Source organism: Pseudomonas sp. BGA-UO-ETr-WB11, from assembly GCF_059567785.1.
Genome location: NZ_JCAQOS010000005.1, coordinates 452,552 through 677,195 on the forward strand (window position 1 = coordinate 452,552; position 224,644 = coordinate 677,195).

Consider the following 224,644-nt stretch of genomic DNA (forward strand, 5'->3'; position numbering starts at 1 on the left):
TCGGGGTCACGCGCTACCAGTTCGATGCCGAGCGTAATCTGCTGTCGGCCAGTTTCGCCCGTCGCGCGCTGTTTCAAAGTGATCACTGGCAGCTGGAAGACGTGGTCACAACCCAACTGCAGGAGCAATCCACCGCCGTGGTCAACAGCCCGAGCCAGCGCTGGGATGTGGAATTGAACCCGCAGCTGCTCGGCACCGTGGTGCTGGAGCCTGAGGCGTTGTCAGTGACTGGCTTGTGGCGCTACATCCATTACCTGGCCGATCAGGGCCTGGCCAATGGGCGTTACTGGCTGGCGTTCTGGACCAAGATCCTGCAACCCCTGGTGACGGCGGCGCTGGTGTTGATGGCCATCTCCTTTATCTTCGGCCCACTGCGCTCGGTAACCCTAGGTCAGCGAGTGTTTACCGGCGTGCTGGTGGGTTTCGTGTTCAAGATCGGCCAGGACCTGCTGGGCCCTTCCAGTCTGGTGTTCGGCTTCCCGCCGCTGCTGGCGGTGTTGATCCCGGCCGCCATTTGCGCCCTGGCCGGGCTGGTGATGCTGCGCCGCGCCGGATAACCCGGCGGGTTGTGCGCAAATAAAAAACCGGCATTGAGTGCCGGTTTTTTTATCGCGGATGTTTACTGTTTTTTCGGCAGCTGCACGATCAGGCTTTCCGAGTAACGGTCGTGCCAACTGAGCTTTTTCTTGTCCCAGAGCATCCACCAGAAGCCCAGGCCACAGCAGAGCCAGGAGATGATGGCGATCAGGAAGCGCAGCAGCGCTTGCCACAGGTCGATGGCGCTGCCGTCAGCGTTCTGCACGCGGATGCCCCATACCTGCATGCCCAGGGTCTGGCCGTTGTGGGTCCAGAACTTGGCAAAAAAGCCAAACAGGCTCAGCAGCAGCAGGGTCGACAGCAAGGGATCGCCGTCCAGGGCGCCGGAATCGGAGAGTTGCTTGAGTTGCTCGCTGCCATAAAAGCCGCTGAGGGCCAGGCGGTAAAGCGAGGCAATCACCAGCAGCAGGGCCACGCAGAGCAGAAAGTCATAGAACATGGCCGCCAGGCGGCGGGGCAGGCCGGCAACGGGGAAGTCGCCCTGGGGGCGCAGTTGATGGGTCGGCATGGCAGGCTCGCGGCAAACGGAAAGGCGCGATTCTACGGGCTGGGGTCGACAAAATCATGTGCAAAAAAAGCCCCGCCACAGCGGGGCTCGAAGGTGGCGCGCGGCGTACGCCGCGTACCAGGGGTTGGTTGCTGGGTTAAACCAGCGACATCAAGGCTTCGCGGCTGAACGGCAGGATGTCTTCTTGGCGGCCATCGCGGACCTTCACCGCCCAGTCCGGATCGACCAGCAGGGCGCGGCCGACGGCCACCAAGTCAAACTCCTGATTGTTCAGGCGAGTCAGCAGGGCGCCGAGGTCGGCAGGCTTGGCGACCTTGTCGGTGTTGACCATAAATTGCAGGAACTCGCCGTCCAGGCCGACGCTGCCCACGGTGATGGTCGGCTTGCCGGTGAGCTTGCGGGTCCAGCCGGCCAGGTTGAGGTCGGAGCCGTCGAATTCTGGTTCCCAGAAGCGGCGAGTCGAGCAGTGGAAGATGTCCACGCCGGCGTCAGACAGCGGCTGCAGGAATTCACCCAGGGCTTCCGGGGTCAGCACCAGGCGTGCCGAGTAGTCCTGCTGCTTCCACTGGGAGAAGCGCAGGATGATCGGGAAGTCCGGGCCGACGGCGGCGCGTACGGCCTTGATCAGCTCAATGGCAAAGCGCGAACGGTTGGCCAGGCTGCCGCCGTAGCCGTCGGTGCGCTGGTTGCTGCCTTCCCAGAAGAATTGGTCGACCAGGTAGCCGTGGGCGCCGTGGATTTCCACGCCATCCATACCGATGGACTGGGCGTCACGGGCGGCTTGGGCGAAGGCGGCGATGACGTTGTCGATGTCGGCCTGGGTCATGCCATGTACGACTTCCTTGCCATCCTTGAGTTTTTCCATCGGGCCGTAGCCGGGTACGTCGCCATCCGGCTCGGTGCCGAGCTTGCGCACATTGCCAACGTGCCAGAGTTGCGGAACGATGCGGCCGCCTTCGGCGTGCACGGCATCGACCACTTTCTTCCAGCCGGCCAGGGCGTCTTCGCCATAGAAACGCGGCACGTTGGGGTAGCCGTTGGCGGCCGGGTGGTTGACCGTGGTGCCTTCGGTGATGATCAGGCCGACGCCGGCCGCGGCGCGGCGACGGTAGTATTCAATGACCTTGCTGTTGGGCACGCCGCCTGGCGAGAAGGAGCGGGTCATGGGGGCCATGACCACGCGGGTCGGCAGTTCCAGGTTGCCCAGGCGGAAGGGTTCAAACAGGGCTTTTACGGGGGCGGTCATGGATGCTCCTCTGCCGGCCAGGTGACCGGTCGTCTCATTAATCGGGGAAAAAAATCAGGCCCTGAGCAAGCGCTCAAGGCGTTGGACAAACTCTTCCACGGGCTGGGTCTGGCTGCCGACTTTCAGGCGCGTCAGCACGCCCTGCCAGGCGTTGGCGATAAAGGCCGCGAGGTTGGCGCAGTCTTCATCGGCGGCCAGTTCGCCTGCCTGTTGCGCCTGCTCAAGGCAGTGCTGCAGGGTCAGGGCGGACTGTTGCAGAACCGCTTCGACCTGTTGGCCGATGGCGGGCAGCAGCTCGCTCATTTCAAAGCTCAGGCTGCCAATAAAGCAGTGGTATTCGAGGCGTTCCTGTTGGCGGAAGTGCGCCAGCAGCTCGCCGTAATAGGCCAGAATTCGTGCGCGCGGGCTTAGCACCGGGTTGTTCAGGGCTTCGGCATAGCGCTGCAAGCGCGGCTGGTAGATGAACTCCAGGGCCTGAAGGGCAAAGTCTTCTTTGCTGGCGAAGTAGTGGTAGAACGAGCCTTTGGGGATGCCGGCAGCCTGGACGATTTCCTGCACGCCGGTGCCGTGGTAGCCGCGGCGGGTCATTACCGCGGCGCCTTTGGCGAGGATCAGGTCACGCTTGTCGAGTCGAATGCTGTTCATGGGGCGAGCATATGACCGGTCGTCTCGCCTTGCCCAGCACTATTGATCTGGCTGATTAAGCTCTAGAAGCGGCGCAGGGCTGCGACCTTATAGCCAGGTCACGTGTTGCTCCAGCGGGAAGCGTAGGCGCGGGTTGTAGATGGCCTTGTCGCCTTGCTTGCCGACCGCCAGCAGCATGATGGGGATGGCTTGGCGTGGGATGTCGAGGGTCTGGCGCAGGCGCACTTCGTCGAAACCTTCCATTGGGCACGTGGCGTAACCGTGGCTCTGGAACGCCAGCATCAGGTTTTCTGCGGCCAGGGCCGTGGACTTCACGGCCCACAAGCGCATTTGCGCCAGGCTGTTGGGTGCGCGCATCAGTGGCTTGCGCAGCGCTGCCAGGCGCAGCAGTTGGCGCTTGCACAGACCAAACAGGCCGAACGGCCCCTGGTTGTACTGGAAAGGCGCAGTCTTGCGGTAGAAGTGGCGGATGCGCTCGGGTACTTCAGCCTCGGGCCAGTAGTCGATAACGTTCTGGCAGGCCTGCCGCCAGGTGTCCGGGCGCGCCAGCACGGCGATGATCAGCGGAGCCTTGGCCGCATTCTGGCTCATGCACACGTGATGCAGTTGGCTGAGCAGTTGCGGGTCGCGTACCACCTGGAAGCTCCAGGGTTGCAGGTTGCAGGAATTGGGGGCGAGCACCGCCAGTTCCAGGCAGTCACGGATGATCGCCTCAGGCACCTGTTCGGCGGTGAAGCGGCGGACGGCGCGGCGACTTTCGATCAGGGCGCGCAATGCTGTCGGCGTGGTGCACGGGCTGGGTTGTTCGGCGGCGAGATTGGTCATGACGGGCATCCGTGGCGAGGTCGCTGGATTAAGCCCGGTTGCCGGCTGTGCGGCAAGTGTGGTGGTGAGCCTGCAGGGCCGGCGGGGTGCCGGCCCTGCGCTGCGGATCAGCGCTTGAGCGCGGTCGACAGGTGCGGCTGGATCGCGGTGAGGACGGCCTTGAAGCACTTGGTGTTGCCGGCGACGATCTGGCCTTTTTCCAGGAATTCGTGACCGCCGGTGAAGTCGCTCACCAAGCCGCCGGCTTCCTGAATCAGCAAGGCGCCTGCAGCCATGTCCCATTCGGACAGGCCGAATTCCCAGAACGCATCGAAGCGGCCGGCAGCCACATAGGCCAAGTCCAGGCTGGCAGCGCCTGCGCGGCGGATGCCGGCGGTCTGGCCAGTGAGGTCGCGGAACATGCCCAGGTAGTTGTCGAGGTTGTCGAGCTGGCCATCACGGAACGGGAAGCCGGTGCCGAGCAGTGCGCCTTCCAGACTTTTGCGCGCGCTGACGCGCATGCGGCGGCCGTTGAGTGCGGCGCCACGGCCACGGCTGGCGGTGAATTCTTCCTGGCGTACCGGGTCGATGATGACCGCGTGTTCCAGGCGGCCGCGGTATTTGCAGGCGATGCTGATGGCAAAGTGCGGTACGCCGCGGATGAAGTTGGTGGTGCCGTCCAGCGGGTCGATGATCCACAGGTAGTCGGCGCCTTCGCCGCTGCCTGGGGTCAGGCCGCTTTCTTCGCCGAGGATGCCGTGGGTCGGGTACGCCTTGCGCAGCGCCTGGATGATGCTCTGCTCGGCGGCACGATCCACTTCGGTTACGTAATCCTTGGCATCTTTCTCGTCGGCCGAGATCACGTCCAAGCGCTCGATGGAGCGGAAAATCAGTTCACCGGCGCTGCGGGCCGCGCGCAGTGCGATATTCAGCATGGGCTGCATGGAAGTTTCACCTGGGTCGTTAAAGAAAGCCGGACATTCTAGCAGAAAAGCGTCCGGTAAAAAGAGCCTCTGACGGCTTGCATGGCGTAACGGGGTGGGGCTCTGTAAGATTTGCTCCCTTTTGCTGTTTATGTGGGCCTGCTTGTGCTGGAAAAAATTCGTGTCGTGTTGGTCAACACCAGCCATCCCGGCAACATCGGTGGCGCGGCGCGGGCCATGAAAAACATGGGCCTTAGCCGTCTGGTGCTGGTTGATCCGCAGGACTTTCCCAGTAGCGAGGCGGTAGCGCGTGCGTCCGGTGCGGTTGATATTCTCGATGGCGCCCACATTGTAGGAGCTCTTGAAGAGGCGCTGGTCGGTTGCAGTCTGGTACTTGGTACCAGTGCGCGGGATCGACATATCCCCTGGCCGCTGCTGGACCCGCGCGAATGTGCGACCGCCAGCTTGCAGCAGGTGGAGCAGGGCGGCGAGGTGGCGCTGGTGTTTGGGCGCGAGTACGCCGGCCTGACCAATGAAGAGCTGCAGCGTTGCCAGTTTCATGTGCACATTCCGTCCGACCCTGAATTCAGTTCGCTCAATCTGGCCACTGCTGTGCAGGTGCTGACTTATGAGGTGCGCATGGCCTGGCTGGCGCAACAGGGGCAGCCGACCAAGATGGCCAAGCTGGAAACCAACGGCGAGCAAGCCAGTTTGCCGGTCACGGCGGATGAGTTGGAGCTGTTTTACGGTCACCTGGAAAGCACTCTGGTGCAGATTGGCTTCCATGACCCGAGTAATCCGCGGCATTTGATGTCGCGACTGCGACGCCTGTATGGCCGCAGCAATATCAGCAAGCTGGAAATGAATATCCTGCGCGGCATCCTGACGGAAACTCAGAAGGCGGCTCGCGGCGAAGCCCATAAGCGGAGAGATGTTTGATGTTCGAGCGCATGCGAGAAGATGTTCAGAGCGTATTCCATCGCGATCCGGCGGCGCGCAACACCTTTGAGGTGTTGACCTGCTATCCGGGGTTGCACGCTGTCTGGCTGCATCGCCTGGCCCATTACCTGTGGGCGGCGGGTTGGAAGTGGCTGGCGCGCATGTTGTCGAACTTTGGTCGCTGGCTGACCGGTATCGAGATTCATCCGGGGGCAAAGATCGGTCGCCGCTTCTTTATCGATCACGGCATGGGCATTGTCATCGGCGAGACCGCTGAAATTGGTAATGACGTCACGCTCTACCAAGGGGTGACCCTGGGTGGCACCAGTTGGAATAAAGGCAAGCGTCATCCGACCCTGGAAGATGGTGTGGTGGTGGGTGCTGGCGCTAAGGTGCTGGGGCCGTTCACGGTCGGTGCTGGGGCGAAAATTGGCTCCAATGCGGTCGTCACCAAAGCGGTGCCCGCCGGTGCCACGGCGGTCGGTATTCCCGGGCGGATCATCGCCAAGCTGGATGATGAGCAAGAGGCCAAGCGTCAGGCGATTGCCGAGAAGCTGGGGTTCGATGCCTACGGCGTCACTCAGGACATGCCGGACCCGATCGCGCGCGCCATTGGTCAGTTGCTGGACCACTTGCAGGCGGTCGATGGGCGTCTGGAGGGCATGTGCGGTGCGCTCAAGGCGCTGGGGAGTGACTACTGCGCCAAGGACTTGCCGCCCCTGTGCGACAAGGATTTTGCCGGCGTCAAGGAGCAGGGTGATACACCTTCGGTGTAATGCGCGGCTGGGGTGGCTTTGTTATCATTGCGCTCCTGCTGGATCTAATCCCGAGTAAATTGATAGGTCTTATAGTTGACTTAAATACTCGGGAATAGCATACTCGCCACAAACCAGCGAACCCGTGGTATCCGTCTCATGCGCCTGACCACCAAAGGCCGTTACGCCGTCACCGCCATGCTCGATCTGGCCCTTCACGCACAGCGTGGGCCGGTCTCTCTGGCGGATATTTCCGAGCGTCAGGGCATCTCCCTTTCCTATCTGGAGCAACTGTTTGCCAAGCTGCGGCGTGGCAACTTGGTCTCCAGTGTGCGCGGGCCTGGCGGCGGTTATCAGCTGTCACGCGAGATGGCGGCAATCCAGGTTGCGCAGGTAATTGATGCCGTCAACGAGTCGGTCGATGCCACGCGTTGTCAGGGGTTGGGCGATTGCCATTCGGGTGATACCTGCCTGACTCACCATTTGTGGTGTGACCTCAGCCAGCAAATTCACGCGTTTCTCAGTGGTATCAGCCTGGCTGACCTGGTGACGCGCAGTGAGGTTCAGGAAGTCGCATTGCGCCAGGATCAGCGCCGTTGTGGTAACGGCGCTGCGCGCTCGGACAAGATTCACGCGTCGGCCATCGAATGAGCCGGGCGCCTGCCTGATTAGGAGAAACGCTATGAAACTACCGATCTACCTCGACTACTCAGCGACCACCCCGGTTGATCCGCGTGTGGCGCAAAAAATGAGTGAGTGCCTGCTGGTGGATGGCAACTTCGGTAACCCGGCGTCGCGCTCCCATGTATTCGGCTGGAAGGCCGAAGAAGCGGTTGAGAATGGTCGTCGTCAGGTGGCTGATCTGGTCAATGCTGACCCCCGTGAAATCGTCTGGACCTCCGGTGCTACCGAGTCCAACAACCTGGCTATTAAAGGTGCGGCGCATTTCTACGCGAGCAAAGGCAAGCACCTCATTACCTCGAAGATCGAGCACAAAGCCGTGCTCGACACCACGCGCCAACTGGAGCGTGAAGGTTTCGAAGTCACCTATATCGAGCCCGGTGAAGACGGTCTGATCACTCCGGCGATGGTGGAAGCGGCGCTGCGTGACGACACCATTCTGGTTTCGGTGATGCACGTCAATAACGAGATTGGCACGATCAACGATATCGCGGCCATCGGCGAATTGACCCGCTCCCGCGGCGTGCTGCTGCACGTTGATGCGGCGCAGTCGACCGGCAAGGTGGCGATTGATCTGGCGGCCCTGAAGGTCGACCTGATGTCCTTCTCGGCACACAAAACCTACGGCCCCAAAGGCGTTGGCGCCCTGTACGTCGGGCGTAAGCCGCGCGTGCGTCTGGAAGCGCAAACCCACGGTGGCGGCCATGAGCGCGGCATGCGCTCCGGTACCCTGGCGACCCACCAGATCGTTGGCATGGGCGAAGCTTTCCGCATTGCCAAGGAAGAAATGCAGCAGGAAAACCTGCGCATCGGCGCCTTGCGTGATCGTTTCTACAAGCAGGTCGAGAACCTCGAAGAGCTGTACCTGAACGGCAGCCTGACTGCGCGGGTGCCGCACAACCTTAATCTGAGCTTCAACTACGTTGAGGGCGAGTCGCTGATCATGGCGCTCAAGGATCTGGCCGTGTCTTCCGGTTCGGCCTGTACGTCGGCATCACTTGAGCCGTCTTACGTGCTGCGCGCATTGGGTCGCAACGACGAGCTGGCACACAGCTCGATCCGTTTCACCTTCGGTCGTTTCACCACGGAAGAAGAAGTTGATTATGCCGCGCAGAAAGTCTGCGAGGCCGTGACCAAGCTGCGCGAATTGTCGCCGCTGTGGGATATGTACAAAGATGGTGTCGACATCTCCAAGATCGAGTGGGCGGCGCACTAAGTAGTCGCCGAGCAAGAGCGACTCTCTGACGAGGAAGGAATACCAGCATGGCTTACAGTGAAAAGGTCATTGACCACTACGAGAACCCGCGCAACGTCGGCAAGATGGACGCGGAAGATCCGGATGTCGGCACCGGCATGGTCGGCGCACCGGCCTGCGGTGACGTGATGCGCTTGCAGATCAAGGTCAACGAGCAGGGCGTAATCGAAGACGCCAAGTTCAAGACGTACGGCTGCGGCTCCGCGATTGCCTCCAGCTCCCTGGCGACCGAGTGGATGAAAGGCAAGACCCTCGACGAAGCGGAAACCATCAAGAATACCCAGCTGGCTGAAGAGCTGGCGCTGCCGCCCGTTAAGATTCACTGCTCGGTACTCGCCGAGGACGCCATCAAGGCGGCCGTACGCGATTACAAGCAGAAGAAAGGTTTGCTCTAAGGAGGCTCCGATGGCTATCAGCATGACCGAAGCGGCGGCGCAGCATGTGCGTCGCTCGCTGGATGGGCGCGGCAAGGGTGACGGCATCCGTTTGGGTGTGCGGACCACGGGCTGCTCAGGTCTGGCTTATGTGCTGGAGTTTGTCGATGAGGCCGCAGGCGAGGATCTGGTGTTCGAGAGCTTCGGCGTCAAGGTGATCATCGATCCCAAGAGCCTGGCTTATCTGGACGGTACCGAGCTGGACTTCGTCAAGGAAGGCCTCAATGAGGGCTTCAAGTTCAATAACCCTAACGTGCGTGGCGAATGCGGCTGCGGCGAGAGCTTCAACGTCTGAGGCCATTGTGGGTAGTCCTTGTCATTTTGCCCTGTTTGATCTGCAGCCAGCGTTTCGCCTGGACCTGGATCAATTGGCGGCGCGTTATCGCGAGCTGGCCCGCAGTGTTCATCCGGATCGCTTCGCCGATGCCGATGAGCGTGAGCAGCGCGCAGCGTTAGAGCATTCCGCCAGTCTCAATGAGGCGTATCAGGTGTTGAAAAACGCCTCGGCACGCGCCCGTTACCTGCTTGGGCTGCGTGGGGGTGAATTGCCCCTCGAAGTCACGGTTCAGGATGGTGAGTTCCTGTTGCAGCAGATGCAGTGGCGCGAAGAGCTGGAAGAGTTGCAGGACAGCGCCGATGTGTCAGGCGTAGCAACGTTCAAGCAGCGCTTGAAGGCTGCCTCGGCCGCCTTGCACGAACAGTTTGCCGAGTGCTGGGAACAGCCTGCACAGCGTGAACAGGCTGAGCGTCTGGTACGGCGGATGCAGTTTCTCGACAAGCTTTCCTACGAAGTGCGCCAGCTGGAAGAGCGCCTCGACGATTAACCCACGTGCCGCTTTCGCGGCGCGCCTGATAGTCAGATAAGCATGGCCCTACTGCAGATCGCTGAACCCGGACAGAGCCCCCAACCCCACCAGCGTCGTCTGGCGGTGGGAATCGACCTGGGCACTACCAATTCGCTGGTTGCTGCGGTGCGCAGCGGCCTGGCCGCGCCACTGGCAGATGCCGAGGGGCAGGTCATTATGCCGTCGGCGGTGCGTTATCACGCCGGGCACACCGAGGTGGGCGCTGGCGCCAAGCTGGCGGCGGCGCAAGATCCGCTGAGCACCGTGCTGTCGGTCAAGCGCCTGATGGGGCGCGGCCTGGCTGACGTCAAGCAGTTGGGTGAGCAGTTGCCCTATCGCTTCGTCGATGGTGAATCCGACATGCCGTTTATCGATACCGTACAGGGGCTGAAGAGTCCGGTGCAGGTGTCGGCAGATATCCTCAAGGTCCTGCGCCAACGTGCCGAAGCTACCCTGGGCGGCGAGCTGGTGGGCGCGGTGATTACCGTGCCGGCCTATTTCGACGAAGCTCAGCGTCAGGCGACCAAGGATGCCGCGCGTCTGGCGGGTCTGAATGTCCTGCGTTTGCTCAATGAGCCGACTGCAGCGGCGGTGGCCTATGGCCTGGATCAGCAGGCTCAAGGCGTGGTGGCTATCTATGACCTGGGCGGCGGCACCTTCGATATTTCCATTTTGCGCCTGACTGGCGGCGTGTTTGAAGTGATGGCTACCGGCGGCGACAGCGCCTTGGGTGGTGATGACTTCGACCATGCGATTGCCGGCTGGATCATTCGCGAGGCTGGCTTGTCCGCCGACCTTGATCCCGGCACTCAGCGCACTCTGCTGCAAAGTGCCTGCGCCGCCAAAGAGGCGCTGACGGCTGAAGTTGCTGTGAGTCTCAGTCATGGCGAGTGGCAGGGCGAATTAAGTCGCGAGCATTTCATTGCCCTGATCGAGCCCTTGGTGGCGCGTAGTCTCAAGGCCTGCCGGCGCGCGGTGCGTGATGCTGGCATCGAACTGGCGGATGTTGAAGCTGTCGTTATGGTCGGCGGTTCGACCCGTGTGCCCTATGTGCGCCAAGCCGTGGCTGAGTTGTTTGCGCGCCAGCCGTTGACCGATATCGACCCCGATCAGGTGGTGGCCATCGGTGCGGCAATCCAGGCCGATACCCTGGCCGGTAACAAGCGTGACGGCGAAGAGTTGCTGTTGCTGGACGTAAATCCGCTGTCCCTGGGGCTGGAAACCATGGGCGGCTTGCTGGAAAAGGTGATTCCGCGCAACACCACGATTCCGGTGGCGCGGGCCCAGGATTTCACCACCTATAAAGATGGCCAGACGGCCATGATGATTCATGTGCTGCAAGGCGAGCGTGAGCTAATCAAGGATTGTCGTTCCTTGGCGCGCTTTGAATTACGCGGCATTCCACCGATGGTGGCGGGCGCGGCGAAGATTCGCGTGACCTTTCAGGTGGATGCCGATGGCCTGCTGAATGTGGCGGCCCGCGAGTTGGGTTCAGGCGTTGAGGCGAGCATTCAGGTCAAGCCGTCCTACGGTCTGACCGATGGTGAAATCACCCGCATGCTCAAAGACTCCTTCCAGTATGCCGGCGACGACAAGGCGGCGCGGGTTCTGCGTGAACAGCAGGTAGATGCCGAACGCCTGCTGGAGGCCGTGCAGACCGCCCTGCAAGTGGATGGCGAGCGCTTGCTGGATGCCGATGAGCGTGCCGTGATCGGCTTGCAGATGGAGCAGCTGCGCGAATTTATGGCGGGCGACGATGCGGCTGCCATCGAGCAGCAGGTCAAGCGTTTAACCCAGGTGACGGATGCGTTTGCCGCGCGCCGGCTGGATGCCACGGTGAAGGCCGGGCTGGCTGGCCGCAGCGTCAACGAGATTGAGGATTAACTGATGCCGCAGGTTATTTTTCTGCCACACGATAAGTTCTGCCCTGATGGCATGGTTGTGGAGGCGGAGCCGGGTACATCTATTCTCGAGTTGGCCCATGCACACCATATCGAGATGGAAAGCGCCTGTGGTGGTGTCTGTGCGTGTACGACCTGCCATTGCATCATTCGCGAAGGGTTTGATTCGCTGAAAGAGGCGGACGAGCTGGAAGAAGACTTCCTCGATCGGGCCTGGGGGCTTGAGGTGCAATCGCGCCTCGCCTGTCAGGCACTCGTCGGGACTGAAGACCTGACGGTCGAAATTCCCAAATACTCGCTCAACCATGCTGCTGAAGCGCCGCACTGATTCAAGGAGCTGTCATGAGTCTGCAATGGAGTGATGTGCTGGATATCGCCATCGAACTGGCTGAAAGCAAGCCGGATGTCGATCCGCGGTATGTCAATTTTGTCGATCTGCACCGCTGGGTGCTGGCCTTGCCGGATTTCGCCGATGACCCGCAGCGCGGTGGCGAAAAAGTCCTTGAGGCCATTCAGGCGGCCTGGATCGAAGAGGCTGACTAAGCCGCTGCACTGCTGGCGCTACGCATTTAACCGGAACCCGCGTATAATTCGCGGGTTTAATTTTTCGCTTTAATCATTGTTTCTGGAGTTTCACATGGCTGTTCAACGTACTTTCTCCATCATCAAGCCTGATGCCGTTGCTAAAAACGTCGTTGGCGAAATCGTTACCCGTTTCGAAAAAGCCGGCCTGCGCGTCGTTGCTTCGAAAATGGTTCAGCTGTCCGAGCGTGAAGCTGGCGGTTTCTACGCTGAGCACAGCGAGCGCGGTTTCTTCAAAGACCTGGTTGCTTTCATGGTTTCCGGTCCGGTTATCGTTCAGGTTCTGGAAGGTGAAGACGCTATCGCCAAAAACCGTGAGCTGATGGGCGCTACCAACCCTAAAGAAGCTGCTGCCGGCACCATTCGCGCCGATTTCGCCGTTTCCATCGACGAAAACGCCGTACACGGTTCGGATTCCGAGGCTTCTGCTGCTCGTGAAATCTCGTACTTCTTCGCCGCCACCGAGGTGTGCGCTCGCATTCGCTAAGGCGAATTACGCGAGGGTGAAACCATGACTGCATCTACTGGCGCTGTAGAGACCACCAAGGTCAATTTGCTCGGGCTGACTCAGCCGCAAATGGAAAGCTTCTTCGATTCGATCGGGGAGAAGCGTTTCCGCGCCGGTCAGGTAATGAAGTGGATTCACCACTTTGGCGTTGATGATTTCGACGCCATGAGCAATGTCAGCAAGGTCTTGCGCGAAAAGCTCAAGGCCTGTGCTGAGATTCGCGGCCCTGAGGTCGTGAGTCAGGATATTTCCACCGACGGCACCCGTAAGTGGGTCGTGCGAGTGGCTTCCGGTAGCTGTGTTGAGACGGTCTACATTCCGCAAGGCGGACGTGGCACCTTGTGTGTTTCTTCTCAGGCCGGCTGCGCGCTGGATTGCAGTTTCTGCTCCACGGGCAAACAAGGTTTCAATAGCGATCTGACCGCCGCCGAAGTGATCGGCCAGGTGTGGATCGCCAATAAGTCGTTCGGCAGTATTCCGGCCAAGGTCGATCGTGCCGTCACCAACGTGGTGATGATGGGCATGGGCGAGCCGTTGCTGAACTTCGACAATGTGGTCGCCGCCATGAGCATCATGATGGACGACCTCGGTTACGGCATTTCCAAGCGAAAGGTGACGCTGTCCACCTCGGGCGTGGTGCCGATGATCGACAAGCTGGGCGAAGTGCTCGACGTTTCCCTGGCGTTGTCGCTGCACGCGCCGAATGACGAGCTGCGCAACCAGTTGGTGCCGATCAACAAGAAGTATCCGCTGGAAATGCTCCTGGCCGCGTGCCGGCGCTATGTCTCGCGACTTGGCGAAAAGCGCGTACTGACCGTTGAGTACACCTTGCTCAAGGATGTTAACGACCAGCCCGAGCACGCTGAGGAAATGATCGCCCTGTTGGCGGATTTCCCCTGCAAGATCAACCTGATCCCGTTTAATCCCTTCCCTTTTTCCGGTTATGAGCGGCCGAGCAACAATGCCATCCGCCGTTTTCAGGACTTGCTGTACAAGGCTGGGCATAATGTCACCGTGCGCACCACGCGCGGCGAGGACATTGATGCGGCTTGTGGCCAGTTGGTTGGCCAGGTAATGGACCGCACCCGTCGCAGCGAGCGCTATATTGCTGTGCGCGAGCTCAGCGCTGAGGCCGAAGAGCCGCAGACTGCCACCAACCGCATCTGAAAAGGGAGGTCCTCGATGACCCTGCGCGCCACACTGCTGCTGTTGCTGTTCACTGTGTTGACAGGTTGTGTGAGCACGGGCGACGTCAATCCGATGCGTACCGACCAGGGCCGTGATGCTGCCCGCGATGCCTATATCCAACTGGGTATTGGCTATCTGCAACAGGGCAATACTGGTCGCGCCAAAGGCCCGTTGAAAAAAGCCCTCGAACTCGATTCCTCCAATGCGGATGCCCATGCGGCCCTGGCGCTGGTGTTTCAGCTGGAAATGGAAACCGAGTTGGCCGATGAGCATTTTCGTAAGGCGCTTTCGGCCAGCTCTGACGACACGCGCATCCTCAACAACTATGGCGGCTTCCTCTATGAGCAGAAGCGCTATCCAGAGGCCAAAGAACGCTTTGAGCAAGCTTCCAAGGACAACCTCTATCAGGAACGCGCGCGAGTATTTGAAAACCTTGGCATGACCGCGTTAATGATGAATCAGCGGGCTGAGGCCAAGGCTTATTTCGAGCGCGCTTTACGTCTGGATGCGCGCCAGGCGCGGGCGTTGCTGGAAATGGCCGAGCTGTCCTACGAGGACAAGAACTACGTCCAGTCTCGGACCTACTACGACGGCTATGTGGCCGTGTCCGAGGAGAATGCCCGCAGCCTGTTGCTTGGCAGTCGCCTGGCGACCATCTTTGACGACCGCGACAAGGCCGCCAGTCTCGGCTTGCAACTGAAGCGCCTGTACCCAGGCACTCCGGAATATCAGCAATATGTTTTGGAGCATCGATGAAAGCGCCACAACCTGAAGTTGTCGTGAGCTCTCGTAGCAACCCCGGTGAAACGCTGCGCAAGGCTCGCGAAAGCAAGAACCTGGCGCAAACCGATGTCGCCCAGCAACTCAACCTGACCCTGCGCGCACTGACGCAAGTGGAAGCCGGCGCTTTCGATAAGCTGCCTGGGCATACCTTTGCTCGCGGCTATATCCGCGCCTATGCCAAGTTGCTGGAGCTGGACCAGGATCGCCTGGTGGCTGATTTTGACGCCTACACCGGCACCGACTCGGCCGGCAGCAGCGTGCATGCCCTGGGCCGCATCGAAGAACCCAAGCACTTGGCGCAAAGCCTGCTGCGGTTTGTCAGTGTCGGTTTGCTGTTGGCGCTGCTGGCCGTCAGCTTTTTCTGGTGGCAGGAGCAATCCACCCGCATGGACAGCGACGCGGCCGTTAGTCGTGCGCTTGAGCATGTTGAAGTGGAAAGTGCCGATGGCACGACCGAGATTCATCCGCTGGACGAGCCGGAAGATCAGGCTGTTGCGGATGGTCAGGCCCTGATCGCCGAGCCGGCGAGCGAGATTGAACCGCAGTTGGCGGCACAATCCCCAACTACGACGCCCGCCGCAGAAGCCGCCCCGGCGAACGCCGCTCAGCCAGCCCCAGTGGTTGAGACAGGTGCGGCAGCAGTGGCTCCGGTTGCCGCCGTGCCTGCTGCGCCCGTCAGCGCGCCATTGCCGAACGAGATACCTGCGCTTGACGCACCGGCTGCTGCGCCGGTGCAAGCCGCCGCAGGGCAAGCGTTAGTGAAAATTCAGTTTACGGCCAACTGCTGGACACAGTTGACGGACGCCAATGGCAAAGTTCTGTTCAGCGCCCTGAAGCGTACTGGCGAAAGCCTAGAACTGGCCGGCAAGCCGCCGCTGGAACTGCGCCTGGGCTTTGCCCGTGGCGCTCAGGTTAGTTACAACGGCCAGGCCGTGGATGTCGCACCTTATACCAGCGGTGAAACAGCCCGCATGAAGCTAGGTCAGTAATTCCATGCATTGCGAATCTCCTATTATTCGTCGGTTGTCGCGCAAGATCTGGGTCGGCTCGGTGCCAGTGGGCGGTGATGCGCCCATTGCCGTACAAAGCATGACCAACACCAATACCTGCGACGTGGACGCGACCGTGGCGCAAGTGCGCCGCCTCGAAGACGCTGGCGCTGACATCGTGCGCATTTCCGTGCCAGACATGGACGCCGCCGAAGCCTTCGGCAAGATCAAGAAGCAGGTCCGCGTGCCTCTGGTGGCCGATATTCACTTCGACCACAACATCGCTTTGCGTGTGGCCGAACTGGGTGTGGACTGCTTGCGCATCAATCCGGGCAATATCGGTCGTGAAGACCGGGTGCGCGCCGTGGTGGATGCCGCCCGTGATCGCGGCATCCCGATCCGCATCGGCGTCAACGCCGGTTCGTTGGAAAAAGACCTGCAGAAGAAATACGGCGAGCCGACCCCTGAGGCCTTGGTCGAGTCGGCACTGCGCCATGTTGAGCACCTTGAGCGTCTGAATTTTCAAGACTTCAAGGTCAGCGTCAAAGCCTCCGATGTGTTTATGGCCGTGGCGGCCTACCGTCTGCTGGCCAAACAGATCGAGCAGCCGCTGCACTTGGGCATCACCGAAGCCGGCGGCCTGCGCTCCGGTACGGTAAAGTCTGCGGTCGGTCTGGGCATGCTGCTGGCTGAAGGCATTGGCGATACCATCCGCATCTCCTTGGCCGCTGATCCGGTGGAGGAGGTCAAAGTAGGTTACGACATCCTCAAGTCGCTGCGTCTGCGCTCGCGCGGGATCAACTTTATCGCCTGCCCCAGCTGTTCGCGGCAGAACTTCGACGTGGTGAAAACCATGAACGAACTCGAAGGTCGCCTCGAAGACTTGCTGGTGCCGCTGGATGTGGCTGTTATCGGTTGCATCGTCAATGGTCCGGGTGAAGCCAAAGAGGCCCATATCGGCCTGACTGGCGGCTCACCGAGCAACCTCGTGTACATTGATGGCAAGCCGGCGCAGAAACTCAATAACGACAATCTGGTCAATGAGCTGGAACGGTTGATTCGCCAGAAAGCGGCCGAAAAGGTCGAGGCCGACGCGGCACTGATTGCCCGCGGCTAAGCATTTTTAAGGATTTTTTGTGAGCAAGACGCTGCAGGCCATTCGTGGCATGAACGACATTTTGCCCGAGCAGACCCCGCTCTGGCGTTACTTCGAAGGTACCGTAGCCAACCTGCTGGACGGCTACGGCTATCGGCAGATCCGTATGCCGATTGTCGAAGCCACCGAGCTGTTCAAGCGCTCGATTGGCGAAGTAACCGATATCGTCGAAAAAGAAATGTACACCTTCGATGACCGTAACGGTGACTCCCTGACCTTGCGTCCGGAAGGCACTGCCAGCTGCGTGCGCGCGGTGCTGGAACACGGCATTAGCGGTGGCGGCCAAGTGCAGAAGCTCTGGTACATCGGTCCGATGTTTCGCCATGAGCGGCCGCAGAAAGGCCGCTATCGGCAGTTTCATCAGATCGGCATCGAGGTGTTCAACCTCGACGGTCCGGACATCGATGCTGAACTGATCATCATGACTTGGCGCCTGTGGGGCCTGCTGGGCCTTCGCAATGCCGTAACTCTGGAGCTCAACAGCCTGGGCACCAGTGAGGCGCGGGCCAATTACCGTGAGGCGCTGGTCGAGTTCCTGTCGGCGCGCCTGGATCAGCTGGACGAAGACAGCAAGCGCCGTCTGAGCAGCAATCCATTGCGTATCCTCGATACCAAGGTGCCGGAAACCCAGGCCCTCTTGGTGGATGCGCCGAAGCTTGCTGACCACCTGGATGAAGCTTCGAAGGTGCACTTCGACGGCTTGAAGGCGCGCCTGGATGCTGCCGGCATTCCGTACGTGATCAATCCCAAGCTGGTGCGTGGCCTCGATTACTACAGCAAGACGGTATTTGAATGGGTGACCGATAAACTCGGTGCCCAGGGTACCGTGTGTGCCGGTGGCCGTTATGATGGCCTGGTTGAGCAGATGGGCGGCAAGCCTACTGCTGGCGTTGGCTTTGCCATGGGTATCGAGCGCTTGGTGTTGCTGCTGGAAACCCTTGAGCAAGTGCCGAGCGATATTGCCCGTCAGGTCGACGTGTATTTCTGTGCCTTTGGTGAGGCGGCCGAATTGCAGGCGCTGGTGCTGGCTGAGCAGTTGCGTGATCGTCTGCCAGGTTTGCGCCTGCAGATGAATGCCGGTGCCGGCAGCTTCAAGAGTCAGTTTAAAAAGGCCGACAAGAGCGGCGCATTGTTTGCGCTGATCTTGGGCGAAGATGAGTTGGCTCAACAGGTCGTTGGGCTCAAACCTCTGCGCGATAACGGCGAACAACAACATATCAGCTGGGCTGCTCTTTCCGAGCAGCTGGCGGCCTGTCTGCAGGCTTGAGCATTTAGCCAATAGGAGTATTGGGGTGTCGCGTACCGAAGATGAAGAGTTGGCGGTGATCCGTGACTGGTGGCAGCGCAATGGCAAGCCCCTGTTGACTGGCGGCGCCTTGGCCCTGGTCGTGGTGTTTGGCTGGCAAGCCTGGCAAAAGCATCAGGTCGCTGAAGCGCAAGGCGCCTCGGTGCTCTACCAACAATTGTTGGAAAACAGCCTGGTGGCTGACGGTAAGGCCGATGTTGGCAAGGTCGCGGAGCTGGCGGGCAAGCTGAAGGCGGATTATGCCGGCAGTCAATACGCCCAGTATGCGAGCCTGTTGCTGGCCAAAGTTGCTGTCGAGGCGGGCAAACTCGACGACGCCCGTGCTGAATTGCAGGCGGTCCTCGATAAACCAGCGGATGCCACCCTCGGCGAATTGGCGCGTCAGCGTCTGGCGCGTGTTTTGGCCTCGCAAGGCAAAACCGAAGATGCGCTCAAACTGCTGGCCAGCGATGCCGATCAAGCCTTCGTTGCTGCCCGTGAAGAGCTGAAAGGCGATTTGCTGGTCAAGCTGGAACGCAGCGATGAAGCCCTGCAGGCCTATGAAAAAGCCAAGGCCGCATTGACCGCTGAGGCTGCCGTCGGCGGCTTGCAAATCAAGATCGACGATCTGGCCAAAGGGGATGCATAACGTGATGCGCTGGAAAAACGCCGCATTGCTGGCCCTGGCCGTTACGGTCGTGGGTTGCAGCAGCAACAGCAAAAAGGAATTGCCGCCAGCCGAGCTGCCTGAGTTCACCACCGAGGTTGAGCTCAAGGGCGAGTGGAGCCGTTCCGTCGGCAATGGCCAGGGCGAGGGTTACAACCTGCTCACCCCAGCTGTCGATGGCGACCATATCTATGCCGCCGATGTCGAAGGCGTGGTCATGGCCATGGACCGTTTCAGCGGCGATGTGCTGTGGGAGCAGGACCTGGAACTGGCCGTCTCCGGCGCTATTGGCGTAGGCCATGGTCTGGTTGTGGTGGGTACGCTCAAGGGTGAAGTGATTGCCCTTGATCAGTCCACCGGCGAGCAGAAGTGGCGCGCCGTGGTGACCAGTGAAGTGTTGGCCGCACCGGCAGTGAATGGCGATGTGGTGGTGGTGCAGACCCAGGACGATCGTCTGATCGCCTTTGATAGCGCCACCGGTAACCAGCGCTGGATCTACGAAAGCACCCCAGCTGTTCTGACCCTGCGCGGCACTGGTGGCCCGGTGTTGACGGATCGTCTGGCGATCGCTGGCTTGTCCTCGGGCAAGGTGGTAGCGGTCGATACTCAGCGCGGCTTCCCGGTTTGGGAGCAACGTGTCGCTGTGGCTCAAGGTCGTTCGGAGCTGGATCGGATTGTCGATATCGACGGCGGTCTGCGTTTGGTTGGCGACACCCTGTATGTGGTCAGCTACCAAGGCCGGGTTGCCGGGGTTGATATCAACAACGGTCGCGTACTTTGGCAGCGTGAAGCCTCCAGCTATGCCGGTTTGGATCAGGGCCTGGGCAGTGTTTATGTAAGCCTGGCCAACGGCACCCTCGAAGGTGTGGATGAGCGTTCGGCGTCTGCCTTGTGGAGCAATGATGGCCTGGCCCGTCGCCAGCTGTCGGCGCCTGCGGTGTATTCAAGTTATATCGCTGTCGGTGACTTTGAAGGTTACCTGCATCTGCTAAGCCAGACTGACGGCCGTTTTGTGGGTCGCGAGCACATCGACAGCGACGGCCTGCGTGCCCGTCCGCTGGTGGTGGGTGACTGGCTGTATGCCTTCGGCAATAGCGGTGAACTGGTCGCTTTGACCATCCGCTAAGCTGAGTAACAGTATCCGGCCGCTGCCGTTTTTACGGCAGCGGCCTTTGTGTTTTTTAGTTTTCACCCTGGAGGAGCCAATGGTTCCGGTAATCGCCCTGGTGGGCCGCCCCAACGTGGGCAAGTCCACACTGTTCAACCGCCTGACCAGAACTCGGGATGCCATCGTCGGCGATCTCTCGGGGCTGACGCGTGATCGCCAGTATGGCGAGGCCAAGTGGCAGGGGCGCACTTATATCGTGATCGACACCGGTGGTATTTCCGGTGACGAAGACGGCATCGACGCGAAGATGGCCGAGCAGTCCCTGCAGGCCATCGAAGAAGCTGATGCCGTGCTGTTCATGGTCGATGCGCGCGCCGGTTTGTGCGCCGCCGACCAGATGATTGGCGAGCACTTGCGCAAGCGCAACAAGCGCACCTTCCTGGTGGCCAACAAGGTCGACAACATCGACCCGGATCTGGCCCGCGCCGAGTTCAGCCCGCTGGGTATGGGCGACGCGTTGGCGATTGCCGGCGCCCACGGTCGCGGCATCACCCAGATGCTCGAAGTGGCGTTGGGTGACTTCCCCAAAGACCCGGTTGAAGAAGCCTTTGACCCGGACGAAGAAGTGGCCGAAGGCGAAGAAGCCAAGCGTATTCCTGGTCCGAGCGAGAAGGACGGTATCAAGCTGGCCATCATCGGCCGGCCCAACGTCGGCAAGTCGACGCTGGTCAACCGCATGCTTGGTGAAGACCGGGTAATTGTCTACGACCAGGCCGGTACCACGCGCGACAGTATCTACATCCCGTTCGAGCGCGATGACGAGAAGTACACCCTGATCGACACCGCCGGCGTACGTCGTCGCGGCAAGATTTTCGAGGCGGTGGAAAAGTTCTCAGTGGTGAAAACCCTGCAAGCGATCCAGGACGCCAACGTCGTGGTGTTCGTCATGGACGCCCGCGAAGGGGTGGTCGATCACGACCTCAACCTGCTCGGCTTTGTGCTGGAAAGCGGCCGCGCGCTGGTTATCGCCCTGAACAAATGGGACGGCATGGAGCCAAGCGAGCGCGACTATGTGAAAACCGAGCTGCAACGCCGGTTGTTCTTCGTCGACTTCGCCGATATCCACTTTATCTCGGCCCTGCACGGCACCGGCGTTGGCCATCTGTACAAGTCCGTACAGGACTCGTTCCGCTCGGCGATCACCCGCTGGCCGACCAGCCGCCTGACCCAGATCCTCGAAGATGCGGTGCGCGAGCACCAGCCGCCGATGGTCAACAATCGTCGGATCAAGCTGCGTTACGCGCACTTGGGTGGCGCCAACCCGCCGATCATCGTGATCCACGGTAACCAGGTCGAGAAGGTGCCGCGTTCCTATTCGCGCTACCTGGAAAACACCTTCCGGCGCGTGCTCAAGCTGGTCGGTACGCCGATTCGTATCGAGTACAAAGGCGGCGAAAACCCCTACGAGGGCAACAAGAACACCCTCACCGACCGCCAGGTTAACAAGAAACGCCGCTTGATGACGCACCACAAGAAAGCTGAGAAGAAGCGCAAAGACAAGCGCTGATCTTCAGCGTCGGATGGACAAAAAGGCGCAGGGCTCAGGCTCTGCGCCTTTTTCTTTGCGTACTTGGCAGTGATAGGCTGGCGGCACCAGTGAGCTGTCCGGCAGGCGGGAGGGCCTGATGTTGCAGAGCAAATTACCCCACGTGGGCACGACCATTTTCACCCGCATGTCGCAGTTGGCAACCGAGGTGGGTGCGCTCAATTTATCCCAGGGCTTCCCCGATTTTGCCAGCCCGCAGCCGTTGCTGGATGCTGCCATGCGTCATCTGGCGGCCGGGCATAACCAGTACGCGCCGATGACCGGCCTGCCGCGCCTGCGCGAGCAAGTGGCGCTCAAGGTTGCGGGGCTTTATGGTCGTGCCGTCAGCGCCGAAAGCGAAGTGACCATCGTGCCGGGCGCCACCGAGGCGATCTTCTGTGCGGTGCAGGCGCTGATTCGACCTGGCGACGAAGCCATCGTGCTCGACCCCTGCTATGACAGCTACGAGCCTTCGGTGCAGCTGGCCGGCGGTCGTTGCGTGCATGTGCCGCTGAACCTGCCTGACTTCTCGGTGGACTGGCAGCGCCTGCGCGACGCCATTACTCCGCGAACCCGTCTGATCTTTATCAATTCACCGCACAACCCCAGTGGCGCGCTGCTCAGTCGTGCCGATCTGGATCAGTTGGCCGCGCTGATTCGCGACCGCGATATCTACCTGATCAGCGACGAGGTGTATGAGCATCTGGTCTTCGACGGCGCCGAGCACGCCAGCGTGCTGGCCCACGACGAGCTGTATGCGCGAGCCTTCGTGGTCAGCTCGTTCGGCAAGACCTATCACGTCACGGGCTGGAAGACCGGCTATGTGGTGGCGCCGCCTGTGCTGTCTGCCGAGCTGCGCAAGATCCACCAATACGTCAATTTCTGCGGGGTAACACCGCTGCAGCATGCGCTGGCGGACTTTATGGCCGAGCAGCCGCAACACATTGCCGAGTTGCCGGCCTTCTATCAGGCCAAGCGCGACCTGTTCTGCGACCAACTGGCCGGGTCGCGCTTCACCTTTACCCGCAGCCCCGGCACCTATTTTCAGTTGGCTGACTATTCGGCCATTCGCCCCGATCTGGATGACGTGGCCATGGCTGAGTGGCTGACCCGCGAGCACGGCGTGGCGGCGATTCCGGTGTCGGTGTTCTACCTGCAGGCGCCTGCGGATATGCGCCTGGTGCGCTTCTGTTTTGCCAAGCGTGAAGAGACCTTGCTGGCCGCAGGAGAGCGGTTATGCAAAATCTAAGCAGGGCTGACCTGAGCCAATTGCCTGACCTTGAGCTGGCCCTGATCCAGACCACCCTGGCTTGGCAAGATCCCGTCGCTAATCGCGCGCATTTTGCGGTGTTGTTGCAACAGGCCCGCGGCGTCGATCTGATCGTATTACCAGAGATGTTCAGCACCGGCTTCAGTATGGATTCAGCGGCCCTGGCCGAGCCTGAAGACGGCCCAAGCACGCAGTGGCTCTGTGAGCAGGCGCAGCAGATAGGTGCTGTGATTACCGGCTCGCTGATCATCCAGGCCGCAGACGGCAGCTACCGTAATCGCCTGTTGTGGGCACGCCCGGATGGCAGTGTTGCGCATTACGACAAGCGCCATCTGTTTCGCATGGCAGGCGAGCACAAGCATTACAGCGCCGGTGAGCAGCAGGTGTTGCTGGAGCTGAAGGGCTGGCGAGTGCGTCCGCTGATCTGTTACGACCTGCGCTTCCCGGTGTGGAGCCGCGCTGCCGCTGACACCGACTTGCTGCTCTATACCGCCAACTGGCCCGCCGCGCGGCGCCAGCACTGGAACCGCCTACTGCCGGCGCGAGCGATCGAGAACCTCTGCTATGTGGCGGCGGTCAATCGCATTGGCGAAGACGGCAAAGGCTTCGCCTACAGCGGCGACAGCCAGGTGCTGGATTTTCAGGGCGATAGCTTGCTGGCAGCCGAGGTGGCGGATGGGGTGTTTCGCGTAACCCTCAAGGCGGCCGAACTTGCCGCGTATCGTCAGCGTTTTCCGGCCCATCTGGATGCCGATGGCTTTCAGCTGAGTTGATTAGCGCACATAGCAAAACGCCGGGCATTGCCCGGCGTTTTGGTTTCTTGCTGATTAGCCCAGTGCTGGGTAATCGGTATAACCCGCCGCACCACCGCCATACAGGGTGCTGCCGTCCAGCGGATTGAGCTCGGCGCCGGCCTGGAAGCGGGCCAGCAGATCCGGATTGGCGATATACGGGCGACCGTAGGCGACCAAGTCCGCCAGGCCTTCGGCGACAGCTTGTTCACCGCTTTCGGCGGTTTGTCCGCCGGCGATGATCACTGTGCCGGTGTACAGGTCGCGCAGTGCGCGGAGCAAGGCGTCGTAGCCTTCGAAGGTGCCGCCGAGCCAGTCCGGGCGGTTAACGTGCAGGTAGGCCAGGTTGCGGCTGTTGAGTTGTGCGACCAGGTAGCTGAAGGTCTCCAGCGGGTTGGCATCGTTAACATCGCCGAAAGTGCCCATGGGTGAGATGCGGATACCGACCTTGCGGCTGTCACCGACCGTGGCCACGGCGGCATCGACCACTTGCAGCACCAGGCGAGCGCGGTTTTCTACCGAGCCACCATAGGCATCGCTGCGCTGGTTGCTGTTGGAGCAGAGGAACTGGTCCAGCAGATAGCCGTTGGCAGCATGCACTTCCACGCCGTCGAAGCCGGCTTTGATTGCGTTGGCGCTGCCATGGGCGTAGGCGGCGACTACACCCGGTAGTTCATTCAACTCCAGGGCGCGTGGCTTGGCTGTGGCGGCCTTGTGGTGACTGCCATCGGCCTCGACCACATAGCACTCGGCCTTGGCCTGAATCGCCGAAGGGGCCACCGGGTCAGCGCCATTGGGCTGCAGCAGCGGATGAGAAATACGGCCCACATGCCAAAGCTGCAGGAAGATTCGCCCGCCCGCCTGGTGCACGGCCTCGGTGACCTGCTGCCAACCGGCGACCTGGGCGTCGTTGTGGATGCCTGGGGTCCAGGCGTAGCCCTGGCCTTCGGGGCAGACCTGGCTGGCTTCGCTGATGATCAGGCCGGCGTTGGCGCGTTGGGCGTAGTAGGTGGCGTTCAGCTCGCCGGGGATATTGCCTGGCAGGCTGCGCTGACGGGTCAGGGGTGCCATCACCAGGCGGTTGGGCAGGGTCAGGGCGCCGAGTTGCAGCGGCGTGAGCAGGTGTTTAATCGTCATAGAACCTCCATCAAGGTCATCGAAGTGGCTGACATGAGCCATGGCAGCCATTATGCGCGTGGCAATCTTTTTGGGAAGTACGTACGATAAAGGCGGTAACTTACTTAAAGGTAATCACTGATGGGCGAACAGCAAACCGAGCTGGTCGAAAACAAGCGCCTGGTGCAGGGCGACAAGGTGTACAGCACGCCAATGGATGTCACCCTGGAGGTGATTGGCGGTAAATGGAAAGCCCTGCTGGTGTATCGCCTGCTTAACGGCCCGCTGCGCTTTTCTGAATTGAAGCGGCTGGTGCCGGACATCACCGAGAAGATGCTGACTCAGCAGTTGCGTGAGCTGGAGCGGGTCGGCGTGCTGACTCGCACGGTATTTGCCGAGGTGCCGCCACGGGTCGAGTATTGCGTGACCGAACACGGCGCCACCTTGCAGCCGGTGTTGGCGGCCATGTGCGAGTGGGGTCGCAGTCACTGGCAGCAGCAGGGCGAGTAACGCGGCAGGGTCACTTCAGGTAGCTGTCGTAGATGGCCTGATAGCCGCCGCTGGCTTTCAGGTGCGCCAGACCGGCGTTGAAGTCGTCGCGCACCTGCTGGCTGCGAAACAGCGGGCGGTAGTCGTCGGGGTTCACTTCAACAAAGTGGTGCATTTGCACGGCTTTGGCGTGGAACAGGTTGGTGCGGCTGAGCATCAACTCGAAGTAGCGGAAAATACTCTTGTCGCTCAATACCACGTCGAAGCGTCCCTTGTTCAGGCCGCTGACCTGCAGTTCCTGATTGTTCTGCTCGAAATACAGGCCATCTTTGTCGACGCTCTCCAGCCAGGCCGGGTAGCGCTTGAGTGCTCCAGGAAAGGCCACCACGGCCAGGCCCTTGAGGTCTTCGGCGCTGCGGATCTGCAGGTTGCGCTCCTTTAGGCTGATAAACACATTGTCATACAGCACTGCCGGCTCGCCATAGAAGGCACCTTGCGGGCTCAGGTCGTGGCCGAGGTCGGTCATCGCTGCATCGACATTGCCGCGCTTGAACTCGATCGGCACCCGCGCCAGCGGGTAGTAGCGGGGCTGCAGGCGATGGCCCTTGTAGGCCAGGGCCTGGCCAATCACCTCCAGCTCGATGCCGCTATCGCTTTCCGGAAAGCAGAATGGCGGGATCTTTTCACCAAAAGCCATCACCACATCCTCGGCCATGCTGCACAACGGCAGTCCGCAGAGCAGCCAGACAAGCCCTTGCTGGCACAACCTACGACAGATTCTCAACGGTCCCATCGGTGGTCTCCTTGCGCCTATTGATCGCGGCGCTGGGATCAGTCTAGAAGCCGGGTGTGACGTGCGGGGCTGATCCGACTAACAGTCGGACGAGTTGCTCTCGAATTCTGTGATCAGGTTGTTGCGGCATCGGTCTGGGCCTCTGCGCTGGCCTCTAGGCGGGTTTTCTCGTTGTGCAGAAACTGCCGCAGTTCTTGCAGGTTGGCGATTTTCTCTTCGACTTCGGCCAGCTTACGCGTTACCAGCAGCGCCCCTTGGGCGCAGTCCAGTTGCTGGTTACGCTGGGCCTGGAGGATTTCGCCGATCTCCGCAAGGGAGAAGCCCATGCCCTGAGCCTGCTGAATAAAACTCAGGTCTTTGACGGTTTGCGCACTGTAGTCGCGGTAGTTGTTGCCCTGACGTTGGGCGCTGATCAGGCCGACGCTTTCGTAATAACGAAGGGTGTGACGGCTGGCGCCGCTGTGTTGTTCCAGTTCGCCGATGCGCATGTCATTTACTCCTTGACTGTCAAGTGCCCTCGATAGTTTAGCCTGCTGTTGCCCATTACTCAGGAGCTTCAGTATGCACGCAGAATGTTTTGTCACTGGCGGTAGCGGCTTTATTGGCCAGCACTTGCTGGCCCTATTAACTCGTCAGGGTCACCCCGTAACTGTGTTGCTGCGGCAGCCGCAGACGTTGCCGCAGTTGCAGCATACGGTCGAACAATTGGGCGGCAATGGCCGTTTGCTGCGTGGTGTTGCGGGCGACTTGAGTCATGCGCAGTTGGGCCTGGACCAGGCTGCCCGCCAGCAGGTTGCTCGCGCCGCGGTGGTGTTTCACCTCGGCGCGCAGTTCGCCTGGGGGCTGACGATCGAGCAGGCCCGCGCGGTGAATGTCGCGGGCGCCTTGCAGGTGGCGGAGTTGGCGGCCGGGCAGGGCAGTCGGTTGCTGATGGTGGGTGGTTATATGCTGGAGAATCACGCCCATCTGCGCCGTGTCGGCGTCGATCTGGAGCAGCCGCAGCGTACCGATTGGCCAGCCGTGTATCGCCGGGTGGGTGGTTATGAGGGCAGTAAGCTGGAGGCGCATTTTCAGGTGTTGGCGCGCATGCAGGCGCTGGGCGGCGAGCTGACCATCGTCCATCCGGCCACTGTCTGCGGGCATAGCCAGAGCGGTCATCTGCTGGCTGCCCAGCCGCTGGCGCAGTTGATCGGCAATCTGAGCGCCGGCAAGCTTGGCGCCATTCCCGGCTCCGTCGCTCACTGGTTACCGTTGGTCTGCGTGGATTTTCTCGTGGAATTGATGGTGGCCGCCGCCTTCGATCCGGAGCAGGCTGGTCGCCAGGTGCTGGCTCTGGATGAGCGCACGCCGAACCTGCACGGTCTGCTGCAGGTGTTGGCTGAGGCCTTGGCGGTCAAGGTGCCGCAGCGCCATGTGCCGATCGCATTATTGCGCGCGTTGCTGAAAATTCCAGGGGCGCAGCGGCTTTTGCGTACCGATGCCGAGTCGCTGGATTTTATCCAAACCACACGCTTCGACACCGCTGCCACTCAGGCTTTAGCGCGCAAACATCAGCTGACCTGGCCGGACTTGCCCGCTGCACTGCAGGCGACGGCGCGTTATGTGGCGGGGGAGGTGCGCGGTTGACGATGACCGCCTGTGCAGGCGGTCATCTTGATGCCACTTAGGCAGCTTGTTCGGCGGCCTGTCCCAGTGCCCGGTTGAGGGCGCTGAACAGGGCGCGGAAGCTCGCCGTGGTGAGGTTCTCGTCGATACCCACGCCGTGCAGGGCGCGGCCACCGTTCACGCGCAGCTCGATATAGGCGGCGGCCTTTGCGTTGGTGCCCGCGCCGATGGCGTGCTCGGCGTAGTTGACGATCTCCACGCCCACCGGCAGGCCGGCCACCAGGGCTTCCAGCGGGCCCTTGCCGATGCCGCGCCAGTGTTGGCTGGCGCCGTCATTGCTGACCTCAACGTCCACTGCGCTGGTGCCGTTTTCTTCCTGCAGGCGATGGCCTTTCAGGGCGTAAGGCGTGGTCGCTTGCAGGTATTCACGCTCCAGCAGGCTGTAGATCTGCTCAGCGCTCATTTCCAGGCCGAGGCGGTCGGTTTCCTTCTGCACCACCTGGCTGAATTCGATCTGCATGCGCCGTGGCAGGCTGATGCCGTATTCCTGCTCCAACAGGAAGGTGATGCCGCCTTTGCCGGACTGGCTGTTGACGCGAATCACCGCCTCATAGCTGCGGCCGATGTCGGCCGGGTCAATCGGCAAGTACGGCACTTCCCACAGACCATTGGCATCCTGCTGGGCGAAGCCCTTGCGGATCGCATCCTGGTGCGAGCCAGAGAACGCGGTATGCACCAGGTCGCCGACATATGGATGGCGTGGGTGCACCGGGATCTGGTTGCACTCCTCAACCACTTTGCGCACGGCGTCGATGTCGGAGAAATCCAGTTGAGGGTCGACGCCCTGGGTGTAGAGGTTCAGCGCCACAGTGACCAAATCGACGTTGCCGGTGCGCTCGCCGTTGCCGAACAGGCAGCCTTCCACGCGGTCGGCGCCGGCCATCAGGCCCAGTTCGGTGGCCGCCACGCCGGTGCCACGGTCGTTGTGGGTGTGCAGACTGATCAGCACGCTGTCGCGGCGGTCGATATGGCGGCAGAACCACTCGATCTGGTCGGCGTAGATGTTCGGCGTGGCCGCTTCAATGGTGGCCGGCAGATTGAGGATCAGCTTGTGCGCCGGGGTCGGCTGGAACACGCCGATCACCGCATTGCACACCTCGACGGCGAAGGCGGTCTCGGTGGAGCTGAACACCTCCGGCGAATACTCGAAGCGCCAGGCGGTGTCCGGCTGCTGGGCGGCCAGGCGTTGGATGATTTGCGCGGCGTTCACGGCAATCTCGATCACCCCGGCCTGGTCCTGGTTGAAGACGATGCGGCGGAAGCTCGGCGCGGTGGCGTTGTAGTAGTGAACGATGGCCTGCTTGGCGCCCTTGAGTGATTCGAAGGTGCGGGTAATCAGGTCTTCACGCGCCTGCGTCAGTACCTGAATGGTCACGTCATCAGGAATGTGGCCGCCCTCGATCAGCTCGCGGACGAAGTCGAAATCGGTCTGCGAGGCGGACGGGAAGCCCACTTCGATTTCCTTCAAGCCCACGGCCACCAGACACTTGAAGAAGCGCATCTTCTTCTCGGCATCCATCGGCTCGATCAACGACTGGTTGCCGTCGCGCAGGTCGGACGACAGCCAGATTGGCGCGCGGGTGATGGTCTGCGACGGCCAGGTGCGATCGGGAATATTGATCGGGGTAAAGGCGCGGTACTTGCTCGAAGGGTCTTTCAACATGCTCATGGCGGTGTCCTGGGTGCGGGGCCGCTGGGTGGCGGCCAGCCGGAGAAAATAGGGGAGGGCTGGGGGCGGCGTTCAGCCACGCAGTCGCGCGCTGACCAAGTTGAGGCTGGCGTGCTGGCGACGGAGAAAGAGGCTGTTGGCGTTGTGCATGGGGGAACAGTAATAACGCTGCGCGTGGCGTGCAAGCTTTGCTGAAAAATTGGTAGAATTTTTCGATTTGGCTGTCAGGTTGACTTTTTATTGCGCGTTAATACCTTTGGCGTGCGTTGCGTTGCGCGGCTATTTTTTGCTTTATCCGTGCGTGGCTTAAGGCTCAAACGCGCCGATAAAAATCGCCGGGTCGACGCGCGCGTCGTTCAGGCTGATGTTCCAGTGCATGTGCGGGCCGGTGGCGCGGCCGGTGGCGCCGACCCGGCCGAGTACGGTGCCGCGGGCCAGTTGCTGGCCGAGGCGCACGTCGGTTTTCGACAGGTGGCAGAACATGCTGATAAAGCCCTGGCCGTGGTCGACGAACACCGTATTGCCGTTGAAGAAGTAGTTGCCGATCAGCGTCACCTTGCCGGCGGCCGGTGCTTTGATCTTCGTCCCGGCGGGCACGGCGAAGTCCAGGCCGGCATGGGGGTTGCGCTCTTCGCCATTGAAGAAGCGGCGCACGCCGAAGCTGCTGGACAACGGGCCGTTGACCGGTTTGTCGAGCAGCAGGTTGCTCGGCGTGGTGGGGCTGAACTGCTGGTAGGCGCGGGTCTGCTCGGCCAGTTCGCGCTCGATGCGTTTGAGGTTGCTCGTGTCCGGGTTGACCATCTGGGTGTTTTTCAGGGTGATGCGTTGCTCGGCGTATTGCTTGCTGGCGACTGTGAAACTCAGCTGGCGGCCACCGCTGTCGAGTTGCTGCGGGCCGGGTTTGAGCGTCAGCGGCAGGCCGACGATAGCGATCCAGCGCGCCTGATCCTCTTTCACCACCAGCACCGGTTTACCCTGAAAGCGCGCGCTAGGCGCAGTGGCGCCCGTCCCCAACTCGATCACTGCGACGCCGCCCGGTACCGGGTGGTTGAGCAGGCGGGTGAGAAAGCCCTCTGCGTGGGCGGGCAGGGCGAGGCAGAGCAGCAGTGCGATCAGAGGGCGCAAGCGGTGGGCTCCTGAATGAGGTAGGTGGCTTAGGCGTAGGGTGGATGACGCTTTATCCATCCACCATTGGGGTTAATCGAGCAGCGACAGGGTCACAGGCGTTAAGTGGTTATCTTCAACCCGCAGTTGCAATTCGCCCTCTGCCAGTTTGGCTCTCAGGCGCTGGCCCGGACGGGTTTGCTCGGCCTGGCGAATGGCCTGGCCGCGCTCGTCGAGGAGAATGCTGTAGCCGCGGCCAAGGGTGGCCAGTGGGCTGACGGCGTGCAGGGTGTGCATCTGGTGCTCTAGGCGCAGGCGGCGTTGCTTGAGGCCTTCGCCCATGGCGCGCGGCAGGCGCTCGGCCAGGCTGTCGAGGCGCTGGCGCAGCAAGGTCAGGCTGCGGCCTGGATGCTGGGCGGCGAGGCGCGCATCCAGGTGGCTCAGGCGCTGTTGCTGGTGCTTGAACTGTTGTTCAAAGGCGCGGCGCAGGCGCATGTCCAGGTCGTCCAGGCGCTGGGTTTGCTGGCGCAGGCGCTCGCCAGGGTGACGCAGGCGGCGGCTGAGACCTTCCAGGCGCAAGCGTTCGCGGCCCAGGCGATCCTGCATGCGCAGCACCAAGCGGCGGTGCAGGCTGTGCAGGCGCTGCTGCAGATCGCCCATGTCCGGTGCCAGCAATTCGGCGGCTGCCGACGGCGTGGGTGCGCGTACGTCGGCAACGAAGTCGCAGATCGAGACATCGGTTTCATGGCCGACGGCGCTGATGATCGGCGTCTTGCACGCCGCCACGGCACGCGCTACCGGCTCTTCGTTGAAGCACCAGAGGTCTTCCAGTGAACCGCCGCCCCGGGCCAGGATCAGCGCATCGAAGCCATGCCGGTCGGCCAGTTGCAGGGCGTGGATGATCTGCACGCCGGCATCGCGGCCCTGCACGGGCGTGGGAATCAGGGTCAGCTGCACCTGCGGTGCACGGCGGCGGAACACGCTGATGATGTCGCGGATCACTGCGCCAGTCGGCGAGCTGATAATGCCGATGCGCTTGGGGTGGCCGGGCAGCGCCTGTTTGCGCTCGGCGCTGAACAGACCTTCGGCGCTGAGCTTGTCTTTCAGGGCCTCGAAGGCCAGGCGCAGGGCGCCGTCGCCGGCCGGCTCGACGCTGTCGACAATCAGCTGGTAATCGCCACGGCCCTCGAACAGCGAGACCTTGCCGCGCACCTTTACCGCCAGGCCGTCGCGCAGGGCCTGACGCACCCGCGCGGCGTTCTGCCGGAACAGCGCGCAACGCACCTGTGCCTGACTGTCCTTGAGGGTGAAGTACAGGTGGCCCGAGGCTGGCTTGGCCAGGTTGGAAATTTCACCTTCCACCCAGACTTGGGCGAACACGTCCTCCAGCAGCACGCGGGCGCGGCCGTTGAGTTGGCTGACGCTAAGGATCTCGCGGTCGAGGTTGAGGCGCTGGAACGGGTCTTTGATCATGGCGGGATGATAAAGCCTTTGCGGGATCGGCCAAAGGTTGTTGTCCGCTAAGCTGCTTATTAATGGTGCTGTTCCCCGGTTTAGCGTTTGGGCGCCGGCCGTAGGATGGCGTGGAGCGCAGCGATACCCATCAGGGATCTGCTCAAAGACGATTATTTGATGGGTATCGTAAGCTCAACCCATCTTACGCGCTGCGTTGCCGAGGGTTACAGCCGTATGTTGCGACCTGTAGGAGCCAGCTTGCTGGCGATGCTTTCGCAGTGCATGGATCGCCAGCAAGCTGGCGCCTACGGGGCAGTGCTTCTCTTTAATCCATCGTCGGTAACTAGCAGTATTAATGTTCTGGCAGCTTGACCGCCGCGCTGCGGGCATTAAGCTGCGGAGCCTTTTTTGCCCGCCAGGAGCGCGCCATGTTGCAGCAGCAGAGCATTATCGTGCCGCAAATCTCCAGCTATCCCGACCCCGAGGGGCGGGCGCGCAAGGTGCTGCGTTGGTTGAGTCAGCAACGCATCGTCGAACCGCAGCTGAGCACCTGTGTGGCGGGTGGCAATGGCATGGGTTACGCGCTGGCCGAAGGTGCGCGGCAGGTGCTGGAGTTACCGTTCGGTGTCACGGCCGAGCAGGCGTTGCCGTTCGGTCGGTCCATCAATGGCCTGACGGTGATGACCAAGCGCTGCATCTTCACCCCGGATCGGGGGTTTCTCGGCGAGGCCGGTTGCCCCGAGTGTCGGCGCGAGATTGGCGAGGCTCTGTTCGACAACCTGGAAGACTGGATGCCGGCGCGCACGGACAACTTCACCTGCCCCGAATGCGGCCACGAAGACGACATCAACGGCTTCCTGTTTCTGCAGCCCTGCGGCTTTTCCAATCTTGGTTTTATCTTCAATAACTGGGATGGCGCGTACTTTAAGGCGGATTTTCTCGCCCAGTTCGCCGAGCGCCTGGGCCAGTCGGTGCGCTTGGTGCAGGTCAGGTACTGAGTGGCGATTTTTCTGTGATGGTCGATTGGCAATAGTTTGCATTGAGCCAGAGGGGCTGCGTGGGTATAATGGCGCGCTTCCAATTTCCCGCCCGGGAGCCCCCGCATGCTGCGTATCAGCCAAGAAGCTCTAACCTTTGACGATGTCCTGCTAATCCCCGGTTATTCCGAGGTATTACCCAAGGATGTCAGCCTCAAGACCCGCCTCACGCGTGGCATCGAGCTGAATATTCCGCTGGTGTCCGCGGCCATGGATACCGTCACCGAAGCCCGTCTGGCGATTGCCATGGCGCAGGAAGGTGGCATCGGCATCATCCACAAGAACATGACCATCGAGCAGCAAGCCGCCGAAGTGCGCAAGGTCAAGAAATTCGAAGCCGGCGTGGTCAAAGACCCGATCTGCATCGAGGCTGACGCCAGCGTGCGTGACCTGCTTGAGCTGACCCGCCAGAACAATATCTCCGGCGTGCCTGTGCTGAGCAAGGGCGACCTGGTCGGTATCGTGACTTCCCGCGACGTGCGTTTTGAAAACCGCCTGGATGCCCAGGTGCGTGACGTGATGACGCCGAAAGAGCGGCTGGTGACGGTCGGCGAAGGCGCGGACAAAGACACCGTGCGCGAACTGCTGCACAAGCACCGCATCGAGCGCGTGCTGATCGTCGACGGCGCCTTCAACCTGAAAGGCATGATGACCGTTAACGACATCGAAAAAGCCAAGGCCTACCCGCTGGCCAGCAAGGACGACCAAGGTCGTCTGCGCGTTGGCGCCGCTGTCGGCACCGGCGCCGACACAGGCGACCGTGTTGCTGCGTTGGTTGCAGCCGGGGTTGACGTGGTGGTGGTCGACACCGCCCACGGTCACTCCAAAGGCGTGATCGACCGCGTGCGTTGGGTTAAGCAAACCTTCCCGCAAGTGCAGGTGATTGGCGGCAACATCGCCACTGGCGAAGCGGCCAAGGCCCTGGCTGACGCCGGCGCTGACGGCGTGAAAGTCGGTATCGGCCCAGGCTCGATCTGCACCACCCGTATCGTTGCGGGTGTCGGCGTGCCGCAAATCTCTGCAGTGGCCAACGTCGCTGCCGCATTGGCTGGTACCGGTGTGCCGCTGATCGCCGATGGCGGTATCCGCTTCTCCGGTGACCTGTCCAAAGCCATCGTGGCGGGCGCGTCTGCCGTGATGATCGGCTCTATGCTGGCCGGTACCGAAGAAGCTCCAGGCGAAGTCGAACTGTTCCAGGGCCGTTCCTACAAGGCTTACCGTGGCATGGGTTCGCTCGGTGCCATGGCGCAGTCGCAAGGCTCCTCGGATCGTTACTTCCAGGACTCCTCTGCCGGTGCCGAGAAGCTGGTGCCGGAAGGTATCGAAGGCCGTGTGCCATACAAGGGCGCGATGAGCGCCATCGTTCATCAGATGATGGGCGGCCTGCGGGCTTCCATGGGCTACACCGGTTGCGCGACCATCGAAGAGATGCGCAGCAAGCCGCAGTTCGTGCGTATCACCGGTGCCGGCATGGCCGAGTCCCACGTACACGATGTGCAGATCACCAAAGAGGCACCGAACTACCGCGTCGGCTAAAAAATCGCTGGATCGCTGCTGCGCTGGCTCATGCAGCGTTGGAAAGCAGCTCGCAATGCTCATTGGCTTCAGCCAACTCCGCTTGCTCGCTACTTTCCGCCTTGCCTGAGCTGCGCTCGCGACGCGAATCCAACGATTTTTAATCTTGTCGACTACACGGGGCTGCTGCTGTTGAGAGCGATGGGGCAGCCCCTTGTCATTTGTGAATTCCGCTACGAGAGATGGCCATGGCCCACCCCGATATTCATGCCCACCGCATCCTGATCCTCGACTTCGGTTCCCAGTACAGCCAGCTGATCGCCCGTCGTGTGCGTGAGATCGGTGTGTACTGCGAGCTGCATCCCTTCGACATGGATGACGCAGCGATTCGTGCGTTCGCCCCACGCGGCATCATTCTCGCCGGTGGCCCGGAGTCGGTGCATGAAGCCGACAGCCCGCGCGCGCCGAAGGCGGTGTTCGACCTCGGTGTGCCGGTTTTCGGTATCTGCTACGGCATGCAGACCATGTCCGAGCAGCTCGGTGGCAAGGTTGAAGGTTCCGACCTGCGCGAATTCGGCTACGCCCGCGTCGATGTGGTCGGCAAGGCTCGCCTGCTGGATGGCATCGAAGACCACGTGGACACCGACGGTGTACTGGGTCTGGACGTGTGGATGAGCCACGGCGACAAGGTTACCCGCCTGCCGGAAGGCTTCCATATTCTTGCTAGCACCCCGAGCTGCCCGATCGCCGCCATGGCTGACGACAGCCGCGGCTACTACGGCGTGCAGTTCCACCCGGAAGTGACCCACACCCTGCAGGGCGGGCGCATCCTGTCGCGCTTCGTGCTGGATATCTGCGGTTGTGCCGCACTGTGGACGCCGTCGAATATTGTTGAAGATGCGATTGCCAGCGTGCGCGCTCAGGTCGGTAGCGCCAACGTGCTGCTCGGCTTGTCCGGCGGTGTCGACTCTTCGGTGGTGGCCGCCTTGCTGCACCGCGCGATCGGCGATCAGCTGACCTGCGTATTCGTCGACAACGGCCTGCTGCGCCTGCACGAAGGCGAGCAGGTGATGGCCATGTTCGCCGAGAATATGGGCGTCAAAGTGATCCGCGCCAACGCTGAGGAGCAGTTCCTCAACAACCTGGCCGGCGAAGCCGACCCAGAGAAGAAGCGCAAGATTATCGGCCGTACCTTTATCGACGTGTTCGATGCCGAGTCGTCGAAGCTCGACAACATCAAGTTCCTCGCCCAGGGCACCATCTACCCGGACGTGATCGAGTCGGCTGGCGCCAAAACCGGCAAGGCTCACGTGATCAAGTCGCACCACAACGTTGGTGGCCTGCCGGATGAGATGAACCTCAAGCTGGTCGAGCCGCTGCGCGAACTGTTCAAGGACGAAGTACGCCGTCTCGGCCTGGAACTGGGCCTGCCGTACGACATGGTCTACCGCCACCCGTTCCCAGGCCCTGGCCTGGGCGTACGCATCCTTGGTGAAGTGAAGAAGGAATACGCCGACATCCTGCGTCGCGCTGACCACATCTTCATCGAAGAGCTGCGCAACTTCGACTGGTACCACAAGACCAGCCAGGCTTTCGTGGTGTTCCAGCCGGTGAAATCGGTTGGCGTGGTCGGTGACGGCCGTCGTTACGCCTGGGTCGTGGCCCTGCGTGCAGTGGAAACCATCGACTTCATGACCGCGCGTTGGGCGCACCTGCCCTACGAGCTGCTGGAGAAGGTCTCTAACCGCATCATCAACGAGATCGAAGGCATCTCCCGCGTCACCTACGACGTATCGAGCAAGCCGCCAGCCACCATCGAGTGGGAGTGAAATCAGGTCCTTCGGGGACTATCGGTACATATCGATAAGATGTTGTAACGTGTTGTTTTAGAAGAAAATACGTCACAGCATCTATCGGTGGCTATCGCCGAGCAGCAGAACGCTCTGGCGGTAAGGGTGACGGTAGGAATCGGAGGTCGGATTAAGACCCTCCCGTTTACTATCGAGACCAAACCGGTCTTTGACGGTAAATCTCTCCTTGGGAACGCTTCTGTTACGCGGCTTTCCCGGCATCAGCAGGTCTCCTGACCCTTGACGGTAAAAGCCGTCATGAACAGGAGAAAAACCTCGATGCTGACCGACACCGCACTGCGCAATCTCAAGCCCAAGGCCAAGCCCTACAAGGCTTCCGACCGCGATGGTATGTACGTGACTGTATCGTCTACCGGTACCGTCACCTTTCGCTACGATTACCGTCTCAATGGTCGACGTGAAACTCTGACCATCGGACGGTATGGCCCAGCGGGCATTTCGTTGGCCATGGCTCGCGAAAAACTGCTCGATGCCAAACGCATGGTCGCCCAGGGAACCTCCCCCTCCTTGGAGAAGCAGAGGACCAAGCGCCGCCTGACTGCCGCGAAGACGTTCGGCGAGGTGCTGAAGAGCTGGCTAGCCGATGCGCGTATGGCCGACAGTACGCGGGCAATGCGCAAGAGCATCATCGACCGCGACATTCTGCCGGTCTTCGAGAACCGGCTCCTGACCGAAATCACTCCTGACGATCTGCGGGCGCTCTGTGCCAAGGTGAAAGCTCGTGGTGCGCCGGCAACGGCCGTCCACGTTCGTGACATCGTGAAGCAGGTCTATGCGTTCGCAATTCTGCATGGAGAAAAGGTCGAGAATCCGGCTGATGATGTGAAGGCGGCGTCGATCGCCACCTTTGTGCCGAAGGATCGAGCCCTTACGCCGACTGAGATACGCCTGGCCTTCCACCAGCTGGAGTCCATTGCGGCGTACCCCACGATCCGGTTGGCCTTGCGTCTGGTGCTGCTGACCCTTGTGCGCAAGAGTGAGCTGATCGAGGCGACCTGGAATGAGGTGGACTTTGAGCGCGCCACCTGGACGATCTCCAAGGAGCGGATGAAGGGACGTAATCCACACGTGGTCTACCTATCTCGCCAGACCCTAGACATTTTTGTGGCACTGCACACCTGTGCTGCTGGCTCCAGGTTCGTGTTGCCCTCGCGCTATGAAATTCACCGCTGCATGTCGCACGCCACCTTGAACCGGATTACCCAACTCATCGCATCTCGTGCCAAGGAAGCGGGTCTGCCGTTGGAGCCGTTTACGGTTCACGACCTGCGCAGGACAGGTTCCACGCTACTCAACGAGGTAGGCTTCAATGGCGACTGGATTGAGAAGTGTCTGGCGCACGAGGATGGTCGTTCTTCGCGCTCGGTCTATAACAAGGCCGAGTACGCTGAGCAGCGGCGACACATGCTGCAAGAGTGGGCGGACATGGTCGATGCCTGGATCGATGGTCGCACTCATGTGCCGAAGCTGCTGCCGGACAATGTGTCCGTGCCGGTGTTGAGTGCCGCAGTTTGAAGGAAGTGCATGGTTGTCAGTTGACAACCATGCTGGTCATGCCAATACTGGAGATCACTGATGCCCCGTCCCTCGCATCCGAAGAAAGAGGTCGAAGAAGCGCTTAGGCATGCCGAAGGGCAGGGTTGGCGCGTAGAAGTTGGCGGGAGTCACGCCTGGGCGCGAATCTACTGTCCGTACAACGATGAAGAGTGTCGCTGCGGCGAGTTCTGCATCACCAGCGTATGGAGCACGCCAAAGAGCCCTGGCAACCACGCACGCGCCCTGCGGCGCGTCGTGGACAATTGCACCACGCACCGTAAGCCGCAGGAGGCTGCTGACGGTGCAGAGGAGTAGCACGATGGAATATACCTTCACTCTGAAATACCAACTTGCCGATGATGACCATAACCCGGATGCGCTGGTCGAGCGTCTTGGCGAAGCGGGTTGCGACGATGCCCTGGTCGGCATCGGTCAGCCGGGGCGGCTGGCGCTGGAATTCACCCGCGAGGCAGAGAGTGCTGATGCGGCTATGCGCAGTGCGCTGGCCGATGTGCGCAGTGCTGTGCCGTCGGCGAGACTGATCGAGGTAGCCCCGGATCTGGTCGGTCTGACTGATGTGGCCGAAATGGTCGGCGTGTCGCGGCAGAACATGCGCAAGCTGATGCTGGCCAACCCGGGAAGTTTCCCTGCACCGGTGCATGAAGGCAGTGCGTCAATCTGGCACCTGGCTGACGTGCTGGCCTGGCTGCAGGTCAAGGGTAGCTATTCACTGGCCAGGGACGTTCTGGAAGTGGCCCGTGTGGCCTTGCAGGTCAATCTGGCCAAGGAAAGCCGGCGCCTATCGCGCTCGACTTCTGAGGAGCTGGAAGCTCTTGTCGGTTGAGGCCACCGCCTGCTTCATTCCTGATCTGAACCCGCCCTAACTGGGCGGGTTTTCCGTAGGCGGACATCCGGGCCACTGATGCCTTTACGAGGAACCTGCTTGCGCTCCTCAATCCATGCTTCGACCTCGGCTAAGTCCCATACCACGCAACGCGGTGTCAGGTTGAAGCGCCGGGGGAACTCTCCATGGCGTTCCATCTCGTAGATAGTCGTTTCGGACAAGGGGATGATCTGCCTCAGTTCTTGTCGCCGAATGGTGCGCCGGAAGGGCAGAGGGCTGTGCCTCGGGAACTGCGGCAGTGTTTCGTAGGCCTCCGTGCCAGGCATGGGGAGAGATTGGCTGGTCTCGGAATTTGAAGCGCCGGATGTTGGCGATAGATGTTCCATCTCGGACTCCATGTGTCTGGCTGGATGGAAACACTGTGAGGCTGAGTGGCTATCGGCACAACTTGTTGTAGCGTAGTGGGGCGCAAGTCTCTTGTGGCGGCGGAGGTCGCACCTGCGGTTTTTATGGAAAGGGATAATCACTCTCTAAAGCGATCGGATTTCTCGGATATTGGGTGAGCTGTGTCAAGATACAGAAGTCCCTGCGTGTGGATTACAAGGAGAGAAGTATGATCAAGGGCTTTGATAAACTTCAGCGTGATCTGGCGCTGGCCCAAGAAGCGCTGCAAGAGCTAGATGGCGACTTGTGTTCAGTGAAGTTCGATCCGTACGATCCTGCGAGCATTGAGCAGGCTATACAACATGTTGTTGATGTAATCGACAGTCGTGTGGGTGCTTATGGGGCGAACCCCATTGTCGGGCCGATAATAGAAAATATGAAAGAACATTACCGTCAGGGGATTATTGAACGAGCGGCAGAGGCGCGCATGCCAGGGGAAGAAGAATGAGCTCAGCTGACGTGTTTACACAGATTAATAACGCTATACTGGATCTCCAGGGCTCCCAGCAGCAGACCTTTGAACTTCCCCTGAAAAAGTTGGCTCGCTTGCTGTCTGACCCTACCTTTGAAGAAGTAAATGTAGGGCTAACTCAAGGGACTGACTTAGATCACTTCTTATCAGAAAGCGAAAATTCAGGTGGGAGCTTTACAGGGAGCCATAAGTTAGCCTGGCCAGAAGATGATAGGCTTCGGATGGGGATGACCTTGCTTCTTATACGGAAGCTGGCTGATGATCCACCTTATGCGTTGAACTTTGGGTATCACTATTTCAATACGGGAAGTCGAAAAGTAATATCAGGCTTCCATGCATTAATTGCCCAGATAATTATTCCATTTGCGAGAGATTACAAGGCTTACGTGCTGGCAAGTGGGCAAGTAGCACCTCGGCCAGCTATGCCGTCGAACAAAGTATTCATCGTGCATGGACATGATGAAGCAGCCTTGTACGGGCTAGCCAGATTTCTTGAGAAATTAGGTTTGGTTTCAATTATTTTAAAAGAGGAGCCAGATCGTGGTCGTACAATAATCGAGAAGTTTGAGCAGTCGGCGGAAGTAGGGTTTGCTGTGATTTTGCTAACACCTGACGATGTTGGTGCGCCCGTTAAAGCAGATACGCCATCGGCACGAGCCCGTCAAAATGTTATCTTTGAGCTAGGATATTTTACCGGTAAGTTAGGCCGTGGCCGCGTATGCCTTCTTAGAAAAGGCGATGTTGAAATACCGTCGGATCTATTCGGAGTTATTTATACTGAAATGGACCCAGCGGAAGGGTGGAAAGCTAGGTTGGTGCGGGAAATGAAAGAGGCGGGACTTGATTTTGACGCAAGCAGATTCTGGAGTTGAGCTAAAAAATCTTGTATCGGAGCTTGGAGCAAAATCCCCTGTAGAAACTCCTCTTTGAAAGGCGGAATTTCTACAGGGCTTGGCTCTTATGAATTTTTGCTTCCTGAGCTTAGCTGAGCTGAATGGGTTTCTAGTTTTTCTAATGTTTTTACTGCCAATCTATGGTGCATCGCTCACTATGTTAGATGGGCGCAATTGACTTGTCGGCGAGTTGGATGAGCTTGAAGTTTACGTTGTAAGTGGCTTCCAAGTAGGTGGCTTCGCTGTCGTCAAACGATGCGGCAACGATACTTTGTAGATTCGCCTCAGCAGATAGTTGCTGGAACAAAGCTTGTTGGCTCTTCGTGGCCATAGAGTGTTGTCCGGGTTCATCCAATAATAGGAAGCCTGGGTGGTTGCCTTGAACGGTAGGGTGTGACGAGGTCTGGTAAATGGAGAGTAAGTAGCTCCAGATCAGGCGAACGAAATCACTTGCACTTGATTCGCGCGCGATATTGCCTTTTGGTTTGGATCCTTCAGTCTTTGTTGATGCTTGAGTGTCGCCACGTTCATTGATTTCACGCAGCTCCATTTTTGCTAGATAGGGCAGCAAGTTATCGCGGTTAAATTCGATGTCAGAAATCGCCGCGCTGTGGTAATCGAAGGTGCCTATGTTAAGTCGGAACATTTTCTCGAAGAGATCATACTTTGCACTATCCGCGGCGGAGTAGGTGCTGCTCGGCAAGTTGGAACGGGATTTTACGTTCGCTGCGTGCTGTGCAGATAGTCGCGTGATTTGATTCAGTATAGAGCTTGCGCTTTCTGCAAATTTCTCAAGTTCTTCAAGGTGTATTTCGATCTGTAGTTGGCGCCGAATGCCCGCTTGAGATACGGTGGACTTGGAGTTCAAATCAGATCGAAGTGCGTTGAGTGATGATTTGGTTGCTGCAACCTTTCTGGAGATTTGATCTCTGAGAGCTTCAGTTTCTGCGATCTGCTGTTCAATTCCGGCGGCCTCTCTCTCTAGCATCCGCAGCTGTGCCCTCAGATAATCAATGTTCGTCCCTATATCCATGTGCGGTGTACTTTCATGAAGATCTACGAGGGAGTGACCAATTTTCTGGTGGCAGGCGGGGCATGAATCACTTGCGGTCGAGAGGCTTAATGATGCGCCATAATTTATGAGCTTTTGTGCTGCTTGGTTTTTTTTCAGTTCGTCATGCGCCTGTTTAGTGTTTGTTATGTTGGCATTGCGGCTCGCCCTGAGTAGGGCTAAGTTACCCAGACATGTTTCATACGCAACGGTGTGTTGAGCGAGTTCGTCTGTGAGTTTTTCAATGGACTGTGTCAGCTGTTGAGGTAATGCTTGGGGGCGGTTCTGTTGCTCTAATCCGATTCGTTGATGTTCAGCAATTTGACTTCTTTTGTATTCTATAAGGCTTTCCGGTTCACGATCTGGTAGAACCATGCTGAAAGTGACGATTTCTTGATCGAAATTGGCAGCAGGCACTTTCGGAATATTTTCAAAGTGAAGTCCAAGCTTTAAGGCTTCAATGTTGAGGGTGCGGTAAAGTATTTGCCACTCGTCATATATTTGCTTGGATTCTTTATCCAAGATATCTCGATTGGCAGCAGTTTCAAAAACATCGGTGCCTACGAGATAGTCAACGATCTTAATCCTGGCATCCTTAATGCCAAAATATGGAAGATTGGCAATATAATCTGTCCATCCGCGTTTTTGCTCGATCGCCATGGCTGCGAAAATATACTGAAGGTAAAGCTTCACTGGCTTCCCGCTGGTTTGGGGAACCATCGGTAAGTTCAAGCCGAGGAATTTTTCAAAGTAGGTAAAGAAGCCCTCTTCGATCTGAGCGCTTCCGCTATCATGGATGAACCTGAAGAACGAAGTAGTGCTCTCGGACTTCGTTAGACCTGCACACTCTTGAATTTCGACAAGTTTGTTGTTTCTTCCTGTTCCCTTGATGCCTCGAGTGATTGTAATGATTTTTCCATGGCTTTCTATTTCAATTGTTACCCCGGAGGAGTGTATGGGGTGCTTAGCTTCGTCATATTCAACATGATCTTTCAAAGCATAAGTTAAGGCGTTTTCATTCTGTGCACCCAGCAGCTCTTCCATCCCAATGGCATAGAGGATTGCATGTACGATAGTGCTTTTCCCTGCTGAGTTACGGCCTCTGATAATGTTCAGATGTCGGCTGAATTCTGTATAGAAGCCGAACGGGCCGCTGCTTGTTTGAACATCAATCTTGAGCGCTTTGATATACATTTCTAGTCCCATTCCTTGGATACAGACGTTACCATTTTTTCTGTAATCCTTTTCCCGATTGAATGCAGGGCGGCTTTTTCTTCGTTGAGAATACTGTCATCTGCAAGTATTAATTTTACATAGACCAAGCCTGCTGTGGACAAGGCGAAGCCACCAGTTGTTGTCTGTGTAATCAGTCCGTCTTGGTATGCCAGATTTAATGCGATGGCCATGGCAGGGTCGAAACCCCAGATCGGTAGGTGAAGCTGACTGATCTCTGCGCCACGTTTTAATGCTAGAGCACGCTCAGGACGTTTAAGAGCCCAGTTCATTAGATGGATTTTAATTAAGCTGCTTTTGCCACCATGCCCTGTAATATGGAGTATCAGGAGTGCTTGGGCTATTTTGTATACCGGGCGAAGCTCGGACAGGACCGGGATGGGGCGTCGAGTGAATTTTAATTGGGCCATGTCTTACTCGATAAAGTCCAGTTCACATATGGCAAGCCATCTAGCAACGGTTCTGGTTGCTACTTCTCTGGCTGTAGAGCTATCAATGTTGACGTTCCGGTCTGTGATCAGGCATTCCATAAGCTTTGACTTAACCAGTTCCGTAAGTGCTTCGGGAGTTTCCTCGGATGTATATATCCACTCGGTAACTTGTGTTTCGAAGCTATTCACTACGCGTGCTATGTTTACGTAGGTTTGAGGTGAGCGGTCATACAGTGATTGAAAATAGGAGTCATGATCGAGAAAGGATTTTCGGGTCATGGTAATCAACCCCTGAATCCTTTGCTCAGACATTCCGGAAAGGCGTAGGCGGCATTTGCGCTCTAAATTTATATCAAATGCTTCGCCGCTGGAATTAACTTCCGGCAATCTTTGAATAGGGGAGCCGACATACGGTGGCATGCCTGCTGAAGTTCTTAGCGAGTTGAATTCTTTCAGATAGAACTCATGGTCGTGGAGTAGGATGCTGAAATTTTCATCTATATGAGGAAGTTTCCAACCTCTGACTTCCGCTTCTTTTGTCCTGGAGTAAGATACTAGTTTATGTCGGTTGATTTCGGGGGTGACGAAGCACCAGTTTATGATTTTGGTGCCACCTAATAAGCCTTGCAGTTCTTTTGCGTAATCTTTGAGTTTTTTTAGATCGGTGTTGATTTTGTCCCGCTGTTTTTCATAAAGCTCGTCTTGCTCATATAGTCGTTCAGGGCAATAGCATTGAAAGGCATAACCAGTATGCTTGGTAAAGCCCTCAATACCGTAATCTCCAGGAGAGGCTGGGATCTGCTGGTAGCCATCTGTTCCGTATTTTGATTTAAATGCCAGCTGACAGGCTGCTTCCCAAGTTGTCCCCGTGAACTGGCCGATTGGTGTCTCTATCACTTCCTGTTTGCCTTATTGAAGCTGATCGCGCGGGGCTGATCACATCCATTGATCCGAGATTGCCAGCAGATTCGGCATCGGGTTTATGTGAAATTAACAAAAGGCCATCACAGGGTCTAGCGAACATAAATAGATAGTGTTGGCCAGACATGCCTTGAGCTTGCTGGGGCTTCCCGGCGTGCCGCCGTCGGGCTCGCGGGCTGCGCCCCGTGCTTCGTGCCGAATCACGGCCATTCGGCTTTGATCCCTGATGTCTCCGGCCCGTGAGGGCCTGCGCGCTCCGCTTACCGATCCGTGGCATGGGTGGAGTGGGGCGGTCTTGCTGTTCCCTTCACCGTATCACGGCGTTCTCGCCGTCAAGGGCTGCGCGTGCATGCACGCTGGCGTCCTGGCGGCCGTCGTTGACCCCTGACAGCTGCGCTGCGCCGTGCTGGTGCCGGTTCCGGGCAATTCCGCCCGAGCAACCGGAGCACGACCATGTCGCAACTTTCATTTTCCTCGTTCGATTCCATGCTGCTGGTGCGTGATGAGCAGGGACGCTATCTGCCCGCGTCTGTGGACCAGATCCTGAGCATGGCGCGCCAGGCGATTGATCAGAAGTACCAGCGCGGGGCGCTGTTCACCTCGCCGGAGCTGGTCAAAGACTACCTGCGCACCAAGCTGGTCGGTTTCGAGCACGAGGTGTTCGCGGCGCTGTTCCTCGACAGCCAGCATCGGCTGCTCGAGTACGTGGAGTTGTTTCGCGGCACCATCGATGCAGCGGCGGTGTATCCACGCGAAGTGGTGAAGGAAGCATTGCGGGTCAATGCAGCTGCGGTGATCTTCTCGCACAACCATCCGAGCGGAAATCCAGAGCCTAGTCAGGCAGACAAGGTGCTGACCCAGCGCCTCAAGGAGGCTCTGGCGCTGGTAGACGTACGCTCCCTGGATCACATCATCGTGGGCGGCGAGGCAACCGTCTCATTCGCAGAGCAGGGATTGCTCTAGCCGCAGGGGGCTTCGGCCCCCTTTTTTGCTGCGCCGCCGAATGAGGCCAGCACCGCATCACCTGTCGGCACTGCGCTCGCTCTGGCGAAGTCGTTTCACATAGTCTCTATCTGCCAGCTCTCGGCCCCCAGGTCCAGCACGCAATTTGCCGATGAGGCAAATACGTCATCGGTGAGTCGCAGTTAGTTCAGGGCATGATAGAAGAGTCGGTAGAGGCCGACGATGAGATGCAGGGTCACACGCTGGCCGCCTGATGTGCATAGCGCCCCTGCAAGGAAGCTGGGGGCTTCTTAAGACCGGGCGCGGCAGCTTTGCCGCGCCCGATTTCAAGCAGGCGTAAGCAAAAGTGCCGACGCCATCAGTTGCATGGCAGCTCGGGAGCTCTATTCCAGATCCAGATGCTGAGCGATGTGCTCGACGAGCTTTAGCGGCTCGCGGCTATTCATAACGGTAAACATCAGGTCGCGCTTGCTGCGGGGGAGGTGCTGGGCGCAACGCTTGGCGGTGGCTTGCACCGCTGCACTTGTGCCATGAATCTTGGCTGCTAGCAGTAGCGCTATTGTCGCGTCAGTGAGGTTCACAGGCTTCTCATTGAACAGGAGGATAGTGGGCGGCTGCATTCTACGGTTGAACTGCTTGTCGCAAAAGGATTCGGATACCCAGCGTTATGAGGGGCATAGTTATTTAGGTAGCTGATAGCTGGCAAGGCTGTAGCGTTGATGGAGGAAAGGGAGCTAGCCAATCCTACCGCGACCGATCAGGCGTTAGAACTGGCTTTGATTATTTCGGCTCGGGAGGCGAACGAGCCAATAGACTCAAGTCGACCGAATGATGAATTATTAACCGAATGTCTCTGAAAGAACTTTTCAACCTTGAAAACTAAAAGCAAATCTCCTTAGATTGCAAACTTCTTCCCTAGATCGCTGTAAACCATAGCTAACGCGTCCTCAGACTCAGAGAATGGCCAAGCGTCTTTTACCAGATATGAATGATCATGCACTAGGAAATACGCCAGCATTGAAACTGGTTGAGACCAGAATACGTCAGAGTTGACTCTGGTGCTTATCCTGTCAGGAATATAGTTTCGCTCATCTAGAAAGGCTGAAAGCTTTGGAATGATCTCGTCATCAATTAAATCTTTAAGCTCTTCCAAAACCATCATGTTGAACTTCTGATCTTTGAACCCCTTGGTTTTTATTTTTGAGTCGTAAAGGCCCGTAAGCTGCTCTAGCAGCTCGCCGCGGGACTTAGTCTCCAACTCTAAAATATTCATGGTTTCACAAAAAAGATGATCTGCAGTCTCTATTAGAGCCGCACTGCTTGAAACAAATCTAATCGCTCTGCTAGGGGCTCCCCAAGAGCTTTTGTAAATACTATCATGTACTACCTCCGCATAAGCGTGCTGCATCAACGTTCTTACTTGAAGTTCACAACACGTATCTGCCGGGATGAGAACCCCATCAGCATTAAAGTCAACTTTAGCACGCACTTCGAAATGGTGGGATTGGTAGCCAAATTTTTCTGGGGCTTGCTCATACTCCTTAGAGGTATCCCGAGATTTCTGAATTCTCCACTCTGGATGTAACGCTAACGAAGCACACAGTTTTTCAACGTCCGGACTAAGCAGGCAAACAGCTCGAACACCCACGAGGTCTGTCATATCGGACATTGGATTCTTGTAAGGTTTTCTCGACAGCTTGCCAATCGCAGAATCAATTTCTTTGACTCTACTGCTCAGTATTTGAAGAGTTATACTCTCGGATTTAGAGATCGCTTTAACAGTTTCACGGACAAGGTCCCCCCATGCTCGCAAGCTAGGCTGGGCATCTGTCAGCCAACCTCTAAATCCCTCGAGTTCCATTACTCTTGCCCTTCGACTACGCCCTTTATTCGAACCTGTGTATAGCCTCCTGCTTGAGGTTCCACTTGAACATGCTCGCTAAAATTCACATCTGCTGGAACCTGAATTTTGATACCCGTACTGAAATCAATTCTACGAGGTCGACGTAGTTTTGCTTTAATGTAAGCAAGGTCTTTTATCATCGCCGTGTCAGGGAGTCCGGTTGCGGACATCGTTTTCTTGTACTCTTCCCTTTGCTCCTTAGGGAGATGCTCTTCCGCAAATGTAGCAATTGACATGGTTCCTTTATTGCTGCGCAGGTCAGAGCGTAGCGCCTCTAATAAAGCACCTCGTTCTGGCGCACTTATTGGAAGCGCGTTAATGAACGTCTTGGTCGTCTCATAAAACTTCCGGGTCTGATACTTGGAAGAGCCTACGATATTCATGCCCAAGAACGCATTATAAAAATATGCAGCTGCGGATTTTGTTTCGGTGCTGGTGAGTAGGTGATCAAACAAGAAATATCTGTAATTTTCAGGCGAGTAAAGATTTTTTATTGGGGCTTGATAAGATATCTCAATAACGATCCCGATCTTGTACAGGCGCTGTGTTTGAGATAAGAGCATTTTCTTGATAAGTGTCAAGCTGACGGAGCCGTTCACCTCTTCAATATTGAAACCCTTATCGGTTTCGGCCTTAATAACTGCGGCGTACGGGCTTTGATTTTTGCCAACCTTGCCGGTTAATACGATCAATATCCCGCCAGGCCACTTTGGATTAGTTTGGGCGTCAGCTAGGTCGCTCGCAATTACTTTGGATTTGGCTACAAAATCCAAGTCATTCATTCTGATAATCGCAGCGGCCTTTTGCATGAAGGACCCTTCACCTGACCTCTCGACATTAATCTCTATTCCATGAGATGTGCTGCCTAGAGCATCCGTCACTCGAATTTGCACCAAATCCCTAGAGTCGACATCCAGCGGAATTAAATCATTGGACAGTTGAGGCTTGACCAATAGTCCATCTTTTGTCCGAGGAAAAATCGTATGCGCTATCATTCGTTCAATGGTGAGTGCTTCAAATTCAAAATTGCTCATAATGTCCCTATCAGATTCCGGAATCTTTCTTGGTTTTAGAGTTTTATGTTTCTAACCATGTATTGCATGAGCAGCCCCAACTTTTTAAATATGAGCACCCAAAATCTGTCAGTCGCTCACATTGACAGAGTTTCGGCGCTCATTATACGTTGTAGCGCAATCAGTCGACGGGTTTCGACCGGGAGGAATATAGCAACTGGCCGCCATTTGGTGGCGGTTCTCAGTGGGGGTGGGAGCTGATTTATTTTTCATATTTTCACGGGCTGACCACCCGCTTCCGGCCGACAGCGGCCCCTAGTGACAGGCAGCAGTCGGCCAAAAAACTCAGTTTCTTCTTACCTAAATAAGTGAAGGCTGCGGGCCTGATAGCTCAGACGCTGGCATAAAGCTGTCATAACACGGACGAAAGGCCGTCAATCAATCTGCGCAGATTGTGCTCATGGCAGTGCTTATAGCGGTTGCCACTTCCGCATTGGCAGAGCGAGTTCCGGTTTGCCCCGTTGGCGATTACTTCCACCATGAAGTTGTGGGCAAGCTCGAATGATTGGTAGAGGTCGGCATCTCGCCCCTCAAGAGTGAGGCCATTGGGTGTCTGGCCAAACCTGCTGAAGTTCGCCTCGCATAGCCGAATGAAGTCGCCGACGATCTGGTTAGTGGATGCTGGGCGGCGGATGCTGTCGATGCGGCTCCCTTGGTAAGTTCGCGAGGAATCAGGGAGAAAAACGACTGTTTTGTCCCCATCAACCTTCGGCGTTATGTCGTGAAGCGAGCAGTCCGGCGCTCTCCAGACGGCATGGAACTCCGCTTCGGTGAAGACCGCTGGCCAGTCCCATATCTGCCACCCGTACACTGTCGAGCCTCCAGCTCTCCGAATCTGCTCCTCCACATTCGAGTAGCACTCTCCCGGCACTGCAAATTCCTGCGGCTCAACCGCCATCACGACCGGTTTTTCTGGAGAAACCTGCCTGCAAAAATCTAGTATCCGCGCCGGTAGTTCGATTGGCGCACGGGTATTGCTCATTTCATTCGTCCTTGAGGGAGAAGCTAGGGACTGCACTATAAGATGGCTGCGACTCTTCGACCCAGATGCCTACGGCGCACTGTCCTACGACATTGTCGACACTCATGGAAAAGGCAACAGATTCATTTAGTGGCCAGACTGGCTACTTCTGGCCAACCGCTGCCGGTCGAGATAGGCCGAACCGGCCAAAATTAGTCAGCCGATATCTGGAAGATTAGTTCTCTTTAGCCACATGTGCTGACCTTGGGGGTGGGAAGAACTCACTTCCTAAAAAGATTTTTAATTTCTTGGATCTTTGTAAATAAAGGAAGAAAGCCTTCAAATGAGACTTCATCAAAAGGAGCGACCTCGTCATAAATATTTGTCGCAAAATCAACCTTGCTTAACGCCACGCTAGCTTTAGTAGAAATGTTTATGACGCTTGAGTCGCAAATCAATGATTTTGGGGGAGTCCTGATAAAAATAAAAGGATCTACGAGGTGGCAACTATGCTTATCAAACTCACTTTTTGAATATAGACGTCTTCCAGCGGTGTCAGCTTTAAATAGATCTGAGTCTTTATATAAATGCTCTATGCAGATATCAGTCTCCACCCTAAAAGCAGGTCGAGGAATAATTAAACTAAAAACGTTATTGTTATGATCCATGTAGTCGCCAGACGAGCCGCCCATGGTTTTCACATAGGACTGTTCATCTCGATCAAAGATGCATATTGTTAGGCAGCGCTGAGCGTTGGCGCTAAGAGTTTCGCATAAAGACTTTAAGTTGCTGCTCCCATATTCCCTTTGGTTTGGGAGCGTCAGTCTGAGATCCGGATAAAGTCCTTTATCCTGGGCATTTTTGAAAGCTTTCTCTATATGTTTTTTATCAGTGACACCTTCTACAAAAAGCTGTACCTCTTCGATAACCGATAATGCTGACATTTTAGCGTCGAATGTGAATTTATCATCCAGACTTTTAAGTTTCTTGGCGAGACTTAAATATACCGGGTCAGCCTCACCTTTAACATGCTTTACGAAATTGATTTGGCCTCGCACAACCCATCGAAAGCGTGGCGGCTCGCCTGCCCTATTTCTTGAATCGACTTTACTGCGCCAATGCTCCTCGGCAGCCTCTAAGCCAAATTTCTCCCACGAATAAAGTGCTGCTCGAATATTTTTAATATATTCACGCGGTACGTTGGTACGGGAGTTTACGACAATTCCAGTTACGACTTGGCGCTGAGAGATCGGCTTAAGGGAGGTTTTTTCTTCATTTGGCAGGAAGCCCGCGCGCAAAATTTCAAGCTTCAATTCTTCGCCAATTATCACATTGCTCTCGGTATCGCTTTTTCGTGCAAGAGCAGTAGGGAATAAGCTATTGCTCGTAGAGAAAAACAAATCATCTGCGTACCGACTGTAATAGCATTTATGCTTGGATGCTAGGCGCTTTAAATTATAGTCTAAGCCCTTGCAAATAACGTTTGTAATCCATGGGCTTAGTGGGCTTCCCTGCGGGAGAACTCCATCTTTAGTGCTGATGAGCGCAAGCGCTCGGGCGGCCTTTGGGGTCATGTCAAAAGGCGGGTTTTTAAACATTCCAGAGACCCGCGCAGTAGTTATGCTTGGGAAAAAGTCTTTTATATCGACTCTTAGCACCCATCTCTGCCTAACATGGACAACGCTATTTTGGAGAATACCTCGTCCTGGAATGTATCCATAGACGCAGTGTCTGAAAGTCGCTTCAGGAGATAGCTTGTTTAGAATTGTTCGTTGAAGCTCTTTTAGGCCCCGGACAGGGGCATCAATTGTTCGCTCCCCTCCCGAACGCTTTTTGATCGAAAAGGAGGTGTACGCTTTTGTGGGGTCAATATAATAAGCATAATATGCAAGCACCCCCCTTTTGACCCCAATGTAGTTCGCGAGGTCTTGATTATTTTTTATTTGGGGAATAGCCATCTTTAATTCCTTAAACGGAAATGCACACTCAGGACTCCAACTACGCAGAGCTATCCATCTGCGCGCGACTCGAAGAGTCAAAGGTGTAAGTGCAACAAGCTAAGACGAATCGATCTTAGAAATGCGAGTCCTGAGTGGGCGGACGGATCATAATTCAGTTGTAGAAATCTGCCAAGACTTCGAGAAGTTATAAGGTCCTGAGATGCAGGATCACTCAGAAAGATCCAAAGTGAGGGAAAGAGAACCGTTTTTTTACCCTACTAAATGTCCGCTTTTGGCCGATTAGATTTGAAGCGCAGGCAGTTCGAGCAGGGCAGTGGGTTGCTGCCTTTGGTTAGAGGGTGTCGGGACGCTGTCTCGGGATTATGCCCTTGAGATTACGAGCTGGCTTTCCGCCGCAGCCATCAGTACGGCCGTACTGCAATCGAGCGCACCAGCGATCTTGAAGATGATTGCCAGCGTGGGCATGTGTTCGCCACGCTCGACCTTGCCCATGTGCGAGCGCTCGATACCGGCCACGTTCGCCAGCGCTTCCTGCGCGATGCCGCGCTCCATGCGTAGCGCGCGCACCGCGGCGCCGAAGGCTTGCGCCAGCTCGGCATCGAAGGTGGTGGTACCGGCTGGTCGGCCGGGCTGGACGGATCGCTTCTGCATGGACAGAAGCGTCGGGTCGAGAGAGAATCAAAACCACGTTATCTTTAACTCATTGATGGGGCTTCCGGCACTTTCGTGCTTTTACAGAAACCCGTGCCGGTGGATTTCATCAGAACCGTAGAGGCGCCTACGTGTCTTTCCTGACTTGCGTAATGCCGACTCCATGCCTGGGCGCCTTCACGGTTTCACTGGCATGCGTATCCGTGCTTTTGGGGGAATGCACGAATCCGCATCGGCGGATTGGCGATTCTGTGTGGAAACACATCCGTGTATCGACGCTTACGTGCAAGGCACGTCCGCCTTATGGTGCGCAGCCATGACCCTGTCGCTTATCACCGAGGCGGAGCGCGAGCAACTGCTGGCGAACGGCCGGGCCCGGGCGGCGGGCCAGGTCATCGACCCGTTGCCGGTGGTGCGCCTGTTCACCCCAGACGCGCATGCGACCTGGCTCCTGACCGAGCTCAATCCGGCCGACGAGGACACGGCCTATGGCCTGTGCGACGTGGGTATTGGCATGCCCGAGCTGGGAGCTGTGAAACTGTCCGAACTGGCGTCTATCGTCGGGCCGCTCAAGCGCCCGGTCATGCGCGACCTGTACTTCCGAGCGACGCGCACGCTGTCTGAATACTTGCGGCTGGCGCACCTCAACGGCTCGATCCTGGACTGACCGAGTCGCCCGTCCGGTCCCTTTCATCGAGGGGCGTATCGTGATCGACTCGGTCCGAGTCCAGACCGTACCTGTCTCAATCGGCACTGTTGCAGTCAGGCGATATAAGCCTGACCGAATGGGTCATGATGGCTACCGCTCAAGGTCGCAGGATATGTCTGGAGCCACACCATTGAAGGACGGTGGCGCAGTCGCACTCGGACGATTCGTGCAACGCTTCGGAGTCAATCGGTCTTGATGCAGTCGCTTGACGCATCTCCACATGAAGCTGTGTCGAAGAGGCCCTGACTTCGAGTTGGGAGCTCGTGGAGACGGACCCTGTGCAAAGGGAGGTTGCCTCATGGCTGATCGCGACACCGAGCATTGGTATCCCATCGCGGCCTACCTCTATGTCCTGCATCTGGATGACCTCGCCTTGGCCTGGGAGTACCTGCGCAGGAATCCAGAGTATCGCTGCGACTGGCAGCATCGGCGCCGTCGGCCCAAGGCTGCGCATTGCTGGGGGTTGCGCTTGCTGGAAGACCCGGCCCTGGATGCGCGAGACGCGCTTCCAGCCTGGTTCCCAGACCACCCGGAGCTGATACAACTTTATCCCGATGTCGATCCCATGCCCAATGCCGCGCCGTTCGATTTCTGGCGCATCCCAGGCAGCAAGAGCCTGATCCATGACGGCAGGCGCCTGCTGCTGACGACACGCTGGCCGGGCTGCTGCCTGCGGCTGGCCGTCGCTCCCGGTCTGGAGGACGGAATGGCCTATGTTCATGCCGTTCGGGCCTGTGCACGCTACTGCACAATCGCGACCGGACTGAACAAACTGGCTGTTGCGGCTGATGCTATACCGCTTGCGGCGGTACGGTGCCGGCCCAGTCCCGCCGCGCTGCTGGAGTTGCATACCCTTCAAGCACTCGACGCTACTCTGGCGGGAGCGTCCTTGCGCCAAGTGGCCGAAGGGCTGTTTGGCCGGGCCGCGGTGGTCGGCTGGCATGCCGACGGAGGCCTGCGCTCGAAGGTGCGCCGCCTGGTGCGGCGCGGCCGGACGCTGATGCGCGGTGGCTATCGCCGTCTGGCACAGCTCGATGGGTGTGGGGAGGGTTGTTCCGCGCTGCCCGCAAAACGACCCTGAGCAGACCGCCCACCATTCCTGAGACTGCCTCCATCTGGCCGCGCTAGTGCGGTCGGGCAGTCCTGAACGATGGAGGCTCACCTCATGCGACCTGCTCCCGTGCGATCTGCTGTTACCCACCCAAAGCCCCTGCAGCCCACAGTCACTGTCCAGCCGCAGCGCTACCTGACCAACGACGAGGCGGCCGAATACTTGCGCCTGTCGCCGCGTACGCTGGAAAAACAGCGCGTAATTGGTGGCGGCCCGCGCTTTCGCAAATTCGGTCGGCGCGTCATGTATGCCCTTGCCGATCTCGACAGCTGGGCTGACCAGCGCAGCTTCGAGGTTACGTCCGATCCTGAATATGCCGAGCATCACTCGGCCGACAGTCGTGCGCGCTGATCGGCGGTTCGCTGGTGGCCATCGCCATGTCCAACTCTTCGATGGAGCGGGAACAGCTCGACCTGTTCCGCGCCTTGCCGGGCGATATAGCGCCGCGCGACAGCCAGGATCTGATGGCCTATCCGTTCTTCTCGCTGGCCAAGTCTCGGCGCACAACGCCGATCGACTTCCGCACCAGCAGCGTTACCGTACGAGTGGAGGGCACGCTGGAGCACGGCATCGCCACTATCTGGGATGCCGACGTGCTGATCTGGGCTGCCAGCCAGATCGTGGAGGCGCGCGACGCGGGTTTGCATCCGTCGCGCCTGATGCGCGCTACGCCCTACGAGATTCTGCGCTTCATTGGGCGGGGGGTGTCACTACGCGACTACCAGCGCCTCAAGGCCGCCCTAGATCGTCTGCAATCAACCACGATAGCTACGTCCATCCGCGAGACCACAGGGCGGCGATTGCATCGTTTCTCCTGGATCAACGAGTGGAAGGAGTTGGCCGATACCCGTGGCACACCGCTGGGCATCGAACTGATCCTGCCAGACTGGTTCTATGCGGGCGTGCTGGACGCCGCCCTGGTGCTGACCATCGATCCAGCGTACTTCCGGCTCACTGGCGGCATCGAGCGCTGGCTATACCGCCTGGTGCGCAAGCATGGGGGCAAGCAGCCGGACGGCTGGCAGTTCGACTTCCGCCATCTGCACCGCAAGTCGGGCAGCACTGCGAGGCTCGGCGACTTCGCCTGCGACTTGCGCGTTCTGGTGGCTCGGCAGTCGCTGCCCGGCTACGTGCTTGGTATCGAGCGAATACCGGAGGCCAGCACGGAGCTGCTGACGTTCCGACCCGTGTCGCCCACGGCACGGGGGTAACTGCGGGAAAACCTGTGCACGGGCTCGTGCTATCAGGCGTACGGGGTATCGTGCTATCAGGCGTGTCCCTATCGTGCTATCAGGCGTACGAAATCGTCTGCAGACCAGAACCTGCGCTGGATCCAGGCCCCCTTAACTTCTCTAACTTTAAAGCTTTAACTTTTTATAAAGGCGCACCGTTGCGGTGGACAACTGCAAAACGGCACGGTCAGGTCGGATTCTCCGCAGGGAGGTCCGCGCCATGATTATCGCCTTACTCAACCAGAAAGGCGGCGTGGGCAAGACTACGCTCGCCACACACATCGCTGGCGAGTTGGCGATGCGCGGCCAGAATGTGGTCTTGCTGGATGCCGACCCGCAGGGCTCAGCGCTGGACTGGACGCAGCGGCGCGCCCAGCAGGGCTTACCGCGCTTGTTTGGTGCCGTGGGCCTTGCCCGCGAGACCCTGCATCTAGAGGCACCCGATCTGGCTCGTCGCGCCGATCACGTGGTCATCGACGGCCCGCCGCGCATTGCCGCTTTGGCGCGTTCCGCGCTGCTGGCGGCCGAGCGCGTGTTGATCCCCGTGCAGCCTAGCCCCTACGACCTGTGGGCCAGCGCAGAGATGGTCGCGCTGATTCGCGAGGCGCAGATGTTCCAGCCTGCGCTGCGCGCGGCCTTCGTCATCAACCGGCGCGTCAGTACCACCATCATCGGCCGCGAGGCGCGCCAGGCATTGGCCGAGCAGCCGCTGCCGGCGCTGCATGCCGAGGTGCGCCAACGTATCGTCTTCGCCGACAGCGTGGCCGCAGGACGTCTCGCCCGCGAGACGGCACCGGATAGCGCCGCCGCGCGCGAGATTGCCGCGCTGGTCGACGAGCTGCTGCGGTGGACGCCATGACCACCGAGCGCGGCAAGCGCACGGCCATTGGCGTGCGCCCTCCGGCGAGTCCGCATGCCGAGGCGTGGGTTCGTCAGGGCGATGCTGGCGGCCTGCAGAAAGGCGATCTCTACACCGCGCGTCTGACCCTCGATATCACGTCCGCCATGCGCGCCCGCATCAAGGTCTTGGCGTTCACCCAGGGGGTGACGGTCGCCGATTTGCTGCGTGCGCTGTTGGAACGCGAGTTCCCGGAGAAAGCCCCATGAACTCACAGCGCTCGGTGGCCACGCCTGTGCCGCAGCCATTGCTCGCGGTGCTCGTCGGCCAGACTGACGCCGCACAGCTGACTCGCGTCTCGCTCGCCTACGTGGAACAGCGCATCAAGCTCTACCTGCGCTTCGGCGAACCGGCGCGCACCGACCGCTTGGACCACTGGCGACGTGTCGCGGTGTTCCTGCCGGGTGCCGTCTTCTGTCGCATCCGCTGGCAGGCCAACGACTACGGAATGATCCGCTGGCAGCTCATGGTGATGCAGGCTTGCACGTCGCTGGACGCGGCGCAGCGCATCCCCGGCGTGCTGCCGGGTGCGAGCCTGCTGCTGCACGCCGAGAGCGAGCCAGCTGTGCGCGCCGTGCTGCCGCAGATCAATGCCATCGAGGCGTTGGGCATCGCGCCGTGCGCCGTTCCCCCCGCGTATTGGCGCATGCTGGGCAACCGGCTCGCCGCGCACCAGCCGCTGCCAGCGTACACGGCCGAGCGGCATGCAGCCTGGTTGACGGGGAGGCTGCTGTCGTGACCGTCGCCGCCGCCCCGCGTCCTCGCTCGCGCCTGCGCGCCCGCATCGCATTGGCAGGTCTGTCCACCTGTGGCCTGGCTGCGCTCGCTTGGGCGTCATTCGTGCAGCCCGATGCCCGCGTCATCTACAACCCTTCGGACAGCGTGGCGGTTGGCTGGTACCGAGTCGATCCGCCCGGACACCGGATCGGCTCGCTGCCAGTTGGCAGCATCGTGCTGACCCAACTACCGGATGCTGTCGCATTGTTTGCCGCACAGCGCGGCTACCTGCCGATAGGCATCCCATTGCTCAAGCGTGTGGGCGCGGTTGCGCCGCAGGAAGTGTGTATCACTGATGGATCTGTACGCATCGACGACGTGCCCGTGGCCGTCGCATTGCTTGCCGATCGAATGGGCCGGTCATTGCGAGCCTGGCCGGGCTGTCGCCGACTTCGTTCCGGAGAGCTGTTCCTGCTGAGTACAACCAATCCGGGGGCGTTCGACAGTCGCTATTTCGGGCCGGTTGACGCTTCCGCCGTGCTCGGTGTCGCGCATCCGCTCTGGTTGGAGACGAGCCGGTGATGGGGGGCGACTTGCTGCACTTCGTCGTGGCATCCGACGTGTCGACCGGCTGGCTGTTGCCGTGTCGTTGTGCGTGCAGCGCGGGTGCATTCGCACCGTGCTTCGCGCAACCTCCGACGTATCCGTCCAACGTGCAAACGTCTTGCCACGAGCGCACGCGGCCCTTGGCCGTCACAGCGTTCGCCGGTGGGCTGGCTGCGAACAGCTTTATGCCTCCGGGCCGCCGACGCCTAGAGCGCAGGCGACAGGCAAAGGCGGAAGGCAAGACAAAAGGGGGCGGCACTTGGCCTTCCGCAACTTCAGTCTGCACGTGGGGTGGGAGCGGCACGGCGCGGTTTCGTCGCCGTGCCGTGTATTGCGCGTAGCGCTCGCTGCTGCAGGCATGCCCGCGTGCTTCGCACGCCAGAACACGCTCTGGCTTACCGAGGGAGCAGCCATGACCGACCGACGCGATGATGATTTCCGAGTGCGCCCCAGCGCGCCGAAGGGCCGCGATCAGGGCTTCGTGTCCAAGGTGCTCAAGCAGGTCGGCAAGGCCGGCGGCAAGTCGGCTGTGCGGCGGCCGGCACTGTCCGGTGGCAAGGGACAACATACCGGTCAGCGGCCTGGCTCGCGCCTAGGGCGCGGGCATACGGCGGCGTGTTTCGCGGGCGCCTCGCTTACGCCACTCTCGCGTCGGGTGACCATCAAGACGCTGCTGGTCAACCAGCGCCAGGCCAGCCCGCAATCGCTGGCCAAGCACCTGCGCTACATCGAGCGCGATGGTGCCGGCCGCGATGGGGAGCCGGGTAGGGCCTACGGGCCGCAGGCGGACGATGCCGACCTCGGTGCATTCAGGGAACGCTGCACTGACGATCGACATCATTTCCGCTTCATCGTCGCACCTGAGGACGGTGCCGAGCTGGACGACTTGCGCACCTACGCCCGGCACCTGATGAGCCGCATGGAGGCTGACCTGGGTACACGGTTGGACTGGGTAGCGGTGGATCATTGGAATACCGACAACCCGCATACCCACATTGTCCTGCGTGGGCGCGACGACACCGGCAAAGACCTCATCATCGCCAGCGACTACATCGCCCATGGCTTCCGTCACCGGGCCGCGGAGCTCGCCACCGAATGGTTGGGGCCGCACACCGAACTGGAGATCCAGCAGACCCTCCAGCGCGAGGTGGAGCAGGAGCGCTGGACGAGCCTAGATCGCACCCTGCGGCGCGAAGCTGGGCGTGATGGACTGCTGCAGATCGAACGCCTCAACGAACCGCGGCTGCAGCGCCAACGCCAGTTGCTGATTGGCCGTCTGCAACGTTTGCAGCGCATGGGTTTGGCCGACGAGGTCCGGCCCGGCACCTGGACCGTTCAGGACGATGCGGAGAAGACCTTGCGTGCGCTGGGCGAGCGGGGTGACATCATCCGCACCCTACAGCGCGCTATGAGTGGCTGGTCGCGTGAGCTGGCCGTGTTTGAACCGGGGGAGGTGGCGCGCGCTGTGATCGGACGAGTGGCCGCCATGGGACTGGCCGACGAGCTGCGTGACCGGGCTTACCTGGTCATTGATGGGGTCGACGGCAAGGCTCATTACGTTTCACTCAATTCCCTCGATGAACTGGCGAACTACCCCGTAGGATCAGTGGTGGAGGTGCGCGGCTCGGCCGAGATACGCGCGGCCGACCGCAACATCACCGAGCTGGCAAGCGATGGTCTGTACCGCGCAGATCATCACTTGGCGATTGCCCAGGGTCAGGCCAAGGATGGTCGTGACCCACAGGAAGTCGTTGCGGCTCACGTCCGTCGGCTGGAAGCCCTGCGGCGTGCCGGCATCGTGGAACGTGTGGCTGAAGGACTATGGAAGGTACCTGGCGACCTGCCCGAGCGCGGCCGTCAGTACGATGCGCAGCGCCTGGGTGGCGTGTCCGTGGAGCTGAAGTCACACCTGCCGATTGAGCGGCAGGCCTGTGTGATCGGTGCCACCTGGCTGGACCAGCAACTGATAGGCGGTGGGCGAGGATTGGGTGACCTTGGATTTGCTGGTGAGGTGAGGAAGGCCATGCAGCAGCGTGCCGATTTTCTAGTTGAACAAGGGCTGGCGGAGAAGCAAGGCCAGCGTGTGATCCTGGCGCGAAACCTACTGGCGACGCTGCGCAATCGAGAGCTGGTGCAGGCGGCTAAGGATATCGCCGCCGAGACTGGGTTGGAGCATCGGCCGGTACTCGATGGCCAGCGTGTGGCCGGTATCTACCAGCGCAGCCTCGCACTCTCTAGCGGGCGATTTGCTCTGATCGAGGATGGTGTGAGTTTCAGTCTGGTTCCCTGGACCCCAACTGTAGAGCGCTACTTAGGCCGATCAGTTTTCGCCACAATCAGCGGGAAGGGAGCAGCCTGGGATGTGAGTCGCTCCATGAATAGGTAGTTGTACTGAGCTGACCTGAAATCTTTAGGGCAGATATGAACTGGATCATGCTGGAGTTGCTGTTGTGGCCGAATTTGCTTCAGCACCATCTGCGGGTAATTCGAATGCTGTCATCCAGCTCAATGCAGGCTGACTGCGACTCAGGGTTGGGGGGGTATTGCTGAATACCCTCTAAGAGTCATTCCCGGGTGATGCCTGCACTGCGAATCTGACTCCTCCGAAGGGATGCCCCCTTCATGGGAGGAGCTATGACACTAAAAACAAAAAAGGCCAAGGCACGGCAGCCCGCATTGCTGCCACTACTTTCAGTAGCAATGATTCTGGCGCCCCACGCTCAGGCGGCGAACTTTGACCTAGGGGAGATTCAGGGCAGCTTCGACAGCAACTTGTCGATGGGTACCAGTTGGGCTGTGCGCGATCCGGATCGGGACTTCGTAGGTGTTGGCAACGGTGGCAAAGCTTCGACCTTGTCATCCGACGATGGCAGGTTGAACTTCAAGAAAGGGGACGTTATTTCCAACACCTTTAAAGGTGTACACGACCTAGAGCTGAAGTATGGTGATTCGGGTGTTTTCCTGCGTGGTAAGTACTGGTACGACTTTGAACTCAAGGACGGCGAGCAGCAACTCTATGACATTGATGATCATGGTCGCAATCGCAGCGCCAAGGCATCCGGTGCGGAGTTCCTCGATGCCTTTGTATACACCGGTTACCAGATAAATGATCTGTCGGGCAATGTGCGTTTGGGTAAGCAGGTTGTTAGCTGGGGAGAGAACTTATTTATTCGCGGCGTCAACCAGATAAACCCGATTGATGTTGCCGCTTTTCGACGTCCTGGTGCCGAGATCAAAGAGGGGCTGATCCCGGTCAATATGTTCTATGTCAGCCAAGACCTGGCCGATAACCTGTCAGTAGAGACGTTCTACCAACTGCAGTGGGCCAAAACAGTTGTGGATAACTGCGGCACATTCTTCTCGGGTACTGACGTGGCTGCCGATGGTTGCAATGACCGTAACGTAATTTATGGCAGTGACTACAACCGTAATAATGCTGGCAATTTATTGGTGCCGCGTTTGAAGGATCGTGATGCTCGCGACGGTGGGCAGTATGGGGCGGCTCTGCGCTGGTTTGTTCCTGAGCTGAACGATACCGAAATTGGCTTTTACACTATGAATCTGCATAGCCGGCTGCCCGTTTACAGCATGAGCAGCAGTACGGTTCTCGATGCGACTGATCCGAGCTTTGATCCCAATATTGTCGGTAACGCGCCAAACGCTGGCTATCTCATCGAATACCCCGAGGACATGCGACTGTATGGTCTGAGCTTTCAGACCACCTTGGGCACAACCTCGGTCAGCGGCGAGCTGAGCTATCGGCCGAACATGCCGCTACAGCTCAATAGCACTGATCTAACCTACGCAGCCCTTGGTCTGGACTCTGTCACCAACCTACCGCCGGCATGGGGTGGGCTGGGGCAGTCAATCAGTCCTGAAATCATTCAGGGTGGGCCTTTGCAGCCAGGCGCATACATGGCCGGATACAAGCGTATGCCCGTTACTCAGGTGCAAATGTCGGCTATCCACTTTATTGATCAGATTGCTGGCGCGGATCGCATGACGCTCATGGGAGAGGTGGCTTACAACCGCATCAACGGATTGAAGAGCGGGCCTGGAGAACTGCGTTTTGGTCGCGACTCTATCTATGGTTACGGCGAGGTTGGCGTTCCGGGGGTGTGTGAGGGGCTGCTGAACACTGATAACCCTGGCAACTGTAATGGGCACGGCTTCTATACCGGTGGCTCTTGGGGTTACCGCCTAGCCACCAACCTTGAATACAGCAACGTCTTCGCAGGGGTCAACCTTACCCCCGAGGTTGCCTGGTCGCACGATGTCGATGGCTATGGCCCCAACTTTAATGAGGGCGCCAAGTCTGTGTATTTAGCACTTAACGCCAGTTACCAGAATCGCTATAGCGCCTCGCTCTCATACACCGACTTCTTCGGTGGTGAATACAACCCGACCACTGACCGGGACTATATCGCCGCCAGTGTCAGTGCCAGTTTCTAATTCAAGGAAAACGCCATGAAAAAGCATTTATGGTTACCTGCCGCCTGCCTGGCTGCGGGTTGTTTCAACCTGCCGGTGGTCGCGGCTGACTTTGCCGGTCTCACGCCCATGGGCGCTGAAGCAGCGGGCAATAAAGAAGGCACTATTCCAGCCTGGACCGGCGGGTTGGCAACGGATGCGGCAAGCGTCGACAGCAAGGGTTTTCTAGCCAATCCCTTTGCCGGAGAAAAGCCGTTGTTTGTGATCACCGCAGAGAATGCCGAGCAGTACCGTGAGCACCTCAGTGATGGGCAGTTGGCGATGCTGCGTCGTTATCCGACAACTTATCATCTGCCGGTTTACCCAACTCACCGCACGCTCGCCTTGCCACAGCGCCTTTACGACGCTGCGGCGATCAATGCTAAGGCCACCAAGCTCAGCGCGAATGGCTTGAGCATCGAAAACTTCACCACCAGCTATTACCCATTCCCGTTGCCTAAAACCGGCACCGAAGTCATTTGGAACCATGAGGCGCGTTATCACGGCGGTAACTTTCGGCGCTGGATTACTCAAGTCACTCCTCAAGTGAATGGTGACTTCACGACGGTGCATTTCGAAGAGGAAATTGTCGAGCCCTCACAGGTCGAAGGAATTGAGCCTGCACGTGCACAAAACCTGCTGCAGCTGTTCAAGCAGAGAGTCACGGCGCCTGCGCGTTTGGCTGGGAACGTGTTGCTGGTTTACGAGACTCTCGATCAGTTGAAGGAGCCGCGCTTGGCCTGGATCTACAACGCGGGCCAGCGCCGTGTGCGTCGCGCGCCACAGGTTGCCTATGACGGCCCAGGTACTGCCTCAGATGGTCTGCGCACAACCGACAATTTCGACATGTTCGGCGGCGCCATGGATCGTTACAACTGGAAGTTACTGGGCAAACGCGAGGTATACATTCCCTACAACAGCTATGAGCTGGATTCACCAAAACTTAAATACGAGCAAATTATCAAAGCAGGGCACATCAACCAGGATCTGACCCGCTATGAACTGCACCGGGTTTGGGTTGTGGAGGCCACCCTTAAAGAGGGTGAGCGCAATATCTACGCCAAGCGCATTTTTTATGTAGATGAAGACAGCTGGCAGATTGCTCTAGCCGACCACTACGACGGCCGCGGTAAGTTGTGGCGCGTTGGTGAGGGGCATGCCCAGCAGTACTTTGACCATCAAGTCATGGGTTACACGCTGGAGGCATTGTACGACCTGGAGGCGGGGCGTTATTTGGCCCTCGGCATGAAGAACGAGGAAAAAAGAAGTTTTGAATATGGCTTCAAAGTCCAGATGAGTGACTACACGCCTGCGGCGCTGCGCAAAAGTGGCGTTCGCTAAACCTAGATTAACGTCGGCTGGGCCAGCGTGCCCAGCCAGCCAATTGCAACTTAGCAGGTGAATTTAATGAAAGTATTGTCCATCGGTGGCGGCGGCGGCATGGGCAGAACCACTGCGCGCACCGCGCTGGGGTTTGCGTTTGTCGAAGAGATCATCCTTGCCGGTATCGACCACGACCGGGCGGCCCGTTTCGCTCAGTCACTGAATGATCCACGTATCCGCTCGATTCATTTAGACATCACAGACGAAGACAGTCTGCGTCAGGCTATCAGCCAGTGCGATGTGGTGCTCAACTCGTCTGGCCCGTTCTTCCGTTTCGGCCTCCCCGTGCTACGCGCAGCCATCGCCGAAGGAAAACATTACTGCGATATATGCGACGACTGGGAGCCGACTCTGGATATGCTTGCGCTGCATGAAGTGGCCAAGCAAAAAGGCGTCACGGCAATCATCGGGCTTGGTGCCAGCCCTGGCATTGCCAATCTGTTAGCGGTCAAGGCCGCCGAGCAATTAGATGTAGTACACGAGCTTTACTCAGCTTGGCGGCTATCTAACGCTAACAATGAAGACGACGGTTTCTTCGATGAGGCCGAAGCCAATACCGATGCTGCAGCGGTGCATTTGGTGCATTGCCTAACCGAGAAAATCCCCCTGGTACGCAATGGCGCGTTAGAAGAGCGCCTGCCTCTGGAGCACTGCCAGATTGATTATCCAGGCTACGGAGAGCTTTCCATTTGGTCTATTGGCCACCCGGAGGCGGTAACCTTTCCGCGGCATTTTTCGGAATTGCGCAATTGCCTGAACGGCATGTTGGGTGTCGATAGCATCATCGACGATTTGCACCAGCTGGCGGATCAGGTGCGTGCTGGCGCCATGAGCCTGGAACAAGCGGCGGCCGTGTTGACCAGCGACGGTGGCCGTGAGAAGCGTCGTGAACGTTTGCAAGAAAATGAAGCTGTCGATGCGCCGGGCATTCTGGCTTATGCCGCGGGGCTAAAAGATGGCCGGCCAGCCCGTGCGGGTGCGCGTTTGCAGCGTGTGCCAGGCAATGGCATGAACTCGGTGACTGGGATTCCTCATGCGCTTTTCCTGCCTTTATTGCAGCAGGGAGCTATTAAGGGGCCTGGCGTATTCTCTCCTGAGCAGGCAGTTGATGCTGATGCTTTCTTTGCGCTATTGAATGGTTTTGCCGAAGGCAAAGATTGCGGATTGAGCGTTACATTCGCCAATTAACCCCGGCAAGAGGAACGTCACAATGATCATGCCAAGCGAGGTGCCGAAACAACCAGGCCTGATCGTGCGTAGCCGTCTGCTGGAAAGATTAGAACCAGAGCATTGCCGGCGCATTCGCCTCCTGCATGCCCCGGCTGGGTTTGGTAAGACTGAACTGGCTCGGCAGTTTAGCGAGCATTCTCACCATCCTCGAGCGCTGTGGCTTGACCTGCACAACGCCGAAGGTGGCCTTGAGCAACTCTGTGCTGGGCTTACTGGGTTACTTAATCTTGCCAGCCCATCTTTTTTTGCAGTTGAAGAAGCCCTTAGAAAACTATCAGATTGCCTGATTGTGTTGGATGGCTACTGCGCTGAAGAGGCCGCGGATAAGTGGCTTGAACGACAGATCAGCCAGTGCTCTTCTTCGCTGCAGTGGCTGATCTGCACGCGCCGTCGACCGGCGTGGCGGATCGGTCGCTGGTTACTGAGTGGTGAGCTGCTTCTGTTGGATGGTGAAGCTCTGGCGCTAAGCTATAGCGAAACGGAGCTACTTCTTTCTCGGCTAAACATGGGGCGGAGTATCTCCGTTACCGATCTGCAGCAGCAGAGTGACGGCTGGGTAGCTGGCATACGCTTGCATTTAATGTCTCTGCAGACGGCAGGCTTTCGCGCCAATGGCATGCTCCATCGCAATTCGCACATACAGGACTATCTAGACATTGAGGTGCTTGAAGGGCTGTCACCGAAAATGCGGTCTTTGCTGTGTATTATTGCCCACGCGCCGTTTGTCGATGGTCCGCTCTGCGCGTTTCTTGCAGACGATCCCCTAGCTCTGCGCCAGCTACTTGAGCAACAAAGCTTCTTGCATTGTCTGCCAGGTTCTGAGGATCGCTTCACGCTGTTTACGCCACTCAAGCGCATCTTGCAGGAGCGTTATCCAGACCAAGCAGCGCCCTTGCTCGCAGCCAGTATCTGGCTGCACCTGGCGGGTGCGCACATAGAAGCCTTTCGTTATGCGATGGCGATTCCGGACACTTCACGTGCGCTGATTTCAGTGGGGCAGATCGCCCTGCGGGAGCTGTACGCGGGGCAGAATTTGAGTTATCTGCTGGAGGGCATCGACAAACTCGGCCTTACCTGGATTGAACAGCACCACCAGGCCTTGGAAGTTGTTACCAGAGCGCTACTGTTGGGTGGCCGCTTAGAGCCGGCCGAAGCCGCGATGCAACTGATTGCAGAGCAGAATAGCGACCTATTTTTGGCCCTGAGCGCCGAGCTTTACCTGCACCAGGGACAGGCTAAAAAAGCCCTTGAGTTCGGCTTTCGCTCCCTTGATGGGCTTGCCCGAGACGGCTTATGGCCGCAGATGATTCTCTGCCTGTCCTGCCTGACTCGCGCCAGTTTGGCCTTGGGCGACATCACTACGGCGAAGCATTTACAGCAACAGGGCATTGAGTTGTCTCGGCGTAAAGGCGAGGTACTCTTTGAGTGCTTGCTGACGCTCGATCATGCGCAAATTGAGGAGCTGGCCGGCAATCTGCCTAAAGCTCTACGAGCGCTTGATCAGGTCGCGATGTTGCTGCCGCAGACTTCTGGTTCTGCATTACTACAAGGCGGCAAGTCGATTCGTCGTGGTTGGTTGTTGATACTCACTGGCCAAGAGCGTCAAGCGCGAGCCTCTTTGGAGGCGGGTTTGCTGCTGACTCAGGCGTGCCGCAGTCCGGTTAGCCTTTACGCGCATGCATTGCTTGCCCAGCTAGAAGCAAATAATGGGCGTTTTGCTGCGGCGCAACAGCGGCTCGCCAATGTGCAACGGCTTATGCATTCCTGGGGCGTTGCCGAAGTGCTCTATCGTAGCGTACTCACACTGAGTACGGCCCGAATATGGTTGCGTAACCAGCACCAGAGTTCGGCTAGTCAATTACTGTCGCGGTTGCGCGAGCAATATGACGGCGAACTGGCCCTTTCTCCGCCTAGTTCTTTCCCTGAGCTGCATGCCTTGATGGGCTTACTCCAAGCTGAAGCTCTGTGCTCTAAGGGTGACCTCGTCCAAGCAGGCAATCTACTCGACGCGGTGTTAGAGCGGGCCGAGGGTAATGCTTTCGACATCGTTGTTTGTCAGGCCCTTTACGCCCTAGGCGAAGTCCGCCGCTTGCGTGGTGACCTAACACAAGCTGAGCGCCTGTTGGCCTCAGCCACTGCCATGGCACTGCGTCAGGGCCAGCATAATCTGCTCAATAACAGCCAAACGGAGGGTGCGCTTCTTCTCGATAGTGATCGCAGTTCTACGCTAGAGCTTGTAGGCGATTGTCCGTCAGCACCACTCGAGCTGCTAAGCCAGCGTGAATTAGCCGTCCTCAGCCTGATCGCCAAGGGGTATCCCAATGGTGAAATTGCCAACGTACTTTCGATCTCTCCGCATACCGTGAAAACCCACGCCAAACACATCAACTCTAAGCTGAAAGTCAGTAACCGAACCATGGCCGTTGCTCGTGCCAAGGCTCTTGGTCTCCTGCTGTGACGCTAAGGAAGCACTATGCCTAGCACCCCAAGTCTGCCATCGCGGTACTTCGCGCCTGCCTACGGTCTGGGCAGCTTCGGCCCAGCAATTTTTATCCTCACGCCGCAAGTGTTGCTGCTTTTTTTCATGACCGAAACGCTCGGTATTCCGGCTGGCATGGCCGGTGGCGGGCTGCTGATTCCAAAACTCTGGGAGTTGATCAGTGATCCGCTGATCGGTCGCTGGTCAGACCGTCTGCACACCCGTTGGGGTCGCCGCCGCCCGCTTATGGCTCTCGGCAGCCTGATGTTTCTTGCGGCCTTTGCCTTGATGTTTGCTCCGCCGAGCTTTACTGAATGGCACTACTCATTGGCTTGGGTGATTGGTTTTTACACCCTCACATCCACCGCCTACTCGCTCTTCACTGTGCCCTACGCCACGCTGCTGACCGAAGTCACCGATGATCCCCATGTGCGCACTAAGTTGGCTGCCTGGCGCAGTGGACTGCTTGCTGTTGGCTTCGTTTTGGCGGGCAGTCTCGCGCCTTGGTTGGTGAGTGCATCCGGAGGTGGTGAGAAGGGGTATGCGCAAATGGGCATATTGGTTGGGTTGATCGCTTTTGCCGGCATGGCCAGCGCGGTGTTCGGTACCGGCGGTATTCCCGTGCATCGTCCCGTCGCGCATCCACCGAGGAACATACTGGCTCCTTTTCGCAACAGAGCGTTCACCTGGTTGTGGTTGTGTTTTATGGTGCAGATGATATCTGTGAGCGTCTGTACTGCCATGTTGCCGTTCTATGACAAGTACTGGCTGGGTAATAAAGAAGGCACTATTCCAAGTATCTTCGCCGGTATGGCCCTGCTCACCGTCGCTACCACGTGGTGTTGGGCGTGGCTGTCGCGGCGCATAGGCAAGCACCGAGCTTTTGTTGTCGCCACGGTATTTTACGCAATAGCTACGGCCTCTCTTTGGTTGATTTTGTACGGCTCCGTAGGCTTAGGAGTTGCCATTGCTCTGTTCGGTATAGCCAACGCCGGTCAGCAGCTGTTCTGCTTTGCCATCGTCCCCGACATCATCGCCCTGCAGCGCGCACGAACGGGGATCGCCGAGGAGGGCTCCTTCACTGGGCTGTGGATCTGGGGTGAGAAAGTCGGCTTGGCTATAGGTGCAGGGCTTAGTGGCCTGGTTCTGCAACTGGCCGGATTTCAGCAGGGGGCGGGAACTCAGGTGTTGGAGCAGAGCGAAACTGCACTGCACAGCGTGCTGCTGATGGCCACGGTAGTGCCTGCATTAATTTGCCTGCTCTCGATACCTGCTTTGCTTTGTTCCGCAAAAGCCATGTCAAGGCAAAGTGTGCCTAACCAACCGCCGCGCAAGACACAGCAACGCACGGAATTGACATCTGGAAGTATTTAAAAAGTTTGGGGTGCAGCTTGATTGCGATACCGGTCGGACTTTAACCCTTTTGTATAAATGTCGAATGGGGTGACAGTGATCGTCATATTTGGCTGAGCGTATAAAAGTCACAGTGAGTGACTATCGATTCGCGTGCCAAAGGAGAAGAGTGAGAAATGGAATTCCGACATCTTCGCTGCTTCCTTGCTGTGGCCGAGGAGCTGCACTTCGCACGGGCTGCTGAGCGTTTGCACATCGAGCAGTCGCCCTTGTCACGTGCGATCAAGGAGCTTGAAGAAGAGCTGGGAATACAGCTTTTCGTGCGGACAACTCGGAGCACAAAGCTCACGCATGCCGGACGACTGTTTCTGGAGCATGTGCCGCGTGTGTTCACCGTTCTGCAACAGGCTCGCGACAGTGTAAAAGCCGCTGCCAATGGATTCCGCGGTCAACTGCGAATGGCACTTTCGGACGGGATCTCTCCGTCGCGCTTCTCTTCGTTTCTGGCGCTATGTCGGCAAGAGGAGCCGGATGTCGAGATCCGCTTGTTTGAAGTGTCGTTGGCTCAGCAGATCAAGGGACTGCACGACGATCTTTATGACGCTGGATTTGCCCAGTCGGATGAGGTCGGAGATGGCATCGTCGCCACTCAGGCCTGGAGTGATCCCTTGATGGTGGCTGTGCCGGCGCGCCATCCGATCCTGTCCCACAAGCGTATTCCGGTGGATGAGCTGCTCCGATATCCGCTGGTATTGTGTGACCCGCAGGCTTGTGAAGGCCACGCGCGCCAGGTCGAGCGTTTTCTGCGCCAAACTGGAACTGAGCCACTGGTGGCAGAGCTGGTGGTCTCTTGCGACTTGATGATGGCGCTTGTGGCTGCAGGTTTTGCCCTGGGGTTGACGGGCGAGTCGAACATCGCAGCCTGCCGAGAGTCAGGGATTGTTGGCCGTTCTCTGGCAGGGTGTTGTCCGGTGCTTACCACCTACCTGTTGCGCTCGACACGCGAACCATCGGTGACGTTGGCGCGTTTCATTGAACGGGTACAAGCCATCGAGTCAGCGGAGAACGCCTAGGCCATGGTATCCAGCCATACCGATACCTTGGGAGGAAATTGCGCCATGCAGAAGATCATGCCGATTCTATGTGTCCTGGCACTCACCGCCTGTGGTCAGGCTGAAACACCGTCGCCCTCGGCGTTACCCACGGTTGATGAAATCGCGGCCGATCCCGTGCGGCTGAAGGCGCTACGCCAGCAGTGCAAGCTGGAACGTGCCAAGCTGGGTGACAAGCTGTGCAATCGTGTCGCCGAGGCTACGCGCAAGCGCTTCTATGGCGATGGGGAAGTGCCCTATACACCGCCGAAAGAACCGCCCAAGTTCTGATCGTGGGCGATCTACGCGAATCCTTCACTGGTTCGCTTTATACGCCGCAATACGCTCGTTCGTGCTGTGGTTTCTCGCCATTTGCTCTCGTATGAATTGATGCGCTCCAGTCCAGTTTTGTCCCGATAAAGGTCTTTGACCGGCACTGCCCCGGCACCGAATCTCGACCGTGCAGCCAGCATTTTTGCTGCTTTCACGGGAGAAATCGGGAGCCGAAAAATGCAAGGGACGAACGTGCTGTTCGGACAGGTCACCGCCGTATTCGGCATCGTGATCGTCGGTGTGTGGACTGCCACACAATGGACAGCCGCCGCCCTGGGCTATCAGGTACGCCTGGGTTCGCCCTGGTTCGACTGCTTCGGTACGCCGATTTATCACCCCTGGCGGCTGTTCGACTGGTGGTTCTTCTTCGGTGCCTATGCACCGCAAGTTTTCGATACCGGTGGCGCCATTGCCGCCGCCAGCGGCCTGGTGGCCACGGGCGTCGCCATCGCCATGTCGGTCTGGCGGGCGCGTCAGTCGCGCCTGGTCACTACCTATGGGTCGGCGCGTTGGGCCCAGATCGACGACATCCGTAAGGCGCGGCTGGATTGTGCCGCAGGTGTATTCCTAGGGCTGCATGACGACCAGTACCTGCGCCACGACGGGCCTGAGCATGTCCTGGCCTTTGCGCCGACTCGCTCGGGCAAGGGTGTCGGCCTGGTGGTTCCCACGCTGCTCAGCTGGCCGGCCTCGGCCGTCATCCACGACATCAAGGGCGAGAACTGGAATCTCACCGCCGGCTGGCGCTCGCGCTTCTCGCACTGCCTGCTGTTCAACCCCACCGATGTAAAGTCGGCCGCCTACAACCCATTGTTGGAAGTGCGTCGGGGCGACCACGAGGTGCGCGATGTGCAGAACATCGCTGACATCCTGGTCGACCCGGAGGGGGCGCTGGAGCGTCGCACCCATTGGGAGAAGACCTCGCACGCACTACTGGTCGGCGCCATCCTGCACGTGCTCTACGCCGGCGAGGACAAGACGTTGCGTGGTGTCGCCAACTTCCTGAGCGACCCGGAATGTCCGTTCGAGGTGACGTTGCACCGGATGATGACGACGCGGCACCTGGGCGACGGAACGCATCCGGTGGTGGCATCCGCCGCCCGCGAAGTGCTGAACAAGAGCGAGAACGAGCGCTCGGGTGTGTTGAGCACCGCCATGTCGTTCCTGGGACTGTACCGCGACCCCACGGTGGCTCACGTCACCTCGCGCTGCGACTGGCGTATCGCCGACCTGATCGCCGCCGCGCATCCGGTGTCTCTGTACCTGGTGGTGCCGCCCTCGGATATCAGTCGTACCAAGCCGCTGATCCGCCTGATCCTCAACCAGATCGGCCGACGCCTGACCGAATCGCTTGACGGCAGCGATGGGGTAGAGCGGCGGCACACATTGCTGTTGATGCTCGACGAGTTTCCCGCGCTGGGCCGTTTGGACTTCTTCGAGTCGGCGCTGGCGTTCATGGCTGGCTATGGCTTGCGTGCATTCCTCATCTCGCAGTCGCTCAACCAGATCGACAAGGCCTACGGGCAGAACCATTCCATCCTCGACAACTGCCATGTGCGCGTGACCTTCGCCACCAACGATGAACGCACGGCCAAGCGCATTTCCGAAACGTTGGGCACCGCGACGGAACTGCGCGCACAGCGCAATTACGCGGGGCACCGGCTTGCGCCGTGGCTGGGGCACCTGATGGTGTCGCGCCAGGAGACGGCGCGGCCGCTGCTGACGCCGGGCGAGGTGATGCAGCTGCCGCCCGAAGAGGCCGTGGTGATGGTGTCCAGCGTCGCACCGATCCGGGCCAGGAAGTTGCGCTACTACAGAGATGCCAACTTCAAACGGCGTGTTCTGTCTCCGCCGACTCTCGCAGCCGGGAGCTATGCCGACGCACCACCAGCGCGTACGGATGACTGGAGTGGTTTGACTGTTCCGGTAGCGCCAATGGCCCCAGGGCTCGGCGATGACTCGACTTCCATCGCCGACGAGAGTGGACCACGCCGTCAGCCCGAACTGTCCGAGACCGTCGCCTACAACCCGGAGCAGGAACCTGCCTACAGCGACTTGGCACTGCTCGATGACGACGATCTGCCGCCCGTTCTCCCTCGTCAGCTCAATCCAGCCATGCAGCGTGTCGCTCGGCTGGTGTCCCTCGATCTCGACGACGGAATCCAGTTATGAGCCAGTACCGCCTCAATCTGTTTATCCAGCCCGAACATGCCCGCCGCCTGGATGAGCTGGCCGCCAAGAAGGGCGTGTCCAAGTCTTCCATCGTCGCGGCGGCCCTGGCGTCCTGGCTGTCGCCGGAGGCAGGCGACCAGCGCGAGGCCGCCATCGCCAAGCGGCTGGATCGCCTATCGCGGCAATTCGAGCGCCTGGAGCGCGACCAGACCATCGAGATCGAGACGCTGGCGTTGTTCGTGCGCTACTTCCTGACCGTCAGCACACCGGTGCCCGAGGCGCATCAAGAGGCGGCCAAGGCCCAAGGCAAGGCACGTTTCGAGCAGTTCGTCGAGCAGCTCGGTCGCCACTTGCTGCGAGGCCGCAGCCTGGTGCGCGATGTAGTGGAGGAGCTGCATCCGGACAATCCGCACATGGGTGAAGCCGCGCTGGACGAAGCGCGGGAGCGTGTTTCATGAGCGCCGCGCCGCAATCCTTCAGCGCGACCTCGCTGGATCGGCGCATCCGCATGCTGCGCACGGCGATGGGGCCGATTATTGCCGCCGCGCTTGAAGATCCGGATGTGGTGGAAATCATGCTCAACCCTGACCGGACGCTGTGGGTGGATCGCCTGTCGTCGGGGCGTGCGCCCCTGGGTGCGGAGCTGTCCGAGGCGGACGGCGAACGCATCATTCGTCTAGTCGCCGCACATGTTGGCGCGGAGGTGCATCGTGGCCAGCCGCTGCTGAGCGCCGAGCTGCCGGAAACCGGTGAGCGCTTCGAGGGCATTCTGCCGCCGGCGGCACCCGGCCCGGCTTTTGCCCTGCGCAAGCGCGCCGTGGGTGTCATTCCATTGGAGCGCTACGTGGCCGACGGGGTGATGACCGCCGCGCAGGCGGAGTTCCTGTGTGGCGCGGTGCGTGAGCGGCAGAACATCCTGATCGCCGGCGGCACCAGCACCGGCAAGACCACGCTCGCCAATGCCTTGCTCGCGGAGATCACCGTCACCGGCGACCGCGTGCTGGTGCTCGAAGACACCATCGAGCTGCAATGCGCCGCGCGCGACCACGTGCCGCTGCGCACGCGTGCGGGCGTGGTGTCCATGCGTGAGCTGGTGCGCGCCACTATGCGGCTGCGCCCCGACCGCGTGGTCGTTGGCGAGGTGCGCGGCGGCGAGGCGCTGGATCTCATCAAGGTCTGGGGCACCGGCCACCCGGGCGGCATAGCCACCATCCATGCCGGCTCCGCCCTGGGTGCACTGCTGCGCTTGGAACAACTGGTGCTCGAAGTGGCCGTGAATCCGCCGCGTGCGTTGATCGCCGAGGCGATCAACGTGGTGATCTTCATCGCCGGCCGAGGCCGCCTGCGTCGTATCGAGAGCATCGCTCGCGTGACCGGCTTCGACGATGCCGGCTACCACCTGGTGGATGTGCTGGGAGAGTCGCTTGCCGATCAGATCACGCCATTTTTCCTGTCCCCGACCACGCCTGGAGAACTGCCATGACGCAGACACATGTCCCTGTTTCCCGTTTTTCCGTAAATCCGGCCACGTGCCTCGCATACCTGCGCCGCCTGGTCACGGTTGCACAGCATGGCCTGCAGCTGGCCGTCGTCATGCTGATGACGGCCGGCACGGCGAGGGCCGCTGGCTCCTCGATGCCTTGGGAAGGCCCGCTCGAATCCATCCTCGAATCGATCCAGGGGCCGGTCGCGCGCATCGTGGCCGTCATTATCATCATCTCCACAGGCCTGGCGCTGGCATTCGGCGACACCTCGGGTGGCTTTCGCAAGCTGATCCAGATCGTGTTCGGCTTGAGCATCGCCTTCGCGGCGTCCTCGTTCTTCCTATCGTTCTTCAGCTTCTCCGGCGGGGCAGTCGTATGAGCACGACCAGCGACCTGCCGGGCTTCGAGGTGCCGCTGCACCGCTCGCTGACTGAACCGATTCTGCTGGGCGGCGCGCCGCGCACCGTGGCCATTGCCAACGGCACGTTGGCCGCCGCCGTTGGGCTGGGCCTGCAACTCTGGCTTCCGGGCCTGGTGCTGTGGTTGGTCGGGCATGCGCTTGCGGTATGGGGTGCGCGCGTCGATCCGCAGTTCATGCAGGTGTTTGCCAGGCACCTCAAGCACAAGCCGCTGTTGGACATTTGACGGGGAGAGCGCCGCGATGCTGAACCTAGCCGAATACCGCTTGCGACCGGCCTTGCTTGCCGACTGGCTGCCATGGGCCGGTCTGGTTGCGCCGGGTGTGGTGCTGAACAAAGACGGTTCGTTCCAGCGCACCGCGCGTTTTCGGGGTCCTGACCTCGATAGTGCGACGCAAGGTGAGTTGGTGGCCATCACTGCACGGCTGAACAACGCGCTGCGTCGCCTCGGCGCTGGTTGGGCGTTGTTCGTCGAGGCTGAGCGCCGGGCGGCGGCGGGTTACCCACACTCGGACTTTCCCGAGCCACTGTCGTGGCTGGTGGACGAGGAGCGGCGAGCAACGTTCGAGGAGTCTGGCCACCACTTCGAGAGTGGCTACCATCTCACGCTGCAATACCTGCCGCCAGAAGAGTCGCGCGCTCGCGCGGCGAAGCTGTTCTACGAGAACTCCCCGACGGCCGGCGTGGACTGGCGCGAGCGCCTGGCGGCCTTCGTCGCGGAGACCGGGCGCATCTTCGATCTGTTTGACGGCGTGATGCCGGAGATCGACTGGCTCGGCGACGGCGAAACGCTGAGCTACCTTCATGCGACTGTTTCGACTAGGCACTATGACGTCGAGGTTCCGGATGTGCCGTTCCACCTCGATACGCTACTGGCTGACATGCCGCTGCTCGGTGGCTTGGCGCCGATGTTGGGCGATGCGCACCTGCGCGTGGTGACGGTGCGCGGTTTCCCAACCTCGACCTGGCCGGGAATTCTGGACGATCTCAACCGGTTGGGCTTTGCCTACCGCTGGAGCACGCGTTTTCTGTGCCTGGACAAGGCCGAGGCAGAAAAGGAGCTCGGCCGCCTGCGCCGCCAGTGGTTCGCCAAGCGCAAGAGCGTCCTGGCGCTGCTACGTGAAACCCTGTTCCAGCAGGAAAGTCCGCTGCTGGATACCGACGCCAGCAACAAGGCGGCGGATGCTGATGCCGCTTTGCAGGCGCTGGGCAGCGACCAGGTCGCCTTCGGCTTCGTTACCGCGACCGTAACAGTGCTCGATGTCGACGCTGACAGGGCTGACGAGAAGTTGCGCAGGGTGGAGCGCGTCATCCAGGGGCGGGGCTTCGTGACCATCCCAGAGACCCTCAATTCGGTGGAGGCGTGGTTGTCCTCGGTGCCGGGCAATACCTACGCCAACGTGCGTCAACCCATCGTCTCGACGCTGAACCTCGCGCACCTGATGCCGGTGTCGGCGGTATGGGCCGGACCGCAGGGTAACGCACACCTCGACGGGCCGCCGCTGATCGTCACCCGCACTGAGGGTGCGACACCGTTCCGGCTGGTGACGCACCTCGGCGACGTTGGGCATACCCTAGTCGTCGGCCCGACCGGCATGGGCAAGTCCGTCCTGCTCGCCACACTGGCGCTGCAGTTCCGCCGCTACCCCGGCTCGCGCATCTTCGCCTTCGACATGGGCCGCTCCATGCGGGCGACGGTGCTCGGCCTGGGCGGCGAGCATTACGACCTGGGCGCCGATGGCGCGATTGCCTTCCAGCCGCTCGCGTTCATCGACCAGGAAGGCTATCGCAGCTGGGCGGCCGAGTGGGTCGAAGGGCGTCTGTTGCACGAGGGCCTTGCCGTTGGTCCCGACGAGAGAGCGGCTATCTGGTCCGCGCTAGGCAGCCTCGCTGGCGCGCCGGTCGAGCAGCGCACGCTCACCGGCCTATCGGTGCTGCTGCAGTCGAATGCACTGCGCCAGGCGCTGGCACCCTACGTGCTCGGCGGAGCGCACGGCAAGCTGCTCGACTCCGACCTCGACTATTTAGGCATGGCTGACGTGCAGTGCTTCGAGATGGAGGAGCTGATGCACAGCAAGGCGGCGGTGCTGGCTGTGTTGGGCTATCTGTTCGCGCGCCTAGAGGAACGCTTCGACGGCGCGCCGACGCTGTTGATCCTCGACGAGTCCTGGCTGTTTCTCGACGCCCCGGTGTTCGCCGCGCGCATTCGTCAGTGGCTCAAGACGCTGCGCAAGAAGAACGTCAGCGTGATCTTCGCCACGCAGTCGCTCGCCGACATCAAGGACTCGACCATCGCCCCGGCGATCATCGAGAGCTGCGTCAGTCGTATCTTCCTGCCCAATCCGCAGGCCAGTGAGCCGCAAATACGCACGATCTACGAGGGCTTCGGTCTCAGCGGGCGGCAGATCGAGATCGTCGCCACCGCGCAGCCCAAGCGCGATTACTACTACCAGTCCCGCGCTGGCAATCGGCTGTTCGACCTCGACCTGGGGCCGGTCACGCTCGCGTTCACGGGTGCCTCGACGCCCCAGGATCAGCGCGCCATCGACGGCGTGCTGGGCGATGCCGGTGTGCCCGGCTTCGCCGCTGCCTGGCTGCGCCATCGCGGCCTCGACTGGGCGGCCGAGCTGCTGCCGTCGTCACCCTGTGTCGTGTCGTCCCGCGCGGTTCAACTTCAGGAGGTTTCGCCATGAAAGTCCATGCGCTGCCCTTATTTCTCTCCATCCAGATGTCCGCAGCGTTACTGGTGGTGCAGCCTGCGGCTGCATTAACCGTGATCGATCCGGCGAACCTCATGCAGAACACCCTGACGGCGATCCGCACGCTGGAGCAGATCAACAACCAGGTGCAGCAACTGCAGAACGAGGCGCAGATGCTCAGCAATCAGGCGCGCAACTTGGCCAGTCTCGACTTCAACGTCGTCAATCGACTGCGGGCGTCGCTGGCCAGGAGCGAGCAACTGATCGCAGAAGCTCGGGGACTTGCCTACGACGTGCAGAACCTCGACAGCGAGTTCGCCCGGCTGTACCCCGACGAGTACGCCGCCACCGTCAGCGGCGACCAAATGTACCGGGATGCCCGCGAGCGCTGGGCGCACACGCTCGATGGCCTGCACACGGCGATGCGCATGCAGGCGCAGGTGTCGGGAAACCTGAGCGACGATGAAAGTGCGTTGACTGATTTGGTGGGCCAGAGCCAATCGGCCACCGGCGCCCTGCAGGCCATGCAGGCGACCAACCAGCTGCTGGCCCTGCAGGCCAAGCAGTCCATCCAGGCGCAACAGCTTCAGCTCACGCAGGACCGCGCGGCTTCGTTGGAGCTGGCGCGACAGGCGGCGGCCAGCGAGCGTGCTCGCGAGGTGCGGCGGCGTTTCCTGGGCGAAGGCACGCTGTATACGCCGCAGTCTGTCCAGTTCTACGGGAACTGAAGGAGGACGCCATGCGATACGTCCTTGTGTTGTCGGTTGCGCTGCTGGCGGGCTGCGGTGAGCCGTCCAGTGAAGACCTGACCGCCGGCCCTGTGCGGCTCAAGGCGCTGCGCGCCCAGTGCGCAGCCGACCGGCAGGCCGTGGGCGAGGGCGCTTGCCGGGCTGCCGCCGAGGTGTCTCGGCGCCGTTTCTTCGCTGGCCAAAGCGGCCCGGAAGAATACGTCACCTTGGAGGAGCTGCCGCCGATTCCACCGACTTTTGACAGCCCCGTCGACGATGAGGCTGAGGCCGGGCGCGATGCGCCGGCTGCTTTTGCTTCGGAGACCACACCATGAATGACGTGACGGTCATCGACCGCTTTCTCGATACGTTCTCGCGCTACATCGACTCGGGCTTCGGGTTGCTGCAGGGCGAGGTCGCCTTCCTGACCGCCACGCTGATCGCCATCGATATGACGTTCGCCGGGCTCTACTGGGCGCTTGGTCATGCCACCGGCCAAGGTGAAGACGTGATGGCGAAGCTCATTCGCAAGGTGCTCTACGTCGGTGCCTTCGCCTACATCATCGGTAACTTCAACTGGCTGGCCAGCATCGTCTTCCGCTCCTTTGCCGGGCTGGGCCTGACGGCGACCGGCTCGCTCAGCATGGAGACCTTCCTGCAGCCGGGACGGCTGGCGAAAACCGGCATCGACGCCGGCGCACCGATCCTGGAGCAGATCGGCGAGATGACCGGCTTCCCCGAAGTGTTCGTCAACCTCGACCCCATTGTCATCCTGTTCCTGGCCTATCTGGTGGTCATCGTCAGCTTCTTCGTACTGGCGATACAGCTGTTCATCACCCTGATCGAGTTCAAGCTGACCACGCTTGCAGGGTTCGTACTGGTGCCATTCGCGTTGTGGAACAAGACCGCCTTCCTGGCCGAAAAGGTGCTGGGCAACGTGGTGTCCTCCGGCGTCAAGGTGCTGGTGCTGGCGGTGATCGTCGGTATTGGCACGGGGTTGTTCGCCGAGTTCCAGGTACATCCCGACGAGCCGTCCATCGACCACGCGCTGGTGGTCATGCTGGCCTCGCTGGCGTTGCTCGCCCTGGGCATCTTCGGCCCGGGCATCGCCACGGGGCTGATTTCCGGTGGCCCGCAGCTGGGTGCGGGAGCGATGGCCGGTGCCGCGCTCGGTACGGCGGGCATGGCTGTCGCCGTCGGTGCCGCCGCAACCGGCGTGGGTGCTGCGGTCGCGGCCGGAGCGCGCATGGCACCGGCCGCGAAGCTGGCTGCCGGGATGCGCTCGCTCAAGGGCCGGTTTGCTGGTGGAGGTGGAGCTTCCTCTGGTGGCAGCGCGGCCGCCCTGGGCAATGCGCACCAGGTCGCCAACGATGCCAAGGCGCAACCCGCATGGGCCAAGCGCTTGCAGCGCCGCCAGCAGATCAGCCATGCCGCCACCACCGTCGCGCACACGCTGCGCGGTGGCGACGGCGGCGGTTCGGGCAGTGGCCCGAACTTGCGGGATTCGGATTCATAAAGGAGGACGAACCATGCGTTTCAACCGTCCGCGGGTGCGCTATGCCGAGACGCCGCAACCCGCCACCCCGTACCAGGCCGCTGCGCAGGCGTGGGACGAGCGCATCGGCTCGGCCCGCGTGCAGGCGAGAAACTGGCGCTTCATGGCCTTTGGCTGTCTGGCGCTCGCACTGCTGATGGCGGGCGGTCTGGTCTGGCGCTCGGCGCAGTCCATCGTCACGCCCTATGTGGTGGAGGTGGACAGGTCTGGCCAGGTTCGCGCGGTCGGCGAGGCCGCCACACCGTACCGGCCGGCCGATGCGCAGGTCGCCTATCACCTGGCGCGCTTTGTCACGCTGGTGCGCTCGCTGTCCATCGACCCGATCGTGGTACGGCAGAACTGGCTCGATGCCTACGACTACACCACTGATCGTGGCGCGGCCGTGCTCAACGACTACGCGCGTACCAACGATCCGTTCGCCCGCGTCGGCAAGGAGTCGGTGACGGTGCAGGTTAGCAGCGTCGTGCGGGCCAGCGACGCCTCTTTCAACGTGCGCTGGACGGAGCAGCGCTTCGTCCACGGCTCGCCCGTCGGCACCGAGCGCTGGAACGCGGTGATCTCCACCGTATTGCAAACCCCGCGTACCGAACAGCGCCTGCGCAAGAACCCCCTGGGCATCTACGTCAACGGGCTGTCGTGGAGTCGCGAACTCGATGCGTCCGAAGGAGCCAAGCCATGAACCTGTCTTTTCGTATATCCGCGCTCCCCTTGGTTTTGCTTGCCTTGGCCGGCTGTAGCGGCCAGGGCAAGCTACCACCGCGTATTTCGCTCGACGAGCCGGTGCTGGCGCAGCCGCTGCCCGAGCCACCTAAGCCGCTGACCGTGGTGGCGGTGCCCAAGGTGTTGCCGATGCCGGCACAGATGAAGCCGCTGTCAGACGAAGCCGGTCCTGCGCCGGAGCCGGCCGACGAGAAAGTGAGGGTGTCGCGCGCCAACCAGGAGGCGAGGGTGGTGCCTACGCGAGAGGGCTACATCAATGCAATCCAAGTCTGGCCCTACAGTGACGGCGCGCTTTACCAAGTCTATGCCGCGCCGGAGCGCGTGACCGTTATCGCGCTGCAGGCCGGTGAGGAACTGGTGACGGTGGCCGCTGGCGACACGGTGCGCTGGATCGTCGGCGACACCTCCAGTGGTTCCGGCGACGCGCTGCGTGTCAACGTGCTGGTTAAGCCTATTCGCTCGGGCCTCAAGACCAATCTGGTCATCACCACCAGCCGGCGCACCTACCTGATTGAGCTGACTTCGACCGAGAAAGCCTGGATGGCCTCGGTATCCTGGGATTACCCGAAAGACAGGATGCTGGCCCTGCAGCGCCAGGCGCAGGCCGCGCAGACGAGCGCGCCGGTCGATAGCGGCCTCTCGCTAGAGAAGCTCCGCTTCCGCTACGCGATCAGCGGCAGCAATCCGCCGTGGCAGCCGCTGCGCGCCTTCGATGATGGCGAGAAGGTCTACATCCAGTTTCCCGCCGGCATCGCCCAGGGCGAGCTGCCGCCGATGTTCGTGATCGGTGCGCAAGGCGATGGGCAGTTGGTCAACTACCGTTTCCGCTCGCCGTACTACATCGTAGATCGGCTGTTTGGCGCGGCTGAACTGCGCCTGGGCGGCGACAAGGGCGACGTGGTACGCATCGAGCGCACGGATGGTGTGGCGCGGGGGAACTGAGCATGAGTCAGGACGATACCCCCGACCTTGTCGCGCCGCAGGCCGGCAAAGTCCCGCCTGAAACGGTGGCTTTGCGCGCCCAGCCACGCCCGGTCACGCGATTGAATCGGCGCATCCTGGCAGCGCTTGCCGGCGGGCTCTCCGTCGCGGTGCTTGGGGCCACCATCTGGTCCTTGCAGCCGCCGAAGCCTCGGGGAGGGAGCGATTCGGCGGAACTATATAATGTCGACCGCGTTTCTCGCTCCGAAGGGCTCGACCGGCTGCCCTCTGACTATTCCAAGTTGCCGCCACCGTCGCCACCACCACCCGAGCTGGGGCCGCCGCTGCCGGGCGATCTTGGCCCGGCCATCGTGCAGTCGCAGCGACCGTCGGCACCCAGCTACACGCCGCCTGGCCATGATCCAGCCGAGGCCCAGCGGCTGGCACGCCTTAAGGAGGCAGAAGAGGCTGCGGCCTCATCGGTGTTCTTCCGCACGGGCAGCCCGCGCCCAACTGTGGCTGCGCCTGCACAACCTGCCTCGGATTCAGCAACACTGGCGGGCTTCGATCCGCTGGCCTCCGGTCCGGCATCCACGGCCGCACAGCCCGCCGACCCGACCGCCGTGCAGAACCGGCAGGAGCAAAAGGAGGCGTTCCTGCACACCGGTGTCGCGGAAACTCACAATTCTGGGAACCTGCAGCTGCCTGCGTCGCCGTACCAGGTTATGGCTGGCACAGTGATTGCCGGCGCGCTGGTAACAGGCATCAAGTCGGATCTTCCGGGTGATGTGATCGGCACGGTGACGGAACCGGTCTACGACACTGCGACCGGCAGGTACCTTTTGATTCCGCAGAGCTCGCGCATCCTCGGCCGCTACAACAGCCAGGTCAGCTACGGGCAGAGCCGTGTGCAGGTGGTCTGGAACCGCATCATCCTGCCGGACACGTCCTCACTGACGCTGGACAACCTTGTGGGTACTGACCCGGCCGGTTATTCCGGCCTGGAAGATGGTGTGGACTGGCACTGGGATCGCGTCTTCGCTGGCGCGGCGCTGACGACGTTGCTGGGTATCGGTGCCGAGCTGGCCGCACCGGAGAACCGCCAGGACGGCGACCGCGTCATCATTGCCGGTCGTGACGGCGTGCAGGACAGCGTGAACCAGGTCGGACAGGAGATGACCCGGCGCAGCATGAACATTCAGCCCACCTTGACCGAACGCCCGGGCCTGCCGGTACGCATCATCGTTAACCGGGACCTGGTGCTTCGGCCTTACCAACCGCTGTTCTTCAATCGGGGGATTTCACGATGAGCACGACACGCAAACTGCGTCTGGGGCCGTTGCCCAAGACCGAGAGCTCGAAGCTGACATTCGCGTGCCCGGCCAGTCTGAAGAATGACCTCGACCGCAATGCCGCAGTGTTGCAGCATTGCGACCTTTGGTTGACTTCTTATCTGCGAAAGCCGATTACGAAATATCGATCGCCAACACGCGGATCGATATGCGCTTGTTAGGGAGTCCCCACTTGCCTGCCAGATAGTCGGTATTTACCACTTCGGCCGATCTCAGCGACAGATCGGCGCCAGCGGCAAACAGCACTTCGTTTTCATGACCGAGATTCGTGCCTTTCCGCTTGTAAGCAAACACCTTTGTCTTCGGGTTGGTCGCTTTTAGTACGAACAAGTCGATCCGGCCGGCTTCGTACCCTTTGCCTATATGGTCGGCGTTCCGTAGGGCAACCTGTGGGCAAAACGAAGTGGAAAGTGGGCGATCTGTAACTAGGTGATCTCCGCCCGGCCACAAGCCTGCATGGAAGAGGCATTGCTGCTCAATTAGTACATGGCCGATCGCTTCGACTTCCTTGGAAACCTGATCGAAATCACAGTTGGGATAGGATTTCTGATAGCGAGAAAGTTCGTCAGGAGTCCTGGAGGGCATGGCTTGCCGCCAGTACTTGTAAGCATCACTGCTGTCCAATGCGTTATTGATGAAGTTGCCAAGACCGTTGTCAGCGCCGACACGAGCCATGTAAGTGGCAGCATCAAAAGCGCTACCGACGGATGCTTCCAGTCCTGTGCGAATGCGCAGGTGAGGGTTTCCTGCTGCCATCATCTCATCAAGTGTGGGGCTTCTCTCTTCCCACTTCTCATAAGGCGGGAAAAACGTATCTACAAGTGGAAGGCTCACTAAAGAAAATCCCTTTTCAACGGTTCTTCTGGGAGGGCAGCATGTCACTTTGCACAATGAGTTCGAGCTCTTGGCGCACCTGCTCCTGGAGACGATCCATATCGTTGATGCTGTCGCCAGCGAAGGTCGACGCTAGCAGTGTGAGGGGATGTATGTCTATTACCTCGCAAAGCTCAGTCAGCTTGTGCAATGGCGAGAAACCGTGGATTTCGTCGTGGCGCAACTGTGCATAACCGACCACGACAATATTTGGCTAGCGAGTGTCGGTGTGGATCTCTGTCTAAGCCTGAAGCTTGCGATAGTATTGCGAATTTGGTCTGGCGTGTGGGCGCCAAGCCTGTGCAAAGGGAGATTGACTTGGTCAAGGTTCATGCTCGACGAGGCATCATATGGTAATGCTGGACTGTCTCGGCTTAGATGGTAACTGGCCTGCGCAGGAGTCAGTCTCGATACTCGTTGGACCGAACGGGTCTGGAAAGAGCTCGTTTCTTCGCGATTTAGCCATCAATCACCGTAGTGATCGCAACATTGTGATCGTGTGTAATACGCCCCATGATCGGTTTTCTGGCCTTAGGGGCGTACGACGCATATCTGTCGGGAAGACCGACGGCTCTCCAAGGGTTATCGTCAAAAGGGCTGTGGCGGCGTCGCTGGCAGGATCCGGAGCCGCATTCTTTCAGATCAGCTCCGCTCTTGAGTATTGCGGCTATCGCGCCCGCTTCGGCTTCCGCATCGACCCAGGTATGTTTTTCGGCATGCCTCTCGATGAAGTCCGCTCGCAGCTACAGGGAGCGTTCGTCGAGAGGGTGGACGAGACTCCGGATTATTCGCCTGTCTCGGGTGGAACGGATGACCGCCTAGAGGCGGACCTCGATCTGGCGTTGGCGTTTCTCCAGCGCCATGATCCATCTGAGCCCATTTGGATTGATGCTTCCGAGAAGGTTCTCGACTTCAGTCGTGCTTGGGAGTTCGGATCTGTCCTGAGGCTCGAATCCAAGCTGCGCGGCCGTAACGTTCTTCGTGGCATCCGAGTGTATTTGCAGCGGCTGGATAACGGCGACATCATCGAGATGCAGCATGCGAGCTCGGGGCAGCTAGCACTGATCTCCTCGCTTCTGTTCCTAATAACGAACGCGGGCGAGTACCCGATCGTCATCGTTGATGAACCCGAGAATAGTTTGCATCCAAACTGGCAGCGTGAATACATCGACCAAGTTCTGACCGCTTTGAGCTACCGCAATCCGACGGTAATCGTGGCCACCCACGCACCGTTAGTGGTCACAGGCGCGCTGGCAGATAGCTCGGATCTCGTATCAGTGTTCGAGATTCGCCATGGACGCCCTCAGCGTTTATCGATCGATCGCACCGGTAGTTCGCTGAGCAGTATCGAGGAGATACTCTGGCGTGCCTTCGAAGTCGTGACTCCGGCGAACCATTTCGTCAGCGAGCGAATTGTCGACGAAGTATCCCGCTTCGAGAGGGGGGAGATAACGAAAGAGCAGGTCTTGGCGCTAGTTGGAAGGATGGAGGACGAGAGCTTCGACGACCGTCAGCGGAGCTTTTTCACCGCGGTCAGATCACTGCTCGACCAGGTCGAGGTGATCCGGAGTACAAGGGGGAACGATGGTCGATAAATATCTGCCTGCTATCGACGCGTTTGCGCTCACTGCTGACGAACAGAACGCCGTGACGGCCGCTCTTGCGACCCCCGATCCATGGGGGTGGAATCCGGGCGGCGCACAATCCACCGCAATAGCCAGCGTCAAGGCAAAGATCCGCGATTATCATCTCCAGCGTCATGGCCACAAGTGCTGCTACTGTCGAGTCAACCTTTATGGCGGAGGCTCATTCATGACCGATAGAGAGCATGTCCTGCCCAAATCGATTGCTGGCTATAGACCCTTGTCCTACACGATGTGGAACCTGGGTATTGCCTGTAAACGGTGCAATATGGAGTACAAAAAGAGTAAAACTGACTTTGTTGTGACTCCGAGCAATATGGCGCAGCTCGCGGCGAGCGCGGGCTACCGCTTCATTCATCCCAACTTCGATCTTTATCGTGAACACATGTCGCGCTCCGCGCAGGAGATGGACGAGGCGGTGATCGTCAAGTACACGATCGTGCCTGGAAGCTTAAAAGGGGAGTACACCTACAATTACTTCAATTTGCGCGGGCTGGAGGTCAACAGCTTCGACCGGGCTCAGGGTCTGGAGGCACCGGAAAATCTGGGCGAGGGTGCTCTAGAGGTCAGGTCGCTTGCCGATGCCTTCGGGCAATGAGCGATCGGGGGCGGACATACCACTCGTGCCTAGACTGCCTGGCTCCGAGGTCTCCGGCGGCGGTTGGCCCCGCGACTATTTAGCGGTAGTGGGTATTTCTTCTATGAGTTGCTTGAGGTCGGGGCACCTTAGATCTCGCAAGTCATGCGTGTGGTGAGTACCCCCCCCGAAATTTTTGACATCACCGAGTCGAAGTCAAAATCAGAACGGAATCGAGGTTCGAACCGTCCTTGCTCGCCTTCGAAGATAAACTCTGCGCAATAGCAAGCGTCTTCCGTCTCCCTACAGTGCTCGCAGGTTGGATTGCAGGCGATGATCATCTGATCGATGGCATCGGCTGGATCATCTGATGTCATTAACTCGTCGTCGGTAGACCAGGTGCTGATTGAGATGTTGCCTCGAGCAAATTTGAGAACGTCCTCAGCAGTCTCGAGGTTCCAGTTCGCCAGGGCTTCGTATGCCGGGTGCAGCACGACTCGTGCATAGTCAAACCGGTAGCCATCAAGGATGCACAGCACTCGACCGTTCTCTTCATACAGGCTTTGAAATGAAATGGGGCCGTAGTGCTGTTCGAGGCCCTGATAGCGCTTAGGGTCAAGTCGGATGTGTTTGAGTGCGTTATTGATGGCATCAATGAGCTCGAATTTACGATTGCTCAAACGAGTTCCTTCCACGCTGAACACCTGGTCAAACTGGTGAACGAAATCACCTCTGCCTTCCTTTATCCCGTCAGTCTTGCGGATTGCCTGGATGTAATCGACGGCATGAGCGATAAATAAGTTGGCACCGAGGACTCGGTGTAACTTGGCCTGTCGCGAGTCGATGTCGGCTTCCAGTTCAGCCATCGCTGGTCTGAGGATGGAGTCAAGATACTGCTGGTAGTCGCTGCAGGCTTGTTGTAGCAGAGAGGCGAGTTGGAGCATGAAAGTTTGTCCTTTCTCGAACTGTGCATTTTGAGGGCAGCCGAATTCCTGCCTAGTAACATCGTACGCAGGAGGACGCTGACGCGTTAAGATAGTCGTGATCGATAATGTCTACGTACCCACCGGGCGCTCCTTCTTCCACGCCAGCGAAAGCATTGCGGGGTTGACGGTAAAAGCGGCGGTAAGACCTTAATTCGATCAAAATCAATCCCTTTAGCCACAATAGGTTAGGTGGCTTGTTGATGATCGAGTGGGAATGATGTAACGCACAAGGGCAGCTCAGGCTGCCCTTGTGCTATCTGCACTCTTTGTTTTCAGGTTCTTGGTGTGGCCTTGCTCGCGGGCGTTGCGTTCAGGGTCGCCAGCCATTGCGGGTCGTTGGCAAACCAGTCGAGCAGAAAATCCAGCATGCTGCGCAGCGTCCTCGGTAACTGCTTGCGCGAGGTGTAGATGCCGTAGATGCCCATTTCCTGGGGCTGATAACTGGGCAGCAACGCGACTAATTGACCGCTGGCAATTAACGGGGCCGCCGAATAGCGCGGCTGCAGGGCGATGCCGGCGCCTTGCAGGGTGGCGCTGAGCAGCACCAGTGAGTCATTGGCGCTGAGGTTGCCGCTGACCGGTACCGAGTAGTTTTCCCCTGCGCGACTGAACTGCCAGAGGCTTTTGCCGAAGTAGGAGTAGGTCAGGCAGTTGTGCACGGCCAAGTCTTCGACCCGCGCCGGCGTCCCTTGTGCAGCTAGGTAACTGGGCGCGGCACACACCGCCGAGGCGCAGCTGGCCAATTGCCGGGCAATCAGGTTGGGCTCTAGGGCGTTGGTGATGCGCACCGCCAGATCGATCCGCTCCTCGATTAAATTGACCGCATGGTTGCTGGTTTGCAGGTCGACGGCGGTCTGCGGGTAGCGGCGTAAATACTGGCTGACGGCCCCCGCCAACACGCTTTGCGCCAACGACTGGGCGCAACTGATGCGCAGCAGCCCTTGCGGTTCATCGCTGCTGGTGCTGACGGCCATGTGGGCGGTGATTTCCAGCAGTTGCCGACAGCGGCTCAGGGTTTCGTCACCGGCGGCGGTGAGGCTCAGTTTGCGGGTGGTGCGGTGCAGCAAGCGGGCCCCGGCCCAGTCCTCCATTTGCGCCAGGTAGCGCGTCACCATGGCCCGTGACATGCCCAGCGCTTGAGCGGCGGCGATCATGCTGCCGCGCTCGACGATGCTGATAAAGACTTCTGCTGCGATGAGTCGGTCCATTAAGACGGCCTGCTGATTCGTCCGATTTAAGCAATCAATAATTGCAGTTTAGCCGGTTTTTCGTGCGGATTACGCAGCATAAGATGGCCTCACGTTCTTCACTGACTTGAGGATTATCGCCATGTTCAAACCCACTCTGCTGTCTGCCACCTTCGCCGCTATCACCACGCTGAGCCTGTTTGCTAACCCTGTGGCAGCGGCCGAGCCGCTCAAGTTGCAGGTCTATAACCCAGGTGAGAAGTCGCTGTTCCCTGTTTCATCCGAGCTGGTCACTGGCGCCACTGAGGCGGTGCTGATCGATGCGCAGTTTCAGGCCAATGATGCCCAGGCCCTGGTCGAGATGATCAAGGCCAGCGGCAAGCGCCTGACCAGCATCTATATCAGCCACAGTGACCCGGATTCCTACTTCGGTTTGGACGTGCTGCACGCGGCCTTCCCGCAGGCAAAAATCGTCGCTACAGCGCCCACCATCGCCGCGATCAAGGCCAACAAGGACGCCAAGTTGGCTTATTGGGGGCCGATCCTCAAAACCAATGCGCCGAAAGCGCTGCTGGTGCCGGAGTTGCTGCAAGGCAATCAGCTCACCGTTGATGGTCAGCCGTTGGATGTGCAAGGTCTGCATGGCGTGGCGTCTGCGCACAGCTATGTATGGATTCCATCTCTCAAGGCGGTGGTCGGTGGAGTGTTGGTGTACGGCAATATGCACCTGTGGACGGCCGATGCGCAGACGCCGCTGGCTCGCGCCGACTGGCAGCAAAGCCTGCAGCAGATCCAGGCACTCAAGCCGCAGACCGTGGTGCCAGGGCACTACCTGCCAGGGGCGAGCATGACGCTAAGTTCGGTGAGTTTCACGGCCGACTATCTCAAGGTGCTTGAGGCTCAATTGCCCAAGACCAGCAACTCCGGCGAGTTGGTCAAGGCGATGGTTAAGCAGTACCCGCACCTGACCGGTACTGCCGATCTAGAGCTGAGCGCCAAGGTGCTCAAAGGCGAAATGCAATGGCCGCAGTAAAGTGCTTGCCGCAGGAGGGCCTGCCCATGGGGAGTCGCTTGCATTACCTGTTCGATCCGCTCTGTGGTTGGTGCTATGGCGTCGCGCCGCTGATAGACGCCGCGGCTGAGTTGCCAGGGCTGGAGATTGAGTTGCACGGCGGCGGCATGCTGACGGGGTCCAATCGCCGAATGATTACCCCGCTGTGGCGCGGCTATGTGCTGCCCCATGACCGGCGAATTGCCGAGTTGTCCGGCCAGCCATTTGGCGACAGCTATTTCAATGGTTTGCTCAATGACCAGGGCGCAGTGCTCGACTCTGAGCCGCCGATCAGCGCCATTCTTGCCGCGCAAGCCGTCACTGGGCAGGGGCTGGCGATGCTGCAGCGCATCCAGCATGCGCACTATGTCGAGGGGCGGCGGATCGCCGATGTGCAGGTGCTGACGGCATTGGCCGGTGAGTTGGGGTTGTCGCTGCTGTCGTTCAGTAACGCCTACCAAGCGGCGTGCGGGCGGCAGACCCAAGGCCATATCGCCGCCAGCCGTGTGCTGCTGGCGCAAGCCGGCGCTCAGGGTTTTCCGACCTTGTTACTGGGGGATGGTCGGGGGCATATGCGGGTGCTGGAGCTCAGTCATTATCTGGGGCATCCGCAGCAGTGGCTGAGCTATTTGCGCGCAGAGTTGGCGCGGCAGGCGAGCGCCACTGAGTAACGGCCTAGGGTCTGTTGCCATTTCTCGCGGCAATGCGGCTCACGATGAAACGGCAACAGACCCTAGGGGCTCGGCATCGCTCTGGCGGGTGTTTTCTGGCAGTATTGGCGGCAGTTTAAATCGCTAAAGCCTTTGATTTACTGGTGCGTTTGCCCGCTAGAGGCGAACCACCATCAGCCTGATGGGCCCGCGTTTTGTGCTTACTCAGGAGTCCTTACCCATGTCGTTTACTCGCAGAAAAGTACTCGCCGGCTTGCTCGGTCTTGGCGTTGTTGGCCTCGGCGCCGGTGGCGTGCGCTATTGGTTGGGGCGCCCGGAAAATGTGGCGACCCATGACTATGAACTGATCGCTGCGCCGTTGGATGTCGAGCTGGTGCCAGGGCATATGACCACCGCCTGGGCCTATGGCGGTCAGGCGCCGGGGTTGGAGCTGCGCTGCCGGCAGGGCGAACGTTTGCGCGTGCGCTTTATCAACCAGTTGGATGTTTCCACCACGATTCACTGGCACGGCATTCGTCTGCCACTGGCGATGGACGGCGTGCCCTATGTGTCGCAGTTGCCGGTGCTGCCGGGTGAGTATTTCGACTACGACTTCATTACCCCAGATGCCGGCAGCTATTGGTATCACCCTCATCTGGGTAGCAGCGAGCAGCTGGGTCGCGGCCTGGTCGGTCCGCTGATTGTCGAGGAGCGTGAGCCGAGCGGTTTTGCCCATGAGCGCACCCTGTGCCTGAAGAGCTGGCACTTGGACGAGCAGGGCGCCTTTACCGCGTTCAGTGTGCCGCGCGATGCGGCCCGTGGTGGTACGCCGGGGCGGCTGTCGACGATTAATGGTGTGCATGCGCCGACCCTGGAGCTGCCGGCCGGTGAGGTGGTGCGCTTGCGGGTGCTCAATCTGGACAACACCCTGACCTATCGCCTGAACCTGCCGGGTGCGGATGCGCGCATCTATGCCCTGGATGGCAACCCGGTGGCGCCGCGGCCGCTGGGCAAGGAGTACTGGCTGGGGCCGGGCATGCGCATCGACCTGGCGCTGCGAGTGCCGGCCGCCGGTATCGAGTTGCCGTTGCGCAACGGCCCGTTGCGCCTGGCTACCCTGCGCGGTCAGGCCAGCCATGCAGCGCCGGGCGATTGGCCTGCGGCCTTGCCGGCCAATCCGGTCAGTGAGCCTGATGTAGAGGGTGCTCAAACCCTGCGCTTCAATTTCGAATGGACGGCGACCTTGACCGAGAATCTGCCGGCCGGTGCCAAAGCCAGCTATTGGCAGATCAATGGCAAGGCCTGGGACATTGCTGACAAAAACTGCGCGGAAAAGCCCATCGCCAGCCTGGAGCTGGGCAAGAGCTATATCTTCGAGCTGCGCAACATGGCCCAGTACCAACACCCGATTCACCTGCACGGTTTGAGCTTCAAGGTGCTGTCGTCCAATCGCCACAGCGTGATCCCGTATTTCACCGACACTTACTTGCTGGGCAAAAATGAAGTCGCGCGCATCGCGCTAGTGGCGGATAACCCCGGCGTGTGGATGTTCCATTGCCATGTGATCGACCACATGGAAACCGGCCTGATGGCCGCCATTGAGGTGGTGTAATGGCGCGTAACCTGATCATCGACCGCAGCCAGGATCGGCACTTTATGGCGCAGGCACTGTCGCTGGCCGAGGCAGGTGCTGCTCTGGGCGAAGTGCCGGTGGGCGCGCTGCTGGTGCAGGATGGCGAGGTCATCGGTCGTGGCTTCAATTGTCCGATCAGCACCCATGACCCCAGCGCCCATGCCGAGATGGTCGCCATCCGCGATGCGGCCAAGGCCATCGGCAACTATCGCCTGCCCGGTAGCACCCTGTATGTGACGCTGGAGCCGTGCAGCATGTGCGCCGGTTTGATCGTGCATGCGCGCATCGCCCGGGTGGTGTTCGGCGCCAGCGAGCCGAAAGCTGGGGTTGTGCAGAGCCGTGGCGAGTTCTTTGCCCAGGACTTTCTCAATCACCGGGTGCTGGTGGAGGGTGGGGTGCTGGCGGATGAGTGCAGTAAGGCGCTGAGTGCCTTCTTCAAGGCGCGCCGGTAGCCCGGATCAGCGCAGCGCCATCCGGGGCGTGGGCGACTAAAGCGGCGCCAGGGTTTCTTTCGGCGGCGTCTTGTTGATGGCCGGCACGTGCAGTTGGCGGTCAGCTACTTGCTGGTCCTCAAGCTGCGGCTGGGTTACCCAGGTGAGGATGTCGTAGTAGCGGCGGATGTTCTGTACGAAATGCACGGTCTCGCCGCCGCGGGCATAGCCGTAGCGGGTCTTGCTGTACCACTTCTTCTGCGCCAGGCGCGGCAGCATCTTCTTTACGTCCAGCCACAGGTTGGGGTTCAGGCCTTCGGCCTTGGCCAACTTGCGCGCGTCACCCAGGTGGGCGATGCCAATGTTGTAGGCGGCCAGGGCAAACCAGGTGCGGTCTGGCTCGCTGATATCGGCTGGCAGGTCTTGCTTGATCAGGGCGATGTACTTGGCGCCGCCACGAATGCTCTGCCGCGCGTCCAGGCGATTGACCACGCCCATCGCCTGGGCGGTGTTTTGGGTCAGCATCATCAGGCCGCGCACACCGGTCTTGGAGGTGGCGTCCGGTTGCCACAGCGACTCCTGATAACCCATGGCGGCCAGCAGGCGCCAGTCCAGGCCCTGATTCTTGGCTTCGCTCTGGAAGGTTTTTTCGTAGCGCGGCAGACGCGCCTGCAAATGCTTGGCGAAGGTGTAGGCGCCGACATAGCCGAGTACGTCGACATGCCCGTAATAGCGTTCCTTAAGGCGTTGCAGGGTGCCGTTTTTCTGGGCCTGGTCTAGGAAGGTATTGACCTCGTCGAGCAGGCTGCGGTCTTCGCCAGCCGCCACCGCCCAGCCCAGGCTGGTGGCCTCGTCCAGATCGAAGCCAACGCGCACGTTGGGGAAGTACACCTGGTTCATCGCCAACTCGTTGGAGTCCACCAGGGTCAGGTCGATGGCACCTTCGTCGACCATGCGCAGCAGGTCGACCACTTCCACCGCATCCGACTCTTCATAGCGCAGCTCCGGCAGTTGCAACTGCAAGGCGGCAAGCTGCTCGGCATGGCTGCTGCCCTTGAGCACAACGATATGTTTGCCCGGTAGATCGCGGCTGTTGCTCGGTCGTGGCGTGCCGTTGCGATAGATGACCTGCGGCGTGACTTCTAAATACGCATGGGAGAACAGCGCCTGGCTTTGCCGGCCGCTGCTGGCCACCAGGCCGGCGGCGCTGAGTTGTGGGCCGTTGGGGCTGTTGAGGCGGCGGAACAGGTCGTCGAGGTTCTCGGCGGTTTCGATCTGCAGCTCAACACCCAGGTCTTCGGCGAAACGCTTGACCAATTCGTACTCGAAACCGGTCTCGCCGTTGCGGTCCTGGAAGTAGGTGGCCGGGCTGTTGCGCGTAACCACGCGCAGCACGCCGTCTTCCTTTACCCGCTCAAGGGTGGTGGGTTGCACGTCGGCATCACCACAACCACTGAGCAGCAAGAGAAGCCCGGTCGCCAGCAGCCATTGGCCGCAGCGCAGACGGAACATCGATTGGACAGACATCGGCGCAGTATACGCAAAGCACCGGGGTCGCCATATCTCGACAGCGGCCGGCATCTCTGTTAGCCGGCAGTGGTTGGCCGGTCAGCTTCTGGCGGGTGCCCTGCCTGCCTCTTTAGGCTAGAATGCACGGCCTCAAAGCATCCCCCCTTCCCGAGGCTGTCCCGAAGATGTTGATCCTGCGCGGCGCTCCTGCCCTTTCTGCCTTCCGCCACGGCAAATTACTTGCGCAACTGACCGAAAAGGTCCCCGCTGTTAGCGGGTTGTATGCCGAGTTCGCCCATTTTGCCGAGGTTACTGGCGTGTTGACCGGCGAAGAGGAGACGGTGCTGGCGCGCCTGCTCAAGTACGGTCCAAGCGTGCCGGTACAAGAGCCCACTGGCCGCCTGTTCCTCGTGGTGCCACGTTTCGGCACCATCTCGCCGTGGTCGAGCAAGGCCACCGATATCGCCAATAACTGCGGCTTGGCCAAGATCCAGCGCCTAGAGCGCGGCATTGCCTACTACGTGGCGGGTGAGCTGAGCGACGATCAAGCCGCCGAAGTCTCGGCTGTGCTGCACGACCGCATGACCCAGTTGGTGCTGGCCAAGCTGGAGCAGGCCAGCGGCTTGTTCAGCCATGCCGAACCCAAACCGCTGACCGCCGTGGACGTACTCGGTGGTGGCCGCGCGGCGCTGGAACAGGCCAACGCCCAGTTGGGGCTGGCCCTGGCCGAAGATGAAATCGACTACCTGGTGAAGAGCTTCAATGACCTGGGGCGCAACCCCCACGACATCGAGCTGATGATGTTTGCCCAGGCCAACTCCGAGCACTGCCGGCACAAAATCTTCAACGCCAGCTGGGACATCGACGGCCAGAACCAGGAAAAAAGCCTGTTCGGCATGATCAAGAACACCTACCAGATGCACAGCGAGAACGTGCTGTCCGCCTACAAGGACAACGCCTCGGTCATCGTCGGCCACACCGCCGGGCGTTTCTTCCCGAACCCGCAAACCCGCCAGTACGGCGCGGTGCAGGAGCCGGTGCATATCCTGATGAAGGTGGAAACCCACAACCACCCGACCGCTATTTCGCCGTTCTCCGGGGCGTCCACTGGCTCCGGTGGCGAGATTCGCGACGAAGGCGCCACGGGTCGCGGCGCCAAGCCGAAAGCGGGCCTGACCGGTTTCACCGTCTCTAACCTGAACATTCCCGGTTTCGAACAGCCCTGGGAAGTGCCGTACGGCAAGCCCGAGCGCATCGTCACGCCGCTGGACATCATGATCGAAGGCCCGCTGGGCGGCGCGGCGTTCAACAACGAGTTCGGCCGTCCGGCGCTGACCGGCTATTTCCGTACCTTTGAGCAGTCGATCAGCACACCGCATGGCGATGAAGTGCGCGGCTATCACAAGCCGATCATGCTGGCCGGTGGTATGGGTAACATCCGTGAAAACCACGTGCAGAAGGCTGAGATCACTGTCGGCGCCAAGCTCATCGTACTCGGCGGCCCGGCCATGCTGATCGGCCTGGGTGGCGGTGCCGCCTCCTCGGTCGCCACCGGCGCCAGCTCGGCTGACCTGGATTTCGCCTCGGTGCAGCGCGAGAACCCGGAAATGGAACGCCGCTGCCAGGAAGTCATCGACCGCTGCTGGCAATTGGGCGACGCCAACCCCATCGCCTTTATCCATGACGTCGGCGCCGGTGGTATCTCCAACGCCTTCCCAGAACTGGTCAACGATGGTGGTCGCGGTGGCCGCTTCGAGCTGCGCAACGTGCCGAATGACGAACCGGGCATGGCGCCGCACGAGATCTGGAGCAACGAGTCCCAGGAGCGTTACGTCCTGGCCGTCAGCACCGTCGATTTCGAGCGCTTCAAAGCCATCTGCGAGCGCGAGCGCTGCCCGTTCGCCGTGGTCGGTGAAGCCACCGAAGAGCCGCAACTGACCGTGACCGACAGCCATTTCGCCAACACCCCGGTGGATATGCCGCTGGAAGTGCTGCTTGGCAAGCCGCCGCGCATGCACCGTTCGGTCACCCGTGAGGCCGAACTGGGCGACGATTTCGACGCCGCCAGCGTCGACCTGGAAGAAGCGGTCAGCCGCGTGCTGCATCACCCGGCCGTGGCCAGCAAGAGCTTCCTGATCACCATCGGCGACCGCAGCATCACTGGCCTAGTGGCCCGTGATCAGATGGTCGGCCCATGGCAGGTGCCGGTGGCTGATGTGGCCGTGACCAACACCAGCTTCGACGTGAACAGCGGCGAAGCCATGGCCATGGGCGAGCGCACGCCGCTGGCTCTGCTTGACGCTGCCGCGTCCGGGCGCATGGCGATTGGCGAGACGCTGACCAACATCGCCGCCTCGCGCATCGAGAAAATTTCCGACATCAAACTGTCGGCCAACTGGATGGCCGCTGCTGGCCACCCGGGCGAGGATGCACGCCTGTACGACACCGTAAAAGCCGTCGGCATGGAACTGTGCCCGGCCCTTGGCATCACCATTCCGGTGGGCAAGGACTCGATGTCGATGAAGACACGCTGGCAGGATGAGGGCGAGGACAAGAGCGTGACCTCGCCGATGTCGCTGATCGTGACTGGCTTTGCCCCGGTGGTCGATGTGCGCCAGACCCTGACGCCGCAACTGCGTCTGGACAAGGGCGAAACCGACCTGATCCTGATCGACCTCGGCCGCGGGCAGAACCGCATGGGTGCTTCGATCCTGGCGCAGACCTACGGCCTGCTCGGTCGCCAGGCACCGGATGTTGACGACGCTGAAGACCTCAAGGCGTTCTTCGCCGTGATTCAGGGCCTGAATGCCGACGACATGCTGCTGGCCTACCACGACCGCTCCGACGGTGGCCTGCTGGTCACTGCCCTGGAAATGGCCTTCGCCGGCCACTGCGGTCTGGACCTGTACCTTGATGCTCTGGCCGACAACCGTGCCGAGGTCAACGCCGTACTGTTCAACGAAGAGCTGGGCGCGGTGATCCAGGTACGCCAAGACGCCACCCCGGAAGTGCTGGCGCAGTTCAGCGCTGCTGGTCTGGGCGACTGCGTGGCGGTCATCGGTCAGCCGGTCAATGGCAGCGACGTGGCCATCAGCTTCAATGGCGAGGCTGTGTTCGGCGATCAACGTCGTCTGCTGCAGCGCCAGTGGGCAGAAACCAGCTACCAGATCCAGAAGCTGCGTGACAACGCCGAAGGCGCCCAGCAGGAATTCGATACCCTGCTGGACGAAGAAAACCCTGGCCTGTCGGTCAAACTCAGCTTTGACGTCAACGACAACATCAGCGCGCCACACATCAAGAAGAATGTGCGCCCGCAAATTGCCGTGCTGCGTGAGCAGGGCGTCAACGGTCAGGTGGAAATGGCTGCGGCTTTCGATCGCGCCGGCTTCTCGGCTATCGACGTGCACATGAGCGATATCCTCGCCGGTCGCGTTGACCTTGAAGACTTCAAAGGCCTGGTAGCCTGCGGCGGCTTCTCTTACGGCGACGTACTGGGGGCTGGTGAAGGCTGGGCCAAGTCGGTGCTGTTCAACAGCCGCGCGCGGGACAACTTCCAGGCGTTCTTCGAGCGCAAGGACAGCTTCGCCCTCGGCGTGTGCAACGGCTGCCAGATGATGAGCAACCTGCACGAGCTGATCCCTGGCAGCGAGTTCTGGCCGCACTTTGTGCGCAACAAGTCCGAGCAATTCGAAGCGCGCGTGGCCATGGTCCAGGTGCAGGAATCGGCGTCGATCTTCCTGCGCGGCATGGCTGGGACTCGCATGCCGATCGCCATCGCCCACGGTGAAGGGCATGCCGAGTTCGAAAGCGAGGAAGCCTTGCTGGAAGCCGATCTGTCCGGTTGCGTGTCGATGCGCTTTGTCGACAACTACGGCAAGGTCACCGAGAAATACCCGGCTAACCCCAACGGCTCGCCGCGCGGGATTACCGGCCTGACCAGCCGTGACGGCCGCGTGACCATCATGATGCCGCACCCGGAGCGCGTATTCCGCGCCGTGCAGAACTCCTGGAAGCCAGATGAGTGGCAGGAAGACGGCGGCTGGCTGCGCATGTTCCGCAACGCCCGCGTCTGGGTGGATTAACCGCGGGCCGCTTGCGGCCCCTCTGATGACCCTCTCCCGCGCTTCGTTCATGAAGGGTGGGAGAGGGTGCCCGTAGGGCGGGAGAGGGTCCTGTGTCAGACCCTGAACAACCCAACCCCATCCTCCCCGAAGTGCGCTCGGTTCTCCCCGGCGACACCTTGCACCTGTGTACCTGCGCCCGCTCGGGCCAACTCCCCGATTGCCCCACCGATTGCCCACAAGGCCTGCACCTGACCATCACCCGTGCCCAGCATCTTCTGCTGTGCCGCTGCGGCAAATCCCAGCGCCTGCCCTTTTGCGACGGCAGCCACCAAGCGCCGGCTCGGGGGTTGAAGGCTAAGTGGTTGCGGTTTTTTGCGAAGGGGTAGGGCAGGTGGGATGTGTCGATTGAGTACTTGGCGCTGAGCCGGATAGACGTTAGAAAACGTCTATCCGTCTGGGGGGATTATCTAGATTTCTGCGTAAAGCTTAAACTTTTGCTGGGGCGATTTTCTTACAGGTTTCCTTGCTCGCTGGATAATTTTCGCACTTTCGCAAGAGGTTCTGAATCTGTGAGTCGTTCTTCAATTGCTGATTGGCTAGGAGTTTCTCGGTGATGAACAGCTCTTCCGATCCGAGGTTGCGTTCGGCCTTATCAATCATTGCTAGTACAGCTTTGGCATCTCCGCGCTTGAGGTGGTAACTAATCATCAAGTCGTAGATTGAGGGGCCGGCCAGGGTCCAGTCCTCAATGGACTCCAGATCCTTGAGCGCTTCGCGGCTATTGCCCTGAGCTAGGTGCAGGTTAAATGCGCTGCGGCGAATGCCTGGCTGATTCTTTACCGGCGAAGCGAGCGCGCGTTCGGTGAATGCCTGGGCTTCGCGGGTTTTACCCTGCTCCAATGCGACTGTTGCCGCATAGGCATCTTTATAGCCTTGCATGGCGCTCATGACTGCTGCCGAGTTACGTACCAAGGGCCAGTTGCGCCGGTCAACGCGGGCGCGGCGCTCCTGGCGGTATTCGCGCTGCAGGTATTGGCGCAGATCTTCATCTCGGTCGATTGGCGACATGTGTGAGCGTGTAAAGTACTGGCTTGCGGAGCTAATCCCGGTCGGGAGGCCCTGGTTGAGCAGAACGTTCAGCTCCTGGGTAAAGCGGTTGAGGTTGAATTGTTCGAGCGACTCCTGCATGGCGTTTTTACGTGCACTGAGGAAGCTGTCGAGCAAGGGTTCCTGCTTTCCTTGAAAGTCATTTAGTCGCTGCAGGCTGTGGCTGGCAGCGCGTGGTGCATAACCACTACGAATCATCAGGTCGGTACCGAGCAGGTCTGCCTGATCCTCCTGACTGCGTCCCCAGGCGGTGCTCCAAATATTGTCTGAGAAGGTATTGGCCAGCGCTGTGTAGAGAACGGTATTGCCAATGGTTTTCTGCGTCCCCAGAGGGTCTTTGCTGATCAGCTTCAGGGTGCCAGAGCTTCGGTCCACGCCAGTGTTAGAGGCCATTGCAGCAATGATCACTGTCGTGGCTACGGTCGTCATCTGCTCCTTCTGCTGCTGGAAGGCGGCCATGCGATCGTGGTGGCGCAGTAGCACATGGCTCATTTCATGGCCAAGCATGGCGGCAATTTCATCTTCGCTCTCGACATTGTCGAGCATGCCCAGGGGTACAAAAATATTGCCGTAAGGGTCAGCTGAAGGGCCAAAACCGTAACTATCGGTAATGCGTACTTGCAGTGGCGGTAGTTCACCAGGCCAGCCCTTGGCGAGGCGGTTGACGATGTCTTGTAGGTAGTCGTTTAGTTCTGGAATATGTACAAGGTTTTGCTGGCGGGTTTCAGCTGCTGGAATAGCGCGGCCGTCGAAACTCAGGCGCTGCTTGCTCAGTTGCTGAGGGTCCAGTTTGTAGTAGTTACGTACTTCAGTCTGTTCGAGATAGCGCCCGCTCAGGCGAGACTGTGTCGAGGGCCCGACCAGATTCAGCAATGCATCATCCGCACCTTGCATCGTTTGGCATCCGCTTAGCATTAGCCCTGCGAGTATCGGTAGTGTCAGTAGAGGTCCTTTCACGAGTTTGTCCTTATTTGTTGCAGCCGGCGCCAAAGCCAATGGTGGAGTTGTTCTGCTGATCTTGCGCCTGGCTGGTGGGCAATTTCTGGCAGGGCAGCTTGACCACTTTGCTGGGGTTCAGGCGCAGATCCATGGTGTCCAGCCAGACCTTCTTGCCTGCCAGTTCGACCTGCACCAGTTCCAGCTCCTCGTTGTATTGCAGCACCGGTAACGGATTCGGTGGAATGTTGCTGAGGGCCACTTCGCGTTCGAGCTTGCCTTGCTCATCAAGCACTGCAACCGGATCGGCGAGAAATGCCTCTACGGTCTGTGCAGCGGTCTGTGCAGCGGCCTGGCTGGCGTGGCTGAGAAGGGCAGCGAGTAGGAAAAGGCAGGTTTTGTTCATCTCGGAGTTCCTTGAGTTGGATGAAAACAGGCGCGTTTCTAGTCCTCGCGCCCGAAGAAGGCTTCGATCTTGTCGCTGAACAGCGTCAGTGAAAGCAGCAGGATTGCCAGGACATTTGCGGGGGTAATGTTCAAGGCATAAAGCAGCAGACTCAGCAGGAAAAGCAGGCCGAGAACCAACAGCCAGGAGGGGTAAGATGAGGCAAAGAAGTGCTTCTCCCACCGTGGCCAGGGTGTTAATAGCTGCAGACGTTGCTGGCGGCGATCATGCAGGGCTTTCAGCACCGCTATTAGTAACAGCAGTCCGACCTCGACCACGTCCAACCAGTCGATTCCCCAGAGCAAATTTGATGGGTCGCGATCGTACTCCATGCCTTGCGTGATGAGGTTGTCAAGGGCCATGGCATGGAGGTAGATGCCGGGTATTTTCCCGTGTAACGGGGATTGCACCAGATCACTTGCGGAGGTGATGTGAGCGCCGACCAAGATCAGTTTGTTTCTCAGCATCTGCTTGAGCAGAGCACGGTCATCGGCGCTGCTCGCCTCCAGATCGCTGGCCGAAAGCGTCAGTGTGTAAGGGCAGTTGGCCCGAACGGAACTACCCAGTTTCCAGAATATGGCCTGCACAAGTTGTTGCAGCGTTCCGGGCGCGGTGCAGTGGCTTGTGTCGGCGATCTTTGCTTGTTGCTGCGCAAGGTCTAGGCCCCACTGCACCGCTATGGGCGGTGCCTGAGCCGACTCTACGGCGCTGGCTGGCAGCTGTTGGCAGGCATGCTTCCGGCAATAGTGTCGATACAGTTGGAATGCTGGGGTTTCTAGGGTGCCAACCGGCACTTCTGCAGCGAGCGGATAGCGGTCGCCATAGCCGCTCCAGGTCACCAGGGTTGGTGTGCTTACACTGGCAAAGCTCGGCAGCACATTGATGTGGCCATCATTGCCGCGTGCCTGGCCGGTATTGGCGAGCAGCAGTGGAATGTCTTGGTGCTGGTAGCGCGCGAAGACGTTGGCGAGCAATTGGCTGCCTTGGCGCGGGTCGCCGCGTGAGTGGTCGTGGCTGTAGAGCAGGTCGATGAAAAGCGCTGAGGGCTGATAGGCGAGCAGGCGCTTGAACAGTTTGCTTTGCTCGCTGTAAGGCATGGGCCAGTAGGTGTTGTTACGCAGCAGGTAGGCATCATCAATTAGTACGACGACGACATGTTGCTGTCCACTAGAGCTGTAGTTGCTGGCAAAGATACGATTGAGCCACTGGGCTGAAGCGTTTTCTGTCGAGCTGGTGAGACCGAATGGGTCAAGTAGTGCCAGCAGTAGAATCATGACGCCGAGCAGGTACTGCCGTGTGCTGAATATAGAGCTAATAATTAACGTCCTTGATTCAAACTAATCCCTGATTGCACTTTGATATCGCGCGAACGGAAACCTACTTGGCATTGTCGTTGTAGTCAATCTGGATCGCCGCAGGGCCGTATCCCCCCCCCGCAAGGAATTCATTTCGCTACTGACCCCCATCTTCATGTTGTGATTGCAGCGTTTCTGGGTGAGTGCCGCTCTGTTGCTTGTGCTGAAAAGAAAACGCTCGGAAGGCCTTGCTCTGTGTTTATGGGCTTGTCGCTACTCCCTCAAACACTGCACAGAATAATCTGCTCTGGATTGATATGAACGCTGACCTGCTCGCCGCTCACCAATTGCCGGCTGGATAGCTGGCTGTTGCTGAGCATGGCGGTCAGGTGGGCGCCACCGGGCAGCTCCAGTTGTAGTTCGCTTTCCAGTTCGCCGGGTTCGAGGGTGCGCACGTTGCCGGTCAAATGATTGGGTTCGGCGTGCAGTGGTGTGCTGTCGGCGGGCAGCAGGTTGACCCAGGAGGCTTTGATCAGGGCGAACACTTCAGCGCCGAGTTTCAGGTTGAGGCGTTCGGTACTGCTGTGGGTGATCAGTGCGGTGAGGCGATGGGCGCTGCCGTGCAGTTCGAGTTCGATGCGGTCATTCAGGCCGTCAGCCTGGATGTTGCAAACCCTGGCCAACAGCTGATTGCGCGCGCTGGTACGCAAGCGCAAGCGTTCCATGATTTGCAGGTACGGGTCTAGGCGGCTGTCGGCGCCGAGGCGCTGGAGAAAGGCCTGGTGCTCGCGCTGGTAATGCTGAAAGGCTTCGATCAGTTGCTGGCCAGCCGCAGTCAGTTGTGTACCGCCACCGCCTTTGCCGCCTGTGCTGCGGGCTACCAATGGGCTGCCGGCGGCGCTGTTCATGGCTTCGACGGCGTCCCAGGCGGACTTGTAGCTGATGCCTACGGCTTTGGCGGCCTGGGTGATGGAGCCGCTGTTGGCGATCTGGGTCAGCAGTTCGATGCGGCTTTGCCCGGCCAGATTCTTGCCGTTATGGGTGATCCAGAATTGTCCTTCGAGCTGCATGGCGCGGGCTTCTTGTGGGCGGTGGCGCCGATCTTAGCATTGCCTCGTAGCGTTGCCGTCAACACGGACTGGGCCTTTGGTTGCGTTGTATAGAGTTTTATATAACGATGCGGCGACGGTTGTGTTGGCTATGTCTGCTGGGGTGGCCTGGCATGACCATGCTCAAGTGCTAATCGACCGTTGTCGGGTTAAATGCCTTTGTCATTTTTCAGGAGTCACGTCATGTCTCAACCTGTGCGTCAGGCACTGCTCGCGCTGTCAGCCGTCTGGCTGGCTAGCACCCATGCGCTGGCTGGCGAGGTACAGGTGGCGGTGGCCAGTAACTTCAGCGCGCCACTGCAGGTGATCGCTCGCGATTTTGAAGCAGATACCGGCCATAAACTGCTGGCGTCCTTTGGGGCCACCGGGCAGTTCTATGCGCAGATCAAGCATGGCGCGCCTTTCGAGGTGTTCCTCGCCGCCGACGTGAGCACTCCGGCCACGCTGGAACGTGAAGGTGAGGGCGTGGCGGGTTCGCGTTTCACCTATGCGGTCGGTGCCTTGGCGTTGTGGTCGGCCAAGGACGCTTATGTCGACGGCCAAGGCGAGGTGTTGCGCCTTGGCCAATTCCAACACCTTGCCATCGCCAACCCGAAAACCGCCCCCTATGGACTGGCCGCGACCCAGGTGTTGGCCAGCATGGGCCTGAGTCAAACCCTTGAGGCGAAGCTGGTCGAGGGGCAGAACATCGCGCAGACCTTGCAGTTCGTCGCTACCGGTAACGCCAAGCTGGGCTTCGTCGCCTTGGCGCAGGTCTATAAGGATGGCCGGATCACCCATGGCTCGGTCTGGATAGTGCCGGCCGCGCTGCACGAGCCGATTCGCCAGGACGCGCTGCTGCTGCGTAAGGGGCAGGGCAATCCGGCGGCCGAGGCGTTGCTGAGTTATTTGAAGGGCCCGAAAGCCGCAGCCGTGATCAAATCTTACGGCTATCAACTGTAAACAAGAGTGCCCGCGATGCCCCTCAGCAGTGCCGACTTTGCCGCGATCTGGCTGACCTTGCAGTTGGCGACCCTGACTACCGCGATCCTGCTATTGATCGGTACGCCGATTGCGTGGTGGCTGGCGCGCAGCCGCTCCTGGCTGAAAGGCCCGGTGGGTGCAGTGGTGGCCTTGCCGCTGGTGTTACCGCCGACGGTGATCGGCTTTTACCTGCTGGTCAGCATGGGCCCCAATGGCGTGATCGGGCAGTTCACCCAAAGCCTGGGGCTGGGCATTTTGCCCTTCAGTTTTGCCGGCTTGGTGGTGGGTTCGGTGTTCTATTCCATGCCGTTCGTGGTGCAACCCCTGCAGAACGCCTTCGAGGCGATTGGCGAGCGCCCGCTGGAAGTGGCTGCGACCTTGCGCGCCGGGCCTTGGGATACCTTCTTCAGTGTGGTGCTGCCGCTGGCCCGGCCGGGGTTTGTCAGTGCGGCGATTCTCGGCTTTGCCCACACCATCGGCGAATTCGGCGTGGTGCTGATGATCGGCGGCAATATCCCGGAGAAGACCCGAGTGGTGTCGGTGCAGATTTTCGATCATGTCGAGGCCATGGAGTATGCCCAGGCCCATTGGCTGGCTGGCGGCATGCTGCTGTTCTCGTTTCTGATCCTGCTGTTGCTGCGTGGCTGCGGGCAGCTGCAAACGGCCGGCACCGGCCGCTAAGGACTTTCCCTAATGGGTACTGATGTGAGCACGGACCAGGCAACCGCCGACGCAATCGAGGCACGCTTTCGCCTGCCGTATGGCGACTTTGCCCTGGATGTGGACCTGCGCCTGCCTGGTCGCGGCGTCAGCGTGCTGCTGGGCGATTCCGGTTCCGGCAAAACCACCCTGCTGCGTTGCATTGCCGGGCTGGAAACGGCAGCCGATGGCTATCTGCGGGTCAATGGCGAGCTTTGGCAGGACAGTCGCACCGGGCATTGTCTGCCGACTCACCAGCGCGCCCTCGGCTATGTGTTTCAGGAGGCCAGCCTGTTTGCCCATTTATCCGTGCGCGACAACCTGTTGTTCGGCCAGCGGCGGATTGCCGCCGCAGTCCGGCGAGTGGCGCTGGAGCAGGCGGTCGAATTGCTGGGTATCGAGCATCTGCTGGAGCGTGCGCCGCAGCGCCTGTCCGGTGGCGAGCGGCAGCGCGTGGGGATTGCCCGCGCCTTGCTCACCAGCCCGAGGCTGCTGTTGATGGATGAACCTCTGGCGGCCCTCGACAGCAAGCGCAAGGCCGAGATCTTGCCGTACCTAGAGCGCCTGCATGCTGAGCTGGATATCCCCGTGCTGTACGTCACTCATGCGCCGGAGGAGGTGGCGCGGCTGGCCGATCATCTGGTGTTGCTGGAGGCTGGGCGAGTGCTGGCCAGTGGGCCAATCGGCGGGCTGTTGACGCGTCTGGACCTGCCTATGGCCGTGGCCGAGGACGGCGGTGCGCTGATCGATGGCGTGGTCAGCGGTTATGACCCTGCCTATCAGCTATTGCGCGTGCAGTTCCCCCGCAGTGCGCTGAGCGTGCAGGTGGCCCACGGGCCGCTGGCGCTGGGTCAGCAGATCCGCTGCAAGGTACAGGCGCGGGATGTCAGCCTGGCGCTGCAGCCGCCATTGCCCAGCAGCATCCTCAATGTCCTGCCGGTGACGGTGGTCGAGGTGCTGGCCGCAGAGCATGGCGCCCATGTGCTGGTGCGCCTGGATATGCAGGGCAGTGCCTTGCTGGCGCGGATCACCCGCTATTCCCATGACCAGTTGGGGCTGCAGTGTGGCCAGCAGTTGTGGGCGCAGATCAAGTCGGTGGCGCTGCTGGCCTAGTGGGTTTGGCCAGCTAGTTGGTCAGGCAAAAGGCCGTCCCGCGCGGCGTTAAACCGAAGATGAGCGCGTATCGGGGTCTATGGGGGCGCTGTTCTAGTGCCGGCTAGGCGGCGCTCCGTGGGGACTAGTGAGCTATGGCTGCGTTGCTTGCAGGGAGGGCTGGCCGTGTTTTTATCGCGCGGTCCATTTGTAATCACTACCCCAGAAACAACAAAGGCCTACCCGAAGGTAAGCCTTTGTTTTGTATGGTAGCAACGAGTGGATTTGAACCACCGACCCCAGCATTATGAATGGCTTTAGTCGTACCTCTGTGAACCATGCAGGGCCTTAGAACGGGCCTTTCGGGCCTTTCCATTGCGCAGTAACACTGAGTGGTGCAGAAAAACTTGTCCATGTAGTCACTGCGGCTTTACCTAATTAGCCTCACCCTGTAGTTTCGTCGTCGTGGCATTTTGCCGACGAATGGACGCGCAGTAGAGGTTAGGGATGGCTCGGCGTCGTAAGACTTCAACCTTTGAAGACATTGTCTATATAGCTAGCCGCCTGCCTTGGTGGCTGAGCCTGATCATTGCGCTTGGCGCTTGGTTTTTCTTTCACTCTGTAGCGACCAGTCCGGTACCGACTCTCACCGATCCTAAGCAATACGGCGACATGCTCACCGGGCAAGTGTTCCGCAGCCTTTCCCTGTTTCTGCAATACATCATTCCAGTAGCGTTCTGCTTCGGGGCGATTGGCTCATTGTTTGGCAGCTACAAGCGTCGCAAGTTAATGGGTGATGTGGCCAGCGCGATCAAACCAGGCAAAACCATTGAAGGCATTAGCTGGCAGCAGTTTGAGCAACTGACGGGTGAGGCGTTTCGTCGTCAGGGCTTTACCGTTACCGAAACAGGCGGCAACGGTCCGGATGGTGGGATTGACCTGATCCTGCATAAAGACGGGGAAAAACACCTCGTGCAATGCAAGCAATGGCGTTCGCTCAAGGTCGGTGTTGCGGTTATTCGTGAGTTCTTTGGCGTGATTGCCGCAGAAGGTGCAGTGGGTGGTTTTGTTGTGACCTCTGGGGCCTTTACTGCCGAAGCTAAGTCTTTTGCCAGTGGCCGAGGAATCATGCTTGTGGAGGGCGCCGAACTCAATCGCTGGATAGCGGCATCAAGAAGCGTTCAAGGCACACTGCCAGTAATAACCCCGATTCAGACTAATTCAGTGCCTGTGCAAAAAGTGCATGGGCCGAACTGTCCTGTGTGTCGTTCTGCAATGCAAAAGCGCACAGCGAAACGCGGTACTAATGCCGGGAATGAATTTTGGGGTTGTTCGCAGTATCCGAAGTGTCGCGGAGTTGTTCAAGTGTAATTTCATTGGTGGCGTGAGAAGTTTTATTTTTTGACTTGTTTTTTATAATTAATTCTTGTGGGGTGGGGAGATTATGGATATCGGGCGATTTCACTATGCTGTCGATGTTGTGTGTCGTGACTGGAGGGCTACCTCAGCGGTTGATAGTGTTGCAGCCTTAATAAGTCATTTGAGTAATTATGTCGCTAACTCTGGGCATCCTCAATTTTTGGATCAATATAAGCATCAGTTGGATGTAACTAAAGTTGCACTTGAGGCAAGTGATTTAAATTGTCCGAAATTTGAGGTGGGGGATTTTATTGAGCAATTTGAATTGGCAGGGTTTGTTGGCAATGGTTTATTTTCTACTATTATGAGCACTATCTCGCAAAATCAATTGGCGCCACAGGCTGTGATCGCGGCGCTTCAGGAATTGCAAGCGGAACTGTCTAAAAAAATATCTGATCTTAATGCCATTAATGCCGCTTTCGTGTCAATTAAAGTTCCTTATGATGGCGAGATTCCGGGCGATTCTGAGATTGAAATTAAAATACCAGCAGAGTACGGGGCGAAAGACTTGAATGACTTGGCTGTTGAGGCTAAGGAGTGGTATCGCGACATAAGTACAATATCTGAAGTTTTTGATCCGGATCGCTCAGATACAAAAGTCCGAACAATATCAACAGGTTCGTGGCAGCTTTATTTGGCATCTGCTCCGCTCGTTATATTTGGTTTTGCAAAATGTTTGCGAGGCGTTAACGCTATACTTCAAGAGCTGATTAAATCTAAAGCTCTTCTTAGTGAGCTTGTTAAAACCAATGCGCCGGATAGGTTTATTGAAGAATATGAAGGTCACATAAAAGCTTCAGCGGGGATTAATTTGTCTAGGCTCTCTGCTCAGCTTGTGGATGAAAATTACAAAGGAGGGGATGATGGCCGTAAAGCAGAACTAAAAGTTGCACTCACTCAATCGATGAAGAGGTTGAGTAAGAAAATTTCTGAAGGTTCCAAGGTTGATTTGCGTTTGACCAAGCCTGATCCAGCAGAGGTCAAAGATGAAGCAAACCCAACCACAGATGAAGCTTCTGCCATTGAAGCTGTCAAAAAGTTAGAGTCTATAATCGCGGCCACAACGTTGGAGTTAGACGAGATTTTACGACTTGAGCATGATCCCGAAATTGTGAAGTCACTACCCCCTCCCGACGAAGATCCAGTTTGATAAATTGGGCAATAAAGGCAGAGCTTGAATAGGAGAAATGGGGGGCGATACTTGGTGACAACGTAAACACTACCCAATTTTCTCCCTCAATCCTTCTGTGCACTGCTTAACGTCATCATCGATGACGTTTCCCAGCTTGATGCATTGGCGGGTGTTTCTGTTGGTTGCGCGTTCCCGCTGTTCCTGTATTTTTAGATTTGTATGTGCACTTTCGGCGAGGCAGCGAAAGCATTGGCTGCATTAGCTGGCAGCAGCTTTAGCAACTGGCGAATGAGGGATTTTTAGTTAGGGTTTTACTGTTACCGAAGTGGGCGGTAATTTTTTATAATAGCATTACGAAGAATCACTTTTTCTGGGGGGGCGATTAATCGTTGCATTCCCTATTTTTAACAAATTTAATCACTCTGAGAGTTAGAGGTTTTTTTATTTTTCAGTTGATTTGGTAGGCTCGAATTTCTTAAGGAGTTCCATTAATAACTCCTGTACGTTTACTGGATAAATATCTTTTCCTTCCTTTACAAGGTTGCCAGCTGCAAAGAGTTTCCCTGCAATTTCCGATTTTATTTTATGTTGCTGCTCATCTGGCAGTGATGCAAGGAATGGTGTTATCGTCTTTAGGTCTAATGATTTTTGCAGATGATTATTTTGTTGTTGTCTATGCTTTTCCGACTCCCTTGCTAAGTATGCTGCTGGAATCATGATGATAAGAATTAATAGGAATTTGCTGATTTGTCTTTCAAAATCAAATCCACTTTGTGCGGTCTCTATAAATGTATAGGTGGCAATGGCAACAATGAGGGTCATGCAGATTATGGAACCGATCCGCAACCAGTTCGCAATTTTCTTTTCATCTTGGGCGTTTTTTTCAAAATCACCTGCAATGGCTCTTCCTGAAACATAGCCAAGAATTTCGTTGAGTTGTTCTTCGGTGTCTTCTGCGCTCTTTATGGTACTAGATAGAATGCTATTTATAGCCTCTACTCTCTTGTCTATCTTAGCCTCGGCCTCGTCAGCGCGTGATATCAATCCTTTGATGTCTGAGTCGGAGCGGCTAATTATTTCTGATGTTCGTGCCTTTATGGTTTCGACTTCATTAAGGCCTCTGTCCATTTGTCTTATTAATTCGCGTGCGCGCCCGAGGACTATATCAAGCTCTTTTTTCTGTCTCGCACTATCGTCGTTAATGTACTCTGGTATTAAGTTTTCGATGAGGTGAGAGTTTTCGCTTATGAATTCTAAGAATTTCTTGATTGCTGCGCGTGTAGGGCCATTCTTTTTATTGCTGATTAGCTCTTGTGCGTATTCCTCAATTAAATTGCAATGAATCTTGATGTCTAAAATCTCATCGCTTGATATTTTTTGGTTGCTGTGTTTCTCTCTGGTAATTATATTGATTAGGGATCTGGTGATTGAGTATAAGGCGGTGTTCGAAAGTTCTGGAGATGCCCTGTCAAAAAGATTTATTATCCTCGAACACTCTAAGTTAAGGCGATCTAAGAAGCTAACCATGCTTACGTTTTCTGGCATTGTTGTTACGTCCTGTATTTTGGTAAATCGCATTGCCAAAGTAGTAGAGAGTCGCGATTTTTGTGGGTTAGAATTTTAATGTTTAAGTCTATTCATCGCGTTTTTATTGATTTTCAATCTTGCGCATGTAAAACTTCCCGCCATTTTCTTGCGGTGTGGTTTCGTCCGGCTGCGTTATAATTGATTCCGGTGTTTCTATTTTTGGTTTTGATTTGCTGTCTTCTTGCGTGATCTTGGCTACATCAGATATAACTTTTGAGCTATTCCATATTGCCCATATGCTCACTATTAATAGCAATCCTTTTAAAAGCATCCTTTCCATGACCCTTACCTGCTCCTTCGGGTGTACCAGCGCAGAGCCACTCTTTTAGTGATTTCTAGCCCGCGCTGGGTTTTGCCAAGTTTCCGTTTGCTTCGTCATAGCTCGGGCTGGTCTGGCCGCATTCGGGCATGATTTCACCGCTTATCAGCCATAGCCTGTACTCGGGGAAGGTAGCTTGCAGCACCTCAATTTCTTCCGTGCTCATGCGGATGTCTTTGTATCGAACGCTCTGCCAGCGTGAGTAACCGATGGCGCCTAGACGCACCAGTCGGTCAAACCCTGCCTTATCGATAAGCGTTCTAGCTCTGCTCTGGATTGATTCCATATCGATCTAAAAAACTCTCTGAAACTATTTCACTGAATAATTCTTGGTGCTAGGATTCAGTTCAATAGATCACTGAAACTATTTCAGTGAATAATCTGTCTTGAATTGGATTATAGGGTAAAAGCCATGGAACAGTCTGGTGTAGTGGGGTTCGACACAAAAGGCGCGGCGGAACGGATCACGAGCTTTCGGGATGCGCCGTTCTGCTCCAGGCAGGTTCTGGTCGAAATGCTGGCTTCTGAGTTCATCACGCCAGACGTGGTGCGCGGTTGGGTAGAGAGCCAGGCCGTGCCGACCGTGAAAATTGGCCGCTATCGGGTGATCAACCTGCACCGCATTCGCCAGGACATCGACCGCGGCAAAACCATCTTCTGTTCCGGGGATTACTCCGATGATTAAGGTGACCCGCCATGAAGTCGATCGGCAGCTACCTGCGCCTGCCGCACCTCGCCAACTGCGATTGCTCTGTCTGCTGGTCAGCTCGGCAAGCGGTAAGCCCCGTTCGCTCCCTGTCCATACCCTGCGAGCATTGCCGCCCCTCGCATGTGTATCAGAAAGATGGTCGGTGGTACTGCCAGCCGGCTTCGTTCTGCGCGAAACACGAGCCTTCGCGCCGTCCGCCGAAGTACTGGCACGTTGTGCAAGACACCGGCAAGCCAACGCCATTTGTGCCGCTTCGGGAGTTTCAGCATGAATTCTGATCTGAATTTCTTGCTGCTCGGCGTGAACCTCCTATTCGGCTATTTCTTCTGCCAGTGCATTGTTCATCACCTGTTTCACAAGCCGGTGTCTGGTCAGTCTTTCCGACCTTTGCCCTACACCCAGCCCGACCCGATTAGTCGTGCACGCTTCCTGTCGGCCTTTGCCTGGAAGCGTGGGGCATCTTTACCGCCCCGCGATTCCAGGCGAAGGCGGGGGATGACAAGGGCCCGGCCCTTGGTGTGAAAACCTTCTGACAACGCAATAACCGCGACATAACCCAAAGCCGTTTCAAACCGAGCAATGCCCATTGGAAAAACTAACTGTTTTCCAGTGCGGGAAAACTCGGCCCGAAAAAAGGCCACGCCGCGCAATCAAGCGCACTTGAAAGAGGAAATACCAATGGCACGTTCGACTATTGAAGTTGCATTCCTGGGCACTCAAAAACTGGCCTTCAGCCAAAACGGCACCGACGTAAAAATCGTCAAAGTGTTCTATGGCGATGAGCCGGACGGCATCACCGAAAACGGCCTGTCCATCGTCAGCATGGACGTTCCTCTGGAAGTGGCCGATGAGGTCTTTGCAGCCGGTGCGCAGTTCGCCCCGCTGGAAACCGTGCGCATCACCTTTGAGGTGGCTCGGGCCGGTAAGCAAAAAGGCAACAATCTGGCCCTGCACATCGAGGCGGCCAACAAGCCAGCCACCCGCCAAGCGGCTACCCCTGCCGCGACCCCAGCAGCAACGGCAGCGGCTACCCAGCCGCCTAAAGCCTAAGACCTCGGGCGGGCTTCGGCATGGTCTTCATCTACTGCAATCACTGCCACGACTCGGCGCCTAGTCGCCTGTGGCTGCTGATTGCGGCCTGTCCTCGGTGCCGGAGTCCGCTTTGAAAACCTATCTCGCCTGTGACGGGCAATGGCAAGTCGACAACGGCATCAGCTGCACGGGTGCCCTGGTGTCCGTCACGGAAACCGAAATAGCTGGGTATTCCAGCTTAACCCCCGAGCAAGTCAACGCACTGACCGAGGCCACATTGGGGCTCTTTGTCTGCGTGTTTACGGTGCTCGTTCTCCGCAAAGTCCTATGAGGTAACAACCCATGAGCAAAAAAATCTCCCTCCTGTTGGCCCGTGGCGGTGTCGCTGTTGGCGCTGTCGCTGCTTCCGCTTCGTCCTTCGCTGCCGGCCTCGACGTGACCGCTGCCACCACCGCGATCACCGCGTCCGAAACCCCGATTCAGAACGTCGGCATGGCCGTGTTTGCGGTGCTGGTGTTGGTCGCCACCGTCAAGTGGCTGCGCCGCGTTCTGTAACTGCAAACCCAAGCCCGGATGTGCGCACGTCCGGGCTTTTTTACTGGAGCACGAACCATGGGGATTGATCCAAATGCGTATGCGCTCATTGTCATCACTGTTGCTCTTGGCGCTCTGCTGCTGTCCGTTCGCTAGTACCTGGGCGGCTAACGAAACCAAATACGCCTACACCCACGCCCCCACGGTTTTCTACACCAGCATTGCCCAAGGCTGCGCCGATCTCGGCAATGCCCGAATCAACGATTCGTGGACCATCACCGGCTTTGCCACCTACAGAAACAGCCAATGTTTCTATGTCGCCACCAACGTAAAGAGCGGCATTTCCTATCCCGAGGTGGGCGGCCAAACCCCGATTTCCGTTGGCGCTTGTGCTGCCGGCGAATCAACCAGTGTTTCCTGGCCTCTTGGCCCCCGCGACACCTCTTTCCCTAACAACGTCAATCCAGCGTCTGCCACCGTCCCGCCGTGGCCGGTCTGCGTCTCTGGCTGCATGGCGGAATACGTCTCCGTCGATAGCTGCTTTGCCGTGACCGAGCAAAGCCCGGTGTATATCCACTGCGACTACAACGCCAAGCTTAGCGGCCAAGCCTGTTCCACCAACGACGCGCCACCTCCGCCCGATGTAAGCGACTGCCCAGCCGGCACCGTTCTGACCGGCACTGACTGCGTAGCTGTTCCGCCGGTTGATCCCTGCATTGCTGAACCGACCGGCCCAGGTTGCACGGGTGGTGGCGATACCGGCGGTGGCGACACGGGCGGCGGTGATACAGGGGGCGGCGATACCGGCGGTGGTGACACGGGCGGTGGTGATACAGGGGGCGGCGATACCGGCGGTGGTGACACGGGTGGTGGTGATACAGGTGGAGGGGATACCGGCGGCGGCGACACGGGCGGTGGTGATACCGGCTCCGCTGGTGGCCTGGGCTGCAAAGACCCCTTCGTCTGCTCCGGGGATTCAGTCGGCTGCGCCATGGTCCAGCTGCAAAAAATCCAGCGCTGCGAATCCGAGCGCGGCCTAGATCCCACGTTGGCCAAGTCCGGCATTGCCGAAACGCTAAAAGACCCCGATGGCGATATCGAAGAGAAGGAAGTGCAAATCGCCTCCTTGCTGTCGGGCCATGCTCGCTTTCTGCCATCCAGTTGCCCGCCTGCGCAGACCTTCACCGTCTGGGGCCGGCAATTCGCTTTTAAGAATGACTACTTCTGCAACTTCGCCACCTCCATGTCCTGGCTGGTGGTGACCCTGGCAAGCCTGTTTGCAGCCGTCTACATCGGCAAATCTGTTGGAGGTTCCTGATATGTGGTGGGCGCTTTTGGCTTCAACCCTGTTCGAAATCGTGGGTCGCTTGGTCACCACCGCCATGCGTTATGTCGGTGTCGGTGCCGTTAGCTATGTGGGCATCAACTTCGTGGTGGATGAGCTGAAAAACTACATCCTCGCCAACTTCGTGACCGCGCCTGTCCTGGTGCAGCACATCCTTGGACTGCTCAAGGTTGATATTGCCGTGAACATCATCCTGGCTGCCGTCACCACGCGCCTGATATTGGCCGGCATTGATAAGGCGGCGGACATTCGACGCAACCCGGTATGGCGTAAACCCAACCCAAGCGGCCAAGGCTCGATTGAGGCTTAAAGGGGTTTTGCATGCTGGTTTTTAGAACGGGCCTCATGGGCCACGGCAAGACCCTCAACGCCATCAAAGAGATCGACGGCAAGGCCAAAGCCGAAGGCCGCCCCGTGTACTACCACAACGTCAACGGCCTAAAGCCTGAGCGCCTGAAAGCCCAGTGGTACGAATTCGAAGACCCGCACAAATGGTACGAACTGCCGGACAACTCCATCGTCTTGATTGATGAGGCCCAGCGGTTTTTTGGTGTGCGTGATCCGCGCAAGGCTGTCCCGCAGTACTGCTCAGAATTTGAAACCATGCGTCACGATGGCCTAGAGGTGCATCTAGTCACCCAACACGCCAGCTTCCTCGACGCCCACATCCGCAAGCTGTGTAACAAACACATCTATGTGCTGCGGATCTTCGGCGGTAAAAAGCTCTCCCGCTACGAGGCGGAAAAGTGCATCGACGTCGACAAGCAATCTGCGCTCAAAGATGCCTCCCACAGCTTCATCAAGCTGGATTCCAAATTCTTCGGCGTCTATGACTCGGCGGTAGAACACCACTTCAAGTTCAAACCACCGGGCAAGCTGCTGATCATCCCGGTGCTGGTCGTGTTCATCATTTTTATGATCTACCGGGCCATGGACAGCTTCAACGGGGACAAGACCGTCGAGGCCGCCAAAGAGGTGGCCGGCAAGGCGGCGGGCTATCTGCCTGCTGTGGTGCCACCCGATGAAGCCGCCGGCAAAACGGGCAAGCAACTCAGCGCCGCCGAATACGTGGCGATCCGCACCCCGCGGATTCCTGACCTGCCCAGCTCCGCGCCGATCTACGACAGCCTGACCAAGCCGAAAACCTACCCGCGGCTGTCCTGCATGATTTCCTCAGACCCTGGCTACATCGAGCGCAACGCTCGGCGTTATCGGGTCATCACCGCCGGCGAAAAGTCCTACATCTGCGAGTGCTACACCCAGCAGGGGACCTGGCACAAAACCTCGTTTTCCTTCTGCAAAAACTCCGTCGAGTACGGGCGGTTTGATCCTGCGATAGAGGATCGCCGCCCGCCGGATACTGAAGGCAACAGCCGCGAACGCACACCGACCGAAATCACCGAGGCGCCCGCCAAGCCACGCAGCGACGCGCTCACGGTTGTTCCTGACTCTGAATACGCATCGAGGCCATGGCGATGACTAAGAACCAATTCTGCGCCGTTCTAGCGCTCGGCTTCCTGCTGGGCATGTTCGTGACGGATATGTGGTGGGTACAGCAACTGGACGGCTTTGAGGCGGGCTATTCGCCAGTGCGCGAGCCCGCGAGCGCAGGCGAAGCCCGCCCGCTGACGTCCCTGTAGCACGTCTTATAACTAGCTCTTAAAAACCTGAGTACACCAGACTAAAGGGGAATCACAGTGAACAAGGCAATTGATCAAATGCGTCTGGATGCCATCACGGCAGAAGAGTCGGCATTTGGCCGTCTTTTCCTAAATCCGAAAACCACGGCACTCACTGACCTGTCGGGTGTACGCCTGCTGGGCTGTCGCGTGGACACGGTGCGCCAGCATTACCGGGGGCTATTGCGCCCCGAGTTGCTGTGCATGGTGGAGCAGGGCGGCATGGTCAGCTTTGCGGGGCATCTTTGGCACGCGGGACGAATTGGTCGCGACTCTGGCTACCAGTACAAGCTGCAAAACGCCGATCTTGGGTTTGTGCTGCTGTTGAAAAACGCCAACGTCAAAATTGATGCTGTGGGCCCGCACCTGAAAATCGAAGTTAGCCCCCACGCCATCCAGTCCTGTGCACCTGACGTGCTGCAAGAGTGGATGGATCGTTTCGCCCATGAAGCCCTGGAGGCTGTAGAGGTCAGCCAATGCGCTGTGCATCTGGCGCTGGACTTCCAGGGGTGGACGCCTCCGGCCCATCTGACCAGCTCGATTCAGTGCCGGTCGAGAACCCGGCGCGATATCTCGGGCATCAAAGAGATCTACCACGCCGCTGAAGCTGTCTCTTACGGCTGTGCGCAGTCGTTTCTGTTTGGCTCTGCATCAGGCATGCAACTGGCCATCTACAACAAGACGCTACAGGCCAAGGCCGTCGATAAGCTGGATTATTGTGAGTCGGTCTGGCGCACCCTGGATAACCCTTTTGATCCGGCTTGCACCACTAACTATGACCCTGCCGAAACCGTCTGGCGCGTAGAGCTGCGTTTCCATCACTCGATTGTTCAGCAGTTCGCGGACGGCTCATGTGATGCCCAGACTGGAGCCATCATCGGCACGTCCACATACGAACAACTAGCCCCGCACCTCGACGGCCTATTTCGCTATGGCCTGGAGTCGTTCCGCTATCTCGCCAGCAAGGGCATGTATGACGCCTTCTGGACGCTCATGAGGCAAGACGTGCGCGTTTCTGTGCCGGTGGTGTCGCTGGTCGACCATACGGCCTATCGACGGCACTACAAAACCGCCAAGGGCTTCTCCGGCAAGAATGTGGAGCTATTCGTGGGCAACTTCGTCAGCCTGCTAGCTCGGGAGCGTGTCGGGGCAAAAAAAGCATTCGCCAGCCTTAAGGAATGGGATTGCTGGCCGGTGATTCGTGATCACTATGCGGCCAAGGGAAAGGCGGAACACCAGATTTATGAGCACATCCGCGACCTGCTGACAGAGCGCTCGGTTAGGTGGGGGCGGGCGGTATGACTGTTCGCAAGGATGGCAAAACGTGGACGGCTGATTTCTATGAGGATGGCCGCACGGGGCGACGTATTCGTAAAAAAGGCTTTCTGACCAAGTCAGCGGCACAGCGCTATGAGTTGGATTTCTTCGCCGCACTGAAGAACACCGGCAGGCCGATGGATGATCGCTTGGCGGATCTGGTTAACGTCTGGCAGGAGCTGCACGGCTGCACTCTGAAAGACAATAAATACAGGCTTTCTCGTACGCTGGCCCTAGTCGAACGCATGGGTAATCCGCGAGCGTCTGAGTTCGATGCACTGGCCTGGGCACGCTATCGGCAGTCACGGCTAAAGGACGTCACCGCGCACACCATTAACCATGAACAGCGCTATCTGTCGGCGGTCTTCGCTGAGTTGATCCGCCTGGGTGCTTGGCACGGTGAAAACCCGCTGGCCAAAGTCCGGCAAATCAAAACGGATCAGACTGAGCTGAGCTTTTTGACCCTTCCGCAGATCCATGAATTGCTGGAAGAGTGCCGCAAGTCGATGAACACGCACACCTACCCAGTCGCCCTGGTGTGTCTCGCTACCGGCTGCCGCTGGGATGAAGCGGAATCGCTTGAGCGCAAAGCGGTGTACGGCGGCAAAGCGCATTTCCACCGAACCAAGAACCGCCAATCGCGTTCGGTGCCGATCCCGCCGGATGTGGAGGCGTTGGTGCTAAAGCTGGGTATGCCGGGTAATGGTCGGTTGTTTATGTCCTGCCGTGCGGCCTTTCGTGGAGCTTATGAGCGTTCCGGGATCAGTACTCCTGGTCAGCTCACCCACATCCTGCGCCACACTTTTGCCAGCCATTACATGATGGCCGGTGGCGACATTCTTGGCCTGCAACGCATTCTCGGGCATGCCTCCATCACGATGACTATGCGCTATGCGCATATGTCGCCTGATCACTTGGAGTCGGCCTTGCGGCTTTCTCCTTTGGTTCAGAGTGGGTACTCAATTACCGGTTGACGACCCCGTCAGGTGGTTTAATATCACTGTACGTTAATGCTTAACGTTAAGGATTAAGAAGTGATTGTGAGCTTCAAATGCGGCGAAACCCAATCTCTGTTCGAGACTGGGGATTCTAGGCGCTGGAATAGCGTTTTGAGGGTCGCCACGCGAAAGCTGTTAATGCTTCATGCCGCTACTGAGCTGCGCGACTTGCGCTCACCGCCGGGCAATCGCCTGGAGCAATTGCTAGGCAATCGGGCAGGCCAGAGCAGTATCAGAATTAACGATCAATGGCGGATCTGCTTCATCTGGACTGAAGCCGGCCCCAGAGACGTTGAAATAGTCGATTACCACTAAGGGAGGCTGCACCATGATTACTAACGGTATGCGCCCAGTCCATCCGGGCGAAGTGTTGCGCGAAGAGTACCTAGAGCCGTTGGGCATTACGCCAACTGCACTTGCCCGTGCTCTGAACGTTTCTGCTCCGACCATCAATGATGTTGTGCGCGAGCGTCGCGGCATCACTGCTGACGTGGCTATTCGTCTAGCCCGCTACTTCGATACGTCGGCGCAATTCTGGATGAACCTCCAGATGGAATATTCCCTCGCCATCACGCTTGCGAGCAGTGGCGAAGAGATAGAGCACGAGATTCAACCGCTAGCGGCCTGCGGCTGAGTAAGGCTTGTAAGTCGCTGCTAATGCGTTTTTTCATTGTGTGAGGATGTATGGCGACTGTATGGAGTGACGAGGAACTAGCGGCTTCAGTTGAGGCTTATATGCAGATGGCTAGGTTGTCTTCGGCTAATCAGTCTTTCTCGAAAAAGCAGATTTACCGTGATCTAGCTGCTCGTTTTGCACGGACTGAAAAAGCCTTTGAGTTTCGGATGCAAAATATATCTGCGGTGCTGGCCGAGCTTAACAAGCCTTGGATCCCTGGTTTGCCGCCGGCTGTGAACGTTGGAAAAAACTCTAAAGCCCGTATTTTAAAGCTGCTTGAAAAGCTTGATTCAGAGATAGAGCCGCTATCTCTGCAAGGTGTTTCTTATAGGGAAAAACTTCCAGCTGTTCGTGACTGGTTAATTCGGATCGCACGCAACCGTGGAAAGGTTACATATGGCGATGTGATGGAGGCTTTCGGGCTGGATCGATTTAGTCTGCGGCATGGCATGGATTTGTTAGGGCATGAAGCGTCAGCTTTAAACGAGCCAATCATCACTGCACTGATTGTTAGTAAGGCAACTCAGCGCTGTTCTTCAGGGTTGGCTAGCGAGTTTGCTGTCACCGATGATGAGTTGGAGCGTCAGCGGCTGTATGACTTTTGGGCGCAATCTACTGCCGGGCCGGCAGTGATGCCATCTGGGCAGGAAGGGTCGCTTGCTGTCCAGGCTGCCAGGTTTGCGAGCATTGAGGTGCGCCCTGATCAGGCGGCGTTTCGTCGAAAGGTCTTTGTAGCATGCAAGGGGCGATGCGCTATCAGTGGCTGTAGTGTCGATAAGGCTTTGGATGCTGCGCATCTTGAGGGGCGTAATTGGCGTCTAGGCCACAATAGTGCGAGTGACGGTCTGTTGCTCCGCAAGGACTTGCACGCACTGTATGACGCAAAGCTTTTGACTATCTCGGCGTCGGGGGTAGTAAATCTGGCGCCTTCGCTTCAGGACGATTACCAAGCGTTCGAAGGGCGTAAGGTCGACAATTTCCTGTGTGGTCACGCTGTAGTCACTTTGTAGTCACTACCCCAGAAACAACAAAGGCCTACCCGAAGGTAAGCCTTTGTTTTGTATGGTAGCAACGAGTGGATTTGAACCACCGACCCCAGCATTATGAATGCCGTGCTCTAACCAACTGAGCTACGTTGCCATTTGTGGCGCGCATTATTCTCGTCGGAAGAGATTCTGTCAAGCCTGTTTTTCACTTTGTGATCAATCAGTTAAAGCGCTGTGGGGATTTTGTGGTGACTCGGCCTGGACCGCTGCTGTTTTGTGCTGTGCACGGGTGGCCTCTGGCCGTGTGTCGTGAGCAGATCACGGCGGATATTGGCTGTTGGCGTGTCCAGATGTGGATTGCTAACGACCTGCTGCGGGTGTTTTGCGAACATAAAAAAACCGGCGCTGGGCCGGTTTTTTGTTTTCCTGTTTGCTGTTGGCAGCGAGGAAGGAAGTCTGGAGCGGGTGGCGGGAATCGAACCCGCGTAATCAGCTTGGGAAGCTGGAGTAATACCATTATACGACACCCGCTTTTGCGGGTGACTTTGTACCAGAATCGCGGCCATAGGTGAAGCCCAGCGGCGAGATAAAGCGCGTTTAGCTGGCCTTATCGCGCATGTTCAGCTGGCCAGTGCCTGCGCCTGGTGTTGGTTGACGCTGTGGACGAGGCTTTGGCTACTTGGTGTGAGGAAGGCCAGCAAGGCGTTACGGGTCTGCAGCCAGGCGGCCTTGTGTTCCATGTCGAGGAAGTGGCCGGCCTGCTGCACGCGTTGGAAACTGCAGTGGCGTACGTGCTGGGCGAACTGGCGTGCGTCGTCGGCGCTGGTGTATTCATCCCATTCGCCGTTGACGAACAGCAGCGGGATGTCGATGGCGCCGGCGAAGCTGACGCAGGAGCGGCCGTCCATGTTCAGTACGGTTTCCACGTGAAAGCCCATTTGCCGGTATTCGTAGTCGTGCAAGGTGGTTACGTGGCGGTGGTTGAAGCGCTTGAACAGCGAGGGCAGGTGTTTGCCGATGGTGCCGTTGAGCAGTGCGCCAATGTTGTCGCGCTCACAGGCGCTCAAGACCTGCAGGCCACGCTCGAGGTAGTCCTGCATGGCGGCGTTGATCACTGGCGAGAACGAGTTGATCACCGCTTTGCGGATGCGCCGCGGCTGGCGGGCGAGGGCTTGCAGGGTGGCGATGCCGCCCCAGGAGAACGACAGCACCAAGTCGCAGGCAAAGTGTTCGATCAGCTCCAACAAGATGTCGGCTTCTTCTTCGCGGCTGATGGGGCGTGTGTGGCTGTTGTGCGCGCGTGAGTGGCCGGCATAGGGCAGGTCGAAGAGTACGACATTGAACTGTGGGTAGAGATAGCGCACGGTCTGGGCAAACGATGCGGTGGTCGATAACGAGCCGTTGACTAGGATGATGGTCTGCTCGGCTTCATGGGTGCGGTAGTGCTCGGTGTAAACCCGGTATTGCCCCTGAATATCCAGCACTGCAGTTTCTGCTTTCATGGTGCGTCTCCCTGTCGTGCAGCGCACAGATGCCGCGCAGCAATGTCGATGCTGCGCGCGCTTTATGACAGGTAGGCAGGTGCCTGAAAAATGAAACCGGGGTCGGCGGGTACGGCTGCCGTTATGCTGCTTATGGGGTGTTACGCGTTGTTCGCTGTCGGCAGGTGAATGTCTGGTTGTGCGCCGTGACTGATTGGTCATTTTTTGCTCTTGCTGCTGATTCAAGCAGTACAAGCCAGTGACTGCAAGCGGTTCTGCGTGAGTGTTTTCAGATCAGGGCGATTTCGGCGGCGCTGAGCGGGCGGTACTGGCCGGGTGCCAGATAGGGGTCGAGGTGCAGTGGGCCCATGGACTCGCGATGCAGGCCGATGACCTTGTTGTGGAAGTGGCCAAACATGCGCTTGACCTGGTGGTAGCGGCCTTCATGCAGGGTCAGTAGGGCGTTGTTGGGGCCGAGGATGACGAGCTCGGCTGGCCGCGTGGTGAGGTCTTCATAGGCGAAATACAGGCCGCGGGCGAAGGCGGCGACACAGGCTGGGTCGATCGGTTGCTCGGTTTCGACCCGGTAGACCTTGCCCAGTTCGCTGCGTGGCTCGGTCAGCCGCCGTGACCACAGGCCGTCGTTGGTGATCAGCAGCAGACCGCTGGTGTTGAGGTCCAGGCGCCCGCCGATGTGCAGGTCGTGTTTGTCGGGCTCGTCGAGCAAATCGAGCACGGTGCGATGCTCGTCATGCACGGTGGCACTGACTACGCCGACCGGCTTGTGCAGCATGAAGTAGCGCGCCGGCTTGCCGGCCTGTATCACCTGATCGGCCAGTTCGACGCGCTGGAAGCTGCGCACCTCGTGACGGCCATCGCGGCAGATTTGGCCATCGACTTTGACAGCACCACTGGCCAGCAGGTGCTGGACTTGCTGGCGATTGAGGGCCGGCAGGTTGCCGAGGAAGCGGTCAAGACGCATGGTGATACTCGGGCGGGCGCGAAGTCAGGTGGTCGCGGGCGTTGGGGCTTGGCCGGCACAGCGCGGGCACAGGCAACTGATGTTGCGCGCGGCTGCCGGCAGTGCGGCCAGGCGTGCGGGGTCGATGGTCACGTTAAAACACCAGCAGGCGGCGGTGGCTGTTAGTGGGTTGGCCAGCGTGCACTGGTTGTTCTGGCCGCATGCTGGGCAACGCTCGGGCTGACTGGCGTTGCTCATGCGGATGGGCCGGCATCGACGCACAGGCGATTACGCCCGGACTCCTTGGCGCGGTACAGCACCTTGTCGGCACGTCCCAGCAGGCTGTCGAGGGAATCATCGGCGCGCAGTTCGGTCAGGCCCAGGCTGGTGGTGACTTGCAGGTTGACGCCAGCGAAGGGGTAGCGGTTTTGCTCGGTCTGCAGGCGGATCTTTTCCGCGAGCTGCTGGGCGGTGGCGCTGTCGGTGTCTTTGAGCAGCAGGATGAATTCTTCGCCGCCCCAGCGGCAAACGATGTCGGCCTGGCGCAGACTGTTTTTAAGCTGGCGAGCAAAGGCGCGCAGCACTTCATCGCCGGCCAGGTGGCCGTAGGTGTCGTTGAGCTGCTTGAAGTGGTCGAGGTCAATCAACAAGGCATGCAGTGGGCTATGACTGCGCTTGGCTTCCTGCAGAGCCTGGCCGGCCAGGATGTTAAAGCCGCGACGATTGGGCAGTTCGGTGAGTACGTCAGTGGTGGCCAGGGCCTCGATGCGTTGCTGGTAGCGGCGCATAACGATGCTCACTGTGGCCAGCACAATAAGGGTGACCAGCAGGCAAATTAGCAGGTTGAGATAGAGTGTCTGGCGGATATTGCCAAGCGCCTGACTCTCATGCTGATCAACAAACAAGTACCAGTTCAGCTCGGGAATGTAGCGCACATTGAGGAAGTGGCCGTTGTCCTTGACCTGATATTCGAAGCTGCCGCTTTGCGGTTTTGGCAGCTGGCTGAGCAGTTCGGCGAGCGGCGCCACATCGCGTAGTTGTTGCCCGACCTTGGCACCCATGGGGCCGCCCGCCGCGCCAGTGAGCGTGATCTGGCCGCTGCTGTCGACGAAAAAAACACTGCGCTGATAGCGCTTCTGGTAGTTGTCGATCAGCTTCACAACGGCATCCACCGCCAGACCCACGCCGGTCACGCCGATAAACGTGTCGTTGTAATCGAAGACTTTGTAGTTGATGAAAAACGTCAGGCGATCGGCGTTGGCCATGTCGACATCGACATTGATTTCATAGGGTGCCTGCATGCTGCGGGTGTGGAAATACCACTGATCACGGGCTTCATGCTCGTTGACCTGCTTGAGTATGCCTTTTGCCTGGTAGTAGAGGCGGGTGTTTTCGGAGACAAAAAAGGCGGTGAAGGCGCCATAGTTGCTCATGATCTCCTGCAGATAGCGGGTCATCTGCGCCGGGTCCTGCTCGCCGGCTACCACCCAGTCGCGGACAAAGGTGTCGCGGGCCATCATCGAGGAGATCAGCACAGGGCGCACCAAATCCTTCTGGATCTCCGAGTAGACGGTGTCCGATGTCAGTGGCAGTTCGCTGTTGATGATGTTGTTACGCAAAGCCTCGCGAGAGGTGTAATAGCTGACCAGCGAGGTACTGGCAAAGCCGCCGCCGAGCAGTAACACGAGCAAGAGCAATAAGGAAATTTGCGTGGCTTTGGGGAGACGCAGAGGCATGAACACATCCGGTTTTTGGGTTGAGCCCGAAGGCTTATGCTAGCGCGAGCATGGCAGGGCGTCACGGCGCTTTAGCTGGGCAATTTGCTGCGGCCGCAGACTCGTCCGTCCCTTGGTTCGGTTGCTGTGTGCCGCCTGCTATCTGTTAGCGTAACGGCCCTGGCGGTGTGGTAATGGTTCTGCACTGCCGCTTGCCCGATTAAGGAGTTGACCATGTCGTTGATGAATTACGCCAAGCCCGTGATAGCCGGGTTCTGGTTGCTGGCTGCGCTCAATGTGCTGATGCCCTTTGCTGAACCATGGGCAGCACGTTTGAACTGGTTGGCGGTGATCATCGTAGTGGCGCATGTGTTTGAACTGCTGTTGTTTAATAGCCGCCTGCAAGCCCAACCGCAGCCTTGGTTAGCGCGTGGGCAGGTGCTGTTGTTCGGCTTCTTTCATCTGCGTACGTTGCGCTGATACACAGCGGGGATTGCTTCGCAGCATTAGACCTTGCGGTGGTTGATCAGATGACCCCGATCTCATCATCATTAATCAAACGATTCAGCCCGCCCAAGGCCACCCGCGCCTGGGTCCGGCTGAGTAGCTTGGACTGCGCCGCCGCCGGCAGGTCGGTGATGCGCAGCACACCTTTGTTCATCAGCACCTGCACCAAGTCGTCGAGCACACGGATCATGTCCAGGTCGCTCTGTTTTAGTTGCAGCAGGCTCGACTCGACATTCTGATTGGCGAACCAGGCCTGAATTTCCTGGGCGTCGGCCGGCAGGGATTCACTCATGCCCTCGAACGGCGCCACTTCAACCCGCTGCAGATGTCTGTTGGCGTCACGTTGTACATAAAACATCGTCATCATCCTTCCCCCGCGGCCTGCCCTGGACGGGCAGGCACCGCTGTTTAGCTTAGCTGTGATCGACTTTGACGATGGGATCGGAGCCGGCGATCAGCGAGTTAACGATTTGTGTTGAGGTGCTGCCCAGGCCGCTCAGGTTTAGGTTTCCGCCTGAGCCATCCTCCAGCTTGATGGTAACGTCTGCACTGCCACCTGTATTCAGCGCTCCAGTGGTGCTGATTTTTAGTGTCGAGGTCAGGGTGTCAACCTGCAGGTATTGGGTGATGTCCCCGGTGTTGGCTGCATCTGGCAAGAGGTCGCTCAAATCAATGCGGTCGCCCTCTGTGCTTTTGAAGTCCTTGATGATGTCGTTACCAAGGTTGCCAGCTTTCCACATGAATGTGTCGGCACCGCTGCCGCCTGTCAGGGTGTCGTTGCCGATACCGCCCAGGATCAAGTCGTTACCGTCACCGCCATTGAGCAAGTCGCTGCCGCCATTGCCGTAGAGCACGTCATGGCCGATGCCACCATTGATAATGTCCGAGTAATTGCCACCGTTAATCAGGTCGCTGGCATCCGTACCGGTTGCCGTTTCGATGGTGTGTAGCGCCCAGCCAGTGCTGGTTTGTACCAGTTCCTGTCCATTGCCCGGCGCTTGATAAAGCTCAAGGCCGCTGCTGCCGAGGACCTTGTAAGTGGAGTCGGCGCTGCCACTGAGCTTGAACTCAACCTTCAGAGAGGCGGCACCACCCTGGTCCCAATACAGCAGGTCCACCGCTTGCAGTTCACCACTCAGGTTGATGTTCGCGTAGACCTTGCTAGCGGTGCTCTGGATGTAATCGGCCTGGGCCACAACTTGGCCACCGATCATCAAACTGTAACCGTCGTCCGCGGTGACACGGATGTCATAGGTACCACCTTGGCTGAGGTCGAGGTAACCATGACCACGAATGATCGCGTCCGAGGTATCGCCCAAGCCCGCCCCGCCGGCTATCAAGTTGGACACGTTACTGGTGCCGGCTGCTGTGAGGAAGTCGTATAGATTGTTCTTTGCGTCGCTTGATGTGCCGATGGTGATGCCGCTGCTCACGGAGCGGTTATCACCCAAGTCATCGCTGAATATGGGGCTGTTGTTTTGGAGGCCAAAATTGATCTGATTGGCCACGAAGCTGGCGTTGAGCGATGCGGTCGACGCGTTGTTATTACTGCCCACCAGGCTGCTGTTGTTGCCTGTGCGCGACTCAATGTAGTTCTCAACCTGTGTGAGGCTGATGAGATTGCTCTGGCCGCCAGCCTCGTTATAGCCGAAGTATTCGCCGGTCAGTCCTGAACCCAGCGCCGTGGTGGTGCTGCTCATATTGATAGTGTTGGTAGTAAAACTCTCATGGCTAACGCCACCATCAACGATTTTTAGATCCAGGTGTTGGCTGCTGGTGCTAGCGGTACTGCCATTGGGCTCAATGCTTACCGCAGTAATATCCAGCCCGATCTGGCCACGCTCTGTGCTGTTGATCTGTAACGTGGCGGTGGCCAGTTGTGCTGCCGTTAATGAGATCACCCCATCGACGGCAGACAACGTGGTGTTACCCACCACGATGCTGGCATCGCTGGGCAGATTGCGCAGGTCGTAGCGCAGCGTCTCGGAGCCGTCGGTATCTGTCAGATTACCGCTGATGTAGTTGGCCAGGGCAATGCTGGTTTTACCGCTGACACCGCCACTGCTGGCAATCACACCAAGCGAAGAGCTGAGCGTAATGTCATCAATCAGCGCGCCACGACCGCCAAGCTCCGTTGAAGTGCCGGCCAGCTTGATGGTCAGGTTCTCTGTATTACCTGTACCAACAAAGCTGAAGTGAATGTTTTCCCAATTGAGGCTGGTCTGGCTGCTGGTGCTGGCGTACTCGCCAACCAGCGTATTACCCAGATAGACCGCAATCTTGGTGAAGCTGGCGTCATAGCCAAGGCGCCCGGCATAGTCCAGCGACAGTTCGTACACTTTGCCGGCCTCGGTGGCCACGCTGCGGGTAATGCCGAGGGTTTGCGGTATTACGTACGGTGTTTGTTCGCCGGCGTCATTTAGCTCTAGGGCATTATTGCCATTACCCGCGGCCATGTTGATGGTGACAGCTGTTCCGGCTTGGTTCGTCTGAGCATCGTTGTTGTGCCAGACCTCAAAGACGTTAGTGCCTCCTGAGAGTAGGTCGCCGGTGGTGACGAGGGTCCAGTTTTCCAAGGTTGGGCCGCTGATCAGTTCTGAGGTGATGTTACTGTTTGCCGCAGTTTCCCATCCGGTATTGAACACTTGGGTCGCGGCCGCCGACCTGACGCTGAGTGTCGGTACATCTGCGATCGGGGTGATATCTATATTCATAGTGCTGCTGGGATTACTGCTCAGGGCCCCGTCGCTGCCGCTGTATTGGAATTCAGCGTAGGTCTGCTTGTTAATGCCAACGCCGGTGCTGCTGAAGCTGTCGTTGCCGGACTCGTTACTCTCGGGTACGAATCGCAGACCGCCTGCATCAATCACAGCCTTGCTTACAGTCGTCGCGCTGCTGATGTCGGTCCAAACGCCATTACTGTCCCTGAACTGCAGCTTACCCTCGAGTGGGATCGACTCGATCTGGACTGACAACGTGCTGTTGTTATCAATGTCTGAGACCTTGAAGTCGCTCCAGTTGAAGATGTAGCTCTGGTCCTCATCGCTGGTAACGGCCGCGCCAGGAGCTGCCACTGGGGCATCGTTAACGTTGTTAACGGTGATGACTTCGTTGGCCGCGGCGGAGGTGTTGCCCTCGTTGTCGGTGACGGTGAAGGCCACGGTCACGGTGCCATTGAAGTTGCTCGCTGGGGTGAACACCAGCGTGGCGGCTTGGGCCGGGGTCAGCACGGTGGTGGTGAGGACCGGGGTGGTGCCATCGGCGAGGAACAGCGTGCCCTGAGTGGCAGGCGGCAGGGTGGTGACTTGCACAGAGGCAATGGTGCCGTCGCTGTCGGTGCCGGCGAGGGCCACGTCGATGCTGGTGTCTTCATTGCCAGAGGAGGTCGACGGCGTGGCGGTCGGGCCTTCCTGGACGTTGTTAACGGTGATGACTTCGTTGGCCGCGGCGGAGGTGTTGCCCTCGTTGTCGGTGACGGTGAAGGCCACGGTCACGGTGCCATTGAAGTTGCTCGCTGGGGTGAACACCAGCGTGGCGGCTTGAGCCGGGGTCAGCACGGTGGTGGTGAGCACCGGGGTGGTGCCATCGGCGAGGAACAGCGTGCCCTGAGTGGCCGGCGGCAGGGTGGTGACTTGCACAGAGGCAATGGTGCCGTCGCTGTCGGTGCCGGCAAGGGCCACGTCGATGCTGGTGTCTTCATTGCCAGAGGAGGTCGACGGCGTGGCGGTCGGGCCTTCCTGGACGTTGATAACGGTTGTGGCGTTGTCACCGCTTGCTTGCTCATCGCGTTGATTGGAGGCAGCAAACCCCAGTCCCTCGGTCTCATAGCCGACAATGGCTTCAATTCGCTCGCCAGTGACATCCAGAACCACTGCGCTGTGTCCGCCGCCTGCTGCGCCACCGGTACCTGTTGCGCCGCCTGCACCTGCGGCAGTTGCTTCGAGTTCAGCGGTTGGGTCGAGGCCCAGACTGATGGCTTGTTGCAGTTCGCTAGCGGAAAGCTCGGCGCTTGGAGTGGTGGCTACTTGTGGCGTGTCAGCGTTGGCGGTCCATTGCGAATCGCGACCTAGATCAAGAATGCGACCATCATTCAACTTAAGGCTGATCATGCCTTCCTGGCCAGTCGTCACTTGGTCGCCGGCAAACAGGCGATCGCCCTCGATCAGCAATCGGCGTGTGCCTTCGGGAGACAGGGCAAAGACTTGACCGACGATGCTTTTAACGATGGCGATGATGATGGTCATAACTGCTCTCCATTTCAGATGCTAATTGGCTGCCGAGTACCTGCTGCCTGTTAGGCGCTGGAGGAAGCCGAATCTATTTTAAGGTGGTGTGTGTCACAAAATCAGCGGCTTGTGGGTTTTTGCTGTTGACTTTATAGCCAGCTGTTGACGTTTGTTGGGGTAATCCTAAACAATTGACGGAATGATGTCACTTTGCGATCGAATTTGCTGTTTTCCGCCCTTAATCGTCAATTTTAAGGCGCTATTCGAATGTCATTTTGTCTTCGATTCTATGGACGTTCTTACTTTAAGGAAGGTTTTACTTATGCGCTTCCCCGCTCTTAGTTTTGTTCCTTTCGCATTAATTATCAGTTGTCAGGTTCAGGCGCAGACCCTGCAGCAAGCCATGCAGGCGGCTTTGGAGGCGCACCCGGAAATTCAGGCCGGGGTTAACCGTCGACTTTCCGCCGATCAAGACTTGCAGGCGGCCAAGGGCGGTTATCTGCCGCGCATCGATTTATTGGCCGGCACGGGCCGTGAAGGCACCGATGACGCCGGCACGCGCACCGACAGCAATCACTATGAAACCCTGACCCGCAGTGAGTCGAGCCTGCGTCTGCGGCAGATGGTGTTTGACGGTTTTGCCACCTCCAGCGAAGTTGGGCGCCAACAAGCGACGGTCAATTCGCGGGCCTATGCCTTGCTGGGCAGTGCCGAGCGCACGGCGCTGGATGTGGCTCAGGCGTATATAGATGTACTGCGCCGTGAAGAGCTGGTCAGCCTGGCCACTGAGAACCTGTTGCGTCACCAGCGTGTGCATGACCAGATTCGTCTGCGCACCGAGCGCGGTGTCGGCCGTACAGCGGATTTCGATCAGGCTGAAGCGCGTCTGGCCCAGGCCAAGAACAACCTGATTACCGAACAGACCAATCTGGCCGATGCTCAGGTCAATTACTACAGCGTAGTGGGGCAGGACCCGCAGGAGTTGAGTCTGCCCTCTGGCCTGGTTGGGCAACTGCCGGCCAGCCTGCAGGAAGCGCGTCAGCAGGTGCGTGAAAACAGCCCGTTGCTGCGCTCGGCTGAGGCCGACGTACAAGCCACCGAGCAGCAGTACGAAGCAGCCAAGTCGACCTTCTACCCGCAGGTGGATGCCGAGTTGATGCAAGGCGCCGACAATAACCTGGACGGCACCCGCGGCCACGTTAATGAATGGCAGGCCATGCTGCGCATGCGCTACAACCTGTTCGCTGGCGGCAGCGACAAGGCTAATCTGCAGGCCAAGGCCTACCAGACCAACGAAGCCATGGACATTCGCAACAACGCCTTGCGTGTGTTGAGCGAGGAAATGGGGCTGGCCTGGAACGCCCTGACCAATGCCCGTGAGCAGTTGCCGATCGCCAGTGACTACGTGGACTACAACACCCGTGTCCGCGAGGCTTATCAGAAGCAGTTCTCCCTCGGCGAGCGTTCGCTGCTGGACCTGCTGGACAGTGAAAACGAACTCTTCACGTCCCAGCGTCGTCTGGCCGATATCCGCTTCAATGAGCTGTTTACTCAGTACCGGATCAAGGCGACCATGGGCCAGTTGCTGAAAAGTCAGGGCGTTGTTGCGCCGCTGGCAGCAACCCCAACCGCGGAAGTCCAGAGCAAGGCGCAATTGCCGGGTTTGAACTGAGTCCCCTTTAGTCCGTCAATCGAGAGTCCAGCGTGGTCGTAGCTGTCAGTTCATCGTTGTCCCAGGGCGACCCGCGTGGGCGCTATGACGATCCACTGCTGGACAGCTTGCTGTCTCTTTGTGTGCTGCATCAGCGGCCCGCCAGTCGGGCCATGCTGACGGCCGGCCTACCGTTGCCCGCTCAACGCTTGAGTGCTGAGTTGTTGCCCCGTGCGGCAGCCCGTGCCGGCTTGCAGGGGCGCTGGTTGCGGCGCGCCCTGGCGCAGATTCCAGCGATTGCCATGCCCGCTCTGCTCGAATTGCGCGAGGGCCGCAGTGCCATTCTGTTGGGCTGGGCTGACAACGGCGATGCCCGTTTGCTGCTTAGCGAGAGTGAAGGCGGCGAGGTGCAGGTCAAGGCGGACCTGTTGGCGGAGGATTACAGCGGCCAGGTGTTCTTCGCCCAGCCGCGACATCGCTTTGATGTTGGCCATGAGAATCTCATTCCGCGGGCCCGCTCCTGGTTTCGCGACACCCTCAAGCGTTCACGTTGGCTGTACATCGATGCGGTAGCAGCCAGCCTGCTGATCAACCTGATCGGCTTGGGGGCGCCGCTGTTCGTCATGAACGTCTACGACCGGGTGGTGCCCAATCAGGCCACGGCGACCTTGTGGGTGCTGGCGGTCGGCATCACCGGCGCCTATGTGTTCGACCTGATCCTCAAGACCATGCGCGGCCTGTGTCTCGACCTGGCCGGTAAAAAGACCGACCTGATCATCTCCGCCACCTTGTTCGAGCGCATCATCGGCATGGCCATGCGCCACCGACCGGCGCGGGTCGGCAGCTTTGCGCAGAACATCCATGAATTTCAGACCCTGCGCGACTTTCTCGCTTCGTTGACCCTGACCAGTCTGATCGACCTGCCGTTTACGCTGTTGGTGTTGCTGGTGATCGGACTGCTCGGCGGCCACCTGGTGTGGATTCCGGTGCTGGCTTTTCCGCTGGCCGCATTGTGCAGCTGGGCACTGCAAAAGCCTCTGGAAGAGACCATGGAAAAGACCATGGCCCTCTCCGCTGAACGCCAGTCGTGCATGATTGAAACCCTCGGCAGCCTCGATGCGGTCAAGGTCAACAACGCCGAGAGCGAGCGTCAGTATCAGTGGGAGCAGACCATCGGCACCCTCAGTCGACTGGAACTGCGCGTGCGTATGCTGTCTACGCTGGCGATGAACATTACCCTGCTGATTCAGCAGTTTGCCGGCGTGGCGATGATCGCTTTTGGTGTGTACATGATTATCGACGGCAACTTGAGCATGGGCGGGTTGATCGCCTGCTACATGCTCAGTGGCCGCGCCCTTGGTCCGCTGACTCAGCTGTCCGGGTTGCTGACCCGCTACCAGCAGGCACGCCTGACCATGACCAACATCGATCAGATGATGGAACTGCCCCAGGAGCGTCATGAGGACGAGCGGCCGCTGACACGCCAGAGCCTGCAGGGCGCCCTGGAATTTCGTCAGGTGGACTTCAACTACCCAGGTCAGCAGAACGCCGCGCTCAAGGGCATCAATCTGGTCGTCCGTCCGGGTGAGAAAATCGGCATCATCGGCCGCAGCGGTTCGGGCAAAAGCTCCCTGGCCAAGTTGCTGGTGGGGCTGTACCAGGCCGATGGCGGCAGCTTGCTGGTGGATGGCATCGACATTCGTCAGCTGGATGTCAGCGATCTGCGCCATAACATCGGCTACGTGCCGCAGGACATTCAACTGTTCAGCGGCAGTCTGCGTGACAACCTGGTCAGCGGCGCCCGCTATGTCGAGGACGAGCTGGTGTTGCAGGCCGCGGAACTGGCTGGCGTGCATGAATTTGCCCGTCTGCATCCGCAGGGTTACGACTTGCCGGTGGGCGAGCGTGGCCAGCAACTGTCGGGTGGCCAGCGGCAGAACGTAGCCCTGGCTCGGGCCTTGTTGCTCGATCCGCCGATTTTACTGCTGGATGAGCCTACCAGCGCCATGGACAACACCGGCGAAGAGCGCCTCAAGCAGCGCCTGGCGGCGGTGATTGTCGACAAGACCGTGCTGCTGGTCACCCATCGCGCCTCCATGCTCAGTCTGGTGGACCGCTTGATCATTATCGACCGCGGCCAGGTAATTGCCGACGGGCCGAAAGAGGCGGTGATGGATGCGCTGAAGAAGGGGCAAATCAGTGTCGCTTAATACTCGTTTGCAGGCGCTGCGCCAGGCCGTGCTGGCCTATTTTATTGGTGGCCGGGTCACTGGTGATGAGCCACTGCCGGAGGTCAATAAGGCCCTAGTAGAGGACGCACCGCGGGTGGTGCGCCTGACCATTTGGGCGCTGGTGGCGTGCTTTATGTTCTTCCTGTTGTGGGCCAACTTCGCCTTGATCGACGAAGTGACCCGTGGCGATGGTAAGGCCATTCCCTCATCACGGCTGCAGAAGATCCAGAACCTCGAAGGCGGCATCGTCGCCGAGTTGTATGTGCATGAAGGGCAGGTGGTGGCCGCCAACGCGCCTTTGTTGCGACTGGACGACACCCGCTTTGCCTCCAATGTCGGCGAGACCGAGGCCGACCGTCAGGCCCTGGTACTGCGGGTCGAGCGCCTCAGTGCGGAAGCCGAAGGGCGCGCCTTGAACGTGCCTAGCAGTGTCAACGAGCTGGCTCCGGGCCTGGCAGCTAGCGAACAGGCCTTGTTTGCCAGTCGCCAGCAACAGTTGCTGGATGAGGTGGCCGGGCTGGAAGAGCAGCTCAACCAGCGCCGTCAGGAGTTGCGCGAGTACACCTCCAAGCAGAGCCAATATCGCAGCAGCCTGGGTTTGCTGCGCCAGGAGATCGCCATGTCCGAGCCGCTGGTGGCGGAGGGTGCGATTTCGCCGGTGGAAGTGCTGCGCCTCAAGCGCGGTGAAGTGGAAACCCAGGGCGAGCTGCAGGCCATCACCTTGGCCATCCCGCGCGCCGAGTCGGCGATTAAGGAAGTCGAGCGCAAGATCGACGAAACCCGCGGGCGTTTCCGCAGCGAGGCGCTGACCGAGCTGAACGAGGCGCGCACCGAGCTGAGTAAGATTCAGTCCACCGGCAAGGCCCTGGAGGATCGGGTCAGCCGTACCCTGGTCACCTCACCGGTGCGCGGCATCGTCAAGCAGCTGCTGGTCAACACCATTGGTGGCGTGATCCAGCCGGGCAGCGACTTGGTGGAGATTGTGCCGCTGGACGACAACCTGTTGGTGGAGGCACGTATCCGTCCGCAGGACATTGCCTTCCTGCATCCGGGGCAGGAGGCGATGGTCAAGTTCACCGCTTACGACTACACGATTTATGGTGGCCTCAAGGGCAAGCTGGAACAGATCAGTGCCGACACCATCACTGATGAGGAAGGCAACAGCTTCTACCTGATCAAGCTGCGCACCAACAAAAGCCACCTGGGTACGGTGGAGAAGCCCTTGCTGATCATCCCCGGCATGGTGGCGTCGGTGGACATCATCACCGGTAAGAAGAGCATCCTCAGTTACCTGCTCAAACCCATCATCCGCGCTCGTTCCGAGGCCCTGCGCGAGCGTTGATTGCGGTAGCCCGGATGAAATCCGGGGACTACCCTGGCTCGCGTTATCCCGGATTGCATCCGGGCTACGGAACTCAAACCCGTCGTCGGTGCCCGTTTCGAGGCACTGCGTGGGTGTTGATGGCGGCTGGCCAAGGTCGGCCGCGGTAGGTTGCGGTTGAGCGTAGCGAAGCCCAACACTTCGCCCTCGATTGGTGTTGGGCTTCTGGGCTGCGCCCCTCAACCCAACCTACGGTCCAGCCTCTTTCCACCCATAGTGCCGGGCGTTATTCGACAAACAGCTTCTGCACCGCCGAAAAGTCCAGCTTGCCCTGGCCCTGTTTCAGCAGCAGGCGATACAGCTGCAAGGCCAGGGCGCCCATGGGCGTGCTGCTGGCGGTGGTTTGCGCCGCTTCCTGGGCCAGGCCCAGATCCTTGGCCATCAACTCGGCGGCAAAGCCATCGCGGTAGTCTTTTGAGGCTGGCGCGTTGGGCATCACGCCGGGCCAGGGGTTGTACTTCTCCAGTGACCAGTTGCCGCCCGAACTCTGGCGCATGATCTCGGCCAGGGTTGCCGGGTCCAGGCCGTTGGCGACGCCCAGGGCCATGGCTTCGGCGGTGCCGATCATGTGCACGGCCAGCAGCTGGTTGTTGCACACCTTGGCCACTTGCCCGGCGCCTTCGGGGCCGGCGTGGAAGATGTTCTTGCCCATGCCGGCGAGGATCGGCCGGGCACGCTCGAGGGTGGCGGCATCGCCGCCGACCATAAAGGTCAGGGTGCCGGCCGCCGCGCCGGCGGTGCCGCCGGATACGGGCGCATCGAGCAGGGCAATGCCGCGCGCGGCGGCCGCCTGATGCACCTTGCGCGCCGCCTCCGGGGCGATGGTCGAGCATTCCAGTACTAGACTGCCGGGCGCGATGACGCTGAGCAGGCCGGCATCACCCAGGTACAACCCTTCTACATGGCGACTGGCCGGCAGCATGCTGATCACCACCTCGGCAGCGCTGACGGCATCTGCGGCGCTGCTGGCGGCGCGGGCGCCCTGCGCGGCCAGCTCATCCACGGCGCTGGCCACCAGGTCGAACACGCTGAGGCTGTGGCCGGCGTTGAGCAGGTTGCGGGCCATGGGCAGGCCCATATGGCCAAGGCCGATAAAAGCGATTGTTGTCATTGTTATGCTCCTGCCAGATAGATGTGCGCGGATCTAGCTCAATGTGCTGTGCCGAGCAGTTGGTTGATGCGAGCGAAAGGTGCTGCCTGTTTGGCAAAATCGAAGCTGCCGTGCAGCTGTACCTCCTCCGCCGCGCGCAGGAATGCGCCGAAGGCTGCACGGGCCAGGGATGATCCCAGGCTGATGCGTTTGACGCCCAGCTCCGCCAACTCGGCGACGGTGAGCGTGAGCGAATCCAGGCCCATCACCACGTTGACGGGTTTGGGTGCCACGGCACGCACGACTGCGGCGATCTCTTCGCGGCTGCGCAGGCCTGGCGCGTAGAGCACATCTGCGCCGGCTTCGGCATAGGCCTGCAGGCGGCGGATGGTGTCGGTCAAGTCGGGGCGCCCATGGAGAAAGTTCTCCGCTCGAGCGCAGAGCATGAAGGGGAATGGCAGGCTGCGGGCGGCGCTGGCGGCGGCCTGGATGCGTTCCACTGCCTGCTCAAACGGATAGATCGGCTGTTCCAACACACCGCTGGCATCTTCAATTGATCCGCCGACGAGGCCGGTCAGGGCTGCTAGGTGGATGGTTTTGGCGCACTCTTGCGGGCTGTCAGCGAAACCATTTTCCAAGTCCGCAGCGACAGGCAACAGCGTCGCGCCGACGATCGTTTGGGCGTTGGCCAGGGTTTCCTCGCGACTAATTAAACCTTCGCCATCGGCACGGCCCAGGCTGAAGGCCAGGCCCGCGCTGGTGGTGGCCAGTGCCTCGAAGCCGAGAGCGGCCAGCGCCTTAGCCGAACCGGCATCCCAGGGGTTGGGGATGACGAAACAGCCAGGGCGCTGGTGTAGGGCGTGGAAGGCTAGGGCGCGTTCTAGCTGGCTAGGCATGCGGGACTACCTGGGATAAATCCGCCAGCGGATGCTCGCCGTCCCAGGCTGGCTGGAAGTGGGCGGCGATCTCGGCGGCGGAGATGCCGCTGACCTCGGGCCAATGCCAGTGGGGCTGGTTGTCCTTGTCGATCAGGCGGGCGCGCACACCTTCGGGAAACTCCGGGTGGCGGCAGCAGTTCAGGCTCATGGCGTATTCCATGCGGAACACCTCGGCCAGGGACAGCTGCTTGGCGCGGCGGATCTGCTCCCAGACCAGGTGTGCGGTCAGCGGGCAGCCTTCGCTGAGGGTACGGCCGGCGCGGGCCAGCAGTGGGTCCTGGTCGTTCTGTAGCTGGCTGATGGCGCGCCAAGCGGCGGGCAGGTCGGCGACATCTAACAAACTGTCGAGCTGCTCCCGGCGCGGCAGCCATTGCGCCGCCGGCAGCTGCGCGCGGGCTTCGTGCTCCAGGGCTTTGAGCAGGCTGTTGAGTTGCAGCGCCGATTGTTCCTGCCAGTTCAGTTGTTCCAGGCCGCTGAGCAGGGCGGCTTGTTGGTCGTCGCCGAGGCAGCGGTCAGCCAGGTTAAGGTCCAAGGCATCGCGGGCGTTGACCTGTGCGCCGGTCAGGCCGAGAAACAGGCCGAGCTTGCCCGGCAGGCGGGCGAGAAACCAGCTGCCGCCGACATCGGGGAACAGACCGATACTGATTTCTGGCATGGACAGGCGGCTGGACGGCGTGACGATGCGGATCGATGCGCCTTGCATCAGGCCCATGCCGCCGCCCATGACATAACCGTGGGCCCAGCAGATCAGCGGTTTCGGGTAGGTATGGATGCGGTAGTCGAGGCGGTATTCATCGGCGAAGAAGCGCCGGGCCAACTCAGGAATCTGCCCAGGTTGCTCCCGACAGGCCTGCACCAGTTGCAGTACATCGCCGCCGGCGCAGAAGGCCTTGGGGCCGTTGCCGCGTAGCAGCACGCAAGCGATGCTCGGGTCGTCGGCCCAGGCCGCCAGTTTGCCGGCCAGGGCTTCGATCATTGGCAGGGACAGGGCGTTCAGGCTCTTCTCGGCATCCAGGCTGGCGATGCCGATACGGTAACCGTGCTGGGCGTGGCGCTCTTCAAAGTGCAGGTTCATGGGTGGTTCCATCGTAGGGTGGATGGCGTTTTATCCATCCACCGCATGCGGTTTCTGGTGGATGTGAAAAGCGACATCCACCCTATGGATCACTTATTGCGCCACTGTGGCTCGCGTTTTTCCAGGAAGGCGTTGACCCCTTCGCGGGTGTCGTCGGCGTCGAACAGGTCGACAAAGCCTTCGCGCTCGGCAGCCAGCCAGGTGCTCGGGGCGCGTTCACGGGCGCCCTGGATCAGCGGCTTGATGGTGCGTACCGCCACCGGGCTCTGCCGTGCCACCTTGGCCGCCAGCAGCAGGGCGGTGCCACGGGCCTCGCCGCTGTCCACCACCTGTTCGACCAGGCCGATGCGCAGGGCCGTTTCCGCATCCACCCGCTCGCCACAGAGGATCATGCGCTTGGCCCAGCCTTCGCCGACCAGCCAACTCAGGTGCTGGGTGCCACCGGCACAGGGCAGCAGGCCCACTGCGGCTTCCGGCAGGGCCAGTTGTACCTGGCGCTCGGCGATGCGGATGTCGCAGGCCAGGGCGCATTCCAGACCGCCACCCATGGCGTAGCCGTTGATCGCGGCAATCGACACGCCGCGGAAATCGCGCAGGGCCTCGAAGGCTTCGCCGAAGCGGCGAGCCAGTTCGCGGGCGCGGGCCTTGTCGCCGTCGGCGAACAGCTTGAGGTCAGCGCCGGCGCTGAAGAACTTCGGCCCCTGACCGGTGATCACCAGGGCATAGATGTCATTGTCACGGTTGAGGTGCTCGACCAGCTGCTTGAGGCCGATCAGCGAGTCGCGGTCCCAGGTGTTGGCCGGTGGGTTGTTGATAGTGACCAGCGCCGTGTGGCCGTGTTTTTCCACGGTCAGCTTGTGGGTCAGATCGAAAGCATGGCTTTGGTAAGCTTCCAGGGCATTGCTCATGATGCGTCCTCGTCTCGATTACACGCTTCTCGCCCCTGCAGAGGCGAGAGGGTTTAAAAATGGCTCTGTCCACGTTACGTGTTGAAGGCGCGATTGAGCTTCTGTAGGAGCGGATTTATCCGCGAAATTCGCGGCTGAAGCCGCTCCTACGGCGCAACGCTAGCGCTGTAACAGCTAACGGGTACATAGCCTTAAAAACTACAGCAGTTGATCAAGCATGCCACCTTGTTCCAGCAGGCGCCGCGCGATGATCACGCGCATGATTTCGTTGGTGCCTTCGAGGATCTGGTGCACGCGGCTGTCGCGCACCCAGCGCTCCAGCGGATAGTCGTTTAGATAACCGTAGCCGCCGTGCAGTTGCAGGGCCTCGTTGCACAGCTCGAAGCACTGGTCGGTGGCAAAGCGCTTGCCCATGGCGCAGTAGAGGCTGGCTTCCGGGTGCTGGTGGTCGAGCTTGTGGGCGGCCAGGCGGACCATCTGCCGGCTGGCGGTGAGGGCGGTGAGCATGTCGGCCAGCTTGAACTGCAGGGCCTGAAACTCGGCCAGCGGCTTGCCGAACTGCTTGCGTTCCTCGACGTATCGCAGCGACTGCTCCAGCGCCGCCTGCGCCGCACCCAAGGAACAGCTGGCGATGTTCAGGCGCCCGCCATCCAGCCCCTTCATAGCGTAGACGAAGCCCTGACCTTCCGGGCCGATGCGGTTGCCGGCGGGAATGCGCACGCCGCTGAACGTGATCGAGCGGGTCGGCTGGGCGCGCCAGCCCATTTTCAGCTCATTGCGCCCGTAGCTGACCCCTTCGGCGTCGCCCGGTACCAGAAAACAGGAGATGCCTTTGGCGCCGTCTACCCCGGTACGGGCCATGACGATCAGCACCTCGGTGGAACCGGCGCCGGAGATAAAGCACTTGCTGCCATCCAGTACGTACTCGTCGCCTTCGCGGCGGGCACGGGTGCGCAGGTGGGCGGCGTCGGAGCCGGCGTCCGGCTCGGTCAGGCAGTAGGACGCCAGCAGCTCGCCGCTGGTCAGGCGCGGCAGCCACTGGTCCTTCAAGGCCTGGTCGGCGAACGAGGCGAGCATCCAGCTGGCCATGTTATGGATGGTCAGGAATGCGGTGGTGGCCACGCACCCGGCCGACAACTGTTCGAAGATCAACGAGGCCGACAGCCGCGACAGGCCCAGGCCGCCGTCGGCTTCGGGCAGGTACAGGGCCAGGTAGCCCTGTTCGGCGGCGCGGCGGATCACGTCCGTGGGGAAGTGATGATCCCGGTCCCAGTCGGCGGCGTGGGGGCTCAGCTCGTGGGCAGCAAATGCGCGAGCGCTGTCCACCAGCAGGCGTTGTTCTTCGCTCAGGTCAAAATCCATAGGTCCTCATTGCAGGGTTGTGGGTTGGTCCGTTGCCCGGCGCTCCGCTTGCCATTCGGCAAGGCTGGGGGCAGCGTGCTGGCCATCCAGTTGGTGGATGATGTCAAAGTAGTCCTGGCGCTGGGCGCCCTTCATGACCTGATCCCGTGGCTTAACTTTGACCACGTAGACACTTTGCACGTTCTGGTGATCGAAGGCGCGCCATTGCTGCTCGCCCTTAAGCAAACTGTAGCGGTGTCCTTCCAGTGCCTTGATCAGCGCTTCGCTGTCCAGGCTCTTGCTGCGTCTTGCTGCATCCGCCCATTGCTGAACGATGCTGTAGGCCGAGGCCGCCGAGCTGGACGGGTAGACGCCGTAGTGCTGGCTGAACGCGTTGACGAACGCCTTGCCACGCTCGGAGCCTTCGCGCTCCGGCACTTGCCAGGTCCAGGGTTCGGTGCCGATCACGCCTTGCATCAGGGTTGGGCCGGCCTGTTCGACGATGCTCTGGGTCAGGTTGGGTGCAACGATTTGCATGCGCTTGTTCAGCCCCAGTTGGTCGACGATGCCCATGGCATGCACCAGATCCTCGCCGAACAGGACCAGGACCAGAACCTCGGCCTGGCTGGCCGCCGCCTGTTTGAGGGCATTGCGGTAGTCACTCAAGCGTGCGCCGGGGAAGGGCACTTTGAGGCCCGGATGCTGGTTGGCATCCTGGGTGCCGGTGGTTTCGCGCAGGGAGCTTTCACTGGTGGTGCCCCAGGTGTAGTCGGCGGTGACATAGAAGTAGCGTTTGCCCGGCAGGCTCTTGGTCAGCTCCTGACCGAGCGCGCGGGCGCTCATCCAGGCGCTGTTGCACTCGCGGAACATATAGCGGTGGCCGTCTTTGCCGGTGGTGTCGTTGGAGTAGGTGAGGGTACCGAAATACAACAGACCGCGTTCCTTGGCGCGCTTGCCGGCGGCAATCGCCACGGCGCTGGAGGCGCCGCCAAACAGCATGACCGCACCTTCGTCGGCCAGTTTGTCGACATTGCGCACGGCTTTTTCCGGACGCGAAGCGGTGTCCAAGCTGGACAGGCGCAGCGGCCGGCCGAGCACGCCGCCATCGGCGTTGAGTTCTTCAATGGCCAGCAGGGCTCCACGCATTTGCGCCACGCCTTCCTCCTTATAGCTGCCGGTGCGCGGGTAGTTGAGGCCGAGGGTGATTGGCTCGGCGGCCTGCGCACAGGCGGTAAGTCCGGCCCACAGGGCCAGGGTGGCAGTCAGTCGTTGCATTGCAGTCCTCCATAAGCGAATTGTCCCAGCGTGACTGTGACGTTGGGACATGGCTCGGAGGTATCCCCATTTGGTCTAAAGCGACACTTTGCCGCGGCCAACAGGTTCTCACTTTAACTGAATGGTCATGTTCGGCCCGGCGACACTGTCTTCATCAAACCAGCGGCTGGTGACGGTTTTGGTTTCGCTGTAGAAGCGCACACCCTGTTTACCGTAGGCGTGCAGGTCGCCATAGAACGAGCCTTTCCAGCCTGTGAAGGAGAAAAACGGCAGGGGCACCGGCACCGGCACGTTGATGCCGACCTGGCCGACTTCCACCTCATGCTGGTACTGGCGCGCCGCGCCACCCGAGCGGGTGAAGATCGAGGTGCCGTTGCCGTAGGGGCTGGCGTTAACCAGTTGGATCGCCTGCTCAAGGTTGTCGACCTCCATGCACACCAGCACCGGGCCGAAGATTTCTTCGCGGTACAGGGCCATTTTCTGGGTAACGCCGCGAAACAGGGTGGGCCCCAGCCAGTTGCCGTCCGGGTAGCCGGGCACCGTGCAGTGGGAGCCATCCAGCAGGCACTCGGCCCCTTCGGCCTTACCCTCGGCGATCAGGCGTAGCACGCGCTGTTTGGCCTGCTGGCTGATCAGCGGACCGTAGGCGGCAGCCGGGTCGTTCCAGTAGCCGGGCTTGAGTTCGGCCATTTGCGCCTGCAGCTCGGGTATCCATTGCTTCGATTCGCCGACAAACACCGCCACGCTGATGGCCATGCAGCGCTGGCCGGCGGCGCCGCAACTGGCGCCCACCAGGTTGCTGAGCACTTGCTCTTTGTTGGCGTCGGGCATGATCACCATGTGGTTCTTGGCCCCGGCGAAGGCCTGCACACGCTTCATCTGTGCGCTGCCGGTGCGGTAAATGTGCTGGCCGACGGGCACCGAACCGACAAAGGAAATGGCGCGAATGTCCGGATGGGTGAGCAGGGCGTCGACCTGTTCGCGACCGCCGTGCAGCACCTGCAACACGCCTTTCGGTGCGCCGGCTTCGATAAACAGCTCGGCCAGGCGATTGGGGGTCATCGGGTCCTGTTCCGAGGGCTTGAGGATAAAGGTGTTACCGGCGGCGATGGCCAGCGGGAACATCCACAGCGGAATCATCGCCGGGAAGTTGAACGGGGTGATGCCCAGGCATACGCCCAATGGTTGCATCCAACTGGCGGTGTCGATGCCGCGAGCGACGTTCTCCATGGTCTCGCCCATCATCAGACTGGCGATATTGGCGGCCTGTTCGACCACTTCAATACCGCGCCAGACATCGCCCTTGGCGTCGGCGAAGGTCTTGCCGGTTTCCGCCGCAAGGATCTCTGCCAGTTCGTCGTGGTGCTCCTTGAGCAGGTGCTGATAACGCAGCATCAGCCGGGCACGGTCCGACACCGGTACCTCGCGCCAGCTGAGGAAGGCCTGTTTGGCGCTGGCGATGGCGGCTTCGATCTCTTCGTGGGTGGCTTTCGGTGCCAGGGCCAACACATGCTGGGTGGCCGGGTCGGTCACTTCGATCAGCTCGCGGGAGCGGCTTTCGACCCAGTCGCCATCGATCAGTTGCAGGATTGTCTTCGCCATCGTCTGCTCCAGTGGCCCGTGGATCGGGCTTGATGGCACTTTTATAGCCTGGGTCGCCGCTGTTGTGGATTGACGATCTTGCTCAATGGATGGACGATCTTGGCATTGAACGTGACAGGCAATCCTTATGAGCAGCCGTGTACAAACCTCCAACTGGCCGCTGCCGGCTAATGGCTTGCGCTTTGTCACGCCGCCGCGCCTGCGCCGCACCCTGGCTGCGCATGCCTTGACCCGCGGCTGCTATCCGCTGGCCATGGGCTTTTACCCCGAAGCCCACGGCCACCAGATGCAGCGGGCGCAACCGGACGATTACCTGCTGATCTATTGCCGTGCCGGTGGCGGTTGGTTGGACGTTGGGGATGGACGATTAGCGGTTGGTGGCGGCGACCTCTTACTCTTGCCAAAAGGTCTTGCCCACGCCTACAGCGCTGATCCGCAACGGCCTTGGACCCTGTACTGGGTGCACTTTGCCGGTGAGTTGGTGGCGGAGTTTTTGCGCCCGCTGGGGACTGCACCGATTCTCTCGATTGGCCTGCAGCCGCGCCTGCTGGCGGAATTCGACAGCCTGCTCAATCTGCGTCGCCAGGGCCTGAGCCTGCCGCACTTTATCCATGCTGCTCAGCAGTTGCAGAGCTTGCTTAGCGGGCTGGCGGTGCTGCCGGCGCGGGCCACCTTGAAGTCCGGGCGGGTGCTTGATGTTGAGGCGGTGCAGGCGGTGATGCGCGCCCATTTGCACGGCAGCCTGCAGCTCGATCAACTGGCGGCGCAGTTCAAACTGTCGCGCTTTCACTTCGCCAAGACCTACCGGGCACTGACCGGGCGTGCGCCGATTCAGGACTTTATCCAGCTAAAAATGGCCCATGCCTGCCGGCTGCTGGACGAAGGCGCGGCGAGCATTGGCCAGGTGGCGCAGCAACTGGGCTATGAGGATATGTATTACTTTTCCCGGTTGTTTCGCCAGGTGGTGGGCATGGCGCCCAGTCATTACCGGGCGCTGCACAAGGGTTAACGCGAGCACTTGCCTTGACTTGCCCAGGGGGCTTGTCTAGCGTGCCGCCTCCATTCTTTGCCCGAGGGCTCAGCCATGCACGCCGCCGCTAACGTCAAACTTGAAGCCAGCTGGAAGGCGGCGCTGCACGATGAGTTCGACAAGCCTTATATGCGCGCACTGGGGGAGTTTCTGCGGGCGGAGAAGGCCGCGGGTAAGGTGATCTTTCCGCCGGGGCCGCTAATCTTCAATGCCCTGAATTCCACCCCGCTGGCACAGATGAAGGTGGTGATCATCGGTCAGGACCCCTATCACGGGCCGGGTCAGGCCCATGGCTTGTGCTTCTCGGTGCAGCCTGGAGTGCCGACGCCGCCGTCGCTGCAGAACATCTACAAAGAGCTCAAGCGCGACCTGAATATCGATATTCCCGCCCACGGTTGCCTGCAATCCTGGGCCGATCAGGGTGTGTTGCTGCTCAACACGTCGCTGACCGTGGAGCAGGCGAACGCCGGCTCCCATGCCAAGGCCGGCTGGCAGCACTTTACGGATCGGATTATTGAGGTGGCCAGCGAGCGCGGCGAACACCTGGTGTTCATTCTTTGGGGCGCCCATGCGCAGACCAAGGAGAAGCTCATCGACGCCACCAAACACCTGATCCTGAAGTCGGTGCATCCGTCGCCGCTGTCGGCCCATCGCGGTTTTATCGGCAATGGGCACTTCAGTCGAGCCAACAAGTTTCTCTTGCAGCACGGGCAGACGCCGATCGACTGGCGCCTGCCCGCTCAGGTGTGAGCCTTACTGCAGCATGCACATGGCCGCTTCCATGGCGGCATTGAGGTCTTCGTCTTCGCTGATGTCCTGGTTCGGGTCCAGGCCCAGCTTGGCGAACGCGGGGATTTTGCTCCAGTCCAGCTTGGTGTAGGGGTGTTCGGTGCCGATGTAGCTCTGCAGCGTGGCGACCTGAACGATGTCGACATAGTCGACTTTGGCGGAGTCGCGGCTGAAGTCCAGGTACTGGCTGGGGATCATGGCGATCTGCTCGGGGAACTCCCAAGTGCGCAGGATCTTGTCGCCGATGATCGGGTGAATTTGCTCGATTACATGGTTGAGGCTGATGGAGTCGGACAGCAGCTCGTTGTGGTCTTCGGCGTAGGTCAGGATCGGCAGGGCGCCAATCATGTGCACCAGGCCGGCGAGGGTGGCCTGGTCAGGCAGCAAGCGAGTGAACTGTTTGCACAGTACGTGGCAGATGCCGGCGATTTCGGTGCTTTTGTTCCACACTTCACGCATTTTGTGGTCGACCACGTCCGAGGTGGCCTGGAACATCTGCTCCATGGCCAGGCCTGTGGCCAGGTTGCAGGTGTAGTTGATGCCCAGGCGGTTGATGGCCATGGACAGGTCGGTGATTTCCTTGCTGGTGCGCAGCAGCGGGCTATTCACCACCTTGATGATGCGTGCGGTAAGGGCCGCGTCGTTACCGATCACCTTGCTCAGTTGTGGCGTGCCGATATTCGGGTCTTCGGCGGCTTCGCGCACTTTCAGGGCCACTTCCGGCAGGGTAGGCAGGACCAGGTCGTCGTTGTCGATGGCCTGGATCAGTTCCTGTTGGACTTTATCGGCAAGCTTGCTCATCTCGGTTCTCTTGTTCTGGCGGTTGCCCGTACAGGTTGCTGTGCGGGCCAAAGGGTTCTAGCGCTGAATTTCGCGGTCAACGTCCAGAGTATAGGGTAGGTCGAGGCGTTGCAGGGCGGGGCCCTCCAGGCTGCCCAGGTGCAGGTGGCCATCCAGCAAGGCGTCCTCCTGAACCACGGCCAGCAACTCAATGCCGTCGCTGCTGCGGGCTGCGAGCACTACATCGCCGACGCTGCTGCCATGCACTGGCGAGAACAATGGCGTTGCCACGGCTGGCACCGCGTCGCCGACCAGGCTCAGGCGGTACAAGCGGCGCTTGAGCTTACCCAGGTATTGCATGCGCGCGACGATTTCCTGGCCGGTGTAGCAGCCCTTCTTGAAGCTGACGCCGCCGAGGGCCTGCAGGTTGATCATCTGTGGGATCAGCTGTTCGCGGTTGGCGCCGAACACTTGGCCTACGCCTGCGCGTACTTGGGCCAGCAGCCAATCGTTGAGCGGTGCTTCGCGCAGGTGCGCGGTCAGCGTCGCGAGCACAGCCTCGGCCTGGGCAGCGGGTGCCCAGAGTTCGCTACGGCCATCGCTGAGGCGCACGGCGAGCATGCTATCGACGTGTATCACGCTGTCTGCCGTGGCTGGCAGGTTCAGGCCGAGGCTGGTCAGTACGGCATCACCGCCTTGCAGGCCGATGCGCAGCCATTGCGCGCTTTCGTCGCTCAGCTTGGATTTGCTGAATGCGGCGTACTTCTGCAAGTCGGTCAGTTGGCTGTCGAGCAACTCACTGGCCATGGCCAGCAGGTAACCATCGCCTTGCTGAACAATGCGAAAGCTCGACAGCATGCGACCCTTGGGGGTGCAGCGCGCGCCCAGGCTGGCAGTGTCGGCACTCAGGTAGTTGAGGTTGCAGGTCAGTTGACCTTGCAGGAACTTGCTGGCGTCCGGGCCGCGTACGGCCAGCAGGCCTTCGTGGCTGAGGCGGCAGAAAAAGGCAGAGTCGGTGAAAACGAGGTCGGTCATTACTGATCGCTGGGCAAAAGTCAGGGTTGTCATCATAGAGTGCTGCCGCAGGCTTGTCAGCGGGTGCAGGCAAGCGCCGCGCCCCGCTATAATGGCGCTCTATTTCGAGGAGCGACTCCATGGTCGATACGACTGAACTCAACCGCCTGTTCTGGCACAGCCGCCGCGGCATGCTGGAATTGGATGTGCTGCTGGTGCCTTTCGTGCGCGAGGTGTTCGCCACGCTGGAAGAAGACGACCAGGAGCGTTATCGCAAGTTGCTGACCTGCGAAGATCAGGACATGTTCGGCTGGTTTATGCAGCGTGAAGTGCCGGAAGACCCGGATCTGAAGCGCATCGTCGACATGATCCTGGATCGTGTCCAGCCCAAGTAAGCCCTTCGAATGCCGCTGGCAGGCCTCGCGCCTGCTGCTGTGGCTCTATCTGTTGTGCCTTGGTTTGGCGTTGCTGGCCGTGAGTCTGGCCGCCATCCCCGTGTGGGCGCAACTGCTGGCCGGCGGGCTGGCTCTCTGTCACGCGGCCTGGACCTTGCCCAGGCACATTCTGCTGACCTCCCCCCAAGCCTTTACTGCTCTGCGTCACGATGCGGCTGGCTGGCAATTGTGGAATGCCGCACAGGGCTGGCAGGCGGTGCAATTGCGCCCCGACAGCCTGGCGCTGCCGTGGGCGGTGGTGCTGCATGTTCGTTTGCCGGGCGAGCGCTGGGTGCGCGGCCTGTGCATCCCGCGCGATAGTTTGGCGCGGGAGGTGCATCGGCGTTTGCGCGTGCGTCTGAAGTTCAGTCGGCGTAGATGGCTGGCACCAGAATAGTGTCGCGGGCCTCGGGCAGTTGCTCGGGGTAATCGAGGGTGTAATGCAGGCCACGGCTTTCATGGCGAAGCATGGCTGAACGGATGATCAACTCGGCCACCTGGGCTAGGTTGCGCAACTCGATCAGGTCACGGCTGACCTTGTAGTTACTGTAGAACTCGTCAATTTCGTCCAGCAACAGACGCACCCGGTGCTGGGCGCGCTGCAGGCGCTTATTGGTGCGCACGATGCCGACGTAGTCCCACATAAAACGCCGTAATTCGTCCCAGTTGTGCGCAATGATCACGTCCTCGTCGGAGTCGGTGACTTGGCTGGCGTCCCAGCCCGGCAGGGTGCTGGGAATTTTGACCTGGGCCAGTTGCGCGCAGATGTCGGCGGCTGCCGAGCGGGCGTAGACGAAGCACTCCAGTAGCGAGTTGCTGGCCATACGGTTGGCGCCGTGCAGGCCGGTGAAGCTGGTTTCGCCGATGGCATATAGGCCTGGAATGTCGGTGTGCCCGGCCTGGTCAACGACCACGCCGCCGCAGGTGTAGTGCGCCGCCGGCACCACCGGGATGGGTTCGCGGGTGATGTCGATGCCGAAAGTCAGGCAGCGTTCGTAAACAGTGGGGAAGTGCGACTTCACGAACTCGGCCGGCTTGTGGCTGATATCCAGGTATACGCAGTCGATCCCCAGGCGCTTCATCTCATGGTCGATGGCGCGGGCGACGATATCGCGCGGCGCCAGTTCGGCACGAGGGTCGAAGCGCGGCATAAAGCGCTGGCCGTTGGGCAGTTTGAGCAGTGCGCCTTCGCCACGCAGGGCTTCGGTCACCAGGAAACTCTTGGCTTGTGGGTGATAGAGGCAGGTGGGGTGGAACTGGTTGAACTCCAGGTTGCCCACTCGGCAACCGGCGCGCCAGGCCATGGCGATACCGTCGCCGCAGGCGCCGTCGGGGTTGCTGGTGTACAGATAGACCTTGGCCGCGCCGCCGCAGGCGAGCACGACGAAGCGGGCGCTGTAGGTGTCCACTTCACCGCTGGCGCGATTGAGCACGTAGGCGCCGAGGCAGCGATGGCCTGGCAGGCCGAGCTTGCGTTCGGTGATCAGGTCGACCGCCACGCGCTGTTCCAGCAGTTCGATGTTCGATCGTTGCCGGGCCTGGCCCAGCAGGGTGTTGAAGATCGCGGCGCCGGTGGCGTCGGCGGCATGGATGATGCGCCGATGGCTGTGGCCGCCTTCGCGGGTCAGATGAAACTCGAAGCCGCCGTCTTCCCGGGCGTGCTCATCATCGCGGGTAAAGGGTACGCCCTGTTCGATCAGCCAGTCGATGGCTTCACGGCTGTGCTCTACGGTGAAGCGCACAGCATCCTCACGGCACAGGCCGCCGCCTGCATTCAAGGTGTCTTCGACGTGGGATTCGACCGTGTCGGCATCGTCCAGTACGGCGGCGACACCGCCCTGGGCCCAGTAGGTGGAGCCGTTGTCCAGCGAGCCCTTGCTCAGCACGGCAATGCGCAGGTGCGGCGGCAAGGTGAGCGCCAGGGTCAGGCCTGCGGCGCCACTGCCGATCACCAAAACGTCGTGCTGAAAATGTTGGCTCATGTCCGATATCCGCAAAAAAAGCGCTGGCTAGTATATAGATGGGGTCGAGTGCGCTGTAGCACCCTGCGGCCTGATTGTGCGGGTGGGGAACTTTTCCCCGGATTGCGCTTCTATAGGCGCGCGCAGACCACGGCATTCGAATGCACTGCTGTCTTGTAACGGATTTTCCGTATTTCTGCTCAACTGCAATAAGATTGTCGCCGCAGTCTGACACGGGTCAGGCTGAGCGGCGTCACGCGGAGTCGAAGGTATTCTGCAGGAAGCTTGCGTGAGGGGAGAACTTTTGCACAACCGTCGAGTCTATCTTGGCAGAGCGGTTGGCTGATGCGGTGCTCCCTCATACGCACAACGAGGAGTGTTCATGCTAACCCAGGAAGAGGATCAGCAGCTGGTCGAGCGCGTACAGCGCGGAGACAAGCGGGCTTTTGATCTGTTGGTGCTGAAATACCAGCACAAGATTCTCGGGTTGATCGTGCGGTTTGTGCGCGACCCCCATGAAGCCCAGGACGTGGCTCAGGAAGCTTTTATCAAGGCCTACCGGGCCTTGGCGAATTTTCGCGGTGATAGCCAGTTTTATACCTGGCTGTACCGTATCGCCATCAACACGGCGAAGAACTATCTGGTGGCGCGCGGTCGGCGTCCGCCAGAGTCGGATATCAGTGCAGAAGATGCCGAATTCATGGATGGCGATCACGATCTCAAGGACATTGAGTCACCTGAACGCCTGATGTTGCGGGATGAGATCGAGGCCACTGTGCATCGTGCCATTGCCGCACTGCCCGAGGATTTACGCACGGCCTTGACCCTGCGCGAGTTCGACGGTTTGAGTTATGAGGACATTGCGGCGGTTATGCAGTGTCCGGTCGGGACTGTACGGTCGCGGATCTTCCGTGCCCGTGAAGCCGTTGATAAAGCCCTGCAGCCGTTATTGCAGGACGCCTGATAGCGCGGCGCAAGCCGAGAGAGGAAACATCATGAGTCGTGAAGCCCTGCAGGAATCGCTGTCCGCACTGATGGATAACGAAACCGATGAGCTTGAACTGCGCCGCGTCCTGGCGGCCAGTGGCGAAGGTGAGGTGCGGGCCACGTGGGCGCGTTATCAGGTGGCCCGTGCGGTCATGCATAAAGAGTTGCTGGAGCCTCGCCTGGATCTGGCCGCAGCGGTGTCTGCTGCCTTGGCCGATGAGCCGGCGCCTGCTGTCAGCCAACCACGCTTGCCGTGGCGCGGGCTGGGGCGTTTGGCCGTGGCAGCGTCGGTGACAGTCGCCGTGTTGGCCGGGGTGCGTATGTACAATCAGGATGATCTGGCAACTACGCAACTGGCCCAGCGCGACGCTCTGCCCTTGCTGCACGCGCGGCCTCTGCAGGGGCCTGCGGTACTGGCCGGCTACACGACCAACAGTGTTGTGGTGCCGCAAGGTCAGGGCGCTACTGATGCCCAACAGCGTTGGCAGCAACAGCATCTGCCGGCCTATGTTCGTCAGCATGCCCAGCAGGCCGCCTTTATTGGTACGCAAAGCGCATTGCCGTATGCCCGTGCGGCGAGCATGGAAGGCCGCTGAGTCCTTCTATGCGCGTTTTTCCTCTTCTGGCCGTCTTGCTGTTTGGATTGGTTGCGCCGGTACAGGCGGATCAGCAGGCCACCGCGGATGTGGCGGGCTGGCTGAAGCGAATGGCCGCTGCGGAGCGCCAGCACAGTTACCAGGGCGCCTTTGCCTATGAGCGCAATGGCAGCTTTTCGACCCATGGCATCTGGCATCGGGTTGAGGCAAATGGCCAAGTGCGTGAGCGATTGCTGCAATTGGATGGCCCGGCCCAGGAAGTTGTGCGCATCAATGGCCGACCGCAATGCGTGAGCGGCGCGCCAGCTGAACAATTGACGGATGTGGTGCCGCCGGCCTTGCGCCAGTTGGCAGCGGAGCAGTTGGTGGGTCATTACGATTTGCGCGTTGTCGGCGAATCGCGGGTGGCGGGGCGTAGCGCCGTGGTTCTGCTGATGCTGCCGCGTGATCGTCATCGTTATGGTTTCGAGCTGCACCTGGATCGTTTGACTGCTTTGCCACTCAAATCACTGATGCTCAGTGAACAAGGTCAGTTGTTGGAGCGCTTTCAATTTACCCAGCTGGACACCCTTACCCCGCTGAGCGAGCAAGCGTTGCGCTCGAGTGTTAGCTGCTTGCCGATCAAGTTGGCGCCCGCGGCGCTTGTTACCGTCAATCACTGGCATTCCAGTTGGCTGCCAGCGGGTTTTAACTTGCTGGCAACACACGAACGCAGCGCCTCTGGCGCCGGGGCGGTGGTGACATGGTTGATGTTTGGCGATGGGTTGGCGCGGTTTTCCGTGTTCATTGAGCCGCTGCAGGGCGAGTCGGTTGTGGATACCCGCACCCAGCTAGGGCCTACCGCGGTAGTGTCCAAACGTATGCCGACGGCGGCGGGTGAATTTACCGTTACGGTGGTCGGCGAAATTCCGCCTGGCACTGCCGAGCGCGTGGCGCTGGCGATGCGACCTGCGCAGGAGTCGGCGCAATGATTGAAGAACCAGGCCGCGTTGTGGCGTTGGAGGAGGGGGCTGTATGGGTGCAAACCGTGCGCAAAAGCACCTGCTCCAGTTGTTCTGCCAATGCCGGCTGTGGTCAGGGTTTGCTCGATAAGCTGGCCATCAGTAGTCAGCGCGGCAATGTGCGGGCGTTTACTGACCTGCAGTTGGCGGTTGGTGATGAAGTGGTGATTGGCGTGCGCGAAGAGTTATTGCTGGGCAGCGCCGTGCAGGTTTACCTGTTGCCGCTGCTGGCGTTGCTGGGCGGCGGTTTTATCGCACAAAGCCTTGGGCTGAGTGAACCGTTGAGTATTTTGCTCGGGTTGGGTGCGTTGTTGACGGCGGGCTTGCTGGTGCGCTGGCGCAGTATGCGCGTAGCCGATGATCCAAACCTGCAGCCGGTGGTGGTGCGGGCACTGTTGCTCGGTTCGGTGATTTGCTCTACACCGTAATGGATGTTTTTAACCAGGGGTTCTAACGCAATGCTGAAATTCAAAACCTATCGCGCCACGCTGGTGGCGGTATTGCTGATGAGTCAGGCGCTGGTGGCCAATGCGCAGTTGCCGGACTTTACCGGGCTGGTAGAAGCTGCTTCGCCGGCCGTGGTGAACATCAGTACCCGGCAGAAGGTGCCACAGCGCGCGATGGCCGCCAACGGCCAGCAAATGCCCAATCTGGAAGGCTTGCCGCCGCAATTTCGCGAATTTTTCGAGCGCAGCATTCCGCAGCAGCCGCGTAATCCCGGCGGTCGTCAACGGGAGGCTCAGTCGCTGGGCTCGGGCTTTATCATTTCTGCCGACGGCTATGTGCTGACCAATAATCACGTGGTGGCGGATGCTGATGAAATCATAGTGCGTCTGTCGGACCGCAGTGAGCTGGAAGCCAAGCTGATTGGTGCCGACCCGCGCACCGACGTGGCTTTGCTCAAGGTCGAGGGTAAGGGGTTGCCCATTCTAAAACTGGGCAAGTCTGATGATTTGAAGGTAGGTGAGTGGGTGCTGGCCATCGGTTCGCCGTTTGGCTTTGACCATTCGGCCACCGCCGGCATTGTTTCGGCCAAGGGTCGCAGCTTGCCCAATGAGAGCTATGTGCCCTTCATTCAGACGGATGTGGCCATCAACCCCGGTAACTCTGGCGGCCCGTTGTTTAACCTGGACGGCGAAGTGGTTGGTATCAACTCGCAGATTTTTACCCGTTCGGGTGGATTTATGGGCCTGTCGTTCGCGATTCCCATTGATGTCGCCATGGATGTGGCCACTCAGCTGAAAGCGTCTGGCAAGGTCAGTCGCGGCTGGCTAGGCGTGGTCATTCAAGAAGTGAATAAGGATCTGGCCGAGTCGTTTGGGCTGGAGAAACCGGCCGGCGCGCTGGTTGCCCAGGTGTTGCAGGATGGCCCGGCAGCCAAGGGTGGTTTGCAGGTCGGTGATGTGATTTTGAGCTTGAACGGTCAGCCAATCGTGATGTCCGCCGACTTGCCCCATCTGGTGGGTGCCCTCAAGGCTGGCGACAAGGCCGAGTTGGATGTCGTGCGTGAAGGCGAGCGCAAGATGCTGGCCATGACGGTTGGCGCCCTGCCAGATGATGACGAAGAGCTGGTGGCCAGTGCGGCGCCGGGTGAGGGTGTAAGCAGCAACCGTTTGGGCGTGGCGGTGGTCGAGTTGACCGCTGAACAGAAGAAAACCCTGGATGTAACCAGTGGTGTGTTGGTCAAAGACGTGCAGGATGGTCCTGCGGCCCTGATGGGCGTGCGTCCCGGTGATGTGATCACCCATCTGAATAATCAGGCCATCGACACCAGCAAGACCTTTGCGGCCATCGCCAAGGCCCTGCCCAAGGATCGTTCGGTCTCGATGCGCGTGCTGCGCGGCGGGCGGGCCAGCTTTATTACCTTCAAATTGGCCGAATAAGCCGACGGGCGGATGAACAGGGCGGCTTTTGCCGCCCTTTTTCGTTGCTACCGGCTGACGCCCCAGGCGTGACGCTCAGGGCGCCTTTCAGGTACACTTCCCGGCTATTTTCGGCGGGCAGTCTGCCTGCGGCCTTTTTGAGTGCTGATCCGTGAGTGACCTGAGTCATATCCGCAATTTCTCCATCATCGCCCACATTGACCACGGCAAGTCGACCCTGGCTGACCGCTTTATCCAGATGTGTGGCGGCTTGGCCGAGCGCGAAATGGAAGCCCAGGTCCTGGACTCCATGGACCTCGAGCGTGAGCGCGGCATCACCATCAAGGCCCACAGCGTCACCTTGTACTACAAGGCCAAAGACGGCATTACCTACCAGCTGAACTTCATTGATACCCCAGGCCACGTCGACTTCACCTATGAAGTCAGCCGCTCCCTGGCCGCCTGTGAAGGCGCGCTGCTGGTGGTGGATGCCGGTCAGGGTGTAGAAGCCCAATCGGTAGCCAACTGCTACACCGCCATCGAGCAGGGCCTCGAAGTGATGCCGGTGCTGAACAAGATCGACCTGCCCCAGGCTGATCCGGACCGGGTCAAGGAAGAGATCGAGAAGATCATTGGTATCGATGCCACCGACGCCGTGACCTGCAGCGCCAAGACCGGCCTGGGCGTCGACGACGTGCTCGAGCGTCTGGTGCAGACTATTCCGGCGCCGACCGGCGACATCGAAGCACCGCTGCAAGCGCTGATCATCGACTCCTGGTTCGACAACTACCTGGGGGTTGTTTCTCTGGTGCGCGTGCGCCAAGGGCGGATCAAGAAGGGCGACAAGGTGCTGGTGAAATCCACCGGCAAGATCCACCTGGTGGACAGTGTGGGTGTGTTCAACCCCAAGCACACCGCGACCGTCGACCTGAAAGCCGGCGAAGTGGGCTTTATTATCGCCGGCATCAAGGACATTCATGGTGCGCCAGTGGGCGATACCCTGACCTTGAGTTCGACCCCCGATGTTGACGTGCTGCCGGGCTTCAAACGCATCCAGCCGCAGGTGTATGCCGGCCTGTTTCCGGTCAGCTCTGACGATTTTGAAGACTTCCGCGAAGCCCTGCAGAAGCTGACGCTGAACGACTCGTCCCTGCAGTACACCCCAGAAAGCTCCGACGCCTTGGGCTTTGGCTTCCGCTGTGGCTTCCTCGGCATGCTGCACATGGAGATCATCCAGGAGCGCCTGGAGCGCGAGTACGATCTGGACCTGATCACTACCGCGCCGACAGTAATCTTCGAGCTGCTGCTCAAGACCGGCGAGACCATCTACGTCGACAACCCGTCCAAGCTGCCGGATCTGTCGTCGATCGAGGACATGCGCGAACCGATCGTGCGCGCCAACATCCTCGTACCGCAGGAACACTTGGGCAACGTCATCACCCTGTGCATCGAGAAGCGCGGCATTCAGCACGACATGCTGTTCCTCGGCTCTCAGGTACAGGTGACCTATGACTTGCCGATGAACGAAGTAGTGCTGGACTTCTTCGACCGTCTGAAGTCCACCAGCCGTGGTTATGCTTCGCTGGATTACCACTTCGATCGCTACCAGTCGGCCAATCTGGTCAAACTGGATGTGCTGATCAACGGTGAAAAGGTCGATGCTTTGGCGTTGATCGTGCACCGTGACAACGCGCACTACAAAGGTCGCGCGTTGACCGAGAAGATGAAAGAGTTGATCCCGCGGCAGATGTTCGATGTGGCCATCCAGGCCGCCATCGGTGGGCAGATTGTTGCGCGGACCACAGTAAAAGCGCTCAGGAAGAACGTGTTGGCCAAGTGCTACGGCGGCGACGTCAGCCGTAAACGCAAACTGCTGGAAAAGCAGAAGGCCGGTAAAAAACGCATGAAGCAGGTCGGCAACGTGGAAATTCCACAGGAAGCCTTCCTGGCAGTGCTCAGACTGGATAGCTGAAGACTATGTCGCTAAATTTCCCGTTGTTGCTGGTCATCGCCGTTGCCGTTTGCGGCGTACTGGCCTTGCTTGATCTGTTGCTGCTGGCCCCGCGTCGGCAGACGGCCATCGCCACCTACACCGGTCAGGTCACTGAACCCGATCAGGCGGTGCTGGAACGGTTGAACAAGGAGCCGTTGCTGGTTGAATACGGCAAGTCGTTCTTCCCGGTACTGGCCATCGTGCTGGTGCTGCGTTCGTTTCTGGTCGAGCCGTTTCAGATTCCGTCGGGCTCGATGAAACCAACCCTGGAAGTTGGCGACTTTATCCTGGTCAACAAGTTTGCCTATGGCATTCGCTTGCCGGTGCTGGACCGCAAGGTCATCGAAGTGGGCAATCCGCAGCGCGGTGACGTCATGGTGTTTCGCTACCCCAGCGACCCAAACGTCAATTACATCAAGCGCGTAGTGGGCCTGCCGGGCGACAGCGTGCGTTACAGCCAGGACAAGCGCCTGTTTATTAACGGCCAGGCCGTTGCCGAGCAGTTCGTCGCGGAAGAGCCGGGCAGCCTCGGTAGCGCCATGCTCTACGAAGAGAAGCTTGGCTCTGCTGAGCACCAGATCCGCAAGGAAATGAGCCGTTATCGCATGATGCCCGGTCAAGAGTGGCAGGTGCCGCAAGGCCACTACTTCATGATGGGCGACAACCGCGACAACTCCAACGACAGCCGTTTCTGGAACGATCCGAACATCCCGCGCGAACTGCTGGGCATGGTTCCGGACCAGAACATCGTCGGCAAGGCCTTCGCCGTCTGGTTGAGCTGGGCCGACCCGAAATTACGCAATGTGCCGAGCCTTGCCCGCGTCGGTCTGATCCACTAAGCAAACGTTGGCTTGCGCTGTTTGCGCAGCGTGGGCCATCTATAGTTTTCCTGCCCCTTGGGCATTCAATAATCTGGAGTGAAATCGATCATGACATTGACGCGTTCGCAGAAAGGTATGTCGATGCTGAGCTGGATGGTGCTGTTGGCCGTGGTTGCCTTCCTCGCCAGTGCTGTATTCAAGATGGTGCCGCATTACCTCGACTATATGGCGATGAAAAAGATCATCACCTCGGTGGAAACTGACAAAGCGGCTGAAGTACGCAGCGTGGGCGAGTTCTATTCCTACGTCAGCAAAGGCATGTCGGTTAACAGCATTCGCGACCTGGACATGGAAAAAGCCCTCAAGGTGACCATCGACAACAACGAGTTCCGCGTGCACCTGAAATACGAGAAGCGTGAAGGGCTGATCGAGAACCTCGACCTGGTGGCACGTTTCGACCAAGAATTTCGCGTGCGCATGCCGTGAGTGCATCTTTAGACCGTTTGCAGCGTCAGCTCGGTTACACCTTCCAGGACCAGGAGCTGATGATTCTGGCCCTGACTCACCGCAGTTTCGCCGGGCGTAACAATGAACGCCTGGAGTTTCTCGGCGATGCCATTCTCAACTTCGTTGCCGGCGAGGCGCTGTTTCAGCGCTTTCCTCAGGCCCGCGAAGGTCAGCTGTCCCGTCTGCGCGCGCGTTTGGTCAAGGGTGAAACCTTGGCCATTCTGGCCCGTGGTTTTGACCTGGGTGAGTACTTGCGCCTGGGTTCCGGCGAGTTGAAAAGCGGTGGTTTTCGCCGTGAATCGATTCTTGCCGATGCCCTCGAAGCCCTCATCGGTGCCATCTACCTGGACACCGGCATGGACGCAGCCCGCGAGCGGGTGCTGGCCTGGCTGACCAATGAAATCGAAGGTCTGACCCTGGTCGACACCAACAAAGATCCGAAAACCCGCCTGCAGGAATTCTTGCAGTCGCGCGCGTCCGAACTGCCGTTGTACGAGGTGGTGGACATCCAGGGTGAACCGCACTGCCGGAGTTTTCTGGTGGAGTGCCAGGTTGCCCTTTTGAATGATAAAACCCGGGGTCAGGGAGCCAGCCGCCGCATTGCCGAACAGGTTGCCGCGGCGGCTGCCTTGATTGCCCTGGGGGTGGAGAACGGCCATGACTGATACAACCGCAACACGCTGTGGCTATGTTGCCATCGTCGGCCGTCCCAACGTGGGCAAGTCCACGTTGCTCAACCATATTCTCGGTCAGAAGCTGGCCATCACCTCGCGCAAGCCGCAGACCACTCGCCACAACATGCTCGGCATCAAAACCGAAGGCAGTGTGCAGGCGGTGTATGTGGACACTCCGGGGCTGCACAAGAACGGCGAGAAGGCCCTCAACCGTTACATGAACAAAACCGCTTCGGCGGCGTTGAAAGACGTCGACGTGGTGATCTTCGTGGTCGAGCGCACGCGCTGGACCGAAGAAGACCAGATGGTTCTCGAGCGCATCCAGTATGTGCAAGGGCCGGTCATCGTGGCGATCAACAAGACCGACCGCATCGAAGACAAATCCGAGTTGATGCCCCACCTGGAATGGCTGCAGCAGCAGTTGCCAAACGCCATCATCGTGCCGATTTCGGCCCAGCACGGGCATAACCTTGAGGCGCTGGAACAGCAGGTGGCGAACAACCTGCCGGAAAGCGAGCACTTCTTCCCGGAAGACCAAATCACCGACCGCTCCAGCCGCTTCTTGGCTGCCGAGCTGGTGCGCGAGAAGATCATGCGTCAGCTGGGTGCCGAGCTGCCGTACCAGATCACCGTCGAGATCGAAGAGTTCAAGCAGCAGGGCCGCACCCTGCATATCCACGCCTTGATCCTGGTGGAGCGCGACGGCCAGAAGAAAATCATCATTGGCGACAAGGGTGAGCGGATCAAGCGCATCGGTATGGAAGCGCGCAAAGACATGGAAGTGCTGTTCGACTCCAAGGTCATGCTCAACCTCTGGGTCAAGGTCAAAGGTGGCTGGTCCGATGATGAGCGCGCCCTGCGCTCGCTGGGCTACGGCGACCTGTAAGCCGCGGCATGTCCAGCCTCGCGCAGCCGGCCTTCGTACTGCACAGCCGCGCCTACCGCGAGAGCAGTGCGCTGGTCGATCTGCTCACCCCACAAGGGCGTTTGCGCGCAGTGTTGCGCGGCGCCCGTGGCAAGGCTGGCAGCCTGGCGCGGGCCTTTGTACCGTTGGAGATTGAGCTGCGCGGGCGCGGTGAGCTCAAGACCATTGGCCGCCTGGAAAGCGCCGGGATTCCCAATCTGTTGCACGGCGATGCGTTGTTCAGTGGCCTGTACCTGAATGAGTTGCTGATCCGCCTGTTGCCCGCTGAAGATCCCCACCCCGATGTTTTTGACCACTATGCCGCGACCCTGCTGGCGCTGGCCGCCGGCCGGCCGCTGGAGCCGCTGCTGCGGGCGTTCGAGTGGCGTTTGCTGGACGATCTGGGCTATGGTTTCGCCCTCGATCAGGACCTCTCCGGCCAGCCGGTAACGGCCGATACGCTCTACCGCCTGCGCCCCGATGCTGGCCTGGAAGCGGTCTTTGAACTGCAGCCCGGGGTTTTTTACGGCGCCGATCTGCTGGCCATGGCCCAGGCTGACTGGTCCGCGCCCGGCGCGCTGGCCGCGGCCAAACGGCTGATGCGCCAGGCCTTGGCGCCCCATTTGGGCGGCCGGCCGCTGGTCAGCCGCGAGCTGTTTCTTTCTGCACCCAGAATCAACCTTAAGGACTCTCCCCGTGACTGACGCCCCTCGCATTCTGCTCGGTATCAACATCGATCACGTCGCCACCCTGCGCCAGGCCCGTGGCACCCGTTATCCTGACCCGGTCAAAGCCGCCCTGGACGCCGAAGAGGCCGGTGCCGATGGCATTACCGTGCACCTGCGCGAAGACCGCCGGCATATTCAGGAGCGCGATGTTCGCGTCCTGAAAGAGGTGCTGCAGACGCGGATGAACTTCGAGATGGGCGTGACCGAAGAGATGCTGGCGTTTGCCGAAAGCATTCGCCCGGCCCACGTTTGCCTGGTGCCGGAAACCCGTCAGGAACTGACCACCGAAGGCGGCCTAGATGTAGCCGGCCAGGAAGCGCGGATTCGTGCGGCGGTCGAGCGGCTGGCGCGCATCGGTTGTGAAGTGTCGCTGTTTATCGATGCCGAGCCGCTGCAGATCGAAGCGGCCAAACGCGTCGGCGCGCCGGCCATCGAACTGCACACCGGTCGCTATGCCGACGCCGAGGGCCCGGAAGACGCTGCCCGTGAGCTGGCGCGCATTCGGGACGGCGTTGCTTGCGGCGTGGCCCATGGTTTGATCGTCAATGCCGGCCATGGCCTGCATTACCACAACGTCGAAGCCGTGGCGGCGATTGCCGGCATTAATGAGCTGAACATCGGCCATGCGGTGGTGGCCCATGCCCTGTTTGTCGGCTTCAAGGCGGCCGTGGCGGAGATGAAACAGCTGATTCTGGCGGCCGCACCGGGCCATTAAATCTGCGACTACGCAGGCCAAAAAAGCCCCGCAGTGCGGGGTTTTTTTTGGCCGGTGATTAGCGCTGTGCAGTCGGCGGGAACTGCTGATGTAGGCGTTCGAGTTCGGCGTCCTTGTCTTCCCACAACTGGTTGACCCATTGCTGGAAAGCCAGGCGGTAGGCCTCGTCACCGTCGTAGTTCTTGCCGATAAACTGGGCCGGGATTTCCACTTGTTCGAAACGCACCACCACCCGCTGCAGGCGCCCGCACAGCAGGTCGACGAAGGTCGGCGTGCCGTTGGGGTAATGGATGGTCACGTTGAGCAATGAGGCCAGCTGTTCGCCCATGGCGTCCAGTACGAAAGCGATGCCACCGGCCTTAGGTTTGAGCAGGTACTTGAACGGCGAGTTCTGCTGCGCCTGTTTGGCGGGCGTCAGGCGGGTGCCTTCGAGGAAGTTGAATACTGACACCGGGTTGATCTTGTAGCGCTCGCAGGCCTTGCGCGTGGTGATCATGTCCTGGCCGCGTTTCTCCGGGTGCTTGGCCAGGTACTCCTTGCTGAAGCGCTTCATAAAGGGGAATTCCAGCGCCCACCAGCACAGGCCGATCACCGGCACCCAGATCAACTCCTGCTTGAGGAAGAACTTGAGAAACGGCGCCTTGCGATTGAGCTGGTATTGCAGGATCAGGATGTCGACCCAGCTCTGGTGGTTGCTGGTGACCAGGTAGGAGTGCTGCATGTCGACACTTTCCAGGCCTTGCACATCCCACTGGATCGGCTGCACCAGGTCCATCCAGCCCTTATTCACGGCGATCCAGGTTTGCGCGCAGGCATGCACCCAGTAGTTGATGCTGCGCTGGGCGCCAGCAAACGGCAGGGCAGCCTTGAGCAGGGCGCCGATAAACAGCGGCCAGCAGAAAATCAGGGTGTTGACCAACAGAATCAGGCCAGCGAGCACGCCCCGCAGAGGGGCCGGAAGAAAACGCAGCATGCAGTTACAGCCTCCGAAACAGCGGCGCCGCAGCGCCTTGGAGTGGTTCATGGGGCGCTGCGATGGGCCGCAGCGCGATTGATCGACGCACAGGTTAACGCTTGTGCACTGAAGTGCAAGCCAAGCGCTTGGCTGGATGCGCGAGATTGGCGCGAATGCCCGCCTTATAGCCTCGGTTAGTTGGTTTTTCCCGGTAGATTGGCGGCCTGGATGGCAGTCAGGGCGATGGTGTAGACGATATCGTCCACCAGCGCGCCGCGGGACAAGTCATTCACCGGCTTGCGCAGCCCCTGCAGCATCGGCCCGACGCTGACGCAATCGGCACTGCGTTGTACCGCTTTATAGGTGGTGTTACCGGTGTTCAGGTCGGGGAAGATAAACACTGTGGCGCGGCCGGCCACCAGGCTGTTGGGGGCTTTTTGCTTGCCGACACTGTCGATTGCCGCGGCGTCGTATTGCAGCGGGCCATCCAGCAGCAGTTCAGGTTGCTGGGCGCGGGCCAGGCGTGTGGCTTCGCGGACTTTCTCCACTTCATCACCGCTGCCCGAGTCGCCGGTGGAGTAGCTGATCATCGCCACCCGCGGCTCAATGCCGAAGGCGCTGGCCGAGGCGGCGCTCTGCAGGGCAATTTCCGCCAACTCGGCGGCATTTGGGTCAGGGTTCACCGCGCAATCGCCGTAGACCACCACCTGGTCGGGCAGGAGCATAAAGAACACCGACGACACCAACTGGTAGCCCGGCGCGGTCTTGATCAGCTGCAGGGCTGGGCGGATGGTGTTGGCGGTGGTGTGGATGGCGCCGGAGACCAGGCCATCGACCTGATCCAGGGCCAGCATCATGGTGCCCAGCACCACCGGGTCCTCCAGTTGCTGCTCGGCCATTGGTGCGTTGAGGTTTTTGCCTTTGCGCAGCTCGACCATGGGCGCGACATAGTCTTCGCGGACGAGATCCGGGTCGATGATCTCCAGCCCGGCCGGCAGCTCAATGCCCAGAGCCTGGGCCACGGCCTGCACTTCCGTCGGCTTGGCCAGCAGCACGCAGCGGGCAATGCCGCGGGCCTGGCAGATGGCTGCGGCCTGTACGGTGCGCGGCTCGCTGCCTTCCGGCAGGACGATGCGCTTGTTCGCTGCCTGGGCCTGTTTGACCAACTGATAACGGAACGCTGCCGGTGACAGGTGTCGCTCGCGAACGCTGCCGCAGCGCTGGCGCAGCCATTCGTGGTCGATGTGGCTGGCGACGAACTCGGTCACCAACTCCGCGCGCTCGCGGTCATCGATGGGGATTTCCTTGTTCATGCGGTTGAGGTTGGTGGCGGTGTCGTAGGAGCTGGTAGCCACTGTCAGCACCGGCAGGCCGGCCTTCAGGGCGCCCTGGCAGAGCTCCATGATGCGCGGGTCGGGGGCAAAGTCGCTGCACAGCAACAGGCCCGCCAGCGGAATGCCGTTCATGCTGGCCAGGCTGGCGGCGAGGATGATGTCGTCGCGATCGCCGGGGGTGACCACCAGCACGCCGGGCTTGAGCAGGTGGACGCTGTTGGGCACGGCGCGGGCGCAGAGAATAATCTGCTGCACGCGGCGTTTTTCATAATCGCCGGCATTCAGCACATGGGCGCCCAGCAGGTCAGCCACATCGCGGGTACGGGGGGCGTTCAGCTGGCTCTGCCAGGGAATGCTGCCGAGCAGGCGCACATCGGTATTGCCCTGCATGTGGCCGAGCTCTTCCAGACGCTTACTGAAGTCGACCACGGCGTCGGGGTTGCGCACCTTGTTGAGGATCACCCCAAGCACCTTCGGCGCTTTCGGCCCGCCAAACATCTGCATCTGGATTTCCAGGCGATCAAACAGCTCACTGAGGCTTTCCGATTCGGCCGACGACACCAGAATCACCTCGGCATCCAGGCTCTTGGCCAGGTGCAGGTTGATTTGCCCGGCATAGCTGGCGTGGCGGTTCTGCACCATGCCTTCGACGATCACCACGTCGTGGCCTTCGGCGGCTTGCTGGTAGAGGCTGATGATGTCTTCCAGCAGCTCATCCAGTTGACCGTCGCCGAGGCGCCGTTCGACATAGGCCTGGTCCAGCGGTGTGGGTGATTTCAGCCCGTGGGTACGCGCGATGAGTTCGCTGGAGCGCTCCGGGCCGGTGTCGCCGGGGTGCAATTGGGCAATTGGCTTGCAGAAGCCGACTTTCAGGCCGGCTAACTCCAAGGCGCGAACCAGGCCCAGGCTGATGGAGGTGAGGCCGACGCCAAAACCGGTGGGGACAACGAAAAAGGTATGCATGTCAGCTCTCAGTTCAGCAACGCAAGGGTGTCGAGGGCGATCTGCCGCTCTTCATTGGTGGCGATGACCAGCACGCGGGGATGGCCCTGGCGCTGGATGGCGCCGCTCTCGCCACGCACGCAGCGGGCGTTGGCGGTGTCATCCAAGTACAGGTTGAGCAGGCGCAGGTGGGCCAGGGTCTTGCTGCGCACCAGGGCCGAGTTCTCACCGATGCCACCGGTGAAAATCACCCCGTCCAGCTGCGGCAGGGCGCAACTCATGGCGGCCAGGGATTTGGCCAGGCGATAGCAGAACACCTCGATTGCCAGGGTGGCGCCGGGATGGCCGCTGGCGCTGGCCTGCTCTAGGCTGCGCATGTCGTTGGACAGCCCGGACAGGCCGAGCAGGCCGCTGTCGTGGTTAAGCATGTGTTCGGTCTGCTCCAGGCTCCAGCCCAGGGTACGGGCCAGGTGGCCGAACAGGTTGGGGTCGATGTCGCCGCTGCGGGTGCCCATTGCCAGGCCTTCCAGCGGGGTCAGGCCCATGCTGGTGTCGCGGCTCTGGCCGTTGACGATGGCGCAGGTCGAGCAGCCGTTACCCAGGTGGGCCGATAGCCAACTGCTGTTGGCTGGGGTGAGGCCGCTGAGCTCGGCGGCGCGCTGGCTGACGTAGCGATGACTGGTGCCGTGAAAGCCGTAGCGGCGCACGCCGTGCTCGCGGTACAGCACCTCCGGCAGGGCATAGCGGTAGGCGTGTTCCGGCAGGCTTTGGTGGAACGCAGTATCGAACACCGCGACTTGCGGCAGTTCGGGAAACAGGCCCAGGGCCGCTTCGATACCCAGCAGATTGGCCGGGTTATGCAGAGGTGCCAGCGGTGCGGTGCTGCGGATGGCCGCCAGGGTGGCACTGTCGATGCGGCTGGCCTGGGTAAAGTGTTCGCCACCATGCACCACTCGGTGGCCAATGCCGAGCAGTCGGCCGTTCGCGGCCAGCTCGACTCGCGGTAGCAACAGCGCCAGGGCATCGCGGTGATCGGCGCCGGGCATGTTCATGCTGTGTTTTTGACCGTCCTGTTGCCAATGCAACACGGCGTCAGGCGAGCCCAGGCGCTCGGCCAGGCCGCTGAGGGCGAAATGGCTGTGGGCTGGATCCAGCAGGGCAAACTTGATGGATGAGCTGCCGCAGTTGATTACCAGAATGTTCCGGGGTGTCATCGGTGATCCTTGCTGATGGAATGCTGGGCGCACCAGCCGCAGGGGAAGGGCTGACCCAGTAGAGCATGACGTTGTTGCGGATCAACGACCCAGGGGCGATTTTGCCAGGGTGGTTGATGGCGCAGATGTTGAGTATGGCCGCAGGACAAGAGTGCCACCCAGTGGCCTTCGTCGTCCTGACGAAAATCAAGCAGCAGTGCCGCCTGGTCCCGTTTGTCCGGGCTCGGTTCGCTTTCGGGCGAGGCCTTGGTTAAACTTGTCCGTTCTTTATTCTTTCGCAAAAGGTCTCGCCCCATGCTGATCGCCGCCAACAAGGCTGTCTCTATCGACTATACCCTGACCAACGACGCCGGTGAGGTGATCGATAGCTCCGCCGGCGGCGCGCCGTTGGTCTACCTGCACGGTGCAGGCAACATCATCGTTGGTCTGGAAAAAGCCCTGCTGGGCAAAGAAATCGGCACCGAGCTGACCGTGACCGTTGAGCCTGAAGACGCCTACGGCGAATACAGCGCTGAGCTGGTAGCGACCCTGGGTCGTGACATGTTCGAAGGCGTTGATGAGCTGGAAGTGGGCATGCAGTTCCACGCCTCCGGCCCGGACGGCGGCATGCAGATCGTCACCATCCGTGACCTGGACGGCGACGACGTGATCGTTGACGGCAACCACCCACTGGCTGGCCAGCGCCTGACCTTCGCGGTAAAAATCGTTGCCGTGCGTGACGCCAGCGCCGAAGAATTGGCCCATGGTCACATCCATGGCGAAGGTGGTCATCACCACTGATTGAGCAACTGCTAGACTGCTCAAACGTCAGGTTAAGTTGTACTGGAAGGCGCCTACGGGCGCCTTTTTAGTCCGCCAAGGATTTTGGAGACTGTATCTATGAGCGCCTTTCACGACCTTACGCTGACCGGGCTTGATGGTCAGGAACTGCCGCTGGCACCCTTTGCCGGGCAGGTGGTGCTGGTGGTCAATGTGGCTTCAAAGTGTGGCCTGACCCCGCAATATGCAGGGCTGGAGAATCTCTATCAGCATTATCGGGCTCAGGGCTTTCATGTGCTGGGCTTGCCGTGCAACCAGTTTGCCGGGCAGGAGCCGGGTACCGAGGCCGATATCCGCCAGTTCTGCAGCCTCACCTATGGTGTGAGCTTTCCGTTGAGCAGCAAGCTGGAAGTCAACGGTCCTGGCCGTCACCCGTTGTACCGGTTGCTGGCGGGGGAGGGTGCGGAGTTTCCCGGCGACATCACCTGGAATTTCGAGAAGTTTCTCGTCGGCCCGGATGGCCGTGTGCTGGCGCGGTTTTCTCCGCGTACCACCCTAGAAGATCCGGCCCTGATCGAAGCGGTCGAGAGCGCCCTGGCAAACCTGCCCGGCGCTTAAGCGCGCCGCAACGCGGCTTGCGATCTAGCGGCAACAGACCCTAGCATCTGTGGCACTAACTGTAGTTATCGGCGGGCGTTGCCCGTCAGTTCAGAGCAGGGGCCTTGATGAGTTTTCTCGCAGCCGATATTGGCGGCACCTACACCCGATTGTTGCTTGCCGAACCCAACGCTACAGGCTGGCGGGTGGTGCGCGAGCAGCGCTTTGTCGGTGCCGACTACCCTGGGCTTGAGGCCATCGTGCAGCTGTTCCTCGGCACCGAGCGGCCGAGTGTGGCCTGTATTGCCGTGGCTGGGCCGGTCAGTGAGCAGCGCGTGTGCATGACCAACCTGCCCTGGAGGCTGGATGCCCGCGAGCTTGCTGCGCACTTCGGCATCGCCCAAGTACACCTGCTCAATGATTTCGCCGCGCAGGCCTATGGGTTGGACAGTTTACCTGCCAGCGACCTCTGCACTCTGCAGGCCGGCCAGCCCCAGGCTAACGGCGTGCGGGCGCTGCTCGGCGCCGGTACTGGTCTGGGTATGGCCTTGCTGGTGTGTTGCGGTGAGCACTGGCAGGTGCTGCCGAGCCAGGGCGGCCTGGCTGATTTTGCCCCCGTGGATGAGCAGCAGCTGGCGCTCTGCGCAGCCTTGCAGCAGGCCTACGGGCGCGCCAGCCAGGAGTTGTTGCTGTCCGGCCATGGCCTGGAACGCCTGTATGGCTTTCTGGCCGGGCGCGGTGTGTTGCTGGGCACCGGTCCCGATGCGCGTGAAATCTCTCAGGCGGCGGAGCAGGGTGAGCCGTTGGCCTGCGCCAGCCTGGCCTTGTTCGCGCGCATCTTCGCCGCCTGCGCCGGTAACCTGGCCTTGCTCGGCCTGGCCCAGGGCGGCGTCTACCTGAGTGGTGGCATTGCGCCGAAGATGCTCGCTTTCCTGCAGCAACCCGAGGTGCTGCAGGCCTTTAGCGACAAGCCGCCGATGCGCGAACTGTTGCAGCGCATGCCCTTGCATGTGGTGCTTAACGAGCAACTGGGCCTGCATGGCGCCGCGACCTTGGCGGCACAGCTGTGCCGGGCGCAGCCTGAACAGGCTGAGGGCGGGCTATGACCGAGCTACCCCCGCTGTTGCCGGCCCGGCGACTGTCCTGGCAGTTTCTGCGGCTGGTGGCGCCGTATTGGAATTCGGCGGACAAGTGGCGGGTGCGCGGTTATACCGCCCTGTTGCTGCTCTTCACCTTGGCCCAGGTCGGTCTGGCGATCTGGATGAGTTACTGGAGCCGGGCGCTGTTCGATGCCCTGGAAGACAAGTCGCTGAATGCCTTGTTGGTGCAGATCGGCACCTTCGTGCTGATCTTCCTGCTGACCATGGCGGTGACGGCCCTGCACATGCACGTCAAACGCTGGCTGCAGCTGGACTGGCGGCGCTGGTTGACGGAAAAGGTCCTCGACCGCTGGATGGCCCAGGGGCATCACTATCAGCTGCAATTGATCGGTGGTGAACACGATAACCCCGACGGGCGGATTGCCGAAGACATCCGCATCGCCACCGAGAGCACGGTCAATCTGACCCATTCGCTGGTCTATTCGCTGCTGGTGTTCGGCAGTTTTATCGACATCCTCCTGGTCCTTACCGGCAGCGCCTATATGCCTGGCACCACCTGGCTGGTGCCGGGCTATATGGTGATTCTGGCATTCCTCTACGCCGGTGCCGGCACTTTGTTCGGCCTGCTGCTGGGGCGCCCTTTGGTCAAGGCTACCAACCAGCTGCAAACCGCCGAGGCCAACTTTCGCTTTGGCCTGGGCCATTCCCGTTCCAACTCCGAGTCCATTGCCCTGATGCGCGGCGAAGGTATGGAGCGGCGCAATGCGGCCAATTTCTTCGCCGAGCTGGGTCAGCGTTGGAATCGCCAGACCGTCGGCTATCTCGGCATCATGGCGTTCTCCTCGGGCTATGGCGCGCTGCTGCCCGTGTTTCCGATCCTGCTGATGGCGCCGCAGTACATCGCTGGCAGCATGACCCTGGGCATCCTGATGCAGGCGGCGCAGGCGTTTCAGAAGCTGACCTCGGCGCTGTCCTGGCCGATCGATAACCTTGGCGAGCTGGCCCATTGCCGCGCCTCGGTGCAGCGTGTGCTGAGCCTGTACAACGACATGCAGGTGCTTGACGAGCAGGCGGCCGAGCCGCAGGAACACCGGATCAGCGTGCTGCAGTCGAATCAGTCCGAGCTGGTGCTGCGTGACCTGTGCATCGCCAATCCGGACGGCCAGGTGCTGATCGAAGACCTGAATGCCACCATCCACCGGGGCGAGCGGGTGCTGATCGCCGGGGACCCGACCGTCACCATCAGCCTGTTCAAAGTGGTGGCTGGCCTCTGGCCCTGGGGCCATGGCGAGGTTTGGCTACCCGCGGGGGCGCAGATCAGCTTCTTGCCGCAACGGCCGTTCCTGCCGCTGGCCAGTTTGCAGTCGGTGCTCAGTTATCCCTATGCCGCTGATAACTTCAGCGCCAAGGCCATGCACCATGCCCTGGAGTGCGCCGGGTTGGCTTGGCTGGCGCCGCGGTTGGCTGATGTGGATAGCTGGGATCGGGTGCTGCCTCTGCGCGCCCAGCAACGCCTGGGGATGGCACGGCTGTTTCTGCAGCAACCGGCCTGGGTGTTTATTGAGGAAGCCACCGATGCCTTCGACCCCAAGGGCGAGGACTGTATGATGGACATGCTGCAGCGCGAGCTGCCCAACGCCAGCCTGCTGACCATCAGTTTTCACGGCGGTCTGGATCGTCACTACCAGCGCAAGCTGGTGCTCAACCGCCCGGCCGAGGACAAGTTCCTCAGCTGCAGCACGCCGAGCTGCGCGCTGAAGGTCCCTGGCTAAGGCCAATCAAGCCAAGGTAATGGCGCTACGTAGCCCGGATAAAATCCGGGTGGTGCATTCCCTCTCAATTCGCTCCCGGATTGCATCCGGGCTACGTCTCTAAGGCCAATCAAGTCAAGGCAATGGCGCGGCGTAGCCCGGAGTCTTCCGGGCTCTTGTGGGAGCGGTCTTGACCGCGATAGGTCGCGCCGATGTCGCGTTTAAAGGCTTCGCGGTCAAGACCGCTCCCACGGATTTTGCAGGCGCCTTCCTATCCAGGTGATGCAAACCTAGGGCCGTAGGATGGGTTGAGCCTGCGATACCCATCAAATCTTCGTTGCGGATCAAGCGCGTGATGGGTATCGCTGCGCTCCACGCCATCCTACGCAGAGCATGCCGGTCTAGCTGAAATTGGCCGGTAGCCAGCCGCGGTTGACGCATTCGCGGAAGCACCAGGCCGGTGTGGTTTCGGTCTTGTAGCTCCAGAAGAACCAGCCCAGGTATTTCTCGAAAGTCAGCAGCTGGGCGGCGGCATAGCCGCGGTAGGCGGTGTCCTGCTGGAACTGATCCATGTGTTCGAGGGCGTGGTTGAACGGCCCGTCTGCCCACAGCGACACCACTTTCAGGTCCAGGCCCAGGCTCCACTCGCCGCAATAGGCCGGCAGGCCGAGCTGGTTGATGATGGCATCGGCTTCGCTCTTCCACTGGCCGCTGGCCTTGTGGATATGGGTGTAGATGTCGCTGTCGATATCGCCGCGCTCGAAGCACTGGTAGCGGTGCAGGTCGAACACCACGTTGACGAATTCGGGCGTCTGCATAAAGCCCAGGTATTCCTCGAACGAGCGGAAGCCGTCGTGGAATACCACGCTGACTTTATCCGCCGAGCAGTGCTGGCGAATCCGCCGGTAGGCGTCGACGTTGTAGCTTTTCAGGTAGTCGGTGGGCACGTCCCAGCGCGGCTCGTTGAGCACTTCGATGGCATGCAGAGCCGGTTCGGCGTGGTAACGCTCGGCCAGGCGTTCGAGCACGCTCAGCGAGTGCTCGCGGTAGTCGGCCTGGGTGTGCCATTCGCAGACATCCTTGATCCCGCCGTTATCGAAACCGTTCTGGCAGCCGGGGGCGGCGTGCAGATCGAGGACAATTTTCAGCTCCAGCTCTTTGGCCCAGGCGAAGGCGCGGTCGAGCACTGCCAGGCCGCCTTCGACGAAGGGGTAGCGGTGCTCGCCGTAGCTGCGGTGGTACGGATAGTCGGCGCCGAAGATCCAATGGCCGACCGGGATGCGCACGGCGTTGATGCCGCGCTCGTGCAGCCAGACAAAATCCTCGCGGGTGATGAACGTGTTCCAGTGCTGCTGCAGGCGCTGCGTGGCGGCGGCGCCCAGTTCGGCACACCAGGTGGTTTCATCGGTGGCCTGCAAGCCCTCGAACACACTGGGGGTCATCCATTTCTCCAGCACCAACCAGCCACCAAGGTTGACGCCGCGGAGTTTGACGGACGGGGACTGCTGGGAAAGCGGGGACTGTGACATGCAAATGCTCCTTGAACCGGACCGGGCAACGACGGTTAAGCCTGTGCTTTCAGCATAGTTTGGCCGCACGGGTGGCGGCCTTGATATGCGGCAAAGGTTAGGCCATGTACCCGTTACATGTTGCAAGGCATTCGTCCCATTGCCGATGGTTGTGTTTGAGACAGCAGTGAGTTCGAGCGGTTAAAAGCTTCGCGGTCAAGACCGCTCCCACGGATTTTCAGGCACCTCAGTCCCCCGGTCCCGTCAGGAGGCCGAGTGGAGGTGCTGTGTAGAGGGGCATTTGGCATGGATGCCAAATGAGGAACGATGGGCCAGGGATGGTCCACTGTGACGACCCTCGGAACAGCACCGGAACGAGGGAAGTTTCGCGCAGCGAAACCCGGATGCCGGGTGCGCTTTCTCTTTGGTTACTTTCTCTTTCGCGCAAGCAAAGAGAAAGTGACTCGGCGTAAAGCCGAAACCGGTAGTGGCCAAGTGCGCAACGCATAACGGGTACAGCACCAACAGTTAGGCATTTGATGCGTGCGGTTCAGGATGTCAGTGCGCTGGCCTGGGGCTCGGCGTTGGGGGCGCGCAACCGCTCCAGGCAGTCGCTAACGCAGTGCTGAGCACGGCGCGCCAGCTGGTTGCGGTTCTCCTCTGGCAGCGGTAACAGCAGCGGCAGCAGATGGATTTCCACCTCGGCGGCTGGCGCGCTGAGCAGTCGGCGCAGGTGACTGAGCAGATCGTCGTCGCCGATAAACGCCGCTTGCAGATCGACCGCACCGTCGCGCCAATAGCGGATGGCCACCGGTTGCACGGCTCGTTGCTGCTCGATCACGCCACTCAGCAGGCGACCATGAAAGGTGCGCAGGCTCTGGCCGTCGGTGGTGGTGCCTTCGGGGAACAGCAGCAGTGCGCGATCTTCCTGCAATTGCTGGCCGATCTGCGCACCGATGTCGTTGCTGTCGCCAGCGCCACGTTGGATAAACAGGGTACCGGCCTGCGCCGCCAGCCAGCCGGCCAGGGGCCAGGCGCGCACTTCGGCTTTGGACAAAAAGGTCAGCGGTTGCAGGGCGCCGAGCAGGGGAATGTCGCACCAGGACACATGGTTGCTCAGCCACAGGGCCGTCTGCCCAGGCAGTTGACCGTGTACCTGCACACGCACTGGCAGGCAGCGCACCAGCCAGCTCAGGCACAAACGGCTCAGGCGTTGGCGCAGGTGTTCGGCGGGTTGGCGAGTGAGCGCTTGCAGCAGTTTCAGGGCGCCGGCCAGCAGTAGGCTGGCGCTCAGCCACAGCAGTAGCAGCAGGCTGCGCCCGAGCAGGCGCAGGTGGGCCATCATACGGCGGCCTTGAAGTGACGTGCGTAGCGCGGGCACAGCTCGTCGCGTTTGAGCAGGATAAACACGTCAGCCACCTGGAAATCCTTGTCCCAGCACGGCTCGCCGCAGATCTTCGCACCCAAGCGCATATAGGCCTTGAGCAGCGGCGGCAGTTCGGCGATCACGTTGCTCGGCACATCGAGGGGCGGCAGCGGGGTTTTCGGTTCGGCGCGCAGGTGCTGGTTGCACAGGTAGCGTTCACACAGACGCTGCATGATCGCCTGGGCCTGGATGCCGCCGTCCTGCATGGGAATGCTGGCGCAACCCATCAGGTAGCGATAGGCACCCTCGTTGAGCACCTCGGCCAGTTCGCCCCAGAGCACGGCGATGGTGCCGCCGTTACGGTAGGCCGGATCGACGCAGGTACGGCCGATCTCCAGCAGTGGGCCTTCGAGGTTGGGCAAGCCGTGCAGGCTGAATTCTTCTTCGCTGTAGAAGCGTCCCATGCGCGCTGCGGCCTGGCGGTCGAGCAGGCGGGTGGTGGCCACCAGCTTGCCGCTGTTGAGATCGCGTACGCCGATGTGCCGGCAGTGCGGGTCGTAGTCGTCACGGTCCAGACCTAGTTCGGCACCTTTTAGTTTGGCGTCGAACTCCTGGCTGAACACTTGAAAGCGCAGGGCCTGGGCTTCCTCCAGGGCGCGGGTGCCGAGCAGGCGTTCGGCCTGTAGGCGGCGTTCGGGACTGGCAGTGCGGGTGCGGGCAGTGGTGCTCATTGTGTCGCCTCCATGAAGCAGCCTGGCAGGGGTTGCGGTCTGTCGACTTTGTTGTGCAAGCTCAGGCTAGGTAGAACGAATGTCAGTGCCGTGACACTGCAGTGATGCTTGCGTGACAACTTCCAAGGAGTTCCCCATGTTCTGGTCCACCCTGCTCAGCCCCGCCGAACGCCTGCCGGCCCTGCCTTTGGAGGACTGGTTTGCGGCGTTGCAACTGCGTACCGGTGAGGTGGCGCCGCTGGAGTTGGCCATGCTTGGCGGACGCCTGGCGGCAACGCCGGGGCTGGCGTTTCTTGCTGGTTATCAGGGCGCCTTGCGCGCGCTCTGGCCGTCGGCGCCGGCCAGCTTGGGGGCGCTGTGCGTGACCGAGAGCAGGAGCACCCGCCCGGCGGATATGCAGACGCGCCTGACGGATTTGCAGTTAAGCGGGCGCAAGGACTTTGTTACCGCTGCCGAAGCGGCCGACTGGCTACTGGTGGCCGCCCGTGATGAGGCGCCGGGCGCGTCACCCCACCTGTCGCTGTGTGTGGTTTACAGCGGCGCGCCGGGCGTGCGCATCGAGCCGCTGCCGAGCCTGCCGTTGATGCCGGATATCGGCCATGCACGCTTGCACCTGGAGCAGGCCACGTGCGAACTGCTGGCCGGCGACGGCTGGGATGCCTATGTAAAGCCGTTTCGCAGCATCGAAGACCTGCATGTGCTGGCGGCGGTCACGGCCTGGCTGTATGGCGTCGGCCTGGACAGCGGCTGGCCCCAGGGTTTGCTGCTGCGCCTGAGCAGCCTGTTGGCGGGTTGTGCCGAACAGGCCCGGCAATGCCCGCGGGCGGCGGCCAGTCATGTTTTGTTGGGTGGACTGTTCGCCCAGTTCGATGGTTTACAAACCGAGCTGGCAGCGGCCTTCGCCGCCGGCCCAGCCGACTGGGCTGCACTCTGGCAGCGCGACCACAACCTGCTGAATATCGCCGCTGGCGCGCGTGCCAAGCGCCTGGAAAAAGCCCTGCAGGCCTTGCACCTGGCGCACTGACAGCGCCACTGGCTACAGACGCAGGGCTTTTTGCAACGGTGCGCTGTGCGGGTCGTCGCGGTGGCTGACCAGCGCATAGTTGTAGCCGGCTTGAGACCAATAGCGGGCTTGCAACTCACCGTCCTCGCGGGCGCCGCTTGGCATCTGCGCATACAGGCTGCCGGGGGAGCGCAGGTACAGGCTGGTACGCTGCCCTTGGGCGTCCTCGAACAACAGCAACGCCGCCGGCCCCTGTTCGGTCGTCAGCAGCCGCGCGCCCACGGCATGAAGGCCATAGGACTGTAAGTCCGGTAAGCGCGACGCATGGCTGAAGCGCTGGTCCAGCCAGCCTTGCAGGGCTGCTGTGTCGCGCGGCTGCAGATCGACCACCTGATCCGGGGTGAGGGCGAACAGGCGGTGGGCTTCCAGGGCATCCTGCATCGGTGGATTGGCCGCCAGCAGGTTCTGGCTGCGTGCCTGCCAGCCGCCAACGCTACCCATACCGACCGCCAGCAGCAGGGCCGCGGCTGTCGCCAGCAGGCGTTGCTGGCCCTGGCGGCGACGCCGGCGGATGGCCAGCGGGTCGAGTTGCGGGTTGCTGACCAGCGGGTCCAGGTTAGCCAGGGCCGCGCGCAAGTGCTGGGCATCCTGGCGCCAACCGGCCACTTGCGCGGCAGCATCCGGGTGACTGGCCAGATAGGCCTCCACGGCCAGGCGGGTGGGCTCGTCCAGTTGCTGGTCAAGGTAAGCGTGCAGCAGTTCGCTGTTGGGCTGAAACGGGTTCATTTAAGTCTCCGCATGGCGGGTCGAGGCCGGGTATCACCACTCAGGTCGCGCAGCGCCTGGCGCGCCCGGGATAGGCGCGACATCACGGTGCCGATCGGGATGCCCAGGGTGTCGGCGGTTTGCTGATAGCTCAAGCCTTCGACACTCACCAGCAGCAACAGAGCGCGTTGCTCGTCGGGCAACTGGTTGAAGGCCTGCAAGGTGGCGTGGGCTTCCCAGTGTTGTTCCGGCGAAGGTGCACTTGCATCTTCGCGGCCAAACAGTGCAAGCAGCCGGGCATGGCGTTTGGCTCGGCGCTGAGTGTCGAGAAATTGTCGATAGAGAATGCTGAACAGCCAGGCGCGCAGATCACTGTCCGCTCGTTTGCTGCCCCAGCGCGACAGCGCACGCTCCAGGGTGGCCTGCACCAGATCATCGGCACAGGCCGGCTGGCGGCTTAGCGACAAGGCAAAGCGGCGCAGGCGTGGCAGCAGTTCGCGCAGTTGCTGGTCATCAATCATGCGGGTCTCGGATGGGTGGCGACGCCGTTTGGCCAGCGTGGCCTGGGCGTCAGTGAGAGTGTGACGCACGCGCGGAAGATTTATTCCCGCGTGACGGAATAAAAACCGCGTTGCTGCGTCTCACCGCCTCACTGACTTGGCCGAGTGGCCCTGGAGCCTGATTCATGAGTAGCCCCGCAATGCCCCCATCGACCTTGATCTGGCGCTGGTCACTGATTGGCGTGTGCATAAGCGCGCTGGTCGCCAGTTTTATTGCCGCTGGCGGCTGGCTCGATCCGCAGCGCCTGAGCCCGCGCCGGCTGGTCGATCAGATTGAAGCCAATGCTGGGTTGTACCCAGGCTATCGGCGCGCCCATGCCAAAGGCTTGTGTGTCAGTGGCTACTTTGAGGCCAATGGCCGGGCCCAAGCGTTGTCGACGGCGGCGCTGTTTGCCCCTGGGCGAGTGGCGGTCAGCGGACGTTTGTCGATTGGCGGTGCCAACCCCCATGCCGGTGATACCAGCTTGCCGGTGCGCAGCCTGGCATTGCTGCTGCAACAAGCCGACGGCCAGCAATGGCGGATGGCGATGAACACCCCACCCGTGCTGGCGGTGGCCACGCCGCAAGCGTTTCTTGAGCAGGTCCAGGCGATGCGTGCTGACCCCGCCACCGGCAAACCCGACCCGGCACGCATGCAGGCGTTTTTTGCCGCACATCCGGAGAGCGCAGCCTTTCGCCAGTGGGCGCAGCAGCACAAACCGACGTCGAGTTTCGCCAACAGCACGTACAACAGCATCAATGCCTTCTACCTGATCAACGCTGCCGGTGAACGTCAGGCGGTGCGTTGGGCGTTGCAACCGGAGGCGGCGGTGCAGCCGTTGCTGGCTAGCGCCACGGGGCCGGCGTTGTTGCAAGAAGAGTTGCTAGACCGGCTGCAGCAGGGCCCCGTGCGTTGGCAGCTGATACTGACCCTGGCCGATGCGGCGGACCCGCTCACCGATGCCACCCAGGCCTGGCCTGCCAGCCGCCCGCAACTGCATGCGGGCAGTTTGGTGGTGGAGCAGGCCGTCAGTCAGCAGGCGGGTGCCTGCCGCGACATCAACTTTGATCCCCTGATCCTGCCCAGCGGCATTGAGCCGACGGCCGATCCGATACTGCAGGCGCGTTCGGCCGCCTATGCCGAGTCCTTTAAACGGCGCACCGCAGAAGGTGCCCCGCAGCCCGCCCGTGGAGTTCAACTATGAGTCGTCAGTCATCTTCGTTTGCCCCGGCGGCGCGCCTGCTGCATTGGCTGATGGCCGTGCTGTTGCTGGCCATGCTGTTTATCGGCGTCGGCATGCTCAGCACATTGTCGGCTTGGCACAGCACGCTGCTGGCCATCCACAAACCGCTGGGTGTGTTGCTTTTGCTGTTGTGGGGGTTGCGCCTGCTGGTGCGTTGGCGCCAGGCGCCACCGCCGTTACCCGCCGATCTACCCGACTGGCAGCGGTGGGGTGCCAGCTGCAGCCATGCTCTGCTGTATGGGCTGATGCTTGTGCTGCCGCTGGTGGGCTGGGCCATGCAAGGTGCCGCCGGTTATCCGCTGCTGCTCGCGGGTTGGGCGCTGCCGGCACTGGTGGCACCTGACCCGCAACTCTATGCCGGCTTGCGCCTGGCCCACGGCTATCTGGCCTATCTGTTGTTTGCGCTGATTGTGTTGCACCTGGCCGCCGGGTTGTATCACGGCCTGATTCGCCGTGATGGGGTGCTCGCCAGCATGACCGGCGGGCGCTGAAACGCACTCAGTAGCACTGGCGCGTTTGGTCATTCAAGGGTGTCACAGTGACGTGCTAGGGTGCGGCCTCGAATAACAATCAGAGGCTGTGCCATGCCCGTTGCCATTCTTCGCCGCCTGCTGCTGGTCAGCAGTTTGTGCGCCGCATCGCTGATCCAGGCCGAGACCTGGCCTGGCGCCGACTGGAGTCGCGCCGAGGCGCCGAGCAGTGCCGCGCTTGAGGCGTTCAGCGCCTATGCCTTCCCGCCCCGCGATGATGTCAGCCGCCAGGGCATTCGCACCGATGCGCTGCTGGTGATCCGTGACGGGCAGATTATTTACGAGCGCTACGCCGGGCCGACCAAGGCCAGCACCCCGCACCTGACCTGGTCGGTGAGCAAGAGCCTGCTGGCGGCGACCCTCGGCGTGGCCTATGGCGAAGGGCGCTTCAAGCTGAGTGAGGCGGCGGCCACGTACTACCCACCGTTCGCCGCCCATCCCGAGGTCAAACTCGGCCATTTGTTCAACTGGGCTTCGGGCCTTAACTGGCAGGAAGACTACGAATACGCGCCGCTGAATTCCTCGGTGGTGGCCATGCTTTACACCCGTGGCCGTACTGATATGCCGGCCTTTGTCGCCAGTCATCAGGGCGAGGCCACACCGGGTACGCGCTTTCGCTACTCCAGTGGCGACAGCAATGTGCTGTCGGCGGCGCTGAAGGGCATGCTCGGTGCCGAGGCGTATGCCGACTACCCCTGGACGGCCTTGTTTGAGCCTCTGGGCATTACCTCGGCGGTGTGGGAAACCGATGCCAGCGGCACCTTTGTTGGCTCTTCCTATGCCTATATGACCGCCCGTGACCTGGCCCGTGTCGGCCTGCTGATGCAGCGCGACGGCCGCTGGGGCGAGCGCCAGTTGTTGCCCAAGGCCTGGGTCGAGTTCAACCGCACGGCCTTTGCCGCCTATCAACCGCTGCCCGGTGAAGCCGTGCCCGGTGGTCACTGGTGGTTGAACCAGGCGGTAGCTGGCGCCGCCAAGCCCTGGGCCGACGCACCAGCCGACAGCTTTGCCGCCCTTGGTCATTGGGGGCAGGCCTTGTATGTGCTGCCCAGCGAGGGCCTGGTGATCGTGCGGTATGCCGATGATCGCGACAAAAGCTATCAGCACAATGAATTGCTCAAGCGGGCCTTGTTCGCTTTTAGTCCGGAGGTGGCGCAATGAGCCTTAGCCTGATCAAACGTCGCCCATTCACCAGTTTTTTGCTGTTGCTGGTTATCGTTCTGTTGGCCCTGGGCTGGTCCAAGCGCACGGCCCTGGCGGCGTTTCCGGACATCATCAGTGCCTACACCGCCAAGGAATACTGCTCGTGCCGTTACGTCATGGATAACCCGGTGGATTACTGCCTGGCCTACGTCAAGCAGTACGTGCCGACCAGCCGTTTTGTCGATGATGTTACCCGTAAGCAGGTCAGTGTCAGTGGCCTGGGCCGCAGCAATACCGCGGCCTGGCTAAGCCCGCGACAAGGCTGTCAGTTACTGCCCACGCCCTGATTCGGCAATGCCGCGCGAACTTTGTGCGGCATGCGTGGGTTTGCAAGGCTGGCGCGGGCGGCTATGGTGGCGCCTGAGTTTGCCTTGCGAGAATGCCCCATGTTGAAACTATCCGCCTTCCTCCTGGCCGCCTGCGCGGCCTTGCCGGTGCATGCCGACTGGCAGCTGGACAATGAGTCCTCGCGGCTTTCGTTTATCTCCACCAAGGCCACCCATATCACCGAGGTCAACCGTTTCCGCGGCCTACGCGGCAGCGTCGAGGATGACGGCAAGGTGCGCCTGCAGGTGGAGCTGGAAACCGTGGAAACCGGCATCCCCCTGCGTGATGAGCGGGTGCGCAAGCAGCTGTTCGAGATCGCCCGCTTTGCCGAGGCCGAGATCAGCGCCCAACTGGATTTTGCCCCCCTGGTGGCCCTGGCGCCTGGCGCCCAACTAGAGCTGCGCTTGCCGCTGCTGGTGAACCTGCACGGCCATCAGCAGGAGTACCGCAGTGAGCTGCTGGTGACCCGGCTGGACGATCGGCGCTTTCAAGTCGTGACCCTGGCACCGCTGGTGCTGAATGCCGCTGACTTTGGCCTGGCCGAGGGCCTGGAAAGCCTGCGCGCCCTGGCGGGCTTGCCGGCCATCAGCCTGGCGGTGCCGGTCAGCGCGGTGCTGATCTTCAATGCCCGCTGATGATCTTTCCCTGGCGCAGCGGTAACCGCTTCGAGCTGCTGCTCGACGGCCCGCAGTTCTTCCCGCGCATGTTTGCCGCCATTGCCGGTGCCCAGCGCCAGGTGGAGCTGGAACTGTATCTGGTGACGGCCGGCAATTGCGCCACGCAACTGGTCGACCAGCTCTGCCTGGCGGCCCTGCGCGGGGTGCAGGTGCGTTGCCTGCTGGACGGTTTTGGCAGCCTCGGCTTGCCGGCGGCACAGCGCGCCCAGCTCCTGGCCGCCGGGGTGCAGCTGCGCTTTTACAACCCGTTGGGCTGGCACCGGGGCATGCGTAACCTGTATCGCGATCATCGCAAGCTGCTGCTGGTGGATGGCGAACTGGCGTTTGTCGGTGGCACCGGTGCCACCGATGAGTTCTGGCAGCCCCAGGACAACAGCCATGCCTGGCATGAGGTGATGGTGGCCATCGCCGGGCCGCTGGTGGCGGACTGGCAGCAATTGTTCGAGCGTCAGTGGCCGGCGTCGTTGGCGCGTTTGGCCTGGCGCCCAGCGCCCTATGCCGGCTTGCCGCGTTTGCCGGTAAGCCCGCGGCAAGGCAATGGTCTGGGGCGGGTGGCCTATGCCGACGGTCGCCAGCACCGCGACATTCTGCATTCCATGGTGCGCGCGCTGCTCAGCGCCAAGCAGCGTATCTGGCTGGCCACGCCGTATTTTCTGCCTACCTGGAAAGTCCGTCGCGCCTTGCGCCGAGCAGCCCTGCGCGGGGTGGATGTGCGCCTGCTGCTGACTGCGCGCAACACCGACCATCCGCCGGTGCGCTTTGCCGGCCAGCGCTACTACCCGCGCCTGCTCAAGGCCGGGGTGCGCATTTATGAATACGAGCCGCGTTTTTTGCACTTGAAGATGCTGCTGGTGGACGACTGGGTTAGCGTCGGTTCGTGCAACTTTGATCACTGGAATCTGCACTTCAACCTGGACGCCAATGTCGAGGTCTTCGACCCGGCGTTTACTGCTCAGGTTGAGGCCAGTTTTGTGGAGGACTTCAGCCACAGCGAGGAAGTCGACCTCTGGCGCTGGCGGACCACGCCCTGGCCTCAGCGTTTGCAACAACGCCTGTGGGGCTTGCTGGATCGCTTGTTGGTCAATCTGCTGGACCGGCGGCGCTAGGCTGCAGTGGTTGAATTCGCGGTTAGGCTGCTCACCATGACGCGGTAACAGCTCATCACCATCACCCCCGACTTTTGTCGGGTGCTAGGGCGATAGTGGCTGGATATGCTCGGACTAAATAATCAAAAAGGAGGCGCGCATGCGCCGCTATCGGCTGTTGGTGTTGGTGCTGTTAACGGGTTGGCTGAGTGCTTGCTCGACCCCAGGGGCATTTTTCGGCGCGACCGAGGGGCCGCTGTTTAAGCCCCGTAGTCTGAGCGATGAAAACCGCGTGCTGCTCTATCTCTACCGGCCGCAAAGCAACTGGGCCGATCAGGAGTTGGAAGCCCCTGGTCTATTTATCAACACCCAGTTGTTCAGCGGCCTGCCCAGCGGCGGTTACCTGGTGATGGAACTCGACACCGCCAGTTACCAGCTGGAAATTCGCCGGCCGTTGCTGGGCAGTTACTGGACCCTAGTGGCGGAGAGCCCGATGGACTTCACTCGGGTTGCCAGTTTCGCCCTGGATGCCGAGGCCGGCGCCACCTATTACCTGCGTTACGATGAACTCAGTCCGCCGCCCCACGATGACAGCCTGGCGGCCAGCGGCGACGGTCCGTTGCAGCTCGTGTCCGAGAAGGTCGCGCTTGGCGAGCTAACCCGCAGTCACCGGATCAAACCCTTTACCCGCATTGCCGCCAGTGGCGAAGCCCATGTACGTCGCTCGCAACGCAGCTTCTGGCGCTCGGTGGGCGACGCGCTGAACAATATTGGTATCTAAAGCCGTGGGGGCAGGTCAGGAGCGCGTGGCGGAGTATTGAGCTCCGCTTTTTGCTTTCGACAAGGGCCCGCTTCCCGCTCTAGCCCGTTCATTGAGCACACCACCGTGCTTAAGCCGCGAGTTGTCAGTCCCAGCCCGGTGGGCAGTTTTTGCAGCCGGGCATATTGGCGCCCTGGTAGTTGCCATACAGCTGGCGGCTGTCGCTGAGGTCGGCATTTTCCAGGTTGGCGCCGCCCATTTTTACTTCCTGCAAGTTGGCTGAGAGCAAGGAGGCGCCTTTGAGGTCGGCTTTGCTCAGCCAGGTCATTTCCAGATTGGCGGCCGTCAGGTTGGCGTTATGCAGTTTGGCCCCCGACAGCCTGGCAAACTCCAGATTGGCGGCGCGCATGTCGGCGCCGGTAAAGTGCGCGCCCTGGGCAAACAGGCCCCAGCCGTTGATGGCCACCAGGGTGCTGGCGCTAAAGTCGGCCAGGCGCAGGTTGCTTTGCTGCAGGCTGGCGCGAGTCAGGTTGGCGCCTTGCAGGTGGGCTTTTTCCAGGTTGGCCAAATCAAGGCGGCTATGGCGTAGGTTGGCGCCGCGCAAATCGGCACCGGCCAGGTTCATCCGACGCATGTCCTGATTGCTCAAGTCGGCGCCGCGCAGGTTGGCATTCGGGCACTGGCTGTCGGCTTCGATACGGCAACCGTTGACGGTTAGCGCCTGGTCATCGGCGCGCAGCTCACCGGCGATCAGCAGTAGGGCGATGGGCAAAAGTAGAGGTAGCGGGTGCATGGCGTAGCCTCGTAAATAGGCTGCCAGCCATGGCGACTGGCAGCGGCAAAAGGGCTGGGTTACAGCGTTGTAACCGTTATGTGTTGCAACGCAGACGTTCCGAGGTAGGAGCGGCTTCAGCCGCGAAGCTGTGCTGGCTTTGGGATTGTTCGCGGCTAAAGCCGCTCCTACAGAAGCCTGGTTGCAGCCCCCGTAACAGTGGCTTGGCTTACTTGTCCCAGCTTGGCAGCTTGAACACCCAGAAAGAGCCGCCCTGGGCGACCGGTTTGGTCAGCTCGGCCATGTCGCCGCCCCACAGCGGCACGGCGCCGCCATAGCCGGTGGTGACACCGATGTACTGCTCGCCGTCCTGCTCCCAAGTGATGGGCGGGGAGATGACTCCGGTGCCGGTCTGGAACTTCCACAGCTCCTTGCCCGTTTTCGCGTCGAAGGCTTTGAAGAAGCCGTCGCCGGTGCCGGTGAACACCAGGTTGCCCTTGGTCGCCAGCACGCCACCCCAGAGCGGCAGCTTCTCTTTGTGCTCCCAGGCGATCTTGCCGGTGGTCGGGTTCATCGCCCGCAGGATGCCGACGTGATCGTCATACAGGCGCTTGATGCGGAAACCCATGCCCAAATAGGCGGAGCCGGCCTTGTAGTGCGGCTCCTCGGCCCAGTAGTCCTCCTTCCAGTGGTTGGCCGGAATGTAGAACAGGCCGGTGTCCTGGCTGTAGGCCATGGGGCTCCAGTTCTTGCCGCCGAGGAAGGGCGGCGACACTTCCACTGACTTGCCCTTGGTCTCGCCTGGCGCGGGCTTGGGTGGGCGCTGGCCTTCGATCTCCACCGGGCGGCCGGTTTTCAGGTCGATATGGCTGGCCCAGGTGATCTTGTCGACGAAGGGGAAGGCGTTCTGCAACTTGCCGTTGTTGCGGTCGACCACATAGAAGAAGCCGTTACGGTCGGCGTGGGCGGTGGCTTTGACGGTTTTGCCGTCCTTGGCCTTGTAGTCGAACAGCACCAGTTCGTTGTTGCCGGAGAAGTCCCAGGTGTCGTTGGGGGTGTGCTGGTAAAACCATTTCACTTCGCCGGTGGTGGCATCGACGCCGACTTGGCCGGAGGTGTAGAGGCTGTCGAAGTCTTTCGGCTTGCCACCCTCGGCGGTGCGCGCCCAGCCGTTCCAGGGGGCCGGGTTGCCGGCGCCGACGATGATGGTGTTGGTCTCGGCATCGAAGCTGGCGCTCTGCCACGGCGCGCCGCCGCCCTGACTCCAGGCCGCGACCTTACCGGTCGGCGAGTTCGGATCGTTGGGCCAGGACGGTGCTTTGACATCGCCCGTTGGGCTGCTGTCTTTGCCGTTCAAGCGGCCCATGTGGCCTTCCACGAAGGGGCGCATCCAGACTTCTTCGCCGGTGTCGGGGTCGCGGGCGAACAGCTTGCCGACCACGCCGAACTCATCCCCGGAGCTGCCGTGCACCAGCAGGGTTTTGCCGCTGACCTTGTCTTTTACCAGGGTCGGTGCGCCGGTCATGGTGTAGCCGCTGGCGTGATCGCCGAACTTCTTGTTCCACAGCACCTTGCCGGTGTCTTTGTTGAGAGCCACGACGCGGGCGTCGAGGGTGCCGAAGTAGATTTTGTCGCCATAGATGGCCGCGCCACGGTTCACCACATCGCAGCACGGGCGGATGTTGTCCGGCAGGCGGTGGTTATAGGTCCACAGGCGTTTGCCGGTTTTGGCGTCGAGGGCGAACACCCGCGAGTAGGAGCCGGTGACGTAGATCACACCGTCATGGACGATGGCCTGGGACTCCTGGCCGCGCTGCTTTTCGTCGCCAAAGGAGTACGACCAGGCCGGGGTCAGCTTGAACACGTTATCGGCATTCACCTGCTGCAGCGGGCTCCAGCGCTGGGCATTGGTGCCCATGCCGTATTGCAGCACGTTGTTGGTGGTCAGGTGGTCGTTGGCGATGTCGTCCCAGGTCACCGGGGTGGCCAGGGCGCTGCCGCTCAGGCCAAGGCCGGCGGCCAGCAGCAGGCTGTGAATGGCCAGCGCCACTGGGCGTGGCGAGCTGGGTAAGGTTCTTGTTGTCATGGTCGGTTCCCATCGTGGTTGAGAAGGCTGCCGGTCGCCGTGTGGTTGCTGACCTGGCGAGTCGATAGTGGAACCGCCCCCGCGCGGCGGAAACGGAAAAGCACCCGCCCATGCCGGGAAAAATGCCCAAACCGCGCCTGAATTAGCCTTGCCTCGAAAGCCCTGTTACGCGGCGCCCGCAAGCCTTACTACCAAGGGAGTAGAGGCGAGCCACCAAAGCAGCATTCGTTGCTGCCTAGGGGCTTTCTAAGATGCCTGTAACTGAGCGGCGTAACGACAGCTCTGCGTGCAGATATAAACGAGGTCTTCATCATGACAATCAAAAAGAACGGCTTGGCACTGCTGCTGGTGGCTTTCTCGGCCAACCTCTGGGCTCACGGTGATGTGGTGCCGCAGGCAGTCAAGACCGATGGCCTGGAGCCGGTAGGTAAAGAATGGCTGGAAGAAAACCCCTACCGCGGCAACCCCAGGGCGATTGAAATCGGTGCCTCGGCTTACAACCAGAACTGCGCCGCCTGTCACGGCCTGGAAGCCAAGTCCGGCGGTATCGCCCCGGACCTGCGCCTGCTCGAAGAAGGCATTAGCGGTGACGAGTGGTTCAAGGAGCGGGTCATCAACGGTGCGGTGCGCGATGGTCGCGTATATATGCCGAAGATGGCCGACTACCTGAGCCAGGAAGCCCTCTGGGCCGTGCGTAGTTACCTGGAAAGCGTGGCCATTCAGGAGTGACGCACATGCGCCCGATCCGCCTGCTGTTGTGGCTCTGGCTGGGCCTGTGCGCCGGTCAGGTGATGGCCCAGGCGCCGGTGCGCAGCTATGACTCGATTACTGAGTCTGGCGTGCTCAAGGTCATGCTCTATCAGGGCTTTGCGCCCTACAGTTTCCAGCAGGATGGCCAGCCGCGCGGCGTCGATTATGAGGTCGCTAAGGCGCTGGCCAAGGGCCTGGGCCTGACGCTTGAGGTGATCTGGGCTCAGCCTGGGGAAAAGCTCGACGACGACCTGCGCGATTACATCTGGCGCGGCCATTACCTGCGCCCCCACGAGCTGGCCGACGTGATGATGCGGGTGCCTTACGACCGTGAGTTTTCCTACAAGAGCAACGAGTTCGGTGAGCTTATCAACGAGCACGTGGTGATGTTCGGCCCCTATCAGCGTGAGCGCTGGCAGGTGGCCTACGACCAGCGGCGGCTGGACAGCGTGCCCAGTGTCGCGGTGTTCCAGCACAACCCGATCGGGGTCGAGGTCGACAGCGTGCCGTCCTTTTACCTGTCGTCGATCTTCGACGGCATGCTCAGCGGCAAACTGCATCACTACGCCACCACCGAGGCGGCCTTTGCCGGGATGAACAACGCCGAAGTGGACGCGGTGATGGCCCTGCGCGGCGAGATCGACTGGCAGCTCAAGCAAGCCGCCAACCCCTCGTTCGCCAAAGCTGAAAACGCCTACCCGGACATGGGCAAGCAGGTCTGGGACATCGGTATGGCGGTGCATGAAAGCAACCGCCAACTGGCCTATGCCCTGGAAGAAAAACTCGAAGAGCTGATCCTTGCTGGCGAGGTGCGCACGCTGTACCAGCAGTACGGCCTGCAGTACGAGTTGCCGGAGTTGTACCAGGACGTTCAATAGCGCACGCACATAGAAATGGCCGGAGGTGGGTGATGGAACAGCTGGATTGGCGTTGCTACCTGTTGTTGGCCGTACTGGCCTTGCCCCTAGACAGCTGGGCGGCACCGGCTGACCCAGTCAGTTCGGTGATGTGGGACTACCATCACGCGCGCCTGCTGCATGGCGAGGCGTTTGTTTTCGACCCGCAGATCAAGCTGCAAGTCCCACCGTTTGCCGAAGACGCCCGCCAGGTGCCGTTGCAGGTGGATGCCAGCGCCTATGCCGGTCAAGTGGTGCGCATGCTGGCCTGGGCCGAGCTGAACCCGATCGCGCAGATTTTCGACTTCCGTCCAGGCCCGTTGGTGCAGCCGACACTGGCGATACGCATCCGCATCGAACAGGCCACACCGATCCGCGTGGCGGTGCAGACCCGCGACGGCCTCTGGCATGTGGGCTCGACCCAGATCGATGCCGCCGGCGGTGGTTGTACCGCACCGAGCGTGGTGCGCGCCCAGGCGGGTTGGGAAGAGCGCCTGGGCCAGGTGCAGGGCCAGCGCTTCGCCCAGGCCGAGGGCAGCCGCCTGCGCCTGCAGGTAGCTCATCCGATGGACAACGGTCTGGTTGGCGGCATTCCGGAATTCTTTCTCAATCAGGCCGAGCTGCGTGGCGTCGACGGTAGCGTACTGGCCACCCTGGAGCTGTTTCCCGCCGTCAGCGAGAACCCCACCTTGAGCTTCGACGTGCGCGCCAACGCCCCGACTGAAGTGTGGCTGCGCGACAACAATGGCAATGAGTTCAAGGCTGAGCTTTAGGTCGTCGTTGTCGCCTGTTCGCGGTCAAGACCGCTCCCACAACGGCGCGCTCACCGCCTTGGTCGCGGTATAGCTCGGTCTTGGTGGGAGCGGTCTTGACCGCGAAGTTGTTCCATTACCCTCATCCCAAACCAAGAGGTGCCTATGCGCTGGCTATTATTGCTGACCCTGAGCTGTGCGTCGCTGGCCCACGCCGAGCTGAACTATGACCTGCAACCCCGGCAGATCGCAGCGGACACCTGGGTGCTGGAGGGGCGCACCGACAATTTTGCCGCGGACAACGGCGGCAATATCGTCAACACGGCGTTTATCGTCACCAACGCGGGCGTGGTGGTGATCGACAGCGGGCCGTCGAAACGCTACGGCGAGGCCCTGCGCCAGGCCATCGCCAAGGTCACCGAGCAGCCGGTAATCAAGCTGCTGATTACCCATCACCACCCCGACCATGTGCTGGGCAACCAGGCCTTCAGCGATGTGCCAATTGCCGCTCTTGCCGGCACCACCCAACTGCTGCGCGAGCAGGGTGAGGCCATGGCGGAAAACATGTACCGCCTGGTGGGCGACTGGATGCGCGGCACGGAAGTGCTATTGCCGACCGAAGCGCTGCAAGCTGGGCGGCTGACCATCGGCGATCACTCGTTGCGCCTGCTGGCCCTGAGTGGGCATACCGGCGCCGACCTGGCGATTCTCGATGAGCGCAGCGGCGTGCTGTTTGCCGGCGATCTGGTGTTTTACCAGCGCGCCCTGACCACCCCAGGCACGCCGGGGCTGGAGGTCTGGCTGGCGGATATCGCCACCTTGCAGGCGTTGCCCTGGAAGCAGATCGTGCCCGGCCACGGCCCGCTGGCCAGCAGTGACGCACCCTTTGCGCAGATGACCGATTACCTCGGATGGCTTGATGGCTTGCTGCGCAAAGGCGCGGCCGAAGGGGCGGAAATGAATGCGCTGATCCGTGCGCCGATTCCTGAACGTTTTGCCGCGGTGAGCCTGAGCCGTTATGAGCTGATTCGCAGCGTCAGCCACCTGTACCCTCGCTACGAACAGACGCGGTTCAAACGCCTGGATTGAGCGTTCGCTACACGCTTTGCTCCCCTCGCCCATTTATGGGGGAGGGGCTGGGGGAGAGGGCCGAAATTCCCGTGAAACTGCAAGTTTATCCCCTCTCCCTAACCCTCTCCCCTGAGGGGCGAGGGGACTGGCCGTGTGCGATCAGTGCTTAAATGAGCAGCCCCCACCTGAGCTGTGTTCACGCCACGGCCTTGGCGCCGCACATGCTGTTGTGGGAGCGGTCTTGACCGCGAAAAAGGCTATTGCAAGCTGAGCTGGTCGCCGCGTTCCTGTTGCCAGTCGTCGAGGCTTGGGGCGGCGCTGTCGCCGGCCATCTGGTGAATGATCTCGAAGTAATCCTGCTTGAGCGGGTCCTGCATGATGTGCTGGCGCGAGCGCACGCGTACGGCGTAGATGTTCTGCACATTCTGGTGGTCGAAGGCTCGCCACTGCTGCGGGCCTTTGAGCAGGCTGTAGCGGTGATCTTCGAGGGCGCCGATCAGCGGCTCGCTGGCCAGGCTGCCGCTGCGCCGCACGGCGTCGGCCCATTGCATGACGATGCTGTAGGCCGAGGCGGCTGAGCTGGCCGGGTATTCCTGATAGTGGTCGATATAGGCCTGGACGAAGGCCTGGCCGCTGTCGCTTTGCTCTTGCGCTGGTACCCGCCAGGTCCAGGCTTCGGTGCCGATCACGCCGGCCATCACCTTGGGGCCGATCTGCTGGACGATGCTTTTGCTCAGGTGCGGCACGATGATCTGCATGCGCGTGTGCAGCTTGAGGTTGTGGGCCAGGCGCAGGGTGCGCTGCAGGTCGTCGCCAAGCAGGGCCAGAACCAGAATGTCGGCATTGCTGGCGGCGGCCTTGTTGAGGGCGGCGAGGTAATCCTTGCGCATCGCGGCATGGGCGGGCAGGGCGCTGCGGCCATGGCGGGCGCGGTCTTGGCTGGCGGTGCTGGTGCGCAGCTCGGTTTCGATGCTGCGGCCCCAGGTGTCGTCCACCAGGATGTAGTGATAGCGCTGGCGCGGCATGTGCCAGCCCAGATATTCACCCAGCACCCGAGCACTCATGCGCGCGCTGTTCGACTCGCGAAACAGGTAGCGGTGGCCGGCGCTGCCAGTGACTTCGTCGGCATAGCTCAAGGTGGCGAAATACAGCAAGCCGAGGTCGTGGGCGCGCTGGCCGGCGGCGATCGCCTCCTCGCTGGTGGCGCCGCCGAAGATCATCTGTACCCCTTGTGCGGCGAAGGCGTCGACGTTGGCTTGCGCGGTTTCGGCCTTGGAGGCGCTGTCGCGGGCCAGCAATTGCAGCGGCTGGCCGAGCAGGCCGCCGGCGGCATTGAGCTCGGCCACCGCCAACAAGGCGCCGCGGTGCAGCTCCAGGCCCTCGGCCTGGTAATTGCCGCTGTGCGGGTAATTGAGGCCGATGGGGATCGGCTCGGCCAGCAGATGTACGCCGAGGCAGTTGAGTAGCAGGCAGCAGAACAAAATGACGCGGGCCATGGGGCTTTCTCCGGAGCGGGGGGCGTCACTGTCCAATGCGGCGGGTGCGCTGGGTATGCTCTTTTCAGGTGGCCGGGCTGGCACTTAAGTCGGTGGCGGGTGGCTTGGCGCTGGCGTGTTTCAAGGTGGGAGCGGTCTTGACCGCGAAGCGTGGTAGTTGATTGCACGCGTATTCGCGGTCAAGACCGCTCCCACAAAAAGCCGGCTCCTGCAGCGGCCTTGCAGCTATAAGGGCGCGGCAATAAAGCGAGTACTGCTACCAACGGATGAGGGAAATCGACCCTGCGAGTAATTGTTGGCAAGGGCCTGGCGGCCAAGAATCTGCCCCAGGCCGGGAAAAATTCCCGGTGACAACAATTACCCTGCAGAGGTCGCCGCAATGAAACCTACCGGTCTTCGCCAGCCATTCGTGCTCACCGCACTGTGCGCTGCCATGCTTTTGCCTGCCGTATCCGCCTGGGCTGTTACTGACCAGGAAATTCTCGATGATGTGAAAACCACCGATCAGATCGTCACCAACGGCATGGGCCTGCAGGGTCAGCGCTACAGCCCGCTGACGACCCTCAACACCGACAACATCAAGGACCTGCGTCCGGTATGGACCCTGTCATTCGGTGGCGAAAAGCAGCGCGGCCAGCAGGCCCAGCCGCTGATCAAGGACGGCGTGATGTACGTCACCGCCTCCTACTCGCGGGTGTTTGCTGTGGATGCGCGCACCGGCAAGGAACTGTGGCAGTACGACGCCCGCCTGCCGGACGACATTCGTCCGTGCTGTGACGTGATCAACCGCGGCGTGGCCCTGTACGGCGACCTAGTCATTTTCGGCACCCTCGACGCCAAGCTGGTGGCCTTGAACAAAGACACTGGCAAGGTGGTGTGGCGCAAAAGCGTCGCTGACCATAAAGCCGGCTACTCGATTACCGCGGCACCGCTGGTGGTTAACGGCAAGCTGATCACGGGTGTGTCCGGCGGTGAGTTTGGTGTGGTCGGTAAGATTGAAGCCTACGACCCGAAAAACGGCGCCCTGCTGTGGACCCGCCCAACCGTGGAAGGCCATATGGGCTACGTCTACAAGGACGGCAAACCGGTTGAGAACGGCATCTCCGGCGGCGAAGCCGGCAAGACCTGGCCGGGCGATCTGTGGAAAACCGGCGGCGCGGCACCGTGGCTGGGCGGCTACTACGACCCGGAAACCAACCTGCTGCTGTTCGGCACCGGTAACCCGGCGCCGTGGAACTCGCACCTGCGCCCTGGCGACAACCTGTTCTCGTCCTCGCGTCTGGCCCTGAACCCGGATGACGGCACCATCAAATGGCACTTCCAGACCACGCCGCACGACGGCTGGGACTTCGACGGTGTGAACGAGTTGATCTCCTTCAACTACCAGGACGGCGGCAAGACCATCAAGGCGGCGGCCACTGCCGACCGTAACGGCTTCTTCTACGTACTGGATCGCACCAACGGCAAGTTCATCCGTGGCTTCCCGTTTGTCGACAAGATCACCTGGGCCAAGGGCCTGGATAAGAACGGTCGGCCGATCTACGACGACAGCAACCGTCCGGGTTCGCCGGCAGCGGCCAACAAGGGCAAGAGCGTATTCTCTGCACCGGCCTTCCTCGGTGCGAAAAACTGGATGCCGATGGCCTACAGCCAGGACACTGGCCTGTTCTATGTACCGTCCAACGAGTGGGGCATGGACATCTGGAACGAGGACATCGCCTACAAGAAGGGCGCTGCCTACCTGGGTGCCGGCTTCACCATCAAGCCACTGAACGAGGACTACATCGGCGTGCTGCGCGCCATCGACCCGAAGACCGGCAAAGAAGTCTGGCGCCAGAAGAACTATGCGCCGCTGTGGGGTGGGGTGATGACCACCAAGGGCAACCTGGTGTTCACTGGCAATCCTGAGGGCTTCCTGCAGGCCTTCAACGCCAAGACTGGCGACAAAGTCTGGGAATTCCAGACCGGCTCCGGCGTACTCGGCTCCCCGGTTACCTGGGAAATGGACGGCGAGCAGTATGTCTCGGTGCTCTCCGGCTGGGGCGGCGCCGTGCCGCTGTGGGGCGGCGAAGTGGCCAAGCGGGTGAAGAACTTCAACCAGGGCGGCATGCTCTGGACCTTCAAACTGCCGAAAGAGTTGGTGGCCAAGCACTAAGGCTTTAGCGGCAGCGCACCACCCACGTTACAACCCAGAAGGTCGGCATTGCCGGCCTTTTGGCGTTTCTAGGGGGCATCTGTACAGAAGCGGCGTGGCCACGGTATGGGTGGGAGCGGCCTTGGCCGCGAACAAATGGTGGCCGCCGCACAGCCTTCGCGGTCAAGACCGCTCCCACGGATTGAGTTCGTAGGATGGGTTGAGCTTGCGATACCCATCGAATAAACCCGATGCGTAAATCTCTGATGGGTATCGCTGCGCTCAACACCATCCTACGGTTTTGGGTTGTCGGCACCTGCGACCAAAGCGCCGCCGCTCTACGACCATTGAGTGATAGCCCTATGCCGGGTGACGTTGCTAAATGACCGTTGAGTCAATTTTTCCGTTGTCGAGGTTTGCCATGTCTCCTAGCCGTTTGCCTGCTGCCTGGGTCGCCGTCCTGCAAAGCCTGGGGCTGGCGCTGTTGTTGTGGGCCCTGGCGGGCGGTCAACTGAGCCTGCTGCTGGCGTTGTTGCCGGCCGCGTTGCTGGTGTGGTTGCCAGTGTTGCTGGTGCGCCCGGTGGCGGCTGAGTCGACGTGCGCGGTAGACGCCATGCAGATCAGCCAGCTCAGCCGCGAGCTGTCACAGACCACCACGCAAAATGCCTTGTCGGCCGCCGAGGTGGCCTATGCGGTTAAACAGCTGGGCGAGCGCTTGCGCTCGCAGTTGCAGGCTGCCGACAGCATCGTCGGCAGTGCGCAGAACATGATTGCTACCGAGGAGCAGACCTCCTTGCTGAGCCAGCAGACCGCCGGCGCCGCCTTGCAGGTGCGTCAGAGCAGCGACGAAGGCCTTGCTGTGGTGCAGCAGACCATCGCCCGCATGCACCAGCTCAGTCAGCGCGCCAGTGCCAGCCAGGTGTTGATCGAAACCCTGAGCAAGCGCAGCGAGGACATCCAGCGTGTCACCCAGGTGATCCAGTCGATTGCCAGCCAGACCAACCTGCTGGCCCTGAATGCCGCCATCGAAGCCGCGCGGGCTGGCGAATACGGTCGCGGTTTTGCCGTGGTCGCCGACGAGGTGCGCGGGCTGGCCGGGCGCACCGCCAGCGCCACCGAGGAAGTCGGGCAGATGGTGGCCGATATCCAGCAGCAGACGGCGGCGGTGGTGGCGCAGATTCAGCAGTTGGCCAGCGAGCTGCACATCAGTGTCGGCGCGGTCGAGCAGGCGGGCGGCGGTCTGGAACAAATCGCCGAGCTGGCCCAGGGTGTGGCAGCGCAGATCGGCGAGATCGCCCAGGGCGCGCACAACAACCGCGATCAGCTCGGCAGCCTGTTCGGTGCGGTGGAGCAGATGCGCGGCGATCTGGCCCAGAGCGATGCCCATACCCGCCGCCTCGGCGCGGCCGCCGAGCGCCTGGAGGGGCAAGCCGAACAGATCAGTGAGCGCCTGGCGGCGGTGGCCCTGGATGACTACCACCAGCGCGTGCTGGACCTGGCTCGCGAAGGCGCCCAGGCGATTGCCGCGCAGTTCGAGGCTGATATCGAGCGCGGTCGCATTCGCCTGGAAGACCTGCTCGACCGTGATTACCAGGCCATCGCCAACACCTGGCCGCAGCAATACCGCAGCCGTTTCGACGATTACACCGACAAGACCCTGCCGGCCCTGCAAGAGCCGTTACTGAGTCGCCACGAGGGCCTGGTGTTCGCTATCGCCTGCACCCCGGACGGTTACGTGCCGACCCACAACCTGGCGTTCAGCGCCAAACCGACGGGTGATCGTGAGCACGACATGGCCCATAGCCGCAGCAAGCGCCTGTTCAATGACCGCACCGGAGCACGCTGCGGCAGCCATCAGCAGGCGTTGCTGTTACAGACCTATACCCGCGACACCGGCGAGCTGATGCACGACCTGTCGGTGCCGATCATGGTCAAGGGCCGTCATTGGGGTGGCTTGCGCCTGGGTTACAAACCCGAGCCTGTAACGGATACCTCTTCGCGCTCAGTGCGTATGCCGGCGCGACGTTGAACTACGCTGGGGCGTTAGCGCCGGCCGAGCAGGGCGCCAGGCGCAGCCCTGAAAGCAATTAGCAGGCCGTTGAAAAAACGTAGGCGAGGCAGGCAAGACAAGGCAAAAACAGGCGAGGAAGCGGAGTTTACGAGCTGTAAATGAGCATTCCGAGCCTGTTTTTAACGCAGGATTGCCAACGTAGGTAGTTTTTCAACGGTCTGCCAGTACCAAAGAACTAAGCCATCTATGCCATGGGCGCATACCGCCGGGGCAGAGCGGCTGCAAAGATCGACCCATCACCTGCCGCGAACCCCGGACAGGTACGACCAGCACAGAGGCTTTGATCATGATCTACGCACAACCCGGTTCCGCAGGTTCAATCCTTACCCTCAAATCGCGCTACGGCAATTACATCAACGGCGCGTTCGTTGCCCCGGTTAATGGCCAGTACTTCAGCAACACCAGTCCGGTGGATGCCTCGCTGATCGGCGAGTTCCCGCGCTCGGACGCCGCCGACATCGAGCTGGCCCTGGACGCCGCCCATGCCGCTGCAGATGCCTGGGGCAAGACCAGCGTGCAGGACCGCGCCATGGTGTTGTTGAAAATTGCCGACCGTATTGAGGCCAACCTCGAACTGCTGGCCGTGGCCGAAACCTGGGACAACGGCAAGGCCGTGCGCGAAACCCTGAACGCCGACGTGCCCCTGTCTGCCGACCACTTCCGTTACTACGCCGGCTGTATCCGTGCGCAGGAAGGCAGTGCCGCCGAAATCAACGAACACACCGCCGCCTATCACTTCCATGAGCCCCTGGGTGTGGTTGGGCAGATCATTCCGTGGAACTTCCCGCTGTTGATGGGTGCCTGGAAACTGGCTCCGGCCCTGGCCGCCGGCAACTGCATCGTGCTCAAGCCCGCCGAGCAAACGCCGCTGTCGATCACCGTGCTGATGGAACTGATCGGCGACCTGCTGCCGCCGGGCGTGCTCAACGTGGTGCAAGGTTTCGGCCGCGAAGCTGGCGAAGCCCTGGCCACCAGCAAGCGCATCGCCAAGATCGCCTTCACCGGCTCGACGCCAGTCGGTTCGCACATCCTCAAGTGCGCCGCCGAGAACATCATTCCGAGCACCGTGGAGTTGGGCGGCAAGTCGCCGAACATCTTCTTCGAAGACATCATGCAAGCCGAGCCGGCCTTTATCGAGAAGGCCGCAGAAGGCCTGGTGCTGGCCTTCTTCAACCAGGGTGAAGTGTGCACCTGCCCGTCCCGCGCCCTGGTGCAGGAGTCGATCTACGACGCCTTCATGGTCGAGGTGATGAAGAAGATCAAGCAGATCAAACGTGGCAACCCGCTGGACACCGAAACCATGGTCGGTGCCCAAGCGTCGCAACAGCAGTTCGAGAAGATTCTCTCGTACATGGACATCGCTCAGGCTGAGGGCGCGCAGATCCTCACCGGCGGCGCCGTCGAGCGTCTGGAAGGCAACCTGGGCAGCGGTTATTACATCCAGCCGACCCTGATCAAGGGCCACAACAAGATGCGCGTGTTCCAGGAAGAAATCTTTGGCCCGGTGGTCGGTGTGACCACCTTCAAAGACGAAGCCGAAGCCCTGGCGATTGCCAACGACACCGAGTTTGGCCTGGGTGCCGGCCTGTGGACCCGCGACATCAACCGCGCCTACCGCATGGGTCGGGCGATCAAAGCCGGCCGCGTATGGACCAACTGCTACCACCTGTACCCGGCCCACGCCGCGTTCGGTGGCTACAAAAAGTCCGGCGTCGGCCGTGAAACCCACAAGATGATGCTCGACCACTACCAGCAGACCAAGAACCTGCTGGTGAGCTATGACATCAATCCGCTGGGCTTTTTCTAAGCGCTGTTCACGTTATGTGATGCAGGCACGATTGGGCTTTTGTAGGAGCGGATTTATCCGCGAACTTCGCGGCTGAAGCCGCTCCTACGGCGGGGTGATTTCCTGCACCCGTAACGGGTAATTGTTTGAAGTAAACCGTCTGGCGCGTTCACTCCGGCGCGCGGGCCTGATTATGCGATGCCCTCCGGTGGGGGTTCCGACGTGCCTCTGGCGCTGTCGGCCACCTCGCTCATATCGCAACGCGGCTTCGGCCGCGTTTTTTATTGCCGGCAGAAAAGTTGCGGCCATGCACGCAGCTCTTCGCGGTCAAGACCGCTCCCACCGGGGCCGTGTGCATGTCGCAGCTATAGCGGCGTACGCACTGTCGTGGGAGCGGTCTTGACCGCGAAGCTTTTGGTGCACAAGCCAGGCGCGTAGCCCGGATGCAATCCGGGATCGGCTGCTATGGTGAACATGCCCCGGATTGCATCCGGGCTAACGCCTTGCACCTGCCAGCCTGCGGCCGATTCCTACCAATGCCAGCACGGCATCCTCCCAAAGTACCATTCTGTCTCTGGCCCGGCAGGCGCATAACTAGCACTACCGGAATTCGCCGGTTGTACAAGAAGAGGACCGCGCCATGTGGACTAAACCCGCCTTCACCGATATGCGCATTGGTTTCGAAGTCACCATGTACTTCGCCAATCGTTGATCCGCTTTGCCCCGGCCCTGCCGGGGCATCTCACCCGGAATTCACCATGCATATCCAGATTCTCGGTTCCGCCGCCGGTGGCGGCTTTCCCCAGTGGAACTGCAATTGCCGCAACTGCCGCGGTGCCCGTGACGGCAGCGTGCGCGCGCAGCCGCGCAGCCAGTCTTCGATTGCCCTCAGCGACAACGGTGTGGACTGGATTCTGTGCAATGCCTCGCCGGATATCCGTGCTCAGCTGGAGTCGTTCCCGGCCCTGCAGCCGGCGCGCAAGCTGCGCGACACGGCCATCGGCGCGATCATCCTGCTGGACAGTCAGATTGATCACACCACCGGTCTGCTAACCCTGCGTGAAGGCTGTCCGCACCAGGTCTGGTGTACTGAGATGGTGCATCAGGACCTCAGCAGCGGCTTCCCCCTGTTTCCCATGCTCAGCCACTGGAACGGCGGCCTGCAGCACAACCTGATCGAGCTGGGCGGCACGCCGTTCCAGATTCCGGTCTGCCCCAATTTGCGTTTTACCGCCATTGCCCTGCGTAGCAGTGCGCCGCCGTATTCGCCGCACCGTGGCAACCCGCACCCCGGCGACAACATCGGTCTGTTTATCGAAGACCTGCGCACCGGTGGCAGCCTGTTCTACGCGCCGGGCCTGGGCCAGGTCGACGCCGAACTGCTGGCCTGGATGGGCCGCGCCGATTGCCTGCTGGTGGACGGCACCCTGTGGCGCGACGACGAGATGCGCGTCTGCGAAGTGGGCGACAAGCTCGGCAGCGAGATGGGGCACCTGCCACAGAGCGGCCCCGGCGGCATGATCGAGGTGCTCGACGGCCTGCCGGCCAAACGCAAGATTCTGATTCACATTAACAACACCAACCCGATCCTCGATGTCGATTCGCCCGAGCGTGCCGAGCTGGCCGCCCATGGCATCGACGTGGCGTGGGACGGCATGAGCATTCAGTTGTAAGGAGCCCGGCCATGAGCCAGATCGCCATGAGCCCTGCCGAGTTCGAGCAGGCGCTGCGCGCCAAGGGCGCCTACTACCACACCGAGCATCCGTTCCATCGGGCGATGTACGCGGGCACGGCCAGCCGTGCGCAGATCCAGGGCTGGGTGGCCAACCGCTTCTACTACCAGGTGAGCATCCCGCTCAAGGATGCGGCGATCATGGCCAACTGCCCGGATCGCGACACCCGCCGCGAGTGGGTGCAACGCATCCTCGATCACGACGGCGCACCGGGTGAGGAGGGCGGCATCGAAGCCTGGCTGCGCCTGGCCGAGGCCGTGGGCTTGCCGCGCGAGCAGTTGTTGTCCCATGAGCTGGTGCTGCCGGGCGTGCGGTTTGCCGTCGATGCTTACGTTAATTTCGCCCGTCGGGCCAGTTGGCAGGAGGCCGCGAGCAGTTCACTGACCGAGCTGTTCGCTCCGCAGATCCACCAGTCGCGCCTGGATGCCTGGCCACAGCATTACCCGTGGATCGACGCCAGCGGCTACGACTACTTTCGCAAACGCCTGAAAGAAGCGCGCCGCGATGTCGAGCACGGCCTGCGCATCACCCTGCAGCACTACACCACCTACGCGGCCCAGCAGCGCATGCTGGAAATTCTCCAGTTCAAGCTGGATGTGCTGTGGAGCATGCTCGACGCCATGAGCATGGCCTACGAGCTGGACCGCCCGCCGTACCACACGGTGACCCAGGCGCGCGTCTGGCACCGGGGGATTACCTTATGAATGAGATCTCCATCGAGCAGGTGCCGCGCCTGCGTCGCGGCTTTCGCCTGCAGTGGGAGCCGGTGCAAAACTGCCATGTGCTGCTCTACCCGGAAGGCATGATCAAACTCAACGACAGCGCCGGGGAAATTCTCCAGCAGATTGATGGCCAGCACAGCGTGGCGCAGATCATCAGCGAGCTGTGCGGGCGCTTCCCCAATGTGCCGGGGATCGATGAAGACATTCTGGCGTTTATGGAGGTGGCCAGTGCTCAATTCTGGATCGAACTCCACTGAAAACGGATCGCTGCAAGGCGTAGGCGAGGCAGCCGAGGCTAGGCAAAAACAGGCGAAGAAGCGCAGTGTACAAACCGTACATGAGCATTCTGAGCCTGTTTTTAACGACGCATCGGCAACGCAGGTAGCCTTGCAGCGATCCGTTGAGGCGGGGCCGCCGCTGTGGCTGTTGGCCGAGCTGACCTATCGCTGCCCGTTGCAGTGCCCGTACTGTTCCAACCCGTTGGATTTCGCCCAGCAGGGCGCGGAGTTGAGCACCGCTGAGTGGATCGAGGTGTTCCGTCAGGCCCGCGAGCTGGGCGCCGCGCAACTGGGCTTTTCCGGCGGCGAGCCGCTGGTACGCCAGGACCTCGCCGAGCTGATCAAGGCCGCCCGCGATCTGGGCTACTACACCAACCTGATCACCTCGGGCATCGGCCTCACCGAAGCGCGTATCGCCGAGTTTGCCGAGGCGGGCCTGGACCATATCCAGATCAGCTTTCAGGCCGCCGACGAGGAGGTCAACAACCTGCTGGCCGGCTCGAAGAAGGCCTTCGCCCAGAAGCTGGCCATGGCCCGCGCGGTCAAGGCCCATGGCTACCCGATGGTGCTGAACTTCGTCACCCATCGGCACAATATCGACAACATCGAGCGGATCATCGAACTGTGCCTGGAGCTGGAGGCTGACTTCGTTGAGCTGGCCACCTGTCAGTTCTACGGCTGGGCCGAGCTCAACCGTGCGGGCTTGTTGCCGACCCGTGAGCAGCTGCAACGCGCCGAGCGCATCACCAACGAGTGGCGGGCCAAGCTGGCGGCGGAGAATCACCCGTGCAAGCTGATCTTCGTCACCCCGGACTATTACGAGGAACGTCCTAAGACCTGCATGAATGGCTGGGGCAATCTGTTCCTCGATATCACCCCGGACGGCACCGCCTTGCCGTGCCACAGTGCACGCCAGTTGCCGGTGCAGTTTCCCAATGTGCGTGAGCACAGCATCCGCCATATCTGGCATGAGTCGTTCGGCTTCAACCGCTTTCGTGGCGACGACTGGATGCCCGAGCCGTGCCGCTCCTGCGACGAGAAGCACAAGGACCTCGGCGGCTGTCGCTGTCAGGCCTTTATGCTCACCGGCGATGCCAGCAATGCCGACCCGGTGTGCAGCAAGTCGCCCCATCACGGCGTAATCCTGCAGGCGCGCCTGGAGGCCGAGCAGGCCCATGCCGGGCCCCAGGCGTTGCAGTTTCGCAATGACAAGGCCTCGCGGCTGATCGCCAAGGGCTAAGCATGCCGGACTCGACGCAGGCCTACGGCTTCTGGCCGAGTGCTTGGACTAGTGCTGATGCGGCTGCTGCCAGTCGCGACTTTGCCGAGCTGCGGGTGGGCCTGGGCGGGGTGCTGTGGTCGCAGTTCGATCCGGCCGATGGCCGCACCTGCCTGTGGCTCTACCGTGTTGGCGAGGCGCAGTGCCTGACGCCTGTGGGGTTCTCCCTGCGCAGCCGGGTATATGAATACGGCGGTGGCGCTTTCTGTGTCGGCGACAGCGGCGTGACCTTTGTCAATGAATCCGATCAGCAGCTGTATTGGCAGGACTTGGCTGCGCCGCCGCGGGCGCTGACGGCGCGGGCCGATTGTCGCTATGGCGACTTGCAGTTCGACCCGCAGCGGCAGGCCGTGCTGGCGCTGGAGGAGCAGCACGGTCGTGAGGCGGTGCAGCATCGCCTGGTGCGCATCCACGTGGCCGATGGCGCGCGCGAGGTGCTGGTCGAAGGCGCGGACTTTTACGCCGCGCCGACCCTGAGTGGTGATGGCCAGCGCCTAGCCTGGATCGAGTGGGATCGGCCGCAGCAGCCCTGGCTGGCGACGCGTTTGTGCGTCACGGAGCTGGACCACACCGGCCGCTGCCAGAACGTGCGGGTGCTGGCCGGGCAGGCGGCGGATGAATCCTTGCAGCAGCCGAGCTTCGATGACCATGGTCGCTTGCTGGTGCTCAGCGACCGCCAGGGTTTCTGGCAGCCGTGGCGTGAGGATCAAACCGGGCAATTGCAGGCGCTGGCCTGTGCCGCTGCCGATCACGCCGCCGCGCCCTGGCAACTGGGCGCGCGCAACTACCTGCCGCTGGCCGATGGGCACTTGCTGCTGAGCTGGTGGGAGGCAGGTTTTGCCGTGCTTGCCGAGTCGGGCGCCGCGGCTGTGCAGCCGTTGGCTCGCGAGTACAGCCGCTTTCGCCAAGTGGCGGCGGATGCTGAGTATTTCTACCTGATTGCCGGTGCCGTCGATGGTCTCAGCGCCGTGCTGGCCATCGACCGGCGCAGTCAGCGCTGCCAGGTGCTGGCCGGTGGCGAGCGGCTGCTGCCAGTTGCCCAGGTGTCGCGGCCCCAGGCGCTGCGCTTTGCGACGAGTGACGGTGAAACCTGCCATGGCTTTTTCTATCCGCCGCACAACCCGGCTTGCCGTGGGCCGGTGGCGAGCAAGCCACCGCTGTTGGTATTTGTCCACGGCGGACCGACCTCGGCCTGTTACCCGACCTTCGACCCGCGCATCCAGTTCTGGACCCAGCGCGGCTTTGCCGTGGCGGACCTCAACTACCGCGGCAGCAGCAACTTTGGTCGCGCCTACCGGCTGCGCTTGCAGGGCGCCTGGGGCGAGGTCGAGGTGGCAGATGCTGAGGCGCTGGTTCGTCATCTCAGCGAGCAGGACTGGATCGACCCTGCGCGGGCGTTTATCCGCGGCGCCAGTGCTGGCGGTTTCACCACCCTGTGTGCCTTGGCCTTTGGTCGGATGTTCGCCGGCGGCGCCAGCCTTTACGGTGTCAGCGACCCGCTAAGCCTGCGGCGCAGTACCCACAAGTTCGAAGGTGATTACCTCGACTGGCTGCTCGGCGACCCGCAGCAGCATGCTGAGCGCTATCAGGCGCGTACACCACTGCTGCACAGCGAACGCATCGTGGCGCCGCTGATCTTCTTCCAGGGCGGCCTGGACGCTGTGGTGCTGCCGGCGCAAACCGAATGCATGGTGACAGCCCTGCGCAGCCGCGGCGTGGCGGTGGAATATCATTGCTACGCGGATGAGCGTCACGGCTTTCGCCAGGCGGCCCATCTGGCCCATGCCTTGGAGGCCGAACTGGGCTTCTATCGGCAGTTGTTGCCGAGCTGATTGGCCTCGCAGCCGGTCTGCTGCGGATTACATTCAGGGGCCAATCCAGTAGGCTTGCGGGCATTCATTCCGAACAACAATAACAGGCCGTTGTATGAGCCATGCTCTAAGCCAATTGCGTAAATTTGTCTCGCCAGAAATCATCTTCGGCGCCGGTTGCCGGCATAACGTCGGCAACTATGCGAGCAACTTTGGCGCGCGCAAGGTGCTGGTGGTGTCCGACCCCGGTGTGGTCGCTGCCGGCTGGGTCGCCGATGTCGAAGCCAGCCTGCAGGCGCAGAACCTCGAATACTGTCTGTACACCGCCGTGTCGCCCAACCCGCGGGTTGAGGAAGTAATGCTCGGCGCGGAAATCTACCGCGCCAACAACTGCAACGTGATCGTCGCCATCGGCGGCGGCAGCCCGATGGACTGTGCCAAGGGCATCGGCATCGTGGTCGCCCATGGCCGCAGCATTCTCGAGTTCGAAGGGGTGGACACCATCCGCGTGCCCAGCCCACCGCTGATCCTGATTCCGACCACCGCCGGCACCTCGGCCGACGTGTCGCAGTTCGTAATCATCTCCAACCAGCAGGAGCGGATGAAGTTCTCCATCGTCAGCAAAGCGGTGGTGCCGGACGTGTCGCTGATCGACCCGGAAACCACCCTGAGCATGGACCCGTTCCTGTCGGCCTGTACCGGCATCGATGCGCTGGTGCATGCCATCGAGGCGTTCGTGTCGACCGGCAGCGGGCCGCTCACCGACACCCACGCCCTGGAGGCCATGCGCCTGATCGGCGGCAACCTGGTGCAGATGATCGCCACCCCGCAGGACATCGCCCTACGCGAGAAGATCATGCTCGGCAGCATGCAGGCCGGCCTGGCGTTCTCCAACGCCATTCTCGGCGCCGTGCATGCCATGTCCCACAGCTTGGGCGGTTACCTCGATTTGCCCCACGGCATGTGCAACGCGGCGCTGGTCGAGCATGTGGTGGCGTTCAATTACCACTCGGCGCCGGAGCGCTTTCGGATGGTGGCCGAGGCCCTGGGGCTGGACGTGCGCGGCCTTAACCACGAGCAGATCCGTCTGCGCCTGATCGATCACCTGATCGCCTTCAAGCAGTCCGTGGGCTTTCACGACACCCTCAAGTTGCACGGCGTCCGGGTTGCCGATATTCCCTTCCTGTCGCGCCACGCCATGGAGGACCCGTGCATTCTTACCAATCCGCGCGCCTCCAGCATGCGCGATGTCGAGGTCGTGTATGCCGAGGCGCTTTGACGACGCCGATGCACCGCTACCGCGCGACAACGAGGCGCTTGCCGGCCTGTTGGGGCTGGGCAGCAACTCCGCACGCAAAAGCCATTACCCGGAACTGCTGAGCCGCCTGGAAGAGCTGGAAACCGAGCGCAATCGCTACAAGTGGCTGTTCGAGCACGCCGTACACGGCATCTTCCAGGCCAGCCTGAGCGAAGGCCTGCGCACCGCCAACCCGGCCCTGGCACGCATGCTCGGCTATGACGACCCGCAGCAGGTGCTTTGGGACCTGAGCGACCTGGCCACCCATCTGTTTGTAGGCGGTGCCGCTGAGCTTGAGCATATTCGTGCGGTGCTGGCCCACGAGCCGGGCCTGTTCGGCTACGAGACCCAGCTGCGACGCCGTGACGGCAGCATTATCCATGTGCTGATGAACTTGCTGCTCAAGCCTGACGAAGCTGGGCTGTTTGAAGGCTTTGTTGCCGATATCAGTGAGCGCAAGCAGGCCCAGCAGCGCTTGCAGAGCTTGAATGAACAACTGGAGCAGCGCGTCAGCGCCCGCACGGCGGAGCTGGAGCAGGCTAACCAGGAGTTGCAGCAGCAGATCATTGCCCGCGAGTTGACCGAACAGGCGCTGCGCGAAGCCCGCGATGCCGCTGAGGCAGCCAATCGCAGCAAGGACAAATACCTGGCGGCGGCCAGCCATGACCTGCTGCAACCCTTGAACGCCGCGCGCCTGTTGATCTCCACCTTGCGTGAGCGCGTGTTGCCGGCCGCCGAACAGCACCTGGTCGAGCGCAGTCATCTGGCTTTGGAAGGCGCCGAAGACCTGCTCACCGACCTGCTGGACATTGCTCGCCTGGATCAAGCGGTGATCCAGCCGGATGTCGAGGTTTACGCCTTGAGCGAACTGCTCGGCCCGCTGGCGTCCGAGTTCCAGCCGGTTGCCGAGGCGGCGGGGCTGGCCCTGCGCACGCGCATCCCCAACTACAGCCTGCGCACCGACCTGCGCCTGCTGACCCGCATTTTGCGCAACTTTCTCAGTAACGCCTGCCGCTACACCGAGCACGGCGGCGTGCTGCTGGGCGTGCGCAAACGTGGCGAATTCCTCTGGGTGCAGGTGTGCGACAGCGGTCGCGGCATTGCCGAGGATCAGCTGCAAAATATCTTCCTCGAATTCAACCAACTCAACGTCGGTCGCGCCGCCGAACGCAAGGGCGTGGGCCTGGGGCTGGCGATTGTCGAGCGGATCGCCGGGATTCTCGACTACCCCATCGAGGTGCGCTCGCAACCAGGGCGTGGCTCGGTGTTCAGCATCCGCATTCCCCTGGCACCGGCCCGTGAGCCTCAGGCGGCACTGCCGGTATTGCGCGCCAGCCTGGCGGACCCCTTGCCGGGCCGACGCTTGCTGGTGGTCGACAACGAACTGAGCATCCTCCACAGCATGTCGGCGCTGCTCCAACAGTGGGGTTGCGAGGTGCTGACGGCGGTGGATCAGGCCGAAGCCTTGCACGTATTGCAGGGGCGCGCGCCGGATCTGATTTTGGCCGACTTCCACCTCGACCATGGCGTCACCGGTTGCCAGGTGGTGCAGGCTCTGCGTGAGCATTTCGCCCAGCCACTGGCCGCCGTGATGATCACCGCCGACCGCAGTGACGAATGCCGTGGCGACCTGCAACGCCTGGGCATGCCGTTGCTGAATAAACCGGTAAAACCCGGCAAGCTGCGTGCTGTGTTGAGCCAGTTGCTGAATGAGTCGCCGGCGGCAGATTAATTTTCGGAGAGCGTATGAACCCTAGCGAACAACGCCTGGAGCAATTGGCGGCCGAACTGGGGCAGCAGTTGCTGTTGGCCAAGGCTCAGGTCAGTACCGCCGAGTCCTGCACCGGCGGCGGCATTGCTGAAGCCATCACCCGCATTCCTGGCAGCTCGGCCTGGTTCGAAGCCGGTTACGTCACCTATTCCAACCGGCAGAAAACCCTGCAGCTGGGCGTGCCAGCCGAGTTGTTTGAACGCGTCGGCGCAGTCAGCCAAGAGGTAGTCGAAACCATGGTGCGTGGCGCCCAGCAGCACAGCGGCGCCCGTTTTGCCGTGGCTGTCAGCGGCGTGGCCGGCCCCGACGGTGGTTCGCTGGATAAGCCAGTGGGCACGGTGTGGCTGGCCTGGGGCGACGGCGAACAGCTGTATAGCCAGCGCTGCCAGTTTGCCGGTGACCGTCAGGCGGTGCGTCGGCAAACGGTCGAAACCGCTTTGCACGGGCTGATTCGACTGGCGGGCGGAGAAAAACCCGATGCGGGGTAGGCGAGCGACTTGCTCTGTGGAATAATACTGGCTACATATACAGTTGTTGGCGGCCAGATGGCCCTCTTGATCACGTGAGGTTGGTAATGGACGAGAATAAGAAGCGCGCCTTGGCTGCAGCCCTGGGCCAGATTGAAAAGCAATTCGGCAAGGGTGCCGTGATGCGTATGGGCGATCAGGATCGCCAGGCGATTCCGGCCATTTCCACCGGCTCCCTGGGCCTGGACATTGCCCTGGGCATTGGCGGCTTGCCGAAAGGCCGGATCGTCGAGATCTACGGCCCGGAGTCTTCGGGTAAAACCACCCTGACCCTGTCGGTGATTGCCGAAGCGCAGAAGCTCGGCGCCACCTGTGCCTTCGTCGATGCCGAGCACGCCCTCGATCCTGAGTACGCTGGCAAGCTGGGCGTGAACGTTGACGACCTGCTGGTTTCGCAGCCGGACACCGGCGAGCAAGCCCTGGAAATCACCGACATGCTGGTGCGTTCCAACGCTGTTGACGTGATCGTCATCGACTCCGTGGCGGCGCTGGTGCCGAAGGCGGAAATCGAAGGCGAAATGGGTGACATGCACGTTGGTCTGCAGGCCCGCCTGATGTCCCAGGCCCTGCGCAAAATCACCGGCAACATCAAGAACGCCAACTGCCTGGTGATCTTCATCAACCAGATCCGCATGAAGATCGGCGTGATGTTCGGCAGCCCGGAAACCACCACCGGCGGTAACGCCCTGAAGTTCTACGCCTCGGTGCGTCTGGACATCCGCCGTACGGGCGCGGTGAAGGAAGGCGACGAAGTGGTCGGCAGCGAAACCCGCGTCAAAGTGGTGAAAAACAAAGTGGCGCCGCCATTCCGTCAGGCCGAATTCCAGATTCTCTACGGCAAGGGCATCTACCGTAACGGCGAGATCATCGACCTCGGCGTGCAACTGGGCCTGCTGGAGAAATCCGGTGCCTGGTACAGCTACCAGGGCAGCAAGATCGGTCAGGGCAAGGCCAACTCGGCTAAGTACCTGGAAGACAACCCGGAAGTGGCACGCACCGTCGAGCAGCAGATTCGCGACAAGCTGCTGGTGGCGTCGACGCCGGCCAAAGCGGCCAGCACGGTCGATGACCTGGCTGACGCCGACGTCTGATCCGCACCATGACGATGTTGTTGGATAACCCCGCTGCTGTGCGGCGGGTGGCCATGGATCTGCTGGCTCGGCGTGAACATGGACGGGTAGAGCTGACACGCAAGTTGCGTCAGCGTGGGGCGACGGACGAGTTGATCGACGCCGCCCTAGATCGCCTGGCCGAGCAGGGCCTGCTGTCCGAGGCGCGCTACCTGCACAGCTTTGTCGCCAGCCGCGCCCGCGGCGGTCACGGCCCCTTGAGAATTCGTGAAGAGCTGGCCCAGCGCGGTTTACCCCGCGACGCGATCGAGCAGGCACTGAACGAAGCTGAAATCGACTGGAACGAACAATTGCGCGCCGTCTGGCAACGCAAGTTCGGCCAATTGCCAGTAGATGCCCGTGAGCGGGCCCAGCAGGGTCGCTTTCTCGCCTACCGCGGCTACCCGCTGGACCTGATAGGTCGACTCTTGCGCGGTCTCGACGATTAACCCAACTGCCGAGGATGCTGGGTACGGCTAACGCGGTTTTTGGTTGTTAAACGCTTCGCGGTCAAGACCGCTCCCACGAATCTTGCTGACACCTTGATCCCCGATGTGCTCAGGCATTCTGCGCCCAGTTCTGTGGCAGGTTGATAAAGTCCAGCAGCTCACGCAAGCGGCCGTGGTCGCGAGCGTTGAATACGAAGGCCAGGCGGATCAGGTGGCAGAATTCCGGCTCATCGCTTTCCGAGGCGCACATCGGCTGCTGTTGGAAATCACCGTGGATGCATAGGTCGCGAAACTCTTTGTCGAGGGTTAGCAAGGCCGCTTCGTTGAGCGGGTGGTTCATGCGAATCACGTACTTTTCTTTGAGCCAGCGGCTGGAGTGGTAGTTACGGTAGAAGCGCGAAATCTCCTGTACGGCTTCTTCGGCACTGTGCACCAAGCGCATCAAATGCAGGTCGCTGGGCATGATGTAATGATGCTCTTGCAGCTGCTCGCGCATGAACCGCAGAGCACCTTCCCAGTAGTGGCCGTCGGGCTGATCGAGCAAGACGATGGGCACCAGTGGGCTCTTACCGGTCTGGATCAGGGTCAGCACTTCCAGCGCTTCATCCAGGGTGCCAAAGCCGCCGGGGCAGAGCACCAGCGCATCGGCTTCTTTAACGAAGAACAGCTTGCGCAGGAAGAAAAAGTGGAAGGTCAGCAGGTTGTTGCTGCCCTGTACGGTGGCATTAGCGCCTTGCTCGAAGGGTAGGGTGATGTTGAAACCCAGGCTGTTGTCGCGCCCGGCGCCCTCATGGGCGGCGGCCATGATGCCGCCACCGGCACCGGTGATCACCATCAGGTCGTAGCGCGCCAAGGCGGCACCCAGTTCGAGGGCCATGGCATACAGCGGATGGTCAGGTTGAGTGCGGGCCGAACCGAATACGGTCACTTTGCGTCGGCGTTTGAATTGCTCCAGGCGGCTGAAGGCGTCCTCCATTTCCCGCAGGGTCTGCAGCATGATCTTGGCGTCCCAGCGGTTGCGGTCGGCCTGGGCCATACGCGCCACGGTCATGAGCATTTCCCGGTACAGCGGCAGGTTGGGGCTGGAGGGCGGAACGGCGAGCTGGGTCAGTTCATCGATTTTGTCTTTCAGGTCGATGCCGCTGGCCTGAAAGTGGCGGGCTAGATAATCATCGGGTTCAAATGGCATGTAACTGCTCCTTGTGCGCTGGCGCTGCGGCGGTACGGGTCATCCGTACGGGCCGCAGCGTCAACCAATGGCACGCTGTCAGAGTGCAATCTGTTCGCCGGGTTCCGCAATGCTGGCAGGCCAGTGCAGTTGTTGCTGCAGTACCTGCTGCAACGCCTGCATTTTTTCCAGCTCGCCATGCACCAGATACAGCTCTGGGTGATGGTCGAAGTGTTTAACCCAGTCTAGCAACTGGCTTTGCCCTGCGTGGGCGGAGAAGCCGCCGAGGGTGTGTACCTGAGCACCGACGGCGATGCGTTGGTGCAGGACTTTGACGCTGCTGGCACCGTCGACGATTTGCCGACCGAGTGTGCCCTTGGCTTGAAAGCCGGGGAACACCAGGTGGCATTCCCGGCGCCAGAGGTTGTGCTTGAAGTGGTGAACGATGCGCCCGCCGGTGCACATGCCGCTGCCGGCAATAATGATGGCGCCGCTCTTGATCCGGTTGATGGCCATGGACTCTTCTGGCGACGGCGTGCAGCGCAGCACTGGCAACCAGTCTTCCAGGCGCTTGACGCCCTTGGCCTGAAGGCGCTCACGGTCTGCGGTATCAAACTGTTCGTGATAGCGGGAGTAGATGGCGTTGGCGCGGATGGCCATGGGACTGTCGAGAAACACCGCTTGCTGGGGCAGGCGACCTTCCTGATAAAACTTGCCCAGGTAGTAGATCAGGTCCTGGGTGCGGCCGACGGCAAAGGACGGAATCAGCACATTGCCGCCATCGCGGTGGGCGGCCTGGAGGATTGCAGCCAGCTCCTCCAGGGTTTCTTCATCGTTACGGTGGTCACGGTCGCCGTAGGTCGACTCCATCAGCACCTGGTCGGCGTCGGTAAGGATGCTTGGGTCGCGCATCAGCGGCGAGCAGGCGTTGCCGAGGTCGCCGGAAAACACCAGATGGCGGTCCAGGTGATGGTCGATGATGTGCAAGTCCACGATGGCCGAGCCGAGGATGTGCCCGGCGTCGTGGTAGGTGATGCGCACACCTGGCGCCACTTCCTGGGTTTGGCCATAGGCCAGCGGGCGACGTTGCTTAAGGGTTTGTTCGGTGTCGGCCACGGTGTACAAGGGCTCAACGAAGGCTTTGCCGAGGCGGGCGCGCCACTTGTTCTCCCATTCGGCATCTTTCTCCTGCAGGTTGGCGGCATCCAGCAGCATCAATTCCATCAGGTCGCAGGTGGCTTCGGTGGCGAAGATGGGGCCGCGATAGCCGCTGGCCACCAGGCGTGGCAGCAGGCCCGTGTGGTCGATATGGGCGTGGGAAATCACCACGGCATCCAGGCTGGCGGGGTCAAAGGCGAAGGGGGCACGATTTTGCGCTTCGTCTTCCCGACGCCCCTGACGCATCCCGCATTCCAGCAAAACCCTGGCGCCGTCGCGGGTTTCGATCAGGTAACAGGAACCTGTCACTTGTTGGGTGGCGCCAAGAAAGGTGAGCAGAGCCATACATCCTCCTGAAACGTATGTGGTCGAACTAACCTACGGTGCGGATTGGGATGCTGCCTTGATGCAAATCAGCAACGCCGGTGAAGCCCCGTGAGTACACTGAATAACACCCGTTGACGGAGTTACTGCCCATGCAACAGATATTGCCCAGCCTTGCCGAATTGACCGCACATGCCCAACAGGAGCCAGCGTTCGCTGCCTGGCAGGCGGGTTACGGTCCTGTTCAGCATAGTGCGCAGACGCAGGCAGCGGTGTTTCGTCTGGCCCATCAACTGGTGCAAAGCGGCCAGCAGCCATCGCTGGCGCAGGTCTATCAGTTGCTGCAAGCGCTGGATCGCTTGAGCGTGGCCGGCCTCTGGCTGGTGGTACACATGACCTATGCCCAGCGCGTTCGGTTGGATGGCGCGCCTATGCAGGCGGAGGATTTCAAGGCTCAGCCCGAGGGGCACACCGGCGGTGCCCTGAACATGGTGCCGGCCTATGCCGGTTACCTGGGCCTGAATGCACTCAGCGGGCAAACCCGTGGCTGGCTGATGGGCCAGGGGCACTGCGTGGCGGCGATCGAGGCGCTGAACCTGTTGACTGCCAATCAGCACCCCGAACAGGTTGCGCGCTATGCCGATGGTGAGGCGGGGATGAATCGCCTGCTGGGTGATTTCTACGGCTATGCCCAGGCCAGTGATGGCAGTCCGTCCGCGCCGCTGGGCAGTCACGTCAATCCGCATACCGCAGGTGGAATTGCCGAGGGCGGCTACCTCGGTTTTGCCGAACTGCAATATGCCCACTTGCCGCTGCCGGGCGAGACGCTGGTGGCGTTTCTTTCCGATGGCGCGGCCGAAGAGCAGCGCGGCAGTGACTGGATGCCGCGCTGGTGGCGCGCCGAGGACTGTGGCATGGCCTTGCCGGTGATGATTGCCAATGGCCGGCGTATCGAGCAGCGCACCGAGCTGGGTACCCATGCTGGAGTTGAGGGCTTTAGTGAGCAGTTGCGCCGCTGCGGCTTTGATCCGCTGATTTTTAATGGTCGCGACCCGGCGGCGTTCGTCTGCGCCCTGTGGGAGATGGAACAGCGCCTGGCCCACCGGCTGCAGGAAAAAAGCCACGGCATCCTCAACTATCCGTTGCCGATGCCCTATGCGATTGCCGAAACCGTTAAGGGTTTTGGCTTCTATGGCGCCGGCAGCAATGCGGCGCACAACCTGCCGTTGCCGGGCAATCCGCACCTCGATAACGAGGCGCGAGCGCTGTTCAATCAGCATGTAGCGCCTTTGTGGGTGGCGCCGGCTGAATTGGCTGCTGCACGCGAGTTGTTCGCCGCTCAGCGTGGCGGCCGGGCGTTGGAGCGGGACAACCCGCTAGCCTGCCGTCATCCCGCCACACCGCAATTGCCAACCTTGCATTACCACGACAAGGACTGCTCGCCGATGGCGGCCCTGGATCGCTTCTTCGTTGAACTGGTCGCCGCCAACCCAGGCCTGCGCCCGCGGGTCGGCAATCCGGATGAGCTGGCCAGTAATCGCTTGGGTGGTGTGCTGAAAGCGCTTAAGCATCGGGTCTGCTCGCCGGAAAGTGCCATGGAAGCAGTGGACGGCAAAATCATCACCGCCCTCAACGAGGAGGCGGTGGTGTCGGCGTGTTTGGCCAACCAGGGCGGCCTTAATCTGGTCGCCAGTTATGAAGCCTTCTGCGTGAAGATGCTCGGTGCGGTGCGCCAGAACCTGATTTTTGCCCGTCAGCAGAAAGAGGCTGGGCGTCCGGCCGGCTGGCTCGGCTGGCCACTGGTGGCAACTTCGCATACTTGGGAAAACGGCAAGAACCAGCAATCGCACCAGGACACCACCTTCTGCGAGGCGTTGCTGGGGGAAATGAGCGACATGGTGCGGGTGCTGTTCCCGGCCGATCACAACAGCGTGCTGGCGACGTTGCCGGCGATCTATCAGGCCCGCGGCCAACTGGCCTGCATGGTCATCCCCAAACGCGAGCGTGCGGCGATATTCACCCAGGCTCAGGCCGAGCAACTGGCCCGCGATGGCGCCGTGTTGGTGGAGCAGTTGGACGGTGAGGAGCCGCTATTGCTGATGGCCTGCGGCAGTTATCAATTGGCGGAAATGCAGCGAGCGGCTGGGCGGCTGCGCACTGCCGGGCTGGCCTATCGCCTGGTGTATGTACAAGAGCCTGGGCGTTTCCGTGCCCCGCGTGATCGCTGGGAGGCTGAGGCGTTGGCCAGCCCTGAGCTTGTTGTGCAGTTGTTCGCCCCAGCCTTGCGGCGCCGGGTGTTGCTCACCCATATGCGCCCTGAGGTCGCCCGTGGTCATCTGTGGCCGTTGTTGCCCGATGCCAGTAACACAGTGGTGCTGGGTTATCGCAACCGTGGCGGCACGCTGGACGAGGCCGGTATGCAGTTTGCCAACAGCGCGACTTGGGCGCATATTTTGGACGCATGTGCACAATTGCTGCAGGTGCCACTCAGTGACGTGCTGTCAGTGACAGAAATTACGGCGGTCAAAGGCGAGGGCGACCCCCGCGTCTTGCGCTGAGCAATATCGCTGCGGGGCTAGCTCCGCAGCGCATAGAACAATAAATAGGGACGGAGAGCCCAGATGCCCAAACTTACTTTGGAAATCGATTTGGACCTGTACCGCCTGCTGCAGCAGGCGGCACGCAGCAACGCAACCAGCTTGGAAGAAGAATGCCAGCGCCGCCTTGAAGGTGGTGTGCGGCGCTCACGGCATATCGAGACGTTGCTTGCGGAACTGCAAGCCAACAGTGAACAAGAACGCCGCGGGCGCAGCTAGTTACTTCAGACCGCAGTCGGTTTTGTTGAAACGCTCGGTGGCCACCGGCAGGTTGCTCTTGTACACGCTGAACTGGTAACGCAGCACCGCGCCACGGGCCAGCAACTGGCGGTAGCCGGTGTTGCTGCACACGCTGGCCATCAGTTGGTTGCGCATGCTCTGGCTGTTGGCGCGCATCTGCTTGGCGTGCTCTTCGCGCACGCTCAGGTGATTGATCAGTTCATTGCCTTCCACGGTGTAGCCTTGATCAAGCAGGTCTTCGTTGATGGCGCGCGGGGTGCCGACGCTGCTGTCCTGAGCAACCTTTTCCAGCATCTTGGTCAGCTCGAAATCTTTCAACGAGGCGGCCTGAGCGACGGGTAATGTCAGGCAGAGGGCGAGCAAGGTAAACAAACGGGGCATATGAATCTCCAGAGAGGGGCTGCGTCCTTTGACCGGTCAGCGTGACCGGGGTTCAGCAAGGCCGGCATATTACTCCTGCTGAATCATGTTTGCCCGTTGCGCAACGGCGTGCCCAGCGGCTGCTCTGGTAAACTGCTGGGCCATTTTTCCTGTGCCGGGCTATGTATGACCAGTGTGTGCTTCCTTCTGCGGTACCCAGCATGAGCCATGCCGTAGCCCGCCTGCGCGCCGAGCGCCTGGCCCGTAGTCTCAAACCCTTCACTGCCCGTGGTTCACGTGAGCCCCGTTGTCCGGGGTGTCGGGTGGCGTTCAGCCATTGCCTGTGTGATTTGCGCCCACCAGTGCCGAGCAATGCCGGCATGTGCCTGATCATGCACGACGTTGAGCCCTTGAAGCCCAGCAACACCGGTTGGTTAATTGCCGATGTGGTGGCCGATACCTCAGCCTTCGGCTGGGCGCGTACCGAGGTCGATCCGGCCTTGCCGGCGTTGCTGGCTGATCCGCAGTGGCAACCGTACTTGGTGTTTCCCGGCGAGTTTGTGGCGCCTGAGCGGGTGGTCAGTCAGGTGCAGCCAGAACCCGGCAAACGTCCGCTATTTGTGCTGCTGGATGCCACCTGGCCGGAAGCGCGCAAGATGTTCCGCAAGAGCCCGTATCTGGATCAGTTGCCGGTATTGAGCTTGCAGCCCGAGCAGCTGTCACGCTATCGCTTGCGCCGCTCCAAGCGTGACGACCACCTGTGTACCTCCGAGGTGGCGTCGTTGTGTCTGGAGTTGGCTGGCGATCAGCGTGCGGCGCAGACCTTGGACGCCTACCTGGATGTGTTCACCAATCATTACCTGAACGCCAAACACCAGCGGCCGATCGATCTCGACGATGCCGCCCACCAGCGTTTGCGTGCTCTGCGTTAGTGGCTAGCGTCCGCTTTACGCGGCCATAGCTGGGCGATCAGCATGCCGACAAACATCAGGGCGCAGCCGATATAGCCACGCAGCGCCAGGGTTTCATCGAGGAACAAGCTGCCGGCGAGGGCGGCAAACACAGCCTCCAGGGAGAAGATGATGGCGGCGTGGGAGGCAATGGCATGCTTCTGCGCGACCACCTGCAGGGTGTAGCCGATACCGCCGGCGACCGCGCCACCGTAAATGATCGCCGGGCCGGCCTGAATGATGGCGGCCAGAGTGATGGGCTCGAAAATCACCGCCAGCAACAGGCTGATCACGGCACAGATGGCGAACTGCAGGAAGGCCAGGCGCAGTGGGTCATGGCGCTTGGCGAACAGGCCGACGACCAGCACATGGGTGGCCCAGACGAAGGCGCCGGCCAGTTGCAGCCAGTCGCCTGAGGCTACCTGGAAGTTGTCGCCGACGCACAGCAGGAACATGCCGACCACCGCCAGAATGGCCCCCAGCCAAATGCCAAGGCCGGTTTTGTGGCCGATAAACAGGCCGATCAGCGGCACGATAATTACGTACAGGCCGGTGATGAAACCGGAGTTGGTGACGCTGGTAAACAGCAGGCCGACTTGCTGCAGGTTGATGCCGAGTGCCAGTACCAGCCCCATCATGGCACCGCCGAAGAGCAAGCCGCGGTTGCTCCAGGGCTCGCCTGGAATGGTCTGTTTGGCGGCGGTGTAGGCCAGCAGCGGCAACAGCACCAGGGCGGCCAGGGCGAAGCGCAGACCGGTATAGAGGAAGGGGCCGATATGGTCCATGCCCAGGCGTTGGGCGACAAACGCCGAGCCCCAGATGATGGCGGTAAGCAACATCAGGATATCGGCACGCAGGGCTTGGTTTTGCATAATTCAACTCGGCAGGCAAAGCGGCAGACTGTGCCGTAAAGCGCGGCGCTTGACCACCCTTGGATCGCTGGTCATGCTGAGCGCCGCTTTCCGGCCCACAACAAAAACAGGAACGCCCATGGCCGCTTACGAAATTCTGATTGCTGATGATCACCCGCTGTTTCGCAGCGCCTTGCAGCAGGCCTTGAGCCTGGGTTTGGGGCCGGACGTGCGTTTGGTAGAGGCGGCCAGCATCGCCGAACTGGAGGCCTGCCTGGCGGAAAAAGCCGACTGGGATCTGGTCCTGCTGGACCTCAATATGCCTGGCGCCTATGGCTTTTCCGGTTTGGTGCTGCTGCGTGGACAATACCCACAAATCCCCGTGGTGATGGTCTCCGCCCAGGAAGATCCGGGGGTGATCGTGCGCGCTCGCGAGTTCGGCGCCAGTGGCTTTATTCCCAAATCGAGCCCGCTGGAAAGCATCCAGCAGGGCGTGCGTGCAGTGCTCGATGGCGATGTCTGGTGGCCGGCGCAAACGCTGGCTGCAGTGGCGTTGTCCGCTGAGGCGAAGGCCGCCAGTGCCGGTTTGGCCAGCCTGACGCCGCAGCAGTTCAGGGTGCTGACCATGGTCTGTGATGGCTTGCTGAACAAGCAGATCGCCTACCAGTTGAATGTATCCGAAGCCACCATCAAGGCCCATGTGACGGCGATCTTCCGCAAACTCGGGGTACGTACGCGGACCCAGGCGGCGTTGCTGTTGCAGCAGCTGGAATCGATACCAGACAGCTGATTTCACGTTTTTTTAACTGGCAGGCACCTAGCCTGTCGGCCTTTCTCATTGTGGTTGTAGTGCTCATGTCGCCATTCAAAGGCCAGACCGGCCTGAAACGTATCCTTAATGCCGGCGGTTATTCGCTGGCCGGCCTGCAGGCGGCCTTTAGTGGTGAAGCGGCTTTTCGCCAGCTGGTGTTGCTCAATGTGGTGCTGATTCCGCTGGCCTTCTTCTTTGATGTCAGCCGTGGCGAACGGGCAGTGATGATTGCGGCCTGTCTGCTGGCACTCATCGTCGAGTTGCTCAACTCGGCCATCGAAGCCGCCATCGACCGCATCTCCCTGGACCTGCACCCCTTGTCGAAAAACGCCAAGGATATGGGCAGTGCTGCCCAGTTTGTGGCCCTGAGCCTGATCGGTAGTGTTTGGGCGGTGATCCTGCTGGGTTAGAACACGATCGAACTCAGTTCGATCTCGTCACTGCGCCGCACCCCGGCGGTCAGCGCCTGGCATTGACGGAGAAACTCGCGCATCGCCGAGCTCTGGAACTTCTGTTTGTGCCAGATGAAGTAGAACTGCCGGCTCAGGTCCAGCTCTGGGGTCTCCAGGGCCACCAGGCTGCCGCGGCGGAAGGCGTCGCGCAGCGCCAGGCGTGAGATGCAGCCAATCCCTAATCCAGACTCCACAGCACGTTTGATCGCCTCGGTGTGCTCCAGCTCCAGGCGGATGTTCAGCGGTTGCGGATGATGGCGCATGGCCTGGTCGAAGGTCAGGCGGGTGCCTGAGCCCTGTTCGCGCAAAATCCACGCCTCGCGGGTCAACTCTTGCAGGCTGGCCTGGCCGCGGTTGGCGAGCGGATGGCTGGGCGCGCAGAACACCACCAACTGATCCTCAACCCAGGGCTGTACCTCGATATCTGCGTGTTGGCATTCGCCTTCGATCAGACCTAGGTCAATTTCGTACTGGGCCACCTGCTGTACGATATGTGCCGTGTTTTGCACATGCAGGCTGACGCGGCACTCCGGGTGACGCTGCATAAAAGCGCCGATCAGCAGGGTAGCCAGGTAGTTGCCGACGGTCAGAGTCGCGCCGACGGCCAGGGAGCCGAAACCGCTTTTGCCGTTGAGCAGGTCTTCCACGGCTTTGGCCTGGTCGAGCAGGGCCACGGCCTGGGGCAGTAACTGCTGGCCGAGGGAGTTGAGGGTCAGGCGCTTACCGACGCGGTCGAACAACTGGCAGCCGGACTGGCGCTCCAGTTCGCTCAATGAACTGCTGGCGGCGGACTGGGAAAGAGCGAGAGTTTCCGCGGCGCGGCTGACACTTTGTTGCTGCGCGGCGCAGACGAATACTTGGAGTTGCCGGAGAGTAAATCGCATATCTATATAACCGATATTCCATATCTTGATAATTCATTTAACAGATATTGTCGCTGCTCGTAGAATAGCGCGCAAATGTGCCCAACCCGGCACTGACACTGTATTGAGGAGAGCTGCATGAGCAACCTGAACGTCGAGCGTGTACTCAGTGTGCATCACTGGAACGACACCCTGTTCAGCTTCAAGTGCACCCGTGACCCTGGTCTGCGTTTTGAGAATGGCCAGTTCGTGATGATCGGCCTGCAGCAACCCAACGGCCGGCCGCTGATGCGTGCCTACTCGATCGCCAGCCCGAACTACGAAGAGCATCTCGAGTTCTTCAGCATCAAGGTGCAGAACGGCCCGCTGACCTCGCAGTTGCAACACCTCAAGGAAGGCGACGAGATCGTCATCAGCAAGAAGCCCACCGGCACCCTGGTGCTGGACGACCTGCTGCCGGGCAAGCATCTGTACCTGCTCAGCACCGGCACCGGCCTTGCACCGTTCATGAGTGTGATTCAGGACCCGGAAACCTATGAGCGTTTCGAAAAGGTCATCCTGATCCACGGCGTGCGCTACGTGAACGAAGTGGCTTACCGCGAGTTCATTACCGAGCACTTGCCGCAGAACGAGTTCTTCGGTGAAGCCCTGAAAGAAAAACTCATCTACTACCCCACCGTGACCCGTGAAGAGTTCGAGAACATGGGTCGCCTGACCGACCTGATGCGCAGCGGCAAGCTGTTCAGCGACATCGGTCTGCCACCGATCAACCCGCAGGACGACCGCGCGATGATCTGCGGCAGCCCGAGCATGCTCGACGAGACCAGCGAAGTGCTGGACAGCTTCGGCCTGAAGATCTCCGCGCGCATGGGCGAGCCAGGCGATTACCTGATCGAGCGTGCTTTCGTCGAGAAGTAAGCCGATTGCATAAACAACAAACCCGCCAGCTGGCGGGTTTGTTGTTTATGGCGCGGGTAATTAGGCGAGTTGCATGTCCAGCACACAAATCTGCCCCGGCTGCGGGTAATGCCAGTGCACGTCCAGGTCCCACAGACGTGTGCCATAGCGGCGCTCGGGCGTCGGCTGCTGGTAGGCCGGACGCGGGTCTTGCGCCAGGCATTGTTCGATCAGCGCCACCAGTGGCTCCTGCAGGCGCAGGGCGTGGGCGTGGGCCGCGCTGAGGGCCTCGTCGCACCAACTGACGGGGATCAGGGCCGGCGCGGCGGCAGCAATCTGGTTGACCGCTGTCGTCACGCAATCGGCGTAGGGCACGTAGGGCTTGATATCCAGCACCGGCGTGCCGTCGAGCAAGTCGATACCGGACAGCCATAGGCGCCCAGGTTCGACCTTCTCCAGTTTGACCACCGATTGGCCGATGCCATTGGGCCGGTGCGTCGAGCGCGTGGCAAAGACGCCGACCGACTGGTTACCGCCCAGGCGCGGCGGGCGCACCTTGAGGCGCGGCTGGCTTTCCAGGGCCTGATGAAAGAGAAACAGCAGCCAGACGTGGCTGACCTGCTCCAGGCCTTCGATGGCCTGTGGCTGGTCGAAGGGCGCAACCAGTTCCAGTACGCCGCGGGCGGCGGGGGCCAGCTGCGGTTGGCGCGGAATGGCGAACTTCTCCTTGAAGCAGGAGCGGACAAAACCAACCGGGGTAACGCTGTAAGACATGGGTGTGCCTGCGTGCAATAAACGCCGCCATGCTAACCGATTCGTCAGGCCCTCGCCCGTGCTGCAGCCAGATGCAAGAAAGGCCCGTCACCACGGGTGACGGGCCTTTCTTATGCTGCGTTTAGAACGGTGTGCTTAGATCACTTCGGCCCAGAGGTCGTATTCGTCGGCATCCACCACCCGTACGCGGATTTTGTCGCCCGGCTTCATGTCGGTGCTGTTGATAAACACACTGCCGTCGATTTCCGGGGCGTCGGCATGGGAGCGGCCGACGGCGCCTTGGTCGTCGACTTCGTCGATCAATACTTCGATTTCCTGGCCGATCTTCAGCTGCAGGCGAGCAGTACTGATGGCCTGTTGGTGGGCCATAAAACGGTCCCAACGATCTTGCTTGATGTCGTCTGGGACGACGTCAAGGTCCAGGTCATTGGCTGGTGCGCCTTCAACCGGGGAGTACTGGAAGCAGCCCACGCGATCAAGTTGGGCTTCGGTCAGCCAGTTGAGCAGGTATTGGAAGTCTTCTTCGGTTTCGCCAGGGAAGCCGACGATAAAGGTCGAGCGAATGGTCAGCTGCGGGCAGATTTCGCGCCAGTTCTTGATCCGCGCCAGGGTCTTGTCTTCGAAGGCTGGGCGCTTCATGGCCTTGAGCACTTTCGGGCTGGCGTGCTGGAAGGGGATGTCCAGGTACGGCAGGATTTTGCCCGCGGCCATCAGCGGGATGATGTCGTCGACGTTCGGGTACGGGTAGACGTAGTGCAGGCGCACCCAGACGCCCATGCTGCTGAGCGCTTCGCACATTTCCAGCATGCGGGTTTTCACCGGCTGGCCGTTCCAGAAGTCGGTCTTGTACTTGACGTCGACGCCATAGGCGCTGGTGTCCTGGCTGATCACCAGCAGTTCCTTGACGCCGGCCTTGACCAGACGCTCGGCTTCGCTGAGCACGTCGCCTACCGGGCGGCTGACCAGTTTGCCGCGCATCGACGGGATGATGCAGAAGCTGCAGCTGTGGTTGCAGCCTTCAGAAATCTTCAGGTAGGCATAGTGGCGCGGGGTCAGCTTGATCCCTTGCGGCGGCACCAGGTCGATCAGCGGGTTGTGCTCTTTATTGGGTGCGACCACGTCGTGCACGGCGTTGAGAACTTGTTCGTACTGTTGCGGGCCGGTTACGGCAAGCACGCTGGGGTGCACGTTGCGAATGGCCGACTCTTCCACGCCCATGCAGCCGGTGACGATAACCTTGCCGTTCTCGGCCAGGGCTTCGCCAATCACTTCCAGGGACTCAGCCTTGGCGCTGTCGATAAAACCGCAAGTGTTAACCACCACCACGTCGGCATCTTCGTAGGTCGATACCACCTCGTAACCTTCCATGCGCAACTGGGTGAGGATGCGTTCGGAGTCGACTAGGGCTTTCGGGCAGCCAAGGCTGACAAAGCCGACTTTCGGGGTGGCGGGGGTGGACATGGCTAACCTCAGACTGGGTACGGATGCGCGAGTGTGGCTGCGCTGATCAAAAAGTGCGCAATTCTAGCGGCAGAGCAGCGGCTTGGCCAGTGTTGTACGCGGGATGCGCATGGATTGGCGGTCTGCGACAAATGGCTGCAGCAGTTGTTTTGTCTGTGCAGCAGGCGCAGCATTCGCACACATTTTGTAACGAGTTGATTGTATGAGTGCACAGGCGAATACAGCGACAGCTGAAGAGGGTGGGCATTCCTCTGGGGTTGGTTTGCTGGTGGCGGCGGCTGGCGTGGTTTACGGCGATATTGGTACCAGCCCGCTGTACACCCTGAAAGAGGTGTTTGCCGGCCACTATGGCGTGCAGGTCAACCATGACGGGGTGTTTGGCATTCTGTCGTTGATTGTCTGGTCGTTGCTCTGGGTGGTTTCACTCAAGTACGTGATGCTTATGTTGCGGGCAGACAACGAGGGTGAAGGCGGGGTGATGGCCCTGACCGCGCTGGCCCGCCGAGCGGCGTTGCCCTATCCACGGCTGAAGACGGTATTGGTGCTGCTGGGGTTGTTCGGGGCTGCGTTGTTTTATGGCGACAGCATGATCACTCCGGCCATCTCGGTGCTCTCGGCAGTCGAGGGTATGAACGTGGCGCTGCCTGGCCTTGAGCATTGGGTGGTGCCGGTCACGGTGGCCTTGCTGGTGGGGCTGTTCCTGATCCAGAAGCACGGTACGGCGCGCATCGGTATCCTCTTCGGGCCGGTGATGGTGCTGTGGTTTGTGGTGCTTGGCGCCCTGGGGATCTCCGGCATCATCCGTGAGCCACAGGTGTTGCAGGCGTTGAACCCCTGGTGGGCGGCGAACTTTTTTATCGCCCATCCAGGCATCGGCATCACCATCCTGGCGGCGGTAGTGCTGGCCTTGACCGGTGCCGAGGCGTTGTATGCCGATATGGGCCACTTCGGCCGCAAGCCCATCGCGCGGGCCTGGTTTGCGCTGGTGTTGCCGGGGCTGGTGCTGAACTATTTCGGCCAGGGCGCCTTGTTGCTGGAAAACCCTGAAGCGGCGCGCAACCCCTTTTATCTGCTGGTGCCATCCTGGGGCTTGCTGCCGATGATCGGGCTGGCCACGCTGTCGACCATCATTGCCTCGCAGGCGGTCATTTCCGGTGCCTTCTCCCTGAGCCAGCAGGCGATCCAGCTCGGTTATGTGCCGCGCATGCACATCCAGCACACCTCCAGTCAGGAGCAAGGGCAGATTTACGTCGGCGTGGTGAACTGGGCGTTGATGGTGGGCGTGGTCTTGCTGGTGCTCGGTTTTGGCTCTTCCAGTGCGCTGGCTTCGGCTTATGGCGTGGCGGTAACCGGCACCATGCTGATCGATACCTTGCTGGTGGCTTCGGTCATGTTGCTGTTGTGGAAGGCGCCGCGTTGGTGGGCGATTCCGCTGCTGGTGGGCTTTTTCATCGTCGACGTGCTGTTCTTTGCGGCCAACGTGCCGAAAATTCTCGAGGGTGGGGCCTTCCCGGTGATCGCCGGTATCGCTTTGTTTGTGCTGATGACCACCTGGAAGCGTGGCCGGCAGATCCTGATGGAGCGCCTGGACGAAACGGCGCTGCCATTGCCGTTGTTTATCAGCAGCATCCGCAGCCAGCCGCCGCACCGAGTGCAAGGTACGGCGGTGTTCCTCACGGCGCGCCCGGATGCAGTGCCGCATGCCCTGTTGCATAACATGCTGCATAACCAAGTGCTGCACGAGCAGGTGGTGCTGCTGGCGGTGGTGGTGGAGGACACGCCGCGGGTTGCTCTGGATCGGCGCTTCGAGGTCGATGCGTATGGCGATGGCTTCTTCCGCGTGCTGCTGCACTACGGCTTTACCGAAGAGCCGGATGTGCCGCAGGCGCTGACACTTTGCCATCTGGATGAACTGGATTTCAGTCCGATGCGCACCACTTACTTCCTCAGTCGTGAGACGGTGATTCCGTCCAAGCGCTTGGGTATGGCGCGCTGGCGCGAAACCTTGTTCGCCTTCCTGTTGAAGAATGCCAACAGCAACCTGCGGTTCTTCAAGTTGCCGTTGAATCGGGTGATCGAACTGGGTACCCAGGTCGAGATATAGCCTTGTGCACTGAATGAAAAAAGGGCTTGCCGGTGATGCCGGCAAGCCCTTTTTGGTTACCTGTAATCGCGGCTTATTTGCGCTCAGGCAACATGATGCGCAGGGTGTTGTCGCGCACAAAATGGTGGTGATAAACCGCAGCGACCGCGTGCAGGCCGATCAGCCAGTAACCCGCGGTGCCGGCCAGTTCGTGCAGTTCCTTGATCTGACTGCCGAGGTCGGGGTTTTCGTTGATCAGCGGCGGCAACTCCAGGCCGAAGAACGGGATCGGCTTGCCAAACGCGCTAAGAATCAGCCAGCCGGCCAGCGGGGCGCCGATCATCAGCAGGTACAGAGCCAGGTACATCAGCTTGGCCAGCTTGTCTTGCAGCAGCGGTGGCGCCGGCTGGATCTTCGGTGTCGGGGCAATCACGCGGGCCAGGATGCGCAGCCAAACCAAAGCAAATACGGCCAGGCCGAGCATGAAGTGCCACTGCTTGAGGCCTTCGCGGATGTCACTGCCTTTGGGGAAGTTGCCTTTGAGTTCGATGCAGGCATACACCGCAGCGATCAGGATCAGCATCAGCCAGTGCAGGCTAATGGACAGGGTTCCAAAGCGGGTTTCGGTGTTTTTCCAGCTCATCTTGGCTCCTTGGTGAGGTTGTGTACGGCGTTATGGGTATTTCAAATCGTGTTCAGGATATCGAACAGATATCTAAAGGCATAAGGTTAACATGGGTATTGTCTGCGCTGGCTATATCAGCGTGAATCGCAGTGGACTTTTGAGGGGCTGGAGGTGTTTGCTGTTGCGGCGTTGGAAGGGGGGAATTCTGAGGGGGTAAAACGCAGAAACAAAAAAGGCCACTTTTTCAAGTGGCCTTTATATGTTTGGTTGCGGGAGCAGGATTTGAACCTACGACCTTCGGGTTATGAGCCCGACGAGCTACCAGACTGCTCCATCCCGCGCCGTTGATTCTACAGCGAAGGACTGTGTTGTCAATCTTTTTGTTTCTGGATCAACAAGTTAGCGAGAAACTTAAAACGCAGAAACAAAAAAGGCCACTTTTTCAAGTGGCCTTTATATGTTTGGTTGCGGGAGCAGGATTTGAACCTACGACCTTCGGGTTATGAGCCCGACGAGCTACCAGACTGCTCCATCCCGCGGCGCCAATTCTATCGTCAAATCTCAGGCTGTCAACCTTTAACTTGGAAAAAATCCTGATCGCTCAGGTGCTTAGCGTTGGGCGGGTGGTAGACTCCGGGTCTTCAGGGCTTGCCTGCTGGGGCTTTCCGGACTTTTCGTGCGCAAGATCATCCATGTCGATTGCGACTGTTTTTACGCGGCTATCGAGATGCGTGATGACCCGCGCCTGGCGGATAAGCCCTTGGCCGTCGGTGGCAGTGCCGAGCGGCGCGGAGTGATTGCCACCTGCAACTACGAGGCGCGCGCCTATGGCGTGCGCTCGGCCATGCCGTCGCGGCAAGCGCTGCAGTTGTGTCCGGATTTGCTGATCGTCAAGCCTCGCATGGATGCTTACAAAGCGGTGTCCCAGGAAATTCACGGCATTTTCCGGGATTACACCGATTTGATTGAGCCGCTGTCCCTGGACGAAGCCTATCTGGATGTCTCGGCGTGCAGCCACTTTGCCGGCAGTGCCACGCGGATTGCCGATGCGATTCGCCGTCGTGTGGCGCGCGAACTGCGTATCACCGTGTCGGCCGGGGTGGCGCCGAACAAGTTTTTGGCGAAGATCGCCAGCGACTGGCAAAAACCCAATGGTCTGTTTGTGATTACCCCGGCCCAAGTCGATGAGTTCGTCCTGGCGCTGCCGGTGGCCAAGCTGCATGGCGTGGGCAAGGTCACGGGGCAGCGACTGGGGCGCATGGGCATTCAGACTTGCGCGCAGCTGCGCGAATGGAGCAAGCCTGCGCTGGCCCGCGAGTTCGGCAGTTTTGGCGAGCGCCTCTGGAGCTTGGCGCGAGGTATCGATGAGCGTGCGGTGCAGGTCAACAGTCGGCGTCAGTCGGTCAGTGTCGAGCACACCTTTGAGCAGGATCTGCCCGATCTAGAGGCTTGTCTGCAGCGCTTGCCATTGTTGCTTGGGGAGCTGGATGGACGCGTGCAACGCCTTGATTCGAGCTATCGACTGGGCAAACCGTTTATCAAACTGAAGTTTCATGACTTCACCCAGACCACCCTGGAACAGGCGGGTGCAGGGCACGATCTACCCAGTTATCAGGCGCTGCTGACGGCGGCCTTCGCTCGCGGCAACAAGCCAGTGCGCCTGATCGGGGTTGGCGTGCGCTTGCAGGATCTGCGCAGCCGCCAGGAGCAGTTGCAGCTGTTCGGCGACTAATTCCCTCGTGCGGGTTTCAGCCTTCTTCGGGCTGCAAACGCAACGGCTTGCCTTGTGCGGGCCACAGGCGCAATTCGTCCTGCGGGGAAAAATCCCAGCGCTGCACGCTGCCGAGGGCGTCGAGGAAGCGTTGCTCTTGTTCCATCACCGCCGGAGCACACATTTTTCGGGTGCTACCGATCTGGGCGAAACTGAGCTTATCGGCTTCGCGGGTGTAGGCGGCGAACCAGTGATTACAGCCACCGCTGCCGTAAGCGCGACCGTCATCCCCCAGGGTCAGGGTAGGGTGGCTGTGGTGCAGGCGTGGCTTGCCGTTGATCCACTCGGCTTGGTAGGTGCGTTCGCTTTCCAGTTGCAGCGGCTCACTGGCGCAACCGAGCAGGCCTGCGCTCAGCAGGCCAAGGGCAAAAACCTTATTCATTGGGCGTCTCCCTGACATTTTGGGCACAGGTGGCGTTCACCGCGCGCGACCCAGCCCAGTTCGCTGATGCGTGCCTGAGCTGCTGGCGCTCGGGCTTTATCGCCGAGGGCGGCGTCCACGGCAAACTCGAAGTCGAGCTGAGCGCTGCAGGCATCGCAGTTAACTTGCCAATTGAGAATGGCGAGTTCCTTGAATACCGGACCTTTAGCCACTGCCAGCCATTGCCCTGGCGGGTTGATCAGGTGGCGGACTTTCTCCACCTGCAAGCGCAGGCACAGGTCACGGCTGCCTTTGAGCGTTACCAGTAGGGTGTCTGCAGCCTTGATCGAGCCGCCGTTGCCGGTGACCTGATAACGGCCAGGGGCCAGTGCGCGACATTCGGTGAGGGTGTGTTGGGGGTTGAGCAGCGAGTAACGGAAGTCGTGTTCGGCCATGGGAGCCTGGTGCGCCAGTATTCAGGTGAATTTAGGCGCATATCCTAACATGCACGTGCCAGAAGCCGGGCGCTGCCGGTCTGTTCCGGGATTAAAACGCAGGCAAAGAAAAGGGCGCCAGAAGGCGCCCTAAAAACATCTATGGAGTAAGTCCATAACTCAGAGCCAGGTTCGTCGACGTTGGTTCAATACGTGTCGACGAACGGTAGGTCAGCGGCTAGGGACCAGGACCAGGCGTTGGTTGCCGTAGGTCTTATCGATGTTTTTGCTCTGGAAGGGAAAACTCATGTAATGACCCTTTTGCCAGGCTTCGATGCCGTCGGCGTAGTGCGGGCTGGCGGGGTTGCCGGACTGGCCGCTGCTGTTGAGGCCAATCAACGGCTCCGCCTGGCTGAAGTCGACGACGATGCGCATGGCCGGAATCAGCCAGGTGTCGAAATCCTGGCCCCAGTGGTAAGCCGACACGTTGAGGGTGCTGTGATCGCCGCCCGCGGGGTAGGGGCCGCGGTCCAGATAACCCTTGATGGCGTTGATCGAGGCTTGCTGGCTGGCGCTCATGTACTTGGCCAGTTGGGTGGTGTCCGTCGCCCAGGTGTAGGTGTGCAGCTTGCCCCATTGCCAGGCCTGGCGGTTGCTGCCCAGCTTGCTTTCGCAGAAGGTCACGGCGGCCGCCAGACTGCGGGCCAGGATGGCTGGCTTGTCTTCGGCCTGCGGGCTGCTGCGGTCATCCCAGAACGGGCTGTCTTCGCGGCCCAGCAAGTGGTCGGCCTGGGCCGAGTACGACAGGTTGGCGGTTTCCACCAGCGCCTGCCAGGCCGCGGAGTCCGGGCTGCCCAGCTCGTCACTGAAGGTCAGGCGGGCGCTTTCCTGCAGAAAGGCGCCGTACAGGGCGGCATCGGCGGAACTGGCATCCAGCCTGCCGTTGAACGCCAGCAGGCGTTTGTGGGCCTCCTCGGCTTTGCTGCGCTGATCGGCAGGCAAGGCGGTAATCGCCTGTTGCAGCGGCTGCTGCATACCTGGGGCGCTGAACATAGCTTGCAACTTGGCAACGAACGGCGAGGTTTGATCGTACTGCATGGCGATCATGCTTTTCTGGTCGTGCTTGCCGCTGCCGGCCAGTTGCGCAATGCGCTCGGCCCGTTCGGGGTAGTACCAGGAGTTGGACAGCTGCATGCCATAACCTGACGGCACCGTACGCTGGTTGGCAGTGCCCAGCCAGCCTTGGGGTGGGTCCTGGTCGTAAGGGTGCAGCATGGTGTCGGCAAAACCGTCCCAGTCATATTGGCTGTCCCAGCCAGGGGAGGGCAACAGGCCGCGCCCGCCGCGGCGGTTGGGGAAGCGTCCGCTGACCTGCCAGCCGATGTGCTGGGCGTCGGCAAACACCAGATTGAGGGGCATACCGCGAATTTCGCGGGCCGCTTCAAAGGCGCGGTCGATATTCTGGGCTCGCGACAGGTCGAAAAAGGCGTCCAGGGTTTTGTCGGCCTCGAACTGGGTGCTTTGCAAGGCCAGGCCATAACCGCTGCTGATTTGCAGCGGCTGGAGCATGTGTTTGCGCTCGCCCAGCACGCTGTTGAGCAGCGGCCCGTGGCGGGTTTCATAGAGGGTTTCGCGTACCGGGCTGGCGCCCTTGATAAAGAAGGTTTCATGGCGGGCGCGGGCGGGCAGCCATTTGCCGTCAGCCAGGTAGTAGGGCTGGCGGTTGCGCAACTGGATTTTCTCCAGGAACAGGTCCTGATTGTCGCCCATGACCATGGTCATGCCCCAGGCCAGTTTACCGTTGAAGCCCGCCACCACGGCCGGTACGCCGGCAATCGAAACCCCTGCGGCCTGGAATTGTGGCGAGCGAATCTGGACGAAGTTCCATGCCGAGGGCATGGACAGTGGCAGGTGGGTGTCGTTGGCCAGCAGGCTCTTGCCGTTGCGCGCACGTTGCGGGGCGATTGCCCAGTTGTTCGAGGCGGCGACGCCGAGCATGTCCAGTTGGGCGATCTGGCTGGCGGCGCTGCTGATGGCACCCAGGCCCTGGATGGCGCTTGTGCCGTTGCTGCCGGCCAGGTTCAGGCCTTTGAGTTTGTCGGCCTCGTCAAACGGCAGCGGTTCGTCCGGGTAGGTCGGCGTCAACCAGGCCAGCTTGTCGGCACCGACTTTTTGCGCCAGCACTAGAGAGGCGATTTCTTCCTGCAGGTTCACTGCCAGGCCGAAGTTGAGCAGGCTGAAGATCAGCACCGAGTCTTCGGCTTTCCAGTAGGCGGGGCGGTAGCCCGACTCGCGCAGGTCCATCGGCAGCTTGTCGCGGTACTGGAACAGGTAGGCGTTGACGCCACGGGCGTAGACCTCGAAGGACTTCTTGATCCGTGGCGAGGCATTTTTATACAGCACCGCCGCACTTTGCTTGAGGTTGACGGCGCGCATGAAACGGTCGATGTCCAGGGCGCCCGGGCCGACCATCTCGGCCAGACGGCCTTCGGCCATCAGGCGCATGCCGACCATCTGGCTGAGGCGGTCACTGGCATGCACATAACCAAGGCTGAAGACGGCGTCGTGAAAGCTGCTGCTCTCGATCAGCGGCATGCCGAGGGCGTTGCGGCGGATGCTCACGCTTTTCGACAGACCCTGAATTTTCACCGTGCCTTGCACGGGCGCGACGCTGTCGCCGTACTGGTTGTCGAGGAAGGCCTGGCAGCCGGTCAAAGCCAGCAGCCCGGCAAGGGTCGCGCCCAGGGTCAGGCTGGTCAGGGGACGAAGCAGACGCGCGAGCATGTGAGGGCTCCTGGAGCAATAAAGTGATGCCGCCAGCAGCCGCAAGGCTTGGCCGCAGAGGGCAGTGGTGAGGTCAGTTTAGCGCCACCAGGCGGTGGCGCTGTGTTGCGTAAGGTGTGGCGATGGAGGTGCGTAGGCGCTGTCAGGCGCCGTGGCACTTCTTGAATTTTTTCTGGCTACCGCAAGGGCAGGGATCGTTGCGGCCGACGTCTTTCAACGGGTTGCGCGTCGGTTCCTGATGGTGGTGATTGCAGTCAGGGCCATGCACGTGGCCATGGTCGTGGTCGTGCGCATGATCGTGATTGCAGTCGGGGCCGTGGACGTGGGGTTCTTGCTGCATGGGGCTTACTCCGGAATGTAGTTGCCGGGGATTATCTCGCCATTGCGCTCAAGGTGCACGCTGCGTCCGAACATCAGGCCGGTTTTTACGTCGCCCTGCAGTTGGTAACTGATGGGTTTGTCTGGGTCATCGAGCAAATTGACGATGCGCTTAAGGTGGCGCCAGAGGTTGGTGCGCACCGGAACGTCGAAATTCTGGTGGCCTCGGGCCGGCACGGTGAAGCTTTTATCTGACTGACCTTCGGCCAGCAGCACGCCATTGAGCTTGACGTTGTAGTTGAGGCCACGGATTGGCAGGCTCATGTCATTGGGGTTGTCGATGCGAAAGCGCAGCACGAACTTCTGTTCGAGCAGCTTGGCTTTGACCACGTCGACCTTGAGCAGGCGCACCTCGGGGTCACGGAAGTCGTCAGTCAGCAAGCTGCTGCAACCGCCGAGACTGAGGAGCAGGCCGAAGGTCAGCAGTAGGCTGAGGATTCTTGCAAGAGGGGTTTGGCAACACATTCAGCGACTCCAACCGATGGCGCAGTGTAACAAGCGGTTGCTTGGCCGCAACCTGTTGTTTAGGTGAAAAAACCTGCGCCATACTGAGGGCTGTTTTGGACAGGAGTGTGACCATGACCCGCTATGAGATTGCCTTTTCCGGCCAGTTGGTAGAAGGCGCGCCATTGGCGTCGGTGCAGGCCAACCTGGCCCGTTTGTTTCAGGCCGACGCGCAGCGGATTGCCCAGCTGTTTTCCGGGCGGCGGGTGGTGATCAAGAACAACCTGGATGAGGCGGGGGCGGAGAAGTATCGCCTGACCCTTGAGCGTGCCGGTGCCGTGGTCGAGGTGTTGGCCATGCTGGTTGAGGAGGTCGAGTTGGCATCCCCGCCGCCAGCTTCCGCGCCAGTAGCCGCAGTGCCAGCGGTGCCAGCAGTGGCGGCCGTTGCCAGCGCGGCAAGTCCAGGCCGTCTGCACGTCGCGCCGCGGGATGAATATATGGCGGCGTTTGCCGACGTCGATGCGCCGGATTTTGGCATCGCTCCTGTGGGTGTCGACCTACAGGACGCCAGGCCCGAGGCACCAGCGCCCGCGGTGGATTTATCGCAATTCAGTCTGGCCCCCGCCGGCAGCGACATGGGCCAGGCCAAGGCCGCACCCGCAGGGCCGCCGCCGGATACGTCCTACCTCAGCCTGCAGGAGTGATTGGCGCTTCCGGTTGTGGCGGGTTTTACCGCTCTTCAGGCCAGGTAATTTGCACAGCACTTCTTGAATTTCTGCCCGCCCGCGCAGGGGCACGGGTCGTTGCGGCTGGCTTTAAGTGGCACGCTGGGGTCGATGAAATACCAGTGGCCGTCCACTTGGACAAAGGCTGAGCGCTCCTCATGGGCGTGCTCGCCATCGCCATCGCGCCAGTGGGCGGTGAAGGTCACCCAGGCATGGGCTGGCGTGCCGGGAATCTGCTCGGCGCTGCTGACCTCCAATCCAAGCCACTCGCTGTGCTGGCTCCAGGCAGCGATGGCTGCGCTATCCAGTCCTGCTTGTTGGACGGGCAGGGTGGTACGCAGCAGATAGTCGATCAAGCCGAGCACATAGGCACTGTAGCGCGAGCGCATCAGACGCTCAGCGTCGGGTGCGGGGGTGCCAGCGTGGTAGAGACCGCAGCACTCGTTCAGGGTGCGAGCACTGCCGCAGGGACAAAGCGGATTCATCGGCTTACCACCAGTACTTGCCAAAGCGTTCCGGGTTGGCCCAAAACTTGGCATTCAGCCAGTCCGGCACCTGTTTGTACTCGCGCAAATCATAGGTAAACAGCGTCAGCGTCTGCTGTTCTCGCTGGAAGTGCTCGCTGGCTTGCAGG

The 224,644-nt window shown here is 60.4% G+C and carries 222 protein-coding genes, 4 tRNA genes and 2 pseudogenes (2 of these 228 cut by a window edge); 149 read left to right on the forward strand and 79 right to left on the reverse strand.

Annotated elements, in window-relative coordinates; all coding sequences use genetic code 11:
- Window positions 1-557, forward strand: partial view of an LPS export ABC transporter permease LptG gene (gene lptG / locus AC56DI_RS07445; protein ID WP_496345585.1) — the 3' portion only. The gene continues 505 nt to the left of window position 1, outside the view; only the last 557 of its 1,062 coding nucleotides appear in the window; the start codon falls outside the window, past its left edge; the stop codon is at window positions 555-557.
- A 62-nt stretch (window positions 558-619) separates the two neighbouring features.
- Here lptG and AC56DI_RS07450 read toward each other — a convergent pair whose 3' ends face one another.
- The 5 genes from AC56DI_RS07450 to suhB form a co-directional block, all read right to left on the reverse strand.
- Entirely contained in the window at window positions 620-1,105 is a 486-nt protein-coding gene (locus AC56DI_RS07450) for an RDD family protein (RefSeq protein WP_496345586.1), read from the reverse strand.
- A 136-nt stretch (window positions 1,106-1,241) separates the two neighbouring features.
- Entirely contained in the window at window positions 1,242-2,351 is a 1,110-nt protein-coding gene (locus AC56DI_RS07455) for an NADH:flavin oxidoreductase (protein ID WP_496345587.1), read from the reverse strand.
- Between the two features lie 54 nt (window positions 2,352-2,405).
- The gene (locus tag AC56DI_RS07460; protein WP_496345588.1) at window positions 2,406-2,996 is read right to left on the reverse strand and encodes a TetR/AcrR family transcriptional regulator; all 591 of its coding nucleotides are present in this window, start codon (window positions 2,994-2,996) and stop codon (window positions 2,406-2,408) included.
- 87 nt (window positions 2,997-3,083) lie between these two features.
- Window positions 3,084-3,821, reverse strand: coding sequence for a nitroreductase family protein (locus AC56DI_RS07465; protein ID WP_496345589.1), 738 nt, complete (start codon window positions 3,819-3,821; stop codon window positions 3,084-3,086).
- 107 nt (window positions 3,822-3,928) lie between these two features.
- On the reverse strand, window positions 3,929-4,744 hold the full coding sequence (gene suhB, locus AC56DI_RS07470) for a type III secretion system regulator SuhB (protein ID WP_496345590.1): 816 nt from the start codon (window positions 4,742-4,744) through the stop codon (window positions 3,929-3,931).
- Between the two features lie 144 nt (window positions 4,745-4,888).
- Between suhB and trmJ the strand changes: the two genes are divergently transcribed.
- From trmJ to AC56DI_RS07575, 21 genes are all read left to right on the forward strand, one after another.
- Complete coding sequence (trmJ, locus tag AC56DI_RS07475) at window positions 4,889-5,662, forward strand: tRNA (cytosine(32)/uridine(32)-2'-O)-methyltransferase TrmJ (protein ID WP_496345825.1); 774 nt, start codon at window positions 4,889-4,891, stop codon at window positions 5,660-5,662.
- Window positions 5,662-6,438: a serine O-acetyltransferase gene (gene cysE, locus AC56DI_RS07480; RefSeq protein ID WP_324519996.1), complete on the forward strand. Its 777-nt coding sequence runs from the start codon at window positions 5,662-5,664 to the stop codon at window positions 6,436-6,438. Before trmJ ends, cysE begins: the two co-directional genes overlap by 1 nt.
- Window positions 6,439-6,576: 138 nt before the next feature.
- Window positions 6,577-7,068, forward strand: a complete 492-nt coding sequence (gene iscR, locus AC56DI_RS07485) for a Fe-S cluster assembly transcriptional regulator IscR (protein WP_324519997.1) — start codon at window positions 6,577-6,579, stop codon at window positions 7,066-7,068.
- A gap of 31 nt (window positions 7,069-7,099) precedes the next feature.
- Window positions 7,100-8,314, forward strand: coding sequence for an IscS subfamily cysteine desulfurase (locus tag AC56DI_RS07490; RefSeq protein ID WP_324519998.1), 1,215 nt, complete (start codon window positions 7,100-7,102; stop codon window positions 8,312-8,314).
- A 47-nt stretch (window positions 8,315-8,361) separates the two neighbouring features.
- On the forward strand, window positions 8,362-8,748 hold the full coding sequence (gene iscU / locus AC56DI_RS07495) for a Fe-S cluster assembly scaffold IscU (protein ID WP_040261926.1): 387 nt from the start codon (window positions 8,362-8,364) through the stop codon (window positions 8,746-8,748).
- 10 nt (window positions 8,749-8,758) lie between these two features.
- Window positions 8,759-9,082, forward strand: a complete 324-nt coding sequence (gene iscA / locus AC56DI_RS07500; protein WP_324520000.1) for an iron-sulfur cluster assembly protein IscA — start codon at window positions 8,759-8,761, stop codon at window positions 9,080-9,082.
- Window positions 9,083-9,089: 7 nt separating this feature from the next.
- Window positions 9,090-9,611, forward strand: coding sequence for a co-chaperone HscB (hscB, locus tag AC56DI_RS07505; RefSeq protein ID WP_496345591.1), 522 nt, complete (start codon window positions 9,090-9,092; stop codon window positions 9,609-9,611).
- 42 nt (window positions 9,612-9,653) lie between these two features.
- Entirely contained in the window at window positions 9,654-11,516 is a 1,863-nt protein-coding gene (hscA, locus tag AC56DI_RS07510) for a Fe-S protein assembly chaperone HscA (RefSeq protein ID WP_496345592.1), read from the forward strand.
- Between the two features lie 3 nt (window positions 11,517-11,519).
- Window positions 11,520-11,861: an ISC system 2Fe-2S type ferredoxin gene (gene fdx / locus AC56DI_RS07515; protein ID WP_324520003.1), complete on the forward strand. Its 342-nt coding sequence runs from the start codon at window positions 11,520-11,522 to the stop codon at window positions 11,859-11,861.
- A 14-nt stretch (window positions 11,862-11,875) separates the two neighbouring features.
- Entirely contained in the window at window positions 11,876-12,076 is a 201-nt protein-coding gene (gene iscX, locus AC56DI_RS07520; protein WP_324520004.1) for a Fe-S cluster assembly protein IscX, read from the forward strand.
- 94 nt (window positions 12,077-12,170) lie between these two features.
- Window positions 12,171-12,602, forward strand: coding sequence for a nucleoside-diphosphate kinase (gene ndk, locus AC56DI_RS07525; RefSeq protein ID WP_324520006.1), 432 nt, complete (start codon window positions 12,171-12,173; stop codon window positions 12,600-12,602).
- Between the two features lie 24 nt (window positions 12,603-12,626).
- Window positions 12,627-13,790, forward strand: a complete 1,164-nt coding sequence (gene rlmN, locus AC56DI_RS07530; protein ID WP_496345593.1) for a dual-specificity RNA methyltransferase RlmN — start codon at window positions 12,627-12,629, stop codon at window positions 13,788-13,790.
- A 15-nt stretch (window positions 13,791-13,805) separates the two neighbouring features.
- Complete coding sequence (gene pilW / locus AC56DI_RS07535; RefSeq protein ID WP_496345594.1) at window positions 13,806-14,567, forward strand: type IV pilus biogenesis/stability protein PilW; 762 nt, start codon at window positions 13,806-13,808, stop codon at window positions 14,565-14,567.
- The gene (locus AC56DI_RS07540; protein ID WP_496345595.1) at window positions 14,564-15,583 is read left to right on the forward strand and encodes a RodZ domain-containing protein; all 1,020 of its coding nucleotides are present in this window, start codon (window positions 14,564-14,566) and stop codon (window positions 15,581-15,583) included. The genes pilW and AC56DI_RS07540 overlap by 4 nt, the downstream gene beginning before the upstream one ends.
- Before the next feature lie 4 nt (window positions 15,584-15,587).
- A complete protein-coding gene (gene ispG / locus AC56DI_RS07545; RefSeq protein ID WP_496345596.1) occupies window positions 15,588-16,700 on the forward strand; it encodes a flavodoxin-dependent (E)-4-hydroxy-3-methylbut-2-enyl-diphosphate synthase in 1,113 nt (370 codons plus the stop codon).
- A gap of 19 nt (window positions 16,701-16,719) precedes the next feature.
- Entirely contained in the window at window positions 16,720-18,006 is a 1,287-nt protein-coding gene (gene hisS, locus AC56DI_RS07550; RefSeq protein WP_496345597.1) for a histidine--tRNA ligase, read from the forward strand.
- Between the two features lie 25 nt (window positions 18,007-18,031).
- Window positions 18,032-18,673 (forward strand): YfgM family protein, encoded by a 642-nt coding sequence (locus tag AC56DI_RS07555; protein WP_496345598.1) that lies wholly within the window; start codon window positions 18,032-18,034, stop codon window positions 18,671-18,673.
- On the forward strand, window positions 18,666-19,817 hold the full coding sequence (gene bamB / locus AC56DI_RS07560; protein ID WP_496345599.1) for an outer membrane protein assembly factor BamB: 1,152 nt from the start codon (window positions 18,666-18,668) through the stop codon (window positions 19,815-19,817). Before AC56DI_RS07555 ends, bamB begins: the two co-directional genes overlap by 8 nt.
- Before the next feature lie 79 nt (window positions 19,818-19,896).
- The gene (gene der / locus AC56DI_RS07565; RefSeq protein WP_324520015.1) at window positions 19,897-21,366 is read left to right on the forward strand and encodes a ribosome biogenesis GTPase Der; all 1,470 of its coding nucleotides are present in this window, start codon (window positions 19,897-19,899) and stop codon (window positions 21,364-21,366) included.
- A 118-nt stretch (window positions 21,367-21,484) separates the two neighbouring features.
- Window positions 21,485-22,633: a pyridoxal phosphate-dependent aminotransferase gene (locus tag AC56DI_RS07570; protein ID WP_496345600.1), complete on the forward strand. Its 1,149-nt coding sequence runs from the start codon at window positions 21,485-21,487 to the stop codon at window positions 22,631-22,633.
- Window positions 22,621-23,427 carry an amidohydrolase gene (locus AC56DI_RS07575; RefSeq protein WP_496345601.1) on the forward strand — a complete coding sequence of 269 codons (807 nt, stop codon included), beginning with the start codon at window positions 22,621-22,623 and terminating at the stop codon, window positions 23,425-23,427. The genes AC56DI_RS07570 and AC56DI_RS07575 overlap by 13 nt, the downstream gene beginning before the upstream one ends.
- A gap of 54 nt (window positions 23,428-23,481) precedes the next feature.
- Here AC56DI_RS07575 and AC56DI_RS07580 read toward each other — a convergent pair whose 3' ends face one another.
- Window positions 23,482-24,582, reverse strand: a complete 1,101-nt coding sequence (locus AC56DI_RS07580) for an alkene reductase (RefSeq protein WP_496345602.1) — start codon at window positions 24,580-24,582, stop codon at window positions 23,482-23,484.
- Window positions 24,583-24,702: 120 nt separating this feature from the next.
- On the opposite strand from AC56DI_RS07580, the gene AC56DI_RS07585 reads away from it, so the two are divergent.
- Entirely contained in the window at window positions 24,703-25,071 is a 369-nt protein-coding gene (locus AC56DI_RS07585) for a winged helix-turn-helix transcriptional regulator (RefSeq protein WP_422587570.1), read from the forward strand.
- A gap of 10 nt (window positions 25,072-25,081) precedes the next feature.
- On the opposite strand, the gene AC56DI_RS07590 is transcribed toward AC56DI_RS07585, so the two are convergent.
- Entirely contained in the window at window positions 25,082-25,747 is a 666-nt protein-coding gene (locus tag AC56DI_RS07590) for a substrate-binding periplasmic protein (RefSeq protein WP_496345603.1), read from the reverse strand.
- A 209-nt stretch (window positions 25,748-25,956) separates the two neighbouring features.
- The gene (locus AC56DI_RS07595; RefSeq protein ID WP_496345604.1) at window positions 25,957-26,331 is read right to left on the reverse strand and encodes a MerR family transcriptional regulator; all 375 of its coding nucleotides are present in this window, start codon (window positions 26,329-26,331) and stop codon (window positions 25,957-25,959) included.
- A 73-nt stretch (window positions 26,332-26,404) separates the two neighbouring features.
- Between AC56DI_RS07595 and AC56DI_RS07600 the strand changes: the two genes are divergently transcribed.
- Window positions 26,405-27,469, forward strand: a complete 1,065-nt coding sequence (locus AC56DI_RS07600; protein WP_496345605.1) for an SDR family oxidoreductase — start codon at window positions 26,405-26,407, stop codon at window positions 27,467-27,469.
- Window positions 27,470-27,506: 37 nt separating this feature from the next.
- Here the strand turns inward: AC56DI_RS07600 and leuA are convergent, their stop codons facing one another.
- The 3 genes from leuA to xseA all read right to left on the reverse strand — a co-directional run bounded on the left by leuA (window position 27,507) and on the right by xseA (window position 31,754).
- Complete coding sequence (gene leuA, locus AC56DI_RS07605) at window positions 27,507-29,177, reverse strand: 2-isopropylmalate synthase (RefSeq protein WP_496345606.1); 1,671 nt, start codon at window positions 29,175-29,177, stop codon at window positions 27,507-27,509.
- Window positions 29,178-29,483: 306 nt separating this feature from the next.
- Window positions 29,484-30,362 (reverse strand): peptidoglycan DD-metalloendopeptidase family protein, encoded by an 879-nt coding sequence (locus AC56DI_RS07610; protein ID WP_496345607.1) that lies wholly within the window; start codon window positions 30,360-30,362, stop codon window positions 29,484-29,486.
- Between the two features lie 12 nt (window positions 30,363-30,374).
- Window positions 30,375-31,754 (reverse strand): exodeoxyribonuclease VII large subunit, encoded by a 1,380-nt coding sequence (gene xseA / locus AC56DI_RS07615; RefSeq protein WP_496345608.1) that lies wholly within the window; start codon window positions 31,752-31,754, stop codon window positions 30,375-30,377.
- 413 nt (window positions 31,755-32,167) lie between these two features.
- On the opposite strand from xseA, the gene AC56DI_RS07620 reads away from it, so the two are divergent.
- The 6 genes from AC56DI_RS07620 (at window position 32,168) to AC56DI_RS07645 (ending at window position 38,539) form a co-directional block, all read left to right on the forward strand.
- Window positions 32,168-32,734 carry a sugar ABC transporter ATPase gene (locus AC56DI_RS07620; protein WP_496345826.1) on the forward strand — a complete coding sequence of 189 codons (567 nt, stop codon included), beginning with the start codon at window positions 32,168-32,170 and terminating at the stop codon, window positions 32,732-32,734.
- A gap of 105 nt (window positions 32,735-32,839) precedes the next feature.
- The gene (gene guaB / locus AC56DI_RS07625; RefSeq protein WP_496345609.1) at window positions 32,840-34,309 is read left to right on the forward strand and encodes an IMP dehydrogenase; all 1,470 of its coding nucleotides are present in this window, start codon (window positions 32,840-32,842) and stop codon (window positions 34,307-34,309) included.
- Between the two features lie 227 nt (window positions 34,310-34,536).
- Window positions 34,537-36,117, forward strand: a complete 1,581-nt coding sequence (guaA, locus tag AC56DI_RS07630) for a glutamine-hydrolyzing GMP synthase (RefSeq protein WP_496345610.1) — start codon at window positions 34,537-34,539, stop codon at window positions 36,115-36,117.
- A 300-nt stretch (window positions 36,118-36,417) separates the two neighbouring features.
- Window positions 36,418-37,674, forward strand: a complete 1,257-nt coding sequence (locus AC56DI_RS07635; RefSeq protein WP_496345611.1) for a tyrosine-type recombinase/integrase — start codon at window positions 36,418-36,420, stop codon at window positions 37,672-37,674.
- A gap of 60 nt (window positions 37,675-37,734) precedes the next feature.
- Window positions 37,735-38,010, forward strand: coding sequence for a hypothetical protein (locus tag AC56DI_RS07640; protein WP_496345612.1), 276 nt, complete (start codon window positions 37,735-37,737; stop codon window positions 38,008-38,010).
- A gap of 4 nt (window positions 38,011-38,014) precedes the next feature.
- A complete protein-coding gene (locus AC56DI_RS07645) occupies window positions 38,015-38,539 on the forward strand; it encodes a helix-turn-helix transcriptional regulator (protein WP_496345613.1) in 525 nt (174 codons plus the stop codon).
- Window positions 38,540-38,553: 14 nt separating this feature from the next.
- Here the strand turns inward: AC56DI_RS07645 and AC56DI_RS07650 are convergent, their stop codons facing one another.
- Window positions 38,554-38,937: a helix-turn-helix transcriptional regulator gene (locus AC56DI_RS07650; RefSeq protein WP_496345614.1), complete on the reverse strand. Its 384-nt coding sequence runs from the start codon at window positions 38,935-38,937 to the stop codon at window positions 38,554-38,556.
- A gap of 215 nt (window positions 38,938-39,152) precedes the next feature.
- Here AC56DI_RS07650 and AC56DI_RS07655 point away from each other — a divergent pair, with 215 nt between their 5' ends.
- On the forward strand, window positions 39,153-39,431 hold the full coding sequence (locus AC56DI_RS07655; RefSeq protein ID WP_496345615.1) for a YuaX family protein: 279 nt from the start codon (window positions 39,153-39,155) through the stop codon (window positions 39,429-39,431).
- Window positions 39,428-40,327: a TIR domain-containing protein gene (locus AC56DI_RS07660; RefSeq protein ID WP_496345616.1), complete on the forward strand. Its 900-nt coding sequence runs from the start codon at window positions 39,428-39,430 to the stop codon at window positions 40,325-40,327. Before AC56DI_RS07655 ends, AC56DI_RS07660 begins: the two co-directional genes overlap by 4 nt.
- A gap of 181 nt (window positions 40,328-40,508) precedes the next feature.
- Here AC56DI_RS07660 and AC56DI_RS07665 read toward each other — a convergent pair whose 3' ends face one another.
- Genes AC56DI_RS07665 through AC56DI_RS07675 form a run of 3 tightly spaced genes read right to left on the reverse strand, consistent with a single transcriptional unit; the run spans window position 40,509 to window position 43,960 of the window.
- The gene (locus AC56DI_RS07665; protein ID WP_496345617.1) at window positions 40,509-42,593 is read right to left on the reverse strand and encodes an AAA family ATPase; all 2,085 of its coding nucleotides are present in this window, start codon (window positions 42,591-42,593) and stop codon (window positions 40,509-40,511) included.
- A 2-nt stretch (window positions 42,594-42,595) separates the two neighbouring features.
- Window positions 42,596-43,042: a hypothetical protein gene (locus tag AC56DI_RS07670; protein ID WP_496345618.1), complete on the reverse strand. Its 447-nt coding sequence runs from the start codon at window positions 43,040-43,042 to the stop codon at window positions 42,596-42,598.
- 3 nt (window positions 43,043-43,045) lie between these two features.
- Window positions 43,046-43,960 (reverse strand): hypothetical protein, encoded by a 915-nt coding sequence (locus tag AC56DI_RS07675; protein WP_496345619.1) that lies wholly within the window; start codon window positions 43,958-43,960, stop codon window positions 43,046-43,048.
- Between the two features lie 477 nt (window positions 43,961-44,437).
- Between AC56DI_RS07675 and radC the strand changes: the two genes are divergently transcribed.
- On the forward strand, window positions 44,438-44,947 hold the full coding sequence (gene radC, locus AC56DI_RS07680; RefSeq protein ID WP_496345620.1) for a RadC family protein: 510 nt from the start codon (window positions 44,438-44,440) through the stop codon (window positions 44,945-44,947).
- A gap of 383 nt (window positions 44,948-45,330) precedes the next feature.
- Here radC and AC56DI_RS07685 read toward each other — a convergent pair whose 3' ends face one another.
- The 6 genes from AC56DI_RS07685 to AC56DI_RS07710 form a co-directional block, all read right to left on the reverse strand.
- Window positions 45,331-45,528, reverse strand: a complete 198-nt coding sequence (locus tag AC56DI_RS07685) for a DUF7740 domain-containing protein (RefSeq protein ID WP_496345621.1) — start codon at window positions 45,526-45,528, stop codon at window positions 45,331-45,333.
- Between the two features lie 314 nt (window positions 45,529-45,842).
- Window positions 45,843-46,808, reverse strand: coding sequence for a GTP pyrophosphokinase (locus tag AC56DI_RS07690; RefSeq protein WP_496345622.1), 966 nt, complete (start codon window positions 46,806-46,808; stop codon window positions 45,843-45,845).
- The gene (locus AC56DI_RS07695) at window positions 46,808-47,884 is read right to left on the reverse strand and encodes a nucleoid-associated protein (RefSeq protein WP_496345623.1); all 1,077 of its coding nucleotides are present in this window, start codon (window positions 47,882-47,884) and stop codon (window positions 46,808-46,810) included. The genes AC56DI_RS07690 and AC56DI_RS07695 overlap by 1 nt, the downstream gene beginning before the upstream one ends.
- 391 nt (window positions 47,885-48,275) lie before the next feature.
- Window positions 48,276-48,905, reverse strand: a complete 630-nt coding sequence (locus AC56DI_RS07700; protein ID WP_496345624.1) for an SEC-C metal-binding domain-containing protein — start codon at window positions 48,903-48,905, stop codon at window positions 48,276-48,278.
- 260 nt (window positions 48,906-49,165) lie between these two features.
- Entirely contained in the window at window positions 49,166-50,842 is a 1,677-nt protein-coding gene (locus AC56DI_RS07705) for a reverse transcriptase domain-containing protein (protein ID WP_496345625.1), read from the reverse strand.
- 363 nt (window positions 50,843-51,205) lie between these two features.
- Window positions 51,206-51,496, reverse strand: a complete 291-nt coding sequence (locus AC56DI_RS07710) for a helix-turn-helix domain-containing protein (RefSeq protein WP_496345626.1) — start codon at window positions 51,494-51,496, stop codon at window positions 51,206-51,208.
- A gap of 316 nt (window positions 51,497-51,812) precedes the next feature.
- Between AC56DI_RS07710 and AC56DI_RS07715 the strand changes: the two genes are divergently transcribed.
- From AC56DI_RS07715 to AC56DI_RS07855, 29 genes and pseudogenes are all read left to right on the forward strand, one after another.
- On the forward strand, window positions 51,813-52,163 hold the full coding sequence (locus AC56DI_RS07715) for a DUF2958 domain-containing protein (protein WP_496345627.1): 351 nt from the start codon (window positions 51,813-51,815) through the stop codon (window positions 52,161-52,163).
- 340 nt (window positions 52,164-52,503) lie between these two features.
- Window positions 52,504-53,286, forward strand: coding sequence for a DUF2285 domain-containing protein (locus AC56DI_RS07720; RefSeq protein ID WP_496345628.1), 783 nt, complete (start codon window positions 52,504-52,506; stop codon window positions 53,284-53,286).
- Between the two features lie 84 nt (window positions 53,287-53,370).
- Window positions 53,371-53,667 (forward strand): helix-turn-helix transcriptional regulator, encoded by a 297-nt coding sequence (locus AC56DI_RS07725; RefSeq protein WP_496345629.1) that lies wholly within the window; start codon window positions 53,371-53,373, stop codon window positions 53,665-53,667.
- Between the two features lie 26 nt (window positions 53,668-53,693).
- On the forward strand, window positions 53,694-54,527 hold the full coding sequence (locus AC56DI_RS07730) for a replication initiator protein A (RefSeq protein WP_496345630.1): 834 nt from the start codon (window positions 53,694-53,696) through the stop codon (window positions 54,525-54,527).
- A 241-nt stretch (window positions 54,528-54,768) separates the two neighbouring features.
- Window positions 54,769-55,407 (forward strand): ParA family partition ATPase, encoded by a 639-nt coding sequence (gene parA, locus AC56DI_RS07735; protein WP_496345631.1) that lies wholly within the window; start codon window positions 54,769-54,771, stop codon window positions 55,405-55,407.
- On the forward strand, window positions 55,404-55,655 hold the full coding sequence (locus tag AC56DI_RS07740; RefSeq protein ID WP_496345632.1) for a chromosome partitioning protein ParB: 252 nt from the start codon (window positions 55,404-55,406) through the stop codon (window positions 55,653-55,655). Before parA ends, AC56DI_RS07740 begins: the two co-directional genes overlap by 4 nt.
- Complete coding sequence (locus tag AC56DI_RS07745; protein WP_496345633.1) at window positions 55,652-56,185, forward strand: DUF2840 domain-containing protein; 534 nt, start codon at window positions 55,652-55,654, stop codon at window positions 56,183-56,185. The genes AC56DI_RS07740 and AC56DI_RS07745 overlap by 4 nt, the downstream gene beginning before the upstream one ends.
- On the forward strand, window positions 56,182-56,745 hold the full coding sequence (locus AC56DI_RS07750) for a S26 family signal peptidase (protein ID WP_496345634.1): 564 nt from the start codon (window positions 56,182-56,184) through the stop codon (window positions 56,743-56,745). Before AC56DI_RS07745 ends, AC56DI_RS07750 begins: the two co-directional genes overlap by 4 nt.
- 436 nt (window positions 56,746-57,181) lie before the next feature.
- Entirely contained in the window at window positions 57,182-59,155 is a 1,974-nt protein-coding gene (locus AC56DI_RS07755) for a DUF3363 domain-containing protein (RefSeq protein ID WP_496345635.1), read from the forward strand.
- A gap of 248 nt (window positions 59,156-59,403) precedes the next feature.
- Window positions 59,404-61,221 (forward strand): DUF1302 domain-containing protein, encoded by a 1,818-nt coding sequence (locus tag AC56DI_RS07760; protein ID WP_496345636.1) that lies wholly within the window; start codon window positions 59,404-59,406, stop codon window positions 61,219-61,221.
- A 99-nt stretch (window positions 61,222-61,320) separates the two neighbouring features.
- A pseudogene (locus AC56DI_RS07765) lies at window positions 61,321-62,580 on the forward strand (DUF1329 domain-containing protein); the annotation flags it as partial.
- A 66-nt stretch (window positions 62,581-62,646) separates the two neighbouring features.
- A complete protein-coding gene (locus tag AC56DI_RS07770) occupies window positions 62,647-63,810 on the forward strand; it encodes a saccharopine dehydrogenase family protein (protein ID WP_496345637.1) in 1,164 nt (387 codons plus the stop codon).
- Between the two features lie 22 nt (window positions 63,811-63,832).
- The gene (locus tag AC56DI_RS07775; RefSeq protein WP_496345638.1) at window positions 63,833-66,310 is read left to right on the forward strand and encodes a LuxR C-terminal-related transcriptional regulator; all 2,478 of its coding nucleotides are present in this window, start codon (window positions 63,833-63,835) and stop codon (window positions 66,308-66,310) included.
- Window positions 66,311-66,325: 15 nt separating this feature from the next.
- The gene (locus AC56DI_RS07780; RefSeq protein ID WP_496345639.1) at window positions 66,326-67,705 is read left to right on the forward strand and encodes an MFS transporter; all 1,380 of its coding nucleotides are present in this window, start codon (window positions 66,326-66,328) and stop codon (window positions 67,703-67,705) included.
- 155 nt (window positions 67,706-67,860) lie between these two features.
- Window positions 67,861-68,757 (forward strand): LysR family transcriptional regulator, encoded by an 897-nt coding sequence (locus tag AC56DI_RS07785; RefSeq protein ID WP_496345640.1) that lies wholly within the window; start codon window positions 67,861-67,863, stop codon window positions 68,755-68,757.
- 45 nt (window positions 68,758-68,802) lie between these two features.
- On the forward strand, window positions 68,803-69,066 hold the full coding sequence (locus AC56DI_RS07790) for an EexN family lipoprotein (protein WP_496345641.1): 264 nt from the start codon (window positions 68,803-68,805) through the stop codon (window positions 69,064-69,066).
- Window positions 69,067-69,285: 219 nt separating this feature from the next.
- Entirely contained in the window at window positions 69,286-71,280 is a 1,995-nt protein-coding gene (locus AC56DI_RS07795; protein ID WP_496345827.1) for a conjugal transfer protein TraG, read from the forward strand.
- Window positions 71,277-71,738 (forward strand): CopG family transcriptional regulator, encoded by a 462-nt coding sequence (locus AC56DI_RS07800; RefSeq protein ID WP_496345642.1) that lies wholly within the window; start codon window positions 71,277-71,279, stop codon window positions 71,736-71,738. Before AC56DI_RS07795 ends, AC56DI_RS07800 begins: the two co-directional genes overlap by 4 nt.
- Entirely contained in the window at window positions 71,735-72,763 is a 1,029-nt protein-coding gene (gene trbB / locus AC56DI_RS07805) for a P-type conjugative transfer ATPase TrbB (protein WP_496345643.1), read from the forward strand. The genes AC56DI_RS07800 and trbB overlap by 4 nt, the downstream gene beginning before the upstream one ends.
- Window positions 72,760-73,143, forward strand: a complete 384-nt coding sequence (locus AC56DI_RS07810) for a TrbC/VirB2 family type IV secretion system protein (protein ID WP_496345644.1) — start codon at window positions 72,760-72,762, stop codon at window positions 73,141-73,143. The genes trbB and AC56DI_RS07810 overlap by 4 nt, the downstream gene beginning before the upstream one ends.
- Window positions 73,140-73,409: a VirB3 family type IV secretion system protein gene (locus tag AC56DI_RS07815; protein ID WP_496345645.1), complete on the forward strand. Its 270-nt coding sequence runs from the start codon at window positions 73,140-73,142 to the stop codon at window positions 73,407-73,409. The genes AC56DI_RS07810 and AC56DI_RS07815 overlap by 4 nt, the downstream gene beginning before the upstream one ends.
- Before the next feature lie 16 nt (window positions 73,410-73,425).
- Entirely contained in the window at window positions 73,426-75,876 is a 2,451-nt protein-coding gene (gene trbE / locus AC56DI_RS07820; RefSeq protein ID WP_496345646.1) for a conjugal transfer protein TrbE, read from the forward strand.
- Window positions 75,873-76,610 carry a P-type conjugative transfer protein TrbJ gene (gene trbJ / locus AC56DI_RS07825; RefSeq protein WP_496345647.1) on the forward strand — a complete coding sequence of 246 codons (738 nt, stop codon included), beginning with the start codon at window positions 75,873-75,875 and terminating at the stop codon, window positions 76,608-76,610. Before trbE ends, trbJ begins: the two co-directional genes overlap by 4 nt.
- An 11-nt stretch (window positions 76,611-76,621) precedes the next feature.
- Window positions 76,622-76,945, forward strand: a complete 324-nt coding sequence (locus tag AC56DI_RS07830) for an EexN family lipoprotein (RefSeq protein ID WP_496345648.1) — start codon at window positions 76,622-76,624, stop codon at window positions 76,943-76,945.
- Complete coding sequence (trbL, locus tag AC56DI_RS07835) at window positions 76,942-78,126, forward strand: P-type conjugative transfer protein TrbL (RefSeq protein WP_496345649.1); 1,185 nt, start codon at window positions 76,942-76,944, stop codon at window positions 78,124-78,126. Before AC56DI_RS07830 ends, trbL begins: the two co-directional genes overlap by 4 nt.
- A gap of 13 nt (window positions 78,127-78,139) precedes the next feature.
- Window positions 78,140-78,844 carry a conjugal transfer protein TrbF gene (gene trbF / locus AC56DI_RS07840; RefSeq protein WP_023446472.1) on the forward strand — a complete coding sequence of 235 codons (705 nt, stop codon included), beginning with the start codon at window positions 78,140-78,142 and terminating at the stop codon, window positions 78,842-78,844.
- A complete protein-coding gene (gene trbG, locus AC56DI_RS07845; RefSeq protein WP_496345650.1) occupies window positions 78,841-79,827 on the forward strand; it encodes a P-type conjugative transfer protein TrbG in 987 nt (328 codons plus the stop codon). The genes trbF and trbG overlap by 4 nt, the downstream gene beginning before the upstream one ends.
- 2 nt (window positions 79,828-79,829) lie before the next feature.
- Window positions 79,830-81,116: a TraB/TrbI/VirB10 family type IV secretion system protein gene (locus tag AC56DI_RS07850; protein ID WP_496345651.1), complete on the forward strand. Its 1,287-nt coding sequence runs from the start codon at window positions 79,830-79,832 to the stop codon at window positions 81,114-81,116.
- Window positions 81,113-81,226: pseudogene (locus AC56DI_RS07855) on the forward strand (DUF2274 domain-containing protein); the annotation flags it as partial. The gene AC56DI_RS07850 and the pseudogene AC56DI_RS07855, both read left to right, overlap by 4 nt.
- A gap of 46 nt (window positions 81,227-81,272) precedes the next feature.
- Here AC56DI_RS07855 and AC56DI_RS07860 read toward each other — a convergent pair.
- Window positions 81,273-81,992: a hypothetical protein gene (locus AC56DI_RS07860; RefSeq protein ID WP_496345652.1), complete on the reverse strand. Its 720-nt coding sequence runs from the start codon at window positions 81,990-81,992 to the stop codon at window positions 81,273-81,275.
- A gap of 389 nt (window positions 81,993-82,381) precedes the next feature.
- Here AC56DI_RS07860 and AC56DI_RS07865 point away from each other — a divergent pair, with 389 nt between their 5' ends.
- Window positions 82,382-83,626, forward strand: coding sequence for an ATP-binding protein (locus AC56DI_RS07865; protein ID WP_496345653.1), 1,245 nt, complete (start codon window positions 82,382-82,384; stop codon window positions 83,624-83,626).
- Window positions 83,616-84,272 (forward strand): HNH endonuclease, encoded by a 657-nt coding sequence (locus tag AC56DI_RS07870; RefSeq protein ID WP_496345654.1) that lies wholly within the window; start codon window positions 83,616-83,618, stop codon window positions 84,270-84,272. Before AC56DI_RS07865 ends, AC56DI_RS07870 begins: the two co-directional genes overlap by 11 nt.
- A gap of 128 nt (window positions 84,273-84,400) precedes the next feature.
- Here the strand turns inward: AC56DI_RS07870 and AC56DI_RS07875 are convergent, their stop codons facing one another.
- Together AC56DI_RS07875 and AC56DI_RS07880 are read right to left on the reverse strand one after the other, a co-directional pair.
- Entirely contained in the window at window positions 84,401-85,195 is a 795-nt protein-coding gene (locus tag AC56DI_RS07875) for a hypothetical protein (RefSeq protein WP_496345655.1), read from the reverse strand.
- 314 nt (window positions 85,196-85,509) lie between these two features.
- Complete coding sequence (locus tag AC56DI_RS07880) at window positions 85,510-86,445, reverse strand: LysR family transcriptional regulator (protein WP_496345656.1); 936 nt, start codon at window positions 86,443-86,445, stop codon at window positions 85,510-85,512.
- A 121-nt stretch (window positions 86,446-86,566) separates the two neighbouring features.
- Here AC56DI_RS07880 and AC56DI_RS07885 point away from each other — a divergent pair, with 121 nt between their 5' ends.
- The 4 genes from AC56DI_RS07885 (at window position 86,567) to tadA (ending at window position 90,210) form a co-directional block, all read left to right on the forward strand.
- Complete coding sequence (locus AC56DI_RS07885) at window positions 86,567-87,457, forward strand: MBL fold metallo-hydrolase (protein WP_496345657.1); 891 nt, start codon at window positions 86,567-86,569, stop codon at window positions 87,455-87,457.
- 26 nt (window positions 87,458-87,483) lie between these two features.
- Entirely contained in the window at window positions 87,484-88,146 is a 663-nt protein-coding gene (locus AC56DI_RS07890) for a DsbA family protein (RefSeq protein WP_496345658.1), read from the forward strand.
- A gap of 220 nt (window positions 88,147-88,366) precedes the next feature.
- A complete protein-coding gene (locus tag AC56DI_RS07895; protein WP_496345659.1) occupies window positions 88,367-89,737 on the forward strand; it encodes a multicopper oxidase family protein in 1,371 nt (456 codons plus the stop codon).
- A complete protein-coding gene (gene tadA / locus AC56DI_RS07900; protein WP_496345660.1) occupies window positions 89,737-90,210 on the forward strand; it encodes a tRNA adenosine(34) deaminase TadA in 474 nt (157 codons plus the stop codon). Before AC56DI_RS07895 ends, tadA begins: the two co-directional genes overlap by 1 nt.
- Before the next feature lie 36 nt (window positions 90,211-90,246).
- On the opposite strand, the gene mltF is transcribed toward tadA, so the two are convergent.
- Entirely contained in the window at window positions 90,247-91,716 is a 1,470-nt protein-coding gene (gene mltF / locus AC56DI_RS07905; protein ID WP_496345661.1) for a membrane-bound lytic murein transglycosylase MltF, read from the reverse strand.
- Between the two features lie 167 nt (window positions 91,717-91,883).
- On the opposite strand from mltF, the gene purL reads away from it, so the two are divergent.
- Together purL and AC56DI_RS07915 are read left to right on the forward strand one after the other, a co-directional pair.
- Window positions 91,884-95,780 (forward strand): phosphoribosylformylglycinamidine synthase, encoded by a 3,897-nt coding sequence (purL, locus tag AC56DI_RS07910; protein ID WP_496345662.1) that lies wholly within the window; start codon window positions 91,884-91,886, stop codon window positions 95,778-95,780.
- A gap of 131 nt (window positions 95,781-95,911) precedes the next feature.
- Window positions 95,912-96,148, forward strand: a complete 237-nt coding sequence (locus AC56DI_RS07915) for a CDGSH iron-sulfur domain-containing protein (RefSeq protein WP_496345828.1) — start codon at window positions 95,912-95,914, stop codon at window positions 96,146-96,148.
- Window positions 96,149-96,248: 100 nt separating this feature from the next.
- On the opposite strand, the gene AC56DI_RS07920 is transcribed toward AC56DI_RS07915, so the two are convergent.
- The 4 genes from AC56DI_RS07920 to AC56DI_RS07935 all read right to left on the reverse strand — a co-directional run bounded on the left by AC56DI_RS07920 (window position 96,249) and on the right by AC56DI_RS07935 (window position 100,615).
- Window positions 96,249-97,826 carry a M48 family metallopeptidase gene (locus AC56DI_RS07920; RefSeq protein ID WP_496345663.1) on the reverse strand — a complete coding sequence of 526 codons (1,578 nt, stop codon included), beginning with the start codon at window positions 97,824-97,826 and terminating at the stop codon, window positions 96,249-96,251.
- Window positions 97,827-97,836: 10 nt separating this feature from the next.
- Complete coding sequence (locus tag AC56DI_RS07925; protein ID WP_496345664.1) at window positions 97,837-98,211, reverse strand: hypothetical protein; 375 nt, start codon at window positions 98,209-98,211, stop codon at window positions 97,837-97,839.
- A gap of 38 nt (window positions 98,212-98,249) precedes the next feature.
- On the reverse strand, window positions 98,250-99,524 hold the full coding sequence (locus AC56DI_RS07930) for a CHASE2 domain-containing protein (protein ID WP_496345665.1): 1,275 nt from the start codon (window positions 99,522-99,524) through the stop codon (window positions 98,250-98,252).
- A 302-nt stretch (window positions 99,525-99,826) separates the two neighbouring features.
- Window positions 99,827-100,615 carry a TOBE domain-containing protein gene (locus tag AC56DI_RS07935; protein ID WP_496345666.1) on the reverse strand — a complete coding sequence of 263 codons (789 nt, stop codon included), beginning with the start codon at window positions 100,613-100,615 and terminating at the stop codon, window positions 99,827-99,829.
- 222 nt (window positions 100,616-100,837) lie between these two features.
- On the opposite strand from AC56DI_RS07935, the gene modA reads away from it, so the two are divergent.
- From modA to AC56DI_RS07960, 5 genes are all read left to right on the forward strand, one after another.
- Window positions 100,838-101,596: a molybdate ABC transporter substrate-binding protein gene (gene modA / locus AC56DI_RS07940; protein ID WP_496345667.1), complete on the forward strand. Its 759-nt coding sequence runs from the start codon at window positions 100,838-100,840 to the stop codon at window positions 101,594-101,596.
- Between the two features lie 15 nt (window positions 101,597-101,611).
- Entirely contained in the window at window positions 101,612-102,298 is a 687-nt protein-coding gene (gene modB / locus AC56DI_RS07945) for a molybdate ABC transporter permease subunit (RefSeq protein WP_496345668.1), read from the forward strand.
- Between the two features lie 12 nt (window positions 102,299-102,310).
- The gene (gene modC / locus AC56DI_RS07950) at window positions 102,311-103,429 is read left to right on the forward strand and encodes a molybdenum ABC transporter ATP-binding protein (RefSeq protein WP_496345669.1); all 1,119 of its coding nucleotides are present in this window, start codon (window positions 102,311-102,313) and stop codon (window positions 103,427-103,429) included.
- A gap of 486 nt (window positions 103,430-103,915) precedes the next feature.
- Window positions 103,916-104,779, forward strand: coding sequence for a restriction endonuclease (locus AC56DI_RS07955; protein WP_496345670.1), 864 nt, complete (start codon window positions 103,916-103,918; stop codon window positions 104,777-104,779).
- A 73-nt stretch (window positions 104,780-104,852) separates the two neighbouring features.
- Complete coding sequence (locus AC56DI_RS07960; RefSeq protein ID WP_496345671.1) at window positions 104,853-105,977, forward strand: hypothetical protein; 1,125 nt, start codon at window positions 104,853-104,855, stop codon at window positions 105,975-105,977.
- Between the two features lie 423 nt (window positions 105,978-106,400).
- On the opposite strand, the gene AC56DI_RS07965 is transcribed toward AC56DI_RS07960, so the two are convergent.
- The 3 genes from AC56DI_RS07965 to AC56DI_RS07975 all read right to left on the reverse strand — a co-directional run bounded on the left by AC56DI_RS07965 (window position 106,401) and on the right by AC56DI_RS07975 (window position 108,031).
- Window positions 106,401-107,486, reverse strand: a complete 1,086-nt coding sequence (locus tag AC56DI_RS07965) for a hypothetical protein (RefSeq protein WP_496345672.1) — start codon at window positions 107,484-107,486, stop codon at window positions 106,401-106,403.
- Between the two features lie 121 nt (window positions 107,487-107,607).
- Entirely contained in the window at window positions 107,608-107,826 is a 219-nt protein-coding gene (locus tag AC56DI_RS07970) for a hypothetical protein (protein ID WP_496345673.1), read from the reverse strand.
- Between the two features lie 55 nt (window positions 107,827-107,881).
- A complete protein-coding gene (locus AC56DI_RS07975) occupies window positions 107,882-108,031 on the reverse strand; it encodes a hypothetical protein (protein WP_496345674.1) in 150 nt (49 codons plus the stop codon).
- A 246-nt stretch (window positions 108,032-108,277) separates the two neighbouring features.
- Here AC56DI_RS07975 and AC56DI_RS07980 point away from each other — a divergent pair, with 246 nt between their 5' ends.
- The 15 genes from AC56DI_RS07980 (at window position 108,278) to AC56DI_RS08050 (ending at window position 117,165) form a co-directional block, all read left to right on the forward strand.
- The gene (locus AC56DI_RS07980; protein ID WP_496345675.1) at window positions 108,278-108,550 is read left to right on the forward strand and encodes a DNA-binding protein; all 273 of its coding nucleotides are present in this window, start codon (window positions 108,278-108,280) and stop codon (window positions 108,548-108,550) included.
- Window positions 108,551-108,561: 11 nt separating this feature from the next.
- Window positions 108,562-108,852, forward strand: coding sequence for a lysogeny maintenance protein PflM (pflM, locus tag AC56DI_RS07985; RefSeq protein ID WP_496345676.1), 291 nt, complete (start codon window positions 108,562-108,564; stop codon window positions 108,850-108,852).
- Window positions 108,842-109,096 (forward strand): hypothetical protein, encoded by a 255-nt coding sequence (locus tag AC56DI_RS07990; protein ID WP_496345677.1) that lies wholly within the window; start codon window positions 108,842-108,844, stop codon window positions 109,094-109,096. The genes pflM and AC56DI_RS07990 overlap by 11 nt, the downstream gene beginning before the upstream one ends.
- 156 nt (window positions 109,097-109,252) lie before the next feature.
- Entirely contained in the window at window positions 109,253-109,624 is a 372-nt protein-coding gene (locus AC56DI_RS07995) for a hypothetical protein (protein WP_496345678.1), read from the forward strand.
- 112 nt (window positions 109,625-109,736) lie between these two features.
- A complete protein-coding gene (locus tag AC56DI_RS08000; protein ID WP_496345679.1) occupies window positions 109,737-109,937 on the forward strand; it encodes a hypothetical protein in 201 nt (66 codons plus the stop codon).
- Between the two features lie 11 nt (window positions 109,938-109,948).
- Window positions 109,949-110,161: a major capsid protein gene (locus AC56DI_RS08005; RefSeq protein WP_496345680.1), complete on the forward strand. Its 213-nt coding sequence runs from the start codon at window positions 109,949-109,951 to the stop codon at window positions 110,159-110,161.
- A 73-nt stretch (window positions 110,162-110,234) separates the two neighbouring features.
- The gene (locus AC56DI_RS08010) at window positions 110,235-111,458 is read left to right on the forward strand and encodes a virulence factor TspB C-terminal domain-related protein (RefSeq protein WP_496345681.1); all 1,224 of its coding nucleotides are present in this window, start codon (window positions 110,235-110,237) and stop codon (window positions 111,456-111,458) included.
- A gap of 1 nt (window position 111,459) precedes the next feature.
- Window positions 111,460-111,795: a DUF2523 domain-containing protein gene (locus AC56DI_RS08015; protein ID WP_496345682.1), complete on the forward strand. Its 336-nt coding sequence runs from the start codon at window positions 111,460-111,462 to the stop codon at window positions 111,793-111,795.
- 11 nt (window positions 111,796-111,806) lie between these two features.
- Window positions 111,807-112,964 (forward strand): zonular occludens toxin domain-containing protein, encoded by a 1,158-nt coding sequence (locus AC56DI_RS08020; RefSeq protein WP_496345683.1) that lies wholly within the window; start codon window positions 111,807-111,809, stop codon window positions 112,962-112,964.
- Window positions 112,961-113,125, forward strand: a complete 165-nt coding sequence (locus AC56DI_RS08025) for a hypothetical protein (protein WP_496345684.1) — start codon at window positions 112,961-112,963, stop codon at window positions 113,123-113,125. Before AC56DI_RS08020 ends, AC56DI_RS08025 begins: the two co-directional genes overlap by 4 nt.
- A 78-nt stretch (window positions 113,126-113,203) precedes the next feature.
- A complete protein-coding gene (locus AC56DI_RS08030; protein WP_496345829.1) occupies window positions 113,204-114,466 on the forward strand; it encodes a phage replication initiation factor in 1,263 nt (420 codons plus the stop codon).
- The gene (locus AC56DI_RS08035; RefSeq protein WP_496345685.1) at window positions 114,463-115,455 is read left to right on the forward strand and encodes a phage integrase; all 993 of its coding nucleotides are present in this window, start codon (window positions 114,463-114,465) and stop codon (window positions 115,453-115,455) included. Before AC56DI_RS08030 ends, AC56DI_RS08035 begins: the two co-directional genes overlap by 4 nt.
- Window positions 115,456-115,515: 60 nt before the next feature.
- Entirely contained in the window at window positions 115,516-115,794 is a 279-nt protein-coding gene (locus AC56DI_RS08040) for a type II toxin-antitoxin system RelE/ParE family toxin (protein ID WP_496345686.1), read from the forward strand.
- Window positions 115,795-115,807: 13 nt separating this feature from the next.
- Window positions 115,808-116,113 carry a HigA family addiction module antitoxin gene (locus AC56DI_RS08045; RefSeq protein WP_496345687.1) on the forward strand — a complete coding sequence of 102 codons (306 nt, stop codon included), beginning with the start codon at window positions 115,808-115,810 and terminating at the stop codon, window positions 116,111-116,113.
- Between the two features lie 50 nt (window positions 116,114-116,163).
- The gene (locus tag AC56DI_RS08050; RefSeq protein ID WP_496345688.1) at window positions 116,164-117,165 is read left to right on the forward strand and encodes an HNH endonuclease; all 1,002 of its coding nucleotides are present in this window, start codon (window positions 116,164-116,166) and stop codon (window positions 117,163-117,165) included.
- 53 nt (window positions 117,166-117,218) lie between these two features.
- Here the strand turns inward: AC56DI_RS08050 and AC56DI_RS08055 are convergent.
- From AC56DI_RS08055 to AC56DI_RS08080, 6 genes are all read right to left on the reverse strand, one after another.
- Window positions 117,219-117,295, reverse strand: a tRNA-Met gene (locus AC56DI_RS08055).
- Window positions 117,296-117,598: 303 nt separating this feature from the next.
- A tRNA-Gly gene (locus tag AC56DI_RS08060) sits at window positions 117,599-117,672 on the reverse strand.
- A gap of 89 nt (window positions 117,673-117,761) precedes the next feature.
- Window positions 117,762-118,643, reverse strand: coding sequence for an alpha/beta fold hydrolase (locus AC56DI_RS08065; RefSeq protein WP_496345689.1), 882 nt, complete (start codon window positions 118,641-118,643; stop codon window positions 117,762-117,764).
- A gap of 268 nt (window positions 118,644-118,911) precedes the next feature.
- Window positions 118,912-119,604, reverse strand: a complete 693-nt coding sequence (locus AC56DI_RS08070) for a pseudouridine synthase (RefSeq protein WP_496345690.1) — start codon at window positions 119,602-119,604, stop codon at window positions 118,912-118,914.
- Window positions 119,605-119,628: 24 nt separating this feature from the next.
- Window positions 119,629-119,841, reverse strand: a complete 213-nt coding sequence (locus AC56DI_RS08075) for a cysteine-rich CWC family protein (protein WP_496345691.1) — start codon at window positions 119,839-119,841, stop codon at window positions 119,629-119,631.
- A complete protein-coding gene (locus AC56DI_RS08080; RefSeq protein ID WP_496345692.1) occupies window positions 119,838-121,319 on the reverse strand; it encodes a sensor domain-containing diguanylate cyclase in 1,482 nt (493 codons plus the stop codon). Before AC56DI_RS08080 ends, AC56DI_RS08075 begins: the two co-directional genes overlap by 4 nt.
- A gap of 213 nt (window positions 121,320-121,532) precedes the next feature.
- Between AC56DI_RS08080 and AC56DI_RS08085 the strand changes: the two genes are divergently transcribed.
- Window positions 121,533-121,778, forward strand: a complete 246-nt coding sequence (locus AC56DI_RS08085) for a DUF1145 domain-containing protein (protein ID WP_496345693.1) — start codon at window positions 121,533-121,535, stop codon at window positions 121,776-121,778.
- A gap of 46 nt (window positions 121,779-121,824) precedes the next feature.
- On the opposite strand, the gene AC56DI_RS08090 is transcribed toward AC56DI_RS08085, so the two are convergent.
- Window positions 121,825-122,163 (reverse strand): tryptophan synthase subunit beta, encoded by a 339-nt coding sequence (locus AC56DI_RS08090; RefSeq protein WP_496345694.1) that lies wholly within the window; start codon window positions 122,161-122,163, stop codon window positions 121,825-121,827.
- Window positions 122,164-122,218: 55 nt separating this feature from the next.
- Complete coding sequence (locus AC56DI_RS08095) at window positions 122,219-126,049, reverse strand: retention module-containing protein (protein ID WP_496345695.1); 3,831 nt, start codon at window positions 126,047-126,049, stop codon at window positions 122,219-122,221.
- 304 nt (window positions 126,050-126,353) lie between these two features.
- Here AC56DI_RS08095 and AC56DI_RS08100 point away from each other — a divergent pair, with 304 nt between their 5' ends.
- The 3 genes from AC56DI_RS08100 to AC56DI_RS08110 are packed head-to-tail and all read left to right on the forward strand — an operon-like array spanning window position 126,354 to window position 131,255.
- Window positions 126,354-127,703 (forward strand): TolC family outer membrane protein, encoded by a 1,350-nt coding sequence (locus AC56DI_RS08100; protein ID WP_496345696.1) that lies wholly within the window; start codon window positions 126,354-126,356, stop codon window positions 127,701-127,703.
- Between the two features lie 32 nt (window positions 127,704-127,735).
- Window positions 127,736-129,892, forward strand: a complete 2,157-nt coding sequence (locus AC56DI_RS08105; protein ID WP_496345697.1) for a type I secretion system permease/ATPase — start codon at window positions 127,736-127,738, stop codon at window positions 129,890-129,892.
- Between the two features lie 7 nt (window positions 129,893-129,899).
- Window positions 129,900-131,255, forward strand: coding sequence for an HlyD family type I secretion periplasmic adaptor subunit (locus tag AC56DI_RS08110; RefSeq protein WP_496345830.1), 1,356 nt, complete (start codon window positions 129,900-129,902; stop codon window positions 131,253-131,255).
- Between the two features lie 265 nt (window positions 131,256-131,520).
- On the opposite strand, the gene mmsB is transcribed toward AC56DI_RS08110, so the two are convergent.
- From mmsB to AC56DI_RS08145, 7 genes are all read right to left on the reverse strand, one after another.
- Complete coding sequence (mmsB, locus tag AC56DI_RS08115; protein WP_496345698.1) at window positions 131,521-132,405, reverse strand: 3-hydroxyisobutyrate dehydrogenase; 885 nt, start codon at window positions 132,403-132,405, stop codon at window positions 131,521-131,523.
- A gap of 38 nt (window positions 132,406-132,443) precedes the next feature.
- Window positions 132,444-133,280, reverse strand: a complete 837-nt coding sequence (locus AC56DI_RS08120; protein ID WP_496345699.1) for an isocitrate lyase/PEP mutase family protein — start codon at window positions 133,278-133,280, stop codon at window positions 132,444-132,446.
- Window positions 133,273-134,397 (reverse strand): enoyl-CoA hydratase/isomerase DspII, encoded by a 1,125-nt coding sequence (gene dspII / locus AC56DI_RS08125; protein WP_496345700.1) that lies wholly within the window; start codon window positions 134,395-134,397, stop codon window positions 133,273-133,275. The genes AC56DI_RS08120 and dspII overlap by 8 nt, the downstream gene beginning before the upstream one ends.
- An 89-nt stretch (window positions 134,398-134,486) precedes the next feature.
- Window positions 134,487-135,305, reverse strand: a complete 819-nt coding sequence (locus tag AC56DI_RS08130) for an enoyl-CoA hydratase (protein WP_422588577.1) — start codon at window positions 135,303-135,305, stop codon at window positions 134,487-134,489.
- Window positions 135,306-135,503: 198 nt separating this feature from the next.
- Window positions 135,504-136,667 carry an isobutyryl-CoA dehydrogenase gene (locus tag AC56DI_RS08135; protein WP_324518460.1) on the reverse strand — a complete coding sequence of 388 codons (1,164 nt, stop codon included), beginning with the start codon at window positions 136,665-136,667 and terminating at the stop codon, window positions 135,504-135,506.
- Window positions 136,668-136,673: 6 nt separating this feature from the next.
- Window positions 136,674-137,921, reverse strand: coding sequence for an ABC transporter substrate-binding protein (locus tag AC56DI_RS08140; RefSeq protein ID WP_496345701.1), 1,248 nt, complete (start codon window positions 137,919-137,921; stop codon window positions 136,674-136,676).
- A gap of 108 nt (window positions 137,922-138,029) precedes the next feature.
- A complete protein-coding gene (locus AC56DI_RS08145; RefSeq protein WP_496345702.1) occupies window positions 138,030-139,523 on the reverse strand; it encodes a CoA-acylating methylmalonate-semialdehyde dehydrogenase in 1,494 nt (497 codons plus the stop codon).
- A 127-nt stretch (window positions 139,524-139,650) separates the two neighbouring features.
- On the opposite strand from AC56DI_RS08145, the gene AC56DI_RS08150 reads away from it, so the two are divergent.
- The gene (locus AC56DI_RS08150) at window positions 139,651-140,532 is read left to right on the forward strand and encodes an AraC family transcriptional regulator (protein WP_496345703.1); all 882 of its coding nucleotides are present in this window, start codon (window positions 139,651-139,653) and stop codon (window positions 140,530-140,532) included.
- A gap of 75 nt (window positions 140,533-140,607) precedes the next feature.
- Window positions 140,608-141,303 carry a uracil-DNA glycosylase gene (gene ung / locus AC56DI_RS08155; protein WP_496345704.1) on the forward strand — a complete coding sequence of 232 codons (696 nt, stop codon included), beginning with the start codon at window positions 140,608-140,610 and terminating at the stop codon, window positions 141,301-141,303.
- 3 nt (window positions 141,304-141,306) lie between these two features.
- Here ung and AC56DI_RS08160 read toward each other — a convergent pair whose 3' ends face one another.
- Both AC56DI_RS08160 and ygfZ read right to left on the reverse strand, forming a co-directional pair.
- Window positions 141,307-142,143, reverse strand: a complete 837-nt coding sequence (locus tag AC56DI_RS08160; protein WP_496345705.1) for an HDOD domain-containing protein — start codon at window positions 142,141-142,143, stop codon at window positions 141,307-141,309.
- A 57-nt stretch (window positions 142,144-142,200) separates the two neighbouring features.
- Complete coding sequence (gene ygfZ, locus AC56DI_RS08165) at window positions 142,201-143,157, reverse strand: CAF17-like 4Fe-4S cluster assembly/insertion protein YgfZ (protein WP_496345706.1); 957 nt, start codon at window positions 143,155-143,157, stop codon at window positions 142,201-142,203.
- 119 nt (window positions 143,158-143,276) lie between these two features.
- Here ygfZ and AC56DI_RS08170 point away from each other — a divergent pair, with 119 nt between their 5' ends.
- Both AC56DI_RS08170 and AC56DI_RS08175 read left to right on the forward strand, forming a co-directional pair.
- A complete protein-coding gene (locus AC56DI_RS08170; RefSeq protein WP_324518447.1) occupies window positions 143,277-143,531 on the forward strand; it encodes an FAD assembly factor SdhE in 255 nt (84 codons plus the stop codon).
- Entirely contained in the window at window positions 143,515-143,967 is a 453-nt protein-coding gene (locus AC56DI_RS08175) for a protein YgfX (protein ID WP_496345707.1), read from the forward strand. Before AC56DI_RS08170 ends, AC56DI_RS08175 begins: the two co-directional genes overlap by 17 nt.
- Here AC56DI_RS08175 and nadB read toward each other — a convergent pair.
- The gene (gene nadB, locus AC56DI_RS08180; protein ID WP_496345708.1) at window positions 143,936-145,552 is read right to left on the reverse strand and encodes an L-aspartate oxidase; all 1,617 of its coding nucleotides are present in this window, start codon (window positions 145,550-145,552) and stop codon (window positions 143,936-143,938) included. The two genes, AC56DI_RS08175 and nadB, sit on opposite strands and share 32 nt — an antisense overlap.
- A 361-nt stretch (window positions 145,553-145,913) precedes the next feature.
- Here nadB and rpoE point away from each other — a divergent pair, with 361 nt between their 5' ends.
- From rpoE to pdxJ, 12 genes are all read left to right on the forward strand, one after another.
- On the forward strand, window positions 145,914-146,495 hold the full coding sequence (rpoE, locus tag AC56DI_RS08185) for an RNA polymerase sigma factor RpoE/AlgU (RefSeq protein ID WP_324518443.1): 582 nt from the start codon (window positions 145,914-145,916) through the stop codon (window positions 146,493-146,495).
- Window positions 146,496-146,526: 31 nt separating this feature from the next.
- Window positions 146,527-147,114: an RseA family anti-sigma factor gene (locus AC56DI_RS08190; protein ID WP_496345709.1), complete on the forward strand. Its 588-nt coding sequence runs from the start codon at window positions 146,527-146,529 to the stop codon at window positions 147,112-147,114.
- An 8-nt stretch (window positions 147,115-147,122) separates the two neighbouring features.
- Entirely contained in the window at window positions 147,123-148,085 is a 963-nt protein-coding gene (locus AC56DI_RS08195; RefSeq protein ID WP_496345710.1) for a MucB/RseB C-terminal domain-containing protein, read from the forward strand.
- Window positions 148,082-148,543 carry a SoxR reducing system RseC family protein gene (locus AC56DI_RS08200; RefSeq protein WP_496345711.1) on the forward strand — a complete coding sequence of 154 codons (462 nt, stop codon included), beginning with the start codon at window positions 148,082-148,084 and terminating at the stop codon, window positions 148,541-148,543. The genes AC56DI_RS08195 and AC56DI_RS08200 overlap by 4 nt, the downstream gene beginning before the upstream one ends.
- A 30-nt stretch (window positions 148,544-148,573) precedes the next feature.
- Window positions 148,574-149,998: a DegQ family serine endoprotease gene (locus tag AC56DI_RS08205; RefSeq protein ID WP_496345712.1), complete on the forward strand. Its 1,425-nt coding sequence runs from the start codon at window positions 148,574-148,576 to the stop codon at window positions 149,996-149,998.
- Window positions 149,999-150,149: 151 nt separating this feature from the next.
- Window positions 150,150-151,949, forward strand: coding sequence for a translation elongation factor 4 (gene lepA / locus AC56DI_RS08210; protein ID WP_422588563.1), 1,800 nt, complete (start codon window positions 150,150-150,152; stop codon window positions 151,947-151,949).
- Between the two features lie 5 nt (window positions 151,950-151,954).
- Entirely contained in the window at window positions 151,955-152,809 is an 855-nt protein-coding gene (gene lepB / locus AC56DI_RS08215; protein ID WP_496345713.1) for a signal peptidase I, read from the forward strand.
- A gap of 90 nt (window positions 152,810-152,899) precedes the next feature.
- On the forward strand, window positions 152,900-153,277 hold the full coding sequence (locus tag AC56DI_RS08220; protein ID WP_496345714.1) for a DUF4845 domain-containing protein: 378 nt from the start codon (window positions 152,900-152,902) through the stop codon (window positions 153,275-153,277).
- Window positions 153,274-153,963, forward strand: coding sequence for a ribonuclease III (rnc, locus tag AC56DI_RS08225; RefSeq protein WP_496345715.1), 690 nt, complete (start codon window positions 153,274-153,276; stop codon window positions 153,961-153,963). The genes AC56DI_RS08220 and rnc overlap by 4 nt, the downstream gene beginning before the upstream one ends.
- Window positions 153,956-154,858 carry a GTPase Era gene (gene era, locus AC56DI_RS08230; protein ID WP_422588561.1) on the forward strand — a complete coding sequence of 301 codons (903 nt, stop codon included), beginning with the start codon at window positions 153,956-153,958 and terminating at the stop codon, window positions 154,856-154,858. The genes rnc and era overlap by 8 nt, the downstream gene beginning before the upstream one ends.
- Before the next feature lie 8 nt (window positions 154,859-154,866).
- Window positions 154,867-155,580, forward strand: a complete 714-nt coding sequence (gene recO, locus AC56DI_RS08235; protein WP_496345716.1) for a DNA repair protein RecO — start codon at window positions 154,867-154,869, stop codon at window positions 155,578-155,580.
- Entirely contained in the window at window positions 155,573-156,319 is a 747-nt protein-coding gene (gene pdxJ / locus AC56DI_RS08240; protein ID WP_496345717.1) for a pyridoxine 5'-phosphate synthase, read from the forward strand. Before recO ends, pdxJ begins: the two co-directional genes overlap by 8 nt.
- A gap of 58 nt (window positions 156,320-156,377) precedes the next feature.
- Here the strand turns inward: pdxJ and yihG are convergent, their stop codons facing one another.
- The 4 genes from yihG to AC56DI_RS08260 all read right to left on the reverse strand — a co-directional run bounded on the left by yihG (window position 156,378) and on the right by AC56DI_RS08260 (window position 161,090).
- Complete coding sequence (gene yihG, locus AC56DI_RS08245) at window positions 156,378-157,292, reverse strand: 1-acylglycerol-3-phosphate O-acyltransferase, YihG family (protein ID WP_496345718.1); 915 nt, start codon at window positions 157,290-157,292, stop codon at window positions 156,378-156,380.
- A gap of 176 nt (window positions 157,293-157,468) precedes the next feature.
- Window positions 157,469-159,571, reverse strand: coding sequence for a phosphate acetyltransferase (gene pta / locus AC56DI_RS08250; RefSeq protein ID WP_496345719.1), 2,103 nt, complete (start codon window positions 159,569-159,571; stop codon window positions 157,469-157,471).
- Window positions 159,572-159,579: 8 nt separating this feature from the next.
- On the reverse strand, window positions 159,580-160,764 hold the full coding sequence (locus AC56DI_RS08255; protein ID WP_496345720.1) for an acetate kinase: 1,185 nt from the start codon (window positions 160,762-160,764) through the stop codon (window positions 159,580-159,582).
- Window positions 160,761-161,090, reverse strand: coding sequence for a DUF3565 domain-containing protein (locus AC56DI_RS08260; RefSeq protein WP_496345831.1), 330 nt, complete (start codon window positions 161,088-161,090; stop codon window positions 160,761-160,763). Before AC56DI_RS08260 ends, AC56DI_RS08255 begins: the two co-directional genes overlap by 4 nt.
- On the opposite strand from AC56DI_RS08260, the gene AC56DI_RS08265 reads away from it, so the two are divergent.
- The 4 genes from AC56DI_RS08265 to AC56DI_RS08280 all read left to right on the forward strand — a co-directional run bounded on the left by AC56DI_RS08265 (window position 161,059) and on the right by AC56DI_RS08280 (window position 164,992).
- Complete coding sequence (locus AC56DI_RS08265) at window positions 161,059-161,544, forward strand: FKBP-type peptidyl-prolyl cis-trans isomerase (protein ID WP_496345721.1); 486 nt, start codon at window positions 161,059-161,061, stop codon at window positions 161,542-161,544. The genes AC56DI_RS08260 and AC56DI_RS08265 overlap by 32 nt on opposite strands.
- A gap of 99 nt (window positions 161,545-161,643) precedes the next feature.
- Window positions 161,644-162,141, forward strand: coding sequence for a glutathione peroxidase (locus AC56DI_RS08270; protein WP_496345722.1), 498 nt, complete (start codon window positions 161,644-161,646; stop codon window positions 162,139-162,141).
- 107 nt (window positions 162,142-162,248) lie between these two features.
- On the forward strand, window positions 162,249-163,226 hold the full coding sequence (gene glk, locus AC56DI_RS08275) for a glucokinase (RefSeq protein WP_496345723.1): 978 nt from the start codon (window positions 162,249-162,251) through the stop codon (window positions 163,224-163,226).
- The gene (locus tag AC56DI_RS08280) at window positions 163,223-164,992 is read left to right on the forward strand and encodes an ABC transporter ATP-binding protein/permease (RefSeq protein ID WP_496345724.1); all 1,770 of its coding nucleotides are present in this window, start codon (window positions 163,223-163,225) and stop codon (window positions 164,990-164,992) included. The genes glk and AC56DI_RS08280 overlap by 4 nt, the downstream gene beginning before the upstream one ends.
- Window positions 164,993-165,372: 380 nt before the next feature.
- Here AC56DI_RS08280 and AC56DI_RS08285 read toward each other — a convergent pair whose 3' ends face one another.
- The 3 genes from AC56DI_RS08285 to olsB all read right to left on the reverse strand — a co-directional run bounded on the left by AC56DI_RS08285 (window position 165,373) and on the right by olsB (window position 168,576).
- Complete coding sequence (locus AC56DI_RS08285) at window positions 165,373-166,500, reverse strand: glycoside hydrolase family 5 protein (RefSeq protein WP_496345725.1); 1,128 nt, start codon at window positions 166,498-166,500, stop codon at window positions 165,373-165,375.
- Window positions 166,501-167,029: 529 nt separating this feature from the next.
- Window positions 167,030-167,821 carry a lysophospholipid acyltransferase family protein gene (locus AC56DI_RS08290; protein ID WP_496345832.1) on the reverse strand — a complete coding sequence of 264 codons (792 nt, stop codon included), beginning with the start codon at window positions 167,819-167,821 and terminating at the stop codon, window positions 167,030-167,032.
- A complete protein-coding gene (gene olsB / locus AC56DI_RS08295) occupies window positions 167,821-168,576 on the reverse strand; it encodes an L-ornithine N(alpha)-acyltransferase (RefSeq protein WP_496345726.1) in 756 nt (251 codons plus the stop codon). Before olsB ends, AC56DI_RS08290 begins: the two co-directional genes overlap by 1 nt.
- Window positions 168,577-168,712: 136 nt before the next feature.
- On the opposite strand from olsB, the gene AC56DI_RS08300 reads away from it, so the two are divergent.
- The gene (locus AC56DI_RS08300) at window positions 168,713-169,600 is read left to right on the forward strand and encodes an acyl-CoA dehydrogenase family protein (protein ID WP_496345727.1); all 888 of its coding nucleotides are present in this window, start codon (window positions 168,713-168,715) and stop codon (window positions 169,598-169,600) included.
- 12 nt (window positions 169,601-169,612) lie between these two features.
- Here the strand turns inward: AC56DI_RS08300 and AC56DI_RS08305 are convergent, their stop codons facing one another.
- A complete protein-coding gene (locus tag AC56DI_RS08305) occupies window positions 169,613-170,365 on the reverse strand; it encodes an anti-sigma factor family protein (RefSeq protein ID WP_496345728.1) in 753 nt (250 codons plus the stop codon).
- Window positions 170,362-170,865 carry a sigma-70 family RNA polymerase sigma factor gene (locus AC56DI_RS08310; protein WP_422588548.1) on the reverse strand — a complete coding sequence of 168 codons (504 nt, stop codon included), beginning with the start codon at window positions 170,863-170,865 and terminating at the stop codon, window positions 170,362-170,364. The genes AC56DI_RS08305 and AC56DI_RS08310 overlap by 4 nt, the downstream gene beginning before the upstream one ends.
- A gap of 164 nt (window positions 170,866-171,029) precedes the next feature.
- Here AC56DI_RS08310 and AC56DI_RS08315 point away from each other — a divergent pair, with 164 nt between their 5' ends.
- The 7 genes from AC56DI_RS08315 to AC56DI_RS08345 all read left to right on the forward strand — a co-directional run bounded on the left by AC56DI_RS08315 (window position 171,030) and on the right by AC56DI_RS08345 (window position 176,730).
- On the forward strand, window positions 171,030-172,088 hold the full coding sequence (locus AC56DI_RS08315) for a catalase family peroxidase (RefSeq protein WP_496345729.1): 1,059 nt from the start codon (window positions 171,030-171,032) through the stop codon (window positions 172,086-172,088).
- Complete coding sequence (locus tag AC56DI_RS08320) at window positions 172,085-172,618, forward strand: cytochrome b (protein WP_496345730.1); 534 nt, start codon at window positions 172,085-172,087, stop codon at window positions 172,616-172,618. Before AC56DI_RS08315 ends, AC56DI_RS08320 begins: the two co-directional genes overlap by 4 nt.
- A 93-nt stretch (window positions 172,619-172,711) precedes the next feature.
- A complete protein-coding gene (locus AC56DI_RS08325; protein WP_496345731.1) occupies window positions 172,712-173,818 on the forward strand; it encodes a serine hydrolase domain-containing protein in 1,107 nt (368 codons plus the stop codon).
- Window positions 173,815-174,147: an amidase gene (locus AC56DI_RS08330; RefSeq protein ID WP_496345732.1), complete on the forward strand. Its 333-nt coding sequence runs from the start codon at window positions 173,815-173,817 to the stop codon at window positions 174,145-174,147. Before AC56DI_RS08325 ends, AC56DI_RS08330 begins: the two co-directional genes overlap by 4 nt.
- 99 nt (window positions 174,148-174,246) lie before the next feature.
- Window positions 174,247-174,822, forward strand: a complete 576-nt coding sequence (locus AC56DI_RS08335) for a YceI family protein (RefSeq protein WP_496345733.1) — start codon at window positions 174,247-174,249, stop codon at window positions 174,820-174,822.
- Entirely contained in the window at window positions 174,822-175,970 is a 1,149-nt protein-coding gene (locus AC56DI_RS08340) for a phospholipase D-like domain-containing protein (protein ID WP_496345734.1), read from the forward strand. The genes AC56DI_RS08335 and AC56DI_RS08340 overlap by 1 nt, the downstream gene beginning before the upstream one ends.
- Window positions 175,971-176,109: 139 nt before the next feature.
- On the forward strand, window positions 176,110-176,730 hold the full coding sequence (locus AC56DI_RS08345) for a DUF2846 domain-containing protein (RefSeq protein WP_496345735.1): 621 nt from the start codon (window positions 176,110-176,112) through the stop codon (window positions 176,728-176,730).
- A 124-nt stretch (window positions 176,731-176,854) separates the two neighbouring features.
- Here the strand turns inward: AC56DI_RS08345 and AC56DI_RS08350 are convergent, their stop codons facing one another.
- On the reverse strand, window positions 176,855-177,502 hold the full coding sequence (locus AC56DI_RS08350; protein ID WP_496345736.1) for a pentapeptide repeat-containing protein: 648 nt from the start codon (window positions 177,500-177,502) through the stop codon (window positions 176,855-176,857).
- A gap of 208 nt (window positions 177,503-177,710) precedes the next feature.
- Window positions 177,711-179,567: a quinoprotein ethanol dehydrogenase gene (exaA, locus tag AC56DI_RS08355; protein WP_496345737.1), complete on the reverse strand. Its 1,857-nt coding sequence runs from the start codon at window positions 179,565-179,567 to the stop codon at window positions 177,711-177,713.
- Window positions 179,568-179,879: 312 nt separating this feature from the next.
- Between exaA and pedF the strand changes: the two genes are divergently transcribed.
- From pedF to AC56DI_RS08375, 4 genes are all read left to right on the forward strand, one after another.
- A complete protein-coding gene (gene pedF / locus AC56DI_RS08360; protein WP_422587029.1) occupies window positions 179,880-180,296 on the forward strand; it encodes a cytochrome c-550 PedF in 417 nt (138 codons plus the stop codon).
- A 5-nt stretch (window positions 180,297-180,301) separates the two neighbouring features.
- The gene (locus tag AC56DI_RS08365; RefSeq protein ID WP_496345738.1) at window positions 180,302-181,195 is read left to right on the forward strand and encodes a substrate-binding periplasmic protein; all 894 of its coding nucleotides are present in this window, start codon (window positions 180,302-180,304) and stop codon (window positions 181,193-181,195) included.
- A 41-nt stretch (window positions 181,196-181,236) separates the two neighbouring features.
- Window positions 181,237-181,986 carry a quinoprotein dehydrogenase-associated SoxYZ-like carrier gene (locus AC56DI_RS08370; protein WP_496345833.1) on the forward strand — a complete coding sequence of 250 codons (750 nt, stop codon included), beginning with the start codon at window positions 181,237-181,239 and terminating at the stop codon, window positions 181,984-181,986.
- A gap of 144 nt (window positions 181,987-182,130) precedes the next feature.
- A complete protein-coding gene (locus AC56DI_RS08375) occupies window positions 182,131-183,054 on the forward strand; it encodes a quinoprotein relay system zinc metallohydrolase 1 (RefSeq protein WP_496345739.1) in 924 nt (307 codons plus the stop codon).
- Window positions 183,055-183,293: 239 nt separating this feature from the next.
- Here the strand turns inward: AC56DI_RS08375 and AC56DI_RS08380 are convergent, their stop codons facing one another.
- The gene (locus AC56DI_RS08380; RefSeq protein ID WP_496345740.1) at window positions 183,294-184,532 is read right to left on the reverse strand and encodes an ABC transporter substrate-binding protein; all 1,239 of its coding nucleotides are present in this window, start codon (window positions 184,530-184,532) and stop codon (window positions 183,294-183,296) included.
- Between the two features lie 379 nt (window positions 184,533-184,911).
- Here AC56DI_RS08380 and AC56DI_RS08385 point away from each other — a divergent pair, with 379 nt between their 5' ends.
- The 14 genes from AC56DI_RS08385 to recX all read left to right on the forward strand — a co-directional run bounded on the left by AC56DI_RS08385 (window position 184,912) and on the right by recX (window position 201,499).
- Window positions 184,912-186,687 (forward strand): methanol/ethanol family PQQ-dependent dehydrogenase, encoded by a 1,776-nt coding sequence (locus AC56DI_RS08385; RefSeq protein WP_496345741.1) that lies wholly within the window; start codon window positions 184,912-184,914, stop codon window positions 186,685-186,687.
- Between the two features lie 745 nt (window positions 186,688-187,432).
- Complete coding sequence (locus AC56DI_RS08390; RefSeq protein ID WP_496345834.1) at window positions 187,433-188,695, forward strand: methyl-accepting chemotaxis protein; 1,263 nt, start codon at window positions 187,433-187,435, stop codon at window positions 188,693-188,695.
- 328 nt (window positions 188,696-189,023) lie between these two features.
- Complete coding sequence (exaC, locus tag AC56DI_RS08395) at window positions 189,024-190,544, forward strand: acetaldehyde dehydrogenase ExaC (RefSeq protein ID WP_496345742.1); 1,521 nt, start codon at window positions 189,024-189,026, stop codon at window positions 190,542-190,544.
- 619 nt (window positions 190,545-191,163) lie between these two features.
- A complete protein-coding gene (pqqA, locus tag AC56DI_RS08400; RefSeq protein WP_003284930.1) occupies window positions 191,164-191,235 on the forward strand; it encodes a pyrroloquinoline quinone precursor peptide PqqA in 72 nt (23 codons plus the stop codon).
- 46 nt (window positions 191,236-191,281) lie between these two features.
- Entirely contained in the window at window positions 191,282-192,196 is a 915-nt protein-coding gene (gene pqqB, locus AC56DI_RS08405) for a pyrroloquinoline quinone biosynthesis protein PqqB (RefSeq protein WP_496345743.1), read from the forward strand.
- 11 nt (window positions 192,197-192,207) lie between these two features.
- Window positions 192,208-192,960, forward strand: a complete 753-nt coding sequence (pqqC, locus tag AC56DI_RS08410) for a pyrroloquinoline-quinone synthase PqqC (protein WP_496345744.1) — start codon at window positions 192,208-192,210, stop codon at window positions 192,958-192,960.
- Entirely contained in the window at window positions 192,957-193,235 is a 279-nt protein-coding gene (gene pqqD, locus AC56DI_RS08415; protein ID WP_496345745.1) for a pyrroloquinoline quinone biosynthesis peptide chaperone PqqD, read from the forward strand. Before pqqC ends, pqqD begins: the two co-directional genes overlap by 4 nt.
- 130 nt (window positions 193,236-193,365) lie before the next feature.
- Window positions 193,366-194,496, forward strand: a complete 1,131-nt coding sequence (pqqE, locus tag AC56DI_RS08420) for a pyrroloquinoline quinone biosynthesis protein PqqE (RefSeq protein ID WP_496345746.1) — start codon at window positions 193,366-193,368, stop codon at window positions 194,494-194,496.
- Between the two features lie 2 nt (window positions 194,497-194,498).
- Window positions 194,499-196,367 (forward strand): alpha/beta hydrolase family protein, encoded by a 1,869-nt coding sequence (locus AC56DI_RS08425; protein WP_496345747.1) that lies wholly within the window; start codon window positions 194,499-194,501, stop codon window positions 196,365-196,367.
- 94 nt (window positions 196,368-196,461) lie between these two features.
- A complete protein-coding gene (gene ercA, locus AC56DI_RS08430) occupies window positions 196,462-197,625 on the forward strand; it encodes an alcohol dehydrogenase-like regulatory protein ErcA (protein WP_496345748.1) in 1,164 nt (387 codons plus the stop codon).
- A complete protein-coding gene (locus AC56DI_RS08435; protein ID WP_496345749.1) occupies window positions 197,609-199,375 on the forward strand; it encodes a hybrid sensor histidine kinase/response regulator in 1,767 nt (588 codons plus the stop codon). Before ercA ends, AC56DI_RS08435 begins: the two co-directional genes overlap by 17 nt.
- Before the next feature lie 14 nt (window positions 199,376-199,389).
- Window positions 199,390-199,902 carry a CinA family protein gene (locus AC56DI_RS08440; RefSeq protein WP_496345750.1) on the forward strand — a complete coding sequence of 171 codons (513 nt, stop codon included), beginning with the start codon at window positions 199,390-199,392 and terminating at the stop codon, window positions 199,900-199,902.
- Between the two features lie 86 nt (window positions 199,903-199,988).
- The gene (gene recA / locus AC56DI_RS08445) at window positions 199,989-201,032 is read left to right on the forward strand and encodes a recombinase RecA (RefSeq protein WP_496345751.1); all 1,044 of its coding nucleotides are present in this window, start codon (window positions 199,989-199,991) and stop codon (window positions 201,030-201,032) included.
- 8 nt (window positions 201,033-201,040) lie between these two features.
- Window positions 201,041-201,499 carry a recombination regulator RecX gene (gene recX / locus AC56DI_RS08450; protein ID WP_496345752.1) on the forward strand — a complete coding sequence of 153 codons (459 nt, stop codon included), beginning with the start codon at window positions 201,041-201,043 and terminating at the stop codon, window positions 201,497-201,499.
- A gap of 109 nt (window positions 201,500-201,608) precedes the next feature.
- Here the strand turns inward: recX and AC56DI_RS08455 are convergent, their stop codons facing one another.
- Both AC56DI_RS08455 and AC56DI_RS08460 read right to left on the reverse strand, forming a co-directional pair.
- On the reverse strand, window positions 201,609-202,688 hold the full coding sequence (locus tag AC56DI_RS08455) for an LOG family protein (protein WP_496345753.1): 1,080 nt from the start codon (window positions 202,686-202,688) through the stop codon (window positions 201,609-201,611).
- Between the two features lie 78 nt (window positions 202,689-202,766).
- The gene (locus AC56DI_RS08460; RefSeq protein WP_496345754.1) at window positions 202,767-204,170 is read right to left on the reverse strand and encodes an MBL fold metallo-hydrolase RNA specificity domain-containing protein; all 1,404 of its coding nucleotides are present in this window, start codon (window positions 204,168-204,170) and stop codon (window positions 202,767-202,769) included.
- A 131-nt stretch (window positions 204,171-204,301) separates the two neighbouring features.
- Here AC56DI_RS08460 and AC56DI_RS08465 point away from each other — a divergent pair, with 131 nt between their 5' ends.
- Both AC56DI_RS08465 and AC56DI_RS08470 read left to right on the forward strand, forming a co-directional pair.
- A complete protein-coding gene (locus AC56DI_RS08465) occupies window positions 204,302-206,707 on the forward strand; it encodes a phosphoketolase family protein (RefSeq protein WP_496345755.1) in 2,406 nt (801 codons plus the stop codon).
- A gap of 63 nt (window positions 206,708-206,770) precedes the next feature.
- The gene (locus tag AC56DI_RS08470; protein ID WP_496345756.1) at window positions 206,771-206,965 is read left to right on the forward strand and encodes a hypothetical protein; all 195 of its coding nucleotides are present in this window, start codon (window positions 206,771-206,773) and stop codon (window positions 206,963-206,965) included.
- On the opposite strand, the gene AC56DI_RS08475 is transcribed toward AC56DI_RS08470, so the two are convergent.
- Window positions 206,966-207,367 (reverse strand): quorum-sensing-regulated virulence factor family protein, encoded by a 402-nt coding sequence (locus AC56DI_RS08475; protein WP_496345757.1) that lies wholly within the window; start codon window positions 207,365-207,367, stop codon window positions 206,966-206,968.
- A gap of 200 nt (window positions 207,368-207,567) precedes the next feature.
- Here AC56DI_RS08475 and AC56DI_RS08480 point away from each other — a divergent pair, with 200 nt between their 5' ends.
- Window positions 207,568-208,278, forward strand: a complete 711-nt coding sequence (locus AC56DI_RS08480) for a tRNA-uridine aminocarboxypropyltransferase (protein ID WP_324520369.1) — start codon at window positions 207,568-207,570, stop codon at window positions 208,276-208,278.
- Here the strand turns inward: AC56DI_RS08480 and AC56DI_RS08485 are convergent.
- Window positions 208,275-209,168 (reverse strand): DMT family transporter, encoded by an 894-nt coding sequence (locus AC56DI_RS08485; protein ID WP_496345758.1) that lies wholly within the window; start codon window positions 209,166-209,168, stop codon window positions 208,275-208,277. The two genes, AC56DI_RS08480 and AC56DI_RS08485, sit on opposite strands and share 4 nt — an antisense overlap.
- A gap of 118 nt (window positions 209,169-209,286) precedes the next feature.
- On the opposite strand from AC56DI_RS08485, the gene erdR reads away from it, so the two are divergent.
- Window positions 209,287-209,937: a response regulator transcription factor ErdR gene (gene erdR, locus AC56DI_RS08490; RefSeq protein ID WP_496345759.1), complete on the forward strand. Its 651-nt coding sequence runs from the start codon at window positions 209,287-209,289 to the stop codon at window positions 209,935-209,937.
- 59 nt (window positions 209,938-209,996) lie between these two features.
- Window positions 209,997-210,368: a diacylglycerol kinase gene (locus tag AC56DI_RS08495; RefSeq protein WP_324520374.1), complete on the forward strand. Its 372-nt coding sequence runs from the start codon at window positions 209,997-209,999 to the stop codon at window positions 210,366-210,368.
- On the opposite strand, the gene AC56DI_RS08500 is transcribed toward AC56DI_RS08495, so the two are convergent.
- Window positions 210,365-211,294 (reverse strand): LysR family transcriptional regulator, encoded by a 930-nt coding sequence (locus tag AC56DI_RS08500; protein WP_496345760.1) that lies wholly within the window; start codon window positions 211,292-211,294, stop codon window positions 210,365-210,367. The two genes, AC56DI_RS08495 and AC56DI_RS08500, sit on opposite strands and share 4 nt — an antisense overlap.
- 117 nt (window positions 211,295-211,411) lie before the next feature.
- On the opposite strand from AC56DI_RS08500, the gene fpr reads away from it, so the two are divergent.
- Window positions 211,412-212,191, forward strand: a complete 780-nt coding sequence (fpr, locus tag AC56DI_RS08505; protein ID WP_324520377.1) for a ferredoxin-NADP reductase — start codon at window positions 211,412-211,414, stop codon at window positions 212,189-212,191.
- A 60-nt stretch (window positions 212,192-212,251) separates the two neighbouring features.
- Here the strand turns inward: fpr and tsaA are convergent, their stop codons facing one another.
- On the reverse strand, window positions 212,252-212,944 hold the full coding sequence (gene tsaA, locus AC56DI_RS08510) for a tRNA (N6-threonylcarbamoyladenosine(37)-N6)-methyltransferase TrmO (protein WP_496345761.1): 693 nt from the start codon (window positions 212,942-212,944) through the stop codon (window positions 212,252-212,254).
- A gap of 135 nt (window positions 212,945-213,079) precedes the next feature.
- Entirely contained in the window at window positions 213,080-214,405 is a 1,326-nt protein-coding gene (gene rimO / locus AC56DI_RS08515; protein WP_496345762.1) for a 30S ribosomal protein S12 methylthiotransferase RimO, read from the reverse strand.
- A gap of 202 nt (window positions 214,406-214,607) precedes the next feature.
- Here rimO and AC56DI_RS08520 point away from each other — a divergent pair, with 202 nt between their 5' ends.
- Window positions 214,608-216,509 carry a potassium transporter Kup gene (locus AC56DI_RS08520; protein WP_496345763.1) on the forward strand — a complete coding sequence of 634 codons (1,902 nt, stop codon included), beginning with the start codon at window positions 214,608-214,610 and terminating at the stop codon, window positions 216,507-216,509.
- Window positions 216,510-216,582: 73 nt separating this feature from the next.
- Here the strand turns inward: AC56DI_RS08520 and AC56DI_RS08525 are convergent, their stop codons facing one another.
- The 3 genes from AC56DI_RS08525 to AC56DI_RS08535 form a co-directional block, all read right to left on the reverse strand.
- Entirely contained in the window at window positions 216,583-217,131 is a 549-nt protein-coding gene (locus AC56DI_RS08525) for a cytochrome b (RefSeq protein WP_496345764.1), read from the reverse strand.
- A gap of 246 nt (window positions 217,132-217,377) precedes the next feature.
- Window positions 217,378-217,454: transfer RNA gene (locus AC56DI_RS08530), tRNA-Met, on the reverse strand.
- A 121-nt stretch (window positions 217,455-217,575) separates the two neighbouring features.
- Window positions 217,576-217,652 (reverse strand) — tRNA-Met (locus AC56DI_RS08535).
- A 137-nt stretch (window positions 217,653-217,789) separates the two neighbouring features.
- On the opposite strand from AC56DI_RS08535, the gene dinB reads away from it, so the two are divergent.
- The gene (gene dinB / locus AC56DI_RS08540; RefSeq protein ID WP_324520382.1) at window positions 217,790-218,845 is read left to right on the forward strand and encodes a DNA polymerase IV; all 1,056 of its coding nucleotides are present in this window, start codon (window positions 217,790-217,792) and stop codon (window positions 218,843-218,845) included.
- A 16-nt stretch (window positions 218,846-218,861) separates the two neighbouring features.
- On the opposite strand, the gene AC56DI_RS08545 is transcribed toward dinB, so the two are convergent.
- From AC56DI_RS08545 to AC56DI_RS08565, 5 genes are all read right to left on the reverse strand, one after another.
- The gene (locus AC56DI_RS08545) at window positions 218,862-219,266 is read right to left on the reverse strand and encodes an META domain-containing protein (protein ID WP_496345765.1); all 405 of its coding nucleotides are present in this window, start codon (window positions 219,264-219,266) and stop codon (window positions 218,862-218,864) included.
- Window positions 219,263-219,700, reverse strand: a complete 438-nt coding sequence (locus tag AC56DI_RS08550; protein WP_324520384.1) for a hypothetical protein — start codon at window positions 219,698-219,700, stop codon at window positions 219,263-219,265. The genes AC56DI_RS08545 and AC56DI_RS08550 overlap by 4 nt, the downstream gene beginning before the upstream one ends.
- A 210-nt stretch (window positions 219,701-219,910) precedes the next feature.
- On the reverse strand, window positions 219,911-222,463 hold the full coding sequence (locus AC56DI_RS08555) for a penicillin acylase family protein (protein ID WP_496345766.1): 2,553 nt from the start codon (window positions 222,461-222,463) through the stop codon (window positions 219,911-219,913).
- 142 nt (window positions 222,464-222,605) lie between these two features.
- Entirely contained in the window at window positions 222,606-222,803 is a 198-nt protein-coding gene (locus tag AC56DI_RS08560) for an SEC-C metal-binding domain-containing protein (RefSeq protein WP_324520387.1), read from the reverse strand.
- A 5-nt stretch (window positions 222,804-222,808) separates the two neighbouring features.
- Window positions 222,809-223,306 (reverse strand): LEA/WHy family protein, encoded by a 498-nt coding sequence (locus AC56DI_RS08565; RefSeq protein WP_496345767.1) that lies wholly within the window; start codon window positions 223,304-223,306, stop codon window positions 222,809-222,811.
- Between the two features lie 113 nt (window positions 223,307-223,419).
- On the opposite strand from AC56DI_RS08565, the gene AC56DI_RS08570 reads away from it, so the two are divergent.
- The gene (locus tag AC56DI_RS08570) at window positions 223,420-223,989 is read left to right on the forward strand and encodes a hypothetical protein (RefSeq protein ID WP_496345768.1); all 570 of its coding nucleotides are present in this window, start codon (window positions 223,420-223,422) and stop codon (window positions 223,987-223,989) included.
- 35 nt (window positions 223,990-224,024) lie between these two features.
- Here the strand turns inward: AC56DI_RS08570 and AC56DI_RS08575 are convergent, their stop codons facing one another.
- Both AC56DI_RS08575 and AC56DI_RS08580 read right to left on the reverse strand, forming a co-directional pair.
- The gene (locus AC56DI_RS08575) at window positions 224,025-224,495 is read right to left on the reverse strand and encodes a YchJ family protein (protein ID WP_496345769.1); all 471 of its coding nucleotides are present in this window, start codon (window positions 224,493-224,495) and stop codon (window positions 224,025-224,027) included.
- A gap of 4 nt (window positions 224,496-224,499) precedes the next feature.
- Window positions 224,500-224,644, reverse strand: partial view of a DUF6231 family protein gene (locus AC56DI_RS08580; RefSeq protein WP_496345770.1) — the final stretch only. Its footprint extends 353 nt past the window's final position; the window shows 145 of its 498 coding nt (coding positions 354-498); the start codon falls outside the window, past its right edge; its stop codon occupies window positions 224,500-224,502.

Coding starts and splice junctions, on each gene's coding strand:
- modB (WP_496345668.1), top strand. CDS start 101,612: ATGCCCCTCAGCAGTGCCGACTTTGCCGCGATCTGGCTGACCTTGCAG.
- AC56DI_RS07885 (WP_496345657.1), top strand. CDS start 86,567: ATGTTCAAACCCACTCTGCTGTCTGCCACCTTCGCCGCTATCACCACG.
- AC56DI_RS08350 (WP_496345736.1), bottom strand. CDS start 177,502: ATGCACCCGCTACCTCTACTTTTGCCCATCGCCCTACTGCTGATCGCC.
- AC56DI_RS07925 (WP_496345664.1), bottom strand. CDS start 98,211: ATGAACAAAACCTGCCTTTTCCTACTCGCTGCCCTTCTCAGCCACGCC.
- AC56DI_RS08550 (WP_324520384.1), bottom strand. CDS start 219,700: ATGGCCGAACACGACTTCCGTTACTCGCTGCTCAACCCCCAACACACC.
- AC56DI_RS08005 (WP_496345680.1), top strand. CDS start 109,949: ATGAGCAAAAAAATCTCCCTCCTGTTGGCCCGTGGCGGTGTCGCTGTT.
- fdx (WP_324520003.1), top strand. CDS start 11,520: ATGCCGCAGGTTATTTTTCTGCCACACGATAAGTTCTGCCCTGATGGC.
- AC56DI_RS07980 (WP_496345675.1), top strand. CDS start 108,278: ATGGAACAGTCTGGTGTAGTGGGGTTCGACACAAAAGGCGCGGCGGAA.
- AC56DI_RS08435 (WP_496345749.1), top strand. CDS start 197,609: ATGCCGAGGCGCTTTGACGACGCCGATGCACCGCTACCGCGCGACAAC.
- AC56DI_RS08545 (WP_496345765.1), bottom strand. CDS start 219,266: ATGAATAAGGTTTTTGCCCTTGGCCTGCTGAGCGCAGGCCTGCTCGGT.
- AC56DI_RS07670 (WP_496345618.1), bottom strand. CDS start 43,042: ATGGCCCAATTAAAATTCACTCGACGCCCCATCCCGGTCCTGTCCGAG.
- AC56DI_RS08280 (WP_496345724.1), top strand. CDS start 163,223: ATGACCGAGCTACCCCCGCTGTTGCCGGCCCGGCGACTGTCCTGGCAG.
- bamB (WP_496345599.1), top strand. CDS start 18,666: ATGCATAACGTGATGCGCTGGAAAAACGCCGCATTGCTGGCCCTGGCC.
- AC56DI_RS08170 (WP_324518447.1), top strand. CDS start 143,277: ATGGTCGATACGACTGAACTCAACCGCCTGTTCTGGCACAGCCGCCGC.
- AC56DI_RS08320 (WP_496345730.1), top strand. CDS start 172,085: ATGAGTCGTCAGTCATCTTCGTTTGCCCCGGCGGCGCGCCTGCTGCAT.
- AC56DI_RS08390 (WP_496345834.1), top strand. CDS start 187,433: ATGATTGCTACCGAGGAGCAGACCTCCTTGCTGAGCCAGCAGACCGCC.
- trbL (WP_496345649.1), top strand. CDS start 76,942: ATGAATGACGTGACGGTCATCGACCGCTTTCTCGATACGTTCTCGCGC.
- AC56DI_RS07715 (WP_496345627.1), top strand. CDS start 51,813: ATGACCCTGTCGCTTATCACCGAGGCGGAGCGCGAGCAACTGCTGGCG.
- AC56DI_RS08135 (WP_324518460.1), bottom strand. CDS start 136,667: ATGGATTTTGACCTGAGCGAAGAACAACGCCTGCTGGTGGACAGCGCT.
- AC56DI_RS07875 (WP_496345655.1), bottom strand. CDS start 85,195: ATGCTCCAACTCGCCTCTCTGCTACAACAAGCCTGCAGCGACTACCAG.
- AC56DI_RS07590 (WP_496345603.1), bottom strand. CDS start 25,747: ATGGCTTTTGGTGAAAAGATCCCGCCATTCTGCTTTCCGGAAAGCGAT.
- AC56DI_RS07745 (WP_496345633.1), top strand. CDS start 55,652: ATGAACTCACAGCGCTCGGTGGCCACGCCTGTGCCGCAGCCATTGCTC.
- AC56DI_RS07970 (WP_496345673.1), bottom strand. CDS start 107,826: ATGGAAAGGATGCTTTTAAAAGGATTGCTATTAATAGTGAGCATATGG.
- AC56DI_RS07740 (WP_496345632.1), top strand. CDS start 55,404: ATGACCACCGAGCGCGGCAAGCGCACGGCCATTGGCGTGCGCCCTCCG.
- recX (WP_496345752.1), top strand. CDS start 201,041: ATGACGATGTTGTTGGATAACCCCGCTGCTGTGCGGCGGGTGGCCATG.
- AC56DI_RS07640 (WP_496345612.1), top strand. CDS start 37,735: ATGCCCCGTCCCTCGCATCCGAAGAAAGAGGTCGAAGAAGCGCTTAGG.
- AC56DI_RS08200 (WP_496345711.1), top strand. CDS start 148,082: ATGATTGAAGAACCAGGCCGCGTTGTGGCGTTGGAGGAGGGGGCTGTA.
- AC56DI_RS08205 (WP_496345712.1), top strand. CDS start 148,574: ATGCTGAAATTCAAAACCTATCGCGCCACGCTGGTGGCGGTATTGCTG.
- AC56DI_RS08090 (WP_496345694.1), bottom strand. CDS start 122,163: ATGTTTTATGTACAACGTGACGCCAACAGACATCTGCAGCGGGTTGAA.
- AC56DI_RS08520 (WP_496345763.1), top strand. CDS start 214,608: ATGAGTGCACAGGCGAATACAGCGACAGCTGAAGAGGGTGGGCATTCC.
- AC56DI_RS07490 (WP_324519998.1), top strand. CDS start 7,100: ATGAAACTACCGATCTACCTCGACTACTCAGCGACCACCCCGGTTGAT.
- dspII (WP_496345700.1), bottom strand. CDS start 134,397: ATGAACCTGCACTTTGAAGAGCGCCACGCCCAGCACGGTTACCGTATC.
- AC56DI_RS08065 (WP_496345689.1), bottom strand. CDS start 118,643: ATGAAAGCAGAAACTGCAGTGCTGGATATTCAGGGGCAATACCGGGTT.
- pflM (WP_496345676.1), top strand. CDS start 108,562: ATGAAGTCGATCGGCAGCTACCTGCGCCTGCCGCACCTCGCCAACTGC.
- rpoE (WP_324518443.1), top strand. CDS start 145,914: ATGCTAACCCAGGAAGAGGATCAGCAGCTGGTCGAGCGCGTACAGCGC.
- guaA (WP_496345610.1), top strand. CDS start 34,537: ATGGCCCACCCCGATATTCATGCCCACCGCATCCTGATCCTCGACTTC.
- AC56DI_RS08340 (WP_496345734.1), top strand. CDS start 174,822: ATGATCTTTCCCTGGCGCAGCGGTAACCGCTTCGAGCTGCTGCTCGAC.
- AC56DI_RS07930 (WP_496345665.1), bottom strand. CDS start 99,524: ATGATTCTACTGCTGGCACTACTTGACCCATTCGGTCTCACCAGCTCG.
- AC56DI_RS07865 (WP_496345653.1), top strand. CDS start 82,382: ATGGTAATGCTGGACTGTCTCGGCTTAGATGGTAACTGGCCTGCGCAG.
- AC56DI_RS08425 (WP_496345747.1), top strand. CDS start 194,499: ATGCCGGACTCGACGCAGGCCTACGGCTTCTGGCCGAGTGCTTGGACT.
- AC56DI_RS07595 (WP_496345604.1), bottom strand. CDS start 26,331: ATGCGCATCGGCGAACTGGAACAACACAGCGGCGCCAGCCGTCACACC.
- AC56DI_RS08465 (WP_496345755.1), top strand. CDS start 204,302: ATGCAACAGATATTGCCCAGCCTTGCCGAATTGACCGCACATGCCCAA.
- AC56DI_RS08480 (WP_324520369.1), top strand. CDS start 207,568: ATGAGCCATGCCGTAGCCCGCCTGCGCGCCGAGCGCCTGGCCCGTAGT.
- trbG (WP_496345650.1), top strand. CDS start 78,841: ATGAACCTGTCTTTTCGTATATCCGCGCTCCCCTTGGTTTTGCTTGCC.
- AC56DI_RS07975 (WP_496345674.1), bottom strand. CDS start 108,031: ATGAGCACGGAAGAAATTGAGGTGCTGCAAGCTACCTTCCCCGAGTAC.
- AC56DI_RS08385 (WP_496345741.1), top strand. CDS start 184,912: ATGAAACCTACCGGTCTTCGCCAGCCATTCGTGCTCACCGCACTGTGC.
- AC56DI_RS07460 (WP_496345588.1), bottom strand. CDS start 2,996: ATGAACAGCATTCGACTCGACAAGCGTGACCTGATCCTCGCCAAAGGC.
- AC56DI_RS07650 (WP_496345614.1), bottom strand. CDS start 38,937: ATGGAGTCCGAGATGGAACATCTATCGCCAACATCCGGCGCTTCAAAT.
- xseA (WP_496345608.1), bottom strand. CDS start 31,754: ATGATCAAAGACCCGTTCCAGCGCCTCAACCTCGACCGCGAGATCCTT.
- AC56DI_RS08030 (WP_496345829.1), top strand. CDS start 113,204: ATGCGTCTGGATGCCATCACGGCAGAAGAGTCGGCATTTGGCCGTCTT.
- ndk (WP_324520006.1), top strand. CDS start 12,171: ATGGCTGTTCAACGTACTTTCTCCATCATCAAGCCTGATGCCGTTGCT.
- AC56DI_RS08080 (WP_496345692.1), bottom strand. CDS start 121,319: ATGCCTCTGCGTCTCCCCAAAGCCACGCAAATTTCCTTATTGCTCTTG.
- AC56DI_RS08570 (WP_496345768.1), top strand. CDS start 223,420: ATGACCCGCTATGAGATTGCCTTTTCCGGCCAGTTGGTAGAAGGCGCG.
- AC56DI_RS07705 (WP_496345625.1), bottom strand. CDS start 50,842: ATGGCTATTCCCCAAATAAAAAATAATCAAGACCTCGCGAACTACATT.
- AC56DI_RS07700 (WP_496345624.1), bottom strand. CDS start 48,905: ATGAGCAATACCCGTGCGCCAATCGAACTACCGGCGCGGATACTAGAT.
- AC56DI_RS07465 (WP_496345589.1), bottom strand. CDS start 3,821: ATGACCAATCTCGCCGCCGAACAACCCAGCCCGTGCACCACGCCGACA.
- AC56DI_RS08255 (WP_496345720.1), bottom strand. CDS start 160,764: ATGACACCCCGGAACATTCTGGTAATCAACTGCGGCAGCTCATCCATC.
- AC56DI_RS08300 (WP_496345727.1), top strand. CDS start 168,713: ATGTTCTGGTCCACCCTGCTCAGCCCCGCCGAACGCCTGCCGGCCCTG.
- AC56DI_RS08075 (WP_496345691.1), bottom strand. CDS start 119,841: ATGAGCAACGCCAGTCAGCCCGAGCGTTGCCCAGCATGCGGCCAGAAC.
- AC56DI_RS07710 (WP_496345626.1), bottom strand. CDS start 51,496: ATGCAGAAGCGATCCGTCCAGCCCGGCCGACCAGCCGGTACCACCACC.
- AC56DI_RS07695 (WP_496345623.1), bottom strand. CDS start 47,884: ATGAGCAATTTTGAATTTGAAGCACTCACCATTGAACGAATGATAGCG.
- AC56DI_RS07720 (WP_496345628.1), top strand. CDS start 52,504: ATGGCTGATCGCGACACCGAGCATTGGTATCCCATCGCGGCCTACCTC.
- AC56DI_RS07730 (WP_496345630.1), top strand. CDS start 53,694: ATGTCCAACTCTTCGATGGAGCGGGAACAGCTCGACCTGTTCCGCGCC.
- iscX (WP_324520004.1), top strand. CDS start 11,876: ATGAGTCTGCAATGGAGTGATGTGCTGGATATCGCCATCGAACTGGCT.
- AC56DI_RS08220 (WP_496345714.1), top strand. CDS start 152,900: ATGACATTGACGCGTTCGCAGAAAGGTATGTCGATGCTGAGCTGGATG.
- der (WP_324520015.1), top strand. CDS start 19,897: ATGGTTCCGGTAATCGCCCTGGTGGGCCGCCCCAACGTGGGCAAGTCC.
- AC56DI_RS07600 (WP_496345605.1), top strand. CDS start 26,405: ATGCACGCAGAATGTTTTGTCACTGGCGGTAGCGGCTTTATTGGCCAG.
- AC56DI_RS08290 (WP_496345832.1), bottom strand. CDS start 167,821: ATGGCCCACCTGCGCCTGCTCGGGCGCAGCCTGCTGCTACTGCTGTGG.
- AC56DI_RS08455 (WP_496345753.1), bottom strand. CDS start 202,688: ATGCCATTTGAACCCGATGATTATCTAGCCCGCCACTTTCAGGCCAGC.
- yihG (WP_496345718.1), bottom strand. CDS start 157,292: ATGCTGCGTTTTCTTCCGGCCCCTCTGCGGGGCGTGCTCGCTGGCCTG.
- AC56DI_RS08315 (WP_496345729.1), top strand. CDS start 171,030: ATGAGTAGCCCCGCAATGCCCCCATCGACCTTGATCTGGCGCTGGTCA.
- AC56DI_RS08325 (WP_496345731.1), top strand. CDS start 172,712: ATGCCCGTTGCCATTCTTCGCCGCCTGCTGCTGGTCAGCAGTTTGTGC.
- modC (WP_496345669.1), top strand. CDS start 102,311: ATGGGTACTGATGTGAGCACGGACCAGGCAACCGCCGACGCAATCGAG.
- AC56DI_RS07785 (WP_496345640.1), top strand. CDS start 67,861: ATGGAATTCCGACATCTTCGCTGCTTCCTTGCTGTGGCCGAGGAGCTG.
- AC56DI_RS08565 (WP_496345767.1), bottom strand. CDS start 223,306: ATGTGTTGCCAAACCCCTCTTGCAAGAATCCTCAGCCTACTGCTGACC.
- hscA (WP_496345592.1), top strand. CDS start 9,654: ATGGCCCTACTGCAGATCGCTGAACCCGGACAGAGCCCCCAACCCCAC.
- AC56DI_RS07450 (WP_496345586.1), bottom strand. CDS start 1,105: ATGCCGACCCATCAACTGCGCCCCCAGGGCGACTTCCCCGTTGCCGGC.
- nadB (WP_496345708.1), bottom strand. CDS start 145,552: ATGAGCCAACATTTTCAGCACGACGTTTTGGTGATCGGCAGTGGCGCC.
- AC56DI_RS07690 (WP_496345622.1), bottom strand. CDS start 46,808: ATGGAACTCGAGGGATTTAGAGGTTGGCTGACAGATGCCCAGCCTAGC.
- AC56DI_RS08575 (WP_496345769.1), bottom strand. CDS start 224,495: ATGAATCCGCTTTGTCCCTGCGGCAGTGCTCGCACCCTGAACGAGTGC.
- pedF (WP_422587029.1), top strand. CDS start 179,880: ATGACAATCAAAAAGAACGGCTTGGCACTGCTGCTGGTGGCTTTCTCG.
- leuA (WP_496345606.1), bottom strand. CDS start 29,177: ATGAGCATGTTGAAAGACCCTTCGAGCAAGTACCGCGCCTTTACCCCG.
- AC56DI_RS07645 (WP_496345613.1), top strand. CDS start 38,015: ATGGAATATACCTTCACTCTGAAATACCAACTTGCCGATGATGACCAT.
- AC56DI_RS07780 (WP_496345639.1), top strand. CDS start 66,326: ATGCCTAGCACCCCAAGTCTGCCATCGCGGTACTTCGCGCCTGCCTAC.
- cysE (WP_324519996.1), top strand. CDS start 5,662: ATGTTCGAGCGCATGCGAGAAGATGTTCAGAGCGTATTCCATCGCGAT.
- AC56DI_RS07990 (WP_496345677.1), top strand. CDS start 108,842: ATGAATTCTGATCTGAATTTCTTGCTGCTCGGCGTGAACCTCCTATTC.
- AC56DI_RS07850 (WP_496345651.1), top strand. CDS start 79,830: ATGAGTCAGGACGATACCCCCGACCTTGTCGCGCCGCAGGCCGGCAAA.
- AC56DI_RS07935 (WP_496345666.1), bottom strand. CDS start 100,615: ATGCAGCTCGAAGGACAATTCTGGATCACCCATAACGGCAAGAATCTG.
- exaC (WP_496345742.1), top strand. CDS start 189,024: ATGATCTACGCACAACCCGGTTCCGCAGGTTCAATCCTTACCCTCAAA.
- AC56DI_RS08020 (WP_496345683.1), top strand. CDS start 111,807: ATGCTGGTTTTTAGAACGGGCCTCATGGGCCACGGCAAGACCCTCAAC.
- AC56DI_RS08195 (WP_496345710.1), top strand. CDS start 147,123: ATGCGCGTTTTTCCTCTTCTGGCCGTCTTGCTGTTTGGATTGGTTGCG.
- fpr (WP_324520377.1), top strand. CDS start 211,412: ATGAGCAACCTGAACGTCGAGCGTGTACTCAGTGTGCATCACTGGAAC.
- AC56DI_RS08500 (WP_496345760.1), bottom strand. CDS start 211,294: ATGCGATTTACTCTCCGGCAACTCCAAGTATTCGTCTGCGCCGCGCAG.
- pqqC (WP_496345744.1), top strand. CDS start 192,208: ATGAGCCAGATCGCCATGAGCCCTGCCGAGTTCGAGCAGGCGCTGCGC.
- AC56DI_RS07540 (WP_496345595.1), top strand. CDS start 14,564: ATGAAAGCGCCACAACCTGAAGTTGTCGTGAGCTCTCGTAGCAACCCC.
- AC56DI_RS07725 (WP_496345629.1), top strand. CDS start 53,371: ATGCGACCTGCTCCCGTGCGATCTGCTGTTACCCACCCAAAGCCCCTG.
- AC56DI_RS07795 (WP_496345827.1), top strand. CDS start 69,286: ATGCAAGGGACGAACGTGCTGTTCGGACAGGTCACCGCCGTATTCGGC.
- trbE (WP_496345646.1), top strand. CDS start 73,426: ATGCTGAACCTAGCCGAATACCGCTTGCGACCGGCCTTGCTTGCCGAC.
- AC56DI_RS07870 (WP_496345654.1), top strand. CDS start 83,616: ATGGTCGATAAATATCTGCCTGCTATCGACGCGTTTGCGCTCACTGCT.
- pta (WP_496345719.1), bottom strand. CDS start 159,571: ATGCATACCTTTTTCGTTGTCCCCACCGGTTTTGGCGTCGGCCTCACC.
- AC56DI_RS07775 (WP_496345638.1), top strand. CDS start 63,833: ATGATCATGCCAAGCGAGGTGCCGAAACAACCAGGCCTGATCGTGCGT.
- AC56DI_RS08440 (WP_496345750.1), top strand. CDS start 199,390: ATGAACCCTAGCGAACAACGCCTGGAGCAATTGGCGGCCGAACTGGGG.
- pilW (WP_496345594.1), top strand. CDS start 13,806: ATGACCCTGCGCGCCACACTGCTGCTGTTGCTGTTCACTGTGTTGACA.
- AC56DI_RS08555 (WP_496345766.1), bottom strand. CDS start 222,463: ATGCTCGCGCGTCTGCTTCGTCCCCTGACCAGCCTGACCCTGGGCGCG.
- glk (WP_496345723.1), top strand. CDS start 162,249: ATGAGTTTTCTCGCAGCCGATATTGGCGGCACCTACACCCGATTGTTG.
- AC56DI_RS08190 (WP_496345709.1), top strand. CDS start 146,527: ATGAGTCGTGAAGCCCTGCAGGAATCGCTGTCCGCACTGATGGATAAC.
- mltF (WP_496345661.1), bottom strand. CDS start 91,716: ATGTCTGTCCAATCGATGTTCCGTCTGCGCTGCGGCCAATGGCTGCTG.
- iscR (WP_324519997.1), top strand. CDS start 6,577: ATGCGCCTGACCACCAAAGGCCGTTACGCCGTCACCGCCATGCTCGAT.
- AC56DI_RS08100 (WP_496345696.1), top strand. CDS start 126,354: ATGCGCTTCCCCGCTCTTAGTTTTGTTCCTTTCGCATTAATTATCAGT.
- AC56DI_RS07895 (WP_496345659.1), top strand. CDS start 88,367: ATGTCGTTTACTCGCAGAAAAGTACTCGCCGGCTTGCTCGGTCTTGGC.
- AC56DI_RS07755 (WP_496345635.1), top strand. CDS start 57,182: ATGACCGACCGACGCGATGATGATTTCCGAGTGCGCCCCAGCGCGCCG.
- AC56DI_RS08525 (WP_496345764.1), bottom strand. CDS start 217,131: ATGAGCTGGAAAAACACCGAAACCCGCTTTGGAACCCTGTCCATTAGC.
- AC56DI_RS08035 (WP_496345685.1), top strand. CDS start 114,463: ATGACTGTTCGCAAGGATGGCAAAACGTGGACGGCTGATTTCTATGAG.
- AC56DI_RS07770 (WP_496345637.1), top strand. CDS start 62,647: ATGAAAGTATTGTCCATCGGTGGCGGCGGCGGCATGGGCAGAACCACT.
- AC56DI_RS07880 (WP_496345656.1), bottom strand. CDS start 86,445: ATGGACCGACTCATCGCAGCAGAAGTCTTTATCAGCATCGTCGAGCGC.
- purL (WP_496345662.1), top strand. CDS start 91,884: ATGTTGATCCTGCGCGGCGCTCCTGCCCTTTCTGCCTTCCGCCACGGC.
- AC56DI_RS07790 (WP_496345641.1), top strand. CDS start 68,803: ATGCAGAAGATCATGCCGATTCTATGTGTCCTGGCACTCACCGCCTGT.
- AC56DI_RS07890 (WP_496345658.1), top strand. CDS start 87,484: ATGGGGAGTCGCTTGCATTACCTGTTCGATCCGCTCTGTGGTTGGTGC.
- AC56DI_RS07610 (WP_496345607.1), bottom strand. CDS start 30,362: ATGGATAAAGCGTCATCCACCCTACGCCTAAGCCACCTACCTCATTCA.
- AC56DI_RS07665 (WP_496345617.1), bottom strand. CDS start 42,593: ATGTATATCAAAGCGCTCAAGATTGATGTTCAAACAAGCAGCGGCCCG.
- AC56DI_RS08375 (WP_496345739.1), top strand. CDS start 182,131: ATGCGCTGGCTATTATTGCTGACCCTGAGCTGTGCGTCGCTGGCCCAC.
- AC56DI_RS07455 (WP_496345587.1), bottom strand. CDS start 2,351: ATGACCGCCCCCGTAAAAGCCCTGTTTGAACCCTTCCGCCTGGGCAAC.
- AC56DI_RS08460 (WP_496345754.1), bottom strand. CDS start 204,170: ATGGCTCTGCTCACCTTTCTTGGCGCCACCCAACAAGTGACAGGTTCC.
- trbF (WP_023446472.1), top strand. CDS start 78,140: ATGCGTTTCAACCGTCCGCGGGTGCGCTATGCCGAGACGCCGCAACCC.
- AC56DI_RS08130 (WP_422588577.1), bottom strand. CDS start 135,305: ATGAGCAATGCCCTGGAAGCTTACCAAAGCCATGCTTTCGATCTGACC.
- AC56DI_RS08085 (WP_496345693.1), top strand. CDS start 121,533: ATGTCGTTGATGAATTACGCCAAGCCCGTGATAGCCGGGTTCTGGTTG.
- AC56DI_RS08305 (WP_496345728.1), bottom strand. CDS start 170,365: ATGAACCCGTTTCAGCCCAACAGCGAACTGCTGCACGCTTACCTTGAC.
- pqqB (WP_496345743.1), top strand. CDS start 191,282: ATGCATATCCAGATTCTCGGTTCCGCCGCCGGTGGCGGCTTTCCCCAG.
- exaA (WP_496345737.1), bottom strand. CDS start 179,567: ATGACAACAAGAACCTTACCCAGCTCGCCACGCCCAGTGGCGCTGGCC.
- AC56DI_RS08485 (WP_496345758.1), bottom strand. CDS start 209,168: ATGCAAAACCAAGCCCTGCGTGCCGATATCCTGATGTTGCTTACCGCC.
- AC56DI_RS07580 (WP_496345602.1), bottom strand. CDS start 24,582: ATGACGATTAAACACCTGCTCACGCCGCTGCAACTCGGCGCCCTGACC.
- erdR (WP_496345759.1), top strand. CDS start 209,287: ATGGCCGCTTACGAAATTCTGATTGCTGATGATCACCCGCTGTTTCGC.
- ung (WP_496345704.1), top strand. CDS start 140,608: ATGCACGCCGCCGCTAACGTCAAACTTGAAGCCAGCTGGAAGGCGGCG.
- AC56DI_RS07960 (WP_496345671.1), top strand. CDS start 104,853: ATGGATATCGGGCGATTTCACTATGCTGTCGATGTTGTGTGTCGTGAC.
- AC56DI_RS08145 (WP_496345702.1), bottom strand. CDS start 139,523: ATGGCGAAGACAATCCTGCAACTGATCGATGGCGACTGGGTCGAAAGC.
- era (WP_422588561.1), top strand. CDS start 153,956: ATGACTGATACAACCGCAACACGCTGTGGCTATGTTGCCATCGTCGGC.
- AC56DI_RS08025 (WP_496345684.1), top strand. CDS start 112,961: ATGACTAAGAACCAATTCTGCGCCGTTCTAGCGCTCGGCTTCCTGCTG.
- AC56DI_RS08140 (WP_496345701.1), bottom strand. CDS start 137,921: ATGCAACGACTGACTGCCACCCTGGCCCTGTGGGCCGGACTTACCGCC.
- AC56DI_RS07815 (WP_496345645.1), top strand. CDS start 73,140: ATGAGCACGACCAGCGACCTGCCGGGCTTCGAGGTGCCGCTGCACCGC.
- AC56DI_RS08150 (WP_496345703.1), top strand. CDS start 139,651: ATGAGCAGCCGTGTACAAACCTCCAACTGGCCGCTGCCGGCTAATGGC.
- parA (WP_496345631.1), top strand. CDS start 54,769: ATGATTATCGCCTTACTCAACCAGAAAGGCGGCGTGGGCAAGACTACG.
- AC56DI_RS07760 (WP_496345636.1), top strand. CDS start 59,404: ATGACACTAAAAACAAAAAAGGCCAAGGCACGGCAGCCCGCATTGCTG.
- ispG (WP_496345596.1), top strand. CDS start 15,588: ATGCATTGCGAATCTCCTATTATTCGTCGGTTGTCGCGCAAGATCTGG.
- ercA (WP_496345748.1), top strand. CDS start 196,462: ATGAGCCATGCTCTAAGCCAATTGCGTAAATTTGTCTCGCCAGAAATC.
- recO (WP_496345716.1), top strand. CDS start 154,867: ATGTCCAGCCTCGCGCAGCCGGCCTTCGTACTGCACAGCCGCGCCTAC.
- AC56DI_RS08470 (WP_496345756.1), top strand. CDS start 206,771: ATGCCCAAACTTACTTTGGAAATCGATTTGGACCTGTACCGCCTGCTG.
- AC56DI_RS07575 (WP_496345601.1), top strand. CDS start 22,621: ATGCAAAATCTAAGCAGGGCTGACCTGAGCCAATTGCCTGACCTTGAG.
- AC56DI_RS08015 (WP_496345682.1), top strand. CDS start 111,460: ATGTGGTGGGCGCTTTTGGCTTCAACCCTGTTCGAAATCGTGGGTCGC.
- rlmN (WP_496345593.1), top strand. CDS start 12,627: ATGACTGCATCTACTGGCGCTGTAGAGACCACCAAGGTCAATTTGCTC.
- recA (WP_496345751.1), top strand. CDS start 199,989: ATGGACGAGAATAAGAAGCGCGCCTTGGCTGCAGCCCTGGGCCAGATT.
- AC56DI_RS07830 (WP_496345648.1), top strand. CDS start 76,622: ATGCGATACGTCCTTGTGTTGTCGGTTGCGCTGCTGGCGGGCTGCGGT.
- tsaA (WP_496345761.1), bottom strand. CDS start 212,944: ATGTCTTACAGCGTTACCCCGGTTGGTTTTGTCCGCTCCTGCTTCAAG.
- AC56DI_RS08050 (WP_496345688.1), top strand. CDS start 116,164: ATGGCGACTGTATGGAGTGACGAGGAACTAGCGGCTTCAGTTGAGGCT.
- ygfZ (WP_496345706.1), bottom strand. CDS start 143,157: ATGACCGACCTCGTTTTCACCGACTCTGCCTTTTTCTGCCGCCTCAGC.
- tadA (WP_496345660.1), top strand. CDS start 89,737: ATGGCGCGTAACCTGATCATCGACCGCAGCCAGGATCGGCACTTTATG.
- AC56DI_RS07955 (WP_496345670.1), top strand. CDS start 103,916: ATGGCTCGGCGTCGTAAGACTTCAACCTTTGAAGACATTGTCTATATA.
- AC56DI_RS08475 (WP_496345757.1), bottom strand. CDS start 207,367: ATGCCCCGTTTGTTTACCTTGCTCGCCCTCTGCCTGACATTACCCGTC.
- AC56DI_RS08345 (WP_496345735.1), top strand. CDS start 176,110: ATGCGCCGCTATCGGCTGTTGGTGTTGGTGCTGTTAACGGGTTGGCTG.
- AC56DI_RS08330 (WP_496345732.1), top strand. CDS start 173,815: ATGAGCCTTAGCCTGATCAAACGTCGCCCATTCACCAGTTTTTTGCTG.
- AC56DI_RS08265 (WP_496345721.1), top strand. CDS start 161,059: ATGCTGATCGCCGCCAACAAGGCTGTCTCTATCGACTATACCCTGACC.
- AC56DI_RS07800 (WP_496345642.1), top strand. CDS start 71,277: ATGAGCCAGTACCGCCTCAATCTGTTTATCCAGCCCGAACATGCCCGC.
- iscU (WP_040261926.1), top strand. CDS start 8,362: ATGGCTTACAGTGAAAAGGTCATTGACCACTACGAGAACCCGCGCAAC.
- radC (WP_496345620.1), top strand. CDS start 44,438: ATGTCGCAACTTTCATTTTCCTCGTTCGATTCCATGCTGCTGGTGCGT.
- iscA (WP_324520000.1), top strand. CDS start 8,759: ATGGCTATCAGCATGACCGAAGCGGCGGCGCAGCATGTGCGTCGCTCG.
- AC56DI_RS07635 (WP_496345611.1), top strand. CDS start 36,418: ATGCTGACCGACACCGCACTGCGCAATCTCAAGCCCAAGGCCAAGCCC.
- AC56DI_RS08560 (WP_324520387.1), bottom strand. CDS start 222,803: ATGCAGCAAGAACCCCACGTCCACGGCCCCGACTGCAATCACGATCAT.
- AC56DI_RS08045 (WP_496345687.1), top strand. CDS start 115,808: ATGATTACTAACGGTATGCGCCCAGTCCATCCGGGCGAAGTGTTGCGC.
- AC56DI_RS07965 (WP_496345672.1), bottom strand. CDS start 107,486: ATGGTTAGCTTCTTAGATCGCCTTAACTTAGAGTGTTCGAGGATAATA.
- AC56DI_RS08010 (WP_496345681.1), top strand. CDS start 110,235: ATGCGTATGCGCTCATTGTCATCACTGTTGCTCTTGGCGCTCTGCTGC.
- AC56DI_RS08285 (WP_496345725.1), bottom strand. CDS start 166,500: ATGTCACAGTCCCCGCTTTCCCAGCAGTCCCCGTCCGTCAAACTCCGC.
- AC56DI_RS08365 (WP_496345738.1), top strand. CDS start 180,302: ATGCGCCCGATCCGCCTGCTGTTGTGGCTCTGGCTGGGCCTGTGCGCC.
- AC56DI_RS07660 (WP_496345616.1), top strand. CDS start 39,428: ATGAGCTCAGCTGACGTGTTTACACAGATTAATAACGCTATACTGGAT.
- pqqD (WP_496345745.1), top strand. CDS start 192,957: ATGAATGAGATCTCCATCGAGCAGGTGCCGCGCCTGCGTCGCGGCTTT.
- trbJ (WP_496345647.1), top strand. CDS start 75,873: ATGAAAGTCCATGCGCTGCCCTTATTTCTCTCCATCCAGATGTCCGCA.
- lepB (WP_496345713.1), top strand. CDS start 151,955: ATGTCGCTAAATTTCCCGTTGTTGCTGGTCATCGCCGTTGCCGTTTGC.
- AC56DI_RS08270 (WP_496345722.1), top strand. CDS start 161,644: ATGAGCGCCTTTCACGACCTTACGCTGACCGGGCTTGATGGTCAGGAA.
- guaB (WP_496345609.1), top strand. CDS start 32,840: ATGCTGCGTATCAGCCAAGAAGCTCTAACCTTTGACGATGTCCTGCTA.
- AC56DI_RS08380 (WP_496345740.1), bottom strand. CDS start 184,532: ATGGCCCGCGTCATTTTGTTCTGCTGCCTGCTACTCAACTGCCTCGGC.
- AC56DI_RS08335 (WP_496345733.1), top strand. CDS start 174,247: ATGTTGAAACTATCCGCCTTCCTCCTGGCCGCCTGCGCGGCCTTGCCG.
- AC56DI_RS08310 (WP_422588548.1), bottom strand. CDS start 170,865: ATGATTGATGACCAGCAACTGCGCGAACTGCTGCCACGCCTGCGCCGC.
- AC56DI_RS08160 (WP_496345705.1), bottom strand. CDS start 142,143: ATGAGCAAGCTTGCCGATAAAGTCCAACAGGAACTGATCCAGGCCATC.
- AC56DI_RS08095 (WP_496345695.1), bottom strand. CDS start 126,049: ATGACCATCATCATCGCCATCGTTAAAAGCATCGTCGGTCAAGTCTTT.
- rimO (WP_496345762.1), bottom strand. CDS start 214,405: ATGTCCACCCCCGCCACCCCGAAAGTCGGCTTTGTCAGCCTTGGCTGC.
- modA (WP_496345667.1), top strand. CDS start 100,838: ATGTCTCAACCTGTGCGTCAGGCACTGCTCGCGCTGTCAGCCGTCTGG.
- AC56DI_RS07810 (WP_496345644.1), top strand. CDS start 72,760: ATGACGCAGACACATGTCCCTGTTTCCCGTTTTTCCGTAAATCCGGCC.
- AC56DI_RS07655 (WP_496345615.1), top strand. CDS start 39,153: ATGATCAAGGGCTTTGATAAACTTCAGCGTGATCTGGCGCTGGCCCAA.
- AC56DI_RS08120 (WP_496345699.1), bottom strand. CDS start 133,280: ATGCCTAGCCAGCTAGAACGCGCCCTAGCCTTCCACGCCCTACACCAG.
- AC56DI_RS08070 (WP_496345690.1), bottom strand. CDS start 119,604: ATGCGTCTTGACCGCTTCCTCGGCAACCTGCCGGCCCTCAATCGCCAG.
- suhB (WP_496345590.1), bottom strand. CDS start 4,744: ATGCAGCCCATGCTGAATATCGCACTGCGCGCGGCCCGCAGCGCCGGT.
- trbB (WP_496345643.1), top strand. CDS start 71,735: ATGAGCGCCGCGCCGCAATCCTTCAGCGCGACCTCGCTGGATCGGCGC.
- olsB (WP_496345726.1), bottom strand. CDS start 168,576: ATGAGCACCACTGCCCGCACCCGCACTGCCAGTCCCGAACGCCGCCTA.
- AC56DI_RS07995 (WP_496345678.1), top strand. CDS start 109,253: ATGGCACGTTCGACTATTGAAGTTGCATTCCTGGGCACTCAAAAACTG.
- AC56DI_RS07585 (WP_422587570.1), top strand. CDS start 24,703: ATGGGCGAACAGCAAACCGAGCTGGTCGAAAACAAGCGCCTGGTGCAG.
- mmsB (WP_496345698.1), bottom strand. CDS start 132,405: ATGACAACAATCGCTTTTATCGGCCTTGGCCATATGGGCCTGCCCATG.
- AC56DI_RS07570 (WP_496345600.1), top strand. CDS start 21,485: ATGTTGCAGAGCAAATTACCCCACGTGGGCACGACCATTTTCACCCGC.